The organism is Paenibacillus sinopodophylli (genome assembly GCF_005930355.1).
GTDB lineage: Bacteria > Bacillota > Bacilli > Paenibacillales > Paenibacillaceae > Pristimantibacillus > Pristimantibacillus sinopodophylli.
Genome location: NZ_VDBO01000002.1, coordinates 173,015 through 403,700, shown reverse-complemented (window position 1 = coordinate 403,700; position 230,686 = coordinate 173,015). Strand labels below are relative to the sequence as shown.

General features: G+C 48.0%; 218 protein-coding genes, 2 other RNA genes, 2 riboswitches and 1 other annotated feature (2 of these 223 cut by a window edge). Of the genes, 53 read left to right on the top strand and 167 right to left on the bottom strand.

Going from position 1 to position 230,686, the window contains the following annotated elements; all coding sequences use genetic code 11:
- On the top strand, nucleotides 1-521 hold the 3' portion of the coding sequence (locus FGT79_RS13740) for a helix-turn-helix domain-containing protein (protein ID WP_171056233.1). The gene continues 373 nt to the left of window position 1, outside the view; only the last 521 of its 894 coding nucleotides appear in the window; the start codon falls outside the window, past its left edge; it ends in the stop codon at nucleotides 519-521.
- Here the strand turns inward: FGT79_RS13740 and helD are convergent.
- Nucleotides 511-2,838, bottom strand: coding sequence for an RNA polymerase recycling motor HelD (gene helD, locus FGT79_RS13735; protein WP_138753365.1), 2,328 nt, complete (start codon nucleotides 2,836-2,838; stop codon nucleotides 511-513). The two genes, FGT79_RS13740 and helD, sit on opposite strands and share 11 nt — an antisense overlap.
- A 234-nt stretch (nucleotides 2,839-3,072) precedes the next feature.
- Between helD and FGT79_RS13730 the strand changes: the two genes are divergently transcribed.
- Nucleotides 3,073-3,789 carry a queuosine precursor transporter gene (locus FGT79_RS13730; RefSeq protein ID WP_138753364.1) on the top strand — a complete coding sequence of 239 codons (717 nt, stop codon included), beginning with the start codon at nucleotides 3,073-3,075 and terminating at the stop codon, nucleotides 3,787-3,789.
- A 264-nt stretch (nucleotides 3,790-4,053) separates the two neighbouring features.
- On the opposite strand, the gene FGT79_RS13725 is transcribed toward FGT79_RS13730, so the two are convergent.
- On the bottom strand, nucleotides 4,054-6,381 hold the full coding sequence (locus tag FGT79_RS13725) for an alpha/beta hydrolase (protein WP_138753363.1): 2,328 nt from the start codon (nucleotides 6,379-6,381) through the stop codon (nucleotides 4,054-4,056).
- The gene (locus FGT79_RS13720) at nucleotides 6,372-7,160 is read right to left on the bottom strand and encodes an ABC transporter ATP-binding protein (protein ID WP_171056232.1); all 789 of its coding nucleotides are present in this window, start codon (nucleotides 7,158-7,160) and stop codon (nucleotides 6,372-6,374) included. Before FGT79_RS13720 ends, FGT79_RS13725 begins: the two co-directional genes overlap by 10 nt.
- 158 nt (nucleotides 7,161-7,318) lie before the next feature.
- Here FGT79_RS13720 and FGT79_RS13715 point away from each other — a divergent pair, with 158 nt between their 5' ends.
- On the top strand, nucleotides 7,319-7,948 hold the full coding sequence (locus FGT79_RS13715; RefSeq protein WP_138753362.1) for a GTP pyrophosphokinase: 630 nt from the start codon (nucleotides 7,319-7,321) through the stop codon (nucleotides 7,946-7,948).
- Nucleotides 7,949-8,000: 52 nt separating this feature from the next.
- Here the strand turns inward: FGT79_RS13715 and FGT79_RS13710 are convergent, their stop codons facing one another.
- Genes FGT79_RS13710 through FGT79_RS13700 form a run of 3 tightly spaced genes read right to left on the bottom strand, consistent with a single transcriptional unit; the run spans nucleotide 8,001 to nucleotide 9,190 of the window.
- Entirely contained in the window at nucleotides 8,001-8,417 is a 417-nt protein-coding gene (locus FGT79_RS13710) for a DUF4190 domain-containing protein (protein ID WP_138753361.1), read from the bottom strand.
- Nucleotides 8,418-8,420: 3 nt separating this feature from the next.
- A complete protein-coding gene (locus tag FGT79_RS13705; protein ID WP_138753360.1) occupies nucleotides 8,421-8,636 on the bottom strand; it encodes a DUF1540 domain-containing protein in 216 nt (71 codons plus the stop codon).
- A gap of 53 nt (nucleotides 8,637-8,689) precedes the next feature.
- The gene (locus tag FGT79_RS13700; protein WP_138753359.1) at nucleotides 8,690-9,190 is read right to left on the bottom strand and encodes a YpuI family protein; all 501 of its coding nucleotides are present in this window, start codon (nucleotides 9,188-9,190) and stop codon (nucleotides 8,690-8,692) included.
- Between the two features lie 184 nt (nucleotides 9,191-9,374).
- Between FGT79_RS13700 and FGT79_RS13695 the strand changes: the two genes are divergently transcribed.
- Nucleotides 9,375-11,219, top strand: coding sequence for a S8 family peptidase (locus FGT79_RS13695; RefSeq protein ID WP_138753358.1), 1,845 nt, complete (start codon nucleotides 9,375-9,377; stop codon nucleotides 11,217-11,219).
- 150 nt (nucleotides 11,220-11,369) lie between these two features.
- Here the strand turns inward: FGT79_RS13695 and rnpB are convergent.
- The 32 genes from rnpB to FGT79_RS13535 all read right to left on the bottom strand — a co-directional run bounded on the left by rnpB (nucleotide 11,370) and on the right by FGT79_RS13535 (nucleotide 46,774).
- An RNA gene (gene rnpB, locus FGT79_RS13690) (RNase P RNA component class A) lies at nucleotides 11,370-11,775 on the bottom strand.
- 100 nt (nucleotides 11,776-11,875) lie between these two features.
- On the bottom strand, nucleotides 11,876-12,997 hold the full coding sequence (locus tag FGT79_RS13685; protein WP_138753357.1) for a Nif3-like dinuclear metal center hexameric protein: 1,122 nt from the start codon (nucleotides 12,995-12,997) through the stop codon (nucleotides 11,876-11,878).
- Entirely contained in the window at nucleotides 12,964-13,746 is a 783-nt protein-coding gene (locus tag FGT79_RS13680; RefSeq protein WP_138753356.1) for a tRNA (adenine(22)-N(1))-methyltransferase, read from the bottom strand. Before FGT79_RS13680 ends, FGT79_RS13685 begins: the two co-directional genes overlap by 34 nt.
- Entirely contained in the window at nucleotides 13,746-14,582 is an 837-nt protein-coding gene (locus FGT79_RS13675) for a hypothetical protein (RefSeq protein ID WP_138753355.1), read from the bottom strand. The genes FGT79_RS13680 and FGT79_RS13675 overlap by 1 nt, the downstream gene beginning before the upstream one ends.
- Nucleotides 14,583-14,706: 124 nt before the next feature.
- A complete protein-coding gene (rpoD, locus tag FGT79_RS13670) occupies nucleotides 14,707-15,837 on the bottom strand; it encodes an RNA polymerase sigma factor RpoD (RefSeq protein WP_053376806.1) in 1,131 nt (376 codons plus the stop codon).
- Nucleotides 15,838-15,855: 18 nt separating this feature from the next.
- Nucleotides 15,856-17,709 carry a DNA primase gene (dnaG, locus tag FGT79_RS13665; protein WP_138753354.1) on the bottom strand — a complete coding sequence of 618 codons (1,854 nt, stop codon included), beginning with the start codon at nucleotides 17,707-17,709 and terminating at the stop codon, nucleotides 15,856-15,858.
- Between the two features lie 42 nt (nucleotides 17,710-17,751).
- A complete protein-coding gene (locus FGT79_RS13660) occupies nucleotides 17,752-18,216 on the bottom strand; it encodes a YaiI/YqxD family protein (protein ID WP_138753353.1) in 465 nt (154 codons plus the stop codon).
- An 85-nt stretch (nucleotides 18,217-18,301) separates the two neighbouring features.
- Nucleotides 18,302-19,117, bottom strand: coding sequence for a pyruvate, water dikinase regulatory protein (locus tag FGT79_RS13655; protein ID WP_138753352.1), 816 nt, complete (start codon nucleotides 19,115-19,117; stop codon nucleotides 18,302-18,304).
- Between the two features lie 27 nt (nucleotides 19,118-19,144).
- Nucleotides 19,145-21,226 carry a glycine--tRNA ligase subunit beta gene (glyS, locus tag FGT79_RS13650; protein WP_138753351.1) on the bottom strand — a complete coding sequence of 694 codons (2,082 nt, stop codon included), beginning with the start codon at nucleotides 21,224-21,226 and terminating at the stop codon, nucleotides 19,145-19,147.
- Complete coding sequence (gene glyQ / locus FGT79_RS13645; RefSeq protein ID WP_138753350.1) at nucleotides 21,219-22,106, bottom strand: glycine--tRNA ligase subunit alpha; 888 nt, start codon at nucleotides 22,104-22,106, stop codon at nucleotides 21,219-21,221. Before glyQ ends, glyS begins: the two co-directional genes overlap by 8 nt.
- Before the next feature lie 370 nt (nucleotides 22,107-22,476).
- Entirely contained in the window at nucleotides 22,477-24,009 is a 1,533-nt protein-coding gene (locus tag FGT79_RS13640; RefSeq protein WP_138753349.1) for an MDR family MFS transporter, read from the bottom strand.
- A gap of 250 nt (nucleotides 24,010-24,259) precedes the next feature.
- Nucleotides 24,260-25,003: a DNA repair protein RecO gene (recO, locus tag FGT79_RS13635; protein ID WP_138753348.1), complete on the bottom strand. Its 744-nt coding sequence runs from the start codon at nucleotides 25,001-25,003 to the stop codon at nucleotides 24,260-24,262.
- Nucleotides 25,004-25,172: 169 nt separating this feature from the next.
- Nucleotides 25,173-25,334, bottom strand: coding sequence for a YqzL family protein (locus tag FGT79_RS13630; protein ID WP_138753347.1), 162 nt, complete (start codon nucleotides 25,332-25,334; stop codon nucleotides 25,173-25,175).
- Between the two features lie 100 nt (nucleotides 25,335-25,434).
- Complete coding sequence (gene era, locus FGT79_RS13625; RefSeq protein ID WP_138753346.1) at nucleotides 25,435-26,358, bottom strand: GTPase Era; 924 nt, start codon at nucleotides 26,356-26,358, stop codon at nucleotides 25,435-25,437.
- An 8-nt stretch (nucleotides 26,359-26,366) separates the two neighbouring features.
- A complete protein-coding gene (locus tag FGT79_RS13620; protein ID WP_138753345.1) occupies nucleotides 26,367-26,801 on the bottom strand; it encodes a cytidine deaminase in 435 nt (144 codons plus the stop codon).
- 31 nt (nucleotides 26,802-26,832) lie between these two features.
- The gene (locus FGT79_RS13615; protein ID WP_138753344.1) at nucleotides 26,833-27,195 is read right to left on the bottom strand and encodes a diacylglycerol kinase family protein; all 363 of its coding nucleotides are present in this window, start codon (nucleotides 27,193-27,195) and stop codon (nucleotides 26,833-26,835) included.
- Entirely contained in the window at nucleotides 27,195-27,692 is a 498-nt protein-coding gene (gene ybeY, locus FGT79_RS13610; protein ID WP_138753343.1) for an rRNA maturation RNase YbeY, read from the bottom strand. The genes FGT79_RS13615 and ybeY overlap by 1 nt, the downstream gene beginning before the upstream one ends.
- Entirely contained in the window at nucleotides 27,689-29,941 is a 2,253-nt protein-coding gene (locus FGT79_RS13605) for an HD family phosphohydrolase (protein ID WP_138753342.1), read from the bottom strand. The genes ybeY and FGT79_RS13605 overlap by 4 nt, the downstream gene beginning before the upstream one ends.
- Before the next feature lie 17 nt (nucleotides 29,942-29,958).
- Nucleotides 29,959-30,930 (bottom strand): PhoH family protein, encoded by a 972-nt coding sequence (locus FGT79_RS13600; RefSeq protein WP_138753634.1) that lies wholly within the window; start codon nucleotides 30,928-30,930, stop codon nucleotides 29,959-29,961.
- A gap of 6 nt (nucleotides 30,931-30,936) precedes the next feature.
- Nucleotides 30,937-32,130 (bottom strand): sporulation protein YqfD, encoded by a 1,194-nt coding sequence (gene yqfD, locus FGT79_RS13595; RefSeq protein ID WP_246096423.1) that lies wholly within the window; start codon nucleotides 32,128-32,130, stop codon nucleotides 30,937-30,939.
- Between the two features lie 56 nt (nucleotides 32,131-32,186).
- Nucleotides 32,187-32,465 (bottom strand): sporulation protein YqfC, encoded by a 279-nt coding sequence (gene yqfC, locus FGT79_RS13590; RefSeq protein ID WP_138753340.1) that lies wholly within the window; start codon nucleotides 32,463-32,465, stop codon nucleotides 32,187-32,189.
- Between the two features lie 211 nt (nucleotides 32,466-32,676).
- Nucleotides 32,677-33,171 carry a hypothetical protein gene (locus FGT79_RS13585; protein WP_138753339.1) on the bottom strand — a complete coding sequence of 165 codons (495 nt, stop codon included), beginning with the start codon at nucleotides 33,169-33,171 and terminating at the stop codon, nucleotides 32,677-32,679.
- 59 nt (nucleotides 33,172-33,230) lie between these two features.
- Nucleotides 33,231-34,220, bottom strand: coding sequence for a flotillin-like protein FloA (gene floA, locus FGT79_RS13580; protein WP_138753338.1), 990 nt, complete (start codon nucleotides 34,218-34,220; stop codon nucleotides 33,231-33,233).
- 25 nt (nucleotides 34,221-34,245) lie between these two features.
- Nucleotides 34,246-35,625, bottom strand: coding sequence for an NfeD family protein (locus FGT79_RS13575; RefSeq protein WP_246096422.1), 1,380 nt, complete (start codon nucleotides 35,623-35,625; stop codon nucleotides 34,246-34,248).
- 154 nt (nucleotides 35,626-35,779) lie between these two features.
- Nucleotides 35,780-36,223, bottom strand: coding sequence for a GatB/YqeY domain-containing protein (locus FGT79_RS13570; RefSeq protein WP_076266886.1), 444 nt, complete (start codon nucleotides 36,221-36,223; stop codon nucleotides 35,780-35,782).
- 15 nt (nucleotides 36,224-36,238) lie between these two features.
- On the bottom strand, nucleotides 36,239-36,412 hold the full coding sequence (gene rpsU / locus FGT79_RS13565) for a 30S ribosomal protein S21 (protein WP_005547957.1): 174 nt from the start codon (nucleotides 36,410-36,412) through the stop codon (nucleotides 36,239-36,241).
- A 91-nt stretch (nucleotides 36,413-36,503) separates the two neighbouring features.
- Complete coding sequence (locus FGT79_RS13560) at nucleotides 36,504-36,851, bottom strand: histidine triad nucleotide-binding protein (protein WP_138753337.1); 348 nt, start codon at nucleotides 36,849-36,851, stop codon at nucleotides 36,504-36,506.
- Nucleotides 36,852-36,971: 120 nt separating this feature from the next.
- Nucleotides 36,972-37,277 carry a hypothetical protein gene (locus tag FGT79_RS13555; RefSeq protein WP_246096420.1) on the bottom strand — a complete coding sequence of 102 codons (306 nt, stop codon included), beginning with the start codon at nucleotides 37,275-37,277 and terminating at the stop codon, nucleotides 36,972-36,974.
- An 81-nt stretch (nucleotides 37,278-37,358) separates the two neighbouring features.
- On the bottom strand, nucleotides 37,359-37,973 hold the full coding sequence (locus tag FGT79_RS13550) for a hypothetical protein (RefSeq protein ID WP_138753336.1): 615 nt from the start codon (nucleotides 37,971-37,973) through the stop codon (nucleotides 37,359-37,361).
- A 12-nt stretch (nucleotides 37,974-37,985) separates the two neighbouring features.
- The gene (gene addA / locus FGT79_RS13545) at nucleotides 37,986-41,849 is read right to left on the bottom strand and encodes a helicase-exonuclease AddAB subunit AddA (RefSeq protein WP_138753335.1); all 3,864 of its coding nucleotides are present in this window, start codon (nucleotides 41,847-41,849) and stop codon (nucleotides 37,986-37,988) included.
- Between the two features lie 3 nt (nucleotides 41,850-41,852).
- Nucleotides 41,853-45,371: a helicase-exonuclease AddAB subunit AddB gene (gene addB / locus FGT79_RS13540; RefSeq protein ID WP_138753334.1), complete on the bottom strand. Its 3,519-nt coding sequence runs from the start codon at nucleotides 45,369-45,371 to the stop codon at nucleotides 41,853-41,855.
- A gap of 41 nt (nucleotides 45,372-45,412) precedes the next feature.
- Entirely contained in the window at nucleotides 45,413-46,774 is a 1,362-nt protein-coding gene (locus FGT79_RS13535; protein ID WP_138753333.1) for a class I SAM-dependent rRNA methyltransferase, read from the bottom strand.
- 105 nt (nucleotides 46,775-46,879) lie between these two features.
- On the opposite strand from FGT79_RS13535, the gene FGT79_RS13530 reads away from it, so the two are divergent.
- Nucleotides 46,880-47,863, top strand: coding sequence for a Na/Pi cotransporter family protein (locus FGT79_RS13530; protein ID WP_138753332.1), 984 nt, complete (start codon nucleotides 46,880-46,882; stop codon nucleotides 47,861-47,863).
- Here the strand turns inward: FGT79_RS13530 and FGT79_RS13525 are convergent.
- The 5 genes from FGT79_RS13525 to prmA all read right to left on the bottom strand — a co-directional run bounded on the left by FGT79_RS13525 (nucleotide 47,860) and on the right by prmA (nucleotide 52,372).
- A complete protein-coding gene (locus tag FGT79_RS13525; protein ID WP_138753331.1) occupies nucleotides 47,860-48,291 on the bottom strand; it encodes an NUDIX hydrolase in 432 nt (143 codons plus the stop codon). The two genes, FGT79_RS13530 and FGT79_RS13525, sit on opposite strands and share 4 nt — an antisense overlap.
- A 117-nt stretch (nucleotides 48,292-48,408) precedes the next feature.
- On the bottom strand, nucleotides 48,409-49,800 hold the full coding sequence (mtaB, locus tag FGT79_RS13520) for a tRNA (N(6)-L-threonylcarbamoyladenosine(37)-C(2))-methylthiotransferase MtaB (protein ID WP_138753330.1): 1,392 nt from the start codon (nucleotides 49,798-49,800) through the stop codon (nucleotides 48,409-48,411).
- A gap of 5 nt (nucleotides 49,801-49,805) precedes the next feature.
- Entirely contained in the window at nucleotides 49,806-50,582 is a 777-nt protein-coding gene (locus FGT79_RS13515) for an RsmE family RNA methyltransferase (protein WP_138753329.1), read from the bottom strand.
- A 117-nt stretch (nucleotides 50,583-50,699) separates the two neighbouring features.
- On the bottom strand, nucleotides 50,700-51,374 hold the full coding sequence (locus FGT79_RS13510; protein ID WP_138753328.1) for a site-2 protease family protein: 675 nt from the start codon (nucleotides 51,372-51,374) through the stop codon (nucleotides 50,700-50,702).
- Complete coding sequence (gene prmA, locus FGT79_RS13505) at nucleotides 51,374-52,372, bottom strand: 50S ribosomal protein L11 methyltransferase (RefSeq protein ID WP_138753327.1); 999 nt, start codon at nucleotides 52,370-52,372, stop codon at nucleotides 51,374-51,376. The genes FGT79_RS13510 and prmA overlap by 1 nt, the downstream gene beginning before the upstream one ends.
- A gap of 237 nt (nucleotides 52,373-52,609) precedes the next feature.
- Here prmA and FGT79_RS13500 point away from each other — a divergent pair, with 237 nt between their 5' ends.
- The 5 genes from FGT79_RS13500 to FGT79_RS13480 all read left to right on the top strand — a co-directional run bounded on the left by FGT79_RS13500 (nucleotide 52,610) and on the right by FGT79_RS13480 (nucleotide 57,344).
- The gene (locus tag FGT79_RS13500; RefSeq protein ID WP_171056231.1) at nucleotides 52,610-53,203 is read left to right on the top strand and encodes a TetR/AcrR family transcriptional regulator; all 594 of its coding nucleotides are present in this window, start codon (nucleotides 52,610-52,612) and stop codon (nucleotides 53,201-53,203) included.
- Nucleotides 53,204-53,417: 214 nt separating this feature from the next.
- On the top strand, nucleotides 53,418-54,545 hold the full coding sequence (ssuD, locus tag FGT79_RS13495; protein WP_138753325.1) for an FMNH2-dependent alkanesulfonate monooxygenase: 1,128 nt from the start codon (nucleotides 53,418-53,420) through the stop codon (nucleotides 54,543-54,545).
- Entirely contained in the window at nucleotides 54,511-55,341 is an 831-nt protein-coding gene (locus FGT79_RS13490; protein ID WP_246096418.1) for an ABC transporter permease subunit, read from the top strand. Before ssuD ends, FGT79_RS13490 begins: the two co-directional genes overlap by 35 nt.
- Nucleotides 55,342-55,365: 24 nt before the next feature.
- Nucleotides 55,366-56,496, top strand: a complete 1,131-nt coding sequence (locus tag FGT79_RS13485; protein WP_138753324.1) for a taurine ABC transporter substrate-binding protein — start codon at nucleotides 55,366-55,368, stop codon at nucleotides 56,494-56,496.
- 32 nt (nucleotides 56,497-56,528) lie between these two features.
- A complete protein-coding gene (locus tag FGT79_RS13480) occupies nucleotides 56,529-57,344 on the top strand; it encodes an ABC transporter ATP-binding protein (protein WP_138753323.1) in 816 nt (271 codons plus the stop codon).
- A 64-nt stretch (nucleotides 57,345-57,408) separates the two neighbouring features.
- On the opposite strand, the gene FGT79_RS13475 is transcribed toward FGT79_RS13480, so the two are convergent.
- From FGT79_RS13475 to gpr, 13 genes are all read right to left on the bottom strand, one after another.
- Nucleotides 57,409-57,615, bottom strand: coding sequence for a hypothetical protein (locus FGT79_RS13475; protein WP_138753322.1), 207 nt, complete (start codon nucleotides 57,613-57,615; stop codon nucleotides 57,409-57,411).
- A gap of 4 nt (nucleotides 57,616-57,619) precedes the next feature.
- Nucleotides 57,620-57,775: a YfhD family protein gene (locus tag FGT79_RS13470; RefSeq protein ID WP_138753321.1), complete on the bottom strand. Its 156-nt coding sequence runs from the start codon at nucleotides 57,773-57,775 to the stop codon at nucleotides 57,620-57,622.
- Between the two features lie 162 nt (nucleotides 57,776-57,937).
- Complete coding sequence (gene dnaJ, locus FGT79_RS13465) at nucleotides 57,938-59,068, bottom strand: molecular chaperone DnaJ (protein WP_138753320.1); 1,131 nt, start codon at nucleotides 59,066-59,068, stop codon at nucleotides 57,938-57,940.
- A 205-nt stretch (nucleotides 59,069-59,273) separates the two neighbouring features.
- Complete coding sequence (gene dnaK, locus FGT79_RS13460) at nucleotides 59,274-61,103, bottom strand: molecular chaperone DnaK (RefSeq protein WP_138753319.1); 1,830 nt, start codon at nucleotides 61,101-61,103, stop codon at nucleotides 59,274-59,276.
- 70 nt (nucleotides 61,104-61,173) lie between these two features.
- On the bottom strand, nucleotides 61,174-61,734 hold the full coding sequence (grpE, locus tag FGT79_RS13455) for a nucleotide exchange factor GrpE (protein ID WP_138753318.1): 561 nt from the start codon (nucleotides 61,732-61,734) through the stop codon (nucleotides 61,174-61,176).
- Nucleotides 61,735-61,793: 59 nt separating this feature from the next.
- Nucleotides 61,794-62,819, bottom strand: a complete 1,026-nt coding sequence (hrcA, locus tag FGT79_RS13450) for a heat-inducible transcriptional repressor HrcA (RefSeq protein ID WP_138753317.1) — start codon at nucleotides 62,817-62,819, stop codon at nucleotides 61,794-61,796.
- A 150-nt stretch (nucleotides 62,820-62,969) separates the two neighbouring features.
- Entirely contained in the window at nucleotides 62,970-63,245 is a 276-nt protein-coding gene (locus tag FGT79_RS13445; RefSeq protein WP_138753316.1) for a hypothetical protein, read from the bottom strand.
- A gap of 69 nt (nucleotides 63,246-63,314) precedes the next feature.
- The gene (locus FGT79_RS13440) at nucleotides 63,315-63,785 is read right to left on the bottom strand and encodes an N-acetyltransferase (protein ID WP_138753315.1); all 471 of its coding nucleotides are present in this window, start codon (nucleotides 63,783-63,785) and stop codon (nucleotides 63,315-63,317) included.
- Between the two features lie 83 nt (nucleotides 63,786-63,868).
- Nucleotides 63,869-65,038, bottom strand: coding sequence for a radical SAM family heme chaperone HemW (hemW, locus tag FGT79_RS13435; protein WP_138753314.1), 1,170 nt, complete (start codon nucleotides 65,036-65,038; stop codon nucleotides 63,869-63,871).
- A gap of 145 nt (nucleotides 65,039-65,183) precedes the next feature.
- Nucleotides 65,184-67,001, bottom strand: a complete 1,818-nt coding sequence (lepA, locus tag FGT79_RS13430) for a translation elongation factor 4 (RefSeq protein WP_138753313.1) — start codon at nucleotides 66,999-67,001, stop codon at nucleotides 65,184-65,186.
- An 80-nt stretch (nucleotides 67,002-67,081) separates the two neighbouring features.
- The gene (locus tag FGT79_RS13425) at nucleotides 67,082-67,525 is read right to left on the bottom strand and encodes a DUF3679 domain-containing protein (RefSeq protein WP_138753312.1); all 444 of its coding nucleotides are present in this window, start codon (nucleotides 67,523-67,525) and stop codon (nucleotides 67,082-67,084) included.
- A 41-nt stretch (nucleotides 67,526-67,566) separates the two neighbouring features.
- The gene (spoIIP, locus tag FGT79_RS13420) at nucleotides 67,567-68,829 is read right to left on the bottom strand and encodes a stage II sporulation protein P (RefSeq protein ID WP_138753311.1); all 1,263 of its coding nucleotides are present in this window, start codon (nucleotides 68,827-68,829) and stop codon (nucleotides 67,567-67,569) included.
- Between the two features lie 193 nt (nucleotides 68,830-69,022).
- Nucleotides 69,023-69,964: a GPR endopeptidase gene (gpr, locus tag FGT79_RS13415; RefSeq protein WP_246096444.1), complete on the bottom strand. Its 942-nt coding sequence runs from the start codon at nucleotides 69,962-69,964 to the stop codon at nucleotides 69,023-69,025.
- A 284-nt stretch (nucleotides 69,965-70,248) separates the two neighbouring features.
- On the opposite strand from gpr, the gene rpsT reads away from it, so the two are divergent.
- Nucleotides 70,249-70,521 (top strand): 30S ribosomal protein S20, encoded by a 273-nt coding sequence (gene rpsT / locus FGT79_RS13410; RefSeq protein ID WP_053376847.1) that lies wholly within the window; start codon nucleotides 70,249-70,251, stop codon nucleotides 70,519-70,521.
- Between the two features lie 295 nt (nucleotides 70,522-70,816).
- Here the strand turns inward: rpsT and holA are convergent, their stop codons facing one another.
- The 7 genes from holA to FGT79_RS13375 all read right to left on the bottom strand — a co-directional run bounded on the left by holA (nucleotide 70,817) and on the right by FGT79_RS13375 (nucleotide 79,336).
- Nucleotides 70,817-71,851: a DNA polymerase III subunit delta gene (gene holA / locus FGT79_RS13405; RefSeq protein WP_138753309.1), complete on the bottom strand. Its 1,035-nt coding sequence runs from the start codon at nucleotides 71,849-71,851 to the stop codon at nucleotides 70,817-70,819.
- Nucleotides 71,852-72,097: 246 nt separating this feature from the next.
- Nucleotides 72,098-73,072 carry an anti-sigma factor family protein gene (locus tag FGT79_RS13400; protein ID WP_281285954.1) on the bottom strand — a complete coding sequence of 325 codons (975 nt, stop codon included), beginning with the start codon at nucleotides 73,070-73,072 and terminating at the stop codon, nucleotides 72,098-72,100.
- 14 nt (nucleotides 73,073-73,086) lie between these two features.
- The gene (locus tag FGT79_RS13395; protein ID WP_053376850.1) at nucleotides 73,087-73,635 is read right to left on the bottom strand and encodes an RNA polymerase sigma factor; all 549 of its coding nucleotides are present in this window, start codon (nucleotides 73,633-73,635) and stop codon (nucleotides 73,087-73,089) included.
- Nucleotides 73,636-74,026: 391 nt separating this feature from the next.
- The gene (locus FGT79_RS13390; RefSeq protein ID WP_138753307.1) at nucleotides 74,027-76,612 is read right to left on the bottom strand and encodes a DNA internalization-related competence protein ComEC/Rec2; all 2,586 of its coding nucleotides are present in this window, start codon (nucleotides 76,610-76,612) and stop codon (nucleotides 74,027-74,029) included.
- A gap of 206 nt (nucleotides 76,613-76,818) precedes the next feature.
- Nucleotides 76,819-77,349 carry a deoxycytidylate deaminase gene (locus tag FGT79_RS13385; protein WP_138753306.1) on the bottom strand — a complete coding sequence of 177 codons (531 nt, stop codon included), beginning with the start codon at nucleotides 77,347-77,349 and terminating at the stop codon, nucleotides 76,819-76,821.
- Nucleotides 77,350-77,407: 58 nt separating this feature from the next.
- Nucleotides 77,408-78,703 (bottom strand): homocysteine synthase, encoded by a 1,296-nt coding sequence (locus FGT79_RS13380; protein WP_138753305.1) that lies wholly within the window; start codon nucleotides 78,701-78,703, stop codon nucleotides 77,408-77,410.
- An 87-nt stretch (nucleotides 78,704-78,790) separates the two neighbouring features.
- The gene (locus FGT79_RS13375) at nucleotides 78,791-79,336 is read right to left on the bottom strand and encodes a ComEA family DNA-binding protein (RefSeq protein WP_212758578.1); all 546 of its coding nucleotides are present in this window, start codon (nucleotides 79,334-79,336) and stop codon (nucleotides 78,791-78,793) included.
- A 193-nt stretch (nucleotides 79,337-79,529) separates the two neighbouring features.
- Here FGT79_RS13375 and comER point away from each other — a divergent pair, with 193 nt between their 5' ends.
- Complete coding sequence (gene comER / locus FGT79_RS13370; RefSeq protein WP_138753304.1) at nucleotides 79,530-80,369, top strand: late competence protein ComER; 840 nt, start codon at nucleotides 79,530-79,532, stop codon at nucleotides 80,367-80,369.
- A 53-nt stretch (nucleotides 80,370-80,422) separates the two neighbouring features.
- Here comER and leuS read toward each other — a convergent pair whose 3' ends face one another.
- The 6 genes from leuS to FGT79_RS13340 form a co-directional block, all read right to left on the bottom strand.
- Nucleotides 80,423-82,861 carry a leucine--tRNA ligase gene (gene leuS, locus FGT79_RS13365; protein ID WP_138753303.1) on the bottom strand — a complete coding sequence of 813 codons (2,439 nt, stop codon included), beginning with the start codon at nucleotides 82,859-82,861 and terminating at the stop codon, nucleotides 80,423-80,425.
- Nucleotides 82,862-82,942: 81 nt separating this feature from the next.
- Nucleotides 82,943-83,188, bottom strand: a binding site (T-box leader).
- 212 nt (nucleotides 83,189-83,400) lie between these two features.
- Nucleotides 83,401-84,147 carry a type I methionyl aminopeptidase gene (map, locus tag FGT79_RS13360; RefSeq protein ID WP_138753302.1) on the bottom strand — a complete coding sequence of 249 codons (747 nt, stop codon included), beginning with the start codon at nucleotides 84,145-84,147 and terminating at the stop codon, nucleotides 83,401-83,403.
- A gap of 27 nt (nucleotides 84,148-84,174) precedes the next feature.
- Nucleotides 84,175-84,891: a TetR/AcrR family transcriptional regulator gene (locus tag FGT79_RS13355; RefSeq protein WP_138753301.1), complete on the bottom strand. Its 717-nt coding sequence runs from the start codon at nucleotides 84,889-84,891 to the stop codon at nucleotides 84,175-84,177.
- 224 nt (nucleotides 84,892-85,115) lie between these two features.
- Entirely contained in the window at nucleotides 85,116-86,306 is a 1,191-nt protein-coding gene (locus FGT79_RS31175) for a GNAT family N-acetyltransferase (protein ID WP_171056229.1), read from the bottom strand.
- Nucleotides 86,307-86,461: 155 nt separating this feature from the next.
- Nucleotides 86,462-86,764 (bottom strand): hypothetical protein, encoded by a 303-nt coding sequence (locus FGT79_RS13345; RefSeq protein WP_138753629.1) that lies wholly within the window; start codon nucleotides 86,762-86,764, stop codon nucleotides 86,462-86,464.
- Between the two features lie 61 nt (nucleotides 86,765-86,825).
- Nucleotides 86,826-87,020 (bottom strand): YwbE family protein, encoded by a 195-nt coding sequence (locus FGT79_RS13340; protein WP_138753300.1) that lies wholly within the window; start codon nucleotides 87,018-87,020, stop codon nucleotides 86,826-86,828.
- A 130-nt stretch (nucleotides 87,021-87,150) separates the two neighbouring features.
- Here FGT79_RS13340 and FGT79_RS13335 point away from each other — a divergent pair, with 130 nt between their 5' ends.
- The gene (locus FGT79_RS13335) at nucleotides 87,151-88,962 is read left to right on the top strand and encodes a DEAD/DEAH box helicase (RefSeq protein WP_138753299.1); all 1,812 of its coding nucleotides are present in this window, start codon (nucleotides 87,151-87,153) and stop codon (nucleotides 88,960-88,962) included.
- A gap of 458 nt (nucleotides 88,963-89,420) precedes the next feature.
- Here the strand turns inward: FGT79_RS13335 and FGT79_RS13325 are convergent, their stop codons facing one another.
- The 3 genes from FGT79_RS13325 to FGT79_RS13315 all read right to left on the bottom strand — a co-directional run bounded on the left by FGT79_RS13325 (nucleotide 89,421) and on the right by FGT79_RS13315 (nucleotide 92,707).
- Nucleotides 89,421-90,218, bottom strand: coding sequence for a Cof-type HAD-IIB family hydrolase (locus FGT79_RS13325; RefSeq protein ID WP_171056228.1), 798 nt, complete (start codon nucleotides 90,216-90,218; stop codon nucleotides 89,421-89,423).
- 73 nt (nucleotides 90,219-90,291) lie between these two features.
- The gene (locus FGT79_RS13320; RefSeq protein WP_138753297.1) at nucleotides 90,292-91,044 is read right to left on the bottom strand and encodes a pseudouridine synthase; all 753 of its coding nucleotides are present in this window, start codon (nucleotides 91,042-91,044) and stop codon (nucleotides 90,292-90,294) included.
- Between the two features lies 1 nt (nucleotide 91,045).
- Nucleotides 91,046-92,707, bottom strand: coding sequence for an RsmB/NOP family class I SAM-dependent RNA methyltransferase (locus FGT79_RS13315; RefSeq protein ID WP_138753296.1), 1,662 nt, complete (start codon nucleotides 92,705-92,707; stop codon nucleotides 91,046-91,048).
- A gap of 141 nt (nucleotides 92,708-92,848) precedes the next feature.
- Here FGT79_RS13315 and FGT79_RS13310 point away from each other — a divergent pair, with 141 nt between their 5' ends.
- Nucleotides 92,849-93,364, top strand: a complete 516-nt coding sequence (locus tag FGT79_RS13310) for a thioredoxin family protein (protein ID WP_138753295.1) — start codon at nucleotides 92,849-92,851, stop codon at nucleotides 93,362-93,364.
- Nucleotides 93,364-93,897, top strand: a complete 534-nt coding sequence (locus FGT79_RS13305; RefSeq protein ID WP_246096443.1) for a PCYCGC motif-containing (lipo)protein — start codon at nucleotides 93,364-93,366, stop codon at nucleotides 93,895-93,897. Before FGT79_RS13310 ends, FGT79_RS13305 begins: the two co-directional genes overlap by 1 nt.
- Nucleotides 93,898-93,978: 81 nt before the next feature.
- On the opposite strand, the gene yjbM is transcribed toward FGT79_RS13305, so the two are convergent.
- Nucleotides 93,979-94,782: a GTP diphosphokinase gene (gene yjbM, locus FGT79_RS13300; protein WP_138753293.1), complete on the bottom strand. Its 804-nt coding sequence runs from the start codon at nucleotides 94,780-94,782 to the stop codon at nucleotides 93,979-93,981.
- A gap of 17 nt (nucleotides 94,783-94,799) precedes the next feature.
- A complete protein-coding gene (locus FGT79_RS13295) occupies nucleotides 94,800-95,897 on the bottom strand; it encodes a quinone-dependent dihydroorotate dehydrogenase (RefSeq protein ID WP_171056227.1) in 1,098 nt (365 codons plus the stop codon).
- A gap of 174 nt (nucleotides 95,898-96,071) precedes the next feature.
- On the opposite strand from FGT79_RS13295, the gene FGT79_RS31170 reads away from it, so the two are divergent.
- On the top strand, nucleotides 96,072-96,212 hold the full coding sequence (locus FGT79_RS31170) for a hypothetical protein (RefSeq protein ID WP_171056226.1): 141 nt from the start codon (nucleotides 96,072-96,074) through the stop codon (nucleotides 96,210-96,212).
- A 3-nt stretch (nucleotides 96,213-96,215) separates the two neighbouring features.
- Here the strand turns inward: FGT79_RS31170 and FGT79_RS13290 are convergent, their stop codons facing one another.
- The 3 genes from FGT79_RS13290 to FGT79_RS13280 form a co-directional block, all read right to left on the bottom strand.
- Nucleotides 96,216-97,616 (bottom strand): L,D-transpeptidase, encoded by a 1,401-nt coding sequence (locus FGT79_RS13290; protein WP_171056225.1) that lies wholly within the window; start codon nucleotides 97,614-97,616, stop codon nucleotides 96,216-96,218.
- A gap of 151 nt (nucleotides 97,617-97,767) precedes the next feature.
- Nucleotides 97,768-98,004 (bottom strand): ferredoxin, encoded by a 237-nt coding sequence (locus FGT79_RS13285; protein WP_138753290.1) that lies wholly within the window; start codon nucleotides 98,002-98,004, stop codon nucleotides 97,768-97,770.
- A 58-nt stretch (nucleotides 98,005-98,062) separates the two neighbouring features.
- Nucleotides 98,063-99,349, bottom strand: a complete 1,287-nt coding sequence (locus FGT79_RS13280) for a DNA polymerase IV (protein ID WP_138753627.1) — start codon at nucleotides 99,347-99,349, stop codon at nucleotides 98,063-98,065.
- A gap of 203 nt (nucleotides 99,350-99,552) precedes the next feature.
- On the opposite strand from FGT79_RS13280, the gene cimA reads away from it, so the two are divergent.
- Nucleotides 99,553-101,169, top strand: a complete 1,617-nt coding sequence (cimA, locus tag FGT79_RS13275) for a citramalate synthase (RefSeq protein WP_138753289.1) — start codon at nucleotides 99,553-99,555, stop codon at nucleotides 101,167-101,169.
- A gap of 87 nt (nucleotides 101,170-101,256) precedes the next feature.
- Here the strand turns inward: cimA and FGT79_RS13270 are convergent, their stop codons facing one another.
- On the bottom strand, nucleotides 101,257-101,796 hold the full coding sequence (locus FGT79_RS13270; protein ID WP_138753288.1) for a TlpA family protein disulfide reductase: 540 nt from the start codon (nucleotides 101,794-101,796) through the stop codon (nucleotides 101,257-101,259).
- A gap of 249 nt (nucleotides 101,797-102,045) precedes the next feature.
- Between FGT79_RS13270 and FGT79_RS13265 the strand changes: the two genes are divergently transcribed.
- A complete protein-coding gene (locus FGT79_RS13265) occupies nucleotides 102,046-102,492 on the top strand; it encodes a M67 family metallopeptidase (protein WP_138753287.1) in 447 nt (148 codons plus the stop codon).
- Here the strand turns inward: FGT79_RS13265 and FGT79_RS13260 are convergent.
- Genes FGT79_RS13260 through FGT79_RS13250 form a run of 3 tightly spaced genes read right to left on the bottom strand, consistent with a single transcriptional unit; the run spans nucleotide 102,478 to nucleotide 105,697 of the window.
- Nucleotides 102,478-103,212 carry a 3'-5' exonuclease gene (locus tag FGT79_RS13260; protein ID WP_138753286.1) on the bottom strand — a complete coding sequence of 245 codons (735 nt, stop codon included), beginning with the start codon at nucleotides 103,210-103,212 and terminating at the stop codon, nucleotides 102,478-102,480. The genes FGT79_RS13265 and FGT79_RS13260 overlap by 15 nt on opposite strands.
- A 12-nt stretch (nucleotides 103,213-103,224) precedes the next feature.
- Nucleotides 103,225-104,292, bottom strand: coding sequence for a DUF294 nucleotidyltransferase-like domain-containing protein (locus tag FGT79_RS13255; protein WP_138753285.1), 1,068 nt, complete (start codon nucleotides 104,290-104,292; stop codon nucleotides 103,225-103,227).
- Nucleotides 104,293-104,332: 40 nt separating this feature from the next.
- Nucleotides 104,333-105,697 (bottom strand): ammonium transporter, encoded by a 1,365-nt coding sequence (locus FGT79_RS13250; RefSeq protein ID WP_138753284.1) that lies wholly within the window; start codon nucleotides 105,695-105,697, stop codon nucleotides 104,333-104,335.
- Between the two features lie 514 nt (nucleotides 105,698-106,211).
- On the opposite strand from FGT79_RS13250, the gene FGT79_RS13245 reads away from it, so the two are divergent.
- Together FGT79_RS13245 and FGT79_RS13240 are read left to right on the top strand one after the other, a co-directional pair.
- The gene (locus tag FGT79_RS13245; protein WP_171056224.1) at nucleotides 106,212-106,637 is read left to right on the top strand and encodes a MerR family transcriptional regulator; all 426 of its coding nucleotides are present in this window, start codon (nucleotides 106,212-106,214) and stop codon (nucleotides 106,635-106,637) included.
- 36 nt (nucleotides 106,638-106,673) lie between these two features.
- A complete protein-coding gene (locus FGT79_RS13240; RefSeq protein ID WP_138753283.1) occupies nucleotides 106,674-107,354 on the top strand; it encodes a zinc metallopeptidase in 681 nt (226 codons plus the stop codon).
- A gap of 71 nt (nucleotides 107,355-107,425) precedes the next feature.
- Here FGT79_RS13240 and gltC read toward each other — a convergent pair whose 3' ends face one another.
- Nucleotides 107,426-108,331 (bottom strand): glutamate biosynthesis transcriptional regulator GltC, encoded by a 906-nt coding sequence (gltC, locus tag FGT79_RS13235; protein WP_138753282.1) that lies wholly within the window; start codon nucleotides 108,329-108,331, stop codon nucleotides 107,426-107,428.
- 34 nt (nucleotides 108,332-108,365) lie between these two features.
- Entirely contained in the window at nucleotides 108,366-109,013 is a 648-nt protein-coding gene (locus tag FGT79_RS13230) for a rhomboid family intramembrane serine protease (protein WP_138753281.1), read from the bottom strand.
- Nucleotides 109,014-109,111: 98 nt separating this feature from the next.
- Here FGT79_RS13230 and tpx point away from each other — a divergent pair, with 98 nt between their 5' ends.
- Nucleotides 109,112-109,630, top strand: coding sequence for a thiol peroxidase (gene tpx / locus FGT79_RS13225; RefSeq protein ID WP_138753280.1), 519 nt, complete (start codon nucleotides 109,112-109,114; stop codon nucleotides 109,628-109,630).
- Between the two features lie 76 nt (nucleotides 109,631-109,706).
- On the opposite strand, the gene FGT79_RS13220 is transcribed toward tpx, so the two are convergent.
- The 4 genes from FGT79_RS13220 to cshA all read right to left on the bottom strand — a co-directional run bounded on the left by FGT79_RS13220 (nucleotide 109,707) and on the right by cshA (nucleotide 113,118).
- On the bottom strand, nucleotides 109,707-110,096 hold the full coding sequence (locus FGT79_RS13220; protein WP_138753279.1) for a DUF1499 domain-containing protein: 390 nt from the start codon (nucleotides 110,094-110,096) through the stop codon (nucleotides 109,707-109,709).
- A gap of 112 nt (nucleotides 110,097-110,208) precedes the next feature.
- Nucleotides 110,209-110,391: non-coding RNA, 6S RNA (gene ssrS / locus FGT79_RS13215), on the bottom strand.
- 47 nt (nucleotides 110,392-110,438) lie between these two features.
- Entirely contained in the window at nucleotides 110,439-111,218 is a 780-nt protein-coding gene (locus tag FGT79_RS13210) for a YesL family protein (RefSeq protein ID WP_138753278.1), read from the bottom strand.
- A gap of 286 nt (nucleotides 111,219-111,504) precedes the next feature.
- Nucleotides 111,505-113,118: a degradosome RNA helicase CshA gene (gene cshA, locus FGT79_RS13205; RefSeq protein WP_138753277.1), complete on the bottom strand. Its 1,614-nt coding sequence runs from the start codon at nucleotides 113,116-113,118 to the stop codon at nucleotides 111,505-111,507.
- A gap of 197 nt (nucleotides 113,119-113,315) precedes the next feature.
- Here cshA and FGT79_RS13200 point away from each other — a divergent pair, with 197 nt between their 5' ends.
- From FGT79_RS13200 to FGT79_RS13190, 3 genes are all read left to right on the top strand, one after another.
- Nucleotides 113,316-114,113 carry a YitT family protein gene (locus tag FGT79_RS13200; protein ID WP_138753625.1) on the top strand — a complete coding sequence of 266 codons (798 nt, stop codon included), beginning with the start codon at nucleotides 113,316-113,318 and terminating at the stop codon, nucleotides 114,111-114,113.
- Between the two features lie 166 nt (nucleotides 114,114-114,279).
- The gene (locus FGT79_RS13195; protein WP_138753624.1) at nucleotides 114,280-114,468 is read left to right on the top strand and encodes a hypothetical protein; all 189 of its coding nucleotides are present in this window, start codon (nucleotides 114,280-114,282) and stop codon (nucleotides 114,466-114,468) included.
- 207 nt (nucleotides 114,469-114,675) lie between these two features.
- A complete protein-coding gene (locus FGT79_RS13190) occupies nucleotides 114,676-115,872 on the top strand; it encodes a putative glycoside hydrolase (RefSeq protein ID WP_138753276.1) in 1,197 nt (398 codons plus the stop codon).
- A 171-nt stretch (nucleotides 115,873-116,043) separates the two neighbouring features.
- On the opposite strand, the gene pfkA is transcribed toward FGT79_RS13190, so the two are convergent.
- Genes pfkA through FGT79_RS13175 form a run of 3 tightly spaced genes read right to left on the bottom strand, consistent with a single transcriptional unit; the run spans nucleotide 116,044 to nucleotide 118,467 of the window.
- Complete coding sequence (pfkA, locus tag FGT79_RS13185) at nucleotides 116,044-117,012, bottom strand: 6-phosphofructokinase (protein WP_138753275.1); 969 nt, start codon at nucleotides 117,010-117,012, stop codon at nucleotides 116,044-116,046.
- A gap of 30 nt (nucleotides 117,013-117,042) precedes the next feature.
- Nucleotides 117,043-118,125 (bottom strand): tetraprenyl-beta-curcumene synthase family protein, encoded by a 1,083-nt coding sequence (locus FGT79_RS13180; RefSeq protein WP_138753274.1) that lies wholly within the window; start codon nucleotides 118,123-118,125, stop codon nucleotides 117,043-117,045.
- Nucleotides 118,126-118,149: 24 nt separating this feature from the next.
- Nucleotides 118,150-118,467, bottom strand: a complete 318-nt coding sequence (locus FGT79_RS13175; RefSeq protein ID WP_138753273.1) for a hypothetical protein — start codon at nucleotides 118,465-118,467, stop codon at nucleotides 118,150-118,152.
- A 132-nt stretch (nucleotides 118,468-118,599) separates the two neighbouring features.
- On the opposite strand from FGT79_RS13175, the gene FGT79_RS13170 reads away from it, so the two are divergent.
- A complete protein-coding gene (locus FGT79_RS13170) occupies nucleotides 118,600-119,787 on the top strand; it encodes an MFS transporter (RefSeq protein WP_138753272.1) in 1,188 nt (395 codons plus the stop codon).
- Between the two features lie 64 nt (nucleotides 119,788-119,851).
- Here FGT79_RS13170 and FGT79_RS13165 read toward each other — a convergent pair whose 3' ends face one another.
- The 3 genes from FGT79_RS13165 to FGT79_RS13155 all read right to left on the bottom strand — a co-directional run bounded on the left by FGT79_RS13165 (nucleotide 119,852) and on the right by FGT79_RS13155 (nucleotide 121,829).
- Nucleotides 119,852-120,571 carry a YebC/PmpR family DNA-binding transcriptional regulator gene (locus FGT79_RS13165; RefSeq protein ID WP_246096414.1) on the bottom strand — a complete coding sequence of 240 codons (720 nt, stop codon included), beginning with the start codon at nucleotides 120,569-120,571 and terminating at the stop codon, nucleotides 119,852-119,854.
- Nucleotides 120,572-120,849: 278 nt separating this feature from the next.
- Entirely contained in the window at nucleotides 120,850-121,047 is a 198-nt protein-coding gene (locus FGT79_RS13160; RefSeq protein ID WP_053376915.1) for a cold shock domain-containing protein, read from the bottom strand.
- Nucleotides 121,048-121,127: 80 nt separating this feature from the next.
- Entirely contained in the window at nucleotides 121,128-121,829 is a 702-nt protein-coding gene (locus FGT79_RS13155; RefSeq protein ID WP_138753271.1) for a class I SAM-dependent methyltransferase, read from the bottom strand.
- Between the two features lie 144 nt (nucleotides 121,830-121,973).
- Between FGT79_RS13155 and FGT79_RS13150 the strand changes: the two genes are divergently transcribed.
- The 4 genes from FGT79_RS13150 (at nucleotide 121,974) to FGT79_RS13135 (ending at nucleotide 125,425) form a co-directional block, all read left to right on the top strand.
- Nucleotides 121,974-122,207: a hypothetical protein gene (locus FGT79_RS13150; RefSeq protein ID WP_138753270.1), complete on the top strand. Its 234-nt coding sequence runs from the start codon at nucleotides 121,974-121,976 to the stop codon at nucleotides 122,205-122,207.
- A gap of 133 nt (nucleotides 122,208-122,340) precedes the next feature.
- Entirely contained in the window at nucleotides 122,341-122,523 is a 183-nt protein-coding gene (locus FGT79_RS13145) for a hypothetical protein (RefSeq protein WP_138753269.1), read from the top strand.
- Nucleotides 122,524-122,717: 194 nt separating this feature from the next.
- Nucleotides 122,718-124,508, top strand: a complete 1,791-nt coding sequence (pepF, locus tag FGT79_RS13140) for an oligoendopeptidase F (RefSeq protein WP_246096442.1) — start codon at nucleotides 122,718-122,720, stop codon at nucleotides 124,506-124,508.
- 215 nt (nucleotides 124,509-124,723) lie between these two features.
- Nucleotides 124,724-125,425 carry a glycoside hydrolase family 25 protein gene (locus FGT79_RS13135; protein ID WP_138753267.1) on the top strand — a complete coding sequence of 234 codons (702 nt, stop codon included), beginning with the start codon at nucleotides 124,724-124,726 and terminating at the stop codon, nucleotides 125,423-125,425.
- 84 nt (nucleotides 125,426-125,509) lie between these two features.
- Here FGT79_RS13135 and FGT79_RS13130 read toward each other — a convergent pair whose 3' ends face one another.
- Nucleotides 125,510-125,863 (bottom strand): winged helix-turn-helix transcriptional regulator, encoded by a 354-nt coding sequence (locus FGT79_RS13130; protein WP_138753266.1) that lies wholly within the window; start codon nucleotides 125,861-125,863, stop codon nucleotides 125,510-125,512.
- A gap of 148 nt (nucleotides 125,864-126,011) precedes the next feature.
- Here FGT79_RS13130 and FGT79_RS13125 point away from each other — a divergent pair, with 148 nt between their 5' ends.
- On the top strand, nucleotides 126,012-126,743 hold the full coding sequence (locus FGT79_RS13125; RefSeq protein WP_138753265.1) for an SDR family oxidoreductase: 732 nt from the start codon (nucleotides 126,012-126,014) through the stop codon (nucleotides 126,741-126,743).
- 159 nt (nucleotides 126,744-126,902) lie between these two features.
- Here FGT79_RS13125 and FGT79_RS13120 read toward each other — a convergent pair whose 3' ends face one another.
- The 11 genes from FGT79_RS13120 to FGT79_RS13070 form a co-directional block, all read right to left on the bottom strand.
- Nucleotides 126,903-127,769, bottom strand: a complete 867-nt coding sequence (locus FGT79_RS13120) for a serine/threonine-protein kinase (protein WP_138753264.1) — start codon at nucleotides 127,767-127,769, stop codon at nucleotides 126,903-126,905.
- A 176-nt stretch (nucleotides 127,770-127,945) separates the two neighbouring features.
- Nucleotides 127,946-128,812: a DUF92 domain-containing protein gene (locus FGT79_RS13115; RefSeq protein WP_138753263.1), complete on the bottom strand. Its 867-nt coding sequence runs from the start codon at nucleotides 128,810-128,812 to the stop codon at nucleotides 127,946-127,948.
- A gap of 95 nt (nucleotides 128,813-128,907) precedes the next feature.
- The gene (locus tag FGT79_RS13110) at nucleotides 128,908-129,633 is read right to left on the bottom strand and encodes a glycerophosphodiester phosphodiesterase (protein ID WP_138753262.1); all 726 of its coding nucleotides are present in this window, start codon (nucleotides 129,631-129,633) and stop codon (nucleotides 128,908-128,910) included.
- A gap of 28 nt (nucleotides 129,634-129,661) precedes the next feature.
- Complete coding sequence (locus tag FGT79_RS13105) at nucleotides 129,662-130,966, bottom strand: CapA family protein (protein WP_138753261.1); 1,305 nt, start codon at nucleotides 130,964-130,966, stop codon at nucleotides 129,662-129,664.
- 97 nt (nucleotides 130,967-131,063) lie between these two features.
- The gene (hemG, locus tag FGT79_RS13100) at nucleotides 131,064-132,533 is read right to left on the bottom strand and encodes a protoporphyrinogen oxidase (protein WP_138753260.1); all 1,470 of its coding nucleotides are present in this window, start codon (nucleotides 132,531-132,533) and stop codon (nucleotides 131,064-131,066) included.
- Between the two features lie 5 nt (nucleotides 132,534-132,538).
- A complete protein-coding gene (gene hemH, locus FGT79_RS13095; RefSeq protein WP_138753259.1) occupies nucleotides 132,539-133,492 on the bottom strand; it encodes a ferrochelatase in 954 nt (317 codons plus the stop codon).
- A complete protein-coding gene (hemE, locus tag FGT79_RS13090; protein ID WP_138753258.1) occupies nucleotides 133,485-134,555 on the bottom strand; it encodes a uroporphyrinogen decarboxylase in 1,071 nt (356 codons plus the stop codon). Before hemE ends, hemH begins: the two co-directional genes overlap by 8 nt.
- A 209-nt stretch (nucleotides 134,556-134,764) precedes the next feature.
- A complete protein-coding gene (locus FGT79_RS13085; RefSeq protein ID WP_138753257.1) occupies nucleotides 134,765-135,454 on the bottom strand; it encodes a hypothetical protein in 690 nt (229 codons plus the stop codon).
- Nucleotides 135,429-136,058 carry a hypothetical protein gene (locus FGT79_RS13080; protein ID WP_138753256.1) on the bottom strand — a complete coding sequence of 210 codons (630 nt, stop codon included), beginning with the start codon at nucleotides 136,056-136,058 and terminating at the stop codon, nucleotides 135,429-135,431. Before FGT79_RS13080 ends, FGT79_RS13085 begins: the two co-directional genes overlap by 26 nt.
- Complete coding sequence (gene pilM / locus FGT79_RS13075) at nucleotides 136,055-137,101, bottom strand: type IV pilus biogenesis protein PilM (RefSeq protein ID WP_171056223.1); 1,047 nt, start codon at nucleotides 137,099-137,101, stop codon at nucleotides 136,055-136,057. Before pilM ends, FGT79_RS13080 begins: the two co-directional genes overlap by 4 nt.
- Before the next feature lie 36 nt (nucleotides 137,102-137,137).
- A complete protein-coding gene (locus FGT79_RS13070) occupies nucleotides 137,138-139,087 on the bottom strand; it encodes a DUF342 domain-containing protein (protein ID WP_138753254.1) in 1,950 nt (649 codons plus the stop codon).
- A gap of 73 nt (nucleotides 139,088-139,160) precedes the next feature.
- Between FGT79_RS13070 and FGT79_RS13065 the strand changes: the two genes are divergently transcribed.
- A complete protein-coding gene (locus tag FGT79_RS13065; RefSeq protein ID WP_138753253.1) occupies nucleotides 139,161-139,616 on the top strand; it encodes a prepilin-type N-terminal cleavage/methylation domain-containing protein in 456 nt (151 codons plus the stop codon).
- 19 nt (nucleotides 139,617-139,635) lie between these two features.
- Nucleotides 139,636-140,148 carry a prepilin-type N-terminal cleavage/methylation domain-containing protein gene (locus FGT79_RS13060; protein WP_138753252.1) on the top strand — a complete coding sequence of 171 codons (513 nt, stop codon included), beginning with the start codon at nucleotides 139,636-139,638 and terminating at the stop codon, nucleotides 140,146-140,148.
- Here the strand turns inward: FGT79_RS13060 and FGT79_RS13055 are convergent.
- From FGT79_RS13055 to FGT79_RS13035, 5 genes are all read right to left on the bottom strand, one after another.
- The gene (locus tag FGT79_RS13055; RefSeq protein WP_138753251.1) at nucleotides 140,145-140,918 is read right to left on the bottom strand and encodes a prepilin peptidase; all 774 of its coding nucleotides are present in this window, start codon (nucleotides 140,916-140,918) and stop codon (nucleotides 140,145-140,147) included. The two genes, FGT79_RS13060 and FGT79_RS13055, sit on opposite strands and share 4 nt — an antisense overlap.
- A 66-nt stretch (nucleotides 140,919-140,984) precedes the next feature.
- On the bottom strand, nucleotides 140,985-141,365 hold the full coding sequence (locus FGT79_RS32400) for a prepilin-type N-terminal cleavage/methylation domain-containing protein (RefSeq protein ID WP_138753250.1): 381 nt from the start codon (nucleotides 141,363-141,365) through the stop codon (nucleotides 140,985-140,987).
- 187 nt (nucleotides 141,366-141,552) lie between these two features.
- The gene (locus FGT79_RS13045; RefSeq protein ID WP_138753249.1) at nucleotides 141,553-142,764 is read right to left on the bottom strand and encodes a type II secretion system F family protein; all 1,212 of its coding nucleotides are present in this window, start codon (nucleotides 142,762-142,764) and stop codon (nucleotides 141,553-141,555) included.
- Between the two features lie 33 nt (nucleotides 142,765-142,797).
- Nucleotides 142,798-143,835 carry a type IV pilus twitching motility protein PilT gene (locus tag FGT79_RS13040; protein WP_138753248.1) on the bottom strand — a complete coding sequence of 346 codons (1,038 nt, stop codon included), beginning with the start codon at nucleotides 143,833-143,835 and terminating at the stop codon, nucleotides 142,798-142,800.
- Between the two features lie 32 nt (nucleotides 143,836-143,867).
- On the bottom strand, nucleotides 143,868-145,535 hold the full coding sequence (locus FGT79_RS13035) for a GspE/PulE family protein (protein ID WP_138753622.1): 1,668 nt from the start codon (nucleotides 145,533-145,535) through the stop codon (nucleotides 143,868-143,870).
- Between the two features lie 406 nt (nucleotides 145,536-145,941).
- On the opposite strand from FGT79_RS13035, the gene FGT79_RS13030 reads away from it, so the two are divergent.
- Complete coding sequence (locus FGT79_RS13030; protein WP_138753247.1) at nucleotides 145,942-147,141, top strand: MFS transporter; 1,200 nt, start codon at nucleotides 145,942-145,944, stop codon at nucleotides 147,139-147,141.
- A 56-nt stretch (nucleotides 147,142-147,197) separates the two neighbouring features.
- Here FGT79_RS13030 and FGT79_RS13025 read toward each other — a convergent pair whose 3' ends face one another.
- Entirely contained in the window at nucleotides 147,198-147,830 is a 633-nt protein-coding gene (locus FGT79_RS13025) for an O-methyltransferase (RefSeq protein ID WP_425465015.1), read from the bottom strand.
- A 143-nt stretch (nucleotides 147,831-147,973) separates the two neighbouring features.
- Between FGT79_RS13025 and FGT79_RS13020 the strand changes: the two genes are divergently transcribed.
- Complete coding sequence (locus tag FGT79_RS13020; protein ID WP_138753246.1) at nucleotides 147,974-149,125, top strand: THUMP domain-containing class I SAM-dependent RNA methyltransferase; 1,152 nt, start codon at nucleotides 147,974-147,976, stop codon at nucleotides 149,123-149,125.
- Nucleotides 149,126-149,143: 18 nt separating this feature from the next.
- Nucleotides 149,144-151,177, top strand: coding sequence for an LTA synthase family protein (locus tag FGT79_RS13015; RefSeq protein WP_138753245.1), 2,034 nt, complete (start codon nucleotides 149,144-149,146; stop codon nucleotides 151,175-151,177).
- Between the two features lie 155 nt (nucleotides 151,178-151,332).
- On the opposite strand, the gene FGT79_RS13010 is transcribed toward FGT79_RS13015, so the two are convergent.
- The 8 genes from FGT79_RS13010 to racE form a co-directional block, all read right to left on the bottom strand.
- The gene (locus FGT79_RS13010; RefSeq protein WP_171056222.1) at nucleotides 151,333-152,772 is read right to left on the bottom strand and encodes a PDZ domain-containing protein; all 1,440 of its coding nucleotides are present in this window, start codon (nucleotides 152,770-152,772) and stop codon (nucleotides 151,333-151,335) included.
- Between the two features lie 279 nt (nucleotides 152,773-153,051).
- The gene (locus FGT79_RS13005; protein ID WP_138753243.1) at nucleotides 153,052-153,351 is read right to left on the bottom strand and encodes a hypothetical protein; all 300 of its coding nucleotides are present in this window, start codon (nucleotides 153,349-153,351) and stop codon (nucleotides 153,052-153,054) included.
- On the bottom strand, nucleotides 153,314-153,928 hold the full coding sequence (locus tag FGT79_RS13000; RefSeq protein WP_138753242.1) for a DUF3990 domain-containing protein: 615 nt from the start codon (nucleotides 153,926-153,928) through the stop codon (nucleotides 153,314-153,316). The genes FGT79_RS13005 and FGT79_RS13000 overlap by 38 nt, the downstream gene beginning before the upstream one ends.
- Nucleotides 153,929-154,007: 79 nt before the next feature.
- The gene (locus FGT79_RS12995; protein ID WP_138753241.1) at nucleotides 154,008-154,232 is read right to left on the bottom strand and encodes a YuzB family protein; all 225 of its coding nucleotides are present in this window, start codon (nucleotides 154,230-154,232) and stop codon (nucleotides 154,008-154,010) included.
- Nucleotides 154,233-154,267: 35 nt separating this feature from the next.
- On the bottom strand, nucleotides 154,268-154,570 hold the full coding sequence (locus FGT79_RS12990) for an iron-sulfur cluster assembly accessory protein (protein WP_138753240.1): 303 nt from the start codon (nucleotides 154,568-154,570) through the stop codon (nucleotides 154,268-154,270).
- Nucleotides 154,571-154,614: 44 nt separating this feature from the next.
- Nucleotides 154,615-154,854: a hypothetical protein gene (locus tag FGT79_RS12985; protein ID WP_138753239.1), complete on the bottom strand. Its 240-nt coding sequence runs from the start codon at nucleotides 154,852-154,854 to the stop codon at nucleotides 154,615-154,617.
- An 89-nt stretch (nucleotides 154,855-154,943) separates the two neighbouring features.
- Nucleotides 154,944-155,828, bottom strand: coding sequence for a M14 family metallopeptidase (locus tag FGT79_RS12980; RefSeq protein WP_138753238.1), 885 nt, complete (start codon nucleotides 155,826-155,828; stop codon nucleotides 154,944-154,946).
- A gap of 130 nt (nucleotides 155,829-155,958) precedes the next feature.
- A complete protein-coding gene (gene racE / locus FGT79_RS12975; RefSeq protein WP_138753237.1) occupies nucleotides 155,959-156,768 on the bottom strand; it encodes a glutamate racemase in 810 nt (269 codons plus the stop codon).
- Nucleotides 156,769-157,191: 423 nt separating this feature from the next.
- Here racE and FGT79_RS12970 point away from each other — a divergent pair, with 423 nt between their 5' ends.
- From FGT79_RS12970 to FGT79_RS12960, 3 genes are all read left to right on the top strand, one after another.
- Nucleotides 157,192-157,998 carry an SDR family oxidoreductase gene (locus FGT79_RS12970; protein WP_138753236.1) on the top strand — a complete coding sequence of 269 codons (807 nt, stop codon included), beginning with the start codon at nucleotides 157,192-157,194 and terminating at the stop codon, nucleotides 157,996-157,998.
- Nucleotides 157,999-158,049: 51 nt separating this feature from the next.
- Nucleotides 158,050-159,795 (top strand): alpha-glycosidase, encoded by a 1,746-nt coding sequence (locus tag FGT79_RS12965; protein WP_138753235.1) that lies wholly within the window; start codon nucleotides 158,050-158,052, stop codon nucleotides 159,793-159,795.
- A 209-nt stretch (nucleotides 159,796-160,004) separates the two neighbouring features.
- Nucleotides 160,005-161,219 carry a sugar phosphate nucleotidyltransferase gene (locus FGT79_RS12960; RefSeq protein WP_246096412.1) on the top strand — a complete coding sequence of 405 codons (1,215 nt, stop codon included), beginning with the start codon at nucleotides 160,005-160,007 and terminating at the stop codon, nucleotides 161,217-161,219.
- Nucleotides 161,220-161,344: 125 nt separating this feature from the next.
- On the opposite strand, the gene FGT79_RS12955 is transcribed toward FGT79_RS12960, so the two are convergent.
- From FGT79_RS12955 to FGT79_RS12935, 5 genes are all read right to left on the bottom strand, one after another.
- On the bottom strand, nucleotides 161,345-161,773 hold the full coding sequence (locus FGT79_RS12955; protein WP_138753234.1) for a YtxH domain-containing protein: 429 nt from the start codon (nucleotides 161,771-161,773) through the stop codon (nucleotides 161,345-161,347).
- Nucleotides 161,774-161,824: 51 nt separating this feature from the next.
- Nucleotides 161,825-162,301 (bottom strand): DUF948 domain-containing protein, encoded by a 477-nt coding sequence (locus FGT79_RS12950; RefSeq protein WP_138753233.1) that lies wholly within the window; start codon nucleotides 162,299-162,301, stop codon nucleotides 161,825-161,827.
- A gap of 228 nt (nucleotides 162,302-162,529) precedes the next feature.
- On the bottom strand, nucleotides 162,530-163,186 hold the full coding sequence (locus FGT79_RS12945) for a helix-turn-helix transcriptional regulator (RefSeq protein WP_138753619.1): 657 nt from the start codon (nucleotides 163,184-163,186) through the stop codon (nucleotides 162,530-162,532).
- A gap of 240 nt (nucleotides 163,187-163,426) precedes the next feature.
- The gene (locus FGT79_RS12940; RefSeq protein ID WP_138753618.1) at nucleotides 163,427-163,846 is read right to left on the bottom strand and encodes a DUF86 domain-containing protein; all 420 of its coding nucleotides are present in this window, start codon (nucleotides 163,844-163,846) and stop codon (nucleotides 163,427-163,429) included.
- Between the two features lie 152 nt (nucleotides 163,847-163,998).
- A complete protein-coding gene (locus tag FGT79_RS12935; RefSeq protein WP_138753232.1) occupies nucleotides 163,999-164,286 on the bottom strand; it encodes a Dabb family protein in 288 nt (95 codons plus the stop codon).
- Nucleotides 164,287-164,393: 107 nt separating this feature from the next.
- On the opposite strand from FGT79_RS12935, the gene FGT79_RS12930 reads away from it, so the two are divergent.
- Nucleotides 164,394-164,663 carry a hypothetical protein gene (locus FGT79_RS12930; protein ID WP_138753231.1) on the top strand — a complete coding sequence of 90 codons (270 nt, stop codon included), beginning with the start codon at nucleotides 164,394-164,396 and terminating at the stop codon, nucleotides 164,661-164,663.
- A 63-nt stretch (nucleotides 164,664-164,726) separates the two neighbouring features.
- On the opposite strand, the gene FGT79_RS12925 is transcribed toward FGT79_RS12930, so the two are convergent.
- The 4 genes from FGT79_RS12925 to FGT79_RS12910 all read right to left on the bottom strand — a co-directional run bounded on the left by FGT79_RS12925 (nucleotide 164,727) and on the right by FGT79_RS12910 (nucleotide 166,788).
- On the bottom strand, nucleotides 164,727-165,116 hold the full coding sequence (locus tag FGT79_RS12925; RefSeq protein ID WP_138753230.1) for a cupredoxin domain-containing protein: 390 nt from the start codon (nucleotides 165,114-165,116) through the stop codon (nucleotides 164,727-164,729).
- Between the two features lie 135 nt (nucleotides 165,117-165,251).
- Nucleotides 165,252-165,653 (bottom strand): YhjD family protein, encoded by a 402-nt coding sequence (locus tag FGT79_RS12920; protein WP_138753229.1) that lies wholly within the window; start codon nucleotides 165,651-165,653, stop codon nucleotides 165,252-165,254.
- Nucleotides 165,654-165,862: 209 nt separating this feature from the next.
- On the bottom strand, nucleotides 165,863-166,102 hold the full coding sequence (locus FGT79_RS12915) for a hypothetical protein (protein ID WP_138753228.1): 240 nt from the start codon (nucleotides 166,100-166,102) through the stop codon (nucleotides 165,863-165,865).
- A gap of 113 nt (nucleotides 166,103-166,215) precedes the next feature.
- The gene (locus FGT79_RS12910; RefSeq protein WP_246096441.1) at nucleotides 166,216-166,788 is read right to left on the bottom strand and encodes a GNAT family N-acetyltransferase; all 573 of its coding nucleotides are present in this window, start codon (nucleotides 166,786-166,788) and stop codon (nucleotides 166,216-166,218) included.
- A gap of 119 nt (nucleotides 166,789-166,907) precedes the next feature.
- Between FGT79_RS12910 and FGT79_RS12905 the strand changes: the two genes are divergently transcribed.
- Nucleotides 166,908-167,576, top strand: a complete 669-nt coding sequence (locus FGT79_RS12905) for a class I SAM-dependent methyltransferase (protein ID WP_138753226.1) — start codon at nucleotides 166,908-166,910, stop codon at nucleotides 167,574-167,576.
- A gap of 52 nt (nucleotides 167,577-167,628) precedes the next feature.
- Here FGT79_RS12905 and FGT79_RS12900 read toward each other — a convergent pair whose 3' ends face one another.
- Both FGT79_RS12900 and FGT79_RS12895 read right to left on the bottom strand, forming a co-directional pair.
- A complete protein-coding gene (locus FGT79_RS12900; protein ID WP_138753225.1) occupies nucleotides 167,629-169,188 on the bottom strand; it encodes a sensor domain-containing diguanylate cyclase in 1,560 nt (519 codons plus the stop codon).
- A gap of 78 nt (nucleotides 169,189-169,266) precedes the next feature.
- The gene (locus FGT79_RS12895; RefSeq protein ID WP_138753224.1) at nucleotides 169,267-169,572 is read right to left on the bottom strand and encodes an ArsR/SmtB family transcription factor; all 306 of its coding nucleotides are present in this window, start codon (nucleotides 169,570-169,572) and stop codon (nucleotides 169,267-169,269) included.
- 123 nt (nucleotides 169,573-169,695) lie between these two features.
- Between FGT79_RS12895 and FGT79_RS12890 the strand changes: the two genes are divergently transcribed.
- Entirely contained in the window at nucleotides 169,696-171,072 is a 1,377-nt protein-coding gene (locus FGT79_RS12890; RefSeq protein ID WP_138753223.1) for an MFS transporter, read from the top strand.
- Between the two features lie 92 nt (nucleotides 171,073-171,164).
- Here the strand turns inward: FGT79_RS12890 and FGT79_RS12885 are convergent, their stop codons facing one another.
- Nucleotides 171,165-172,538 carry a hypothetical protein gene (locus tag FGT79_RS12885; protein ID WP_138753222.1) on the bottom strand — a complete coding sequence of 458 codons (1,374 nt, stop codon included), beginning with the start codon at nucleotides 172,536-172,538 and terminating at the stop codon, nucleotides 171,165-171,167.
- Nucleotides 172,539-172,649: 111 nt separating this feature from the next.
- A complete protein-coding gene (locus FGT79_RS12880) occupies nucleotides 172,650-173,207 on the bottom strand; it encodes an SLOG family protein (protein WP_138753221.1) in 558 nt (185 codons plus the stop codon).
- 87 nt (nucleotides 173,208-173,294) lie between these two features.
- Nucleotides 173,295-173,397: riboswitch (TPP riboswitch) on the top strand.
- Nucleotides 173,398-173,489: 92 nt separating this feature from the next.
- Between FGT79_RS12880 and thiD the strand changes: the two genes are divergently transcribed.
- Nucleotides 173,490-174,314 carry a bifunctional hydroxymethylpyrimidine kinase/phosphomethylpyrimidine kinase gene (gene thiD, locus FGT79_RS12875; RefSeq protein ID WP_138753220.1) on the top strand — a complete coding sequence of 275 codons (825 nt, stop codon included), beginning with the start codon at nucleotides 173,490-173,492 and terminating at the stop codon, nucleotides 174,312-174,314.
- A gap of 39 nt (nucleotides 174,315-174,353) precedes the next feature.
- Here thiD and FGT79_RS12870 read toward each other — a convergent pair whose 3' ends face one another.
- The 6 genes from FGT79_RS12870 to FGT79_RS12845 all read right to left on the bottom strand — a co-directional run bounded on the left by FGT79_RS12870 (nucleotide 174,354) and on the right by FGT79_RS12845 (nucleotide 177,940).
- Entirely contained in the window at nucleotides 174,354-174,560 is a 207-nt protein-coding gene (locus tag FGT79_RS12870; RefSeq protein ID WP_138753219.1) for a hypothetical protein, read from the bottom strand.
- Nucleotides 174,561-174,678: 118 nt separating this feature from the next.
- Nucleotides 174,679-175,176: a preQ(1) synthase gene (gene queF / locus FGT79_RS12865; RefSeq protein ID WP_138753218.1), complete on the bottom strand. Its 498-nt coding sequence runs from the start codon at nucleotides 175,174-175,176 to the stop codon at nucleotides 174,679-174,681.
- A 28-nt stretch (nucleotides 175,177-175,204) separates the two neighbouring features.
- A complete protein-coding gene (gene queE / locus FGT79_RS12860; RefSeq protein ID WP_138753217.1) occupies nucleotides 175,205-175,936 on the bottom strand; it encodes a 7-carboxy-7-deazaguanine synthase QueE in 732 nt (243 codons plus the stop codon).
- On the bottom strand, nucleotides 175,923-176,375 hold the full coding sequence (queD, locus tag FGT79_RS12855) for a 6-carboxytetrahydropterin synthase QueD (protein WP_138753617.1): 453 nt from the start codon (nucleotides 176,373-176,375) through the stop codon (nucleotides 175,923-175,925). Before queD ends, queE begins: the two co-directional genes overlap by 14 nt.
- Nucleotides 176,375-177,040 carry a 7-cyano-7-deazaguanine synthase QueC gene (gene queC / locus FGT79_RS12850; RefSeq protein ID WP_138753216.1) on the bottom strand — a complete coding sequence of 222 codons (666 nt, stop codon included), beginning with the start codon at nucleotides 177,038-177,040 and terminating at the stop codon, nucleotides 176,375-176,377. The genes queD and queC overlap by 1 nt, the downstream gene beginning before the upstream one ends.
- Nucleotides 177,041-177,187: 147 nt before the next feature.
- Nucleotides 177,188-177,231, bottom strand: a riboswitch (PreQ1 riboswitch).
- Nucleotides 177,232-177,409: 178 nt separating this feature from the next.
- Nucleotides 177,410-177,940: a hypothetical protein gene (locus tag FGT79_RS12845; protein ID WP_342778485.1), complete on the bottom strand. Its 531-nt coding sequence runs from the start codon at nucleotides 177,938-177,940 to the stop codon at nucleotides 177,410-177,412.
- A 372-nt stretch (nucleotides 177,941-178,312) separates the two neighbouring features.
- Between FGT79_RS12845 and FGT79_RS32395 the strand changes: the two genes are divergently transcribed.
- Entirely contained in the window at nucleotides 178,313-178,672 is a 360-nt protein-coding gene (locus FGT79_RS32395; RefSeq protein WP_342778484.1) for a DJ-1/PfpI family protein, read from the top strand.
- 96 nt (nucleotides 178,673-178,768) lie between these two features.
- Here FGT79_RS32395 and FGT79_RS12835 read toward each other — a convergent pair whose 3' ends face one another.
- Entirely contained in the window at nucleotides 178,769-179,872 is a 1,104-nt protein-coding gene (locus tag FGT79_RS12835; RefSeq protein ID WP_138753215.1) for a rhamnogalacturonan acetylesterase, read from the bottom strand.
- 148 nt (nucleotides 179,873-180,020) lie between these two features.
- Here FGT79_RS12835 and FGT79_RS12830 point away from each other — a divergent pair, with 148 nt between their 5' ends.
- Together FGT79_RS12830 and FGT79_RS12825 are read left to right on the top strand one after the other, a co-directional pair.
- Entirely contained in the window at nucleotides 180,021-180,923 is a 903-nt protein-coding gene (locus tag FGT79_RS12830; protein WP_138753214.1) for a J domain-containing protein, read from the top strand.
- 94 nt (nucleotides 180,924-181,017) lie between these two features.
- Nucleotides 181,018-181,494 (top strand): pentapeptide repeat-containing protein, encoded by a 477-nt coding sequence (locus FGT79_RS12825; RefSeq protein WP_246096410.1) that lies wholly within the window; start codon nucleotides 181,018-181,020, stop codon nucleotides 181,492-181,494.
- A gap of 144 nt (nucleotides 181,495-181,638) precedes the next feature.
- Here the strand turns inward: FGT79_RS12825 and FGT79_RS12820 are convergent, their stop codons facing one another.
- The 10 genes from FGT79_RS12820 to FGT79_RS12775 form a co-directional block, all read right to left on the bottom strand.
- The gene (locus FGT79_RS12820) at nucleotides 181,639-182,358 is read right to left on the bottom strand and encodes a FadR/GntR family transcriptional regulator (RefSeq protein ID WP_138753213.1); all 720 of its coding nucleotides are present in this window, start codon (nucleotides 182,356-182,358) and stop codon (nucleotides 181,639-181,641) included.
- Between the two features lie 282 nt (nucleotides 182,359-182,640).
- The gene (locus FGT79_RS12815; protein ID WP_138753212.1) at nucleotides 182,641-183,366 is read right to left on the bottom strand and encodes a LutC/YkgG family protein; all 726 of its coding nucleotides are present in this window, start codon (nucleotides 183,364-183,366) and stop codon (nucleotides 182,641-182,643) included.
- Nucleotides 183,359-184,888, bottom strand: coding sequence for a LutB/LldF family L-lactate oxidation iron-sulfur protein (locus tag FGT79_RS12810; protein WP_138753211.1), 1,530 nt, complete (start codon nucleotides 184,886-184,888; stop codon nucleotides 183,359-183,361). Before FGT79_RS12810 ends, FGT79_RS12815 begins: the two co-directional genes overlap by 8 nt.
- Nucleotides 184,889-184,890: 2 nt before the next feature.
- On the bottom strand, nucleotides 184,891-185,613 hold the full coding sequence (locus FGT79_RS12805; protein WP_138753210.1) for a (Fe-S)-binding protein: 723 nt from the start codon (nucleotides 185,611-185,613) through the stop codon (nucleotides 184,891-184,893).
- A 110-nt stretch (nucleotides 185,614-185,723) separates the two neighbouring features.
- Entirely contained in the window at nucleotides 185,724-186,482 is a 759-nt protein-coding gene (locus FGT79_RS12800; protein ID WP_138753209.1) for a DeoR/GlpR family DNA-binding transcription regulator, read from the bottom strand.
- A gap of 61 nt (nucleotides 186,483-186,543) precedes the next feature.
- On the bottom strand, nucleotides 186,544-188,013 hold the full coding sequence (locus FGT79_RS12795) for a rhamnulokinase (protein ID WP_138753208.1): 1,470 nt from the start codon (nucleotides 188,011-188,013) through the stop codon (nucleotides 186,544-186,546).
- A complete protein-coding gene (gene rhaI, locus FGT79_RS12790) occupies nucleotides 188,010-189,230 on the bottom strand; it encodes an L-rhamnose isomerase (RefSeq protein WP_138753207.1) in 1,221 nt (406 codons plus the stop codon). The genes FGT79_RS12795 and rhaI overlap by 4 nt, the downstream gene beginning before the upstream one ends.
- A gap of 29 nt (nucleotides 189,231-189,259) precedes the next feature.
- Nucleotides 189,260-189,631 carry a sensory rhodopsin transducer gene (locus tag FGT79_RS12785; protein WP_138753206.1) on the bottom strand — a complete coding sequence of 124 codons (372 nt, stop codon included), beginning with the start codon at nucleotides 189,629-189,631 and terminating at the stop codon, nucleotides 189,260-189,262.
- 15 nt (nucleotides 189,632-189,646) lie between these two features.
- Nucleotides 189,647-191,716: a bifunctional aldolase/short-chain dehydrogenase gene (locus FGT79_RS12780; RefSeq protein WP_138753205.1), complete on the bottom strand. Its 2,070-nt coding sequence runs from the start codon at nucleotides 191,714-191,716 to the stop codon at nucleotides 189,647-189,649.
- A gap of 244 nt (nucleotides 191,717-191,960) precedes the next feature.
- Nucleotides 191,961-192,866 carry an ArsR/SmtB family transcription factor gene (locus FGT79_RS12775; RefSeq protein ID WP_138753204.1) on the bottom strand — a complete coding sequence of 302 codons (906 nt, stop codon included), beginning with the start codon at nucleotides 192,864-192,866 and terminating at the stop codon, nucleotides 191,961-191,963.
- Nucleotides 192,867-193,064: 198 nt separating this feature from the next.
- Here FGT79_RS12775 and FGT79_RS12770 point away from each other — a divergent pair, with 198 nt between their 5' ends.
- Together FGT79_RS12770 and FGT79_RS12765 are read left to right on the top strand one after the other, a co-directional pair.
- A complete protein-coding gene (locus FGT79_RS12770; RefSeq protein WP_138753203.1) occupies nucleotides 193,065-194,231 on the top strand; it encodes an iron-containing alcohol dehydrogenase in 1,167 nt (388 codons plus the stop codon).
- A gap of 16 nt (nucleotides 194,232-194,247) precedes the next feature.
- Complete coding sequence (locus FGT79_RS12765; RefSeq protein ID WP_138753202.1) at nucleotides 194,248-195,075, top strand: aldo/keto reductase; 828 nt, start codon at nucleotides 194,248-194,250, stop codon at nucleotides 195,073-195,075.
- 100 nt (nucleotides 195,076-195,175) lie between these two features.
- Here the strand turns inward: FGT79_RS12765 and FGT79_RS12760 are convergent, their stop codons facing one another.
- From FGT79_RS12760 to FGT79_RS31630, 8 genes are all read right to left on the bottom strand, one after another.
- On the bottom strand, nucleotides 195,176-197,059 hold the full coding sequence (locus FGT79_RS12760) for a substrate-binding domain-containing protein (protein WP_138753201.1): 1,884 nt from the start codon (nucleotides 197,057-197,059) through the stop codon (nucleotides 195,176-195,178).
- A complete protein-coding gene (locus FGT79_RS12755; protein ID WP_138753200.1) occupies nucleotides 197,056-198,261 on the bottom strand; it encodes a response regulator transcription factor in 1,206 nt (401 codons plus the stop codon). The genes FGT79_RS12760 and FGT79_RS12755 overlap by 4 nt, the downstream gene beginning before the upstream one ends.
- 40 nt (nucleotides 198,262-198,301) lie before the next feature.
- Nucleotides 198,302-200,098 carry a cache domain-containing sensor histidine kinase gene (locus tag FGT79_RS12750; protein WP_212758576.1) on the bottom strand — a complete coding sequence of 599 codons (1,797 nt, stop codon included), beginning with the start codon at nucleotides 200,096-200,098 and terminating at the stop codon, nucleotides 198,302-198,304.
- A gap of 106 nt (nucleotides 200,099-200,204) precedes the next feature.
- Nucleotides 200,205-201,251 (bottom strand): ABC transporter substrate-binding protein, encoded by a 1,047-nt coding sequence (locus tag FGT79_RS12745; RefSeq protein ID WP_138753199.1) that lies wholly within the window; start codon nucleotides 201,249-201,251, stop codon nucleotides 200,205-200,207.
- 142 nt (nucleotides 201,252-201,393) lie between these two features.
- Complete coding sequence (gene yjfF, locus FGT79_RS12740) at nucleotides 201,394-202,434, bottom strand: galactofuranose ABC transporter, permease protein YjfF (protein ID WP_138753198.1); 1,041 nt, start codon at nucleotides 202,432-202,434, stop codon at nucleotides 201,394-201,396.
- Nucleotides 202,431-203,441, bottom strand: a complete 1,011-nt coding sequence (locus tag FGT79_RS12735; protein ID WP_138753197.1) for an ABC transporter permease — start codon at nucleotides 203,439-203,441, stop codon at nucleotides 202,431-202,433. Before FGT79_RS12735 ends, yjfF begins: the two co-directional genes overlap by 4 nt.
- On the bottom strand, nucleotides 203,413-204,945 hold the full coding sequence (locus FGT79_RS12730; protein WP_138753196.1) for a sugar ABC transporter ATP-binding protein: 1,533 nt from the start codon (nucleotides 204,943-204,945) through the stop codon (nucleotides 203,413-203,415). The genes FGT79_RS12735 and FGT79_RS12730 overlap by 29 nt, the downstream gene beginning before the upstream one ends.
- A gap of 207 nt (nucleotides 204,946-205,152) precedes the next feature.
- Entirely contained in the window at nucleotides 205,153-214,311 is a 9,159-nt protein-coding gene (locus FGT79_RS31630; protein WP_212758574.1) for a family 43 glycosylhydrolase, read from the bottom strand.
- A 304-nt stretch (nucleotides 214,312-214,615) separates the two neighbouring features.
- Here FGT79_RS31630 and FGT79_RS12720 point away from each other — a divergent pair, with 304 nt between their 5' ends.
- Nucleotides 214,616-216,319 carry a methyl-accepting chemotaxis protein gene (locus FGT79_RS12720; RefSeq protein WP_171056220.1) on the top strand — a complete coding sequence of 568 codons (1,704 nt, stop codon included), beginning with the start codon at nucleotides 214,616-214,618 and terminating at the stop codon, nucleotides 216,317-216,319.
- 86 nt (nucleotides 216,320-216,405) lie between these two features.
- Here the strand turns inward: FGT79_RS12720 and FGT79_RS12715 are convergent, their stop codons facing one another.
- On the bottom strand, nucleotides 216,406-217,455 hold the full coding sequence (locus tag FGT79_RS12715) for a Gfo/Idh/MocA family protein (RefSeq protein WP_138753193.1): 1,050 nt from the start codon (nucleotides 217,453-217,455) through the stop codon (nucleotides 216,406-216,408).
- 24 nt (nucleotides 217,456-217,479) lie between these two features.
- Complete coding sequence (locus FGT79_RS12710) at nucleotides 217,480-218,367, bottom strand: sugar phosphate isomerase/epimerase family protein (protein WP_138753192.1); 888 nt, start codon at nucleotides 218,365-218,367, stop codon at nucleotides 217,480-217,482.
- 125 nt (nucleotides 218,368-218,492) lie between these two features.
- On the opposite strand from FGT79_RS12710, the gene FGT79_RS12705 reads away from it, so the two are divergent.
- Together FGT79_RS12705 and FGT79_RS12700 are read left to right on the top strand one after the other, a co-directional pair.
- Complete coding sequence (locus FGT79_RS12705; RefSeq protein WP_138753191.1) at nucleotides 218,493-219,377, top strand: helix-turn-helix transcriptional regulator; 885 nt, start codon at nucleotides 218,493-218,495, stop codon at nucleotides 219,375-219,377.
- A gap of 156 nt (nucleotides 219,378-219,533) precedes the next feature.
- Entirely contained in the window at nucleotides 219,534-220,523 is a 990-nt protein-coding gene (locus FGT79_RS12700) for a DUF4358 domain-containing protein (protein ID WP_138753190.1), read from the top strand.
- A gap of 86 nt (nucleotides 220,524-220,609) precedes the next feature.
- Here FGT79_RS12700 and fucU read toward each other — a convergent pair whose 3' ends face one another.
- Genes fucU through FGT79_RS12680 form a run of 4 tightly spaced genes read right to left on the bottom strand, consistent with a single transcriptional unit; the run spans nucleotide 220,610 to nucleotide 225,113 of the window.
- The gene (gene fucU, locus FGT79_RS12695; protein WP_138753189.1) at nucleotides 220,610-221,038 is read right to left on the bottom strand and encodes an L-fucose mutarotase; all 429 of its coding nucleotides are present in this window, start codon (nucleotides 221,036-221,038) and stop codon (nucleotides 220,610-220,612) included.
- 53 nt (nucleotides 221,039-221,091) lie between these two features.
- Nucleotides 221,092-222,597, bottom strand: coding sequence for a rhamnulokinase (locus FGT79_RS12690; protein ID WP_138753188.1), 1,506 nt, complete (start codon nucleotides 222,595-222,597; stop codon nucleotides 221,092-221,094).
- A gap of 50 nt (nucleotides 222,598-222,647) precedes the next feature.
- Nucleotides 222,648-223,307 (bottom strand): class II aldolase/adducin family protein, encoded by a 660-nt coding sequence (locus FGT79_RS12685; protein ID WP_138753187.1) that lies wholly within the window; start codon nucleotides 223,305-223,307, stop codon nucleotides 222,648-222,650.
- A gap of 15 nt (nucleotides 223,308-223,322) precedes the next feature.
- Nucleotides 223,323-225,113 (bottom strand): L-fucose isomerase, encoded by a 1,791-nt coding sequence (locus FGT79_RS12680; RefSeq protein ID WP_138753186.1) that lies wholly within the window; start codon nucleotides 225,111-225,113, stop codon nucleotides 223,323-223,325.
- Between the two features lie 127 nt (nucleotides 225,114-225,240).
- Between FGT79_RS12680 and FGT79_RS12675 the strand changes: the two genes are divergently transcribed.
- Nucleotides 225,241-226,254, top strand: a complete 1,014-nt coding sequence (locus FGT79_RS12675; RefSeq protein WP_138753185.1) for a LacI family DNA-binding transcriptional regulator — start codon at nucleotides 225,241-225,243, stop codon at nucleotides 226,252-226,254.
- Between the two features lie 185 nt (nucleotides 226,255-226,439).
- On the opposite strand, the gene FGT79_RS31120 is transcribed toward FGT79_RS12675, so the two are convergent.
- Both FGT79_RS31120 and FGT79_RS12670 read right to left on the bottom strand, forming a co-directional pair.
- A complete protein-coding gene (locus tag FGT79_RS31120) occupies nucleotides 226,440-226,607 on the bottom strand; it encodes a hypothetical protein (protein WP_171056219.1) in 168 nt (55 codons plus the stop codon).
- 523 nt (nucleotides 226,608-227,130) lie between these two features.
- Nucleotides 227,131-227,976: an AraC family transcriptional regulator gene (locus FGT79_RS12670; protein WP_138753184.1), complete on the bottom strand. Its 846-nt coding sequence runs from the start codon at nucleotides 227,974-227,976 to the stop codon at nucleotides 227,131-227,133.
- A gap of 147 nt (nucleotides 227,977-228,123) precedes the next feature.
- Between FGT79_RS12670 and melA the strand changes: the two genes are divergently transcribed.
- Together melA and FGT79_RS12660 are read left to right on the top strand one after the other, a co-directional pair.
- A complete protein-coding gene (melA, locus tag FGT79_RS12665) occupies nucleotides 228,124-229,422 on the top strand; it encodes an alpha-glucosidase/alpha-galactosidase (protein ID WP_138753183.1) in 1,299 nt (432 codons plus the stop codon).
- A gap of 139 nt (nucleotides 229,423-229,561) precedes the next feature.
- Nucleotides 229,562-230,230, top strand: coding sequence for a cupin domain-containing protein (locus tag FGT79_RS12660; RefSeq protein WP_138753182.1), 669 nt, complete (start codon nucleotides 229,562-229,564; stop codon nucleotides 230,228-230,230).
- A 135-nt stretch (nucleotides 230,231-230,365) separates the two neighbouring features.
- Here FGT79_RS12660 and FGT79_RS12655 read toward each other — a convergent pair whose 3' ends face one another.
- Together FGT79_RS12655 and FGT79_RS12650 are read right to left on the bottom strand one after the other, a co-directional pair.
- Nucleotides 230,366-230,638, bottom strand: a complete 273-nt coding sequence (locus tag FGT79_RS12655) for a DUF6171 family protein (RefSeq protein WP_138753181.1) — start codon at nucleotides 230,636-230,638, stop codon at nucleotides 230,366-230,368.
- 13 nt (nucleotides 230,639-230,651) lie between these two features.
- Nucleotides 230,652-230,686, bottom strand: partial view of an alpha-N-arabinofuranosidase gene (locus tag FGT79_RS12650; RefSeq protein ID WP_171056218.1) — the 3' portion only. It continues 1,468 nt past the right edge of the window; the window shows 35 of its 1,503 coding nt (coding positions 1,469-1,503); the start codon falls outside the window, past its right edge; the stop codon is at nucleotides 230,652-230,654.

The window sequence follows — 230,686 nt, the reverse complement described above, 5'->3', positions numbered from 1 at the left end:
GCGGAATCGTCGACCGACATCAGCATATCCGATTTTTGCGCGATCGCCTAGCTCCACTCCTATTCCAGGCAGATAGTACAATGCAGGATGAAACGGTGATGCAATTTCTCGCTGATTCTGAGCATGTGAAGATCACAAACAGCATCCAAGAAGCCTATCAATCGAAGGAAGAGAGAAGTCTTACACTCAGGACAAGCAAGCATAGCGGTATCGAGCTCGAATTGTCTGTTACGTTCGCACCGATCATAGATGGATTCGGGGATGCGCAGGAATATGCGTTTGTCATTTGGGATATGAAGCCGATAGACGACCAGATCGACGCTTCTTTAAAACTTAGAATTTGGATGGCAAAGCGAGATGTAACCGTAGGTCATTTATCATCCGTAACAGGCATCTCCATTCAAACGATATCAAAACTACGCAATGGAAAAATTATGAAGCCCCAAAGACTCACAGCAGAGCTGATCGCTTCGGAGCTTGAAGTTGAAGTTCATGAGATATGGTCAGAGATTAGGAAATGAAAGATGTAAGCTCACAGGTATATACCAGATGCAGCTCATGCATCGCTCTCGTACATGCTGTGTAGAACAGTTTTCTCTCGCTCTCGCGTCCGTAATGCTCGCGATTAGCATTGCTGATAATAACCGCATCGAATTCGACACCTTTTGCCAAATATGCTGGAATGACGATAATTCCCTTTTCGAACGTCACCGTTTCTTTTTCAACTAAGCGTGCATTTGGCAAATACGCTTGCAAGTCCTCATGCAGACGTTTGCTCTCCTCAGCTGTTTTGCAAATGACGGCAATAGATGAGTAACCCGTTTCTACCAGCTTGTTCACACGGGAGCTGATCTCCGCAGTAAGCTGTGATTCAAGCTCGACCTTAGTAATTGTAGGCTCATCGCCATCGCGATTGAATGGCTCAATAAGCTCGCCTCCTTCAATCATTTTACTCGTGAAAGCAACAATCGGCCGAGTAGAGCGGTAGCTTCTTGCCAGTATGATTTTTTCCGTCTCCTCTTCACTGAACAAATCTGCTAACGGCTCGAATCCATTGCCAGTAACGGCATGCGCGAATATCGATTGATTAAGATCACCAAGGACAGTCATCTTACAATTCGGAAAAATACGTTTGAGATAATGATATTGAAACGGCGAGTAATCCTGCGCCTCATCAATAAACAAATGTTTCACCTGCGCGTTTGTTTGAAAACCTTCCAGCTTTTCCTTCAAATATAAATACGGCGTTGCATCCTCGTAGAAGATATGACCCTCGTTAAGCTTAGACAGCGTTTGTGTGCAAATTTCCGTCCATGTATCAGGGAGTTCATGTCCATGATCAAACGTTTGCCTAGTTAGAAACGTATCCGATTGGAATAAACGTTTATAAATCATCGGCACATCCAGGAATAACAAACGTTTCACACGCTTGCGAAGCTTTTTGAATTTCTCCTGTACGATCATTGCTGCCAAATAATCCCGTTCAGCATCGAAATCATCGAAAGATTGACCGGCAAACCGATTTTTTCGCTGTAATTCATCATAAGCCTTGGCATACGCTTCTTGATCCAGCAGTTCAATGGCCTCATGAACCCAATCCTGATTCCGTTCTTCCCGGCTCAGTCTTGTCAGCTCTTTCAGCATCCACTCTGCGGTTAATCGCATTCGATTGCCAATAGACATAGAACGATCCCATTTATAAAACTGTTCGTCAATGGCAGACTCACTGATCAATATGCGTCCCTTGAAGGTAATCGCTTTGAATGCTAATCCCGAATGGCCAAGCTCAGCTGCATATTTATCGATCACATTCATAAAGGAAACGCTCGACTTATAAGTAATGCTGTCAATTCTCGCATCATAGCCTGGTTCATCTATATGGGCAAGCGTATACTCCATTTGTGAGAAAGGATCCTCGAGTGCAAACGTTTTGCCTAGCCGATGCTCCAAATATTGCTGATAAGTCGTCTGCTGCATATTTTGCTCGCCAAGCTCGGGCAGCACCGTTGCAACATAGCTGTTGAACATTGGGTTTGGAGAGAAGAGTACAATTTGATCCGCTTGAAGGATGCCGCGATAACGATAGAGCAAGTAAGCGACACGTTGAAGAGCAGCAGACGTTTTGCCGCTACCAGCTGCGCCCTGTACGATGAGAAGTCTGGCGCGTTCGTTGCGAATAATACGATTCTGCTCACGCTGAATCGTAGCCACGATGCTTTTCATTTGTGCATCGGACTGTTTGCCCAGCACCTCCTGCAGCAGCTCGTCACCAATTGTTACTCCCGTATCGAACATGCTGTGGATTTCACCGTCTCGTATAATATATTGCCGCTTAAGTGTCATTTCGCCTTTAATACTACCGTTTGGTGTTGCGTATTCAACAGGGCCTGGTCCGTAATCATAATACAAGCTTGAAACAGGCGCACGCCAATCATAGATAAGATATTCATTGCCACTTTCATCGAGCAGTGAGCCTACTCCAAGATAAATAGGATCTGCTGTTTGTTCCCCTTCTTCAGCCAAGTCTACCCTGCCGAAATACGGGGAATGCTCAAGCTTAAGCAGCGTTTTTAATTGCTCTTCAATATGACGATGGCTTCGTTCCCGCTCCGAGAGCACCTCTGCTTGCTGCTTCATGCTGGCATGCGACTCTGCTGATTCGGCCGCGTCCTCGAAGTTCAGCGTTACATCGTCCCAGAAATTACGACGAATGTCTACAATATCTTCCTTCATACCGCCAACCTGATTTTGAAATTCCTCAATTCGGCTGCGGATTACATTCGTTACAAGTTCTACTCGTTGCTGCTCTATCTTTAGCTGCTCATTAGAATGAGTCATGAAATCACTCCTTTACGGATTAGTAAGTCTGCCCAATCAGCATCATTACCATCAAAACGGTAACATCCATTTTACCATCTTCTGCTGTTCAATGAAATGCGCCGTAAGCTATTGCCGAGGCCGATCGTTCCGTTTATAATGACAAAGGCAGAAATTCAGTCAGCAGACTCATGTTTGACGCAATCCGCGGTTCGAAAACTCCCGCGTTATCAAAACTAGGAGGTAACTAGCAACATGTTTAACTTGTGGTTTGGCGCGATTTTTATGCTCGTGCATTTTTCACTATTTCTTCTTTCCTATCGTTTTTTCGGACGGATTGGTATCTACGCTTGGATCGGCATGGCTACTGTGCTTGCAAACATTCAAGTAGTCAAAACCATTGATATCCATGCTTTCGGCATGATCATCGCGATAACGCTGGGAAATACGATGTACGGTACGATTTATTTGGCTTCTGACTTATTAAATGAGAAGTACGGCGAGAAAGCAGCTAAGAAAGCCGTTTGGTTCGGATTCTTCACGCTAATTGCTACGACCGTTATTATGCAGATGGCACTCCTCTTTAATCCGTTGAACGAACCATTTCCTCTGGAAGTACAAGGTGCGCTTGAAACCTTGTTTGGTCTAATGCCGCGGATTGCACTTGCCAGCTTATGCGCATATTTCGTCAGTCAATTTCTTGACGTACGCATATATTCGTTCCTAAAGCGTGTATGTCCTGCTCCCAATCAGCTATGGATACGCAACAATGGCAGCACCGCTGTTAGTCAGCTTGTGGATACGTTTATTTTTTGCACGATTGCCTTTGCAGGCGCTCCCGGTTACGGCAGCAAGCTCTGGCTTTCGATCTTCTTGTCGACCTATATTATTAAATTTATCGTTTCACTCTGCTCAACACCATTCCTATATGCAGCACGAAGCTTTGTTTTTAGCAAGGACGACACTGTTTAATAACGAGTAAAGCGGGATGCCTACTGCCAGGCATCCCGCTTTTGTTCAAATATAAGAATTTATAAGTTTCACTCTTATAATTCCGCTTGTATTTCACCGTCAAAGCTACTTCAGCGTCCAAAGGACGCCGAAGGCATTTTTGCTTGAAATATAAGAGTTTATAAGTTTCTCGCTTATACTAATGCTTATATTTCTCGGACTGAAACGCGCTGCGCCGCCAGAGGACGGCGAGAGCCGTTTCACCTTGGTTTCAAGCTATCATGATTATGGCGATGGTGCAAACCCAATATCATCAAGCATAACTTTACCTGGGCCGTCTGCAAAACGGAACGTTATCGTTCTAATTTCTTTCGATTCAAACGACGAATCTCCTATCTGGAAATGTTCGAGCGGAACGGTGAAGGTTTGGAAGACAGGCTCTGTAGACTGTTTGAATTTCGCTTTCTTCATTCGATCTTCCAGCCATGACAACGTCATAAACGAAGTATAGGACGGCGGTGTAACCGGCATAACCGTTGACAGCTCCACCTCGGCACTTTCGCCCTCAGCAGTCGTCAGCTCAATTTCAATGGCTGGAAGCGGCGGCAGAGCATTCGTAACAGCATTTGCTTCTTTACCTTCCTTATCGGCATTGGATAGAAGATCACGTTCCAAAATCGCCATAGAGAAAACGAGATTATCACTGGCCTTATCTCCTGCTTGCATGCTCGTATCCGGTGGGAGCTCAAGCTCATATTCCGCCCCTGCTACCTCCCATTCCAGCTCCATGCCTCTCGTTCCTTTGTTATTTCCGTCTCTGTCTTCTGCTGCCGTTATTCCCCAATCCGTCATTCCTGCAGCAGATGCTTTGCCACCGTTTTTGAGAATCGTTTTATTCGTCCCATCCTCATACCTTGTAATGACTGTGAAATCGGAGGCTTCGAACCGATTCGTGTATGACGTCTCTGGCAGCCACGCAAGCCCTAACCTATAATCCGCAAATAATGGCAAATAGCTGTCGTTCCTGAGAAGTGTAGCTTGAAGGAACGCTGACACGTATACCTTCGAAATCAAGCGCTGCTCATCAGCCTGCAGCAGATTTCTGCGATTCAAAAACAAGCCCCCTGGCGGACGCTCATCCATTCGTCCCCATTCCGAATTAAACTGACTATGATTCGCATCTGCAATGTATAAGGCTGCTTTGAACGTATTAGAACCCGCATCCAATGAAGTTCGGATATATTGACGATCTCCGTAGAAATTGTTAACGTCCGCATCTCTAGCGCCTTGCAGAGTCATATAATTTACTCCTGACAATCTCGCCGATTTGTCATCGACCTGCTTATCTGTCGGAGCAATGGCTACAACAGACTCAATGGCAATCTCGCTCAAGCTGTCAAGCGTTTCATCCTCACTGAACCATCGATCAGCATCGGCCGCCATCGCCACAGCCTGACCGCCTCGTGAATGGCCAATGAGAGCTATATGCTCCAGATCAACTTTGCCAGTGAAGAAATTTCCAGTCTCGTCGTTGAACTGTTTAATTTGTTGCAAATGCTTAAGCAGCACCCACGCTCTTACCTTCATATCATTATTCGGAATACCTGACCATACGGAATAGTTCATGAAATTCTCGTCCACTGATATCGCGATGATGCCTTTGCTGGCAAGCAACTCTCCTAAATAATCATAGCCGCCATCAGAGAAATCCTCCATCAAATGATTGCCGTGAACAATTAGTGTTAGTGGAAACGGACCATTGCCTTCGGGCATCCATACCCGTCCATTCAAAGGCAGCTCATGCTGATCAAATCCCCAAAACCATGTTTTGAGCTTCGACCATTTGGTAATATAGGTGGATGCATCAACAGCTCTGGCTCGCAGATCCACTGCCTCAGAGAAAATGTCCCTATGCTTGTCAGCTCCGCTTCCATAGGTGAATGCTTGAAAGGCGAAGGCACCTGGCTCAGACGGATTTGCGATATTCATGCCCGCTACATGGCTTACTACTGCAAGCTCCCGCTGCGGAATTATCGCAGGCCCTGGCCAATCCACACAAACAGACAGCACACCTATGCATGCAGCTATCACAAGTCCAATCGTTGCTTTTTTGACAAGGGATATTCTCATACTTATCATGCTTGCCAGCAATAAACCAAACACTGTTGCTATTAGCGTGAGTATCAGTGAAATAACAATCGACATAAGAATGCCAAGCTCAGCGAAATACAAGATTAGATATGCTTCAACAGCCGCGTAGGTCCACGCCGCCAACAGCTTGCGGGGCAGCGGTATATACATCAACGCATAAATAAATGACAACAGCTCAACAGCGAGTGTCATCACAACGATATTTAAGGATACAAAAGCTAAAATATCTATCACTGTCCCGAAACCCGTTGGCATGCCCAGAACAGCCGTCAGCATAGCTAAAGCGGCGAATAAGGCGATGCTTCCTGCAGCAACTCGTGACCTATAACCGTTACGCTCATTGCGTGCAGCGAATCTTGCCTTTAACCAAGCCAACCACTTCCTCCATCTGCTTAGCTCCGGCTCTGGTTCTGCATACAGCTGCGGCTGCAACTGCTCCGCTTCCTGCATCTCTAGTTCCATAAATCCCCCTTCACGGTTAACCAGTTTCTGCCTTCACGCTGTTCGATATCGACAGGTACGGAGAAAAACTCACTCATTAACCCTGAAGTCAGTACGTTAGAAGTTTCAGCAGCAGCAAATACTTGACCTTCCTTAATCAGAAGCGTCTTGGTAAAGCAAGGTAAGATCTCCTCGACATGATGGGTCACATAAACAATTGTAGGTGCATCTTTCTCTTTCGCTACAGCTGCAATCATGTGCAGCAGCTGCTCTCTTGCAAATACGTCGAGTCCCGTACACGGCTCGTCCAGAATGAGTAGCTTCGGCGAGGCCATCAACGCTCTTGCAATCAGCACGCGCTGACGCTCCCCTTGAGAGAGTGTATCGTAGATTCGATTCATCAAAGCTGTACATCCTAGTGATTGCATTAATGCTTCCGCTTTGTTCTGGTCCTCCTCATCTATTTGATCATAAAGACCGATAGTAGCGAATTTTCCGCTCAGTACGATTCGGGTAGCTGTTTCACTCCCATAAAGCTTCTGCTGCAGGGACGTGCTTACCCAACCGATCATCTTCCTTAGCTCACGCAGGTCAAACTCGCCAAATGCTTGACCCAGCACTGACATTTTCCCTTCAGTTGGCCAAATGTAACCGTTTATCATATTCAATAGCGTGGTCTTGCCTGAGCCGTTCAGACCAAGCAAACACCAATGCTCCCCGCTTTTTACCTGCCAATTGATATCATGCAATATCCGTCTGTCTGCCCGATCCCATGATACGTTCTGAATGTTTATAATCATCGTTGATTCTCCTATTCCTTAGCTATGACACTTTCCAAAAATTTGACTTAGGTTATAATATCGCCCATTATTATAATACAACGATTCTAAACATACCAGAAACGTTCCGTCCCAACCTATAACGATACATACTAGTAATAGCAGGAGTGAACTTGCAAATGAAAACCAATCAATTAAAACAATGGGCTCATTTTTTTCTTACGTATAAATTTGCGCTTGATGCCGTTGAGACTAAGCTTAATATTTTGAACGAAGAATTTCAATTTATTCATGACTACAACCCTATCGAGCATATGAAAACGCGTATTAAAGCGCCGGAGAGCGTTATGCAGAAGCTCCAGCGCAAAGGCCTGCCGATCACGCTTGAGGACGCTAAGGAGCATATTCGAGATATTGCCGGCGTGCGGGTTATTTGCTCCTTCTCGACTGATATTTATCAAATCGTGGACATGATCAGCAAGCAAAGCGATGTTCGTGTCGTCGAGTTGAAGGATTATGTAATCAACCCTAAGCCAAATGGCTATCAAAGCATCCATCTGCTCATTGAAATCCCTGTTTTCCTCACTGACCGTACGGAGAATGTGCTAGTAGAAATTCAGATTCGTACGATAGCGATGGATTTCTGGGCAAGTCTGGAACATAAAATCTATTATAAATTCAATGAACAAATTCCGCCACATATTCAAGACCAGCTAAAAGGCTCTGCAGATATGATTCATTTGCTCGATCGGCAAATGCTTGCGCTTAATGTAGAAGTGCAGAAGCACCGGGAGCAGGCGCTCAAATAAAAAGAAGCTCTCTCCCTTATGATCGGGTGAGAGCTTCTTTTGCCATGCTTAATTAGGTTATCGCATAATACATTGGAACAAGGATTAAATTCAATGCTAATGCTATAAGTCCGATCGCCATAGACCAACCGCCAAGTCCTCGAGCCCCCTGACGATACGCAATGAAGCCCAGTACGGTAGCTGATGCTCCAATGAGTACCGGCCAAATGAACCATGACGCTATCGCGAAAACAAGCGCCACCCAGCCAAGAGCATATCCGTCTGACCTCTCACTTGTCCGCTCAGCTCTTTCTACATGCCGATCTTCTCTCCGCTCCGTGTGCACAACTGGATTGCCAACTGCGAAATCAGCAGCCATTTCTTCATTTACATCAAGCAAGCGATCTGTCCCCACAACAGACTGGCTTGATCGTGTTGACCGATCTCGATCATCCAACAATTTTTTATAATCGTCTTCATAATTTCTCATCGATCAACACTCCTTAGGTTTGAAAGTCAAGCAGCATGTGGATTTGGATTGCTCAGCTTCATCTTGATGAAATAAGCCAAGCTCGTCACCAGCAAATTCCTCGTTGAAATGGGCGCCCGCATGTTGATCGATCTCGATATTGATCGCACTCGCCCCGCAGTTGTTGCCTTCTTTCCAGAAGTTGCAATTCGCTACACTACATGACACGCCTTTCGGCATAAAAAATCACCTCCACTATCAAGTTTCCCTGAATGGAGGTGATTCATTCTGCCTTATTTTTGTCCTTGCATACGGCGCTGCGTCATATAATCATTTTCGTAATAAGACAATTCATCGCGCAGCTCTTCGAATACTTTGGAAACGCTAAGTACGATGCCACGGGACTCGCGTGTAGGCTTATAGCGGAAGCGAATCGCATCCTGGCCGGTATACGCATAACGGCCATCCTCGGAGTAGCATTCGTTCTTCGGATAGAAAAACGCGCTTACGCACTGGTGGTAAACCTCATACAGCACGCGTTCTGCATACTCTGTATCGAAATTGGGACGTCTGAGCAATACTCCCAGCTTTTCAACCGAGACTTCAGAGAATACCAATAAATGTCTCAAATCGGATAAAAGGCCTTTGTAGAACGATTGAGCTTCTTCTCCATTATCTTCTCCCGTTAATTGGAGCAAAGCATTGTTATTCAGAAACGGCTCCAGTTGATTGACCGCATCCTTAAGCTTCGTTCGAGTTGATTCCGTTAGCGCTTTGACGTTAGCAGTTGGCATATAGGTAGTTCCCCTTTCATAATCCAAACACGCGTAAAAACTACAATCAATATCATCGTACCACAAATTACATTGAAGTGGTACTGGCGATTAACGGTTTCATTCGCATATTTTCAGCCCTAGAACCCGAACCTATAAATTAGAATCAGCTCTAATTTCAGAACGATCAATGGAGGTTTTAGACATGCGTAGAAAATGGGTCGGTGCTTTAACCATTTTAGCCTTGGCAGCTCTGCTTATACCCACAACTCCTTTATTTGCACCTAAGGAAGTCAAAAAAGAACCACAATCGTCAAGCTTCTCCGCTAAGCGTGAGCATACGCTCAAAATGGCTGCCGTGCAATCGGATATGAAAGCCACAGCCATGCTTTGCGCAGCAGAATGTTCAAAAGATTTTCAAAAATTAATGAACGCCGCTATGGGCTCAAAGGAAACAGCCAGCAAGCAAATTAACCACATGATGCATGAACATATGCATATGAGCTACATCAGCTGGATTTCAGGTAAACGAAGTGTCGATCGCGGTTCTTTGCCTCAAACAGACAATAATCAGGTTGAAGGCTATGTGAAGGATGCGAAAGCTCAAGTCGGTAAAGGAGCTAAGTATGAATCCGACTCGTTCACGGCAAAGGATGGCAGCCGTTATATGGTGCTTGGCGTACCTGATGCAAAACATGCGGGCATCGGCGTCGTTGGCGTTATCAAACAGGATATTCTGAAATCTGTTGAACAGCATCAAATGCGCAACCTCAGATTGATTCCGTATCCTGCAGAAGGAAATTACAAAATCGAATCTGTAACCCCGAATTCAACAAATGATATAACGGTTCGCAGCGGAGAAGATAATGGGAATGCCAGCCATTATCACATCCGTGACGTAGTTGTACATTTCACTAACCCATTAACGCCTGCAGAGCTTGATCGCGTCAAAAGAGAGATCAACGCCATATCCATGAAACAGGTTGGAGATACGTTTATTTTTCGCTCCAGAAACATCGAGACTGACCAGCTTGTGCAATATTTCAAGCAAACTTGGAATACGGAGTATACGGAGCCTCACTACTTGTATATGACGAATGACAGCACTACCATCGTTCCGAACGATGCGCTTTATTCGGAGTATCAATGGAATTTGCCGTCCATTGAGACAGAGAAAGGCTGGAGTATTTCTAAAGGCAATAAAGAAGTTGTAATCGCGGTACTTGATACCGGTGTTCAAAGCAACCATCCCGATTTGAAGGGTAAAATAACGACAGGGATCAACATTGTGGATGAAGCAGCCGAACCGGATGATGACGTTGGTCACGGCACTCACGTATCTGGCATCATTGGTGCCACTGTAAACAACAATGAAGGTGTCGCTGGACTTTCCTGGTATAACAAAATCATGCCTGTCAAAGTTCTAGACAGCAGCGGGGCTGGCTCCACCTATTCCGTTGCACAAGGCATCATTTGGGCTGTTGATCATGGTGCGAAGGTGATTAACATGAGTTTAGGCAACTACGCTCAAGCAGACTTCCTGCATGATGCCATCAAATATGCTTATGAACATGATGTTGTCATGATCGCGGCAAGCGGTAATGACAATACAGATCGTCCAGGCTACCCTGCTGCTTATCCTGAGGTGTTCGCTGTAGCGGCCACCGACAGCAACAAGGAGAAAGCTTCCTTCTCCAACTATGGCAATTACATTGATGTAGCAGCACCTGGGGACAGTATCGCAAGCACCTATCCTGGCAGCCAATATGCCGCCTTGTCAGGCACATCCATGGCAAGTCCACACGTTGCTGCTTTAGCAGGCCTTATACGTTCAGTTAATCCCGAGCTAACGAATGTAGAGGTTATGGAGCTGATGAGGAAATCAGCAATCGACTTAGGTGCTGAAGGCAAGGATGATTATTTCGGATACGGAGAAATTGATATCGACAAAGCGCTGCAAGCAGCATCAAAGTTCGGAGGCACCTTGCAAACTTATCCTGAGCAAGTAAAAAGACGGTTGGACAAAATCGCGTCCAGCTATAAGAAGTGAGGTGAAACGGCTGTCGCCGTCCTCTGGTGGCACAGCGCGTTTCATTCCGTGAAATATAGAGAAGGGATGGCGAAATCATATCCATTCCTATATGGTAACAATAAAGCACCCATCGTATGCGATGGGTGCTCTTTGTTTGTGTAGTATCGTGCGGAAAGTTTGCCGTAAGCCGGGTTCTGTACTTCTAGTGGTCCAAACGGGAACGACCCTCCCACGATGAAGCGACAATCATCTATCTAGGCCGTACATTGCTGCACGGCTCCAGCAACCAACCCGGACGCGCCTCAGGCTAAGGCTGCAGCTTAGGGGCTGCGGCGTCCTCTCGGTCTTGCTCCAGATGGGGTTTACCAGGAACGTAGTCACCTATGCTCCTCGTGGTCTCTTACACCACGGTTCCACCCTTACCTGTACCGGCATAAGCCGGCCATCGGCGGTCCATTTCTGTGGCACTATCCTTCAGCTCGCGCTGACTGGACGTTATCCAGCATCCTGCCCTGCGGAGCCCGGACTTTCCTCTCGCGGCAACAAGGCCGCCAGCGATTGTCTGTCAAACTTTCCGTGGCATCGTTAAGTATACAAGCAATTGCACAAAAGCTCAACCCTCAATCGATAACAGCTGCTATTATACTGGGTAGCACTTACAATACCAATCTTACTTAGACAAACGTAAACGGCTCCGTATGCAAGGATGATGCAACAGCAATCGTCTCGGATTTGCTTCCGGCAAGCTGCTCATTCAGCCAATCGGCTACCTTCTGCTTCATTACCTTCTCAATATTATGACCCGGGTCAATAATCGAGATGCCGGCTGCAAGCGCATCATGGGCTGTATGGTAATCAATATCCCCTGTTACCAGAACATCTGCTCCAGCAAAGATGGCATGACGAACGTACCTTGCACCAGATCCGCCTAATACAGCTGCTTTCCGGATGACACGGTCCAGATTGCCCACAACGCGGACAGCAGGCACTTCGAAAATAGTTTTGGCCTGCTCAGCAAGCTCGCCGAGCGTAATAGGCTGCTCCAGCTTGCCCGTACGACCCAGTCCATAAGACCGACCCTTCAAATCAACTGGATATAAATCATAAGCTACCTCTTCATAAGGATGGGCTTTCAGCATCGCCTGCACCGTCTTGCGATGAACGCTATACGGGACGATTGTTTCAATCCGAATTTCGGCAGCATGCTCCAGCTTGCCTGCGGAGCCGATATAAGGCTCCGTGCCCGCTCCAGGTACAAAGGTGCCCGTTCCCTTCATATTAAAGCTGCAGTTGCTGTAATTGCCGATCTTGCCTGCACCTGCCCGCCAAATCGCATCCAGCACCTGCTCATGATGGCTCTCAGGAACGAATACAACAAGCTTATACAATTTATCCGTATGAACCTCTTCTAAGGCTTGCCGCCCATCCGGTTTTATACCGATTAGGTCAGCAAGCCAATCATTGATACCGCCGTCTGCCACATCCAGATTCGTATGTGAAATATAGACAGCAATATCATTTTTGATTAGCTTCTCATATAACCTGCCTGCTGCTGTTGAGGTGTCAAGCTTCGCGAGTGGACGGTAAATAATCGCATGATGAGCAATGATCAGCTCAGCTCCCGCTTCAATTGCTTCATCGACGACAGCATCCGTAACGTCCAATGCGATCAAAACTTTCGAAATCGATTTATTCAACGTGCCTAGCTGCAAGCCGATTTTGTCATTCTCTACCGCGTAATGCTTGGGCGCAAGCTGCTCCATCAACTGGATAACGGTTTGTCCGTTTGCAAACATTGCAGCACCTCCTTAATCACGTTCATTTCCGCCAAAAATTGTTCGCGCTTTAAGGCAGATTCTTGAAGCTCAGACGTCGCCAGATGCGCGCAAATCCTATCCAGCTTGTTTAATTCATGATGCCACTTCTTAACTAATACCGGCTTAGGCTCCCTAAGCAAATAAGGTCCCATTTGCAGTTGTACGCCAAACCAAGCATCATCATCTAGCCCAAGATTAAGTATTCGGGCATGATAGAGCTTGCTATTCAGAAGCTCGGCATCTTGTATGCGAACAGCATGCAAAATTTCATAAATCTTTCCGTCTTCTTCAACGATACTTTCAGCCTTAAGAAACCAATGATGCTTCAGCAGCCACCTGCGTACTACTTCCTCACCTACATTAGGCTGAAGCACAAGCTCAGTAACTCCCTCGAGCTTTCCTGTGGAATAGCCCGCTTCAAGTATATCGCTCATCAAGCTTCCGCCCATGCCCGCAATCGTAACCGTCTCAGCCTCACCTGGCTGCAGAACGCTGAGCCCATCTCCCTGACGAACCGTTAAGCGGGCGGTTAGACCTGCATCTGCTCCCTGCTTCTTTGCCGCCTCATATGGCCCGCGGTTTAACTCACCGGCAATCGCTGACGGAGCAACATTGCTTTGAAGCAAATAAACCGGAAGCATCGCATGATCAGATCCGATATCAGCTACTCGATTTCCAATTGTTACATAGTCAGCAATTTTCTGCAGACGTTTTGATAGTTTTAACATTATGCAACCCACACCATCCATCGTTTTCGCATTAGAAATAATAAACCACCGGCAATCGCAATTTTAATGATAAGCTGCAGTTGCAGCCATGCCGTATCATCTGCGAACATAACCGCATACAGCTCGGGCATGAACCAAACGAGTGAGCATGTTACGAACAGCACAGCAGACACCGGTTTCGACCAGCGGTGAACAAACCAGCTTCCCCAGCCAAACAAGCAGGCAATAGGCAGCCAATAGAGCTGAATCTCATACCATTTCGAGTTCGAAGTAAACTCAGACAGCAGCCAAGCATAAACAAGTACAGTGGCAAGCCAGCCACTCAGATGCAAGGCAGGTATTCGTGCCGCAATTCCATAGATAATCCAGAAGACCGAGCTAAATGCTAACAGCCCCGTCTTCCAACCCCAATGCTCAAGTCCATGGATGTTTAGCATATATAATCCTCCACCAAGCAGGAGGAGCATACCTGTACCTGTAATCGCTAATCCTGCAGTCTCATTGCGACTTCGCAATCGTTGTCCAATACGCAGAAAAACGACAGTTCCAAGAGCGATGACACCCATTTGCAATAGTGGATGAAATTCGTTAAAATAAAGCACAACAAAGGAAATTAAGGTAAAAGTTCCAAATGTAAGAAACCACTGCATGCCTGTCGCTTTTTGCACGGCGGCAATTGCTTTGCCTACTGTATTATGCTGTTCTTTGCTGGATTGGATCGTATCTTGATCAGCATATAAATTCAGCAGAAAGTCACAATATTGATCCGGAAGCAGCTTGCTTCGCCTCCAGTGATCAATTTCTTTCACGATAATTTGCCTGCGATCCTGATTCATACCATCTCGCTGTCCTTTCGATTCCGATTTGGCTGTTTAGTAGAAAATTATGTATGATGCCCGAACTTTAGAAAAAAGACCTCGCTGCACGCGCAGAAAGGTCCATATTCCAATCATAAAGTTTTTATTCAAGAAAATCCTTCAACCGCTTGCTGCGGCTCGGATGGCGAAGCTTGCGAAGTGCTTTCGCTTCGATCTGACGAATACGCTCACGCGTAACACCAAATACTTTGCCTACTTCTTCAAGCGTTCTTGTACGGCCATCATCAAGTCCGAAACGAAGTCTTAACACGTTTTCTTCACGTTCGGTCAGCGTATCAAGTACATCTTCCAGTTGCTCCTTCAGAAGCTCATAGGCTGCAGCATCAGCAGGTGCAAGAGCTTCTTGATCCTCGATAAAGTCGCCAAGATGAGAGTCATCCTCTTCCCCGATCGGTGTTTCAAGCGATACAGGCTCTTGAGCAATCTTCATAATTTCACGAACTTTTTCAGTACTTAGCTCCATCTCTGCAGCTATTTCTTCTGGTGTTGGTTCGCGTCCTAGCTCTTGCAATAATTGACGTGAAACCCGGATTAGCTTATTAATTGTTTCCACCATATGAACGGGTATACGAATCGTACGGGCTTGGTCAGCTATTGCGCGGGTAATCGCTTGCCGAATCCACCACGTTGCGTACGTACTGAATTTGAACCCTTTCTGATGGTCGAACTTCTCAACAGCTTTAATCAAACCCATGTTTCCTTCTTGAATCAAGTCAAGGAACAGCATACCGCGACCTACATACCGTTTCGCAATACTAACGACAAGCCGCAAATTCGCTTCCGCAAGTCTACGTTTCGCTTCTTCGTCACCATTCTCAATGCGCTGTGCAAGCTCAACCTCGTCATCCGCAGATAGAAGCGGAACGCGGCCGATTTCCTTCAGGTACATTCTTACAGGGTCATTGATTTTAATGCCCGGCGGCAATGCTAGATCATCATCGAAATTGAAGTCGTCCTGCTCGCGCTCTTGCTCTTCCCCTTGGGCAGCGAGTGGATTTTCCTCATCATTTTCGTTCAGTACCTCAATTCCAAAATCATCGAGCTGTTCGAAAAACTCATCAATTTGTTCCGGATCCTGATCGAACGGAGCCAACTTATCCATAATTTCTTTGTACGTCAAAGATGACCTCTTCTTGCCTTGTTCAATCAACTGATCCTTCACGTGATCCAGTTTTTGTTCGGTATCTAGTTCAGTATGTTGATCATTCGCCATATTCCGACTCCCTCCCCCCTAGAAACGATCTTCCTGTCGTCCTTTAAGCTGTCTCTCTAGGGTTATAATCTCACTTGCTATTTGTGCTGCTGCCAGAAAATCTCCGGTACGCTCAGCACGCACCATTTCTTCTTTCTTACGATCAATATCAAGGTATTGCGGAACCTTTAAGATGTCTTGAATATAAGCATTCATCGTCGTATCATCAAACGGAAAATCGCCATCCATCATTAGTATCGATGCAGCTGCACGTTCCAAACGGTCATCATGCAGCGTAGCGATAAAACGGCTGGCATCCGGATCGTAGCCTTGAGCAAAATAAGCGTATAAATAAGCAGCAAGAGCTGCATGATCCTCCACATTAAACGCATCGCCTAACCGTTCATGAACCGCCTCTGCTACCTCACGATCCCGCATCATGACATGCAGCAACCTTCGTTCTGCATGTGTATAAGCAGGCATAAGAGTAGGCGGTCCAGACTTTCGGGGCTTTTCATTCCTACCATTATTCCACGAATTGTCGTTATTATCCCCTTGCGGTTTCTTTTTTTGCAGCTCTAGTCTGATTTGATGACAGTCCTGCTTCAAGGCGTCAAGAGAGATATCGAACTCACGGGATATTTCCTTTAAGTAGACCTCGCGTTCCGTTGATGAATCTAGCTCTGCAACAATTTGTACTGCTTCAAGCAGATAGTTCTTTCTACCTTCTTCTTTTAGCAGTATATGGTTTTTCCTTGAATATATAAGCTTAAATTTTGTTACCGAAACCGGCATGTCCATCGTATCCCTAAGGAATGCTTCCGGACCGTATTCACTTATATAATCATCGGGATCCTTGCCTTTCGGAAGCATCGCCACCGACACTTTCAGGCCTGCGCTCTCCAGCATCGGAATTGATTTGTTTGCTGCTGCTTGTCCCGCATCATCACCGTCATAACAGACGATGACCTCTTCAGCTTGACGCTTCAGTATGGCACAATGCTCATCGGTCAAAGCCGTTCCCATTGTTGCTATTCCGTTCTTGACACCAGCGCTCCATGACTTAATGACATCCATGTAACCTTCAAACAACACGACCTGCTTGCTCTTGCGAATAGCCGGACGTGCATTGTGCAGGTTATAAAGTGTTCTGCTCTTCGTAAACAGCATCGTCTCCGAGGTATTCAAATATTTCGGCTGTCCTTCGCCTATAATGCGACCCGCAAACGCGGTAGCTTTGCCGTCTCGATCCCAAATCGGAAACATGATGCGATTACGAAACCGATCCACATATCCACTCCCGTCAGCTTTCGCCGAGAGCAATCCACCTTTTTCCATTAGTGCTAGGTCGAAGCCTCGATTCGTTAAAAACCGCGCAAGCAAGTCCCATTCCTCAGGAGCATAACCGAGCATAAAATGATCGATCAACTTATCGCTCAGTTCTCGCTCTCGCAAATACTGCTTTGCAGCTTGTCCTTGCTTCGTATTATTGAGCACATGATGATAAAGCTTAATCGTAAGCTCATGTGCTTCTATAATTTTGGCTCGGTCTGCATCTTGCGGCGAGGCTTTGCTTCCTTCGGATGTTCCCCACGTGATGGGCATCCCTGCATCGACTGCTAGCACGCGCACAGCTTCGGGAAAGGAGTAGCCCTCCATTTCCTCGAAAAAGCGAATGACATTACCGCCTTTCCCGCAGCCATAGCAATGGTAAATCTGGAGCTCTGGCGTAACTGTAAACGAGGGTGTCTTCTCCGAATGGAACGGACATAACCCCTTCATATATTTGCCGTGCTTCGTGAGATGAACATATTTCCCGACCGTCTCTACGATGTCATAATGCTTGCGAACCGCATCAATGACTTCCTCCGGTATTTTATTACCGTATGTCATCGTTCATCACCTTCATCCTAAGTAACACGTAAATAATATTCGCTATACGTCATGGTTCTCCTGCTCATTTCGCAAAACTTTTGTCAACTTTTGTTGAAATCGATCACGATCATCATTATTCATCGCTTTAGGCCCTCTTGTTTTGCCACCGGTTCTACGTCGTTTGGCAAGCTCATGCCTTCGCTCCATCAAATAATCAATGTTATCGTTCGTATATTCTTCTCCTCGCGGAGACAATACGATTGCTCCTTTGCCGATTGCGACACATGCCAAGCCAAAATCCTGCGTTACGACAATATCCCCGCGTGCGATATGGTTTACGATGTACAGATCAACGGATTGATTACTACGATCGACCTGTACAATGTCTACACCCTGCTGCGGCTCTAGCCGATGGTCATGTGAAGCAACCATAAGCACAGGTACGGAGAAGGCTCTAGCCGTCTCACCTATTTCTGCTTTAACCGGGCATGCGTCCGCGTCGACCACAATGGTAGGCTTATCCATTCGAATAGGTAATCACCGCTCAACTCGTATTCTTTTCCTATACTATTATATACGGCATAACTGCAAAAAATCCTTCCGCAAGCTGTTACGGCACGCGTACATATTCCATAATCAAGCTTGCCGTTTCTTCGACAGCCCGATGCGACACGTCAATTACAACGCAACCAAGCTGCTTCATAATATTATCGGCATATAGCAGCTCTTTTTCAATACGGTCAGGCGTTGCGTAGGATGCAGTATTAGGAAGTCCGAGCGCTTTCAGTCGTTCCTTCCTAATCGTATTCAAGTAAGGAACCCCAATCGTTAGACCAATAACTTTACGCTTAGCGATTTTGAATAGCTCATCAGGCGGCTTGAGCTCCGGTACAAGCGGAACGTTGGCAACCTTGTATTTCTGATGAGCAAGATACATCGATAATGGAGTTTTCGATGTTCGCGACACGCCTACTAGTACAATATCTGCCTTCAGTACGCCAGATGTGTCTCTCGCATCGTCATACTTAACTGCGAACTCGACCGCTTCTACCTTCCGGAAGTAATCCGCATCAAGCACATGATTAAGTCCTGGCTCTTCACGAGATTTTCGGCCTGTTTTTAATTCAAGCGTTTCGATAAAGGATCCGAGCAGATCGATCGCTTTCACACGATGCTCATCGGCAAGTTTTCTCATGATGTCTCGTAGATGCGGAATAACGAGCGTAAAGATCACGATTGCATCGACTTCCTTGGCTTGCTGGATAATTCGCTTCAAGCCCGATTCCTCCGTAATAAACGGAGCTCTTCGTATTTCTGTATGAAGCGGGTGGAATTGCGCAATTGCCGCGCGAACGACAAGTTCACCCGTGTCACCAGCTGCATCAGATACGACATAGACGATTACTTCCGGATTTAAACGTGACATAACCCATCACTCTCCTAACGGCATCAATTACCAAACTAGCTTGGAGAAGTCTGCGACTACAGCAAGATCCTCTGCTATTCCAGCAAGTGTGGATAAGCGGTTATCTCGTATAGCCTCATCTGGCGCCATGACCATAACATTCTCGAAGTAGGTATGAATGTAAGGCTTCAAGGATGATAATGTGTGAACTGCTTTGGAAACATCACCAGTCTCAATCGCTTCCTTAAATACCGGACGCTGCTGCAGCCACTTCTCATACAATTCCGTCTCCACCGCTTCACTAAACAAAGCAGTATTAACGCTGGTAGAGCTCGCTTTGGAACCGAGATTGCTAACCCGGTTAAATTGTTCCACTACTAGTTTAAATTCACTGCGATCGTCACTAGCAGCAAGCTGCTGAATAACACCGGCCCGCTCAATCGTGGACTTTAAATCGACAAAGCCCGAAGCCATTACAGCATCAACGACATCATAGCGAACTCCTTGTTCAGAGAGCACGTTTTTGACGCGCAGTGCAAAGAAGTCTGATAGATCTTTACGAATATCATCGGCAGAACGTTTCAAACCGCGGCTTTCATGAACCGATATTGAAGCATCATAAAGGTCATTAAGCTGCAGCTTCAACCCATGCGATAAAATAATTTGTACAATACCCGCCGCTTGTCTGCGAAGCGCGTATGGATCTTGAGAACCAGTAGGAATGATTCCGATTGAGAAGCATCCTACAATCGTATCGATTTTATCTGCTAAGCTTACAATCGCTCCTATCAATTCAGAAGGGGCAAGATCGCCAGCAAAACGCGGCTGATAGTGTTCATTAATGGCTTTCGCCACGGATGGCTGCTCTCCTGCTTTGCGTGCATAATCTTCGCCCATAATGCCTTGAAGCTCTGGGAACTCATAGACCATTTGCGATACAAGGTCAAACTTGCAAATATCAGCCGAGCGGCTAATATCCTGTGACGTCTGCTCATCAAGCAGCAAATGTTGGCTCAATAAATCCGATGTGGCACGAATACGTCTCACTTTATCGGCGACTGAGCCGATTTCCTCATGGTAAACGATATTCTCAAGCTTCGAGAGTGCATGCTCAATCGTCAGCTTATGATCTTCCTCATAGAAAAACTTCGCATCGGATAGTCTTGCTCGAAGCACTTTCTCATTGCCCTTTGCTACAAGCTCAATCGATTTCAAATCACCGTTTCGAACAGTTACGAAAAACGGCTGAAGCTCGCCAGTCCCATTAAATACTGGGAAGTAACGCTGATGTTCGCGCATAGACGTAATCAGTACCTCTTGCGGGATATTCAAAAATGTCGGATCGAAGCCGCCGAACAGTACGTTTGGATACTCGACTAGGAACAAAACTTCTTCAAGAAGATCTTCCTTAATAGCAATTTCCCAGCCTTTTTCTTTGGCAAGCTGATCGATTTGTGCCACGATCAGCGCCTCGCGCTCACTTACGTCAGCAATAACATGCTGCTCGCGCAAACGCTCTACATACTGAGCCGGCTCTTGTACCGTCGTTTCTTCGCCTAAGAAGCGATGACCGCGCGTTATTTTCCCAGTCTGTACGCCAGTAATCTCGAATGGAATAACGTCTTGACCGAATAGAGCGACGATCCACCTTATTGGCCGAACAAACTTGAAATCATAGCTGCCCCAACGCATGTTTTTCGGGAAGGACATTGATGTAATTAACGAGAGCAACCCCTCTGGCAGAACAGCTGCTGTTTGTGTGCCAATACTGCTTTTCGTTGCGTATACATACTCCACGCCTGCCAGCTCTTGGAAGTAAAGCTGATCTGGCTCTACGCATTGACTGCGAGCAAAGCCAAGTGCAGCCTTACTCCAATTGCCTTGCTCATCCTGAGCGATTTTGCGCGATGGACCTTTAGCTTCCTCGTTCATATCCGTTTGCTTTTCGGCTACATCCGAAATAAGCACAGCTAGACGTCGAGGTGTCGCATATACATTCACGGTACCATGAGCAATGCGGGCATCCGCCAGCCATTTCACCGTTTTATCTTTAAGTTGATTAACAGCACCGCGTACAAAGCGTGCAGGAACCTCTTCAAGTCCAATCTCCAGCAACAAATCTCTAGTCATGCTGCTCCACTCCTTTCTTCAGCAAAGGGAATCCCAGACGTTCTCTTTCCTCATAATAAGTTGAGGCGACGGCACGCGCTAGATTTCTGACTCTTGTTATATAACCTGTTCTCTCCGTCACACTGATCGCGCCTCGTGCATCAAGCAAATTGAACGTGTGCGAACACTTCAACACATAGTCATAGGCCGGAAACACGAGATGATGTTCCATCGTTTTTTTCGCTTCTTCCTCGTACATATTGAACAAGGAAAACAACATGGCTGTATCCGAAGTTTCAAACGTATATTTGGAATGCTCATATTCCGGTTGTTTGAATACGTCACCGTAGGTCACGCCCTCAACCCATTCCAGATCAAATACATTTTCTTTCTCTTGGATATATGACGCAAGACGCTCCATGCCGTACGTAATCTCAACCGCTACTGGATTTGCGTCAATGCCGCCAACCTGCTGGAAATAAGTAAATTGTGTAATTTCCATGCCGTCCAGCCATACTTCCCAGCCTAATCCCCAAGCGCCAAGCGTTGGTGATTCCCAGTTGTCCTCAACAAAACGAATATCATGATCATTCGCGTCGATACCTAGCTGCTTCAAGCTATCCAAATATAGCTCTTGAATATTGTCTGGGGATGGCTTCAAAATGACTTGGAATTGGTGATGCTGGTACAGACGGTTCGGATTCTCACCATAACGGCCGTCTGCTGGACGACGTGAAGGCTCTACATAAGCTACATTCCACGGCTCAGGACCGATCGAGCGCAGGAACGTCATCGGGTTCATCGTACCCGCACCTTTTTCCACATCATAAGGCTGTACCAGTATACAGTTTTGATTCGCCCAGAACTGCTGCAGCGTTAATATCATTTTCTGAAAATTCATAACTGACCCTCTCCTTCATCCTCTGTTTTCCACCTGTAAAAGCGGAGCTGTGACTCCTGGCATCAGCGTTGAAACGCAAAAAACTCCCGTCTCTACGTCTGCTGCCAGACGTAGGGACGAGAGTTGTAATCCCGCGGTTCCACCCTACTTGGTTTACCCCTTACAGGCAAACCCTCTTTGTTCGATACGGCTCCGGAGTGCCTTTTCATCGAAATGTCTATCCAGGCTTTCACTCCCCCTGGCTCGCTATGCTAATCGACATTTAACGATTACTCTCTCCATCGTTGCCCAATATTCATATGGCATCATTTTATGCTTCTTTTTGGCAAATGTCAAACGAACACAGCAATTCCGCTATACGGCTAATGGGTTATGCGCCTTTCTTTGCAATAGGGCTGACAGACTGCTTGTTTAATATATCCTTCATTCCGGCATTGCCCATAAACAGAACGCAGACAAGAGCCAGCACCGCTGGAACTAGTGAGCACATAAAAGTGGCCGATACGGATTCAGATAACGCAGCTACAATTTTGTCCATCACAGCAGGAGGAATTTCTGCACGTTTCTCAGGTGATAGAAGCTCGCGAGCATTTTCTGTTAGTTGACCTGATCCTTCCCCTCCTGCAAAAGCGTCGGTCATCCCATTCGAGAAGTGGTTTCGCTGGATGATGCCAAAGATCGTAATACCGACTGTCATGCCGAGCGAACGAACAAATGACATCGTTGAGGTTGCACTTCCTCTTTGACGCATGTCGAAGCCATGAATTGAAGACATGCCGAGTACTGAGAAAGAGAAACCGATGCCAAAGCCTGTGAGAAACATATATAGCGATAACAGGAAACGCGTCGTTTCAGGCGTAATCGTCGATAACAGAAATATGCCAATTATAAAAATAACGGCAGATAATGTCATGACATTTCGGTAAGGCAGCTTATTCACCAGAATACCGCCTAACTGCGCAGCAAACACAGAGCCGAGAGTCATGGGCAAAAGCGTGAGGCCTGCACTTACTGCTGTACCTCCGAATACACCCTGTACGAACATTGGAATATAGAGCGCTGCAGTAATAAACGCTGCTCCGTAGAAAAGTCCTGCGCCTGTGCTTGATGCGAATAAGCGCTGCCTAAACATTTGGAAGGAAATAATCGGCTCTGAAGCTTTCGTTTCCACGAAAAGAAAAATGCCCAGCAGCACAGCAAAACCAGCAAACAGACCTATAATTTGCCCTGAGCTCCAAGCAAATTTCTCTCCTCCGAGCTCAAGCGCAAACATAAGGCAAATGATGGCACCAACAAGAGTAGCAGCTCCCCACCAGTCGATTTTTTGCTTGGAATGAGTGAGCGACTCTTTGTAATAAACCACGATAAGCGCTAATGCAGCCAAGCCAATAGGCACATTGATGTAGAAAATCCAGCGCCAGTTGATGTATTCAGTCAAATAAGCGCCTGCAAGCGGCCCGAATAGGCTGGATGTGCCGAACACAGCACCGAACAACCCCCCCATCTTTCCACGCTTCTCTGCTGGGAAGATGTCAAATACGATCGCGAAGGCAATTGGCATCATTGCACCGCCGCCTATGCCCTGAATGGCACGATAGATCGTAAGCTGAGTAATGGATTCAGCCGTTCCGCACAAAACAGACCCAATTAGAAACAATGAAATGCCTAATACAAAAAAACGTTTCCTGCCATACATATCTGACAGCTTGCCGAAAATCGGCATACCTGCCATTTCCGTAACTAGATAAGCAGAAGTCACCCAAACATATTTGTCCAAACCGCCTAGATCGGACACGATCGTGGCCATGGCTGTCGATACAATCGTATTATCAATTGACGCGACAAGTATGCCGAGCAACAGTCCAGCAACTACAAAACCGAGTTTGTTTTGCCCTATAGACATCAGTTCATTCCCTCCATTACATTACGATTCAAGGTGAAACGACTGTCGCCGTCCTCTGGCTACGCAGCGCGTTTCATTCCTAGAAATATAGAGAAAGGATGGCAAAATCATATCCTTTCCTATATTTCAAAATAACCAAACCTATCATAATGCATGGCCCAAAATTATGTAATCATGCAATAGGAGGATTGCTTTCTAAGCCTTGAGACGGATGAAATTCCATCAATGCCCAGTTGTACCGAATATAGCATTACATTAGCTTGTCCAGCTGATCTAAGAAGTTCCTCGACTTCAGTTGCAATCCAAGATGTGTATCCATCAGCTTACGCATAGACAGTTTGAGCTCAGCCTTGGTTTCGTCCTTAACCTGAATGGAGCCAAGCCTTCTCATATCCATTCTGCGGAACAAACGTAGCAGCTTGTATGCGCCTTCTCCAAGCAGTACAGCGTGCGGGTCTTTTCCCTTGCATCTTGAACACAGTACCCCGCCTGCATAAGGAGATAATGAAAAAGGACCTACAACATTTCCACAGCTTACGCATTCATCTAATTCAGGCGCGTAACCGGATAAATCCAGTATTCGCATCTCATAAAGATGCGTTACAATTTGCGCATCTTTCCCCTCTTTAAGCGCGGACAAGCAAGCTTTCAACTGTTCGAAATGGAAGCCCGTCGCTTCATCGTCCTGCAATGAGCGATCGGTCAGCTCCGCTACATACGAGGAATACGCTGCCAGATCCAGCTTTTCACGCAAAACATGGTGAGATTCTATAATCTCACCATGATTAAGCGTGCCAAGGCCGCTGCTGCGGAAATAAACGAACTCTCCATATGTAAACGGCTGTGCGAGCGAAGCATGTTTGCTCTTTACCTTCTTGGCACCTCGTATCAGCACGCCTGCTTTTCCATTGGATTTCGTGAGCAGTGTCACAATTTTGTTGCCTTCACCGTAATCCATACTTCGAATAACGATCCCCTCAACACGATGCAGCATAATGCAGACTCTCCCCTGAAAGCAGAAACGTAAGGCAAGCAGTCCCATGGCTGCTTTTCTTACGTTTCGCGGTTAGAAATGCGCTTATTAGCCTGAACCATCCACAGGCCAGCTTTCTCAGCGATCCCTCTATTCGTTATACAATCCATACTATTATGCCATTGATACTCTAGACCGAGTTGTCCTCCGTTTCAAGCCCGGCGAACTCATCATGCTCACTGGTCAGAGTATCAGAGCCGCCTTCTGCTCCAACTTGATTTACTTCTTTATATAGCATGAAAGATTCGACATCCCCGGTTAACGTAAAATACTTCCACGAAAAATTCCGCATACGTATTCATCCCTTTCCGTCCCCTGAAATGCTGCTTCAGACGTTAATAGGATGTGATAATCGCGGGCAGTCTATCCTTAACAAATTACGTCATATCTGACTAATCGTGTCTGTAGCCAAGGTCCTTCAGAACGCGCTCCTGATTGCGCCAATCTTTTTTCACCTTTACCCAAAGCTCGAGATAGATCCGTGAGCCGAGCAGCGCTTCAATGTCTTTCCGAGCCTGCTTTCCGACTTCTTTCAGCAGATCTCCTTTTTTGCCGATAATAATACCCTTCTGGGAATCTCGCTCGACAAAAATGACAGCACCGATATAGACAACGCCATTCTCTTTGACGCGCATGTCTTCAATGGTCACCGCAATGGAATGAGGGATTTCTTCCCTTGTCATATGCAAAATTTTCTCGCGGATTAGCTCGGAGCACACGAATTGCTCAGGATGATCCGTAATTTGATCTGCAGGATAATATTGCGGGCCTTCCGGCAAATAACGCGATAACTGCTCGAGCAAGGTTTCTACATTATTGCCCTTCAGCGCAGAGATCGGAATGATTTCGGCAAATTCATGCAGAGCGTTATATTGTGTAATCATCGGCAAAAGCTGCTCAGGCTCTATCTTGTCTATTTTGTTCATGACGAGGAATACAGGCGTCTTCACTTTTTTTAGCTGCTCGATAATGAATCGGTCACCGCCGCCAAGCCCCTCTGATGCGTCGATTAGGAATAAGGCTGCCTCAACCTCTCTAAGCGCACTCTCAGCTGTCTGCATCATATAATTACCCAGCTTGGATTCAGGCTTATGGATACCCGGCGTATCGAGAAATACAATTTGTGTGTCGTTAGTTGTGTATACGCCATGGATTTTGTTGCGCGTCGTTTGCGGCTTGTCCGACATAATTGCAATCTTCTGACCAATCAGATGGTTCATAAGCGTCGATTTGCCTACGTTCGGCCGTCCTATAATAGCTACGAAGCCCGATCGGAATTTTTTGCTGTCACGATCATTAGTTGTTTTTTGATTCATAAGTTTGTTTAACGCTCCCTGTTATCTAATGAAGCCGGTGTAAAGGCACCCGGCAATATGCCTGCTACTGTTGAAATCGTCCAATCACCCTTCAGATTGCCCATAATGACAGGCATTTCTGGTGCACAAAACTCAACCAATACCTGCCTACAAACACCGCATGGTGCAATCGGGCTATCCGTATTGCCAATCACAGCAATCGCCTGAAACTGACCTGGCCGCTTCCCGTCCGCAACAGCCCGAAACATCGCCGTGCGCTCTGCACAATTGGTTGGACTATATGCAGCGTTTTCGATATTGCAGCCATGATGAATTTGACCTTCATCGTCAAGCAGTGCTGCGCCAACCTGAAAGTTGGAATAGGGCACATAAGCGCGTGCCATAGCTTCTCTGGCAGCTGCCAGCAATGCTGTGTATGATTCCGATAAACCTTCGTAAACCATCCTGATCCACTCCGTTCCACTTATCCGGATCTTATCCCGTCAATAAACGCCATAAAGGCGGCCCAAGAATGAGCAGCCCGATAATGGCTGAAACCGCTGCGGCAAACAATACAGCCCCGGCAGCGACATCCTTAGCTGCTTTCGCAACCGGATGTATGCTTGGGCTTGCCAGATTAACCGCTTGTTCCACCGCTGTATTAATCATTTCCGCACTCATTACGATCGTGATTGCCAATAGAATAATTGCCCATTCCAATGGTTGAAGCGAAACGATAAAACTTAATCCGCAAACGATCAGTGCTGCAAATGCATGAAAACGCATATGGCTTTGCGTACGAAGCGCAAAGCCAATTCCAGAAACAGCAACTGCCACGCTTGCCGCGAATTTCCGCATTAACGAGTCAGACCTGCTTTTTGCAAGATCGCTTCCTGCTTCGCTGTCATCTCCGCTTCGGTCTCGTCATCCTGATGATCATAACCAATGAGATGCAGGAAGCCGTGTACGAAGAGAAATCCGATTTCTCGCTCCAAGGAATGTCCGTACTCCTCGCTTTGCACAACTGCTGTATCCACACTGATAATAATATCACCCAGCATACCTGATATCGGATCATCGTCCTCTTCATTGTCTACTTCAAAGATAATGTCAAGTTCATCAACACCGTCTTCTTGCATAGCGAAGGACAACACATCAGTCGGTCGGTCAATTCCGCGATAATCGCGGTTAAGCTGGTGAATCTCCTCATCATTCGTAAACGTTAATGAAACCTCTCCGCTGTCAATGCCCTCCGCTTCGCCTGCGAGCACTAGCAATTGCTCTAATTTCACGATCCAAGCTTCTGGGATTTCCTGTTTCTCCTGCTCATTGCTCCAATCCAGCTGCAAGCTCATTCTACGCGCTCCTTCGTTTTTACGTCTTCCGGATATTCAATCCGTGAATGAAATATGCCAACTACGCTTTCTTTGAGCGATTGTGCTATTTTATCAAGCTCTTTCAGCGTCAAATCACATTCATTATATTGATTGTCATCCAATCTACTTTTAATAATCTTGTTAATCATAGCTTCAACATGCTCCACCGTAGGGTTGCGCAAGCTTCGCACAGCTGCTTCCACACAGTCCGCAATTCCAACGACCGCAGCTTCCTTCGACTGCGCTTTAGGACCCGGATAACGGAACTCGTCCTCCGTAAGAGCAGGTTCCAATCCTTGCTCCTCAGCCTGCTTTATCGCCTTGTAGTAGAAGAACTTCAAAGAAGTCGTTCCGTGATGCTGTTCAGCGATATCGCGAATCGGTTTAGGAATGTTGTGACCTTTCAGCATATCAACTCCATCTCTTGCATGGGCAACGATAATTGACTTGCTCAGCTTCGGATCAATCGTGTCATGCGGATTTTCAATATTCGACTGATTCTCGATAAAATAGTTCGGCCGCTTCGTCTTCCCAATATCATGATAGAACGAGCCTACGCGGCACAGCAAACCGTCTGCACCGATCGCTTCAGCTGCCGCCTCAGACAAGTTGCCTACCATCACACTATGATGATAAGTGCCTGGCGTCTCTGTCAATAGCTTGCGCAGCAGCGGGTGGTTCGGGTTAGACAGCTCGACAAGCTTGAGCGCAGACAATATGCCGAACGTGATTTCGAAGAAAGGCATCAAGCCGATAACAAGAACGGCTGTAATTAATCCGCTCGCGAATGCGAAGGCGACAGAGTAGATGAATGGCCCCCGATCAAGCTGCTCGGAGAGAAGCAGAATAGTAAGCACGGAAAGGGAGCCGAACAAGCTGACCATGATGCCTGCTTTGAGAATGGTAGATCGCTGGCTTGCTCGATGGATGGAAAATATCGCAGCAAACGATACGACGATGATAACAAAGCCGAATTTAAAGTCGAATAGTTGTTGCTGTCCTGTATTTAATATGATACTGCCCATCACTGCAAAGATGATGGAACTTATCATAGCAAGATGCATATCGAGCAGCAGTGTAATTAGCATCGTACCAAGCGCCGCCGGAGCCAGATAGCCCGCATAAGGCGCAGCATCGGTTTGCGTCAGGGAAATAATCTGAATGGTGACAATATTGATTAGGAATATAAGCCAGAGCATCAACAAGGATGCGTTGTTGTATTTAGGCTTGATCCCGTTTATGCTTCCCGACTGATGCAAGAAAGCATACAAGACGACGATAAACATCAATGACATCATCAATAAGCCTAGCTGCGGCCAGTAGTTCTTCTTATCTTGAAGCAGCGAAGAATCAACTAGCAGCTTATACAAATCGGGCGTAATCGTCTGACCGCGCTTCACGATAAGCTCGCCTTCTTTAATAACGACTGGAGGCGTATTCTGCTTCGCCTGAACCTTCGCCTCGTCCGTCGCAGCCTTGTCTAGAAATTTGTTCGGCATAACGACAAATCTAGCAAGCTCCTGTACAATTTCCCTGCTCGTCCTGCTCGACAGCGAGCTGGCATTCACAAGCTCAGCTACCTGTGTTCGAGCCGTTTCGGCTTCCCTTAGCTGCTCTCCCGTAAGCTTACGTACAATATCCCGAGCTACATTACGCATCTCGGTTAGCGTTTCGGCTTTGAGGTTCGGCATCTTGTAAAACGTTTCTTCTGGTATCGTATACTGCTGTTCCTTCGCAACGAGCGACATTTCTTCAAGCAGCGTATCGTTATAAGTGCCTCTACCTTTGTTCAGTTTAACGAAGGAATCAATATATTCTGAATAGCGTCCTGGTATCTCATTACGATAAATGTCGATCTTATTCTGCAGTGTAACTTGATCGTCTAAATTCAATTGCTCAATACGGACAAAAATTTGATCGATCAGCACTTCGTTTCTAAGCGGTACAATCGAATAAATAACATCGACCTTCTCGGCAGCATCCTCTTCGGCTTGCCGCGTCGCCTTCTCGTCCTTTATTTGGAAGGGCGCTTTAATATCCTTCTCACTTACTGCGCCCTCCTGAATATCATACGTTTCTGGCACGAGATGCGAAGACAAGCTAAAGTAGAAGAGCAGCACAAACATCAACATCAGCAACCAGCGAACGGCTGCACTCTGCTTCCAGCCCGCCATTTTGGTCGGACGCAAGTCCCCCTGTTTTCCGGTCTGATTTTGGTTCTGGTTCATGCAGCAGACATCCCTTTCTAGGCTTTGTTTTCAGCATCCCAGTTGTAGGCAACGATAATTTTCTGAACCAAAGAATGACGCACAACGTCTTGCTCTGAGAAAAGGATAATCCCGATTTCCTCTATATTTTTCAGAATACGCTGCGCTTCGATTAAACCTGAGTTTTTGCCTCTTGGCAAATCGATCTGCGTAACGTCGCCTGTTATGACCATCTTGGATCCGAAACCAAGTCTCGTCAGAAACATCTTCATTTGCTCGGGAGTCGTATTCTGTGCCTCATCCAAAATAATAAATGCATCGTCAAGCGTTCTGCCGCGCATATAAGCCAGCGGTGCGATTTCGATCATGCCGCGTTCTAGCGCTTTAACCGTCTGATCCGGGCCCAGCACATCATGCAGTGCATCATAAAGCGGTCTGAGATAAGGATCTACCTTCTCCTGCAAATCCCCTGGCAGAAAGCCCAGATTTTCCCCCGCTTCAACAGCCGGTCTCGTTAGTACTATTCTCTTAACCGATCCTTCTTTCAAAGCTGCAACTGCGAGCACAACAGCCAAATACGTTTTGCCTGTCCCTGCCGGACCTATTCCGAATACAATATCCTTCTTACGAATCGTCTTCACATAGTGGCGTTGACCTATCGTTTTGACGCGAATCGGCTTTCCGCGAAAGGTTGTCGTAATTTCTTTCTTAAATAAATCAAGCAGTTCTTCCGCCTGCATCGTTCTTGCGAGCTCCAAAGCATAGGAAACGTCACGCTCAGAAGGCTGATATCCGCCTCTTACAAGCTGCAATAGAACGTTGAACAGCTGATCCAGCGAATCAACCTCTTCTATGGGACCAGAAATAACAATTTCGGCCTCGCGTGATGAAATCGAAGATTCGACCTGCGCTTCTACAAGGCGCAAATAATTATCCTGTGGTCCAAAGACGGCAAGTCCCTCCGCTGCGTTACCGAGCGGTATTTTGACTACTTTCGTTTCTATTTGCAACAATCCTCATTCTCCCTGCATCTGGACTAATAGCATTTCTTTAACGATAGATTGCTCGACCTCAAAAAGAACTTTCATATAAACTTTACCATTGTCCGCCTTTTCATGCAAAACAATTTCATCTCGAATGACCGCATCTCCGCCCGCTTTGATGAGAACGTCGGCTTTCGCCTGCAATATGCCTGCACTCTTTGCTTCCGCCTCCGTCAGCGCTCTCTTCTCCAGCCGAGTCTCCATAACGCTCACTTTCATTCTGCCAATCGGCAGCGTCCAATTGCGCCATGCTATTTTTTGCTCGCTGTGAATGGCCTCTGAGGTGCTATATTCATTTTTACCGTAACCGCTTAGCTGCAGCGCCCTTGAGCCGAATACGGCGAACCATTTCGTCTTCTTCTCACCGGTGTAGACCTTTATCTGTTGTACAAGCGGCGAAGCAATCTCAAACTCATACCAGACAAGGCCGCGGACGTTTCCTTTAGCCACAACTGTACGCGAGTTTTCATCGCCGCCAATCGTACCGGAAATCAATATTTGATCCTTTTTCACACGCGTATTTTTCCTTACAACCGGGCGGCCAGCTTCAGCAATAATTTCAGTGACCACGGCATCGGCAGAAGCAACCAAGTGTCTTGGCGTATGAAGAGCTGTTTCCTGGGGCAGAGTCGACTCCACCACTTGGATAATGACCTTCGTCCCCTTCTTTTCTACGCCAACCCATGTGGAACCCGGGAGCTTGCGCACAAGCTGCTTAGACAGCACGTCCGCATCTGTAAGACGGAATGACCATTGCAGCGGATACAAACCTTCCTCTTTCGCTGCGAGCCTGATCTGGTCCTCTGAGAGCTTTACGTTGCCTTTTACATCAATGCTCCACACTAAGGATGACAACATGAATATGATGGCGAAGAACAAGACGATGCCGCCAGCAAACAGCTTCCTGCGTTCTGCCTTTACAAGTAAGAACGGCAGTCCTTTGCGCTTAGTCACATGCGCCCTGCAGCCTGTCTCCTTCAAAAACGGACGAAGAGCGAAATAATCGCTTACCGACAGCTCGAACTCAAGCAAGCCGCTGCTTGTCCAACGTATAGTAGACAACTGCAGCCCTCCTGCTAGCGCTCGGTTGACGAGCTCCTCCGGTTGTCCTTTTCTGATATGAACGGTAACCATGCCCTTTAGCCAATCCGCTCCCTGTCTGCTCAATGCATTCCCCTCCATCACGTTATGCTGTAATTAAAATAATAAATTGAACATTTATGTTATGGTATAAGCTGAATATTCGTAATTTGACCTTCAATGAACACTTCCTCTGTCCATATCGTGCGAATAACTAAAGAGCTTCCCGTCACTTCAAGCTCTCCTTTGCTTAAAGCCAGACGAAGACGTTCACTGGAGAAATGAACAACGCCACGATGGTTCTCAATGTATAGCTGACAGTCTCCGATCATGGTGAGACGAGGCAAATCAAAAACGACATCATGCGGCATATCAAGCAGCTCTGCTGTCACTTTGCGAAATTTCCTTTTTATACGGCGCATGTACGAATCTTAGCCTCCTTAAAGGTTTGTGGAACAAACCTACTTCGTAAGCGATACCTTAAAGGTTTGTAGAACAAACCTTCTTCGTTATTGTTTGTTGCACAGAGGAGTAGCGTTTTTCGTGTACTGTACCAAACTATGCGGTTATTGCTGTAATTATGGCTGTATCCAAAAAAAACCGCCGAAGCATAACGCTTCGGCGGTTCATTTGTTATTTTCGAAAAGGGCGCTTGGAACGAGGAGGGCCTAATATCTCAGCCCATATGACCGCTCGCTTCAAATCTTCCGAACGACTAGGCGCTGATATAGCACTCTGCCCTGCATATTTGCGTTCTGCTGACGCAGAAGCTTTCTCTTTGTTATTCGCAGCACGCTGCAGCACCCTCTGTACAGACGCGATTTGAGACGTCTCAGCGGTTAACTCTTGCTCACGTGCTGCAAATGCAGGCTGATCATTTTCTTCGCGCCTGCTCTGCGACTGGGAACGATAAACGGTCTGTCCAGAAGAAGCACTTGGAACCTGTTGCTCTTCCTCATGGCTGCCGCGTTCTTGCTGATTAGACGGCCGTTGTACACCGCCGCCTCCAAAGTCCGGCATACGGCCGGGTTTTTTCTTCTTGCCCGATTTGCCGAACACCGAAGCCAAAGCCCCAAAAATAATGACAACGATAAATATGTTATTCATCAAAAACTCAATTAATTTCATGACGCCTTCACCTCCGCGACACTTACAAGCTCATGGATGACATCTGTTAAACGTTATGATTAACGGCCGTCTTTCGGATCAGCAGGACCTTCCTGCTTGCCAATCGAGCTGCGCATCTGGGTATCCGCCTCTACGTTTTTCAGGTTCAAATAATCCATTACGCCGATTTTACCGCTTCTAAGCGCTTCAGCCATTGCAAGCGGAACCTGCGATTCTGATTCTACGACACGCGCTTCCATCTCAACAACTTTAGCTTTCATTTCCTGCTCTTGAGCAACTGCCATTGCACGGCGCTCTTCCGCTTTGGCTTGTGCAATCTTTTTATCAGCCTCAGCCTGCTCTGTTTGCAGATGTGCGCCAATGTTTTTACCTACATCTACATCCGCAATATCAATGGATAGAATTTCGAAAGCCGTTCCAGCATCAAGGCCTTTGCCCAGCACTGTACGAGAGATCATATCCGGATTCTCAAGAACGTCCTTATGAGAATTAGCCGAACCGACTGTCGTAACAATCCCCTCGCCGACACGCGCAATGATCGTTTCTTCACCCGCGCCCCCGACAAGTCTGTCAATGTTAGCGCGAACAGTAACACGTGCCTTAACCTTAACCTCGATACCGTCCTTAGCGACAGCAGCTACAGTTGGTGTTTCGATTACACGTGGGTTAACGCTCATTTGTACAGCCTGCAATACATCACGCCCAGCGAGATCAATAGCTGCTGCTCTCTCGAAAATAAGCGGAATATTGGCACGCTGAGCAGCAATCAACGCATTCACGACGCGGTCAACATTACCGCCTGCCAAGAAATGGCTTTCTAGCTGATTAATGTTAAGGCCTAATCCCGCTTTTGTTGCTTTGATCAACGGATTTACGATTCTGCTCGGGACAACCCGACGCAAACGCATCGCAACGAGCGTAATAATTCCGACTCTCACGCCCGACGCCAATGCCGAAATCCACAGCATGATTGGGAAGAAGCTGAGGAATACAGACAATACAATAATGACTACGACAGCTAAGATCAAGAATGATACGATTGGATCCATAGATTCTAACCTCCAGATGTTTTATTTATTTAGCTACTTCTTTAACCACAACCCAAGTTCCCTCTGCTTTGATAACCGTTACGGCTCGGTTCGAATCAACAAACTCACCTGAAGTAACAACATCGATGCGTTTATCACCAACCAGCACGGTACCAGCAGGCCTTAGCGGTGTAATAGTCACCCCTTCAAGACCAAGCAATGACTCTTTCAGATCCGCTGAGATATAGCCTTCCTCAGAAGTGAGCTTATCGCGCAGAATGAATTTGTTCCATATGCCTCTTGATTTGTTCATCCTTACGAATATAACAATAACAATAATCGCTCCGACAAGGGCAATCACGATGGAGATAAACGCTGTCATCGGATCAGATGCGGCCGTGACAACACCGGCTACTAACGCGGCGCTTCCAAGAATGCCGAGTATTCCGAAGCTTGGAACGAATACTTCTATGATGAGCAGCGCAATCCCTATAACAAACAATACAACCGATTCCATTCCAGCAAAACCGGCTACGTAGTGACCGAAGAAATATAAGCTAAACGATAATATGCCGACGATGCCTGGAGCACCGAAGCCTGGCACAAGCATCTCGATGACGATACCTGCAATTCCAAGGATGAGCAGTACCGTCATGACAACGGGATTAATGAGCCATCTAGCCGCATTCTCCGCCAAAGAAGGAACGACCTCGATTTGCGTGCGGCTGCCGAGCCCCAGCCAATCCGCTACCTCAGTAACGTTTGCCGCTGTATGCTCCGAGTAACCTAACTTCTCAGCCTCCGATGCAGAGAGGGTAAGGATTTCGCCTTGTTCTTTGTTTCTGCCGATCTTGTCCTGAAGATTTAACACGACATTCGGATCAACCATCGCAGCTGCAATGTTTTTATCTCGTCCCTGCAAGCTTGCAGATTCGCTCATCTCTGAGATCCAGAAGGACACTGTTTTAGGATTATCGATCAACTCGCCCGAGCCGTCCACGACGGCTGCTGCACCAATCGTGCTCCCTGGTTGCATCACGATATTATCCGCATTGAGGGCAATATAAGTACCAGCGGAAACAGCCTTGCCTTCAACGAATGCCGTTGTTGGAATTGGATTACCCCGTATAAAATGGCCAATCTCCTCTGCGTTGACAACTTTTCCTCCAAGCGTATTTACAACAAGAATAACATGCTCAGCTTTTGCCTCTTCCGCTTCTTTGTATGCCCGCTCTAGGAACGATTGAAGTCCCGACTCTACGGATTGCTTGACGGGAATGACATACACGGCTGGACCTGCTTCATCAGCAGCCTGCACAATCTTCGCAGGTGTGAAGAATAATGCTGCAAGCGTAGCCAATAGTATAGCTGCCAATAGAGCAGCAGGAGTGGCGGATAAGCCTCTTCGCCTTCGGTATGTGTACAAGAAGGTTCCTCCCTTTTCAAGTATTGTGCTCCCTACTACGTGCAAACAACCAAATGGTTTCATAATCATGGAACGTTAATACTTCCATTATCGCTTTCTTCATACAAAAAAACACCCCCTTGTGAGGGGTGTTTTGTGAGTCCGTATGTTTCAGTTAGTTGAGATGTTGCTGTACGAGCTGATTTACTAGTTTACCGTCAGCGCGTCCTTTTGTTTTAGGCAAAAGGGCACTCATAACTTTTCCCATATCGGCTTTGGAAGAAGCACCGAGTTCATGGATGGTCTGCGTTACTATCTCTTGAATCTCTTCTTCAGTCAGCTGTTCGGGAAGGTATTGACTAATAATTTCAATTTCGACCACAAGACCCGCTACTAAATCATCACGGCTGGCTTTTTTAAATTCTTGGAGGGAATCTTTACGTTGTTTGATTTCACGACTCAATATATCAAGCACTTCGTTATCGTCCAAAGGACGCTTGAGATCGATTTCCAAGTTTTTCACTGACGCGCGCATCATACGAATTACGGAAAGCTTAAACTTGTCCTGATTCTTCATGGCTTGCTTCATATCGTCGGTCAATCTTTCGCTCAGGTTCATTATGGAAGGATCCTCCTAAAACTTTCTCTTGCGCGCAGCCTCAGACTTCTTCTTGCGCTTTACACTTGGCTTTTCATAATGCTTGCGTTTTTTCACCTCAGCTAGAACACCATCTTTAGCGATGGAACGTTTAAAGCGGCGAAGCGCAGCATCAATAGTTTCGTTTTTGCGAACTTTAGTTTCAGACACCAGTTTTCCCTCCCTCCGAAACAGACCGTCCAGAGCTATAACACGGTTTATCAAATTTCATTATATGTCATACCAAAAGGCAGTGTCAACTTTAGATATTTGCCAATAGCGGAGAAAGTTTTGTTCCCCCTAATAGATGGATATGCAAGTGGTAAACAACCTGTCCTCCATCGGCATTTACATTGTTGACTAGGCGATAGCCAGACTCCGCGATCCCTTGCTCTTTGGCGATCTGGCGAGCTACGGCAAACAGTTCTGCAACGACCTCTGCGTCTGCATCGGTCACATCATTCATCGTAGCGATATGTTTTTTCGGAATGATCAGAATATGTACGGGAGCAGCTGGCTGTATGTCGTGGAAAGCGACAATTCTGTCATTCTCGAAAACTTTCTTCGACGGAATGGTACCTTCGATTATTTTGCAAAAAAGACAGTCCATATGATTCACCCCCTGTTCACTATCCTTCTCTTATCATACCTAAATTTCGAATGCTCGTCCAATCTTAATGAATCGAAGCGGAAGAAACCAGTATTCCTCCCGCCCTAATCGATATCATAATCAATAAAACGGCAATAATGACAAACCGAGCAGCGCACCAAGCGGAAAAATTTGACGAATGAAACGTCTGCGCGGGTAATACGGATAAGGATAAATCGGATATCCAAGCGGCGGATAAGGCAGAAATGCACGGTTATCCCATTCGTTGGAGCCGCAAGGCACTGCAATGCATAGAACCTCATCATCCATGTATTCTAGCATTCCATCAGCGCACCAGCCATCATGCGTATGAGCCAGAACGTAACGATGCTTATGCTCCTCGCACCATTGCTTCATTTGATCAAAATCAACTAAAGTATGTTCCATTATGTCAGCCTCCTGTTCGTTCATCATATTCACAGGTAGGCAATTGGCTACACTTCGCACGTATGATAATCCGAATTCCTTCTAAGCTGCCGGCTTTGCTGCCTGCTCTGTCATCACTTTCTGAGCCTGCGAAACGAGCTCCATCCAATCAAGGCCGCTGGCCAATCGAATAATCGCAATTCTCGTCTCGCCGACGGCTGCATTGAATTGGCCAATAATGCCGCTCAGCGCTTCAAAGGAGCCTTTGAGCTCCGTAAGATAGGCTGCATCACTTGCATTCAAAGCCCCTTCATACTGACCTATGTCCAGCAGACCCTTCTCCACATTCGAAACATAGCTTGCTGGGATCTCGGTGTTCCATTCTTCTCCTGCACCTGCAATCCCCGCCGCTTCTGCTGTAAGCTCCGCCAACCCGCTTCCCTTCGCTGACAATTTGCCAGCGCTGAACGCCAAAGCAAGTCTCTCTTCCACGGATTTGCTTTGAAGAAGTCCATCCAGCAAAGGAATCATTTCCGAGGCATATTGCTGAGACGATACGGCCGCTTTAAATATCCGTTGACCGATTGCATGATTGTTCTCCTGTTTGTGCTGTAGAAATTGCGAGTACAGAAAAACATTCCCGATTAAACTAAAGACGAGTATAACAAGCGTTATGGGCAATGCCAGTGAGCGTTTGCCCGTTTTCTGTTGTTCCACTTCACTTCCTCCTTAACCTTTGTTCATGTTCTTCAGCTGTACCGATTGACCGCCATCGAAGAAAAAGACAAAGCATTCATCCACTTTTCTCCCAAGAACAGCTTCGATTGCTTCTGCATACAGCTCCAACTGAAATCGATGCCGCTCTGATGCTTCAGTCCACTGCTTATTCATAATACGATCCGTCTTATAATCAAGCAATACAATGCCACGCTCGTCCTCGAACAAGCAATCAATGACACCTTGAATTAAGATCGACTCCCCCGCTAGACGTTCATCCGTTTTGGGATATACGCGGCTTGCGGGAAACATGCAGCTGAACGGCACCTCTCTTCTCACCCAACTCGCCTTAGTCAGTCGCTGCCCAAGCTCGCTATCGAAAAACGCAGCAACGGCGGTTAAGTCGATCGCCTCAGATTGCTTGGACGTCATGATCCGCCGTTCAATTAAGCTGTCAAGCGTAACCTTCAGCATCGCTTCATCAGCAGATACGGACAAAGAGACATGCTGCATCAACAAATGATTGACTGAGCCCTTCTCAGCCGCCGTAAGCGACTTCTCCTCCATAAACGACGGCCGTCTTAACCGAAAGGTATTAGCGAATTCCGTGCTTGCTGCAGCATGGCTCTGGAGAGGGGGTTCCTGTCCTGCAACGAATGGGTCAGTGAGCGGAACTGCATCCTCAAGCGGTTCAACATTGAGCCGTTTCATTTCGGTGACTGAAGTTTTCGCTGCAAGCATCGCTGCCTCTTGATGAGGGTAATACCACTCCAGCCTAGACCGCAGCTCCTTGTCTGTTTCCACGTCTTCAAGCAGTGAGAGTGACGTTACCGCTTGAAGACGCTCCTCTTTCGCGAGTGTAAGCTCGTCTGACGCTTCCTCAGCCGCCGCAGCCTCTGATCCTAATGCTGATGCCGAAATGAAGCCAGAATGCCACGGAAGGGCATTCACAGCCTCCTGTTCCCTATCCTCAAGCTGCCTTGCGGCCAGCGGACCTAACCAATCGATAAAGGAGCGAGCGGATGCTACTCTGAAATCAGGCATATAACCATGATCATCCACCGAAGCAAGCCAACGTTTAAGCTTCGCCTCGGCATCTGCGACGGTCGCAACAAGATACATTTTCTCCTTCGGACGAGTCAAGGCAACGTATAGAATTCGCATTTCCTCGGCAAGCATTTCCTTTCGCATCGCTCGGCGAATAGCCAAATAAGGCAGCGTCGGATAACTGATTCGAAGCGCAGGGTCAACGAAGCGTGGCCCGAAGCCAAGCTCCTTGTGCTTAAGAAAGGCGCTGCGGACGTCCTGTTGATTGAATTGCTTCCCTAGGCCAGCTACAAAAACAACCGGAAACTCCAGTCCTTTGCTCTTATGGATGGACATAATACGTACGACATCCTCTTGCTCGCCAAGTGAGCGGGCAGTTCCTAGATCACCGCCGCTGTCGCGCATGCGCTCGATAAAGCGTAGAAACCGAAACAACCCGCGGAATGAGGTGGCTTCATACTGACGTGCACGGTCATGCAGCGCGCGCAGGTTCGCTTGTCGCTGCGTCCCGCCCGGCAAGCCGCCTACGAAATCGTAATACCCTGTCTCTCGGTAAATTTCCCACAGCAAATCAGCAAGCGATCCTTGCCTAGCTTCACCTCGCCAGCGGTCCAAGCTGTCAAGAAAAGATGAAAGTTTTCTTCGCGTATCCTCATGCATCTTCATATCTCCTGCAGCATGGAGAACAGCATCGTAATAGGTTGATTTTGCAGAAAGAATACGAATACGGGCAAGCTCCTCTGCATCAAGTGCGAATAAGGGAGATCGCAGAGCAGCAGCGAGCGGGATATCCTGATAGGGATTATCGATGACGCGAAGCAGAGACAGCATCGTCTCTACCTCGGTAGCTTCGAAGTAACCGCTGCTCAGCTCCGCATAGGCTGGAATACCGATTTCTTGAAGCTCCTCAATAATAATCGGAGACCAAGCTTGTGTGGCACGTAGCAGAATGACAACATCTCTCCACTGCATTGGCCGGCTCTCACGTCGTTTTCCGTCATAAACTTGAAAGCTTTGCTCCACGAGTGATTTGAGCTGCTGTCCAATCCATCGCGCCTCAAGCTGAGCTGTCTTCAGCTCAGCTATCGATTCGCTTGGAGCGGCATTCTCAGTCTGATCACTCTCGTCAGCTTCGTCCGTTTGCTCCAAGTTATCGCTGTAAGCAGACTCTTCTTCATTGTCCGCTTTGTTCAATACGGCAAATTCGACTTTGAACTGGTTCTCGTCTGACGGCAACGGATAGCTCGCTCCACATACAAGCTCTGCCCTTGCATCGTAGTCCATTTCCGCTACATTCTCGCGCATAATTGCCCGGAATACGGCATTGACGCCATCGACAACCTCCGAACGGCTGCGGAAGTTTCTTGCTAGGTCTATCCGCAAGCCTGATGAAGCATCCTCGGCTTTGTTCGCTGCACCTGTACCAAGTGAAACGTAAGATTTATATTTTTGCAAGAACAGCTTCGGCTCAGCCAGCCGGAAGCCGTAAATGCTCTGCTTCACATCACCGACCATGAATCGGTTGCCTGTTCCCGGACGCTCAATAAGGGATACAATGGCTTCCTGAACCATATTCGTATCCTGATATTCATCCAACAGGATCTCATCGAATTGCTGTTGGAACTCGATTGCTGCAATCGATGGCAGCATGCCCTCCGGCGTCGATAACGGGTCCCTTAGAATACGCAAGCAATAATGCTCAAGATCACCGAAATCAAGCATGCCTTTCTTCCGCTTGGCCGCTTCGTATTGCAGTCCGAATGCGATGACGAGTTCCGATAGCGTCTGCATCATCGGAGCAAGCTCCTTTAATTCCTCGACAAACTGCTCCGGCGTTCGGCCAAACAGCTCTTCCGCAAGAGTAGTGATCAGCTTCTTCGCTTGATCACGGAGCTCCTTAGCCTGTTCCTGCAGCGACTTGTCATACTCATCGCCTCGCATCGCCTTGAGCTTCCCGAACTGAACCTGCTGAAAGGGCATCGCCCAGGCTGCCCAGCTCGTATGATGGACGGTATCAATCAAACTGGCGACAAGCTGCAAATCCTCATCGAAGGTCGCGGCGTACGGCGCTGGACCGGCTGGCTGACGCGTCAGCGCAAGCGCTTGGTGCAGAAGCGTAGCAGCACCTTCCAGCGCCAACTGGATATCGCTCTGCAAGCTGGCTACCCACGCGCTGCTCTGCAAGTCATCCACATTTTCCACATCGAATGCTTCAGCCGTCTCCCGCAGCCAATGCTCGGGCCATGGGTGGCTTTGCGCGAAATCAAACAGCTGCTGGACAAGACGATACAGCGGCTCGTCACCTCGTTCTCCGCCGAAGCGATCCGCTAGTCGCAGGAAAGCTCCGTCATCCCCAGCTCCCTCGTATTTCTCTTCAAATAGCTGATCGAGCACATCTAGACGCATAAGCTCGCTTTCCGTTTCATTAGCGATGCGAAAGCCTGGATCTAGACCAATCAACGGATAATAGCGGCGTATTACATCCATGCAGAAGGAATGCAGCGTCGTAATAGAGGCGCGATTCATCAGTGCCAACTGGCGCCTTAAATGCTCAGAGTCCGGCTGACGCTCGAGTTCCTGCTCCAACGCAATTCTAATCCGATCTTTCATCTCAGCAGCTGCTGCTTTCGTAAAGGTTGCTACGAGCAGCCGATCGACATCAGTAAACGCTGATATTTTACGAATGATCCGCTCTACGAGCACCGCAGTCTTGCCAGAGCCTGCCGCGGCAGCTACTAGAATGTTCGATCCGCTGGTCACGACCGCATCCCACTGATCATCTGTCCAAGTACTGCCCGCAGGTTTAGGAGAATCCTTAGCCGTATGCATTATCTATTTCTCCCCTTCCAACTGCCTCCATATGTCTTCCTTCGAAGGCTTGCCCAGCTTTCTGTAATCATTCCCGTCAAACTGCGAATCGAATTGGCATACCGCTTTGAAATCGCAATATTGGCAAGGTGTTTTGGCCCCCATTCGATAAGGCTCAATAGAAACCTCACCGGCTTGAATCTCGCTTCCGATTCTGCTGATCGTCTTCCGAACAGAATGTCTCAGTACATCCCATTGCTCGTTCGTGACGACAGAGGAGCTGCTATAGAAGCTGCCATCCCGCTTCAAGGCAACCGGAAGGAGCTCTGAGTAACCCGTGTCTAATTCATCATCCATCAGCTTCACCGTCTCGGGGTCAGCGGTCACAAGGCCACGCATCTTGAATCGCTTGAGCAGACGCTCCCCGGCTTCTGCGGGACTCATATGATTCGAGAGCGCAAGCATTGGATTGTGAACATGGAAGTATAGGACACCAGCTGGAGTTGCAGGCTGTCCGAGCCAAGAAGCGGCATGGGTAACCAGCACATCCAGATAAGTCAGCATCTGCAAAGACAACCCGAATGCCACATCCTCAAGTCTGAGGCTGGTTGAGCTGGATTTGTAATCGAGTACGCGGAGAAGAAGACCCTCTGACGATTCAGCAGCATCAACTCGGTCGATCCTTCCGATGATTTCCATTTCTCCGCCATTCTCTAGCGGAATGCGCAGTGAGGGAAGCGTCCCTTCCGGTCCGAAGTCCACCTCTGTGCCGACAGGCTGGAATTGTGCTCTTCGCGCATGCTCGCCAAGCATGAGCGCAGCTTGTCCTACGATTTCCTTCAGTTTGCGCGCAATATATTTAAAACGGCTGCTGCTGAGCAAAATTTGCGACTGCAGCTTCGGTGCTAGTTCATCCACGGTTTGAGAGACGACTGACTTCAACTCTTCTTCCGACGCTTTGCCCCAGCCTCCGCCAAGATTGGTTGCAAGCTTGCTTAAAGCAGCATGGAACAGCTGCCCGACATCTGGCGCATCCAGCCGGTAGAGCTTCCTCTCCCTCAGCTTCAAGCCGTGAATCGCAAAATGCTGAAATGGACAGGATACGAACCGCTCCATCCTTGATACACTGACCTGCAGACGTGCGCCATATAGCTCTCTTGCCGTTTCCTTCGACAATAGTTGCACTTGGTTCTCAAAGGTAAGAGAACCAGTGAGCATTTGAAGCTTTTGCTGCCATTCCGGACGAATCGCATACCAATTATACAGATCCCACCAGAACGATGTTATATCAGCTCCTTGCTGCCACCTTCGAATTGCACCTATCAAATATGACAACGTTCGCTGCGGCTGAGAAATGAATTTCCTTTGTTCTGCAACGGATAAGCTTGGTGATGGCTCAGCAGCAATGCTTTGAATCGAAATACCTGGAAATAGCTGTCTGACATGACGCACGATCTCTGAGGGGAGAAGGCTTTTCCCTTCCTCATCCGCCTGCGCCCAGCTTAGCCACAAATGCTTGCTTGGTGTCGTTAATGCATTATAGATCATGAACCGTTCATCCAGTAATCGCCGGCGGACCCCCGGTGCCATAGCCAGCCCATCCTCAGCAAGACGCTCACGCTCTGCCTCTGTTAGGATGCCGTCCTCCTTCACCCGCATGGGCATAATGCCGTCGTTTGCTCCGAGCACGTAGCATAGCTGGATGTGACCGGATCTCGTCCTGTCCATGCTGCCAATCAGCACCTGATCCAGTGCAGGTGGAACAGCAGCCAGCTTCAAGCTATCGAGACCTGCTTCGACCATCCCTGCGAACAACTCCGGCGACACCGATTGCTGCCCTGCAAGTTCTACCAATTGATCAAGCAATTGTACAACTCCATCCCATAATTGCCTGTGACTTCGAGCTCGCTGCGTGTTGCCCATTTGCGTATCTTGCATGGCCCATTGCTCCAGTCGATCCGCAGCCCCTGACTGATCGAGCAGCAGATATAACGCTTCGCACATTTTCTGCACGTTGGGCGCTTCTTGGAGTTTGTCTCCAAACCTCTGCAGAGACGGAACTATTGCTTCTTTCGCAGCCAGCACAATATCGAACTCCCGTTGTGCTTTCTCACTAATGACCGTCTCCATAGCCGCGTCATCATCAAGTGAAACCGGAACTAATGGATACCAACGCTTGTTGTCCAGCCATTTCCACCCGTCAATTCCAGCTGCCAACGCATAATTCTCCAGCAGATCAAACCACTCGCGAGGCAAGCTGCCATCAAGCGGGAACAACATTTCGGTTTTGATGCAGCGGAATACGGCATCATAACGCCAGCCGAATAACACCGTCTCTAGTGCAGATCGAATAAACTCTACCAAGGGATGATGCAGTGCCTTCTCCTTCTGATCGACGAAATAAGGAATGCCGTAATCGGCAAATACAAGACCGATATAATCGGTATAATCCTCAGGATTACGCACCATCACGGCGATATCACGCCACCGAAGCTCTTCACCTCTCGCCCTGCGTACAATATCACGCGCGACAGCTTCAACCTCTGCACGGCGATTCGCAGCTGCATGTAATGAAATGCCACAGCGGGCATCCTCACTACCCTGCACAGTTGGGTCCGCCAGCAGCATCGGAATCCGCTCACTGTAATGCTTCTCCAGATGAGCGAGCATTGGACTGTCTTTGAAGCGAATAGGGGGATTCTCGCCCAGGCGAATCGGCTTCTCGACTTCGACCTCATATTGCGCCGCCAATGCCATCAGCGTATTATACGTTTCAGCAGTAGGGTGAAAAAGCTCCAGCTCATGAGGCAATTCTCCAGATTCATAAGGCCTATGCAGCGTGAGCGTCACGGTCACCTGTGCAGACGATGCCATCAATGCGCCCAGCGCCTCGTACTCTGTAGGCGTGAAGCCATAGAAACCATCCACCCAAATTTGCACACCCTGCATGGCAGAAGCATTCGCGAATCCATTTTTCAAAAAACGCAAATAATCCTCGGCGTCAATGTACATGCCCGCGAGTTCCTGTTCCATATGATTATATATCAGTTGCAAATCGTGAAGCTTCCTCTTTAGTAGGGAAGAATGCTCGGAACCTGATTTCGCAGCGTTCTGCTTGTCCTGCAGCAGCTCCGAATCAACCCCATATCGTTTCCATTCCGTTAGCAGCTCTGCAAGTCTGTCTATGAACCCCGGCTGCTCAGCACCGCTTTGAAACAACTCCAGCTGCCCGCCTAACCGATGCACGATCTTATAGAGCAGCATATGCTTCCCCGTATCGTTAATCGGAACGAGCGCCGTCCCTCCTGTTTCTTGCATGACCCTGAACGCCAGGCGCCTAAAGCTTAGCGCCTGTGCTCTGATCGTGCCATTCAAATCGCCGTTTTGCAGCAAGGCATATTCCGTCTGGAATGTTGCTTGCTCAGGTACGAGCATGACGAGCGGCGGCCCGTCCGGTTCACTCCGCAGCTGCTCTCTTATCTCGTTCAAGCAATACGAAGTTTTACCGGCTCCCGATCGCCCGATGACAAAGCGAAGCGTCATGTGCAGCTCTCCCGTCTATTCGTCTATTCGATCACACGCTATTATTTGCTTCTTACCTCAAATATTGCGAATTTCAAGTAATGGCCTTCATTTACACCTAGCAGCTGCGGATGATCCTTGCCTGCAGCGCGCCACTCAACCAGTCGCAATAGCTTACCTGCATCCACGGCCGCTTCTTGTATCGTCTCCAGAAACAATTCAGGACGCATATGGTACGAGCAGCTTGCTGTAACCAGATATCCGCCTTCGTTAACGAGTTTAAGCCCTTGCAGGTTTATATCCTTATACCCGCGGCACGCCCCTGGCACTGCACTTTTTGTTTTGGCGAACGCTGGCGGATCAAGAATGACAACATCCCAAGTGCGTCCTGCAGCGCTATCCAGCTTTTTCGACGTATCGACGCCGCCTAACCCGCGCTGCTTTCGGTCTTCATTGCCTTTAACCTGTTCACGCAAATAGGCGAATGCATCGGCAACAACGAACTCAACTCGCTCCGTATAGCCATTGCGCTCCACATTTCGTTTGGCTGTTTCGATAGCATGCTCGGATACGTCCAAGCACGTTACTTTTTTGGCACCATACTTGCAGGCATGAAGGGTGAAGCTTCCTGTATGGGCGAAGCATTCGAGCACCGACGCCCCATCCCAATAGGGGAATGTAACGACTTTGCCATTCGCATTAACGGGAACCGTCTTCACTTCTTCTCCATCCTGCTGGTCAACCAGTCGTATGCCGCTGCGGCCGCCCCAGCCCTTCATGAGAGGTGCAATTGCTGCTCTGTTCTCCCGTTGATCGAAGAAATATCCTGTTTTCTGGCCCTCTACGATATCAACCTCCAGCTTCAAGCCGTTTTCCTCAATTTCCAGAATAGAGGGACATTCTCCGAACAACACACCTGTCCGCTCTTCCAATCCTTCGAGCAATCGTACGCTTACATCGCTGCGCTCATAGATGCCTTTTGGCTGGAATACATCTACAAGTGCTTCGATCAACGCTTCTTTCCTAACCTCCATGCCGAGCGTCAGCAACTGAAGCACCAGTACGTTATTGAAACGGTCTACCACAAGACCTGGCAGGAAATCCGCCTCTCCGTACACAAGCCGGCAATCCTCATCCTGAACGAAGCGACTGCGATGCTCTGCGCACTGTAGCAGACGAGTACGGAAGAAGTCGGTATCCATCCTCGTGTTCGAATCATAGGCAACGATCCTAACCGTAATCTGGGATTTGGGATTCCAATAACCTGTCGCAAGATAACGTCCTTGATGATTCACAACGTCGACCAGATCCCCCGGCTGCGCTTCGCCCTCAAGCCTGTCAATTTCCGTAGCGTACACCCAAGGATGACCTTGCTCCAATCTTTTTTTTCTAGCCTTTTGCAAAAATATTTTTGGATTGCTCATGTATATCTCTCTTCCCCTCTACTGGACTTGCTTGTCATGCTTGTCTCTCAATCCGCATATGTATATTTCTATATTTGATCAAAATCGACCCTAAGGAGATCTCCAATGGTTCAAACCATTCTCATTCCTATGCTCCTCGGCTTCTCCGTCTTTATGTGCGGCATGAAGCTGATGGAGCTTGCGCTCCACCGTTTGGCTGGCCCTTATCTAACCCGCGTGCTAGAGCGCTCAACAGCTACACCACTCCATGGACTTGCTATCGGCACCGCGACTACCGCATTTATGCAAAGCAGCACAGCCGTAACGGTCATCGCAATCGGCATGGTCAATGCAGGCCTGCTGACATTTCCCCGTACGCTCGGCATTATACTTGGCACTAATATCGGTACTTGCATAACGACGGAGCTTATCGGCCTGAACCTAAACAAGCTGGCGCAGCCATTGCTTGTTGTATCCATAGGAATATGGCTGGCTACGGCGCTGCTCGGCGAAATCAAGCTTATTCCGGCTATTCGAAGCGCAAGCTGGCTTAGCTCGCTTAGGTTCTCATCTGTCGTCTTATGCGGCTTCGGTCTTCTGTTAACTGGAATGGGAATGATGCAAGGAGTAGGTCCTGCCGTACAAGAAAGCCCCATGTTTGCTTGGTTTCTTGACAGGGCAGACGACAGCCTATGGTGGGGGCTTGCCGCTGGAGCCCTGCTAACCGCAGCCGTTCATAGCAGCGCGGCTGTTATCGGTATTATTATGGGCTTTGTCACGCTAGGAGCAATGCCGGTTGAGCTCGGCATTGCGGTAGTGCTCGGCGCAAATGTTGGTACTTGTGCCACAGCCTTGCTCGCCTCCATCGGCGGCTCCAAGGCAGGTCAATATGTAGCCTGGTCGCATGTCGTGCTTAATGCAGGCGGTGCGCTGCTATTTATGCCGTTTACCTTTGAGCTGGCCACCATCTCTGCATGGATTTCATCATCCAATGCCGGACAAATTGCGCATACTCAGACGATATTCAACATTTTGAGCTCGTTGATTGCACTTCCTTTTTGTTATCTGAGCGTTTTTCGGAAATCAGGTCCCCGAACGATTATGTCCTAATCCGTTTGCAATCCCAACAATTGAAAGGCTCCGGCAACGATACGGTGGTTGTTGTCGTAGCCGGATTGCTTTTGCCGCTTCCAGGCTTCTTTCGGATCAAACCAATCCACGCCTCTAATTTCCTCGACTTGCGCTTGGAGCGAGCCTCCGACGGCCTCAACCAAATAATAATGTACCTCTTTATCCACTTTACCGTGGGTATCATGATCATATTGGTATTTAATTTGGTCAATCGGAGCGATGATCACACCTTCAAGACCCGTTTCTTCAACGATTTCTCGCAACGCGGTTTGTTCTATGGTTTCCCCTGCCTCCATCTTTCCTTTGGGCAGTGAGACCTTGCCATATCGGTCCTGAATGAGCTGGATTTGCAGCTTTCCTTCTTCGTTTCGGCGATAGACGACTCCGCCTGCTGAAATTTCCTTCATCTCCGTTTCCCCCTTGCAGCGTGAAATAAGTACTATATGCAGCAAAGGATTCCTCCATCGCTTCCTAAGGTAGGAATCGTTGAACAAAGGAATCCCCGCATTTATTCAAGCTTGCTGTTATGCTCTTAATGCTTCTGGTCGTTCCAACACAAAGCTATGCAGCTCAGCATCGATTGATTCACTTGGCATATCATCCATCACTCTAACAAGAGTTGCACGGCATTCATTGACACCAGCTTCGTTTATTTTGACACGGCAAAGCTTGCCAATCAGTGCTTCCGTACCGTTAAATACGACTTGAATATAATTATCTGTGTAGCCCATCACAAGTCCTGTGCCCGGAGCACCTTTATAGTCGCGCTCTGGAATAACATCAAGCACTTGGCCAACGTACTGCTTGGCATAGGCTAGCTGCATTTGCTCAGACAAGTCGATCAGCTTATGAACACGTTCATTCTTAACTTCCTCATCTACCTGTTCGTCCATACGAGCCGCAGGTGTTCCTGTGCGCTTCGAGTAAGGGAAAACATGCATTTCGGCAAATTTCATTTCTTCCATAAACCGCAGGCCGTCTTCGAACATTTCCTCCGTCTCACCAGGGAATCCAACGATGACATCCGTAGTAATCGCAACGCCTGGCATCGCTTCATGCAGACGTTTGATTTTTGCGGCAAATTCAGCCGTTGTATACTTCCGACGCATCCGCTTCAATACGGAGTCTTCGCCTGCTTGGAGCGGAATATGCAGATGGCGGCACATTTTGCTGGAGCGATTGAGCACATCAATCATCGCATCGTCGATTTGGCTCGCTTCAATCGAACTGATCCGAATCCGCTCAAGCCCTTCGATCTTGTCCAAATCCCAGAGCAAGCTGGTCAAATTGTAGTTCTCCATATCATCGCCGTAGCCTCCGGTATGAATACCGGTCAACACGACTTCCTTGTAGCCGGAAGCAACAAGCTGCCTTGCTTGCGTCAGCACGCTCTCTGAAGCGCGGCTGCGCGATAGCCCCCGTGACCAAGGAATGATACAAAATGTACAAAAATTGTTACAGCCCTCTTGGATCTTCAGAAACGCACGTGTACGCTCCGAGAAATCCGGCACATCCAGTTCTTCGAAGTCACGTGTTTTCATAATGTTGCGCACGGCGTTAACCGGTTTGCGGTCGTCTTGAATTTGATCGACAAAGCTCATGATCTTCTCACGATCCTGCGTACCAATAACGAGATCCACACCCTCGATTGCCATAATCTCGGCTGGTGAGGTTTGTGCGTAACAGCCCGTTACCGCAATGACAGCGTCTGGATTGCGACGGACTGCACGCCTGATGATTTGACGACTTTTTTTGTCGCCCGTATTCGTTACCGTACATGTATTGACCAAATAAACATCGGCAGTAGACTCGAAATCAACCTGCTCGTAACCTTCGTTTTTGAATAGCTGCCATATCGCTTCTGTGTCATAGAAGTTAACTTTGCAGCCCAGCGTATAAAATGCGACTGTTGGCATTGTTGTTACGCCCCTCCCATTTCTCCGGATTCATATAATAAGCAGGTTAATCCTACGATACCCGCTGTTTCCGTTCGTAATATTCTTCTTCCTAAGCCCACTAGAACAGCTCCCGCTGCTTCGGCTTCTATAGCTTCGCGATCGGTAAATCCACCTTCAGAGCCGACAATAAGCAGCACCCTTGGATGGCTATCTTCAGTCCTGCCGGCGAACCACGCGCCAACTGCTGCACGAATGCCTCTGCCGTGAGCCTGATGACCCTCGCGCTCATAGCAGAACAGCGCCAAATCATAATTGGCTATCGACTTCATAAGCTCGCGCCAGCTGTGGAGCGGCTCGATTGCAGGAATGCGGCTGCGATGAGCCTGCTCTGCTGCTTCCTTCGCGATTTTGCCCCAACGATCCATACGCTTGGCTTCCTTTTTGGCATCGTACTGCACGATCATCCGCTCGGATTGAAATGGAACGAAAGCAAACGCGCCAATTTCAGTACCTTTCTGAATGACCAGCTCCATTTTATCGCCCTTGGGTAAGCTTTGCGCGATGGTTACTGCCCATTTCGGCTCGCTATCCGCGCTCAGCATCTCCACGATCTCTGCTATAATCAGCGTCGGAGCCGCTTCAATGACTTCTACTAACGCTGTGCGCGACTGCCCGTCGCTAACGATAAACTTATCGCCTGGCCTCGATCGCATGACCCGTACGGCATGATGCGCATCCTCGCCAACCAAGCGTATTTCGGTGTCGCCAAACTGCTCTGCCGCTACAAAATATCGTTGCATTATTGTTTTCCAACCACCCTTAAACAAATTCCATCCTTCATAATACCATGATTGCCCGCTTTAAATCTATGTGAAAGGGTTCCCACTAACCTGTTTTCGAACGAACAAGTCATTCAATTAACTGAAAATTTGTTTCGCAATTGATACTGTATTACTGATCATATCGCCAGACAATGACAAAATCGGATCGATTGTTACTCTGCGCAGCGGCGGAATAAACACGATCAGCAGAAAAATGTATGTGCCCCAATGCGCGTACTCATCCATCTTTAGTCGCACCTTCAAAGGTACCACATCAGCAACTATGCGATAACCATCAAGTGGCGGGAGCGGTATTAGATTAAACACGAACAACAGAAAATTAATAGATATAATATAATTAAACGCAAGACTGACTGCACTCACTACTCCGATGGAGCTGTTATCTAGAATACCTGAAGCACCAATCCCAATTATTACAAATACAGCTATGATCCCTACAAGCAAGTTGCTGAGCGGACCAACCGCCGTCACGATAATGCTCATTAAACGGGGATTGCTGAACTTGCTCGGATTGACCGGTACCGGCTTCGCCCACCCAAACCCTGCAATAAGGATGAGCAGCGTGCCTAGTACGTCTAAATGAACTCGCGGGTTAAGCGTAACTCTGCCTGCATTGTATGCCGTATCGTCGCCAAATTTATACGCGCTATATGCGTGAGCGAATTCATGCACCGTAAAAGCAATAATTACAGCCAAAACGACAAATGGCAACTCGTCAAGTGGAAACCGAATAAAGCTCTGCAAATCCATTAAGTCACCTGCGGCTTTCTCGCCACAAACGCAATCCATTCCTCATCGCGGCGCTTCTCGACAATTTCGAATCCAGACTGAATGAGTCCTTCTTCTACGACTGTTTCTTTATTCTTGTAAACACCGGATGCGATATAAATACCATTTGGTTTAAGCGCTTCATATACATCATCAACGAACATCAGAATAACTTCTGCTAGTATATTAGCGACCACTAGATCGACAGGAACTGTCACAGCAGTAGACACCTGCATAGCTTCAGCCGAAGCCTCTTCCTGATCACTTTTAATTACACCTAGCAAATCACTCAGTCTAACTTCCACTCTCTCCGACAACCCGTTTAACGAAACGTTCTCTTTTGCACTTGATACGGCAACAGGATCAAGGTCAAGCGCCAGCACGCTTTTTGCTCCTAAGAGGCACGCTCCAATGGCAAGAATACCTGAACCTGTTCCAACATCGATCATTTCTTCTCCGCCGCGGATAACGGATTCCAGCGTCTGCAAGCAGAGAGATGTCGTTGGGTGCGTACCTGTTCCGAATGCCATCCCAGGATCGATCTCAATGATGCGCTCATTCGGGCCAGCCTCATACTCTTCCCATGTTGGCTTAATCGTTAATGTATTCGAAATACGTAATGGCTTGAAGTATTGCTTCCAAGCCGTAGCCCAGTCATCATCATCTACCAAAACTGCCGAATACTCAACTGTTCCAGGGTCGATATCAAACTCGCGAAGCTCTTCAACACGCGGTTTTATAGCTGCGATAAGCGCATCTGTATCTGTGTCTTCTCCAAAATAGCCTTTAATAATCGCTTGACCTTCTGGAATATCATTTAGCGGGAGCTGATACCATTGTCCAAATGAGGTATCGCGCTGTTTGTTCAGCGTACCCGATTCTTCAATCGATACGCCTCCTGCCCCATGCTCATGCAAAAAGTTGGATATCATTTCTTGTGCTTCCTCAGTGGTCGAGATCGTAATTTCATGCCATTTCATATGTAATATCCTCCAGTAATAATCGTAAACTACCGCCGCGGACACAGTGGCCCAGACAATTGCTTCGCTATAAAAATCTAACATCTATTGTACACCAGAGTAGTGCTTTTACACAAAAAATTGACGATAGCGACCTAATAATTTAATTGTGCTACAATCATGGAGACTTATTGGAGAAGTAGATAAAGCAAATCAATGTCATTGAACATTTCATTCCGAGGAGGGTTTGCACCGCACATGACACCTAGAAATGCTGAAAAAGACCAAAAGCTGCGCGACGAGAGGCAGCGACAAATCTTGGAGGCAGCCATGCATGTCATAGCGAGGAGAGGCTTGCCGGCAACAAAAATATCCGACATCGCCGTAACCGCTGGTATTAGCGTGGGGAATGTCTACAAATATTTCAGCTCCAAAGATGATATCTTCCAAGCATTGGTTGAGAGCGGACAGCGTGAATACAGACAATTCGTAGAGCATGCACTCCATTTGGAATCGAGCCCCTATGAGAAGCTGTTCTGGTACACAGAGAACTGGCTCACTTACCAAAGCGGCTGGGCGATCACAGTTATCCTTCAATATGCGAGAACCTCAGAAGCCGTTTCCGCCGAGCTCACTCAGGCCGTTAGTTCACGGTTTATTGACAATTTACGGCCTATGGCAGCGATGATTGCGGAGGGACAGGCTGCGGGTGTAATCAAGTCAGGTGACAGTATGGAATTAGCGCTTATTTACGTTTCTATGATGGAAGGCCTCATTCTTCACAATATTCCAGGCATACATGAGATTACTACGTTAACACCAGACAAAATGCTCGCTCTCCTGCTTAAATAATCAATGCCACAGTTGAAATAAAACGATTGACGTTGAATGGTAAATCCTGCTATCATGTCTACATAGTGAATAATTATTCATCCATTGTCCACCAGACCGCTGGCGACGCATAATGACTACTTTGCAAAAAGAGGCATTATGCTTTTTTTATTAGCATTATACCAACTTATCCGATGTGATTAATAACGAAACAAACAGAAAGAGGATGAGCGACTTGGAATTGTTTTGGTTTATTCCTACCTACGGGGACGGACGTTACATTGGAACCGACCTCGGAGCAAGAACAACGACGCCCGTGTATTATCGACAAGTTGCTATGGCGGCAGATGACCTAGGCTTTGATGGCGTATTGCTTCCGACGGGAAGAGCCTGCGAAGACCCCTGGATCACAGCGGCTTCACTCATTCCGGTAACGAAGAGATTGAAATTTCTAGTCGCAGTAAGACCCGGACTTATGTCGCCCACCCTTGCTGCGAGAATGGCCGCTACTTTCGACCGAAGCTCTGGAGGCAGATTGCTTGTCAATGTCGTGGCTGGCGGCGATCCCGCGGAGCTTGATGCGGATGGCTTATTCCTGAATCATGATGAGCGATATGAATTAACAGATGAATTCATGTCCATCTGGCGCACCATTTTACAACAAGATGAGGCGCTTAGCTTTGACGGTAAGCATCTGAAGGTCACCAATGCCGAGCATTTCTTTCCAGCTGTACAAAAGCCACACCCGCCTGTTTTTTTCGGCGGCTCATCACCAGCCGCTATTGACGTAGCGACTAAGCATGCTGACCACTACCTAACCTGGGGGGAGCCGCCGGAGCAGGTCAAGCAGAAGCTGGACCTCGTTCGCAAGCAAGCGCAGGCTCAGGGCAGAACAGTCAAGTTCGGCATACGACTCCATATTATCGTAAGGGAATCCAATGAAGAGGCTTGGGAAGCTGCCAATCGGCTGATCAGCCGATTGGATGATGCCACCGTTGCCAAAGCACAGCAGGTATACGCACGCATGGATTCACATGGGCAGAAACGGATGGCAGACCTTCACAAAGGGGATCGATCCCGCCTCGAAATATCACCCAATCTATGGGCTGGAATCGGGCTGGCACGAGGCGGCGCAGGAACGGCGCTCGTTGGTGACGCAGATACGATTGCCGAGCGAATGAAGGAATATGAATCACTTGGCATCGAGACCTTTATTCTGTCCGGTTATCCTCACCTAGAAGAGGCCTATCGGGTCGCAGAGCTATTATTCCCGAAGCTGCGACAGGCTACTGCACATTCATATGGCTCGGGACCAACCGGGGAGATGATTGCTTATCAGTACCAGCCAGGCGAGATCCGTTAGCCGTCCCACAACTGTCAAATGGACAGCAAGCAAAGCATACCCTTTGAGCTTGTCAGCAATTGCTGTCCTTGCTGTGCTTATCGTTTGGTGGCTCGTTACGAGCCTGCAATGGGTGAATCCACTGTTCGTTCCATCGCCATGGAAGGTATGGCTGGCTTTCATTCAAATTTGGCAAGAAGGCTATAAAGGAAGCTCCCTTGCTCATCATATCGGAGACAGTCTATTCCGTCTCGGCAGTGCATTTGTGTTAGCACTTGTTACAGCAATACCGCTTGGTCTTGTGAGCGGCGCATCTCGCACGGTTCGTTCGTTAATCGATCCCTTTATCGAGTTCTACCGTCCGCTGCCCCCACTCGCCTATTACACCATGCTCGTGCTATGGCTCGGCATTGGCGATTCTTCCAAGATCGCATTGCTGTTTCTAGCTGCATTTGCCCCTCTATACATAGCTGTGGTAGCGGGAGTCAAACGAATATCCATTGACCGTATTCATGCTGCCAAGTCACTGGGCTCGAACAGACGCAAGCTCTTTGTTTATATTTTGCTGCCATCTGCCCTCCCCGAAATATTTACTGGCATCAGGACCGCTGTCGGTGTCAGCTATACAACGCTCGTTGCAGCCGAAATGATTGCTGCAATGTCTGGAATAGGCTGGATGGTACTAGATGCAAGCAAGTTTCTGCGGAGCGATATTATATTCGCAGGCATTATTATTATGGGGCTAATTGCACTACTCATTGATTCGTCACTACGCTGGCTGGAGAGAAAGCTTGTCCCTTGGAGCGGAAAAGATTGAAACCTAGAATAGGAGTGTTGACAAATGAACAAAAAAACGAAATTATCCGGTATTTTCATGGTCGTATTAGCCCTTTCCCTAATGATCTTGTTAGCAGCGTGCGGAACAGACAAATCCAATTCTGCCGAGCAAGCGACGAATACTCCAGCTAACAAAGAAACCGAAAAAGCAGCCACTGAAGCTACAGCTGAGCCTGTCGCAACAGCTGCTCCCGCTGCTAACCCCCAGCCCAAGGAGGTTAGGATTGGTTTTCAGATTATCCCGAATGCTGAGCTTCTCGTCAAAGCGCTCGGCCTAGCAGAGAAAAAGTTCCCGGATGTCAAAGTAACCTGGGTACCGTTCGATTCGGGACGTGACGTCAACACTGCCTTCGCAGCGGGCGGGATCGATCTAGGCCTTGCTGGTTCGGTACCAGTAGCCATTGGTCTAGCGAATGAGCTTCCTTACTCGGTCTACTTCCTTCATGATATTATCGGTGACAACGAAGCACTAGCCGTTCGCAATTCCTCCAACATTAACAGCGTCAAGGACCTTGTTGGCAAAAAAATCGCTGTCCCCTTTGGTTCTACTACTCACTTCAGCCTACTGTCAGCTCTTAAACAAGAAGGCGTTGATCCGGCTTCTGTCAGCATACTCGATCTTCAGCCGCCAGACATCGTTGCCGCGTGGCAGCGCAAAGATATTGATGGTGCATTCGTATGGCAGCCATCACTGGCGAAGCTAGTCGCAGAAGACGGTAAAATATTAATATCCGCTAAAACGTTGTCGGAGCAAGGCATCATCACAGCTGACGTTGGTATCGTCGGACGCAAATTCGCCGAGCAATATCCACAATTCGTCCAAGATTACGTAACCGTTCTAGATGAAGCGGTCGAACTGTATCGCACTAAGCCCGAGGAAGCAGCTAAAGCCGTTGCTCCGCTGCTAAGCCAGCCAGAGGCAGATACGCTTACCCAGCTTCACGAGCTCGTGTGGTTAACCTCCAAGGAACAGCAGGATACCAAATACTTGGGATCAGACAGCAGTGACAGCGGCTTCGCCAACGTGCTGCAGCAGACCGGACAGTTTCTAGTAGATCAGAAAACGATTCCTAGCGCTCCGATTGCAAGCGTCTATCAGCAAGGAATATGGAACGACTCGCTCAAGCACGAATAACTCTTGAAATTGAGGAAAAAGGAGGCTACCGTATGTCAGAGGCTATAAATAGCTCCAAAACGGCTATTTCACTGCGCGGCATCCATCTCGCCTACGCTAACCGCGCTGCTGTATCAGAGGTACTTGGCGAAATTAACCTTTCTATTCAAGAGGGGGAATTCCTATGTATTCTCGGTCCTTCAGGCTGCGGAAAAACGTCTTTGCTTAAAGTAGCAGCCGGCTATGAGCAGCCTACACGCGGTGAGGTCAACATATTCGAGAGAACGCATGATAAGCCTCATCATGAGGTCGGTGTCGTATTCCAGCACTCTAATTTGTTTCCATGGCTCTCGGTTCAGGGCAATGTAGAATTCGGATTAAAAATGCTGGATCGCTCACGCCTTGAGCGCAAAGAGACTGCCTCTGCAATCGTTAAGCAGGTAGGTTTGACAACTTATTCCTCCTTGCTTCCCTTCCAATTGTCAGGCGGTATGAAGCAGCGGACGGCCATTGCAAGAGCACTGGCAACAGATCCAAGGATTATTCTAATGGATGAGCCATTCGCTTCGCTAGATGCCATCACACGCGAATCGCTGCAATACCTTATCCGTAAAATTTGGGTATCCTCCGGGAAAACCATTATATTCATCACACATGACGTCGATGAAGCCCTGCTGCTGGGTACGCGAATTATTACGATGCAGGGAGGCCCCGGCCGGATTGAGCTTGATATTCCAAACCCGCTCAACAAGCGATCAGAACCGTTTACCTTTGTACGGAAGCATCCCAAATTCGGTGAGCTTCGCGACTCATTGGTTAGGTCACTTCGGCATAGAGAGCATAATCTGCAGGAAGCTGTTGATCTATAAGCTGCAAGAAATGAAGAAAGAGACTGCAGGCGTTTTCCTGCAGTCTCTTTCTTCATTCTATCCTCTACTCAACTCTTACGAGCGTACTTCCGCCAATCTGGCTAATCAGATGCAATGCACGATCAGCAACTGACTCATCCACAGTCGCGGTCAGAAGCCCGCTACCAAAGGTATCGCTAACCTCTATCACACGCAGAGCTTGGAGTTTTCTCCGAGCCTCCAGCGCAGCCCCTTCACCTTCGAAGGTCGCTTGAATTTCGATTTCACTCATTTCATTATGCCTGCTCATTACGCGCGTCCGCTTCGGCGGCACGCTGAGCGGCTTTGCGGTCAGCTTCGTCCGCAAGCTCCTCGGAAAACTCTACATCTTCATTTTGTCCAACCGGTAAATTCCCGAAATTTTCTTTCTCCAAGCTGTTTTGTTCTGTCATCGTTGATTCCCTCCGGTTTTTATAAGTATGGTTTTCCTACCCGAATAGAATATGTTTGTCCACCTCGAATTATACAGAACGATAAGTAGAAACAGCTGAAGGTGTCTCATCGCGGCGCTGCTCGTTTCATTCCTATATATTAAAGAAAAAAGACGTGCCGGGTTATTCACCACGGAACGCCTTTTTCATCTTCTCGAATATCGATTCATGATGCTCTTGGTCATTCGATACCGCATCGCCACTAAGTCCGCCGAATTGACGCAGAAGTTCCTTCTGATCGTCTGTTAAGTTAGTAGGGGTTACAATCGTAACCTTCACATGCTGATCGCCTTGTCCATAGCCGCGTAATTTCGGAACACCTTTACCTTTTAGCCTGAAATAAGTTCCTGTTTGTGTGCCTGCTGGTACCTTGAGCTTCACTTTCTCCGTCAGCGTAGGAATTTCAATTTCATCGCCTAGCGCCGCTTGAACGAAAGTAAGTGGAACCTCGCAATAAATATCGTCGCCCTCACGCTCGAAGAACTCATGCGGCTTCACGCGAATGACAATATACAGGTCTCCAGCTGGACCGCCTCGCAGACCGCCTTCGCCTTCACCTGACATCCGAATTTGCGCACCGTCATCTACGCCCGCAGGAATGCGAATGTTGATTTTACGTTGACGCTTCACTTTACCCGCACCGTGGCAAGTCGAGCATTTATCCTTAATAACACGGCCCGTGCCGCTGCAGTTCGTACATGCACGACGGTTGACCATTCGGCCAAATGGCGTGTTCTGTACCACTTCCTGCTGACCGCTGCCCTTACATACCGAACAAGCCTCAGGCTTCGTACCTGGCTTTGCGCCATCTCCGTGACAAGTATCACAGGTTTCGGTACGCGGAATCGTAATTTCAGTTTCCTTGCCGAATACAGCTTCCTTGAATTCGACCGTCATCGTATATTGAAGATCATTACCGCGCTGTGGTGCGTTCGGATCACGACGTCCGCCGCCTCCGCCGAAAAACATGTCGAAAATATCGCCAAAGCCGCCTCCGCCGAAATCACCGCCTCCGCCGCCCATGCCTTGATTCGGATCAACATGGCCGAACCGGTCATACTGCGCGCGTTTGCCGTCGTCACTGAGGACGTCGTAAGCTTCCTTCACTTCCTTGAACTTCGTCTCCGCATCCGCTGCCTTGTTCACATCGGGATGAAACTCCCGTGCAAGCTTGCGGTAAGACTTCTTAATCTCTTCTGCCGAAGAGTCCTTCCCTAGGCCTAGCACCTCATAATAATCGCGTTTGCTTGCCACCTGTTCTCACCTCCGCTATCTATATTCTATGATTCCATACAAGCGTAAACGGCTAAAGCCATCCTCTGGCGGCTGTGCGCACGTTTCGCATAGACGTATAGAGAAAGTATGAGTAAAATCATATACTTTCCTATACGTTGCAAAAACGCGCGAAAGGAGGTCAAAGCCAGGTAGCGCCTGTCTTTGACCTCTCGCTCGCTACACTTTATTTATTGTCGTCAACCACTTCATAATCAGCATCCACTACATTATCTTTTCCTTTTGCAGAACCAGCTTCCGGCTCAGCGCCTTCGCCTGCTTGTGCAGCCTGCTCATATAGCTTAACAGAAAGCTGTTGTACGATTTCAGTCAACTCTTCAGCTGCTTTGTTGATTTGCTCAAGATCGTCAGTTGCAAGCGCTGCTGTAAGCGTCTCTTTCGCAGCATTAGCTTTGTCGATTTCACCAGCATCTACTTTGTCGCCAAGATCTTTAATCGTTTTATCAACGGAGTAGATCAATTGGTCAGCGTTGTTTTTCGCTTCTACTAGGTCACGGCGCTTACGGTCTTCTTCCGCATTCAGCTCAGCGTCTTTCATCATTTGATTGATTTCATCTTCGCTCAGACCGCTTGAAGAAGTGATCGTAATTTTTTGGCTCTTGCCTGTTCCTTTATCAAGCGCCGAAACGTTAACGATACCGTTCGCATCGATATCGAAGGTAACTTCGATTTGCGGTACACCGCGCGGTGCAAGAGGAATATCATTCAATGTGAAGCGGCCAAGCGTCTTGTTGCCGGCTGCCATCGAGCGCTCACCTTGCAGAACATGAATTTCCACGCCCGGCTGGTTATCCGCATATGTGGAATATACTTGGGATTTGCTTGTAGGAATCGTTGTGTTGCGGTCGATCATTTTGGTGAATACGCCGCCTGCAGTTTCGATACCAAGGGACAATGGCGTTACGTCAAGAAGAACAACGTCCTTCACATCGCCTGTTAGAACGCCGGCTTGAACAGCTGCGCCAAGTGCAACAACCTCATCCGGGTTAACGCCTTTGTGCGGATCTTTGCCGATCAATTTTTTAACCGCTTCTTGCACGGCTGGAATACGAGTCGAACCGCCGACAAGTACAACTTTATCGATGTCGCTAGCTGACATGCCAGCATCGCTAAGCGCTTGACGAGTAGGTCCAAGCGTACGCTCTACAAGAGTAGCTGCAAGCTCCTCGAACTTCGCACGAGTTAGGCTAAGCTCCAAATGCTGAGGAACGCCGTCAACCATTGTAATGAACGGAAGTGAAATTGCAGAAGTCAATACGCCGGAAAGCTCTTTCTTCGCTTTCTCCGCAGCATCCTTCAAACGTTGCACAGCCGCTTTATCTTTGGAGAGGTCAATGCCTTGATCTTTCTTGAATTCAGCAACAAGGTGATCGATAACCACTTGGTCGAAATCGTCGCCGCCTAGTTTGTTGTCACCGCTTGTAGCTTTAACTTCGAAAAAGCCGTCGCCCAATTCAAGGATCGATACGTCGAATGTACCGCCGCCAAGGTCATAGACCAGGATCGTTTGATCTTCTGTTTTCTCAAGGCCGTATGCAAGTGCAGCAGCCGTTGGCTCATTGACGATACGCAATACTTCAAGACCCGCAATTTTACCTGCATCTTTTGTTGCTTGGCGCTGGCTGTCATTGAAGTAAGCTGGAACGGTAATTACCGCTTGTGTTACCGTTTGACCTAAGTATGCTTCCGCATCAGCTTTCAATTTTTGCAAAATAATTGCAGAAATTTCTTGCGGCGTGAAATCTTTATCATCGATCTTTTCTTTGTGGTTCGTACCGATATGGCGTTTAATCGAGCTAATTGTACGGTCAGGGTTCGTAATTGCTTGACGTTTTGCCGTTTCACCGACAACGCGCTCGCCATCTTTTTTGAAACCTACTACGGAAGGGGTTGTACGGTTGCCCTCCGGGTTAGGAATAACGACTGCCTCGCCGCCTTCCATTACTGCTACGCAAGAGTTTGTTGTACCAAGGTCAATACCGATTACTTTACTCATAGCTATAGTTCCTCCTACATCCAATTGTATTTTGATAAATCATATAATAATCGTTAATCTTTATACCCGCTTAGCTGCTTACTTTAACCATTGCAGGACGAAGCACTTTATCTTTCAGAATATAGCCCTTCTGCACTTCTTCAACAACGATGCCTTCTTCATGCTCGTCAGATTCGACCTGCATAATAGCTTGGTGGAACTCTGGGTTGAAAGGTTCACCGACAACATTCATCGCTTTCAAGCCTTCCTGCTCCAGCGTCTGCTCCAATTGGCGGAATATCATATCCACGCCCTTCGCCAGTGACTCGAAATCACCATTGACGGAAGCAGCAGCAACTGCGCGTTGAAAATTATCTACAACCGGCAGCAGCTGACCGATTAATTTCATCGATGCGTACTGTCCGAGTTCTTCTTTTTCCTTCAAAGTCCGGCGGCGGAAATTATCAAAGTCCGCTTGCGCGCGCAAGAAACGCTGCTGGTTTTCTTCAGCCTGCTTTACGAGCTCGGAATAGCGCGAGTCTCCTTCGAGAATCTCGACCTCCGCTTCCTCGATTACCTGCTCTGATTGCTCAGCAGATATCGTTTCTTCAGCAGCTTCTGCCGCTTCATTATGTTGCTCTTTCGTACTCATGCAATCACCTCCTTAAAAGTTACGAAGTAAACTTGGCATCATAAGCATCGGCATAAAATCTATTTATACCAGCGGCCAAGAAGCACCGCCATGTCTTTGGAAATAATATCCAACAAGCTAATGACTTTGCCGTATTCCATTCGCGTAGGTCCTAGAATGCCGATCGTTCCCAGCGATTGACCATCAATAGCATAGGTTGCTGTAATTAAGCTGCAATCACTAATTGCCTTATGGTCATTTTCTGTCCCGATACGTACTTGTATACCTGATGGAAGACCGGTAAACATTTTCATAATGGCTGGTGTCTCATCAAGCAAATCCAAAATGGTTTTTACTTTGTCTACATCCTTGAATTCCGGCTGGGATAACATATTCGTTGTCCCGCCAAGGAAGATCCGATGCTCATCCTCGTTTTGGAGCGCATGATCCAGCACCTGCAGCAGCTGCTCATAATGATCAACATGCCGCTCAAGCTCTTGCCCAACTTCGGTGTAAAGCTTCGACCTAAGACGGATAAGCGGAACGCCTACCAGCTTCGTGTTAAGAATGTTCACGACCTTCTCCATATCATCCATCTTCAGACCTTCTGGAATCGAAATCGTTCGGTTCTCAACATGCCCCGTATTCGTTACAATAATCGCTACTGCTGAGGTTTGATCCAGCGGCACAAGCCCAAAGTGCTTGAGCGATGTACTGAACATCTCCGGTCCGAGCAGAATAGACGTATAATTGGTCAAATTCGACAAAATCATTGCAGTTTGCTGAATGACCTGCTCCATTTGGTTCATTTTGTCCGTTACGAACGAGCGAACCACGCCAATATCGTTCTCATCCACTTCGCTAAGCTTTACTAAATGGTCCACATAATAACGGTAGCCCTTAGTCGATGGAACACGCCCTGCTGACGTGTGCGGCTGCTCAAGAAAACCAAGCTCCTCCAGATCCGCCATTTCATTGCGAATCGTAGCTGGACTGAATCCAACATCCCCCCGCTTCGAAATACTGCGCGAGCCAACTGGTTCCGCCGAGCGAATATAATCATCTACAATGGCGTGCAATATCATCCGTTGTCGATCCGTCAGCATCCGAATTCCCCCTACATAATTGTCATTTCCGTTATTTCGGCTTCCCATCGTTAGCACTCAATAGTATCGAGTGCTAATCATTACTACAAAAATACCAAACCAGCTTGTCGATTGTCAAGTCGGTTTGGCATTTTTGTAAGCCCAATTTGGTTAAACCTTATGAACTCTGCCTGCTTCGTCTACTGCAAACTTCTCTTTCCGTACGCGTGTGTCGCCTTGGTACAGCTCTACGATGCGGTTCGGGGCCGCTGAGTCATCTATAATCACTTTCCAGCCGTTAGTGTTTAACAACGCAAATACCTCGTCGAATCCCATTGCCTTAAAACCGTAAAAACCACTGAAGCCTGCCCATTTCTTTAGCAGCACCGTAGTCACATGCTGTAGCTTTTCTTCTACTGTTGCAATCTGATCTTTCTTTTCACTCATCGTTATTTCTCCTCTGTATCACAATAAACATCTATATTGACTATATACCAAAACGCATCATATTACTATTTAGCCTATCATTTTCAATACGGCAATCTCATCGCACGCAAGCTGCTTAGGGCAATTCACGCAATCTTTCCACACCTTCTCCGGGAAGATTTCCTTCTCGACAACCGTAAATCCATTTTTCTCAAAAAAAGAAACGGCGTAGGTCAACGCCATAATTTTGGGGATTTGCTGTTCCTTCGCCTGCTCAATCAGCGCATCAACAAGCTTGCTGCCAATGCCGACACCCTTATACCCCTCCGACATGCCCAGCGAACGAATCTCTACGAGATCCTTGCCAAGTCTCGTTAAGGAGCCGCAGCCCACGACCTCTTCTCCAATTTCCGCTACAACGAATGTATCTATCATATATTCGAGCGCTTCCCGAGTGCGAGGCAGCATAATGCCTTTCTCGGCATAACCTTTAATAAGCTGAAACAAGGTTTCAATATCTTCCGTAGTCGCTTTTCTGCATACAACCTGTACTGCCTGCATTTGTGCCTTCGCCTCCACCCGGTGCAAGTTCAAAATCAATATGAATAAATATACAATACAACGCATTTTTTCTCAAGAGGTTTTTATCCCGTAAAACCAATAAACGCTCCAAAGACTTCATTGCCGAGCAGAACGCCTTTATCAGTCAATCGGTAGATGACATCATCCTCTGATTTCTCTGCTTCCAGTAGCCCATCATTCATCAGCTTATGAATAACAACGCCAAATTTATCCTCCAGCGTTTGTCCATTAAATTGCTTGGAGAAGCGCGAAGCAGGCACCCCCTCCAGCAAACGCAAGCCAACCATCATCAAATCCTCCATCGCTTCTGCTTCCGGCACCTCGAATTGCTCAAGGCGTGGCAGCTTCGTTGAAGCCGCGTCGATGTATGGCGTAATTCCTTTGATGTTTACGTGACGAATCCGATTCGCATAACCGTGAGCACCTGCTCCAAGGCCGTAATAAGGCTCATTGCGCCAATAGGTAGAGTTATGGCGACTCTCGTAGCCCGGCTTAGCGAAATTGCTGATCTCATAATGGGCATAGCCGTTGCTATTGAGCAAATCCATTAACAAAATAAACATGTTGAACTCCTCCTCTTCAGGAGGCAATGGAAGCTCATTGCGTTCATACAGCTTATGGAACAATGTATTTTCTTCTACCTTAAGGCTGTAGATGGAATAGTGGGGAAGCTCCAGCTCCATTGCACGGTTCACACTGTCTCTCAGCAGTTCGACCGTCTGGCCAGGCAAGCCGAACATCAAATCGATCGACAGATTAGTGAAACCGACTTTGCGCGCATTTTCTATGCTGCGGTAGACATCATCCACGTTGTGGATCCGTCCAATGCGCTCAAGCAACCCGTTATCGAAAGATTGCACGCCGAAGCTGATGCGGTTCACTCCACCTTCCTTCATAGCCGCAAGCTTGTCGATATCCGTAGTACCCGGGTTGGCTTCCATGGTGAATTCTGCATTCGGAGCCAGCGGAAAGTGTTTATGCACCGATTTCAGAAAACGCTCCATTTGGGGAGGTGTAAGTACGGTAGGCGTCCCTCCTCCAACAAACACCGTATCGATTTCTTCGGGCGGCCACTCTGCTACCGTGCGCTCCATCTCCATCTCCAATGCATCAAGGTACTGATCAACGGGCTGCCCCTTCAACACATAGGATGTGAAATCACAGTAATGGCATTTATTCGTGCAGAAAGGAATGTGTATATATAAAGCACGAGGTGCTTGCATAATCGTCATCTTTTTTTCTCCTTCGAGCGCGAACCGTTCATGCTGCGACTACTCTTGTAGTGGATATCGCTCGCGCTTCGCATTGAAATAATGAAACTGTAAGGAATGGAATAGAAAAAAGGGAGAGCTGCGCCCTCCCTCATCCTCGTACGTCTTAATCCTCGCCGATTTTGAGCACCGCCATGAACGCTTCCTGCGGCACTTCTACACTACCTACTTGCTTCATCCGCTTCTTGCCTTCCTTCTGCTTCTCAAGAAGCTTCCGTTTACGGCTAATATCGCCGCCGTAACATTTGGCAAGAACGTTTTTACGCATAGCTTTAACCGTTTCACGCGAAATAACTTTATTGCCGATAGAGGCCTGAATCGGAACCTCGAACATTTGACGCGGTATAAGCTCTTTCAGCTTCTCGCAAATGACCTTGCCGCGTTGATATGCACGATCACGGTGAACGATAACGGATAAAGCATCAACCTGCTCATTGTTAAGCATAATGTCCATTTTGACAAGATTGGATCTGCGGTAACCGCTAATCTCGTAGTCGAATGAAGCATAGCCCTTCGTGCTTGATTTCAATTGATCGAAGAAATCATATACAATCTCGGATAATGGGACGTTGTATGTGAGCGTGACGCGATTCGTATCCAAATACTCCATGTTTACGAATTCACCGCGCTTGTTCTGACAAAGCTCCATGATTGCTCCCACATATTCATTAGGCACGATAATGCCCGCTTTGACAAACGGCTCTTCCACGTAATCAAGCTTTCCAGCTTCCGGATAATTTGATGGGTTATCAATCTCCATCGTTTCACCGTTGGTCAGCGTAATCTTGTAGATAACGCTTGGCGCTGTCGTAATGAGCGGAATATTAAATTCACGTTCGATCCGTTCTTGAATAATTTCCATGTGAAGAAGGCCAAGGAATCCGCAGCGATAGCCGAAGCCTAGCGCTGTCGAGGATTCCGGCTCGTATCTAAGCGAGGCGTCGTTCAGCTCCAGCTTCTCAAGCGCATCACGCAAATCGTTATAATCTTGTGTTTCAATCGGATACAGTCCGCAGAATACCATCGGGTTAATCTGACGGTAGCCCGGCAAACGCTCCGGTGCAGGACGCTTCGCTTCGGTAACGGTATCACCAACCCGCGTGTCCTTCACATTCTTGATTCCTGCAACGATAAATCCTACATCGCCGACCGCAAGTTCTTTCACGATCGACATGCGCGGCATGAAAGCACCTACCTCGATAACCTCGAATTCAGCGCCAGTTGCCATAAAGCGAATTTTGGAACCCGCCTTGATACTTCCGTCCATAACCCTAACATAGACGATAACGCCCTTATACGGGTCATAGTGAGAGTCGAAAATAAGAGCTTTTAGCGGCTGATCCGGATCACCCACTGGCGAAGGCATCTTCGCCACAACCTGCTCCAATATTTCTTTGATACCAATGCCCGCTTTCGCCGAAGCTAGCACGGCATCGCTTGCATCAAGGCCGATGACGTCCTCGATTTCCTGCTTAACGCGTTCTGGCTCAGCGCTAGGCAAATCGATCTTGTTAATAACCGGAACAATCTCCAGATTGTTATCCAAAGCCAAGTATACGTTGGCAAGCGTCTGGGCTTCGATCCCTTGTGCCGCGTCTACAACAAGCAATGCCCCTTCACATGCTGCAAGACTCCGAGAAACCTCGTATGTAAAGTCGACATGTCCAGGCGTATCAATCAAGTTAAGAATATACTCGATGCCGTCGTCTGCCGTATAAGCAAGGCGTACAGCCTGCAGCTTAATGGTAATGCCGCGTTCCCGCTCCAAATCCATTTGGTCAAGCACTTGCTCTTGCATCTCGCGTGATGACAATGCGCCGGTAAATTCCAAGATCCGGTCAGCAAGCGTCGATTTACCGTGGTCTATATGTGCGATAATAGAAAAATTCCTAATCCTCTTTTGTCGGTCACGTACGTCAGTCATGCCTAACCCCCACAATTTCCAATAATGCTAATCATTCCTCCTATTATATCAGTTAAGGGGAATACCAGCAATGTTCATTATCATTTCGTCAGCCCGTCGAAGATCGATACGACGAAACGAATCCCTTCGCTTGACATATTTTGTAGCAGCCCCGACGTCGAATCCGCAATGCGGTTCACCGCTGGTCGATCATCCACGACAGGCACCCCAGACAGACGCACGCCGCTGTCTGGCAATTGGCTGTCCTCGAATTCAGAGGTGTATTCTTCACTTCCCATTTCGGCCATCCGTTTAAGCTGCTCAAGCTCCTTCTCCAGCTCGGCAATTTTTGTTTGCTGCACCATTTCAAACGTTTCGACCGGTTTCTCCCGCTCCTGTTGTTGAACGATCTCCGTATAATTACCTGATTCTTCAATTGGGCCATATATGCGCTCAATCCCTTTAGAAGACACATCGATGCCGTACAATATAACAATTGCCAGGGAGCCGCCAAGCAGCGTCCACTTCAACGAATTCCTTCTCATGGGCTTCCTACTCCTCTCTTTCGATCCATATTCTGCAGGCTTTAGCTTGCCTTGCCCTTGCTTACTGCCGATGCCTTCTCGTCTGCCCAATAAATATTCGCAATGACTTCTGCCAGCGCATCTGCGGTTCGATAGGATTCCTCAAGCGTATTATCTACTCCGCCAACTTCAATCAGAACATTATCCTCTGCTAATGACTGATTGTATTCCGCATTGCCGGAGGCTGCCGTTTTCCCCCATATGCCGCGCGATATGCCTGGGTACTTTTTGTCGAGCGCTTCATGAATGCGGGTTGCAAATGCTTCATTCTTCTGCCAATTTGGATTTTTATGTCCAATGATGAAATATACCTGCGCGTAGCTTTTGCCATTAATATCAATAGTCGTGTATTTTCTTTTTTGAGAGTCACGATGAAGATCAAAGAAGAACTTCAAATCCTTACTGCTGGCAATGGCTTCCTTGACCGTTTTCATCGAATATTTGTATGACAATTCCCATCTATAGTTTTGAATCGCTGTCGGATAATCCGTGTCAGAATGCTGAGCGCCTACCCCGTTCGCCTCCAGCTTTTCTGCAAGCCTTTTGCCAACTAACGTAATGTTTTTGGTCGCAGAGTTTGGGTCCTTGGTTTGATCAGTCAGTTCTGGATACCAAGACTCCCGATTGTGAGAGTGATAGATAAACGCTATCTTCGCTTTACCAGTCGTTCCTTTGCCGCCTTCATCGTCCGCAGGTGTAACAGGCTTGTCCGTGGCTGCTGGCTGCTTATCAGGCTCTTGCCCCTCTCCTTGGTCATTACCCTCAGTCGGCTCATCAGCCTGGCCTTCCTCGTGAAGCGGGTCTGATGGGTCATGGCTAATCGGAGCATTATCTTCCGGCCCTATAGCTGTATCCGTCCCTACACCTCTGCGTATGAGAAAAGCATCATTTGCGCTAAGACCAGGCAGCTCACCAGCAAGCAAGCTCATCGGATCCGCAGGATTGATATCCGTCAATGCACGCATAAGCAAGGCGCTTATCTGCTTCGTAGTGAACGATTCTGTTTCGTGACTGCTTTGGAAAGCAGGCATTTCCATTTCTAGCATATCCCCAAAGAACCCACTGGATACAGCCGCAGCGAATCCTTTCATTGAATTAACAGGTGAGGTGGTCGTTTGCTGATGTGCTATCCCCGCAACGCCAAGTAGAACAAAAAACACCATCGAGCAAAAAGAGAGTACCGCGAACGTACGTCCCGTAACGAGCAGTTGTCTCACACGTTTACTTTCTCTGCCTATATCCAGCAGCATGATTTTTCGTTTCATAAGCTGTATGACCTCCGCTTCTTAGCAACAATGGCTTTCGTTACTATTAATCTATGAGCCGCACCTTGTTCATAGAACGGCAAAACATAGAAAAGATTTTAAAGTCATAGAGCTCATAGAGTTGCGCTCATCTACAAAAAAAGGTTATCCCACTGGCTGCTCAGCCAATTGGAATAACCCGTATCAATAACTTTTAATGTGTATACGCAGCTACGTTGCTTGAATCGACAGCCTCATGTAAGGAAGCATTCAATCCGCTGGCAATAATATTCGCTATATCTTCAATGAACTCATCAATTTCTTTGGGCGTGACCAGGAGATCATGACCAAGCGGGCTCAGCACTTCTCTCACAAGCTGCAGCCGCTCGTTCTCCTCCATTTGGTTAACTAACCCAAGAATGTGGTCGGAGTTCGCATTCTGTTTGTTGAAATGGCTGCTCATCATCTCGAGCGTGTTATTGACGATGGTCGAAGCATATACGACAGTGGGCACCCCGATCGCAATGACGGGCACCCCTAATATTTCTTTCGTCAAGCCTTTTCGCTTGTTGCCTATGCCTGATCCCGGATGAATACCCGTATCGGCGATTTGTATCGTCGTATTAACTCGCTCTACTGCCTTGGAAGCGAGCGCATCGATAGCGATGATTAGATCAGGCTTTGTTTTCTCCACTATGCCATGAACAATTTCACTGGACTCAATTCCCGTAATGCCGAGCACGCCAGGCGCAACCGCACTTACAGGACGATAGCCAGGTGCAACTTGATCAGGCATTAGCTCAAAATAGTGCCGAGTGACCATCACGTTCTCCACCACTATTGGTCCAAGCGCATCAGGCGTCACATTCCAGTTTCCCAAGCCTACGATCAGCACGCGTGCGTTTTTGCTAATGGACAGCCTCTCGAGAAAAGCTTCGAAATGCTTCGCGAACTGCGTAGCAACACGATCCTGAAGCCCTGTATCGCCGCTGCGCAGACCCGGCACCTCCAGCGTAACGTAGTGACCCTGCATCTTGCCGATTGCCGCTGAGCCCTGCTCGTTCTGCACATGAAGCTGCGTTATCGTGATGCCATCATCCTCTGTCGTCTCGGATTGAATACCAGGTATCGGCCCCCCGTTCGGTGCCTCTGCCATCTCTTTCGCTTCGAGCGCCAAATCCGTTCTCACATTGTATTTCTGCAGGTCAAGCTCCTTCTCCACTGCTCATTCTCCCTTCAAGCGCATGTTCTAACGAATATTGTTTGCAATTGGCTTATTTTCATACGCAGCAAACGTACCAGGTTGCAGCCGAGGCTTGTTTCAAGGAAGCTGGTGGCGCTATTGCTTTTTGAGCATTGGCATGATAATATATTTTAAGTTGTGTTGTCTAGGTTTATTATGTCTATAAACCTTTGTAAATAGTTTAGGAGGTGAATTCCATGCCAAATATTAAATCCGCGATTAAACGCGTTAAAACAAGTGAAAAGCGTCGTGCTTTGAATGCATCACAAAAATCCGCACTTCGTTCGGCCGTTAAATCTGCTGACCAAGCTATCGCTGGCACTGATGTAGATGCTGCTAAAGCAGCTCTTATCGCTGCAACGAAAAAGTTGGACAAAGCAGCAACTAAAGGCCTGATTCATAAAAATGCGGCTTCCCGCAAAAAATCTCGTCTTGCTAAACGACTTAATGCCCTTTCGGCTCAAGCGTAAGCACGACATCGGACTAAACGACGATGGTTCATCGTCGTTTGGAACATGAAAGCCTCACTGCTCTTTACCGGGCAGTGAGGCTTTTTTATTTGATTAGGATATTATGCGAAGCTTAAAACGGTAGGTACAAGCATTCATGTGCGCTTTTGGGATCAGATTATTGTAGGAGTGCGTTCGAACGGGTGCTGTTAGCGCAAATATGCTCTTACACCAGCCAAGTAACCTTTATTTGTGTGCTGTAAGCGCATGTGTGCTTTAACCATACAAGTTGAACCATAAAAAGCACGGAAAAACGCTAAGCGCCTTTTTCCATGCTAAGTGAAAGCAAATATAATTCTAAACCGAGCGTTTTGTCGATTGCACCCGTCTTCATCTGATAATCCAGCTCCGCAAGCGAAGCAAGCAGCCTGCCTAGTCTTGGCACTTGAAATTTGCGACTCTTCTCTGCTGCCAGCTTGACCGCATACGGATGGAGTCCCAATTGACCTGCCATTTGCTGTGGAGAATACTGGTGCTGCTCCAACTCCTTGATTTGAAGCATGATTCTAAGCTGCCTCGCGATTAATGCTGCAATCTTGATTGGCTCTTCGCGCCTTACAAGCAGCTCTCTGTATAGCCGAATCGCCTTATCTATCCGCAGCTCAGCTATCGCGTCTATAAGCGCAAAAACATCCTCTTCTACCGTTGCAGCAGTCATAAGTGCTGCTGTCTCCACGTCGATTGTACCTCCTGAGCCTGCATGCAAACAAAGCTTATCCACCTCTTGCGACAGCTGCTGCATATTAGCGCCAGCACGCGAGAGAAGCAGGTCTGCAGCGTCTGACGAAAGCGTTCTGCCCTGGTCAGCAGCCCGTTTCATCATCCACTGCTTCAATTGGGCTGCATCCAGCTCAGGAAATGGGATCAAGCTATTACGTTCCTTCAACGTTTTCACGAGCTTGCGGCGCTCGTCCAGCTTCTCTGCATTCACAGAAAAAACGATAACCGACGTCTCTGACGGATATTCCATGTACTGAATCAGCTTCTCGGGCTTGTGCTCCAGCTTGCCGCCTTCCTTGCCTCCGGCACACAGCAGGGTTGCGTCACGAATTAATATAAGCTTACGCTCCACAAAGAAGGGCGAGGTTTCCGCTTCTAGAACAGCCTCTTCAATCGACGTTTCCGCGGTATCGAACTTCACCATGCCCAGTTCGCGTTCATCTGCGGTAAACATAGCTTCTGTTAGTACGTTGATAAATTGCTGCAGACGATAACGATCCTTGCCATACAGCACATAAATCGGCCGAAACCGACCTCCCTTTATTTCCTTTAATGCTTCCTTCGCATCCATGCCCTCACCTCACGGCCCATATGTACTTGTAAACGCCAACAAAGGGATGAGCCGTCTATAGGCTTCATCCCTTTGCCGAACATCTATATAAACATTCGCAGGCAGGTCCATGGTACCGCCCTGCGGATGGTCATACGACGTTATGGCTTCGTCGCAGACACTCACTCTGCTCATACTATACGCATAAGCGGAAGAATGTGTGCGTACTCCTTATAAAAAACAACAAATCATTTGCAGCAATCCTAATTAATACGCTGCTTTCTTCTCCGTAAGCGTCGCAAGGTCAATCTCGTACTTCTCGGTAGCACCATTCTCGACATGCACCTCATAGGTCAATAGACCGCTGTCCTCCGACCAAACCAAATTGATAAGCTCCCCATTTTTGCGAGGTGCCGTGAATACAATGCTCTGGTCAGCCTGCGCTATAATTTCAAGCTTGAAACCTACTGCATGGCCAGCAAATTTCCCATCTGGAGAAATAACTGGGGATATCGTTGTTACAACAATCCCGCCTTCAGCAGCTTCCCCTGCGAATCCATCGGATGACCCTGATGCACCGCCCGCTGCAAGTCCCTTATTGTCTAAGTTGGAGCTTTCCTGATCCAATCCGCTGCTGCCGGAAGATGGCTGCCCATTCTGATCTGTTTCTTCGCTCTGGTCAAGAGATTCTGACTCAGTCATCATCCTCTGGTCACCCAGACCAAGTGCTTCTGTAGTAACTTCTGCCGGTGTACTGCTCTCATCGTCCTTGGATGTCTTGAGTGAAAAGGCCTTGGGCTCTTCCTGCGCCGAGTTGGCAGCCGAGTCATCGGACGAGCTCATCGAAATTTTCATTGAAGCAAAATCAGGTGAAATATCCGGCTTATACGTCACCAGAAACAACCCTGCCACTATCCCTGCTGCAACAACGCCGCTCACAACGCGTATGGACGGCCATCTGCACTCGCGCTTAGCACGGCGTGGAGTAGGCTCAGTCTGTATGACAACAGGCTGCTCCTCCTCTTTATGGCCAAACAATTCCAACCGCTCTAACTGCGGCATAATCGCATCAACCAAACTGTAGCTCGGCGTTACTTTCGGCAAACTGGTAAGCTCGGCGGATAGAAGTTGCAGCCGCTCAAACATAGCTGCACAGTCCGGACACTGTCTCGTATGGCTCATCAAGACTTCAATCTCACTTTCGCTGAGATCGTCGTCTAGCTGTCTTTGCATTAGTTCCATCACCTCTTGACAATTCATCCCCGGACACCACCTTTCTGATAATCATGGAGTAACGTCTGCAGCTGCTGCCTAGCTCTGAACAAATAAGATTTCACCGTATTGAGCGGCAAATCAAGCGAATCTGCAATTTCATTGTAAGAGAAATCCTGCAAGTATCGAAGGACGACTACTGCGCGATGATGCTCAGGAAGCTTATCAATCGCAGCTTGAATGTCTTTGACAGCATAAGCAGACATCACCTCGTCCTCCACGTTCTGTTTTTCGTGGAATACCATGTCGTGCTCATCTATAGAGACGGTCGGTTTATTTCTCCGAAACTTATCAATGCAAATGTTGGTTACAATACGCTGAATCCATGTCTTAAATTGTGCTTTTTCCTCGTACGAGCCTATTTTGGTATAAATGCGTATGAGCGCTTCTTGAGCGGCATCAAGCGCATCCTGTTCATTATTTAATATATAATAGGCTGTCCGATAAACATGCGTTTCAATCTCTCGCAATAGAGTAATTAATGCGTCGCGATCTCCCGACTGAGCGGCTCTTATGAGCTCTGGCTCCACCACGAAGGATCCCCCTCTCTTGCAACCATTCTGACGAACGGGTTGCGGTAAAAGTTGCAGATTAGTTAGAAAAATGACTTTATTTTTTTAAGTAACATTTTCCATTATCATTTATATCCTCGAATGGAATCTATTAGTATCAATTTATGAGTATTGCAGTTCAGCCTTAACGAATGCTCCCCCATTCTGAAACATCCACTTAAACTCCACATTAAAGGATACCAAATTTCTAGTACTCCGTATATAGATAGGCTTGGAATACTGCCATGCGGAATCTAGCACCCTATCGATCCTCAAACATTCCATTCCTATGAAAGAGAAAAACAATATTCATTAATGTATACCTGAATGAGTCGTTTGTGCAACCTCACGAATGTTACCAAAGCTGATTATGTTAGTCGGACACAAATAATCCGGTTTCCGATACATGAAAGCCAACCTCTCCGTCTACATCTGTACGCCAAACCTTTGTCCTCCATTTGGCGAGCTTGGCCAGCACTTCAGGATTGGGATGACCATACGTGTTCGATGCGCCTACTGAAGCGACTGCTCCAATCGGTCTCCAGTAAGATAGCCATTCCTCACTGGTAGAAAATCGGCTGCCATGATGCGCTACTTTTAGGATAGCTGCTGGTGCTTGCTTCTCTTCCAGCGACCCGCTGCTTTGCTCATTCCGAATGATTCCACGCTCCGTTACCGAATTAATATCTCCCGAGAATACAAAGATGGACTGATAGAGCTTAACAGTCATGACCACACTGCTTTCATTCTGCTCCTCTTGATGCTTTATCGACTCATTCGTATTTCCGAGAGCAGGGGGCCATAGTACTTTCAATTTGGTGGCAGCGTCCAATTGATGCTGGATTCCTGCTTGAACCCGGTACATCGGGATATTTAGGGATATGCCAAGCTTCAGCAGCTCTCGCGCATCATCAGCTTCCTTGATCGTGCCGTTCCACCATATGCTCCGCACCGGAATCGACTCCAGAACAGCCTTTAACCCGCGGATATGGTCGCTGTCCAAATGCGAAATGACAAGCAGATCTATTTCTTGTACCCCTCTCTTCATAAGCAGAGGGACCAGCACCTTGCGGCCAACCTCGAACGGATCGCTCCGTTCACGCCACTCCTCACCCGGCTTGCGAAACGAGAGCGTTCCTCCTCCGTCAATCAGCATATGCTTTCCGCTTGGCGTTCTAATATGAATCGCGTCTCCTTGCCCAACATCGATAAAGCTGACTTCACCCCGCGAATTGAACCATTGCGGTTTATAGGCATAGAACAGCAATAGCGACATCAGAAGAAGCAATCCATATAAGCGCATGCTTGATCTTCTGCCCGTATGTAGAACTAATTGATAGGTTGTATCTACCGCCAATGGCATTGTCATTTCTTGGTCTGCTGTATTGTCAGCAGCCTCACCTGCCCTTCGCAGCTCTGAACCTCGCCCAATTAGCCGAAAAGTGATTCCGAGTAGGAAAAGCCATGTCGCCACCCACCACAGCGGCGGCGTAGCCCAAATCGTACGGAGAGCATCTATTCGGGCAAGCCTGTCAACGAATGCAAAGGTCCAATCATTCGCATAATGAGACGCATAAGCAAGCAGCAGCCCTCCTTGCTCCCACGGAATTGCAAGCAAAAGCGCTGCTGCACCGAGTGGCATTACAATAAAGCTAATAAAGGGAACAAGTATAAAGTTGGCAACCACAGACAGCAGATGAAACTGATTGAAGTAATAAATCGAAACGGGGAACGAAACAATCTGGGCAACTACCGTAACGGCAAAGAGGTCGAGCAGCGACTTACCTCTGCGCCACTGCGGAAGTGCTTGGCGTACAGGCTGGACACCGATAATTAAGCCGATGGTGACAATAAATGAAAGCTGAAAGCTTACATTTTCGATAAAGAAGGGGTCGTATACAAGCATAAGTACAGCAGCCGCTGCGAGCAGATGCATACCGTCCTTGAGCTTGCCCATGCGTGCTGCCAGCAAGCCGAGTACCGACATCAGCCCTGCGCGGACCACAGACGGCGATGCACCCGCAAGCAGAACGTACATCGGCACGGCAAGCATAAGCACCAGCAAAATTCGCTCACGGCTTACGCGGGCGAAACGAAGCAGACCACCCATTGCGTACAAAAAAACCGCGACATGGAGTCCGGAGATGGCCAATATATGCGTCAAGCCTAGCCGCGAGAATTGCTGGAATTGCTCAGGGTCGAGATCCTCGCGTATACCGAGGACGAGACCTTTCATGTAGCCGGACTGTGAGGACGGGTACTGCGCATCCATCCGCTCGCCGAGATAGTCGCGAGCGCTGTCGACGCGGCCGAGCATAGCGGCCGCGGTCCATGTGGGGCCCGGCGCCGCTTCGACGGCGGCGGTGCCCTGCACTTTGAGCAGCCAGTGGATTCTCTGGCTGCTGAGGTAGCGGCGGTAGTCGAAGCCGCCGCGATTGGTGGCGACGGCTGGGCGCGTCAGCTCGCCGGCCAAGTGCACCAGGTCGCCGCGCTGCCATGCCGCGGCGGCCAATTGCTCAGGCTGCTCCGCCAGCCTGACATGCACGATCAATCGCTCGCGCACCGCAAGCGCTGCGCCGTCTCCACCTACGCGAATGCGGCTCGCCGCAACGCGGAATATAACGCGGTCGCCGTCGACCTCCACCGCCGACACAATGACCCCTTCCGCTTCCGCCGCATAAGCGGCTCGCGGACCATCCGCCTCGGCGGCGGCAAGCAGGGCCGGCAGTTCGGTCACATTGCGGGCATCTGCCCACAAGCGGTGACCCGCAGCAAGGCCCACTGCAAGCGCGCAGGCTGCCGCGAGCTGCCAGCTCGCCAGCCTGCACAGCACGGCAGCTAGCGCCAGCAGGGCAGCGGCGCCGGCCGCCAGAAGCACGCCGCGGCTGTCCAAACCTGCAGCCGCGGCGCTTCCAGCCACATAACAAATTGCAAACCAAAGCAACGGACGGCGGTTCATTGCAGAGTCCCCCTCTCTATCCTAAATCCTAATCGAACCAAGGTGAAACGGCTGTCTCCATCCTTTACTGGCGCGTTTCATTCCGAGAAATATAGAGAAAGGAAGGCGAAATGATATCCTTTCCTATCATTGCAAAAAAGAGGAACCTCCGACGCATCCAAAGATGCGATCGGAGGTTCCTCCCCCATTCCAATATGATGATGCTGCTAAGAGGTTACGACCATATGCGCTTGAGCAGGTGGCTCGAACTGTTCCAAACACCGGAATATAATGCCCTTCTGCTTCATCAGACGAATCACCTTCTCGCTATCCTTCGGATAGCTTCGGTGATAAACGATTTCGATAACGCCGCTGTTCGCAAGCATGTTAGCGCAAGTCCAGCAAGGCTGATCGGTCACGTAAACCGTTGAGCCTTCGCGGTCGGTTCGGTCAGTGAACAGCAGCAGATTCTGCTCCGCATGAATCGTGCGGATACAACGCTGCTTTTTAAAGAGCTGTTCCTTGCCGTCCACCAGCTTCATCTCAACCTCCTCCGCAATCATGCAGCCCGCCTCAAGACAGTCCTGCACACCCATCGGAGCTCCGTTGTACGCTGTACCAAGCAATTTCTTCCCCTGCACAAGAACAGCTCCGACATGTCTGCGCGGACAACGCGAGCGCGTTGAGACCATATAGGCGATATCCATGAAATACGTATCCCAGTCTTTGCGGGAGGCGTCCTGTGTTTCGGTAGTCATCCTAGTTACTTCCTTTCTCATGCTGCATATGATGCTCTGGCTGCATCGCTCAATTGGTTTAGATTTGTTGACTTGCTGCTATGGCTTGGCCAAGGTCAGCCAAAATATCCTCGATGCCTTCTGTACCAATAGACAACCGGATCATGCCTGGAGAAACACCAGCATTCGATTGCTGCTCCGCAGACAATTGCAGATGCGTTGTGCTTGCAGGGTGAATAATGAGCGACTTCGAATCGCCCACATTTGCAAGGTGAGAGAACAGCTCTACAGAGTTAATGACCTTCTTGCCGGCTTCAACGCCGCCTTTAATACCGAAAGTCAAAATCGCGCCTTTGCCCTTAGGCAAATATTTCTGTGCAAGTGCATAGGTAGGGTGGCTTTCAAGTCCCGGGTAGTTAACCCATTCAACCGCTTCATGGCTCTCCAGGTACTCAGCTACTTGCTGTGCATTCGAGCTATGGCGTTCCATACGAAGATGAAGCGTCTCAAGTCCTTGCAGCAGAAGGAATGAGTTGAACGGCGAGATAGCCGCTCCCATATCGCGCAAAAGCTGCACACGAGCTTTGATAATATAAGCAATTGGACCTACCGCATCTGTATACACAACGCCATTATAGCTTGGGTCTGGCTCAGTCAAGCCTGGGAACTTGCCGCTAGCTTTCCAATCGAACTTACCACCGTCCACGATGATACCTCCGATTGAGGTGCCATGTCCGCCAATAAACTTAGTTGCTGAATGAACGACGATGTCTGCCCCATGCTCAATCGGTCTGCTCAGATATGGACTTGGGAAGGTGTTGTCTACGATAAAAGGTATGCCATTCTCATGTGCGATTGCTGCAACAGCTTCGAGATCGATTACATCGCCCTTCGGATTGCCGATTGTTTCAGCATAAACCGCTTTCGTACGCTCATTGATTGCACCGCGGAAGTTTTCCGGATCGGAAGGATCAACGAAACGAACCGTGATGCCAAGCTTTGCAAGCGTTATCGAGAATAAGTTATAAGTACCGCCGTACAGGCTGGTCGCGGAAACGATTTCATCTCCTGCCCCAGCTATGTTAAGAATCGCGTATGTAATAGCCGATTGACCAGAAGCAACGGCTAGTGCCGCAGGCGCACCTTCAAGCTCTGCTACGCGTTTCTCGAAAACATCCGAGGTCGGGTTCATAATTCTGGAATAAATATTGCCGAATTCCTGCAGGGAGAATAGGTTCGCTGCATGATCCGTATCTTTGAATCCGTATGATGTCGTTTGGTAAATAGGCACCGCGCGCGACAACGTAGTCGGATCGATTTGCTGGCCTCCGTGAACGGATAGCGTATCAAGAGAAAGCTTGCGTTGTTCTGACATGTTCTCGACTCCTTCTAGTCAAATAATAGATGAAGAATAATAGCAAGCACACTTTAAAATGACCCGCTCCCTTCCATTCTCTCACATTTATGGACGGGCTACAATGCTATCTTCGACAGCCTGCAAAAGTTTCTCACCAATTCCTTTTACGCGCAGCAAATCATGTACGGAACTGAATTTACCATTTTGTTCTCTATCTGCGACAATGGCCTGCGCTTTGGCTGGTCCGATCCCCTTCAGGTCATCCAATTCCGCTGCTGTTGCTAGGTTAATGTCCAGCTTTCCAGGCTCCGAACTGACGGAGGGATGAGCCATGTTCTCCGTATCCGAATCTGTATGAGTATCTGCTTCTACTGCTTCTACTGTTCCATCAGTAAGGCTTACGGACTTAGTTTGCTGATCTGGCAGTGCAGGAGCAGCACTAGCTTGCTGACCAGGTTTAATCGTTTGATCTGCAATGCTCTCCATTTCAGATAACGAATCTGCTACAGCCTCATTTAGTGGCAGCCATTCTCCATCTTCTTTATGCTTAGGCTCCATAATCGAGAAGCATAAGAGAATAACAGCCAACATAATCAATACAGCAACGAGCATCAGCCGTTTATTCGTTAACAGCGGCACATTCGTTTTCACTCGCCACGCCTCCTATCGTTTTTTAACTTCGAAATGAATGACATATGAAACAAGTCCTCTGGAATAAGGTAAGAGAGCAGTTGAAAAAAATCATCCATATTATGGCAACAAATCAGGATTTGCACACGTTAGGCCGCCACTTCGCACTTGCTCGGCTGACCAAACGCGCGCTAAGCCTATAGGAGGGTTCAGCATGAATGTCGGATTTATCGGGACGGGCTCGATGGGAAGCTTACTTATTGAAGCGTTGATTGCATCGGGCGCGCTTTCCCCTTCACAAATTGCCGTAAGCAACCGCACCTTTGCGAAAGCGCGAGCCTTAGCCGACCGTTATTCCGGCATGAGAGCCGAACAAAAAAATGCTGAAGCGGCTCGCGGCAGCGATATTATCTTTTTGTGCATTAAACCGCATGAATTCAAGAAAGCGGTAGACGATATTAAACTCATCATCCGGCCGAACCAAATTGTCGTTTCGATCACAAGCCCCGTGCTCATCTCTCATCTGGAGGGCGAGCTTGACTGCAAGATCGCAAAAGTGATTCCAAGCATCACGAACCACGTTTGGAGCGGTGCATCGCTCTGCATCTACGGCCAAACTATGGATGATAAGGATAAAGAGCAGCTGGAGGAGCTTCTGTCACATATTAGTGAACCGCTTCGCATTGATGAAAGCTACACTAGGGTCGTCTCGGATCTTTCGAGCTGCGGGCCAGCCTTTATTTCCTTCTTGCTTGAGCAATTTGTCGAGGCAGCTGTTGAAGAAACCGGCATCGGACGGGATGAGGCACTTCGCGTGGCCAGCGCCATGCTGCTCGGCACTGGGCTGCTGTTGACGGACGGCGGAATGACCCCCGCTGAAGTGCAGGCACGGGTAGCTGTTCCAGGCGGCATCACTGCAAAGGCATTAAACATGCTTCGAAGGGAAACTGACGGTGTATTCAATCAATTAATCCGAACGACACATGCGAAGTACCAGGAGGATTTACTTAAGGTTTCAACCGCCTTTATAGGCGAAGAGGTGAACGGACAATAGCTGTTCTTCAGCTATAACCGTTCACCTCTTCAATTTGTATCAATTAGTTTATACTAATTTGCTACGATATTAACAAGCTTACCTTTAACCGCAATCACTTTGCGAATGGTTTTACCGACGATCAGCTCTTGTACTTTCTCAAGCTCCTTGGCCAGGCTTTCCATCTCCGCAACGTCCATATCGGCTGCAATAGACACTCGGTCTGCAATTTTCCCATTAACCTGTACGACAATTTCGACCTCTTGATCAACCGTCCATGCCGCTTCGAAAGCTGGGAATGATGCATACGTAAGCGAATCCGTCCGTCCAAGCTTCTCCCATAGCTCTTCAGCGATATGCGGAGCGATTGGGGAGAGCAATTGCACGAACTGCTCCATTGCCGTTTTTGGCAATGCATCTGTTTTGTATGCTTCGTTCACAAAAATCATCAGCTGGCTGATTACAGTATTGAAGCGAAGTCCTTCGTAGTCCTCTGTAATTTTTTTGATCGAACGGTGCCAAGTGCGCTTGAACGCGTCGCTTGTTTCTTCATCTCCGATTTTGGCATTCAGGCTGCCATCCTCATTTACGAACAAACGCCATACGCGGCTTAGGAAACGGTAGGTACCTTCCACACCATTGGTGTTCCAAGGCTTCGTAGCTTCAAGCGGCCCCATGAACATCTCGTACATACGCAAAGTATCTGCACCGAACTCATTGACGATATCATCCGGGTTAATCACGTTTCCACGCGACTTGGACATTTTCTCGTTGTTGTTGCCAAGAATCATTCCTTGATTGACGAGCTTGTGGAACGGCTCCTTCGTATCGACAACCCCAATATCATAAAGCACTTTATGCCAGAAACGAGCGTAAAGAAGATGAAGCACTGCATGCTCGGCTCCGCCGATGTACAAATCTACAGGCAGCCATTCTTTTTGCTTCTCCGGCGAACAAATCTGCTCATTGTTTTTCGGATCGATAAAGCGCAGGTAATACCAGCAGCTGCCTGCCCATTGCGGCATCGTATTCGTCTCACGGCGAGCCTTCATGCCGGTTTCCGGATCGATGGTGTTGACCCAATCCGTTACGACTGCAAGCGGGGATTCGCCAGTACCCGATGGTGTAATCGCGTCTACATCAGGCAAGAGCAGCGGCAATTGATCCTCTGGCACAGTTTTCATCGTGCCGTCCTCTAAATGAATGATCGGAATTGGCTCTCCCCAATAGCGTTGGCGGCTGAACAACCAATCACGGAGGCGGTAAGTGATTTTCCCTTTACCTTTGCCTGTTGCATCCAAATGCTCAATCATCTTCGCAATAGCTTCTTCATTCTTCAAGCCATCTAGGAAATCAGAGTTGATGTGTGCGCCGTCACCTGAGTATGCTTCCTTCGCAATATCACCGCCCTGCACAACTTCTACAATCGGCAGATCGAACTGCTTCGCAAATTCCCAGTCACGCGAGTCATGGCCTGGAACAGCCATAATTGCGCCCGTACCGTAGCCAGCAAGCACGTAATCAGCAATCCAAATCGGTGTTTTCGCACCGTTTACAGGATTGACAGCATAAGCGCCGGTGAATACGCCGGATTTGTCTTTTGCCAGATCGGTACGCTCCAAATCGCTCTTACGCGCTGCAGCCTCCTGATAGGCTTCAACCGCAGCTTTCTGATCCGCTGTAACAATCGCTGCTACCAGCTCATGCTCTGGTGCCAATACGCAATAGGTTGCACCGAACAATGTATCCGGCCGTGTAGTGAACACAACCAGCGCGGAATCATGTCCGTCAATGGCAAAGGTAACCTCTGCTCCCTTTGATTTGCCGATCCAGTTGCGCTGCATGTCCTTAATGCTCTCTGACCAGTCCAGCTCTTCCAAATCATCCAATAGACGATCTGCATATTCCGTAATTCGCAATATCCATTGGCGCATCGGCTTGCGGACGACAGGGTGATTACCGCGCTCACTTAGACCGTTAATAACTTCCTCGTTCGCCAGCACCGTTCCGAGCGCCTCGCACCAGTTAACGGAAACCTCTGCAACGTAAGCTAGGCCGCGATTGTACAATTGGATGAATATCCATTGCGTCCATTTATAATAATCAGGGTCCGTCGTGCTGATCTCACGGTCCCAATCGTACGAGAAGCCGAGTGATTTGATTTGTCTGCGGAAATTATCGATGTTCTTAAACGTAATATCACGCGGATGCTGCCCCGTATCAAGAGCGTGCTGCTCCGCAGGCAGACCGAACGCGTCCCATCCCATAGGATGAAGAACGTTATAACCTTTCATCCGCTTATAGCGGGATACGATATCGGTTGCGGTGTAGCCCTCTGGATGGCCAACGTGCAAGCCAGCTCCGGACGGGTATGGAAACATGTCCAGCGCATAGAACTTAGGCTTGCTGGCATCCTCCGTCGTTTGGAAGGTTTTGTTCTCATCCCAGAATTGCTGCCACTTCGGCTCGACGACTAGCGGATTGTAGCCGTGAAATTGCTGTTCTTGACTCATTTGTTGATTTCCTCCTAGAATGATGTGCTGTATTCGAATAGCTGCATAAAAACATAAAACCTCCCGCCCCTAGCGATAATCGCTAGGGACGAGAGGTTGTTCTCCCGTGGTACCACCCTAGTTAGCGGCAGGCATGCTTTGCCTATCGCTCACTTGTCGCCCTTAACGCGGGCCAAACGGCGCTCTTCCCAATCGCACGAACTGTCGATGGATTATAAGCACAGCTCCAAGGCGAGCTTCATTCCGCAGCAGGTCCGGCTCTCACCCAATAGCACCGGCTCTCTAGGCCTTGCCAACGAAATTACTGTTCCTCTTCAATGCTCCATATGCATAAAAATGGTTAGTTTAGATTATAAAGATTGGGCGGTTCGGTGTCAAGATACCATGTCATGCTTCTGCTTGTGCAGGCAGCAGCATATTATCGCTGCGCCGAAATTGAGGATGGCGAATAGGATGGCAACGATCACCAGTATGGACAAGCAGGTCGGGTTGTAGACTCCGTTCCTAAAGTTGCGAATCCCTGTCCGTTCGATCTATTCTTACTGTGCAGTTAAAATCAGCGGTCCGCCCTGCGTGATCGCGACCGTATGCTCATATTGCGCAGACAACTTGCCGTCGGCCGTTCTCGCCGTCCATAGATCGTCGTCGGTCATAATGCGAAAAGTACCTTCATTGATCATTGGTTCAATCGTAAACACCATACCTTCCTTTAACCGAATGCCTTTGCCGGCTACGCCGATATGCTCATAGCTCGGCTCCTCGTGCAGGCTCCGCCCGATTCCGTGGGCCAGCAGATCGCGTACGACTGAAAACCCATTCGCTTCCGCATGCTGTTGAATTGCTGACGTTATGTCGCCGAGCCGGCCTCCAGGGAGTGCCCGAGCGATCCCCAGATCCAAGCATTCCTTTGCCACCCTCATTAATTTTTGCGCCTCCGGCCGGATATTACCCACCGCATAGCACCAGCATGCATCGCCGAACCATCCGCCGTATTCCACGACGATGTCGAGCTTCAGCAAGTCGCCGTCCATAAGCTTCTGGTTTGAAGGAATACCGTGGGCCACCACATCGTTGACCGAAATGCAGGTTTCAGCGGGGAAACCATTGTACCCTTTCGTAAATTGCTTGCCGCCCAGCTTCGTGATGTGTCTAGCAACAAAATCATTAATTTCCAGAGTCGTGATTCCGGGCTCAATCAGTTTGGCCACCTCCCGGTAGCAGTCCGCAACGATTTGGCTCGCCGGCTTCATCTCTTCGATTTCCCTAGGTGATTTTAAAATGATCATCTTTTGTTTATTCGCTCCTTATTTATTCTATAATTTTAAAAACCGGATGATGTCACTAGCCTCCTCGTGCAGCTTTCCACGGCGCAGCGAAACCGATGCGCAGCCAACCAATGCGGCTAGCAGCATTTCCGCGCGCTGTATCCGATACATCGGCTCCGCCGCGTTTCCGCCCACATCGGCAGCCCCATCCGCCGCACGCCCGGTTTCCAGCAGCGCAGCAAACGGGGCGAGCACCTCCCGCTGAAAGGCGGCCGAGAGCGGGGTCGACCGCGCTTCAGGCAGTGAGACAAAGCCCTCACCGGCCAGCTTATGCAGCAAGTACAGGCCGTGGTCATCCGCCCAAAGTTGCAGCAGCCGAACGCCTACGGCCGCGACGGAGCCACGTTCTGCGGCAGCAGCCGTTTGACGGCTTTCGCTTCGAGAATCCGCGGCAATCGTGTTCCCCGTGTCCGTAGCCCAGCTCAATTCTCCTCCCGCAGGAGCCTCCCCAAAAACCGAAGCATGCGGGGCCTCCAGCCATTCCCCGGCTCTCACCAAAGCGTCCCATAGCAGATCGTGGAGCAAATCGCCCTTGTTGCTGTAATAATGGTATACCGTGCCATAGCCGAGTCCTGCCTGCGCGGCCACATCGCGAATTTCAAGTAAAGGCCCTTTATTCAAAAACACATCGGCAGCAGCTTTACGGATTTGCGCCAGACGCCGCAGTCGAATCTCTTCGTTTTGTTCCTTCGTGCGTGGAGTCATCCCGTCCGTTCTCCTTTTTTTGTTTTTGACCTACTGTTATGTCAATATAAAACATCTGCTTGCGAATAACAAGTGATTAGCTCAACAAAAAGAGCAGGCAACGCAGCGCCTGCTCTTCATGTGTATGATTCGACTATCGTTCATGGTTATCTTATTGACATATGATCATGTAAAAAGCTTATTGGTGAGTATTAAATTACATGTGATTTAGCACCTCTCAGGCGCTATTGAACACGATACCAATATTCATATTGCGGCACGAATCCGATTTTATCGTAAAGGCGATTCGCTGGCTCATTGTTTTTCACGACTTGCAAATAGCCTTCTTCGGCCCCGTTCTTTTTGCCCCATTGCAGCAAATACAGCATCAATTGCTCCCCATATCCTCTGCTGCGGCTGCCTGGGTCTGTTACAATATCGTAGACACCGACCCAATTGTCCTCCACAACAGCAAATCCACAAGCAACCGGAATACGGTTATGATACAGCAGCGCAAAACAAGCCTGCAGCGGAGATTGCTCCAGCATCTGACGTGTGATACTCCTTTGCTCAGCTGTTAAGCCGCTAAATTCAGCAAGGGTATCCAGCCATCTCTCTGAAGGTACATGCTCAAGCTCAATTTCCTCATGAGACGGCGACCTTACATCTGACAAATGAACCGTCCGCACAATAGTTGGATCGACTAGTGCATAACCTCGTGCAGCCAGTTCATCATCCAGAGAAGCAGGCTGACTGAAAGGCGTTATTTTGAACGTTGTCCTCAGTCCCTCCTTCTCATAGCGATCCTCGCAAGCTTGAATCTTCTCACTCATCTCCAGCGTATGTCCAAAGAGCGACTGCACCGAGTTGGAGCGCTTCGTATAGCCTTTATTGAAACGGAGCAGCCAGCCGTCATAGAGGACAGTTTGAAGAGCCGGCCAGCCGTTCAAACTCATTTCTTCTATCCTTGCGTGAAGCAGATTGCGAATTGGATTCACATGATGCCAATCATGCCAAATAAAATCCTTCATATATTGAGAAACTTCGAATGGATGCCCATCAGCATCTGTATACGTCGCTTCGTATTGATCATCAGTTAAAGCCTCAATTGCCTGAATAATTCGTTCACGGCTTTGCACTGCCTGCTCTGAAAGCTCTAGAACCGTGGCAGCCTTGCCATACACTTTAGCCTGTTCATTGAACTTATCATAGTCTAGATGTTTAACCGTAAGCGGTAAACTCGCTCCCAGCCTCGCTATCGCTTCTTCATAGAAATAATCATCCCAACGTTTAATATGTGCAACCACCTGGCGCACCGACCATTTTCCCACACCTACACTCTGATTCCAGAGGCGCTTGTCATATCTCGCCAAATCGGTAACGAACGCTGTCCATTCCTTGAATTGCTGCAGAAGCTGTTCTTTCTCTGAAGCCATATTATTCTCACCCATCATAAAAAATGAAAACTTTTCCAAACAATTCTCTTATTCTACTAAAGATCGGTTTTGCGAGCCACCTCTTTTTACAGCCGTTATTTTATACAAAAAAAAGCCGCTCAATGAGCAGCTACATCTTCATCCTACTGACTTATTCATACCATGCCAAAACGCTCTAGCTGATCCAGCATGTTTGCCGCTCGCAGCACCTCGCGCTGCTTAGATCCTAATAAATCAAAATGTGGATACTCTGAGCGGGCATGAATATAGCGTGGATTGAGACCATTATCGAGGCACCAGCGTGCGAGCTTCTCCATATCAGAGCAGCCCACCTTGGTCACCGTTCGCATGTCCGGGAAGCGGGGATCCAGCCAGTAATGCGTCAGGAAAGCAATCTCCCCGCGCGCAACTGCTGCCTTCCACGCTTGCATCTCTTTTCGCTTAATGCCGAACGCCATCACCCTTCACCTTCCCGCAAAACATCTCTACATTTTAAAATATCCTTCTATTCAACTCGATCTATGCTCTAATATTTTTGACTCGGCCAACTTGCCCACCCGACAGTCTAACTTTGATTCCATGAGGATGCTTAGGTGAATTGGTCAATATATCTTTCACGATCCCTTGTGTCAGCTTGCCTGACCTCTGATCCTGCTTCAACACGATATCTACTTCTAGTCCAGCCTTGATCTGGGAACGCTCTGTTCCATTCATTATCTATCATCCCTCTGCTGCTCTTAATGTTGTCTTCCAGCATAGCATATGCAAAGTAAAGATGCACATTATATAGACAACTGTTATACTTAACATCAAATGATGATTTACGAAAAGAGGAAATGTATTAATGTCTAACGCATTTAACGCTTTGGGTATCATTCCCAAGCTGAGCGAACTGCTTCAACAAGACGGAATTACCGAGCCGACCCCGGTTCAAAAGCAAGCGATCCCGCTCCTGCTCAATGGACAGGACGTCATCGCGCAAGCACAAACAGGCACCGGCAAAACGATCGCGTTTGCGTTGCCTATTCTGCAACGGATTAATATAGAAAAAGAACAGGTGCAAGCCCTCATTCTTACACCGACAAGGGAGCTTGCCATTCAAATAACGAGCGAGCTCAAAAAACTCGCACCTGCTGTAGGCGTAAGCGTACTGGCTGCTTATGGCGGACAGGATGTTGACGCTCAAATCCGTAAGCTTCAACGCTCCCCGCATATCGTTGTGGCTACGCCAGGTCGTCTAATCGACCATATGAAGCGCGAAACGGTAAGCCTCGGCAAGCTGCAAATGCTCGTTCTCGATGAAGCTGATCAGATGCTTCATATGGGCTTCTTGCCGGATGTAGAGAGTATTATTACCCAAACGCCGAAAGCACGCCAAACCATGCTATTCTCGGCAACGATGCCTGACGCAATTCGCAAGTTGGCAGCCGACTACATGAGGACTCCCGTTGACATTCGCGTACGCAGTACGAATGTAACGCTGGACAGTATTACCCAGATCGTCTATGAGACAACTGACCGAAGCAAGCAGCAGGCTCTTGTTCATTTGCTTGAGCGCCATCAGCCCTATCTTGCCGTTATCTTCTGCCGAACGAAGGTTCGCGCCAAGAAGCTGAACAAAGAGCTTCAAGAGCTCGGCATTGAATCGGATGAGCTGCACGGCGACCTGACACAGGCCAAGCGTGAGCAGGTCATGAAACGGTTCCGTGACGCGCGCTTGCAGGTTCTAGTAGCGACTGACGTTGCGGCACGCGGACTTGATGTTGAAGGCGTTACCCACGTATACAACTACGACGTCCCTCAGGACGGTGAGCTGTACATTCACCGTATCGGTCGAACAGGCCGCGCGGGACAAGACGGCGCAGCCATTACGCTTGCAACGCCATATGACAAGAATCATCTTCTGCTTATCGAGCAGAGCATTAATGCCAAGCTTACTCGCCGTGCCATTGACGGTGAAGGCAATGAAACATCCGTACGTGCACAGAGCGGCGAGCGTCCTGACAGAAGCCGCAGCAGCGCTGCTGGCAAAGGCAGCACTCGCGGAGCGGGCACCAAGCAGGCAGAAGGCGGACGTCGTGGACGTGACCGTTCGGGAGCATCTGATCGAGGTGCCAAGCCAGGCGGACGCAGAGGCCAGCGCGAGACGTTCCGTCCTGCAGCAGCTTCAGGTAAACGCACAGGTAGAACCGCAGAGGTTCGCGGCGAAGCTTCAGCACCTGCTGGCGAAACATCAGGCTGGGCTGCTCGTCGCGGCGAGCGTTTCGAGAATGAAGGCGCTGAACGTGCAGGCAACCGTGGCGGTGAACGCTCAGTAAGCCGCAGCAGCAGCCCGCGGTCAGAGAATCGCGCAAGCTCGCCTCGCGGAGGGGCACGCAGCGGCGGCTTCGGCGCTCCTCGCGGTGCTGAGCATGCAGCAGGCCGTGCAGCAACAAAGGTAGATAGTCCGTGGGAAGCAACACGGAAGGATATGAAAGCAACCGTTGAACGCAGCGAACGCGGCGGTGCTCCACGCGGCAAAGGCGGCGGACGCGGTGGAAGCCGCGGGAATGCTCCAGCTGGCGGACGCAGCGGCGCTCCATCTGGAGGTCGCAGCAGCAGCACACGTGGTGGGAACACCGGCAATAAGCCGCGCGGCGGCGGACGCAGCCGCTAATAACAGAGAAAGGCCGATCTCAGCAAGCTAATAGCTTGCCGGGATCGGCCTTTTCCATTGTTGAAGGGTTAGCCATCTTTTTATCCAAAGACTAATTGCCATCAGCCCCAAACATCTCCGAGATACATGTTCCGAGCTGTTCTACCAATTGCCGAGACGAAAGCCCAAATATCGGGCACCCGAGACAAATGTCCAATCGCTCTAGGTCATTACACATATAATACGGTATACCGAACGACGAGAGATCGGCCTTACAGCTTACAACTCGGAGTCGGAAATCCAATCATTTAGGGGGAATAAGCATGTCCGGTGTACATGGAGGCTTTACGTCATTAGGCGTAATTTTGGTATTGTTCATTCTTCTGGTAATCATATCCAAATCCGTCCTTTATTAGTCACACTCATCTAAGCGATAATAAAAAACGGCCCGAGGCTTAAGCCTCAGGCCGTTTTTTATGTTAAAGCCATGCATATTCACGAAGCGCCTTGGCGACGCCGTCCTCACTGTTTGGAAAAGTAACTGCATCTGCTGCGCTTTTCACTTCATCAGGTGAATTGCCCATCGCTATACCCATTCCTGCAAATTCAAGCATCGTAATATCATTATAATAATTGCCAATGGCTAGAATACGGCTGCGATCAATCCCTCTAATGTCAGCAAGCTGCTGCAATGCTTTGCCTTTACTAGCCTCTGCATGATGGATATCGATGAAGAAATCACCGCTGCGAATGAAATGCAGCTCCGAAGACCAGCCAGCCCATTCAGCCTGCACCTCATCCATCTTTTCCTTCGAACCAAACGCTGTAAATTTCACAAGTCCGCTTGGCAATCCTAAGCGAAAGTCTTGAATGGCTGGCTTAGCCTGATAATGCCCATACATAACCTCTGCATCCGGGGTTATACTCTCCACCATCATTCCGAAAGCTGTATTCAAATCAAAATGTATGCCGTTATCTCTGCAATAACTAACATAACGGAGCAAATGCTCAGGAATCATATCAAATTGGTGAACAATTGAATGATCATCCGCATTGATTGTGGCCGCTCCATTATGCGTAATTACCGTACCGCTGAGTCCTAACTCTTTCAGAATCGGCAATGCTCCTGAAGGCCCTCTGCCTGTACACAGAACAATCTGCGCACCTCTATCCGCAGCCTCCTGAACGGAATTTCGAATTTCCTCTGTTAGCACATGATCGTCTGTAAGCAGTGTTCCGTCTACATCCAAAGCAATTAAGTCATACTGCAAGCTCATTCTCTCACTCCTACTTCTGTCTCTTATTTTGTTCTCTCTATCTATTTCTATTCAAACTGCTTCAGGAGCTGGATTACTCCACCGTTCGCTTATGGGAGCGAAGCAATTCCACTTCCGCATCGGTCAATTCCCGATAGGAGCCCTCAAGCAGCGATTCATCAAGCACAAGCGCGCCCATCGAAACCCTTTTCAAAAAAACAACTTGCTTGCCAACCGCTTCAAACATGCGCTTGACTTGATGGAATTTCCCTTCCATGATCGTAAGCGATATGCTCGAATACACACCATCGTCACGCTGCTCTCGCCGTTCAATGACAAGCTCGGCAGGCATCGTCGCATAGCCGTCATCCAAGGTCACACCACCCTTAAAGGCTAGGATGTCATCATCGCCAACCTCGCCCTGTACAAGTGCTTCATAAGTTTTGGCAACATGCTTTCGCGGTGACAGCAGCTCATGTGCGAGCTGTCCGTCATTCGTCAGCAGCAGCAAACCGACCGTATCCTTGTCCAGCCTGCCGACGGGAAACGGATCACGCAATCGATCATTCGGCTCCAGCAGGTCAATAACTGTACGTTCACGGCTATCCTCTGTCGCAGAGATGACACCCTGAGGCTTATTCAGCATGAAATATACGATATCCCGGTATACAACCGGTGTACCATCATACTTAACTTCATTGCTGTCAGGATCAACAATGAGTCCGCTGTCTTTGATCAAACGACCATCCACCTGAACTAACCCAAACTTTACTGCTCTTTTTATTTCACTGCGCGTGCCCAGTCCCATATGAGCGAGCAGCTTGTCCACCCTTATCCTTTTCCCCATGCTACATCCATCTCCATCCTGCTGGCAGCTCGTTCTTGATCATACCACTTGCATATTTGCCCCATCCGATCGGGAATCCATCCGTACAAATCAATACATATCCGTTGGTTGATGCGCCAGGCTGAAGCTTGATTTCCGATTCCGCGGCGAACAGCGTCTCCCCCTTCAGAAAGCGCAGCGTCTGCTCATCGTCACTTCTCCAATTCATAGAGCGCACAGCTTCTTCCTGCGCAAGTCCCATTGCAAGCGGGTGCGACGGCTCAAAGCGGTTTTTGACTGCTTCGCCGACGTACCAGCCAGCTCTTACGACACGAAGTCCGTCCAGTGAAGGCAAATCAGCTGGCTGTATATAGACGCGTGAGCCGAAAGCAACAACCACACCCGGCCAGCTCAAAGCGTTTACTGCAAATTGCTCAGCGAATTGGTACCAGAGCTGCTCAGGACTTGCTTCCTGCTGCGCATGTGCTGCAGCCCCATCACGGCCTTGCGCAGCTATACGTTTCTTGACATTTCGCTCTACACCTGCACTCAACCAATCCTGCCTTGTTTGTCGTTTTGCGGCTCGGCGCTCTTCCCTTGCATCAGGTATCTTCTCGCGTTGCTTGCCTGCGCTGCTTGAAGCGTTACGCTTCAGCCTGCCGGCCGTTTGTCCAGCTTGCATATGCGGTTGCGTTGCTGCAGCGAGTACTTCAACGCTACTCCCAGAAATCTCTCGCTCCCCGCCGCTGCGGCCAAGCACAGCTGCATAATGGCCTTCACCGTCAAGACGATGCGGCCATAGCCTTACGGTACCATTGATGCTTTGCAGACGTTCATCGCCCAGCATCGTGTTTTCACCCGCCAGATCTGCCCTTCCGGCTGCCCAACCATCATGAAAAGGAGCAGCAATAACATAAAAATCAGGATGCTCACTCAGGAATCGGGCAATCTGCTGCTCGTTTTCTTCCGGCGAGAAGGTGCATGTCGAATAGACCATCCTGCCTCCTGGTACGAGCATAGCCGCCGCAGTCCTCAGAATATCGTGCTGCATCACTGAGCAGCGTGCTATGGAATGCTTCTCCCATTCGGTAATCATGGTCTCATCCTTACGGAACATGCCTTCTCCCGAGCAAGGCGCATCGATAAGAATACGGTCGAACCATTGTGAGAATGGGCCCGCAATCGCTTCAGGCTCTTCATTCAAGACAACCGCGTTCCGCACACCAGCAAGCTCGATATTTTTGGCCAATACCTTCGTTCTTTCACGAGCGTTGTCATTGGCTACCAATACGCCCTTCCCTTGCAGCTTTGCAGCAATCTGCGTCGACTTCCCGCCTGGAGCCGCACATAAATCAAGCACGCGCTGCCCTGGCTGCACGTCCAGCAATTCAACAGGCGCCATCGCACTTGGCTCTTGAATATAATAGAGCCCCGCATGATAATGCGGATGCTTGCCTGGACGTGCACCTTCCGCATAATACAAGCCATCAGGAGTCCAAGGGATTGGACGCGTCCCCGCACTCATCGGTGCCAGCTCTTTCCACTGCTCGACATCCAGCTTTAGCCGATTGATTCGCAATCCATATACCCTTGGCGCGTCGTAAGATGACATAAACTTGTCAAATTCTTCTCCGAGTATTTTTTCCATTTTATCCGTGAAATTACGCGGCAAATTGCCGATCATGCTAAGTTCCCCCTGCCAATTCTCTTCGTTGTCATTGCCCTTACATACTGATGCAACTTTGTTATATAATATATAAAAGTAAGGATAGGCTTTCTTCTTGAGCTAGTCCACTATTAATTCGTCTTGGAGGTAGCCACATTTATGAAAAAGAAACAAAAAGTCAAAATGATCTATGTGTATATCGGTATCGTCGTATTATTATTCGGTTTTATCTTCATCCTGAATAACAGCGGTAAAGTGAACGCCCTGTATGACAAGCCAGTCTCGGAGCTCAACCCTGCAACACGCAAGCAGCTCAATGATCCTAACTACCAGAATATCATATTGCCGGCCGTATTGGACAAGAAGGTTGCTGACAAAGAAGATTTCTTCGTGTATCTGTTCGCTTCCGATTGCCCGCACTGCCAGAAAACAACGCCGCAGCTGATGCCGCTTGTCGATGAGCTCGGCATTGATTTGCCCCAGTTCAATTTAAGAGAATTCCCTTCTTATTTCAACAAGTACGCTGTTGAATACACTCCGACTTTAGCATACTTCAAAGACGGCGTCCAAATCGACAAGCTTGAGGGCGGACTGGCGGAGGAAGGGACAACCGGCTACAGCTTAGACGATTTCAAAGCTTTCTTCAACAAATATTCAGGAGCTGAAGCCAATTGATGAAGCGCCAGCGCTTATCGGATGAACAAATCGCGGAAGAGCAGAAAAACTCCCGTGTTCGCGGCATCTTATATGCTCTATTGCTCGCCTTCGCATTCATAACCCTGCTCACTGCATGCGGCCTTGCAGATGATGATAAAGCAGGCACTGAGCATCAGCACGGCTCGGAAACATGGCAAACGACCGCGTCCTATAATGAGCTACCTGCTTTTCTGTCTGATTATACACCTCATACGAAAGAGCTTTACAAAGAAGTGAAGGATCATGCTCATATTATGAGCGGTATTTCCTGCTACTGCGGCTGTGCTGAAGGTGTTGAGGTAGACAATCCTCATGATTCTCTCCTGCGTTGTTACGTCGCTGAGCATCCTGCCGATGAAGGCAGTGTCACTTGGACGAACCATAGCACCAGCTGCGGCATTTGCAAGAAAGAGATGGAAGAAGTTATCGCTTTAAGCAAGCAAGGCAAAACACTCGATGAGATTCGCGAAACGATTGATGGGCTGTACAAGCCTAAGAAATCCAGCGAGTAGTTTTGCCAGCTCCCTATATCATACAAAGGGGCTGCTTGGCAGGTTTTCATTACCCTGCCAAGCAGCCCTTTTGTCGTTCAACTAGTTCTGGTTACCCTTCTTCGCCTTGCCGATTGCCGCTTGAATATCAGAGGACAGCTGGTTCAGCCCATGATAATCCTCTTTCTCAAACTTCTCATTAAACTTCATCTGGAACTGAGCAGCCTCACGAACCCGATGATAGAAGTACAAGTCTTGGATGCCATTCAGTACTTTCGACACAACATTTGACTGCTCCTCAAACTCCGTCTGCGCATCCAATATTTCTTTGCGAATACTAGTCATTTCTGTATCTAGCTGCGAAGCGGCTTCGGCTGCTTTCTTGAGACGATCCCGCACATCCTCCGGCAAGCTCTCTTTAAATTTATAATTCAAGGAATGCTCGATCGTTGCCCAGAAGTTCATAGCCAGCGTGCGAATTTGAATTTCTGCCAGCACGATCTTGTATCCGAGGGCTGTTTGTACGGGGTACTCCACGATCATATGGTAGCTGCGATAGCCGCTGTCCTTAAAGTTCGTAATATAATCCTTCTCGTATACAAGCGTTAGATCCTTTCGCGTGCGAATCAGGCTTGCAACCCGGTGAATGTCATCTACGAACTGGCACATGATCCGAATGCCCGCAATATCCTCAATGCCTGTATCCAACTGGTCCGAAGCCACATCTAGCCGCTTCGCCTTTTCCAAGATGCTTGATATTCGCTTAACCCGGCCGGTGACAAATTCTATAGGCGCATATGCTTCCCTAATCTTCAATTCAACCCGCATTGTCTTAAACTTTACTTTAAGTTCTTCAACCGTTTGTTCATAAGGCTGTAAAAAAAGATTCCAGTCTCTACCGTCCATCCGGCCGCCTCCTGTTCCTAAACGTGATCTGCGCCGACCGCTTCGGCGATATTTCTGTATCCATCCTTGCGTAAACATTCTTTCAATCCGCTCGTCAGTTCACGGAGCACGCCTGGTCCTTTGTAAATAAGCGCTGTATAAATCTCAACGAGCGAAGCTCCTGCGCGGATTTTATCGTATGCATCTTGTGCTGTGAAAATGCCGCCGGAGCCTATTATCGGCAATTGTCCGCCAGTCTGACGATATACTGCGCGGATGACCTCGGTTGAGCGCTCACGCAGCGGCTTACCGCTAAGTCCGCCCGCTTCCCTAGCATGTTCATGCTGCAGACCTGTGCGGGATAAGGTCGTATTCGTCGCAATAATTCCTGACACACCGCTCTCCATAATAGTGGCAACAGTCAGTTCAAGCTGCTCGCTTGTCATATCAGGCGCGATTTTGACGAGAACGGGTTTCGCTTTTCCTCCTATTTTCGCCGCCTGCGTGTTTATTTCCTTTTTTACAGCGCTAAGTAAGTTTCTAAGCTCTTCTCCGTGCTGTAGATCCCTAAGATCAGGTGTATTAGGCGAGCTGATATTCACCACAAAGAAATCGCCATATGTATACAAATCCCGAATACAAGTCTGATAATCTTCATGAGCCAATTCATTAGGCGTCATTTTGTTTTTGCCTATGTTGACCGCAATAGGAATTCGGCTTATTTTGCGTTTGGCCAGCTTAAGGGCCATCGCAGCCGTTCCTTCATTATTAAATCCCATCCGGTTGATAAGTGCCTCGTCAGACGGGAGACGGAACAATCTGGGCTGCTCGTTGCCTGCTTGTCCTTTAGGTGTTACCGTACCTACCTCAGCAAAGCCGAAGCCCACGCTTGAGAAACCGTCAACGGCTTTACCGTTTTTGTCCAGTCCTGCGGCAAGCCCTACCAGGTGCGGGAAATGAAGACCGAATAGATCTGTCGCAAGCTCAGGCGACTCTGCTACGCCGTACATCGCATGCATAATTCCGTTCAAGCCTGGTACAGTTCCGCCCATTGCCAAACCATCAATAACGAGGTGATGGGCCTTCTCAGGATCCATTTTAAAAAAAATCGGCTTTAAAATTGAAGAATAAAGCAACCTACCCACTCCGATCTCAGTTGTATGTTCTACATGACAGTTTATCGTTTTTACGGCAAAAAGAAAAGAGCCTGCACATGAAGTGCAAGCATCCATTATATTGCGGCTTGTCTAGAAAACGATTACAATGAGATCATAGTCATTATTATTTCGAAATAGAGAGGTTGATTGTCGATGAGTTCACCCAAAAGAAAACCCGCTACAATAAAAGCAAAGCCGAAGGATGAGGTAAACAAGAAAGCGCTCGTTTGGATCGGCTCTATCGTAGGTGTCGTTATTATTGCGGTGGCGCTGCTCCTCGTGTTCACTTCGTAAACTTTAATTTAACCATTTATACACTTTCGCGGGATTGGTTTCATTCTGGCGCGGCTCCAGCTCAAAACGTTCTGCTGGCTGCTGCACCTTAGTTGGAAGCGTCCCGTTTTTTATTTGGACAATCGTACCAAGTGGCACCATGTCGAACAATTCCTCCACATCGTCCTTGCCCATTCGGACGCAGCCAAGCGATTCATCCTTGCCAATGCTCTCAGGCTCATCGGTACCATGAATGGCGTATAATGACCCCGACAGCGTCATGCCTCGACTCCCAAATATACCATCATCACTTCCGTTTGGGTTTTTAACCTTCTCACTTATGTAGAAGCTTCCTTCCGGTGTTTCCTCACCGCCAAGTCCTACCTGATAGCTGCGAACAATAATATCCCCTTGAACAATAGCAAGCCGGTGCGTAGATTTATCTACAACAATCGAGAGCGGCGAGCTCCACTCTTTGTCCAATATACCATTGCTTCCGACGATTGACTGCGTATTAGGCTTCTCGGATTCAGACGGTGCCCTTTCAGTGCCAGGTTCTGACGACGCAGGCAAAGTACCGCTTGGTGTGTCAGACTTCATAGCTTTGAGCTTTTTGAGCACTTCAGGAAACATAGCCTTCATGCCTTCACGCTCACCGGCGATTACATTGTTCGGATAGGGCTGGATGAGATCGTCGAGCTGCTGCGGCCACTTCTTATATTTGCGTTCATAATGAAATACCGCGCTTGCAAGCGTCCAGTGCGTTTCCTGCCGCTCCTGCCACTCGCGATATTGCTGTTCGGCAGCAGTAGATTCTGCCGGCTCACAATCACAAGTCAATTGGTCCAGCATCGACACATCCAGCATGCCATTGCTCTCTTCTCTCTCTACTGACATAAGCAGCCTTGTTCGGCCTGTCCATTTCCGATAGCCTGTATCTTCCTCCAGACGGGCAGCGAGAGTAACCTGTGGAGCTTCATTGCCTGCCGCAATCAAGCTGTTCCAAGCGCTTCCAATCGGGTTTCGTTCTTTATGAGGGATTAGCACAGCGCCTACTGGCGGTCTGTTGATGTCAACAACTGCAGTTGGCTGCGGAGCTTGCGGCTCAAATATGGCTCCATTCGCTGGGGCAAGCACAGCAATCAGCAGCAATAATGCCGCTAACATGCCAGTCTTCCGAAGGAGTCTTTTTTTCCTCTCGCGCAGCCCCCATTCCTTAACGAGCTGCAGTTGGCTCTCAGATAGCGGATGACTTTCATGCTCGAATGCGTCATATACCTCACCAGCCTGCAGGAAACAATAATTCGCCTTTCCTTCCTTGCCTTCAAGCAGGTACTGCTTGCCAAGCAAATACCATCCCATCTGGTTATCGGGGTGCTGCTTTACAAATTGCTTCAAATAAAATAGGTCTTCTGGAGAGTCCATCCCCCATCCTCCCAACATGTGATATATCCACTATATCGGCAGAACAGGCTTTTGTTTGTATCCCAGTCTTTATATATAAGGCTGCTGGAAACAAAATATCCCCATTCGCTTAACAAATAAGCGAATGGGGATATTTTCATTTTCAAAACGATTAGTAATTAAAAGGAACATCGGCGATTTTGATCGAATCGGTAGGACAGCCGTCTGCTGCATCCTGCAAATCGTCAAACAAATCTTCTGGGATTTCAACATTACCTTTGTTTCCGTCCGCTTTATAAATAACCTCTGCAAGACCTTCGTCATCATAATCATAAATGTCAGGTGCAGTAGCTCCGCAAGCTCCACAAGCGATGCACGTATCTTTCTCAACCCAAGTAAACTTACCCATGGAAATTCCCTCCCAAATAAATATATACGGAATAATCTCGTCTCTGATCAGTCAAGCTTCAATCATCAATATATAACAAACCATCATCCTTTTGCAAGGATGTACCGCGAATTCGTTTATTCCTAATTAAGGTTGAAGGATCATCACCCAGCATTCCCGCCGTTAGGACCGCATTCTCTCCATACTTGTCGCGAAGGGAATCCATTGCCTTCGTTAAGGCCTCTTTGCGCGGCTGCTGCTCATAGCTGAACAAATCCAACTGCAACGCCGTTTCTTCAAGCAGCGACAGGTTCTGAAGCGTTATGCCTAGCAGCCGAATCGGCTCTCCAACCCGCCAATGCCTGTCAATCAGCCTGCAAGCCTCAAGGTAGAAATCATCGGATGTCTGAGTAGGTGCAGCGAGTGTATGAGAGCGGGTAATCGTCGTCATGTCCGGCTTGCGAATCGTAATTTGTACGGTTGTCGCAACCATCTTCTGTCTCCGCAGCCTGCGACCGGTCTGGTCGGCCAAATTAAGCAACACACGGTACACATCCTCACGAGCGGTTAGGTCGCTCGGCAGCGTCGTTGTATGGCCGATTGATTTGTTTCGCTCACGATTCGGATTGACCTCCGAGTGATCCATTCCATGCGCAGCTGATTTCATCCATGACCCCATGACGCCGAAATGCTTATTCAGCATAAGCTCGTCGCTTGCTGCCAGCTGGCCTATTGTTCTGATGTTCAGCTTCATGAGCTTGTCGGCTGTTTTCTTCCCGATACCAAACAGGGTATCGCATGATTTGTCCCACAAGACATGTCTCACGTCGCGGATCCGCAGGACAGTGAGTCCGTTCGGCTTCTTCATGTCAGAAGCCATCTTCGCAAGCAATTTATTAGGCGCGAGACCGATCGAGCAAGGCAGCGACCACTCCGACATAATTCGCCGCTGAAGCAGCTCCGCAATCTCAAGCGGTGAGCCGAACACTTTGGAACCTGTAATATCCATATAGCATTCATCAATCGATACCGCTTCCACGAGAGGCGTAAATTGTCTGGCTATAGCCATAAATCCGTGAGAGTACTTCCTGTATAGTGTAAAATCAGGCTTTATTAATATAAGCTCCGGACAGAGCTGAAGTGCCTGTCTTACTGTCATTCCTGTTTTAATGCCTTTGCTTCTTGCCGTGTAAGAGCATGTCACAAGTATTCCCTTGCGCTGTTCTACGCTTCCGGACACCGCTGTAGGTTTGCCCGCATATTTGTTCGGCTCCTCAGCTTCATGCACCGAGCAATAAAAAGCGTTCATATCTAAATGTATAATAACGCGGCCTTTGGCCGGATAATGCTCACTTACATTCGCCATGCGCTGACCGTTCACCACCTGTCGGAAACCATAGCTAACAAAAGCTAACTCCCCCAAAGCATACATTTCCAATAGGGTCAAGTCAACGGTGCCTCTACTTCTCAGACAAAATTTAATCATACCCCCTCTACTTTCCCAATGACAAGTGTTATAATAATAAATTATAATTCGAGTAGGCAATTAATGAAGGAGGCGTCCCATTAATGACAACAAACATTTCCATATTTGATACGACGCTGCGTGACGGTACACAAGGAGAAGGAATCAGCCTGTCAGCGGATGACAAATTAAAAATCGCCCAGAAGCTAGACGCCCTCGGCGTTCATTATATTGAAGGCGGCAATCCAGGCAGCAACAGCAAGGATATTGAATTTTTTCAACGTATCAAAGCATTCAATCTTAACGCCAAAGTGACTGCATTCGGCAGCACCCGTCGCAAAAACAGCTTGGCGGAGCATGATGCGAGCCTCGTTCGCATTGCGGAATCCGGCGTACCTGCAGCGACACTCGTTGGGAAATCATGGGATTTCCATGTACATACCGCGCTGCAGACCACTTTGGAAGAAAACTTAGCCATGATCTATGATTCGATCGCTTTCCTGAAACAGAACGGAATGGAAGCGTTGTTCGATTCTGAGCATTTCTTCGATGGCTACAAGAATAACCCTGAGTATGCAATTGCTGTGCTCAAGAAAGCACAAGAGGCCGGAGCGAACTGGCTCGTTCTGTGCGATACGAATGGCGGCACGCTTCCGAGCGAGATTCACGAGATCGTAACTAAGGTCAAGCAAGAACTTGTTACACCAATCGGTATTCACACGCATAACGACTGCGAGCTCGCTGTCGCTAACTCTCTTGCTGCAGTTCAAGCTGGGGCGCGTCAGATTCAAGGCACGATTAACGGCTACGGCGAACGGTGCGGCAATGCCAACCTATGTTCGATTATTCCGAATTTGCAGATCAAGATGAAGTATGACGTACTTCCAGAGGACAAGCTTCGTACACTTACGGGTACGGCCCGCTATGTGAGCGAAATCGCTAATGTTCATATGCCAGTCGGTCAAGCCTTCGTAGGCAACGCTGCATTCGCTCACAAGGGCGGCATCCATGTTTCGGCGATTATGAAGGATTCCAAAACCTACGAGCACATTCAGCCTGAGCTTGTTGGGAACAAACAACGTATTCTCGTGTCTGAGCTTGCTGGTCAGAGCAACATTATATCCAAAGCCAAAGAGCTTGGTCTGGACGTAACGGCAAACAACGAGAAAACGAAGCTGATCATGGATCAAATCAAGGATCTTGAACATCAAGGCTATCAATTCGAAGGTGCAGACGCCTCCCTTGAGCTTCTGCTGCGCGAAGCTTTCGACGGCGATGTGAAAGAGGTATTCAAGGTTGAGTCCTTCAAAATGCTGGTTGAGAAAACGAATGGCCAGATGATTTCTGAAGCGATTGTCAAAATCAACGTCGGCGGCCAGCAGGTGTACACGGTAGCTGAGGGTAACGGTCCAGTTAATGCACTGGATAACGCCCTGCGCAAGGCGCTGGTGCAATTCTATCCAAAGATCGAGAGTATTCACCTCTCCGATTACAAAGTACGTGTAATTGACGAGAAGGACGCTACAGCAGCTAAAGTTCGCGTCCTAATTGAGTCGACTGGGCTTGATAACACCTGGAGTACTGTTGGCGTGTCCAACAACGTAATTGAAGCAAGCTGGGAAGCACTCGTTGACAGCATCCGTTACGCGCTTCTGGGCATGGTCAAAGTCGATAATGCACATGTTGATCCGCTTTTTCGGATCGGGCTGGTTAATCATTAAATCAAAAAAGGCAGTCCCGAATGCAATTCGGGACTGCCTTTTCCATTACTATAGGTATGACAACACCTACATTTCATACAAATAATGCTACATCCACTTTTCAATCAGTCGCTGCCATTCTTCATATGTAATGACGCCATTTATGCGCTCCCTTATTACTCCTTCAGCATCAATCAAAAAAGTTGTAGGAAACGTGTCTACCTTGTATTGCTTCGTCACATCACCGGCGCGATCCATCAAGATCGGGAATGTGAACTCATGTTCAACGACAAAATCCCTTGCTGCCCGCTCTTTATCATACTTCGTCGCATTTACACCGTATAGCTGCATCGTGTTGCCGTACTCTTCATGTAGCCGCTGAAGATCCGGAGCTTCCAGCTCACAAGGTCCACACCAGGAAGCCCAGAAGTTCACGAATGTAAGCTTGCCTTGCGGCCCTCCAATCTCATAAGACTTCTCATCCAAGTCAGGCAGCTTGAACGCCGTGGCTGCAAATCCCGCCTTAGGTTTGAAATCAGCAGATGGAGCCGCTAATGTGACAGATTCCTTACCATCCGTTTTATATTGAAATACAGCTAATCCTGCAAATAGGAATGCAATGGTAAATAAAGTGATAACGCGTTTCATGATGTACCTTCCTTCTCTCCCGATTTCAACAAAAGCTTTGGATTCATCGTATCATGTGCAATATGGAACCTCAAGACGAGAAGCCAATTAGCCATAAAATAGTCATTTTTAACATGAAATCACTACTTCTCTTCTGTTTTATTATCGGTTACTTCAATAAAGTTCATACGCTGGCGCTTGTCCTATTCGCTCATGACAGCTTAATTCGCTATACTAGAACCATATACAGTTGATGAGGGAGGCCATGCAATGGAGACAGCACAAATGAAAGGCTGCATTACCCACTTCGCCTACAAGAAACTAATAAGCATCTGTATGGAGGCTAAGCCGATCGAAGCCTGTGGAATATTAGCCAGCAGTTTTACTGAAGATTCAACTGGCGACCAACGCTTAATCGACACGATCATCCCGATTACCAATACGCACATCGACCCGACACACGCCTTCTCCTTCGATCCATCGGAATGGGCGGCCGCTTATTACACCATGCAAAAAAACCGACAATCACTTGTCGGCTTATTCCATTCCCATCCGCGCACAGAAGCGATTCCGTCTTCTAGCGACTCTGAAGGCTTCCTGCCCGCATCCGAGCTTTCCTATTGGATTGTGTCACTTCGCAACATTACAGAGCCCGAGGTAAGGCCCTATTACCGTACAGCTGGTCATTTCGTTCCGCTTGAGCTAGTGCTTACTTAAATAAGCATACAGATCGCCAAGCGTCGTAATATTTCTCTCTAGAATACGAGCCAAGTAATTTTGCCATAGCTTTGCCGTCATAATGGAATCCTGAAGCGCATGATGCCGATCCGTGATGGGGATACAGCAGCTATCTAACAAGTCGTCTAGACTGTATCCGCTCAGGTTCGGCTCAAGCCACTTGGCAACCATCATCGTATCCAGCACCCTATGGTTCAAATTCACTTTGGAGGTTCTCCATAACGCCGCATTCAGAAACTGCTTGTCATGTCCAGAAGCATGTGCAATCAACAATCTCCTGCCTACAAATTCCATGAAATCGTGGAGCACCTGCATCAAGTCAGGCGCATCCTGAACCATCTCATTCGTAATCCCCGTCAACTCGATAATGGCTTTCGGAATTTTCCGCTTCGGGTTAACAAGGCTGTAGAACGTCTCGCTCTCCGCAATTTCGCCACCGCGCAGCAATACGGCCCCGAATGAAATAATCTCATCTCCGTTATTGGGATAGAAACCCGTTGTTTCCAGATCGAACACAACGACCTCAAGTTCTCTAAGCGGCATGTCGAACATGGATTGTTTGCGCTGTTCTTTATTGACATTGCGAATAAATGCCATTTGCTGAGCGTTCTGCGAGCCTAACATAGAAGCGATGGCAGGCGTAAATCCTCCCATTTTGTATAGGTTCCACATACGACCGACGCCTTTTTGATCTTTCATTTCTCCACCGCCTTACGTAAGCCTGCCCATGGTTTGCTTGAGAACTGCTCTTTGCAGTTTCTTGCCTAGACGCAGACTGCTCTTTAGCTCATCAGTCATTTCCTTCGTCAGTTTACGGCTGGACAGCTTGCCATTATTGGCGTACAGGTCATCCGAATTCTGTTCTGTTGTCATGAGGCGAAGGCGCAAGAAGAGTCGAAAAGCCCCACCATATATGGCTGCATCCGCTTCTGACAACTTACCAGCTTTGACCAGCATATTCATTCTCTCAAGCGTAGAAGTTTCACGAATACCTTCTTGAATAGATAACAATCTAATCGAGTTGACCATAGGAATGTACGCGCCATACTTAATATCGATGCTCCCCGCATCTTCACCGTACTGCTCCTTCAATAGCTGCCCAAAAAAACCAAGCAGCATCTTGTGCCGCAGCGTATTATCAAGCATGCGCTGCAAAATAATAGGATGGTTCAGCATATCCGTGAAAAACGAATCTTTCAGCTCATCAAGAAGTTTCTTCTCGCCATAGACGCAGCGACCATCAGCGATGATCAATAAATACCGCACAGCCTCCCAAGCAGGCTCTTCAAACCATTGATCTAGTTTGGCTGCCCATTCCGAAAGCGGCAAGCACCACTCCGAATTACTGCTTAAGACATTCCCTTCACAAGGAGGGTATCCGGTATGCTGCAGATTCTGAACGATAATTTCACATAACTCTTTAAAATAGATTTTCACATCTGCTGAATCAGCTACTGGATCAACATAGACAACACCGCTGTCTTGATCACTTGACAAAGTTTGCTCTTTCCGACCACCGCTGCCGAACAGTAGATATGCGTAAGGCACGGGGGGAGAACCCTTCCCCATCCGTGCCATTTCCGCTTCTGCGAGAATAACCGAGCGTTCAATGACCGCATCGTGTACCTCATTTAATTGTTCATTAAATTGTTCGACTGGACGCGTGGGGAGAAGAGCTTCCATATGCTCGTGTATCTGATCCCGCAGGTTTCGCAGCCCCTCAACATGATCGACGGAACTAATCTGTTTCAGTAACTGCAATCGCACCGGATCATTCATGCGACGCCCTCTCCCTCCGGTCAGTCCATCATGGTCAATATTATCCTTGAATGTTTTGACCTGCTTTTTTCATTTGCTCAGGATAACCATAAGCGCCATGCTCACTAAGGTCAAGACCAATAATCTCTTGCTCTTCTGTAACGCGGAAGCCCATGATAAGCTTCATCACGCCAAGTACCAAGAATGATGCTGCTAATACGAATGCTCCAACGACTACAACAGATTCGAATTGAACCCACAGTTGCTTCCAGCTTCCTGTGTCAATCAGACCACCAGTACCTACTCCAACTTTATCTGCAAGTAATTGTGTAGCGAAGATACCGTTAGCAAGTGTACCCCAGATACCAGCCGCGCCGTGAACGGACAATGCGTAGATTGGATCGTCAACTTTAATTTTCTCGAAAAACTTCACGCTGTAGAATACAAGCACACCAGCTACAAGACCAATAACAACAGCCGCCCAAGGATCTACGAATGCGCAAGATGCCGTAATGGCTACGAGACCTGCAAGCGTACCGTTAAGCATTGTAGTGATATCCGCTTTACCAGTAACAGCCCATGAAATAAGAAGTGCCGCCACGCCGCCTGCGCCTGCTCCAAGCATCGTGTTGAATGCTACATATCCGAAGAATCCGTCGCCGATAGCTACTGTGCTGCCTGCGTTGAATCCGAACCAACCAACCCATAGTAGTAATACGGAAAGTGCTGTGAACACTTGGTTGTGTCCCAAAATTTCATTCGCAGAACCGTCTTTGTTGAATTTGCCGATACGTGGTTTGAGTAATACCGTCGCAGCAAATGCTGCAAGTGCACCTGTTAAGTGAACGACTGTAGAACCCGCGAAATCTTGTGCTCCGTCTTCAGCGAGCCAGCCGCCGCCCCAGATCCAGTGAGCTACAACCGGATAGATGATTGCGATGAAAAATACGGTAAATACGATATAAGATGAAAGCTTTGCTCTCTCTGCGAAACCGCCCCATGCAATGGACAGTGATACCGCAGCAAATGCTAATTGGAACAAGAAGAATACTGTGCTTGGAAAGCTGTCGCCTTCTGCAGCCGATATGGATGGATTGAAGAAAAAGTCGCCCCAGCCGAACAATGCATTAACGCCACTGTCTCCGCCGAAAGCCATGCCATAACCGAATGCCCAATAAATAAGTGCTGCAAGACCAGTGGTGAAGATTGTTTTGCCGGCAACGTGACCAGCGTTCTTCATGCGGGTAGAACCTGTCTCTAGAAGAATAAAACCACCTTGCATAAGTAGAACAAGAATGAATGCAAGCATAACCCAAAGCGAGTTCAGCCCCATGTTCAACGTTGCTGCGGAAGGATCCTCTGCAAACGCCATAACCGGAAATAATAAAGTGAAGATCCCTAAAGCTAACATCGTTTTCTTAATCATTACGACCACTCCCTAAGTGTTATGTTTCCTTACATGAGAGGAAAGACTTAATGTCATTATAGTCAGTACTACTCAATTTGACAATACGTTTTTGCTAAATTTATAAAAAAAATCAAACGTTCGGCATAAAATCTAACACGAACGTTAGGTTTTAGAACAAATCGGTCTAAAAATAGCCTATCAGACCGGCTTATTCTTCGCATTTTGACAGTATCTAGGCACATCTTCCTATATTGATCTAACATCTGTATCCTCGTCATTCAGGGCAACTGATTCATCTTTCACGATAAATCGTTATATATGTAAGAACAAAACAAACACTGCCGGCAGACGGTCAGCAGCAAATGTTTAATGGAAATGAGATACTCATGTAACACGTTTGACTGTATGGTTACTTTACTATTATCATTAGAGATATAGACGAATACTCCTATGTCAGAAGTTGGCGTTAGCGAAACTTACTATAATAGAAGATAATTGTTTTCATATATTTTTAACGAATGGAGGAATTGACATGTATCGCATCGGGGAACTATCGAAGCTGGCCCAAATTAGTCCACGAACCATTGATTATTACACTTCAATCGGGCTAATCGAGCCTGCGGAGCGTTCAGCCAAGAACTATCGACTCTATTCTGACGAAACCTTAGTTCGCCTAGAACGTATTGAACAGATGAAAAAGGACAAATATACATTAGATGAGATCAAGGTCGCAATCGAGAGCTGGAGCAAAATTACACCTGAAGAGCAAGTATCACGCAAGCTAACGGATTTGCAGCACCATATAAGCCAATTGGAGCGTGAAGTGAAGGAATTGGAGCCGGTATTAAAAAAGCTTAAGCCACGCCAAGCTAACCACCTTTACACACGTCTCATGCCGCAGACTGCCGCTTGCATCGAAGCACTTATGCTTATTATCAATAAAAGCTCCCTTATGTAGCAGCCCATCTCATCATTAAAATGGAGGAATGGCACTATGACTTATATTTACATTCTCATCGTACTAGCCTTTATCTTAACGATCTGGGCCCAATTCCGAGTTAAAGGAACCTTTAAGAAATGGACCACCGTCCCCGCACATAGCGGATTGACTGGCTACCAAGCAGCAAGACGAATGCTCGATTCGAATGGGCTCCATGATGTACCGATCGAACCTGTGCGCGGTGTACTTACCGATCATTACGATCCGATTCACCGCGTTGTCCGTCTCTCGGAGCCTGTTTACTACGAAAACTCCATATCAGCAATCTCTGTCGCCTGCCATGAAGTAGGTCATGCGATCCAACACGCCGAACATTATTCGATGCTCGTCATCAGACACCGTATCTTCCCAATCGTGAACTTCGCTTCTGGCGTCGCCCCTTTCCTATTCATCGCCGGTATTCTTATGTCGGCGCTTAACTTAATCGGACTAGGTATCATCTTCTTCTCAGTAGCCGTTGCCTTCCAAGTCATTACACTTCCTGTCGAGTTTAATGCTAGCAACCGAGCCAGAGATATTATGGTCGCAGAGGGCTTCATCACGAACGACGAGGAACGTGGAGTAGCCAAGGTGCTGAACGCAGCCGCATTAACTTATGTAGCAGCAGCGCTGCTTTCGCTTTTGGAGCTTGTCCGTTACATCTTAATTTTTGTTGGCGGCAGTCGTCAGGAATAAATGTTTCGTCACAATTGAAAGGAGCCTCTCCGCTGGTCAAATGACCAGCGGAGAGGCTCCTTTTTCTTATCCTACATTGTTTTTTCATTTCTATCATGGAAATAACGAAGTAAAAATCCGTGAAAAACTTTGGCAACTAACGGCAGCTTTTCATTAGAACGCCGTATGAGCCCAATTGTACGGGTTACTTGCGGACCTGTTACACGAACCTTCGTCGCCTGCAGCGGACCTGTGTAATGCAGCGCCATCTCAGGCAGGAGACTAACTCCCATGCCTGCCGCTACCAATCCTCGAATCGTATCTGTCTCTTCTCCCTCGAAGCCGATTTTCGGAGTGAAGCCCGCCTCCTGACAAGCATCCCAAACGATTGGCCGCAGAGAGTAGCCTTCGCTGAACAAAACAAATGTCTCATGCTCCAGCTCTTTGAGTTCAATACATTCCTCGTTCGACAAACGATGTCCTGGCGGCAGTATCGCATAAAGCTCCTCTGTCAGCAGAACCTCTCCGCATACAAATTCATGTTCATTAGGGAACGGTGAAATAAAGGCCAAGTCAATTTCACCTTTCACCATATCTCGGATCAATGACGGGTACATTCCTTGTTTGAATCTAAACTTCACATTAGGATGAAGCTTGCGAAAGGCTGCAACAACTTGCGGGATCAAGGAGATGCCTAGACTGTGCGGAAACCCAAGGCGGATCTCCCCTTTCTCAGGATCAAGAAATTCATGTATTTCAATAACTGCGCGCTCCAAATCAGCCAATATGACTTCGGCACGCTTTAGAAAAAGCTGTCCGACCGGCGTAAGCTGCAAATTTCTTCCTTTTTGAACGAATAATTTGACTCCAAGCTCTTCTTCGAGCTGATGGATTTGACGGCTAACGGCCGACTGAGCGACATGCAGCTCTTCTGCCGCCTGCGTCACATGCTCTTTTTTTGCTACTCTTACGAAATAATGAAGCTGACGAAGTTCCATACCGGTTAGATTCTCTCCCGTGCATACGTAGTTTTCATGAATGTCGCTGATTTTTTCGCATTTTTACATGATCAAACACATTATAAAGCAGAAAGCCTGCCAGTGCACCACCAACATGTGCCCACAAATCAATGCTCGGGACCAAGAAGGAGTAGATGACACCAAATATCAATATTGTATAAACCGTTTTACGAGAGCCCTCGTCAAGCTGTGACTTGCGGAACAATGATATATACAGAAATGCGCCGTAGACGCCATAGATAGCACCTGAGGCACCTACACCAACATGCCCATCCATATCATTCTCCAGCACATGAACAAGCGCGCTCATTGCATTCCCTCCGATACCGCATAACAAGTAAAAAAACAAATATCTTGTATGCTTAAGCAAATACTCAAGCGGCGGCGCGAATACAAGCAAAGCAAACATATTGTAAAGCAGATGCTCAATGCCCGAATGCATGAACATGGAGGTCACATAACGCCAGGGCTCCTCTAAACCGTACGGATCATACACGACATTGGTTGCAAACGCCCCATAGTTGTAAGCATGATAGGCATCATTCGGATTTCCATTTAAAGCAACCACAACATAATAGATTATATTCAGAGCAATCAATACAGCTGTTACAGGATAAAGCTTCAAATACGAGCGAAAACTTTCATATCGCAAAAAAATCATCAGATCATCCCTTTTCTATCCAACAATTGGACAAGGTCGTTTCATAACGATTATAATTAATCAGTATTGACCATTATTTTAGAGGAGGAAGTATTCGAATGACACAAGAACGTAATGGAGCTGCTACTTTCAAGGGCAATCCGATCACATTAGTAGGACCAGAACTTAAAGTAGGAGATAAAGCCCCTGACTTCAATCTTAACAAATCGCTTGTCGAGAATGTTTCCCTTAGTGACTACTCCGGCAAAATTAAACTTATTAGCGTAGTACCTTCCATCGATACAGGCGTATGCGACGCGCAAACTCGCCGCTTCAACGAAGCTGCAGGTTCGCTTGGCGACAACGTAGTCGTATTGACAGTGAGCGTAGACCTTCCATTCGCTCAAGCACGCTGGTGCGGCGCGGCAGGAATCGATAAAGTCGTATTGCTCTCCGATTACAAATCACACAGCTTCGGCGACTCTTACGGCGTATACATCAAAGAGCTGGGTCTTGACCAACGCTCCATCTTCGTTATCGACGCCAACGATACGATTCAATATGTTGAATATTTGCCAGAAATGACGGAGCACCCTAACTACGAGCAAGCAATTGAAGCGGTTAAAGCGCTTGTATAATTCTCTTCCAAAGGTTACTATATCATGATTGCAAACAAAGCGAGTGAAGGCTACCCTTCCTCGCTTTGTTTATTAATTAACTATTCACTTTGAAGGCTGCAAGCTTCTTGTCGAGATTGCGGTACAAATCCAGAATGACTCTGTAATTAGAACCAAGATCCCCTAATGAACCACGGGATGCTGAATAAATGTCGACAGCCGATTGCAGTGGATTTACGCTAATGACGGAAACAGTAATGTCCATCGTTCTTCCGAATGCCGTACGCTTCTCAAGCACAATTTCCCCAACCGATTGCACTTCGTGCAGCACCTTATAGCCTTGCATTTTCTTAAGAGTCGAAATCACTTCATCCCAAGCCTTGTCCTTCGAAAGCTTGTAGAAATGAGATTTGAGCATTGGATCCTTGGCTCTGTCTCCAGTCTGTTCATGACTGCGCAGCAACCCGATCAAGGTCCGCTTCAACAACAACGATCTCCCCCTCCGGCATCTATGTACATTACTCTATATGATACCATGATTTGTCCAATGAAAAAAGAGCTATCACTGGAATTCACCAGCAAATGCTCTTAATTTGAAGATGGAACCCGCCTATGCCGTCCGACTCACATGTTTCTGAACCCGCTTACGCAGGTGGGTGACCGCAGAACCGCTTTTGAGATCCCCTTTCGGGGGCATGTCAGCTACGTTTCGATATGGGTCTCCCGTGAAACAGCCATTGGTTCAAAACAGCGTAAAGCCGTAACGAGCATCGCAGGAGGTATTGCTATTATAGACTTTACGAACTAAAAAGTAAACTTCCTTGCGCTGTTATTTACTGGTTTCGTTCGAATCGTCTTTCACCAAATCAATACGATCCAGCTCCGCAGCCTTCTCTGCTTCCTCTTCCTCTGCAAGCCTCGCTTTCTCTGCTTGATCCTGCAGCTTCTGATAAATCAAATGGAAGTTCCAGAATGCCAGATAAGCAATAATGCTGCCCATAAAAAAAGGTATGAGAAACGTGAATCTCGTACTGAAATACATGACGGCACCGCTCATGACCGCTGTAGATAAAGAACGGAACGGCTTGCCGATTGTAATGAGCACAGCGTTTTTCAGCAATTGAAACGTTTTCATGTGATAATGGACAAGCATCGAGAAGAAATTAAATAAGGATACGATGAGTAAAACAAGAAACGCTATAAAAATGTATGACAGCAAGTTTAATTGTTCGCGGTAAACGATAAAGTCAACAATCATAATTGCCAGCAACACCGTATAAATAATACCGCCGAGCATACTTTGCTTATAGTTTTCCTTGTAGCCTCGGAAAAACGTTTTGAACAGTGCGACGTCCGACTCGCCCATCACCCATTTGCGTGCAACCGTAAACATGGCCGCTGTAGCTGGGAATAAAGTAAAAGGTGCGAGAATTGCCATTAAAATAAGACTCGACTTCAGTTCTTCGACTCCCGGTGACATAAACAATCCAACCACTGCTACAAAAACAAATGGCAACGAACAGATTAGCCACAACACATTAATAACCGATAACCTCATAATCCATTCGGATATTCGGTAAAATCCACCCATCAGCCCTCTTGGTTCCATCGGATCTGCCTCCAGAAAAGTAAAATTACTCCCACAGACTACCATACGCAGGGAACAAAACCGCCTGTTACCAGGCTCCCTAGGCTAACGTCAACATAGCAAAACCTTACCGTTCAGAATAAGCATGCTTGCTTTATCCTGTTATGAAGCCGATACGGTGGTCGCCTTATGAGCAGCGAAGGCCACGGCTTGTCCTATTACAATAAAAAAAGCCGAGGTCGACCGGATGCCCGTTAGGGATCACGGACAACCTCGGTTTTTTCAAACAACAAAGGTATCGGTTGTATTAGTTGTTTGCAAAGCCGTCAGAGGAGCTTTTCGGACGACGATTCTCTGGGCGTCCTTCGCTTGGACGTTTGCCAGCGTAACCGCCGCTGCTGCCGCCGCGTGATTCATAGCCGCCGCGCGAGCTGCCACCTGTGCTACTGCTGCTGCCGCTACTGCGTCTGTCATCGCGTCCACGGTATCCACCGCCGCCGCCGCTGCCGCCAGAACTGCTGCGATTGCCGCCATACGATGAAGAACCGCTGCGGTTGAATGGACGACCGTTAGAACGAATATCCGGCTTGCGTTTTTTAGCACGAAGCGGATCTTCCGGTGTCAATTCGATCTCTACATTTTTCTTCTCGCCAGTCAACAATTTGATTGCTGCCGAAAGCAAATGAACGGAATCATATTGCTCAAGCAATTGAATCGAAATCGCTTTGTACTCGGAGAACTCATCGCTTTGTACGACTTCAAGAAGACGCTCAGCTGTTACGCGTTGCTTACCTTCAATCGCTTCAGCAATACTTGGAAGCGGCTTGCGGTTCATCTTCTGACGTGTAACTTTCTCGATGAAGTGAAGGTGATCCGTTTCACGAGGTGTAACGAATGACCAAGCTGTACCCTCTTTGCCTGCGCGACCAGTACGGCCGATCCGGTGAACATAGCTCTCTGGATCTTGCGGAAGGTCAAAGTTGATAACATGTGTTACGCCGGAAACGTCGAGTCCACGTGCAGCAACGTCAGTTGCTACCAGAACATCAATGCTGCCGTCACGGAATTTACGCATTACGCTGTCGCGTTGGTTCTGCGACAAATCGCCGTGAAGACCGTCAGCCGTGTAACCGCGTTTCTGAAGTGCTTCGCTTAGCTCATCAACCCGGCGTTTCGTACGGCCGAAAATGATTGCAAGCTCAGGGGATTCCATATCAAGCAAACGGCTAAGTGCTTCGAACTTCTGGCGCTCATGCACTTCGATGTACGATTGCTCGATAAGTGGAGCTGTAATTTGTTTAGGAATTACAGACACATGCTCTGGGTTTTTCAGAAATTGCTGTGCAAGCTTCTGAATGTTTGTCGGCATTGTTGCAGAGAACAGCATCGTGTGACGCTCATCTGGCACTTGCTTCAGGATGGATTGAATATCCTCCATGAAGCCCATGTCGAGCATTTCATCCGCTTCATCCAAAATAACCGTTTGTACATCTTCAAGACGAATCGTCTTGCGGTTAATATGGTCAAGCAAACGTCCAGGTGTACCAATAATGATTTGTGGCTTTTTCTTCAATGCACGGATTTGACGACCAATTTCTTGACCACCATAAATCGGCAACGAGCGAAGGCCTTTGTATCGAGTCAACTTCCCGATCTCGTCTGCCACTTGAATAGCGAGTTCACGGGTTGGCGTCATTATTAATGCGACAATGCGTTCCTCGCTTGTCGGAATTTTGTTAATGAGCGGAATTCCGAATGCCGCTGTCTTTCCTGTACCCGTTTGTGCTTGGCCAATAAGATCTTGCCCAGCCATAGCAATAGGGATCGCTTTGTCTTGAATCGGGGTTGATTCCTCGAATCCAAGTTCGGTAATTGCTTGCAACACTTTCGGTTCCAAGCCAAATTCAGCAAATGTTTTCAAACTTTTCTCAAACTCCTTTTATCTGCAGCCTACTTAAGAATATCCAAATCATTATAGCACACATTTAATCCTGAATACCAGCAAACCAAAGAAAGCCATACTATTGATGGTAATATGTTCAAAAATACGATGTCAGTTGCATTGGAGCGATTGTATTGAATCCGCATTCCCTGCGTTATCTTATCACAATACCGATCATGACTGCCGGCGCTTTCCTAATCGCGCTGGGCTTCAACCTATTTCTCATTCCCCACCAGTTGCTCAGCGGCGGCGTATCTGGCATTTCCATGATGATTGGCTATATCACTGGCGGAAATATCGGTTGGCTATATTTTATCCTGAATGTACCTGTTCTGATTTGGGGTTGGTTTGCGGTTGGCCGCAGATTTATATTGTGGAGCGTGTACACGGTAGCAGCTTCAACATTGTTCTTGCAGCTTGTGCCTGTCGTGAAAATTGCTGATGACATTGTGCTCGGTGCTGTGTTCGGCGGTATCATTATCGGATTCGGCAGCGGGCTGGCCATGCGATATGGCGGCTCCTCAGGCGGCTTCGATATCATTGCCTCCATCGTGACTCGCAAGCGGGATTTGCCTGTGGGCATGATTATTTTCATCCTAAATGGTCTGGTGATTGCGATATTGGTTCTCTTCACTAAAAACTGGGATTTGGCGCTTTATTCGCTCTTGTCGATTTTCTCAGCTGGCAAAGTAGTAGATCTAGTCCATGTAAGGCATATTAAATTGACTGCCTTTATCATAACGACGAAGACCGACGAGCTGCTTGCGAAGCTGCTTTCGCATCCGAGGGGCATTACAGTAATCAAAACCCGCGGTGCCTATTCATCCGGTGATCGCGATATGCTGATGACAGTCCGAACCAAATATGAATTAGCCGAGCTCAGCAAGACGATTACAACGATCGACCCGCGCGCTTTCATCAACATTGTAGAAACGGTGGGAGTCATCGGCGACTTTTCAAGGCCAAAGGATTGAATCCTATAGCCAAAAGATTGAATCCTATACGCAAGAATGGATTTTCCACTCTATCCCTATGTTTTTGAAATTGATACTGATATAATGTTTGTATCCCGTAGCTTTGGTTTCTTGCCATATGATTTGCCCTAAACATTCGATATGAAAGGGTGATGCTCAGGTGGATATGGAAACGGTCAAATTGTCTCAAATTGTAGAGAAGCTTGCCCCAGAGCTTAGTCCTTTTCTAACGCAACGCGAATTGGACATCAGCATTGTGCTGCGTGACGGACTCGCACACCTTGAGCCTGCAGACGCAATGGAAATTGTGCAGCACAGTATTTGCAATCAGCAGAGAGAAGCTTTGTTACAATGACAATGCGGGACACACGGAATACGTATGCGCCAGTCGAGACCATCTCGACTGGCTTTTTGTTGCGTTTCAAGTGAATATATAAGCAAAAAAACAGAGCTCAAGCCCATAAAAGCGGCATAATATTTCATAAGTGTTCAAAAAGTTAATGACCCAGACCCATTATCTGCTTTATAATTTGTACAGAATAGCGAACGGGGAGAGAGCAAAATGGACATCATCATTTCAACCTTGCTGCTGCTGTACAGCTTGCTCAGTGGGAATGGAGAGCATAACGCCGCAGCTAAGCAGCTTGCAATTGCCTACTTAAATTCCGCAGCTGGTCAAACCATCATTCAACCAAACGTTACAGAAACGGACACTTCCCCACCGGGATCTCCAGGCGAGGCAGCCGTCAAAAAAGACCCTCAGCCGGAAACACCGCCTATCAAAGGCATCTATGTGACAGCCCATAGTGCTGGCGGAGCTCGTATGGAAACCTTGCTCAAGCTGCTAGACGACACAGAACTGAACAGCATGGTTATCGACATTAAAGATGACAATGGGTACATAACCTATCCCACAGCGACACCTGAGCTACAAGAAGTAGGCGCATCCAAGAAATATATCCGAGACATCGGAGTATTAATGCAGACGCTCAAAAAGCATAACATTTATCCAATTGCCCGAATCGTTGTCTTTAAAGATACAGTGCTTGCCCGCAAACAGCCGGAGCTCTCATTCCTGCATCAGGACGGGACCATATGGAAAAATGGCCGCGGTGAAAGCTTTGTTAATCCTTATCGCAAGGAAGTATGGGATTACAATATTGCAGTCGCGAAGGAAGCAGCTAAGCTCGGTTTCAAGGAGATACAATTTGACTACGTGCGCTTCCCTGAGGGCTTTGAGAACAAAGCTGCCTCGCTGACCTTTAATAAAACGGAGCAAAGCCGGGTTGATGCTGTCGCCGGGTTCGTGAAATACGCGCGCGAGCAGCTTGAGCCGCTTGGCGTGAGGGTTTCAGTTGATATATTCGGATATGCTGCATCAGTTCCTGCAGCTGAGGGAATCGGCCAAGACTTCGTAAAAATTTCCAACGACGTACATGTCATATCGCCAATGATTTATCCAAGCCATTACAGTACCGGCTGGTTCAAACAGAAGGATCCCGATCTCAGTCCGTATGAGACGATTAAAGGAGCTATGGTTGATACCCACAAAAAACTAGATCCGACAAAGGATCTCAAGCCTATTATTCGCCCTTGGATTCAGGATTTCACAGCAAGCTGGCTTGGCAGCGGCCATTATATGAAATATGGAAAGGCCGAGGTTGAAGCTCAAATTAAAGCCTTAAAGGATACTGGCATTAACGAATACCTGCTCTGGAACGCGGGAAATAAATATTCACCAAATGTAGATTATAACTAAGAGTGCCCTTCCAAATACAACAAAAAGTCCACTGAGCCGTTAAGGCGCGGTGGACTTTTTCCAAAATATAAGAACTTATAAGTTTGTTAGCTTATAAAGGGCTTATATTTCACCGTCAAAGCTACTTCAGCGTCTAAAGGACGCCGAAGGCATTTTTGCTAGTCTGATTGCTTATTGGGAAAGACGCAGTGCGAGCTCATACATGCCCATATCGAAAGGTTTCTTAGTCTTAACGACCAAATCAATATCCGTCGTTACCAGCTCACCTTTAATAATGCCGCAGGCTTTGCCTGAATCGCCAGCCATAAGCTGCCGAACTGCAAAATCACCAAGCTTACTTGCTAGAATCCGGTCAATAGCTGTCGGCGTTCCGCCACGCTGAATGTGACCAAGAACCGTCACACGCGGTTCAATACCGCTATTCGCCGTAATTTGATGCGCAACTTCCTCGCCTTTACCTGCGCCTTCTGCAACGACAATGATACTGTGACGCTTGCCCTTAGCGAAGTTGTTTTTCATACGTTCTGCAACCTCAGTTAGCTCGAACGGAACCTCCGGTACTAGGATGGTCTCTGCTCCGCTTGCAAGTCCGGCATGCAGTGCGATATCGCCGCAATGGCGACCCATAACCTCAACGATGGATGAACGTTCATGCGATGACATCGTATCACGTATTTTGTTGATTGCGTCAACGACGATGCTGACAGCAGTATCGAAGCCAATCGTAATATCGGTAAACGGAATATCGTTGTCGATCGTTCCAGGTATGCCCATCGTCTTAATACCCAGCTTGCTGAGCTTGTTGGCGCCTTGATAAGAGCCGTCTCCGCCGATTACAACCAACCCGTCGATTCCTCTTGCACGCAGCACTTCAGCTCCACGCTGCTGGCCTTCAGCCGTCATAAATTCCTTACATCGTGCGGTTTGTAGAATCGTTCCTCCGCGCTGAATAATATCTCCGACGCTGCGCAAATCCATTTGGCGCAAATCATCGTTAATTAGTCCCTGGTAGCCGCGTTGAACACCGTATACATCTAACCCATAGAACAAAGCACTCCTTACAACAGCACGTACGGCTGCGTTCATTCCTTGCGAATCTCCTCCGCTTGTCAGTACTGCGATTGATTTGACTGCAGACATGGTCCATTCCTCCAAGTTGTTTATTTATAGTTAAGCCTGTTGCTTCCGAATCCAGATGCTGTTAATAAAGAAAAACAATCGCGTTAGCGGGCTGTTCTTCATTAGCTTCTTCGATACATCCTTGACATCCGCCTGGTGGCGAACCTTCGGGTCTGACAAATATAAGGCGAGTAGCCCTTCTATAATCAAACGATGAAAACGGGAAGCAGGCAACTGCTTCACATCTTCACGCGCGCGGTTCACAATCGTGCCGATGCGCTCAACAAGCAGACTTTCGTTATCGTAATAATGACAAAAATTAAGATCACCGCCTGCAAGATCCTCTTCCTGATCGATCAAATAATCGAGCAAAATATGAAGCCCGCAAACATGGGGGAAATAAATATTCCGTATAACTGCTGCATCCTGTTCAGACAAGCGCTCCTCGCTTGCCGCGAGAAACAGCATAAACATACCTAGTGTAGAGCCTGCTGCCGCAGCAAACTCATTCCACTGCAAATCAGGATATTGTTCACGATGGAGCTCCCACCACGCAAGCAAATGCTCCTCGCGCAAATCATTGTGGATATGCTTGTACACCTGCAAATCGCCGTATAAAGAAACCAGCTCGCTTACATGCTTCTGGACACTCCTATACGAAGGAAGCTTTCTTATCTGCGTTTGACACAACAGAACCAGATGATGCAGGTAGCCTGCATCGTTATTCTCGCTGCGAAATGCGTAATAATCCTGAAGCGGAGCTTCCGGATTAACAGCATCGAGCATGGACTGATGCAGCAGTCGGAAATCATCAGGATTAAGCGAGGTGCTCCGATCGCAAAGATTATCCAAATAATCACTAATGGTCTGCAGAGCAACAATTAGCGGTATCAGCACATGCCTATGCTCCAAATTTGCCGCTGCGTATACACCACCGCCTTGACAATGAAACTTCTTGCTGTCCATACTGCTCAGCGCCTGTGCACGCAGCTCTTGATCTGGGATCCGCTGCGCAAGCTCACGAAGCTTCGCAAGCTCCTTCTCCACCTCGGGAAGCACATACTTATAGACACGATGCATCAGTTTCAGGGGGCTCTGGGGCACCCGATTGCCAGATAAAGTCGTCAATCTCATGATGCACCCCTTCTCCAAATCACGTTAAGAATGTCGGCGTGACTCCAACTGCTGATCGATGCGGTACCAAATGTGAAGATCATTAATCCTACTCGCATAATCGGCTATTTCATAGTTTAGTATACAAGACTTCTCGAAGCTTTCTTCTTCAAAGAGCTCCAGCTGCTTACGATTAATAAGCTGTTCGAACTCAATCACCCGCTCGGGTATCGTACCGCGAATAAGCTCCCATTGTTCAACGATAACGAGCTGTTCAGCTGCTTTATACCGCTCCCATTCCATATCCAACACAGGAATACGGATCCGAAGCCGTTCATTCCAGTCAAAACGAAAAGCATTCATTGTGAACCTCCACCACTAAATGTATCATTTCAGCACATAATAATCCAGCTTCAAATCACATTGGTACGATTCCTATTCCATGCTATACTGATATCCATATGTTTAAGTCAGGGACGGAGTGAGCTTCATAAGATGGACACAACTGAATTCGCTAAGACAGGACGCTCCTCTAACGCTCGAAAAGAGACATCCGCATTGCGGCTTTATAGTTTTTCTGCATACTCAACGGCTGCTATGGTTGTATCCTTTATTCCGCTGTACTTTCTGGACAGGGGCTTCTCCGAGCAGCAAATCGGAATTATCTACTCGACAGGTCCGTTCATATCCATATTCGCCAACATCATTCTCGGAATGGCAAGTGACAAGTTCAGGACGATTAAAAAGCTGCTTATGCTGCTGCTCTTCGGACAGCTTGTTATGATTTCGCTTCTATTCCCTGTTGAAAACTTTGCGCTTGTTTGCCTCGTCATGATGGGCTTTTATTTCTTTCAGACACCCATTAATCCGTTAAGCGACAGCCTGCTGCTCTTATCCAGTTCCTATACGGGAACCCCTTACGCGCTTGTTCGAATATTCGGGTCACTTGGATTTGCTGTTACCGCTTATACTTTCGGTCTAATATTGAAAGAAATCGGCTCTACTTGGACACTTCCACTTGCACTTTGCACCATTGCGATTACGCTTGCTTTAACGACCAGAATAAGGGATTACCAAGGTAGCGCACGAAAAATCGACTTTTCTGGCTTTTTCAAGCTGCTTCGCCAGCGTGATGTACTGCTCTTCTTTTTAATTATACTGACCATCTCAATCCCTCATCGCATGTATGAAGGCTTTCTAGCTGTAACGATGCGGCATATGGGAGCCAGTGACTCCTTAGTTGGACTCGCTTGGCTCGTATCCGCTTTAAGTGAAATTCCTATTTTGTTTCTTCTTGGCAAATACGGTCATAAGTTCAAAGAGCTTCCTCTTCTCATGATTGCATCTATTATGTATGCCGTACGATTATGGCTGCTCAGCGATATTCAGGACCCCCGCTGGGTCATAGCTACTCAGGCTATGCACAGCATCTCATTCGGCATCTATTTCTCAACTGCACTCCGCTACCTGTCTCGGCTTATTCCAGACGAGTACCGCGCATCGGGACAAGCCGTCTACGCCGTTATCTGGACAGGGCTTGCTGGCGTAATAAGCGGTATGTTCGGTGGTTTTGTTTATGAGCATTTTGGCCGCCAAGTATTTTTCCAAATGGGCGCCTGCTTTGCAATCATAGCAGCAGCTGGTTTCCTTGCTCGCTATTATTTCAGCCGCTCTGAACAATAAAGAGCTGCACGAAGCGCCATCAATATGACGCTTCGTGCAGCTCTTCTCATATTAAACCTTACCGTTATTCCGCAAGCTCAAAATTCGTATATACATCCTGTACGTCGTCGTTGTCCTCGAATGCGTCCATCATTTTCTGAAGCTTGTCCGCATTCTCGCCTTCAACCTTGATCATATTTTGTGGAAGCCAGCGCACGCCAGCATTAACGAAAGTAAAACCATCTTTCTCCAGCGCGTTTTTAACCTGCTCGAACTCATGTGGATGCGTCAATATCTCAAAGCTGTCCTCATTCACGACAACATCCTCCGCTCCCGCATCAAGTGCAACCATCAACATGGAATCCTCGTCCGTATCATGAGCCTCGCGGTCAACGACAAGCAGACCCTTATGGTCGAACATATAGCCCACGCAGCCGCTCTCTCCCATATTCCCGCCGCGCTTGTTGAATGCCGAACGAACATCAGCCGCTGTACGGTTGCGATTGTCCGTCAAGCATTTCACCATAATGGCAACACCGCCAGGGCCATAGCCTTCATACATAATATCATCGTATTCGACGCCGTCTCCCGCGCCAGCGGCTTTCTTAATTGCACGCTCGATATTGTCATTCGGCATTTGCTCCGCTCTAGCATTCGCGATTGCGGTTTTCAGCCCGAAGTTAGAATCCGGGTTCGGCCCGCCTCTGCGAGCTTGTACGTAAATTTCACGTCCGAGCTTTACGAACTTGTTATTTTTAGCCTGATCGGCCTTCCCTTTACGGTCCTTGAACAATTTAAATTTCATTATGCTCGCTCCCCTGACAAAGTTTCCAAGCAACAGTTTATCACCGAAAACAGGTCTTGGTCAATGAAAGCGCGAGCAAATAGCCGATAAGACAGCCTATTCAAGAACGAATAGTACTTGCGGCTACTGCTTGGGCTCACTTGTATGCCGATCTAGCTCCATAAGAACGCATACGTGCATACAACTATCGTTTTGAGCTTTGCATCATTTCCTAAAAAATAAGAAAAAGCTCTCTGTTATCCAGAGAGCCCCTTCCATCGTGTATTCGCACATTAATCCTATAGTTTAGTGACGTTGGCCGCTTGCGCACCGCGGTTGCCCTCAGTAATGTCGAATTCGACCGCTTGCCCTTCATCCAAAGACTTGAAACCATCGCTTTGTATCGCTGAGAAGTGTACAAATACGTCTTCTCCGCCCTCTGTTTGGATAAAGCCGTAGCCTTTCTCTGCGTTAAACCATTTAACTGTTCCTTTCAATTAAACAACCTCCTAGATAGATCCGCCGCTTCGAGAGCGGCGAGTAAAATGATTATAGCCGTACCGAAATCAAAAAGCAATTAAAGTAAAATTTTCAAATATTGACTCGATCCGGGGATAAAAGGAAGATATGAAGGGCATAATTCAGTTCTTCCTCCATTCTTCTCAATCGTCTCCACCAGCTCATCTAGCTCAGGATACGGCTCCCATTGGAGCGTAATAAGCGGATAAATCCGAATTTGCCCGCCCGGCTTGCTTATTCGCATCAATTCCTTGATCGCTTCTATATGAAATTCAGGTCCGAATTGACTTGCATACAAGAACATAAAATGGCTGCACAAGATTAATGAAAATCGATCATCAGCGTATGGCAGCTTCGGCAGCCTGCCTGCCTTATACAGATGCCGGTGTTCCTCATTTAGCACGCTAGCTTTGAATCGCTCAATGGACGACTCCCTGCCTGTCCTGTGCTGCTCAACTGTTCCGTAATAACTCCAGTCGAATCGCTCTTGAAGCTTAGCTAACTTGTCTGTAGATGTACCGATTTCCTGCTCAGCCTCCGCAATCCATTGTTCAATACCCGCATCATAACGGGGATCAACCGCATTCGCGGAATAACCTCGCGCATTAGCTTCCGCTGTAAAGGAAGAACCACCAGCGGCAACATCAAGCACCTCGCCCCGGACCAAATCCTCCGGCAGCAAATCAAACATACGTACGTACTCCTCGTAGCTTCGACACGTCATGGCAACGCCAACCTGTTCATAACCTTGTTTACTCATTCTTGCACTCTCCTCAGCTCAACTAAACTCATCTAAAACTCGGCTCATCCAGTTCACTTGTTACGGCACCTTATTGATTACCGTCGCCATAATGGCTATGATGATAAGAATACCATAATTAACTATTCAAAGGGTGAATTGTTCATGTTCAAGAAACACGAAATTTTCAAAACCGACAAATACAATATGTTGACGGTTGAAGTACAAGGAAAAACGCTTATCGTCCGTGAAATTTCTGACCAGTGGGGCGAAGATACGCACACCTTTATCAGCCGGCCAGAGATGATGCATTGGGCACAGAATCGTTTCCGCGCCACTGATTTTGTAGGCCGCGAAGAAGAGCTTGAAGCCATTATGGCTGCATTGAAGGAAGTCTAAGCAGCCTAGTCCATTCTGAAAACAGTAGGTAATGCGGACACGCCGGCGTACATATCGGCATAAAGCCGCGCATAGGTACAATTAATATGCTGCCTTATTCGGGCAGCCTAGTGTCAGGAGGATTTGCCCGCAAATGGATGCTACCGCTTCAATTATTTTTATTATCGCTGCTTTCTCTTTAGGAGCAATCGTGATCATGAAGCGCGATTCCTTGCCCCCTGGCTTGCGCCGGGGACTCGCACTCGTTTCCATCGCTTTTATTGCGTTTGCGTTTTTTCTAATTGTTTATGCCTTTTTTACGATGGGTTCAGCCTAGAAAGCAGGCTGCTGCATATTCGGCATCACGCAAGGACATAGTAAAAACAAACTGTGTCCTGAGGTGATAACTGGATGAAATGGCTTCCCCTGCTGCTGGCTTTAAGCCTCGTGCCAGGCGCTGCTGCTTCTGAGCATGCCACTGCCGTGCACGAGCACACCATACCAACCTTAACCATACCTAGGAGGAATTCGATGAATCACGTACCTAAACGATCTGAATCCGCACCTGAGACCCGCTGGAAGCTTGAAGATATCTATGAAAGCCAAGCGGCATGGGATAAGGAATATGCGGAAGCGAAGGCATTAATTAAAAAAATTCCTGAATTTCAAGGCAAGCTGTCCGACTCCGCTCAGCTTAAAGCATGCTTCGAGCTCGAAGACGAGCTGTCCATGCTTGTAGAACGACTTTATGTTTATGCGAACATGAAGCATCACGAGGATACAGCTGAGGCAGCGTTCCAGTCCTTGTCCGATAAATCCAAAAAAATAAGCGTAGAATCAGGCGAAGCACTCTCCTTCATTACACCTGAAGTTCTCAGTCTGTCCGACGAGAAGCTTGAAGCCATTATTGCTGATGAATCGGTAGCCAAATTCCGCCATACACTTGAAGAGATGCGTCGCCAGAAGGCACACATCCTCTCGAAAAACGAAGAAGCGCTGCTTGCACAGGTAGGCAATATCAGCTCCGCTCCAGGAACGGTCTTCAGCATGCTGAACAACGCCGATCTGAAGTTTCCGAAGGTTAAGAACGAAGAAGGCGAAGAAATCGAGCTTACGCACGGCCGCTACATACAATTTCTTGAAAGCAAGGATCAGAACGTTCGTAAAGAAGCATTCAAAGCGGTCTATGATACGTATGGCAAGCTCAAAAACACACTCGCTACAACGTTGACTGCTAACGTAACCAAAAATATCTTTTATGCCAAAGCTCGCAAATACGAATCTGTACTGGATATGTCTCTATATGGCGACAATATTCCTCAAAGTGTATATACGAATCTAATCGACACTATTCATAAGCATCTGCCGCTCATGCATCGCTATATGGAGCTTCGGAAAAAGCTGCTTGGACTGGATGAGCTGCATATGTACGATTTGTTTGCCCCTCTCGTTGATGAGTTCAAGCTGGACATCACTTACGAGGATGCGAAGAAGACGGTTAGCGAGAGCTTGAAGCCGCTTGGCGAGGACTACTTGAAGGTGTTGCAGGATGGTTTCGACAATGGCTGGATCGACGTCTATGAGAACGAGGGCAAACGCAGCGGTGCATACAGCTGGGGTGCTTTCGGCACGCATCCTTATGTGTTGCTCAACCACAAGGACAACTTGAACAGCATGTTCACGCTAACACATGAAATGGGTCATGCGCTGCATTCCCATTATTCAGATACGAATCAGAATTACCGTGATGCGCAGTATACGATCTTCTTAGCTGAGGTTGCTTCGACGCTGAATGAAGCGCTTCTCATGGATTATCTCTTGGGCAAGTCAACGGATGCGAAGGAAAAGATGTATCTGCTTACTTACTATGCCGATCAGTTCCGTACAACCGTATTCCGTCAGACGATGTTTGCCGAATTCGAAAAAATCATCCACGAGCGCTCCGAGCAGGGCGAGTCGTTGACACCGCAGGATCTTAACCAGATCTACTATGACCTAAACGTGCAATATTATGGTCCCGGCATGGTTGTAGATAAAGATATCGAGCTGGAATGGGCGCGCATTCCCCATTTCTATAACAGCTTCTACGTGTACAAATACGCAACGGGCTTCTCCGCTGCAACAAGCTTCTCCAAACAGATTCTGGAGGAAGGCGCACCTGCGGTTGAGCGTTATCTCGGTTTCTTGAAAAGCGGGGGCAGCGATTTCTCCATCAATATTCTCAAAAAAGCTGGCGTAGACATGTCAACTCCAGAGCCAATTGAGCAGGCGATGAGCGTATTCGAAGAGCTGATTGGACAAATGGAGCAGTTAACGAAATAACAGAAATTGCGTAAGACCGCCAAGATTCGTTGGCGGTCTTATTTGTCGTTGTATCGAATGAAGCTTCGTCAGTATAATTCCTTCTTTTTCTTTTGACATGTTCTGCAACCTTGAATCTACTAAGAACGTCTATTCGATTGTGAGCGGAATACATTATTTTACTATTATTCCGATTCTCATATCTGGATACGCATGTTCGATCCTAAGGAGGACCTATGAGAGTTAAAAAAACAATTTCTATTTTATTAGGTGCTTTACTAATCCTCTGCATACTAGAGTATAAAGGGATCATTTGGCACAACAGTCTATTTGCCATGAAGTACGAGGTTAAAGGGCTTGACGTTTCCCATTATCAAGGCAATATCGACTGGGCAACGGTAGCCGGTAAAAAGAAATTTCAATTCGCCTATATGAAAGCGACGGAAGGCCATGATTATACCGATGATACCTTTGCACGAAATTGGGAACAAGCCAAAGCAAACGGGCTGCTGGTAGGCGCTTATCATTTCTTCTCGTCAAGAAGCACAGGTGCAGAGCAAGCCGAGCGATTCATTAGCGTCGTACCCGTCGACAAGAATAGCATGCCTCCTGTAATTGATCTTGAAATCGCGCTGAATCATGATCCCCTTGTAATTGAAAAAGAACTAAAATCAATGAGTGACAAGCTTGAAGCAGTCTACCACAAGAAGCCTATTTTGTACGTAACCTATGATACTTATAATACATATACTTCAAGCGGATTTGAGGATTATGACATTTGGATTCGCGACATCGTAAAAAGCCCCTCCTTGAAGGAAAAACGAGACTGGCTATTATGGCAATATGGCAACCGTGGACATGTAGACGGCATTGATGCCTATGTCGATTTAAATGTGTTTAATGGCACACAAGACGATTTTGATTTGACGTTTCGATAAAGTATCAATTAAGTTAGGCAAAATAGAAAGGAGCTGCTTGCGCATGCTCCTTCTTTGTGTTCCGCATCATCCTGGTTTCATTGATTAGCGATCGCTTATTTCATTGGATTGCATAAATGCTTCATGCTCCCTGCCCCAGCTGCACATGCTGTCCAGAACGGCCGTCAGCGTCCTGCCTCGCTCGGAGATGCTGTACTCCACCTTAGGTGGAACTTCGTCATAGCTCACTCGGTCGATAAGCCCATCCTCTTCCAGCTCGCGCAGCTGTTTAGCAAGCGTTCCCTGCGATACCTCCTTTATCAAGCGCTTCAATTCGCCAAAACGCTTCGTTCCGTCTACTAATAAAATAAATAAAATGAGCGGCTTCCACTTTCCGCCAATTCGATCAAGCGTTGTTAACACACCTTTTAATCTCGGCTCGCTTATGTTGCGATTCATGTAGTCACTTCCATTTCTTTATTGTGTAATGGTACGAAATTTCGTACCAGTACGAAAAAAGTGCTTACTTGGCAAGGAGCACTCTTTCATGAATAATAATAAAAAAATCATATCTATATTGGACTAGACAACAAAAGGAGATTATACAATGACAAACTTAACGCTGAAAGATAAACGGATCGTCATCATCGGAGGAAGCTCCGGAATTGGATTAGCTACCGCCAAACTAGCCGCTGATCAAGGTGCGTACCTGATCATTGCAGGACGCTCGCAGTCCAAGCTGGATCAAGCCAAGCTTGTATTGGAAGACTATGGATCAGTTGAATATCATCCGCTCGATAATACCGATGAACGGCAGCAGCAAACGTTTTTCGAAAATATCGGAGCGCTCGATCATTTGTTTACCCCCGGAGCTTCGTATGTCCGAGGATCGCTGCAATCAAGCTCTGAGGTCGCACACAGCTGCTTTAACGCAAAATTCTGGCCGCAATACAATGCCGTTAAATATGCGGCACCCTTGTTAAATGTAGGCGGATCAGTCGTCCTCATGTCTGGTGCGTTTGGCCAAAGGCCGCTCGCGGATGGTGCTTCTTATGCCGCTTGCAACGGTGCTATCGAAAGTCTAGGCAAAGCATTAGCTGTTGAGCTCTCTCCTATTCGTGTTAACGTCATCTCACCAGGTACGATACGTACGTCCTTTAACTGGGAAGGCGCTGAGCAAGCGGTTCGTGACCAGTCCTATGAGCAATATTCATCTATGAATTTGCTTGGCCGCATCGGGCAAGCGAGCGAAGCCGCTCACACTGTCCTATATCTAATGACTAATTCCTACACGACTGGAAGCACGTTGTTTCCTGATGGCGGCTATATTTTGAGATAATGGCGCTGACTCGTTGGTTAAAGGGTAATCGCGTGAAGCTCGCGTCGAATTACCCTTTCCACGATAGTGCTTGGAGCTTCCTGAACGTGATTACAAAATCTGTTCAGGAAGCTCCTCCTGCATAGTATACCTCCCTATATAATGGCTTGGTCTGCCTATTTATAGAGCTGCATCCCAAGCTGATTTAAATGCGCTGACCGAAGCAAATCTGCTTTCCCTATCAGGACTTACTGCTTTTATGGCAACGTTATAGAGCCCCTCGCCAGCGTCCCATTTCGCATAGGATCGATCTAGCTCAGCGCCTAGCAGCGCAAATGCTGCTGCCCCCATCGTATATACATTAGAAATTTCATCAATCGGCGCACCCATTATAAACTCCTCCGGCGACATAAAGCGCGAAGACCCCCATAATCTACCCATTGTATTAATGAATGGCTTTCGCTGATAAACATCAATATCACAAATTTTCATCTCATTCCTGCCGAAGTCGTATAGAAGACTACCGTCATAAAAATCAACCGCCACAACACCTTCCTGCTCAATAAAAGAATGGAACGCGAATATCCGATCCAGCGCAAGCAGTCTCCGTGCTGCCGGCAGCTGCTTGAAGCGGAAATACGGTGAAGCGGGATTCACGTATTTGGCAGGAGGAGGGAATGACCAATGCGGATGAAGCGATTCTCCTTCAAACCATTGGAAGATAGCTGCATAACCTGATTCAAGCTCGATATGATCGACTAGCTCGATTAACGAAGGATGCTTCAACTGCTCGTATAACGGGATTGCGGCGCGCAGACGAGAGATGGCGTCGTTCGTATTACCACTGAAGGCCGCCAGTCTTGCTCCTGCGTATTTCACGAAATATTTTCTGCCTGATTTCTCGATGCCAAAGCTGATATTGCCTGAGTCCTGCTGGTCAAACACTTGAAAAACGGTGCCTAGCTTTGTTATCCAATCAAAATCATGTTTTTCATCTAATTGAAACGTGACTTGATCTAGTTCGTAAATGTACGACTTTTGCGGCATTTGCTGCCTCCTTATATACTGTTATTGCACTTTAACTAAGAGCCCGTATTATCGTTATAGCATATGGTTATACCATATTGCACCATTTTGTTGAAGGATCGAACGTGCTCCAGAATCGAGCGAATAACGAAAACGGCTCAGGGAGGTCATTCCCCTGAGCCGCTTACTATACTCGGTCATAGCAGCGCATGACCGATCAGCCATGCTAGCGCGCCTGCGAATAACGACGACAGAAGGTTCACTCTGTCGTTGTTCAGCCAGGCGAAGCCGCGCACTTTCACCGCCGCGCTGCCGCAATGCGCGGCGCGCTCGGTTTCGCTGCCGCATACCTGGCAGCGAAACATGGCCTGGCCGGTTGCGCCGAGCAGCGAGTCGGCGAAGGCACCGGCCAGGCCGGCGGCTGCCGCGGCGGCGATGTATACCGCCGCTGCGGCAGCGCCGCCAGGCGTACCCGCAGCGGCCTCTGCAGGCTGCGGGGCCGCCAGCAGCAGCGCGGCAACGGCGCCGATGAAGACGGCGCCTGCGAGCGCTGCTGCGCTGCCGAGCGGCGTGACTCCGCCGCTCGTGCCGGCTGTGACCGGCTTGCCGCTCGTTACCGATCGCGGCGCCGTCTTGCTTAGTGCACCGATCTCGGTGGCCCACGTATCGGCATTCACAGCGGCCATTACGCCGATGTAGGCGAACAGCCACCCCTGATCTGGCCATATCGCATTAGCCGCACATAGAAGCAAGCCTGCTCCGCCATTCGCCCATACTTGGCCTGCATCGCGGCGGCCGGTCTTCGCATATTTTGCTTCCGCCAGCTCTTTGGCGCGGTTTTTTCGTTTATACCGAGACCATGCACTTGAAGAAATAAAAAAGGCAATTAATAACCCAAACCAAACCGGCTCACCAAGCGTGACGAAACCGGTCCCCATCACAACTGCCGACAAGGCTCCCGACAGAGACAGCGACTTTACGTGGTAAGCCGCTGCGGCGGCAAAACCACTTGTAATCAGCCCAGCAAGCAGCCTAAGCCACCATTCATCAATCCACCCAACCATGCAACAGGCAACCTCCTGCTTTTCACATATCATACACCGTCCGCTAGCGGATGCTGCTCACCGCTGTCAATCGGACGGATAGGTATACCCGATTTCTATACGCGGAGCTCATGCCAGCGTTCCGGATAATTGGTACAAATCATTAGCTCGGGGTCGAGGGCAGCAATCTTCCTCATTGCACGCTTCTCATTAATCGTCCATGCCATTACCTGAATACCTGCCTGCTTCATCATCGCCACTCGTTCCTTATTCAGCTTCGTATAGCTAATGGACAAAAAATCCGCTCCAAGCTCCTTAAGCTCCTTAGGCAGCGTATTTCGCCAGCCATCGATAATAAGACCTGTTCGTATATGACTTGACAGACGCTTCATACGGTAAAGCGTGCCTTCATGGAAGGAAGTGATGACGACCTCATTCAACGCATGATGTGCTTCAATGCAAGCGAGCACCTTTTCCTCAATATGAGGATACCTTATGCCGTCCGTCTTCAGCTCAATATTGAGCTTGCAGCGGCCGACTGCTTCCTGGAGCACCTGTGCCAGCGTTGGCACAGGCTCACCCTGATATTTTTGCGAGAACCAATTGCCAGCATCAAGCGCCGTTATCTGCTCAGCTGTCAGGCTCTTCACATCCCCTTTTCCATTCGTCGTCCGACGAAGCGTGTAATCGTGAATGACTACCGGCACATGATCTTTAGACAAATGAACATCAATTTCGATCCACGATACATCAGGATCGGCAAGTGCCAGCCGGATGGCAGCCATCGTATTCTCTGGCGCGCGGCTAGACCAGCCTCTGTGCGCTACGCACGGATTGAGCATGCTGCAATCATCCTCTCTAGCCCTAACATTATTCAGTCGTCAGCTTCCCATCCTCATTAAGCGTCACGCCTACGGAAATGGATGTCAGACGGTCAAGCACATTCTTAGCCTGCTCACCTTCCAGCGGAGTCGGCTGTGCCTGCACGGTGAACATCGGATGGAACGTCAACTCACATTCGCCATCTTTCGTACACTGCGCGTCAAGAACACCGGTCTCGCCGGCCGTTTCCTTAGGATAAGAGCTGAAGATAAAGTTTCCTAAACTGTATGCAATCCATTTGTCTTTATACTTCTCAAAGCCCTGCAGCACATGCGGATGGCTTCCAATAACAAGGTCTGCGCCTGCATCAATATACTGCTTGCCAAGGTCGGTCTGGTGCTTCTCCAGCTCTGTCACCCGCTCCTTGCCCCAGTGAACCATCACAACGACGATATCCGCTTCACTCTTCGCCTTGGTTATCGCCTCCAGCGCACGGCGCGTATCATAGCTTTCCGCTACGCCTGCCACGTATTTGTCCGCTTTCCAAGTTGTGAAAGGCACAACGCGGCTCAAGCCTACATACGCAACCTTAATGCCGTGAGCCTCTTTAATGACAGGGGCAAATGCTTCCTTATCGTTATTCCCGGCACCAACATGAGCTATGCCTGCTGCGTCCAAATGCTTCATTGTATCAAGCAAACCGTCTACACCTTGATCGAGTGCGTGATTATTGGCAAGGCTCATAATATCGAAGCCTGCATCGCGCATGGCAGGCAGCACCTCTGGCGAGCCTTTGAATACATAAGGCGTTCCTTCTACTGGCACCCCGCGCGTCGTAACTGGAAATTCTAAATTGCCAGCCATTATATCAGGCTCGCTCAAATAAAGCAGAGAAGGCTGATAGAGAAACGGGTAACCTTCCTTCTCTGTAATTCCACTAACATAATCAGCTACGAGCAAATCACCTACGAAAGACAGGCTAACCCGCTCTTCGGCGGCCGCAATATCACCTTGTCCACCTGCTTGCTCATCATCGCCACCTTCAGACATCAGTCCCGAACCGTCCTCATTGTTGCTACCAGCTACCGGCGAATCGGTGTTACCGTCAGGCAGTTTACCTTCTTCCTCAATCTGCTTGTTTCCAGGCGAATCGACTTGCGTTTGATTATGAGTACTGCTATCTGAGAAACCAAGCACAGCTTTCCATTTATCGGAATTTTCTGCCGCCAGCCACGCGACGAGCACGACAATGATGATGCCAAATAGTGTAACATTCAAAATAATAACTCTTCGGAGCCGTTTTTGACGTTTCAGCTTGCCTAGTTGATGTGATTCAGAACGTGATATTTGCATGAAAGATGGCTCCTCTATCATCGATTTGGGAATCATGATTAGCTAGTCTCTTTCATTATAGCAATGAACACGCTTCAGGAGGGAAACAAATATAGCTCTACGAATTTAGAATGGCTTGCGCCGCTTCCTTGCCTTGTCTAATACAATCCGGAAGTCCAACGCCGTCAAAGGCCGCACCCGTTATCCATAAACCTGGAAGTTCGCGCTCGAAGCGCTCTCTAAGTCTCTTCATGTGATCAACATGCCCGACCGGATATTGCGGCATTGACTTCGGCAATCTTGTAATCTCTACAAAAGTCGGCTCCGCCTTGATCCCCATTGTCTCTTCAATATCACGGCGAACCGCCTTGATCAGCTCAGCATCAGGCAGCTTGACGCAATCCTCGTCGCCCGATCGGCCAACATAACAACGCAGCAGCACTTTATCTTGAGGACTCGTGTGCAGCCACTTGTTCGATGTCCATGTGCAGGCTGTAATTCGCAGTCCCTCCGAGCGAGGCACGACAAACCCCGAGCCATCGAAATCAAGACCGAACGTTGACTTCTCGAACGCCATAACGACATTGGCTACAGAAACGTAGTTGACCGTCTTCAGCTCGCTGCAATCGGTTAACGGCTCAAGCAGCTCAGCAGCGTTATAGGCTGGCGCTGTCATGACGATCCGATCCGCTTGCAGCTTCTCACCGCTGTCCAGCAAAATTTCATACTTTGCATGATCTCCAGATCCTGGATTTTCGCCGTGCTCATTCTCCGCAGCTTCGTCATTTCGCGTAACGGCTGTCACCTTCGTTCCGAGACGCCGCTCTACCTGGCTTAGCGCCAAGTCGAGTGCTCCAACAAGCGTTGACAATCCGCCTTTGAAGGTAAGGAAGGTATTGCCTTTTGCTACAGCAGGCAAAGTACTTGCAGCAGCTGCAGCTTTGCGATTTTCCTGCATGCCGCGAATCAAGCTGCCATGCTTGCGCTCGGATGCTGCGAATTGCGGAAACGTAGCTTGAAGGCTCAGCTTCTTCAGATCCCCTGCATATATGCCCGCAAGCAGCGGCTCGGCGATACGCCGCATTACTTGACTTCCAACGCGCCGCTCCAGAAACCCGCCAAGCGATTCATCAGTTTCCTCCTTGCGTGCCGGCAGTACGAGGTCCAATAATGCACGCAGCTTCCCGCCCCATGAAAGCAAGCCGGTTTTCACGAATGGTCCAATTTCAGTAGGTACACCAAGAACAAGCCCGGCAGGCATTGCATGCAGCTTCCGCTGGTGTAAAATATATGTTTTTTTCGCTCCCGGATTTGTCGTCGTAAGCTCGTTCTCTAGGCCAAGCTCCGTTGCTAGATCGATAATGGCAAGCTTGCGCGCCAGAAAAGAATCCGGTCCTTTCTCAATGACGAAACCGTCACGTTGCAGTGTATTTATTTTCCCGCCAAGGGCAGGAGCACTATCTACGATTGTAATCGCAAGCTCCCTGCCTTGCCGCTCCGCTTCCCGCTGCAAATAAAAAGCGGAGCTCAGCCCGCTGATCCCTCCGCCAATAATGACAATTCGATCAGGGTTTCCGATTCTCCGCATCTCATTCATTCCTTCCCAAGTCCAGCCATCGCCTCGACGACCGACTCCGCCAACGTTTCCATATATAGTGGATCGCGATTCAGCATCGCAATTCGATCTAGTGCCATATCCAGCTGCTTCGCAGCAGCCTGCGCTTCTATATCCAAATCATACAATACTTCAAGGTGATCAGATACAAAACCTACCGGAGCGACAAGTACCGCTTTAACACCTTCCTCTGCAAGCACAGGCAAGGTTTCCAGGATGTCTGGACCAAGCCATGGTTCGCGTGTACGGCCGGCGCTTTGCCATGTGAACTGCCAATCCTTCACATTCGCCGCTTTCGCAACTGCAGCAGAAGTTTCAAGCAGCTGCTCCTCATAGGGATCGCCAACCTCACGAATTTTGACAGGGAGGCTATGTGCGCTGAACAATACCTTCACATTCTCCTCACCGTTTGTTGCTGCCGCCAAGCGGCCTAAACCATCCGTTACACGTTCTGTCAGCGCTTGAAGCAGCTTAGGATGCAGGTGATATTGCTTGACGAAGGTCATCGCAATACCAAGCTCCTTCGCCTTCTCCTCCGCGCGTTTAATGTAGCTTCCTACACTCATTGTGGAGAAATGTGGAGCTAGTACAATGCCCACTGCTTCCTCGATACCGTCTTTGGCCATCTGTTCAACGCCATCTTCAATATAAGGCTTCGCATGCTTCAGACCTTGATAGCAAGAGAATGTGCCTGGAGACAGCTGCTCCAGCTTATCCTGCAGACCAGCTACCTGCCCATTCGTATTCTCTCTCAGCGGGAATACGCCGCCTACAATAGCCTCGTATCTGCCCTTCAGCTCGGCCAGCAGCTCTGGCGTTGGCGCATTCCCTCTACGAATATGTGTATAGTACGCCTCTACGTCATCCATAGATTCAGGTGTACCGTAAGACATGACCATAACGCCTATCCGTTTGCCTTCATTCTTAGACATGACTTGCCTCCTTTTGACTGCGCGCCGCAATCGCTTTTTTCGAATACGCATGAACGAAAGCAGTCAGCTCTGCAAGCTTCTCAAGCGATGCCTCAGGGAATAATCCATGGCCGAGATTGAATATAAATCCAGGCTCATCTATCCCGCTGTCTATAATTTCTTTCGCATAGGTTTCGATGACATGAATCGGGGCAGTTAGAATCGTCGGGTCCAAGTTCCCCTGTACAGCGAAGCCGTTATCGAGTCTGCGTCTGCCTTCGGCAATGGAAACACGCCAATCGAGCCCAATTACATTAGCTTTAACGTTATGCAATTCAGGCAGCAGCTCTCCTGAGCTTACGCCAGGGAAGTATATTTTCGGCTGCGGCAAATCAGACAGCTCTGCAAAAATCCGCTCAATCGTTGGTAATACGAACTTCCGGAAATCAGCTGGCGTCAATGCACCAACCCAGCTGTCGAATAATTGAAATGCTTTTCCGCCTGCTGCAATATGCGCGCGCAAATAAGTAATAACCATATCGCCAAGCTTGCGCATCAGCTCATGCCAAAGCTCAGGCTCGCTGTACATCATTTGTTTGGTGCGCAAATAGTTTTTGGACGGTCTTCCTTCTATTAAATAGCTGGCAATTGTAAAAGGCGCTCCCGCGAACGTAATGAGCGGAACATCCAGCTCCTTGTCCAGTATACGAATCGTCTCAATAACATGTCCTAGATCGCCTTCGACATCAATCGGCGTGAGTCGTTCAACGTCGGCTGCTGAGCGAATCGGATTCGCGATGACTGGGCCAATGTTAGCAACGATATCAAAGTCAATTCCGATCGATGCTACAGGGTTCATAATATCAGAGTATAGAATAGCAGCATCAACACCAAGCTTGCGAACAGGCATCATCGTAACTTCAGCCGCCAGCTCAGGCTGTTTGCATATTTCTAGCAAAGAATATTTTTCCTTAATTTTGCGATAGTCTGGATCGTATCTTCCTGCTTGACGCATGTACCATACAGGTAATTGATCAACATGTTCACTCTGGCAAGCCCGTATGAAACGGTCGTTATAAGACATTCCCGTTCCCCATTTCTATGTATTTTCCTATGCTTCCATTATGCCCTTTTTCAGCAAACCTAACAACCGCCGTCATCATGGTTCCTATGACAATAGTATGACAATCAATCTTTCCCCGCACGGAGGTTATACGAAAAAAGATGGCTCTTTGTATTAGCGCAGCCGATGCCGCTAACAAAGCCATCTTTAATCTACAATTGTCATGCCATTTATACCGCTTTATCAGGAAGCTCCTCCACTTTGGATTCCTGTTTAAAGGCGTCTGCAAACTGCGGGAACACATAAGATTGAATAGTCATGTTCATAGACAGTACAGCGGTATCCTTCTTGATATAGGAGTGTGAATATAAATCTGGATATTCTTGATTAATCGTTTCTTTGGATAGCTCAGTCATGCTCCACTTTTGCAAGTTATATAGACGAGAATAGTTGTGCAGATTATCAATAAACTGAAGCAGGCTAGGCAGATGCCCTACAACCGTAACCTCAAAGTTAGTCGTCATCGTTCCGTTTGCACTAACGCTGCTATCTGAAGTATTCTGCTCTTCACCCATTCCGCTTGATTGCTTCACGAAGGCTAGCGGTGCTTGCGAAACATCAGCCAGCTCGTGGAAAAAAATGAGGTTCGCTGAGTCTACTCGCTCAGTTGGCACACGAGTCGTAAGCTTATTAATGAGGTCATCCGGAATTTTTTCGTCCGCATATTCGTTTTGGACGCTCTGCAGCATACTGCTGAATTGCACGATGTCTTGTTTCGCAAGCTTCAGCCGATCTCGTTCAGGCAGTACATAAACGAACAGTCCGGCTATATTTATCACAACAAACAACGCGATTGCGATCAAGTAGTACAATTCCGTTTGTGAGAAAGAGTGCTTAAGGGGCTTCATTTTGAGTTCCATCGCTTTGAGCTCCTTTCGCATCTGCAAGTACAATATCAAGCATCAGCTTATATACTTCTTTTCGAACCGTCTTAATGGTCGTTTCGCCAGTTGTGCCAGATGCAACGACTTCCGATGAAGTTTGACCATCTACTTTTTTGAAGTAAGAGGTTAGAACAACATCCTTCAATACTTCTTCTGCTTCCAGCTTCTGCATGTAGATGATCACATCAGATGCTGTCTTGAAATCAAGCTCCATACTTACTTTAGGTTCATCCGCTACACTGATTGTCACGATTTTTGATGTCGATGGCAAATGGCCAACGATTGCTTTCAAGTAGGGCTTCCATTCGATTCGAGACTGTTCAAGTCCAGCAAGAATTTGCTCCGCTTGCCTGTACCCGTCTACCTTCACCTTCAAGTCGCCGCTCTTGCGAATTTGGTCAATCTCCTGTTCTAAACGAAGCCGCTCTTGTTCAACGCCGCTTCCCTCCGATTTCCAGGAAAGGACGTAATAGAGCTGAGCGCCTAGCAGCAAAATGACAATCAAGAGCAGCAGCGGCATAAGCTGCGGGTTGCGAGAGCTTGTCTTCTGCTTCGCAGGCAGCAAGTTAATAGACTTCATGCTTCCTTCCCCCTCAGTGCAAGGCCAAGCGGTACTGCGTAAGCAGGCACGCTCCAAGCTGCCTTATCGTCCGAAACGGCTAAGCTGTCCCATTCTAAGCGGGATACAGGCGGTGTTAATCCTTCGTCTAACAAAGCAGTAAGCTTCTCTAACTGGGGAACGTCTCCGGTCAGCCAGATCTGGCTGAATGTCCGCTCGCCTTTATTCAGATTATAATAGTAGAAATTCATCAGCCGCTCCAGCTCCGCAATTAAGTCCTGTGCTGCGTTCATAAAGGATTGCTCAGGCGTTGAGTAGCTGCTGAGCCACGTGTTATTTTCTTCCACAGGCGACGCATTGGTCACCGTTTTGAAGGATACCTCCACATTACGCGTTAGCTTGAAGCTGCCATCCTCAATAATCGTAATATCAGCACTTAATTCATTAACATTAACGAGAACATGCATGCCGTCAGCTCGTATCTCTCTCCATTCGACCAACCTAAGCAGCGAGAATGGCTTAATCTCAATACTGCATGGTTTCAGCTTCAAATGCTCGAAAATATCTACGTAATCCTGCAATATACTTGTCGGAGCAGCCACAACAAGTACCTCGCATAAATTCGCATTCTCTGGTGCGGGGGTGGATGGCTCCGCCAATGGCTTCGGCAATTTGATGAAATCATAAGAAGGATCATCGAACGCCATGCTTAGATTGTTTTTCATCTCGAACTGCACCAGCTTCTTCAGCTCTGTATTTACGATATCTGGGAGCTTTAGACTTCTAACCATCACGATTTGGCTTGGAATTGCAAAATGGGCATATTTCGTATTGAATCGCTTGGAGTCCAGCACTGATTTCAGCGCAGCCTGAAGCTTTTCTTTGTCAACAATCTTCCCGTCATCCACAATACCTTCCTCTAGCGGCGCCGAAGCATAATTCAATATGCGGGTGTCTGTTTTCCCTTTCTGCTGAACCTCGCAAACCTTGATCTGGGTATCTGTAATTTCAATGCCCAAGGTTTGATGTCCATTTGTTAGCTTTCTTAGTATGGATTGGTTCATGTCCATCCCCCTCGCGGCAGCATACCTTCATGCTCTCTATTTGATGCAGATGCTTTCTTGTGTTGCGCCAGAATCCAGATTATTGACGTACCAACTTTGCGCATAATTCGAATTGAATGTGGTCGTTCCGCCTACGTAAAAGCCCTTCATCTTGTTTTTGTTCCAGTCGCTTCCCATATTGTGAAGCGTAGCATTTTTGAATACGAGCAGCATATTTCCAATATCTAGCGCGCCATTCAATGTCCAATCATTAAACTTGAGATCGGTTTTGCTAATGAGGTTTTCTCCAATTTTGATGGTCACACTGCTTTGAATCGTATTTTGGAAAGCGATGCTTCCTTTGGTAACCAACGAACCGCCAATAGCGAACGTTTTCTCAAGTGTACTTGCGACTGTGAAATTACCAACTACGACAACGTTCCCACCTACATTGAAATCATAAACCGTATTATTCATAGAAAAATTCCCTTTGACATAGATAGAACCATTAATAATTACGTTCTTGTTGAGCACATTGAAGAAAGTAAAATGATTATTAACAATGACGTTCTCACCGATCGTAAAGCCATACACGGTATTCCTTATCTCCAATACACCGTTAACCTTCAAAGAGCCGCCGATTGCAAATTTACCCGTCACTCCGTCCCTGCTTTCAGAAACCGGGTTCGTAATTTTCATATTGCCTTGCACCGTTACGCTCTTCTTCACGTCAAAGCTAGTAATGCCGTTGGTAGCAGTCAGATTCCCCTTCACTACCATACCGCCTTTGACAGCCCAGCTAAGGACAGTACTATCAATATTCACGTCGCCAGCAACGATAATATCGCCATTGACGATAATATTTTTGAGTGAGTTCTTAACCGTTAAGCTTCCGCCAATGATCAGGTCGCCTTCAACGAAGATCGTATCGACTGTACCTCCATCACCCAAAACCACATTGCCTTTGACTAGAAGATTTTTGTTGAAAATAATCTTTTTGTCAGCTTTCACCTCTCTGACGACCATATTACCTCCAACGCGCACATCGCCGTTAAACAAGATCGGAGCATTAACAATATCCTTGAAATACAAGTTGCCATTCGCAACAACCGCGTTGCCGTTGCTATCTTTATCTACAATCATTTCATTCGTAATAACGGTACTTGCTGAACCGCTAATATTAACGTTTCCAGCGTTGATGATGGCTGGTCCAGATTGATACTTGGCCATCTCTGCTGTGGTCACCGTACTATTCAGTGCCGCAACGTCATTATAGCGGCTGTCCGAGAACACATTCTGGAAGGCGCTTGTAATGGCTGCAGAAGATTGATTCAAGTAGTAATCCGCTGTTCCATTGAACCAGCCTTGAAACTGCTCGTCCGTGTAGGAATTGTTAATATGCGACAGCGGCAAGGCTTGTCCTGTTGCCGGCATGATGTAACATGCTGCGAACAGCTTGTTGTTTTGTGCTGTTGTGCTGTTTTTGAGAAGAACCTTGTTGCCTACCGCTGGTGCTGGAACAGTCGGGACAGGCGTTGGACCTGCTGTCGGCGCTGGTGTTGGCGACGGGATGATAACGGTCGGTGGTGCAGTCGGTACATAAACCGGCTCCAGCTTATATTTCAGCTTGCTCGCTCTCACTTGATTTCCCACGCCATGCTTGGATTCGAATGTTACAGCAATCGGTTTGCTTGAGCTGTCGAGCACCAGCTGGGCATCAACCTTGAGCGCACCCATCGCATTGACGGTTTGAACCAAGCGTTCTATGTTCGGAGTCGTATTCGCTGTGCTGTCTATCTTCTTCATATCCTCGTACATTCTAGCGAAAACGGTCATTCCCGAATGCGCCTCCGTGAATGATTGCTCCGAATTCGCATTTGTCTTGGCTTGAAGCAGACCAATATTCGTACTCATAGCAAGCGGAGCGACTACGATGGAAAGCATGACGATAAATCCAAAAACAAGCATAAGCGTGCCGCCCTTTTCAGACTTTAAACATTTTGTCATTGCCTTTTCCTCCTTAAACATATTATTCTATGAGTAAATCAATCCGACTACTTGAAGATGAAGGAGCTGCACGATGCGCAATCAGAAAGGATTAACTTTGATCGAAGTCATGGGCTCGATCGTCTTGCTCGGCATTGCCGTTCTAGGCATAACATACATTTTGCAGCAATCCTCAATCGATACCAAATCAAACGAAAAAACCGACGATGCCGTCATTGCGGCCAGAAACGTGATGGAAGAAATAAAGAACAAGCTAAAGTCCACCACCACGAGCACGACCGTTTATGGACAAGCGATATCCCTTCAACAGCTTCGCGACCGCTCATCTGCAACGATCTATTATCCCAACTCTAGTAATCGGCGGTATGAGCTTCGGATTCAATCGAGTGCAACTACATTAGGAGCTGTCCCGCTCACGAGCAGTGTCGTGTCTGATCTTGATAGCATATTCAGGAAAATAACGGTAACCTGCATTGATTTGTCCACCCAAAAGCAGTTTCAACTAGAAGCCTATGTAGAATTCAAATAAGAGATAGCGGGTGAATAGCATGCCGAAATGGCTGAAAAATGAAAAAGGCTTAACACTCGTCGAGGTGACCGGCGTACTCGTGCTGACAGCCATTATTCTTGGCTTTCTCATCTATCTGCTAAGCTATTCCAATACGAGTCTCCAGCAGGTATCTGGCAGAGAGAAAACGATGCAACAATCTCGGGATATTGTGACGCAAGTCGTTAAGACGGTTCGTGACGGCTATACTCCCGCAACATATCCCAGCAAAACCAGCAGCCTTCGCCTTCTGAGCGCTGACAATGATGAGGCTGTCGATTATAGTTACAACAGCGCTGGCAAGTCGTTAACCGTGACCTATACACCAAGAGATGCGAATGGCCATGATGCTGCATCACCAACCTCAAAATACACCTTCTCAGATAAAATTGAGAATATCCTCTTTGATGTGAAGGATGGCCGCAGCATAGAAATTACGCTGACGATGCTGTTGCCGAACAATCAAACCAAAACAACAACGACAGTCGTATATACGACACAGAGAAACCCTTAATAGGCAATCAAGGATAAATACCAATCAATTATGCCGTTCCCCCAGTAATACGCCGCAATTGCTCCTGCTGCGATATAGGGGCCGAACGGTATTGTTTTGCCCTTGGATTGCGCCCCTGTTGCAATTAAAGCAATTCCTCCGATTAATCCAAATAAACTGGCGAGAAATAGACTGAGCAAGGTTAGTTTTACGCCAAGTATTAAGCCAATGAACACATAAAGCTTAATATCCCCTCCACCCATCGTCTCTTTCTTCAATATCCAACTGCCTACAATGCCAATGAGCAGCAAAGCTCCGCTGCCAGCAAATGCAGCCAATCCATAATTCAACAACGGAAGCGGATGAACGAATAATCGGATGATGATGGCTCCGATTACACCGACCGCCACCACTTTATTTGGAATAATCATATCTGTAAGATCGGTTTGGACGATGATAACGAGAATGCAAATAAAAAATAATATTGCTAGAAGCTCAGGCTTCCAGCCTATTGTATAAGCAGCATGTGCAAACAAAACAGCTGTCACGAATTCCCCTGCTGCATATCGCCATGTGAGCGAAGGCTGAATCTTCCTTTGGTTAATGCCTGACATTATTTTTCTTATTATCGGGATAAGGCCGAAGAAATGCGGTTTGGCTTGCTTATTTATTGTGTATATTGGCGGGTCTGTGGACTGGAATCGCGAGTCCCATTGTATAGCTATGGCACTAAGAAAGCCGCTTACAACCAATCCTAGTAGCGCAAAAGCGATTATAGCTGGTGTAGTCATTTTCTCTCTTCCTTGCTGGGAAATTTATAGAAAGGCAACCCTGATGGGTTGCCTTTCTAAATTAAACTAAGTAGCTGTTGGTGTTGCTGTTGCTCCTGCTTTGGTTACAGCAACAGTCCAACCACCGCCATTTGTTTTAGTTCCAGTAAATGTTCTTGCTAATTTATCATTAAATGTAATTTCTGCATTAAGATACCCACCTGAAACAAGAGTAGTCTGAGAAACAGTAGTTCCTGTAGCCAGCTCTGGATCCTGATCAATAAAATAACGCACCGCAGCTTCTTGAATCATATGTTCGCTCGCCGTATCTGCCTTCGTTTTTGATTTGCTAATTGTCCCTCCAATAGCCGGAATAGCAATTGCCGCAATAATCCCCACGATAACCAGAACAGCAAGCAACTCGATAAGTGTTAGACCCTTTTGATTCCGTTTCAATGCCATCAACATAAAACATTCTCCTCTCAATTTTGAGAAATTTGATAAAGCTGATCGATCCAATAAAACAACCATTAATAGAGCAGAATACTCGCCCTCGTTAACGGGTATTGCTTACGTTACACTTGCATGTGAAGCTGCTCTGAGCATGGGGTACACCTATGCTCAGACCGATGTGCCATCTTGCACCTGTCTAAGGCTACAAATAGCTTTGCATCATTTTGAACGTAGGCATCATAACAGCCATGACGATTACGCCGACAACGCCCGTTAGCAGCACGATCATAAGCGGTTCCAGCAGCGCCTTCAAGCGGTCAGCCATCTGATCGACATCCGCTTCGTAGAAATCCGCTACCTTATCGAGCATGTCCTCTGTTGCACCTGTTCGTTCGCCGATTGCGATCATCTGCACGACCATCGGCGGGAACAGCTTCGACTGCTTGAGCGGCTCGGACATCGCTTCCCCGGTAAGCACCTTCTCACGAATATCCGAAATAACTTTCCCGATAGCCTCGTTCCCAACAACATTCGACACGATGGACAAGCCTTGCATAATCGGAATCGCTGCTGCAATTAAGGAGCTGAACGTACGGGCAAAACGAGCAATCGCTTGCTTATGCCATAGCGTGCCGAATACCGGAATCTTCAGCAGGAAGTAATCGAGCTGCTGCCTGCCTGTCGCCGTGCGGCGAATGAGCTTCCAGAGCAAGCTCGGTACGAACATCGCTGCAATAACGATATACCAGAAGCTCTGCATAAACTCACTGACCGCCATTACGATTCTAGTCGGCAGCGGAAGCTCAATGCCCATCCCTTCGAAGCTGACTACATATTGCGGAATGACGAACAGCATCATAAAGATAACGACCAGCACCATCATGACGAGCATGACTGCAGGATAGACCATAGCTGACTTTACTTTCTCCCTCGTATTGCGTTCCTTCTCGAAGAAGATGGCAAGCCGCTCCAGCATCGTATCCAAGTTTCCTGCAACTTCCCCTGCCTTCACCATGCTGACGAAGACAGAAGTAAACACCGTCGGGTACTCCGCTGCCGATTCAGAGAACTGCTTGCCGCCGCGCATTTCCTCGGCAATAATAACGAGCAGCTTGGACAATGTTTTGCTTGGCGTCTGGTCACTTAGAATCTGCACGGATTCGACCAAGCTAACCCCAGCACGGTACATCGTAGCCAATTGTCTACAGAAAACGGTAAAATGGTCCATTTTGACGCGCGGGCCGCCAAGCGAAATTTCCTTGTACAATGTCGTTTCGTTCGCATCCATAATCTCCGTTACCCACAGACCCTTTTCAACGAGCGCTTCTCTTGCCCGCTGGATCGTGTTGGCCTCTTGGGTACCGAAAGATTTCTTGCCGCTGGAAGTAACCGCTTTGTACCGATATTTCGGCATTATACCAACCCCATTAGCACTCTATTGTCATTCTTATAGCTCGCCGAATCCGAATAAAGCGTCACGCGCATCTTCCATCCGAATGAATCCTTGCTGTACAAGCTCGCGCAGTGCGAATTCCATCGTCTGCATACCTTGCGCCTTGCCCGTCTGCATAACCGATCGAATCTGATAAATCTTCTCTGATCGAATCAGGTTGGATACTGCAGGCGTATTGACAAGAACCTCGAATGCGCCGATTCGACCTTTGCCGTCCGGCTTAGGCAGCAGCCGCTGCGAAATAACGCCAAGCAGGACAGCAGCGAGCTGGATTCGGATTTGCGCCTGCATCGCTGGCGGGAATACATCAATAATTCGGTCAATCGTCTGCGGAGCATCAGCTGTATGTAAAGTAGCAAATACCAGATGCCCTGTCTCTGCTGCACTGATTGCCGTACTGATTGTCTCCAGGTCCCTCATCTCGCCAACAAGAACGATATCAGGGTCTTGCCGAAGCGCAGCACGCAAGCCTTGAGAGAAGGTCGGTGTGTCTAGTCCTATCTCTCTTTGGTTCACCATCGATTTCTTATGATCATAGATAAACTCAATCGGATCCTCCAGCGTAATAATATGAGCGTTAGCCGTTTGGTTCAAATGATCAATGATCGATGCCAATGTCGTTGATTTGCCGCTTCCCGTTGGTCCGGTCACAAGCAGCAGCCCTTGTGGTTTCCTTGCGAACTCCGCTGCCATGCGCGGAAGTCTAAGCTCCTCCATAGAAGGAATTCGTCCTGGGACAATTCGAATTGCGAGGCCTATGCTTCCACGCTGCTTATACGCATTGATCCGGAATCTGGCTAGTCCTGCCACTCCGTATGAGAAGTCAACATCTCCATTCTCCTGCAGCGATTCGTATCGCTCGTCGGTCATGAATTGTTTCGCCAGCTCCAGTGTATCCTTAGGCTTCAGAAGCTCATCATTCATCGGCACGAGCTCTCCATGAATCCGGAATATCACTGGTGAGTTGACTGTAATATGTATATCGGATGCTTGCCTCGAATGAGCGAGATAAAGCAATTCCTCCGCTTGCATGAATCGTCACCTCCTCGCCGAACGTTGACTATTTATTCGCCGTGTCCGAGAACTCGGAACACCTCAGTCACCGTTGTCAGACCTTCCACTGCCTTGCTAAGTCCATCTTCCATAATCGGGATCATCCCTTGCTTTATGGCATGCTCGTAATACTCATTGTCTGACCGTTTCGAAATAATTAAAGCGCGCATCTCATTATCAATAAGGAGCACTTCGTGAATCGCCAGTCTTCCCTTATAGCCCGTACGTCCGCATTCTCCGCAGCCGGTGCCTCTATATAGCTGCTCGACATGAATGCCTTGCGCAGCAATTAATTCCAGTTCCTTATCGATTGGCGTATAGGACTGCTTACAATGTACGCAAATCCGCCTAACGAGACGCTGTGCAACGATACAGTTGACAGCAGATGAAATCAGAAATGGTTCAACACCCATATCGATCAGCCGCGTAATCGAGTTGACCGCGTTGTTCGTATGCAGTGTGCTAAGCACAAGATGTCCGGTCATCGCAGCTCTGACTGAAATTTCCGCAGTCTCCGAATCACGAATTTCACCCAGCATGACAATATTGGGATCCTGCCGCAGTATCGCTCGCAGCCCTCTTGCGAAAGTAAGGCCGGTTAGCGGATTAACCTGTACCTGATTGACGCCTTCGAGCTGGTACTCAACCGGATCCTCTACGGTGATGATGTTAACATCATCCTTGTTCAGATGAGCTAGTGCCGAATATAGCGTCGTCGATTTACCGCTGCCTGTAGGCCCTGTTATCAGAACAACCCCATAGGCCATTTCAATACTTTTGCGGAAAACAGCTTCGTTCCGCTCAGATAAGGCCAGCTTCGATATATCCGCTAATGAGTTGCCTAGATCGAGCACACGGATAACAACCTTCTCGCCATGAATCGTCGGCAAGGTGGATACACGGACATCAACCTTGCGGAAATCGATATCGAGCTCCACACGACCATCCTGCGGAAGCCGCCGCTCCGCAACGTTCAAATTCGCCATAATTTTGATACGGGCTACTATAATCCCGTGCATATTAGGCGGAAGCGACCGTTCTGTCCGCATCACACCATCCACCCGATAGCGAATACGGAAGCTGCCGTCCTGCGGGTCCATGTGGATGTCGCTCGCGCCAAGCTGAACAGCTTGTACAATGATTTGGTTAACGGTTTTCACGACCGGTGAATCTTCATCTTGGATCGCATGATCCTCATCGATATCCTTTAATTGCAGATTTTGGCTAATCTGCTCAATTGTATCCTGCAGCCCATAGTAACGGCTGATCGCACGCAGCAGCTCATCCTTGGAGGCAATGACCGGTTCGACTCGTAGGCCGGTTGCAATTCTTATTTCATCAATTGCAAAATAATCGAGCGGATCTGCCATTGCGAGAATCAGCTTGTTGCCTTCCATGCGAAGCGGCATGACACGGTGCTGATCTGCTAGTTTTTGAGAAATAAGCTGAATAATCTTAGGATCTATTTTCTGGCGATAAATTTGCACATGGGGAATTCCCAATTGGAACTCCAGCGCTTCAATAAACTGCTGCTGCGTGATGTAGCCTTTGGAAATGAGCACGTCGCCGAGTCTCATCTTCAATTCCCGTTGCTGCACTAACGCCTGCTGGAGCTGTTCATCGGAAATTACGCCGGAATCCACGAGCAAATCTCCTATTCGCTTGCGGGAACCTGACATCACTCATCACCATCTATCAATAAATTTGCAATATATGTAGAAACGTCCGATAACACCTTCTATACTTGCTTTAATTAAAACAATTAATAGATTTACTGTCAATGACTTTCGGCCTATTTTCAACAGCTTAATATAGTTATATTTTCCTATTCGATAAAATGAGATCATTCAAATTGGACTTGAGTACCACGACCTTGTGTTTACCGACAAAAAACGTTGGTATTCTGTGTCGAAACCCAACTTTATTCTACTACATTTCCCTTTAAAATGAACGTAAATTTTTAACAGAACATACGATTTCTACAGTAATTTATTTAAAATAAGTTTCACAAAAACCGCAAGCGCTTTCGTCAAGACAGCTTGCCATACGAGGAAATGGTCATGGCAATTATGTTATAATTCGCAAATGGAACAATGGAAAAAGAATTTGATTGTGCTGTGGTTCGGACAATTTCTCGTTATGGCTGGAATGACGATGATCATTCCGTTCTTGTCCCTCTATTTGCAATTTGATTTGGGCTTAACAGATAAACATGAAATCGGTGTGTGGGCTGGCATTATTTTCGCCGGAAACTTCGTTACATCATTTATTTTTCAGCCGATATGGGGCAAAATGGCGGACCGCTACGGCCGCAAAATGATGCTGCTTCGCTCAGGCTTTGGCATGTCAATCGTGATGGTGCTTATGGGGTTTGCTTCTAGTCCTTGGCATTTGCTGCTGCTTCGCATGTTGAATGGTACGATCTCTGGCTTCGCTCCAGCTTCAATCGCGCTGATCTCGGCAACGACACCTAAGCATCGAATGGGCTTTGCGATGGGTACAATTCAATCCGGTGCTATCGCTGGAACGATTCTCGGTCCCTTCATTGGCGGCTTGCTAGCCGATTCGATCGGCTTCCGCCCGATCTTCTATTTGACCGGAGCCTTACTATTCACTGCATCACTGCTTGCCATGTTCGTCGTGAAAGAACCGTTTGACCGTATGAAAGCAGCAGCACGTGTGCAAGCCTCCGTTATTGAAGGCTTCCGCAAGCTTAGTGGCATCCCGCAGCTCACTGCGTTATTCGCCGTCACCTTCCTCATGCAATTCGCGATGATGAGTCCGATGACGCTTATTCCGCTGTATGTGCAGGAGCTGCACGGTACAACCGCCAATCTTGCTTTTTTTGCTGGGTTCGTCGGCTCGGTCACGGGCATTTCCAACTTGGTCGCCTCACCGCTCCTTGGAAGGCTAAGCGACCGTATCGGTGCTGAACGGGTGCTCGGAGTTGCGCTGGTCGGTGCCTCGCTTGCTTTCATTCCGCAGGCACTCGCAGGTACCGTATGGCAGCTGCTCGTCGCTCGGTTTATATTAGGCATTTTCCTTGGGGGGCTTATTCCAGCCGTAAACTCCCTTATTCGAAAATACACACCAGACGGTATGGAGAGCCGTTCTTACAGCTTCAACACCAGCACAATGAGCTTAGGCAACATGATTGGCCCGATCACAGGCGGTGCTTTATCAGGATGGATCGGCATCAAAGGCTTGTTCATCCTCTCCGCAGTTATGCTAATGATCAACGCTGCTTGGGTATGGCGGACATTGCTGCGTAAACGGCCTCTATAAAAAAAACCATGAGCTGGCTCGGCTAATGCCGAACCAGCTCATGGTTTGAGTAAGGTCTACTTTACAATTGCGATCGCGAGTCCATCATATCCCGGCAGCACCGTACTATGCAGGCGTACATCTGATGCAATTGTTTCATTAAAGAAGCGCACCGCCTGCACAGACGGGCCTGCTTTCGCCGGATTCGTTGTCCGGCCGCGCAGCAGAATGTTGTCACCCACAATTACCGCACCTGGGTTAGCCAGTGCAATCGCATGCTCAAGGTAGACAGGGTATCCCTCTTTATCTGCATCGATAAAAAAGAAATCAAATTTCCGGCCCGCGGCTTGCAATTCAGCTAAGCTTTGCTTGGCATCGCCGACCATATATTCCACCTTGTCACCAAGTCCAGCTGCCTGCATATGCACTTTAGCAAGCTCTGCGTAATTCGGCAGCAGCTCAAGCGAGGTCAGCTTGCCACCTTCTTGGAGACCGCGAGCAAGACAGATGCCGCTATAGCCGCCCAGTGCCCCAATTTCAACTGCAGCCTTCGCGCCCGATAGCTTAACTAGCATCGTTAGCAATCTGCCGTAGCCGTCAGCAACCGAAATGTCCGGCATGCCGTTCGCGGCTATGCCTGCCTTCACACGCTCAAGGTCTGCATCTGCTCCATAAAGTGAATCCACATATTGCTCGTCCTGTAACATCATTCTTTTCTCTCCAATTTTACAATTTGTAAAAACTAGCTGGTTTGCCCTATACTTGATTGTATGTTTTTGTTCACGGGGATACAAGCATAGGCTTATGAAGCAGCATCCAATATCGCAAAGTATGAATGAAATGAGAGTGTACAATGGAAAAGTTACAGCTAATCGCAACCGCACCGATGGGGTTAGAGGCGGTTGTCGCACGTGAGCTGAAAGATTTAGGTTATACCGACCTCCAAGTCGAGAACGGACGCGTGAATTTCACGGGCGGACCGCTCGATATTTGCCGAACCAATCTTTGGCTTCGAACCGCAGGACGTATTTTGATCAAAATGGGAGAATTCCCTGCCACTACCTTCGATGAGCTGTTCGAAGGAACAAAGGCGCTCGACTGGCCCACATGGATTCCGAATGATGGAGAATTCCCCGTCAATGGACGCTCGCAGAAGTCACAGCTGACAAGCGTTCCCGCCTGTCAAGGCATCGTCAAGAAGGCCGTTGTCGACAAGATGACAGCTCAATATGGCACGGAATGGTTTCCTGAGAATGGCGGACGTTATGTCATCGAGGTTACGCTGATGAACGATCGCGCGATGCTTACGCTCGACACAACGGGCGATGGCTTGCACAAACGCGGTTACCGCAAAGTCGCGACTGAAGCTCCGATTAGGGAAACGCTCGCCGCTGCACTTGTTCAGCTTAGCCGCTGGAATCCAGAACGCCCGTTGTATGATCCGTTCTGCGGCTCGGGCACCATCTTAATTGAAGCAGCCATGATCGGCTGGAATATTGCACCTGGACTCCGCCGCAGCTTCAACAGCGAAGGCTGGCCGCTTATTCCGAATGAGCTGTGGGATGAAGCTCGCGACGAAGCATTCGGTCTCGTTAAGGATAATATTCCTTTGCAAATTGCAGGCTCCGATATCGACCCTGGGGCTATAGAAATTGCAGAGGCAGCAATTAAGAAAGCCGGCTTCGGCAAAGAAATCAAGCTGACCGTCCAGCCCGTTGCGAAAGTAAAGCTAGAGGGCGACTACGGCGTCATCATTACGAATCCACCTTATGGTGAGCGCCTTGGCGATGATGTGCAAGCAGAAGCGGCTATGCGCCAATTCGGCTTAACTGCGCTTCATTACCCGACATGGTCGTATTTCTCGATCAGCCCTTCCACTTCTATCGAGCATTATTTCGGTCGTCCCGCCGATAAGAAGCGTAAGCTCTTCAATGGTCGCATCGAGTGTAATTACTTGCAGTTTTTCGGACCGCTCCCCCCGCGCGGCAATCGTTCGCAGCAATAAAGGGAGGCTATTAGCGTTATGTATTGGAATAATCAAAAGCCATTGCGCCGTACGATGAGCACCACTCTAGTCTGGCTGCAGCGTCTCAAAGCCATTGACCTGCTGTTGTTTATCGCTGCGATGATGGCTAAAGTATATTTGTTCTCAGTTATACTAAATGTAAAAAATATGGAAATGACCAGCACTGATGCCATCATCGAGCTTGGCGCCATTATTCTGTTCAGCTTCTGGACGATTTGGCTTCCCGCAAGGGGAAGGATTCTTTCTCTTATCGTCCTTAATATGATTGCTTCCTTTGTCCTTTACGCCGATATTATTTACTATCGCTACTTCCAAGATTTGATCTCCATTCCCGTGCTGCTGCAATTCAGCCAGGTTGACTCGCTTGGAGAGAGTATAGGCACCTTGCTTCACGCCAAAGACTTTCTACTCTTTTTGGACTGGGTCATTATCGTACCGTTTGCTTTCTATACGCTAGTACGCGGCAGAAGCGATCTTCGCTATGCGAATGAGTACCGGCGAATTACTCCCGTTTGGCAAAAGGCAGTTATTCGTGTCGTGCTTAGCGCTGTTATTTTCGGAATCGGAACCTCACTCGTATTCACGAATATTAATGAGGCAAAACGAACTTGGGGACAAGGAATATTCGAAGGCAATTGGTGGAATCTATCCATCTATAACGTAACTGGGGCACTCGGCTTTCACGGTTACGATGCTTATCGCTACGTGAAGCGCAACTGGTTTGATGCGGAGACCGTCACTGCCGAGCAAGCCTCGGAAACGAAGAACTGGATCGAGGGTCGCACTGCTATACGCGTGGCGCTTGAGCAGGACAAGCTATATGGAGCATATGCGGGCAGCAACGTCATTATGGTCCAGCTTGAGGCGTTCCAAAATTTCATGATCAACCAATCGATTGGCGGTCAAGAAATAACGCCGCATCTGAATGAGCTGATCAAGCAGAGCGCCTACTTCAGCCAGTTCTATCACCAGACGGCGCAGGGCCGAACCTCGGATGCTGATTTCACGGCCAACTGCTCGATGCAGCCCGTCCCGAATGGCTCTGTGTTTATCCAATATGCGCCGAATGAATTCGACTGCATGCCTTCCACCTTGAAGGATGAAGGCTATAGCACCTCCGTCTTCCATGCTTATGAGGGCGGTTTTTGGAATCGCAACACGATGTATCACAACATGCGCTACGACAACTTTTACAGCTTGAAACATTTCACACTGGATGAGAAAATCGGCTGGGCGCTTGGCGACAAGTCTTTCTTTAGACAATCCTTGGATGTTATTTCTGAGCAAAAACAGCCGTTCTATTCCTTTCTTATCACGTTGTCCAGCCATTATCCATTCACGATGCCCAAAGCTGAACAAAAGCTTAGCTTAGGTGAGCTGGATGGCACAATCATGGGTGACTATCTGCAGTCGATTCATTATGTCGATGCTGCGCTCGGCGAGCTTATCGCTCGGTTGAAAGACGAAGGGCTTTGGGATAATACGATATTGGCGATGTATGGCGATCATGACAACTCTATTAAAGATTGGTCTCTGCTCGAAACCTTCCTCGGCAAGCCGCTTAATGAACTAGAACGCCAGATGGCACTCAAACAGGTTCCCTTGCTCATTCATCTACCGGGCAACGAACATGCCGGAACTTATACCTATGCTGGCGGACAGCTTGATGTAACGCCAACGATTATGCATCTTCTCGGCATATCGACCGCCAATCAATATTTAATCGGCACGCCGCTGCTTACCGAGCTGCTGCTAGCAGGCAAGCTTGTCGTTCAGCGCAACGGATCGTTTACGGATGGCAACGTCTATTATCTCCCATCCTCTGACAGCATCGTTGAGAATGGAACTTGCTGGAGCATCCCCAATCAAACGAAAACCGATATGAACGCATGCATGCATGCAGCAGAGAATGCTCGTACCGAGCTTGCCATGTCCGATCAGATCATCATGAACGACCTCATCGACCTGTTCAAAGAACAGTCCGCTACCGAAGCGCACGCTGCGAACGATATCGAAACAGCTGCTCGCTGATTAATGAAGCTAGGTCGGCTTCCATTCCGAACAAATGTACTCGGGTAAGTTCAAACCCACACAGTGGACTTTCACCGCCTAGTTAATCGCATGCGTGGCAAACCACAAAGAAGCTCTCCAGCCTGCAGGCTGGAGAGCTTCTTTGTGGTTTAATACTATTTCTTACGCTGACTAAGCCAATCCAGCACATCATCAATCTTCTCTACCGGAACGATATTCAACTCTGGAGCTCCGCTGCGAGCCTCATCCGCAAGTGCAGCTGGTACAAAAAACACATCTGCATCCGTACGGCTAATGGCAAATGCCTTCTGCTTAATCCCCCCGATAAGACCAATGGTTCCATCTGCCTCTATCGTCCCCGTACCAGCAACTTGATTGCCGAATGTAACACCGCCGGGCGTCAGCTGATCGATAATGGCAAGCGTCAGCATCGCTCCATGCGATGGACCGCCTATGTGAGCCATATAGCGTTTGTAATCCATCGTTCGCGGAATATCAAGTAACAGCTCGGTCTGTACGGAAATGCCGAATACTGCTCTCTCAGCCTGATCAGGAGCGGCCTCCGTAGAAACTTGCTCCACTTTGGCTTCCCCAGCCCTTCTAAACGCAACCGATACCGTGGCTCCCGGCTCTACCGATTTCTGCATATAGCTGGTCATATCGCTTATTGAGCGTACAGCTTGTCCATCCAAATGATCAATAATATCTCCTGCCCTCAGGAGGCCATCGGCGGGGCTGTCTTTCACGATCGCTACAACGCGAACGCCGTCCGCTGTCACGCCTTTGCCAATACCGGCCATCTTCATCGCGACCGCAGCAGCAACGCTGTTCGCATCCGTCTTCATCATGACGACTTGCGTGTAGGTTTCCGTAAGCGGAGGTTCATTCTCCGGTTTCTTCTCGAAGCTGTAAGAAGGCAGCAAGCTCGCATAAAGCCAGTCCACAGGTACGGCAGGCCGATCAAATACGAGAACGCCGTTAACCGTCCCCCCTTGCTGTCCGCCCTCCACATGCGCGTAGCGATTCATATTCAGCGTCATTCCGGGATAGGTAACGTTATAGCCTGTCGGACAAAGCAGAACGAGGAGAATAACAATCGACAAGATGAGTACCGTTGTCCCTCGCTTCGGCAGCCAGATCGGCAAAAATGATTGCTTGGAGCGAGCCGTTTGTCCTCCATCAGCACGAAGCAGCTTAGCCGCTCGCACATTCTCTACTCCCTCGCCTACCAGCAGATCCGCATACACAAGCGGCACCGCCGCGCCTATAACGAGCAGCAGCGTTAGAAGATTCGCCGGATCAATCCAAATGAGGCATGCACCTATAACCCCTAGTGCAGCAATTACAAGCCTAAGGCTTTGCAGAGCAATAAAGAGACCCTTCCGCTTGCGTTGCTGCCATATACCGAGCAATGCTCCCACAGCCCAGCATAGCGGGATAATCGCCACGAGGTAGAACAGCCAATCAATCATTTCAATCCATTGCATGCCGCTCGCAAGCTTCAGCGGAGCTGGCAGCCAGATAAGCTCCGAAGCGACCAAGCAAGCAAACGCTGCACATAATCCGAACAAGTAATACACAGCTGGCTTACGCATTCCCATTTCCTCCTTCTATTCCTATGCACACGCAGATGAAACAAACAGCACGACGAACAGCGTCTTACGCTTTCACGTTAGCGTTACGGATCACTTTGATCGTTATCTTGCAATTAGATAAACCTGATGAGTCCCAATCCACAAGCTCTAAATGAATGAATACACAAACGAATATAGCCATGTAAAAAGAAAAGGGCAGCGAATTGAACGCTGTCCTTCGGTTTATTTATTATTCTTGCCAGCCGATAAGGCGGCAATCAAGAACAGTGTTGCATCCTATTACTTCGTCTGCAAATATTGACGTTCTTCGGATGCAATGCCGCGATCCCTAAGCTCGCCCTTCTCTATACCTTGAATATGCTCCAGCCACTGCGCTGGCGAATGCCCCAATCGACGGGCACGGTCAACTAGCTCGGCATAATAGCCGCAATGATCATAGCCGCCCAGCTTGCGTACGACCTCGATATACTCTACCACCAGCGCTCTCGCGTCCGCAGCAGTATAACCGTAATTGGCGGATAGCGCCTCGACTATGCCTCGCTCATACAAACTCAGCCTGACCTGTGCTCTCGCTTTCATGATACACCCACCTGCTTCCCGTATAGATATGCCAGCCGACAAGCTTAACATGCGACTCCCAACGCTCGGAGCAAAAAACAACTTGATTCCCGAGCCTAAGCGAATCCAGCTTTCTGCCTTTGCGCGATACTGTAATCTGCTCATAAAACCATTGCTCATCTTTCTCTAATTGTACTGCTTTATGTACGATTTTTCCAGTATCATTGTCCGCCATCGGGCCTATTATGATGTCCGGATGAATGCCGCAAGGATCCTCACCCTTGACGGTTGCTCTCCGATGAGCATAGATAAAGGACGCCCATGCTGGCGAGTCCGACAAAAACAGCAGCGGCTCCACCCGTTCCGGCACAGATGCGAACTCGATAACAAGCACGCACGGCTTACTGCCACTCCAAGATTCCTTAGCCGCCTTATGCGACCATTTGCGCGCTTGCGCGATCGAGATCGTTGTGTAGAAGCCTTCTCCGAAATCCTTGCCTGGACGCCAGTATGGCGAATTGAGCAGCTTACGCCCAAAAGATTGAACGGTATCGCTTGTTGTACCATGATATAACAGCTGCGGAGTCGTTATGTCCACCCTCGTGCTCCTTCCGGTTCAGCGGATAGACAACAGGACCTTACGAAAAAATGCTCGTAAGGTCCTGTTGTCGGCTCGTCTATTTCTTGATATAAGGTCGGACCTTCTCGATGGCCTCATCCTCGTTTACTGCCTTAATGTATCTGCCATTAATAAAAATAAATGCGTAGCGGGCACAAGGCCCGCAATAGGATTTACAGCCGACGCGGATCTCTGCGTCCGGCGCCAGCTTCTGCAGCTTAGGTACAATTGATTTCAACTGGGTGTGTTTGCATTTGTCGCAAACTCGAATGTCATTTGCCATAATAACTGACCATTTCAACCGGATACGAAGGAAACCTAGTGATCGCCGTGGTTGCCCTTGGTTGGATTCGTGACGGCAAAGCCTTCTTCAGGCACATAGAAATAATCGATGCGTACGCCGTCCAAGAAAGCATTGTCTTTCTCCAGAATGACGTCGATACCTTTGTCTGTTGATACAACAATATCCTTGTCAGTCGGCTCGTCAATTCCCATGCCGTAATGAGCGTGATCGCCGTGTGAATGAGTCACGTAAATGCGAAGCAGCTTGCCTTCGTTTTCGGGCTTGTCCAGCTCTAGCTGTAGTACTTTTGCGGCATTTTTTGAAATTCTGCAATTCATGATTATTCCAGCTCCTCTTATCATTAGCCTCGCGGCAATCTTTATTATTTTATATTATACTTCGTCTCCATTCTACGGGCAAACCATTGTGCGAGCACCATCGTAACGGCAATATCATCCACTGGCAGAAACGGCAGCGGCAACACGTCTGGAAGTACCCAGTAGAGGAAAACAGGAATAGTGAAGATCAGCTTGTCCAGCATTGAGACGTTTTTAGACCGCAGCAATTGAAAAATACGGACAAACGTCTGCTGCCAGTGGCGCAGCGACAACAATTTACGCATCAGACACTCCACCTTTGCTGAGCTTTTTCACTTATTATAACATATGACCCCTTCGTATGCTCTATCCAAACATGAAAGGCCAAAGGCCGCTAAAGACGAAGCATCTCTAGCAGCAGCGGCTGAAGTTCTACATAAATAGAGTCAAATTTGCTCATCGGAAGCGGGTTCTCGCCGTAACCAGCTTCAACGGTAAATCCCGGCCTGCGGTAGCGCTGGATATACCAATCCTTATAGCCTGCATCGCTGCCTGTAAGCTTAACGGCCTCGTATCCGCTTACCCTCGCCAGCTTACTCGCTAGTTGCTCTGACTCAGCAGGCTCAAAGTCACGATAATTCCAATAAATCTCGCGTCCCTGCGTATGCAGTGCCATCACACGATGGAAGTCGATTGTGTCTGTGAACCTAGCCATAGCAGCCGCCTCAGGCTCGCTAAGCGGGTAAGGCCCTGGATAATCGCGTGGTGCAGGTCCCTCCATTCCTCTGCGCTTACACTCCTCTTCCCAGAACGCAGGAAACTGATCATTCAAATCCACGCCGCGGATATTAGCTTTCCAGCCGCTGAACTGCGCCGATCCGCCATTCCAATCCACGAGCTGCCGATAATAGGGATGCGTCTCATGCAAGCCTTGCTGCGAGAGCTCGACGCCATCAGGATTGACCATCGGCACTACCCATAGCGTCACTTCCCTGCAGAGATCTGCTGCCTGCTGCCCGCCGATCTCCTCGCCGGTACAATAAGCCGCGGACAAATCCGCTACAAAACGCATCAGCAGCGCGGATGTAATCCACTCATTTGCATGGAAGGAACCATTCATATGAACGCGGCGCGAACCCGTTCCGCAGCGAAGCGCAAGCAAAGGCTTGCCCATGACGCTCTCCCCAATCACATGCGCTGATAGAAACGGATATCTGCCCGAGAGCTGTCTCACTCCATCGAGTAAATCCGAATACCCATAGCTTTGTACGGCGTACATATCTCAATCGCCTCCTGCTGCCTAAGTATGCTTCCTTCATGCTATGCGCGCCTGCGCATGTCCTATGTAGCGAAACGGCCAAAAGAAGCCAAACCCATTGGGTGCAGCTTCTTTGGTGCGATTTCAGCCTTCACACGATTGTGGGAATTTGCCACACGACTGGAGACAGCTGAATCTGCTTGCCCAGCCATTGATTCGTAATGGATTGGAATATTCGCGTATCTCCACTGCAAAAAAACTGATGAACCGAAATGGTCTCTCCATGCGAGAGGTTGCCCTCTGTTTGAAGAATCAAGCTAATCTCGCGTGCCGTCTCTTCTGCCGAGCTGATGAGCTTCACATCCTGCCCCATTACCTCGGAGATCGTCTCCGTCAAGAACGGATAATGCGTGCAGCCAAGTATAAGTGTATCGAGTGGATAGCCTTGCAGATGCCCAATCGAGCTCAGCACCGTTTCGTACGTTTCTCGGGAACGGAAATTGCCCTTCTCAACGAGCGGGACAAAGCGCGGACATGCTTCGCTAATCACTTTCACTTCAGGAGACAGCGCTCTTAGCGCCTGATCATAAGCTTTGCTCTTTATGGTTCCTTCTGTGCCGATTACGCCGACAAAGCCTGTAACCGTTAACCGAATGGCAGCTCTCGCTCCCGGATTAATGACCCCGACTACGGGAACCGCAACGCGTGAACGAATATCCTCAAGCCCCGCGGCTGTAGCGGTATTGCATGCTATAACAATCATTTTGGGATTAAACTGTATAAGATAATCGACGATTTCCCTGGTGAATCGAACAATTTCCTCCGAAGAGCGCGGGCCGTAAGGCGTTCTGGCCGTATCCCCGAAGTATACGATTTTCTCTCGCGGCAGTTGGCGCATGACTTCCTTAGCAACGGTGAGGCCGCCAACGCCTGAATCTAGTATCGCAATCGGTTGCTGCACAAACACACCGCTTTCCTGAATGAATGTTAATGAATCCAGACTTAATAACATATGAAAACAGGCACAAAAACGTACCTTTGGATAGCATGATGTCCACACTAGGTACAAGTAAAAGACCCGCCTAAATTTCAGTTAGCCAATAAAATCTGAAGTGATCGGCACGTTCCACACTTTTCCGCTCAAGTAAGTGAAGCTTGTCCAGCATGAGATGAAAAAAGACAACGAAGAAGGCAATGAACCGCAATTGAACCCTATCTAATCATTTGTTTATTAGACATTCATCCCGTGCGGATTGCGCTAAACAGCCCTTTGGCCTTTATGCGCTTCAAGACTGCCTGCTGTTTCGTTGGCACCGTATCGGGTACATACAAGTAGAAACCAAGCTCTCCCCAAGGAGCCGATTAGCAAAAGGAGGACGATCTGATGACGAAACGACATAGCCGAGCGGGACGCTTGAATGGGAAAATAGCACTCATTACAGGTGCCGGCTCCGGCATTGGACGAGCGGCCGCTTTGCGATTCGCAAGGGAAGGGGCTGATTTGGTGCTCCTGGATGTAAAGGAAGCTTCGATGGAGGAAGTTTGCCGCATCATTCAGAAAGACGAAGTCACCTGTCTTTCCATCGAGACGGATATTTCCAGTGAAATTCAGCTGGCAAATGCCTACCGCCAAGTGAAGGAACGTTTCGGCCGTGTGGATATTGTCTATGCCAATGCCGGTATTAACGGCGTGCTTGCCCCGATTGAACAAATGGCGTTGGACGATTGGAATACGACGCTGCAAGTTAATTTAAGCGGTACTTTTCTCACCGTGAAACACGCTATTCCATTGATGAAAGACAATGGCGGCAGCGTCATTATTACAAGCTCGATTAATGGCAACCGTGTTTTCTCCAACATCGGCTTCAGCGCTTACAGCAGCACGAAGGCGGGTCAGGTCGCTTTTGCCAAAATGGCCGCATTGGAGCTTGCCCAATACCAAATCCGCGTGAACGTCATATGCCCAGGCGCTATCGATACGAACATCGAAGAAAACACCGAAAGAACGCCAGAGCTTGACGAAATAACGATTCCCGTGGAATATCCCGAGGGCAATCAGCCGCTTGAGGATGGACCAGGCAGCGCCGCTCAAGTCGCGAAGCTTGCTTTGTTTCTGGCATCTGATGATGCGAGCCATATATCAGGTACGGAAGTGTACATCGATGGTGCGGAATCTTTGCTGCGCGGCTAATATTTGATTCATGTATCCATGAAAAATCACATACAAAAGGAGCGGGAGCCAATGTTCAAAGAATGTCTGCATCACTCACCAGATCTAAAATGGGCTTATGCCTACGATTGCAATACCTTTCATCTCAGGCTCCGCACCAAAAGGAATGACGTGGAAGAAGCCTTCGCTGTAACTGGTGACAAATACGACTGGGATAGCCATTCCATGGATATTCCAATGGAAAAGATTGCCGCCGATCCTTTGTTCGATTATTGGGAGGCCGTCATTAAACCACAATTCCATCGTTTTTCATACGGATTCCGTGTCCGATCCGGAGACGAAACCCTTTGGCTGATCGAGACAGGTATTTATGAAGACCAGCCTACGCCAGCAGGAGGCTACTTCGAGGTTCCCTTTATTCACGCCATCGATTTGTTTGATGCACCGGAGTGGGCGAAGTCCGCTATTTTCTATCAGATTATGCCTGATCGCTTCGCCAATGGCGACACGAGTAATGATCCGGAAGGGATCCGACCTTGGGGAGAAAAGCCAGGGGGAGAAGATCATTTTGGCGGTGATTTGCAAGGCATTCTCGATCACTTAAGCCATTTGACTGATTTGGGCGTGAACGCCATTTATTTGACGCCATTATTCTTAGCGCCGTCCAACCACAAATACGACACGGTCGATTATATGCATATTGATCCACAGTTCGGGGATGCAGCGCTTCTCAAAAAACTCGTGAAAGCCTGCCATGACCTCGGTATCCGTGTCGTGCTGGACGCTGTATTCAACCATACCAGCGAGCAATTCCCGCCGTTTCAGGACGTGCTGCAGCATGGCGACAATTCGAAGTATAAAGACTGGTTTCACTTGAACGGCTTCCCTGTAGAAGTCAAGGACGGTGCCGCGAACTACGCAACCTTCGGCTTCTTCGGCAATATGCCAAAGCTCAACACTGCTAATCCTGAGGTTAAGCAATATCTGCTGGATGTGTCTATTCATTGGATCAGAGAGGCCGATATTGACGGCTGGCGGCTTGACGTAGCCAACGAAGTCGACCACGCCTTCTGGCGTGATTTCCGTACAGCAGTAAAAACGGAGAAGCCTGACGCATTTATTATCGGTGAAGTTTGGGGTAATGCGCTCAATTGGCTGCATGGCGATGAGTTCGATTCGTCCATGAATTATCCATTCACGAATGAAGTGACCGCTTTTTTCGCATCTGCCGACTATGCAGCCTCTGGTTTCGCAGACCAGATCAACCGTCTGCTTATGCGTTATCCGCAACAGACGAACGAAGCCATGTTCAATCTGCTCTCAAGCCATGACATTCCGCGCATTGCGACTAGACTAGGCGGCAACAAAGCTCGCTTGAAGCTGGCTGTTGTTTTCATGATGGCTTCTATGGGCATTCCCTGCATCTATTATGGCGACGAGATCGGACTAGACGGCGACGATGATCCGGATTGCCGCAAATGCATGGAATGGGATACTGAGCGGCAGGATCGCGAGCTGTTTGACTTCTACCAGCTTCTGATCGCCCTGCGCAAAGAGCATGCCGCGCTGCGCGACGGCCGCTTCCGCTTCCTTCACGCAGACAACGAGAGTGGTACTCTCATTTTCGAGCGCTTGAATGAGAAGCAGCATTTCACGATTTGGATGAATAACACCGATGAGTCCGTCACGCTGTCGCATCCTATGGATGTGGACGACTGGCATGATGCCCTGACCGGAGATGAGATTATTACAGTTGACGAGCAGCTTCGAATTGATCTGCCGCCCCTTGACTTCAGAATCATCTATCGAATCATATAGTACCTCCTGGACCTCTATCTTGTCATTTGGGCAAGGTAGAGGTCCTTTTCCCCCTCTTGACTGCTTCTCCCTGACCTATACCTTCGAATTTACAAGCTGCTGCTATTTTTTTCGGAGTAAAGGTTTCAAACGGACCCAGCAAGGTTAATGTTTCATTATAATGAACGCAGCCTATACCAACAAAACTTATCGGACAGGGGGAAATTAAATTGAAAAGCCATAATGAATGTATTGCCATGCTGTTAGCCGGTGGCGAAGGACGACGCTTGTCACCACTGACAAGCCAAGCCGCAAAGCCGATTATCCCTTTCGGTGATCGCTTTCGCATGATTGATTTTCCACTGATTAACTGTGCTAATTCAAATATTGGGACGATAGGCGTACTGACGCAGTATTGTGCCGATAGTGTCCATAAATATGTATTGAACGACCACCACGGGCTTCAAGAGTCATCGGCCGCGAGCGGCGTTACGGTATTGCCTTCTTCGCGTAAACGAGCTGACGGTTACGCAGGGACAGCCGATGCCATATACCAAAATATCGATTATATCGACCAGTACAGCCCCGAGCATGTACTTATTCTCTCAGGTGACCATATTTACGAAATGGACTATAAGCCAATGCTGGAGTTTCATAAAAACCGCAGCGCGGCGGTAACCATAGCAGTCAAGCAGGTCCCTTGGCGAGAAGCAAGCCGTTTCGGAATTATTCATACGGACGACAACTTCAAGGTTCATTCGTTCCATGAGAAGCCAGCTAAGCCAACCAGCAATCTAGCTTCGATGGGTATCTATTTATTCCGCTGGGCAGATCTGAGAGCATACATGCTTGAGGATGCTGCAAATCCGAATTCCAGCCATGATTTCGGCAAGGATGTTATCCCTGCAATACTTGCTTCCAAAGCAAGCATGTTAGCCTACCCATATGAAGGCTACTGGCGTGATGTTGGCACGATAGACAGCCTGTGGGAAGCCAATATGGATTTGCTCGATGGCGAGTTCAAGCTTAACAAGCAGCAGTCGCAGCGCTTTACAACGGGGAGCCTTGAGAAGCCTTATCTGAGTCCAGAAGCTACGATTACCGACTCACTGCTGCATCCGGCCTGCGCCATTGAATCGGATGTAACGCGGTCCGTTATTTGCAACGGCGTTTCCATCGGAGCGAACAGCGAAATTTACGAAAGCATCATTATGCCTGGCGCTCGAATCGGACGCAACGTGACCATCCATCGTGCCATTATTGGTGAAGGAGCAATCATTCATGATGATGCCTTCATCGGGCAATTGAATGATGATATATCTGTTGTCGGGCCAGGGGAAGCCATTACCGCATCGACCTCAGCCATGAAGGGCTACAATCTGGAGCCGCTGGCCAGCTTACTGAACGAGGTACCTGGACGGATACACAGCAACATGCTTGGCTAGGCCAAAATCGCTATCAAATAAGGCAAACTGCAGGAGCCAATGCTCCACGCTGTTTGCCTTATTTTCTGATTATTCTGACTTTTAATGCGAACATCCGCCATCAGCCTAACCGATGCAGCTTATCGTTAATTGATAGATTGAAGCTCCTTGGATACTGCAGCTTCGGTTTCTCCTGCTTCAACCGTTTCTATTGCGCTTGCCGCTTCTTCGCTTCCGCTTGCTATAATTTCTTCGGTTTCTGCATTAGCTTCGGTTTCTTCGGTTCCTTTATTCCGGCTTCTCACACTGCTTACAACGCCGCTTGCCGCCTGCTTCGTTCTACCCGCAATTTGGATCGCTTGCCCGCCGATTTGCTTAGCAATGCGCCCAGTCGTATCTCCCACTTGCCCAGCTACCTTAACCGTTGTCTCGCTTACCTTCTGCGCACCGTCCGAAATATCCTGACGCAGCTCCTTGCCTGGCTTCGGTGCCAATAGCAAAGCTGTAATTGAGCCCACCACACCTCCAGCTAATGCACCCAATAAAAATCCTTTTGTTTGTTTACGTGTTGACATTGTTTTCGCTCCTCTCATATATAGCACGCACTTCGTCTGCTGCATCTTGAATTAGGATTCCGATTCGGATACAGGATCATGCGCATTCCCTTGAGTCATTTCTTTCTTTCGGTTAGTTTGCCACAGCTGCCACGCTGTCATTCCTAGCTCTGCCCATTCAAGCGCTTCACCGACCTGGCGTTTTGTCTTATGATGATTCGCATGCTGCTCCACCGATTCTGATAATAGTGATGTAATTCGTTCAGCTGCCGATGTGGTGTTCGCAATAGCTCCGCCAATATGCCCTGCCGATTCAAAAAGCTTGCTGGCTGCCAGAAGCTGTCGATTCGCGGATCGAATCGTTTCCTCAGCAGGCTGGATAAGCCTGCTGAGCTCCGTACTCAGCTTATGCAAATCCAGCCGCATCGCTTCAGCTTCAATCTGTACCTGACCCAGCCTGTGCAAAGCCGTTCGCAAGGCCAGAAGTATGCCTGCTACTAGAAAAACAAACGCCCCTGCGGCAATCGCTGCACTCCATGTCATGATCATGACCGTATCCCTCCTCCACCATCAATAACCTGCCTGCGTAACTTGCTTCTAGACGAATGCCCACTTGCGTAATGACAGTATAAGCAGCATGGGCTTGTCCTGACACACATGATTGAAAAATCATCTGAGCACTAATAAACCTAAGCTGGAGCTGCGAATGCAAAAAGCCGCCCCTGCCAATCGTCTCCGATTAACAGGGGCGGCCCGTAACTGACCTATCGTTTATATCTAGCCAATATGATAGCTGCACTTGCCTCCGCCTTTGGCCAAACATTCCGTCCGTGCCACTGGGGCATCAAGAAGCGCTTCGAACAAGGACAGCTCACACGTACATGCTTGAACATATTTGCCTGCAACCTGCGCGATTGGACAATTATATTCATACAGCATATAGCTACCGTCACTTTGCGGCTCCACTTCAGCCATATATCCGCCAGCATTCTGAATGGCCGCGAGCTCGCTGACCTTGTCCGCTAAGCTCTTGCCAGCCATTCTTGTTTCGTAACGCAGCTGAAGCTTTTTCTTGCGTCCTTCGAACATCCGATCAATAAGCGCAGCGGTGTCCGGGTCATCCGCCAGCTCGTCAAGCAAGTCCAGCGCAAGCAGGTGATAATTTTTCGGAAAAAGCTCATCCGCCTCAGCCGTCAGCTCATACGCGTGTAGCGGTCTACCCATCGCTTGGCGAATGGAGACGATATGAACGCTCCCTTCACTCTCCAGCGCATACATATGACGTCTAATTGCCATTTCTGTTAACGAAAGCTCACTGGACAAATCGCCAGCATACATTCTGCCTTCCGTCTTCAGCAGCATCAATATGCGTTCACGTGTCGAATGGTCGCCTTGTGACGCCGCTCTTCCCCCAGCTGCACTTGCTGTTTTCATCCGCTTCAACCCTTCACCTCCCCCGCAAGCTTGATAGCGTCATTGTAACGTATTTTAACTTTTTCGTAAATCGGTCAAGGTGAAACGATTATCGTCGTCCTTGTGCGGCGCGGCGCGTTTCATTCCAAGAAATATAGAGAAGATATAGCCTAAGGATATACTTTCCTATCTTTCAAAAAAAGGCTGCAGCCTCAACTTGCGGCTGCAGCCTGCTTGCCTCCAAAACAGCTTAAACCGTTGTTACAATTCACGCTCCAAATATTCCTCCACCGCTTGCTTATATATCGGTAATATAGTTGACAATGTCCGCGAAAGCGGATGAAGCTCCGCTCTCTCCCACACATAATATTCTTGAACCAGCGGCTTGCGCAGCTTGACGAGCTCAATCAATGTGCTCTGCATATCTGCCGGGAAAGCACCCGCTTCTCCTGAAATTTCTATGATGTCTTCGTAGCTGCTCGCATCACGCAATATAAAGCCGTCAATCAGAAAGCTCCCTACATCGGTTACCGTCTCAACAGCCAAATGCAGTGCCCTCTCCTGAGCCAAGCCTTCAAGGAGCGTTCCCTGCCAATTCGCAGCAAGCATGTCCAGCGCAGCTGCAACCTCAACTATTGAATCCAACCGCACAGCAATTTGTTCCCGATTCACATAATACATCAATCAGTCGCCCGCTTTCAGCCTTGCTTCTTTTTTTTGGATTTACGTTTCAGCCATGCCACCATAATAACGCTGCTAAAGATAATGACCAGCAAATAGGTCATAATCTCATATACATCTCTCATATCGCTCATTTGTCGTTAACCTGCCCCTTAGCTTTCAAAATCAACGCTGACGGAAGCTTCACGAACCTGCGTCATATGCTCAATTACTTTTTTGTGAACAGGATGAACCTGATAGACCTCCAACGCTTCCAACGATTCAAATTTCGTAATAAGGGCAATATCGTACGAGCGCTCCGAATGTAGTACATCAATGCCTACCTCGATGGACTTCAGCACCTCGATCTTGCCTTCCATATCTCTTAGCACTTGTGCGGTACGAGCTACGCTTTCTTCGCTGCCGTCCTTTAATTTAAAGAAAACAATATGTGTTAGCATTTGTTGTTCCTCCTATGGTTTCATTGTATAAATTGCATCCGTTTGTCACATAATAACCTATGCAGTCGCATTACGGCAATCTTTAACACGAAGGAGATCGGTACGTTATGCGCTATCCGGTTACGATTGTTACTACTTTGATCGGTCTTGCCATTTGCTTGTTTAATTACACTGGCTACGACCCTCACAACTTCGTTTTCTTTATGTTCAGCATTCCTGCTTGGGTCGTGGATTTGTTTGTGGACATTCATGAGGTAAGCGTCATTCTCATGTATGTACTTACCGTAATTACTTGGGCACTGCTTGGCTTTATCGCAGACGTTCTCATTACAAGAGGCCGTCGAGAATCCGAGCAACAACCGCGTTCAGCAAAGTAACCTCAGATCGACAAAAAGGAGCCTTTCGGCTCCTTTCTCATTTTCACTCTAGTCGTTTACTCATTAAGCCGCTTCGACGACAAGCGTAGCTTCCATCGTCGTATGTCCTTGGCCGCATGGAATCGAGCAGTAGATGCGATAAGTGCCCGGCTCAGTGAACTCCAAATCCGTCTCCGGATGATCATTGTCCAATGCCACTTTAAGCTCATCAATATGCATACCGTGAATACCGCTTTTATTGGATAGCTTTAGTCTAACTTTGTCTCCAACCTTAACTTTGTACTCTTCTTGATCGAATACGAAATCATTGGATGCTACAACCTTGAGCAAGCTCATGCCCTCTGGCAATGAAGCAGACTCGTCAACCGGTTTAGCGGGCAGGGCGAATGTGAGCAAATATAAGCCCAGTAATGAAGCCGCTGTAAATAAAGTAAACATAACCCACTTATGCATTGCTATGTGCTCCCCTTTGCGTTCATAATGTCTACCTCTTATATTACATAAGATCGTCCGAAGTTCTCAACCTTAAACTTCAGAAAGCAGAAATTTTTTTTCGGTATTATGACAAAACAATGAACAATTAGTGAATTAACTGGACAAATACTGTTTTAATAATCGTTCAGATTCCGCTTTGACAAAGCCCCACAGCATAAAAAACTGATGATGGTAGCCTCTGCACACATATTGTGCATGCAAACCGTCTGCCTGCCGCCTCTCTTCGTACACCTTAATGCCTGTTTGACGAAATTCTCTTTTGATCACAGCAAGATCAAGCAGCACCCTATCCTGTATGCCTCGCATCATCGACTCATAGAAGCGCGGAAGCTTAATGGCAGACGTACCGATCACTCGTATATCATGATCCAAAATACGTATCACGATTCCAAGCAGTACGAAACGCTTCACTCGTTCAAGCTCCTCCTCGGTTTGTATAGGCGGACTTGCTGCCGTTCTAACTTTGCCGCGGCTTTCTTCCTCAAATGCGGCCATTGTAACCCCTCCATAATAAGAACATTTGTTCTTATTATAGCTATTGCTGTGGATTTCATGCAAGCGAATTTCGCTATGCCCACCATTTCCCTATTTTCGTGCTCAATCGCCTTGTCGACGCATGATTGAATGACCCTCAGCTCCTGCTTCCACGTGCGCGCCAAACCTCGCTCCAAAGCCAAATTCACTCCATAAGCATACATATGTGCTTACATCACATCAGCCAATCCGTCCCGCAATCTACCCTTATAAATACAAAAGGAACCATCGCTGTAACTCGCGTGATTCCTTCGATGCTTCCTATTCAGCTTTTCTTGCTTCTCTTGTAGTGTCGGAGTGCGTTTACCCATGGGGTTAATACCTTGCCAGCTTCCACGCAGCATATCCGGTGTCATGCGCCCCTGCTGGGCCAGCTTCTGCCTTGCTTTTTTTGCTTTACTTACAGACATTGTTATTGCCTCCTAATCGATTTGTTCCGAGCGTTCAAGCAGCCATGCTGATTCAGCATGCCCTTACTCTTACCTTCCAGTATACCTTGTAACCATCCGTTGCGAAAGAGTTATTATGGAAGCCACAAGCGCCTATAGTCTCTGCGAAGCATCGCGAAATGCAGAAGCTCAATGAACTGCCCAGCCTCAAACTCATATTCAATTAACTCCCTGTCCTGCTTAAAACCAAGCTTAGACAGCAAGCCGATAGAAGCTGCATTAACTACATCTACCTTCGCTTCAATACAATGCAGCTGCAGCGTGTCAAAACCAAATGCGATAATCGGTGCTGCAACTTCGCTCATAATACCGCGCCTCCAATAGGCCGGTACGAGATCATAACCAATTTCAGACCTCGCGTACTCCTTCACATAATGAAGGAAGCCGCATGTTCCGATCATTTTGCCAGTAGCCTTGTCCTCAATTAGCCAGCGAATTCCGATTTGCTGCTCAAAGATCTCATGATACCAATTCATTTCTTGCCTGGCTTCATTATGATCAAGAAACGGTTGCAGCAGTGTATACTTAATAACCTCCTGATCAGAATAAAGCTCATAGAGGTCTGTTATGTCGCGTTCCTCTGACTTGCGCAGTATAAACCGTTCTGTTTCCATTCGAGGGAAAAATTCAAATGAAAATAACGTCATCAACCAATCAGCTCCTCTCCCAAAGACATATAATCAAGTCTGCCAATCATAAACTTCTAAGATGAGCAGCGTGTGTAGAAGCAAATGACAGCATTTCCGCCCCTGAGAGGAGCACTACGATGACAGCTACTAATGAGAATCGACTGCAAGAAGCACGTTTCTTCAACGTCAACGATCCCAAGTCGGATCAATTTATTTATCCATTGCCTGAGACCTGGTGGAGCCGTCCTTATGAATACGAATGGTGCAGCGCGCTTGCGGCGCCTGAGGCAATTGTACTTGATGCAGCTTGCGGCATTTCACATCCGCTCAAATTTTTTCTAGGCGGAAAGTGCAAGCAAACGTTCGCTTGCGATTACGATGCTCGAATTAATTCCTGGGATACCATTGCCGGGGAAATTATCAACGATGTCGGGGCAGATTCACTCCAATCCATTCTCGACCACCAAGGTTGGTCCAAGGTCATCTATTCCCAGGCCAGCATTACTGCACTGCCTTACGAGAGTCAGTTTTTCGATACCGTTTTCTGTATATCCGTTCTTGAGCATCTAAGTCCCGCCGATCAAGAGCTAAGCCTGAAGGAATTCGCTAGAGTGGTGAAGCGGGGGGGCAGTGTCGCGTTGACATTCGATTACCCGACCGTCGATCTTGAGCATCTGAAGCGATCAGCAGATGCTGCCGGACTATCCTTTGCGAACCCCATCGAGTTGATTCCTCCAACGGATGCGCTCCATTCCGAAATATGGGGAACCTTGTATTGCTTCAGAGCGCTGCTAACCAAATCTTAGCCCATTCGAGCAAGCAGCCTATCCCTTACAACAAAGGAGGACAGTAGCAGCGTTACTGTCCTTTCTTGTTGTCCTCGTATATGGTCGTTCGGTTTCTTCCCGCTTCCTTCGATTGATAAAGTGCCTTATCCGCCATAGCAATGATTTCTTTGGCATCCTCAGCTTTCCCATCCGATCTTGATATGCCAATGGATATACATACATGACTGCCCGTTGGGCTCGCCTCGGCCGCAACAGCTTCCCGCAAGCGTTCGGCCATCTGCAAGGCGATTGGAATCGTCCCATACTTAACCAGAATGCCAAACTCCTCGCCTCCATAGCGGAAACAGAAATCCTGACCTCGGGAATACTGTCTTATTTTCGAAGCGGTGTAAAGTAATACTTCATCACCAGTTAGATGCCCATACCGATCATTAATACTTTTGAAATGGTCGATATCCAGCAAAATAAGCGCAAACGGAATATCGTCGGCAAGCCATTCCGTAATTGTCCAATCAAATGTTTTCCTGTTCGCAAGACCCGTCAATCCATCCATTCGGATTTCCTTGTTCAGCAAGCTGAAATGATTATTGATGCTCTGATTGAGCTGTCTGACCTCATAAATGTAAGAGTTTATTCGCGGCCTCTTATGACGATTCGGCTTGGGTGTAAGAATCGCTTCCTCTGAGAAAGCAGCGAGCTCAAACAGCGGCTTCGACAGCAAATATGAAACATACCAGGCAATTAGCAAAATAATAATGAATACAGGGATCGCACGAAAAATCAGTTTCCAGATGAACTGCTTGAGCGGTTCATCGATAATGGAAGCAGGCGTTTGCGCAATAATGGCCCAGCCCGTCAAGGGCTCATAGGCATACCCGGCAAAAAAATTTATTTCCTGGGAATTCATAATTTGCTGCGCGCCGCTTCTGCCCGATATGGCTTTATTAATGACCGCGTTCGTGGTTACCGTTTCATAAATTCTGGACTTATCTGGATGAAAAATAAGATGGCCGTTCTTGTCCGCAACATACACATACGAACCGTTTCCATAAAAGTGCTCACTGAGCAATTTATTTAGTGCATTATCATCGCTCAAATAGATGGTCCCAGCTACAAAACCTGTATATTCTCCGTTAGAGTCGAAAGTCGGCGATGAAATCATTACAAGCAAGCGTTTCGATGTCGGACCTAAGTAAGGCTGAGATATAAGCGGCTTCTGCTGCTGAACGGCTTGATAAGAAGCTAAGGAGTTTAACACCGTTCCGACAACAGGTAATTGATTGCGAGAGCTGACAGCCGTTACTACACGTTCATGATTCACGATTAGAATCGCATTGAAATAGTGCTCGCTCGCTTGGAACCAGATGTTCAAATCCTTTTGCGATATGGTTTGTTTAGCAGTAATTCCGGCAATGTCTTCGATATTGGTGTGCATAATTTGAAGCAGTTCACTCGTATTGGACGTAAGTTTTTTGGCATACTGATAATTGCTCTCCAAATAGCCGTTAGTCAAGGAAGTCCTATTCATTCCCCATGCAAAATAACCGCCTATTACGGCGGTTAAAAGAACAGATATGGTGACTAGGAATATTAATACGGATCGTAGCTTCAAGCCTTTTCTCGTACCCAAAGTTATTCCTTCTCTCGTTGCATTAGTACTGCTTCATTCTAACGCAAATGATTGAGAAAATAAATAAAAATCATACGCTTACAAAGATGCTGCATGTACAATCGCTTCGAGCAGGCCGGGAAATCGCAGGTTGAGATCGTCAGCTCGAAGTGTCAGGAAATGCTGAGTCCCTTGTTTTCGTACGTTCAATATACCTGCTTCCCTCAGGGTGCGTATATGATGAGTCATCGTCGATTTGACAACAGGGAAATCAAAATGACCGCAAGTCTGCTCCCCACTCTCTCTAATGTTCATGACCAATTTAAGACGAATGGGATCGCTGAGTGCATATAGCACAGAAGTCAGCTCGATATCCTCTAGATTCGGATGAAATAAGATTTTCACACTTCTTCACTCCTGTCCCATATTCATTGATTGCATTATAACATAACTCATGCTATATTTTCATCGTACGATAATTATCGTACAATAAAATTAAAAATAGAGATTATTCATCTTGGAGGTCATATGAGAAATACTGCTGCTATTGCTGCTCCACCCCTCAGCGCTGACGAAGAACGTCCCGCATTCAAAGATCGTCTTGTTATTCCTTTGCTCGGCTTAACTGTCATTATCGTCATTATGAACACCATGATGTTCAATTTGGCGCTGCCTCAAGTTACAGCTGAGTTCATGCTGTCAGCTTCCGCTGCTTCATGGATCATTACAGGCTATTCCATTATATTCGCCATTTCGTCCATTACGTTCAGCAGGTTGGCCGACTTCGTGCCGATACGGCTGCTGCTCACGATTGGTTTGCTCGCTATGGGAGGGGCGTCTATACTCGGTTTCTTCAGTCACCATTACGTGCTGCTCCTAGTTGCCAGGCTGCTGCAAGCATCCGGTGCCGGCTCCGTGCTTAGCTTAACGATCGTTCTCATTACAAGGTTCATCCCGTTATCCAGACGTGGAAAGTCCATGGCACTTATAACGTCTGCTGCATCTCTTGGTCTCGGACTCGGCCCTGTCATTGGCGGTGCGATCACGGAATACCTTGGCTGGAATGATTTGTTCATCGTGACCGGCATCTCCTTGCTGCTTATCCCGGTATTCCACCGACTGCTCCCAGAAGAAGCATCGAATAAAGGCTCCTTTGACGTATTGGGTGCAGCACTTGTCGGTATCGGTTCAACAGGTGTACTCTTGTACATTACGAATCACTTCATAGTGGCATTAATTGCCGGACTGGCTGCACTCGTCTTGTTCTGGGTTAGAATTAATCGAGCTGCGAACCCGTTTGTTCAGCCATCACTATTCCGCAACAAAAAGTATATACGGCTCATTACTTTGGGCATCATCTCTTATATCAACAATTTCGCAACGCTCTTCCTGCTGCCGCAGGTGCTCATCCATATGTTTAAGCTCTCACCAGGTCAAGCTGGTCTTATTATCTTTCCTGGAGCACTTATAGCCATGCTTTCATCGGGACGCGTCGGCAAAATCATCGACCGATTCGGCAACAGCATGCTATTGCGAATCGCGCCTCTTCCGTTACTGATAGCGGCCGTAGCATTTGCTTTGTTCGCAGACCAATCCATTTATGCCGTTATGGTCATCTATATCATCATGAGTGTCGGTTTCTCGGCTTTGAATTCCGGCGTCTCGAATGAGCTGTCACGGATATTGCCAGGTGAGCATGTCGGGGCAGGCATGGGGTTGTTCCAGCTGTCTCAATTCATAAGCGGTGCCTTTAGCGTAGCCATTAGCGGCATTGTACTGGCTGCCCAAAGCGAGCTCCCGCTGCAGCAGGCTTTCTCTAATATATTCTGGGGAATGGGCTTTATCGCCGCATTAGCCATTGTAGCATCGTGGCTGTATTACTTCTCAGCTAAGCAGCAGACCTAACTCCTCTACATTAGCTTCACAACGAATAGCAAAAAGCCCGAGCCGTCAATAGGATGGCTCGGGCTTTTTGCTGTTAATCACAATCTAGTAAACTATGAAGCTTCACCATTCAAATATCTGAAGAACGGTTTATCTACCCAGAATTGTGTAGGTGTTACGACTACGCTAGGATCAATAGCTTTGAAGCCGGCTACTACCTTTGCGGAATTCTCATTCAGTGAGAACGGGTTAACGGTGTACGGGCTGTCTGGATCCGTAATAAAGTTGTTTGTAATGATCTCATAATCCGCTAGCTCGGTTTGCGAGTAGTACAAAGGCTGCCACCATGAAGAAATAATTAGGCCCTCTTGACCGTCTTTATCTTTTTTGGCATATTTCAAAATAATATCTTGGAACTTCACTTTATCCGCTACTGTTGCAAATTCGAAATTCAAATCATATTCTTTGTCATAATTGATGTAGTTGCCGTTCTCGATTTGAACAACATTCGGTCCAGGTGTACCCCATTCAGCCAAGAAGATGAAAGCAGATGTCTTAGGCTCGAACTGTACCTTTGCATTCACGCCTTCGCTGCGTAGAAGTCCGATTAGCTGAATCGCATGATTGAAGTTCGAATGTCCATAAACCAGCGATAAGGAATCGATGAAATTAGCGTCGAAACGGGAATCCTTAATGTTGTAGCCTGTAATTAAGTCTTGCTTTAGCGCCGTATTCACAACATTTTGCAGCTTAGGTGCATTAATAATGTCAGACGTTTTATACGCATCGTTAAGCTTGGCATAAATATCACCGTCACTCGTGTAGCCCAAGTATTTCTTGTACAGGCCTTTCGTAATCAATACTTTGCCAAGCAGCGTGTTAATCAATTGTTCGCTGGCTGCGCTCTTCGGTCCTACATACAGGCTAGAAGTCACTAATCCCGTATCCACTGCTGCCGCTGTTTCTTGAGCGCCTTTCGTACCGAGGACGCTGCTTTTCACGCCTAGCTTAGCAAGTGCTTTGTCGACCTTTGCTGTCGGGTAAGTGTAAGCCAGTTCCTTGAAGCCTGCTGCTCGTACAGCAATCGCTACTGCAACAGAGCTCGTAAGCACCTGATCGCCTTGAATTGCAGGTCCAGATAGAATGCCTTTCTCGTAAAGAGCCGCTGCTGCTGAATAAAGCTCGCTGCCTGCCTGAACATCAGTGAATACTACCTCTTTGCCGGATGGCTTATAACCTAGAATGTCAGCTACCGCTGTGATGAATTGACCTTTTGTGACTTTGCCGCTTAGGCTGACGTCGAATTTCTCGTTCAAAAATTGCTTGTACTGCGCTGCTCCATCCTCTTGTACTGCAGCAGTACTAGCAGTCGCTGTTACAGCTACCGCAGGTGATGCAGCGAACGCGGTCGCTTGCGTAAGTAGAAGTGAAGACGATAAGAGGAATGATGCCAGCAATTTGGTGTAGTAAGCCTGTGTTTTTCTCATGAACATAACCTCCACTGTTAATTAATCCCGATAATTTCAATCGGATATATGTAATGTCACATAGTATATCAACTGAAAAACAAAAGTGTCAACAACTATATTTACATTTTGTTAAAATTCCGTGTAGAGCGTACTTTCGTCTGCTATGCTTTGTATATCTTCTGAGCTGATGCTTATATATTCATAGCCTTCCGCTTGCTGCTTCTTTAGCGCTTTTTCCTTAAAAAACTTAGGACTGCCTTCTCCGGCATCCTCATCGTATACGAGTAAAATGCCATCTGTCTTGCGGAACAACAGCTCGTCCCTTGCCGTAAATTGCCAGATGCCGTTATAAGGCTGATTGCTTACGGAGGCGTAATAATCTACTCCCTTTAGCACCTCGTGATAAAAAGCCTTTTTATCGTCCTTCCACTTCTCCTCTGGATTGCTGTAAGCAGAAATAATAGACAGTTTTAACTGCGGATATAATGCCTTCAAAGCAATGACGACCTCGCAAGCCCATAGATCGACCCCGTACTGTCCCGGTGTAATGACCCACTCCAGTCCGTCCTCTATAAGCGGCTCGAGCTTGCCCGTCAGTGCTTTTTTAATATATACGATTCCCTCATGCTTTTGGCTGAAAATATTAAGCTCATGAGCACGATAACCGGTAACGAGTAAATTTTTCATTTATTCAACGCCTTTTCGGATAATTAAGGTTTACATCTCTTAAGTGTATGCTATAGTAGAAAAAAAACAAACCAAATATCGACCTAATTCTTTCACTAGGGGAGCCTTATGGCTGAGACGGAGCACGAGCTTCGGACCCTCGGAACCTGATCTGGATCATTCCAGCGGAGGGAAGTGGAGCAGCAGCATTCGTTCATATGCGCAAGCCTTGTTGAACGTTGGACCCGCTCATTTCCCTTTGGAAATAGGCGGGTCTTTATGGTTTAGCGGGGGTTTTAGTTTATGACACGGTATAAAGCGCTAACGATTGCCGGCTCAGACAGCGGAGGCGGTGCAGGCATTCAAGCCGATATTAAAACGTTTCAGGAGCTGGGCGCATACGGCATGTCCGTTATTACAGCCATTACCGCTCAGAATACACTTGGCGTACAAGGTGTATATCCGATAGAAGCATCAGCTATTAGCAGGCAGCTTGACTCCATTGGTGAGGACTTAACACCCGATGCGCTCAAGACAGGCATGCTATTCAGCAGTGAAATCATTGAAATCGTAGCTGCAAAGATCAAGCAGTATGACTGGCATAACTTAATTATTGATCCGGTCATGATCGCCAAAGGCGGCTCCACTTTACTGCAGCAGGAAGCCATTCGGACATTCATCAAGCATCTGATCCCGCTTGCACTCGTAACGACGCCGAACATACCAGAAGCGGAACTCCTTGCCCAAATGCCGATTCGCTCTCTTAGCGATCGAGAGGAGGCCGCTCGTATCCTCTTTCAGATGGGCTCCCGCTATGTAGTCATCAAGGGCGGGCATGCTGCCCCAAGCGAGCGAATCGTTGATTTGCTCTTTGATGGCGAGCGCTATATGTACTTGGAGAGCAATCGTATCGATACCCGCCATACCCATGGCACCGGCTGTACCTTCTCCGCAGCAATCACCGCAGAGCTTGCGCAAGGGAAAGCGGTGTCCGAGGCGATACGAACGGCCAAAGCGTTCATTCAAGCAGCTATCGAGAATCAGCTTGGCATTGGCAGCGGACACGGTCCGACGAACCATTTTGCGTATCGCAACATACATGAAGGAACGAGCTATACCATTACATAACGGCATGAAAAACGGGTGCCTCTAGGAGACACCCGTCTTTCAATCAAATATGCGGTTAATTGGGCCGCTAAGAGATTCTGTATGAGATGCTAGCGAATGTTCAAGCAGCCTATATTTCAATTGCTCAGTATCATCCCCCGCTTGAAGTCGCTGCGGAACGGCACCGTGACTGGATAACGCAGATGCTATTGTAAACAGCAATACCGACATACATAATGCATTTCGTATCATGAATCGTTCACTCATTTCTTCAACCCATTTATTTCAAACCTTGTATTAAGTATAAACGATATCATTTCGTTTGGTATGGACTTTAGGCATGACCCGTTACTAGACCTTAGACGGGGTTTCCTTGCCAGCTTGCCTAGCGATTATCTATTTTTTCCGGGTATAAGTCATGGTTCATAAGCCGATGCTCGGCCATCTGCTCATATTTGGTGCCCGGCTGGCCCCAATTGCAGTAAGGATCGATAGAGATGCCGCCACGCGGCGTGAACTTCCCCCACACCTCGATATACCTTGGATTCATCAGCGCAATTAAGTCGTTCATAATAATGTTCATGCAATCCTCATGGAAATCACCGTGATTGCGGAAGCTGAACAGATAGAGCTTCAGCGACTTGCTCTCAACCATTCTCATATCGGGAATGTACGAAATATAAATCGTTGCAAAGTCTGGCTGACCCGTCATGGGACAGAGACTCGTAAATTCCGGACAATTGAACTTTACGAAATAGTCGCGATTTGGATGCTTGTTATCGAATGCCTCTAGAATGGATGGCGTATATTGAAACTCGTACTTCGTCCCTTGATTGCCGAGCAGCGTTACACCACTAAGCTCTTCCTTGCTTCTTCCTTCCATGTTCTTTCCACCTCTCTTTTCCTTGCTGTTAAACCCCTTTTTTGTTGCCCCATACCCAAGTATGCAGCTGTGGCAGCACATGCACCCGCTTCAGCTCCGAATTCGGCATCACTTGATCAATCAGCCATTCGTAACGCTCCACCAAATAGGGGAGCATGCGCGCCGGCTCCGCTTCCTGAAGCTGTCCGTTGCCCGCCTGCAAATAGAACGGAACATTCGGATAGCGCAGATGGACAAAGGTAGCGTACTCGAGATCCGTCTCGTCGAACACAACCGTCTTCAAGCAAAAACTTGTTTTACCTGCGACCAGCTTCTCAACAATGCCGTCAAGCACGTTCCAGTCCGTTGTCATGCCTGAGCTCGGAGGCTTAGGTGACAAAGTCAGCTCATCAACCGACCAGAACCAATTCTGCCACCGACTTCCCTGTGTCTCCAGCGCTACGCTGATCTGCTGCTGATGGAGGGCATCTATTAATTGCTCCAGCTGCGGCAGCAGCGCAGGGTTTCCTCCAGATATCGTTACATGCTCGAAGGTAGAACCGCCAGCATCCTTTAATTGCTCTATGATTTCATAAGCCGTCAGCATACGAATATCAGCCTTGGCGCTCCCATCCCAAGTAAAGGCCGAATCACACCAAGAGCAGCTGTAGTCACAGCCTGCTGTACGGACAAACATCGTTTTGCGTCCGATAACCATGCCTTCCCCTTGGACTGTCGGCCCGAACACCTCCAGAACAGGAATTCGCTTAACGTTCTGCATGCTGACCCGCCTTTCTCTTAGGTCGGTAAATACAATAGCTCGTTGGGGTTTCCCGCAAATAAACCTGAACGCATTGCGGCTTGTTAGCCGTGCCATCCAAATGTTGCTGTACGAGCTCTTGTATGGTACGTGCTACAACCTCCGTCGTTGGAAAAAAGTCGGCTGCAGTGTCGTTGAAGCTTTCTTTATCATCATTAAGCAACGTATGGTCAAACCGATCATGGATCAGCTTTTTGATCACCGCAAAATTCACCAGAAAACCTGTCGAATTAAGCTCATCTCCCGCGACTGTTACATTCGCATAATACGTATGACCATGAAGCTGCTGGCATTTGCCTGCTTCCTTCGCAGGGACGTAATGAGCAGCCGCGAAATGAAAATCCTTATTCAGCTCATAGCAATAGTCGTGAAGGACTGCTGGATATATTTGCTGAAGCATCATCGCTTCGCTCCTTGTAGGCGCATAGACAAATAATCATCGAGCCCTTTCTTGCGAAGCTCGCATGCTGGACAAGCACCGCAGCCATCAGCTATGATGCCGTTATAGCAGGTCAATGTCCGCGTGCGTACGAATTCAAAGGCTCCCAGTGTATCCGAGAGTTCCCATGTCTGCGCCTTGTTAAGCCACATGAGCGGCGTATCAATGACAAACGGATAGTCCATCGACAGGTTCAGCGTCACATTAAGAGATTTCACGAATATGTCTCGGCAATCCGGGTAACCGCTGAAATCCGTTTCGCATACACCAGTCACAATATGCTTGGCACCAAGCTGCTTGGCAAGCACTGCAGCAAAGGTCAGAAACAGCATATTACGCCCGTCGACAAAAGTCGTTGGGAGTTCCCCTTCCTTCTGTTCGATCGCAATATCATCCCTAGTCAGAGCATTCGGGGCCAATTGGTTAAGCAAAGACATATCGAGGATATGATGCTTAATATTCAGCTCTTTGGCAATCTCTGCCGCGCAATCCAGCTCCAGCTTATGCCTCTGCCCATAATTAAACGTAACGGCTTCTACTTCCGAGAAACGCTCCATCGCCCAAAACAAGCAAGTGGTACTGTCTTGGCCGCCGCTGAATACGACGACCGCCTTTTCTTTTTTCATGCTGCATCTCCCTCTCTAATTTGAGAAGATTCGAGATCGCCTGAATTCCTTCATTGCTACCTAAAAAACCAAAGAAACGGCGCGAAGCGTTAAAATCCCGCTTCGCGCCGAACGCAAAAACGACGCTGTCACCTGACGGGACAATCGTTCTGCATAGTTTTTTATAGAGGGAGTTCGCGAACCTCTCCCGGCAGCATACCCATCATGCAGACATTGCTCCGGAGTTTCTTCTTCAGTTGGTTATTCTCCTGTACTATAGCACAGCTTCCATGCTCTGGATACAGTCATTATTTTACTGGGAAATACAAGGAGAAACGGCTATCGCCATCTTTTGGCGGCGCGGCGCGTTTCATTCCGAGAAATATATAATCACTCTGATTTGGACAACTCTTCAAGCTTCGTTAACGTTTGGAGCATATGATTAACCAGCCCTTCAATATCATCCATCTGCTCCTCATTAATTTTACGGCTGAATGCCAGCTCAATCACATTCGTATACATGGAATTCGGTGCGCCGTACACATAGCTGATCGTTTGCGTTGGCGGTGCATCTGGCTCCCAGATTCGCATCATGATCTGCTCAATTTGCTCGCATTGTTCGTCGATTTGATGAAGCTTCATAACGAAGCGCAAACGTAGGGAGCACGAAGGCGTCTCCCCTTTCCATTCCAATATTTCGGCTGCCAAATCCTTCAGCGACGAAGAAAGCTGCACCTCGGCCGATACGGCGCTACGCCCCGCCAGCCTGAATTGCAGCGCGAACTCCCGCGACATGACCGCCATCTCCATACGGTCAATCCGGTTTATAATATCAATCTTGCGATCCAGTGTGTCTAGATCGTAGAGCTGGTTCTCGAAGGCTACTTTCAGGTTATCGAATACAGTTGGATCAAACATCATTTTTCCTCTTTTCGGGCAGCAATAGGTTCATTGTTATTGTAGTTCATTTGTTTAGCAGAATCGACCCCGAGGAAATTTATTTCTACTCGTAATCTATGCCGGCTTGTATATTTGGAATATAATCACAAAAAGAAAGGTAGGTGCTTCCATTATAAAAATAGCATTTATTTTATTCAACGGTGTCACATTTTTGGACTTTGTCGGCTTTTATGACGTCATCACTAGGTTTAAATACTTCGAGGAAACCAAAAATTTCACTTGGGATATTTGCTCACTTCACGAAGAGGTTACCGATGAGCTTGGCATGACCATTAAAGCAGCCAAAGTGAAACCTGATCTTAGAGAGTACGATATCGTTTTCATTCCGGGGGCATGGGTACTAGAGCACTTCGTTATGATGACTCCTTTGTCAGCTGGATTAAGGATGCGAAGAATGCCAAATATTTGATTTCCGTTTGTACAGGCTCCTTGCTGCTTGGCGCAGCAGGTTTTCTCCATAACAAGAAAGCGACAACTCATCCATTCACCTACGATTTGCTAGAGCCCTATTGCCAAACGGTCATTCGTACAAGAATTGTAAGGGACGGCCATATCATTACTGGTGGCGGTGTTGCAACCTCAATCGATCTTGGACTTTATGTGCTTCGCTTATTTCTGAATGACAAAGATTTGGATAATATAAAAAAACAGATGGATTACCCCTATGAGACGACAGGCATATCCGAATTTTAGAATATGTCTTCCTAATAGAAGCCGGGCAAAAAGAGTACATTCTATGCGAACGTACTCTTTTTAATGAATAGCTTGATGACCAGCTCTACTCGAATTCTATTTCAAATACAACTGAAGCGGCCATAAGCCGAGTTCGCGCACACCCTCGGCAACTAAGCCGGCAATTCGAATGCCTCCTAGCTCCTGGAAATGCGTATCATCCTGCGCTCCGTCAGGGAAATGAATAAATTCACCAGGATAAGCCCACATGAACAGCGCCTTCGAGGGCTCATCGCCGAGCTCCTCATACAAGAATTTGCTCTTCGCTGCCAAATCAATGAGCGGCACATTGAGCTCGCCCGCAAGCTCCTTCATACCGAGCAAATAATCACCATGTGTATCGATTATGCGCCCTTCCTCGTCAAACTTGCGACGATGCATCGGCGTGATAAGCACCGGTATAGCCCCGCGTGCTCTTGCTTCCTGAATGTACACAGCCAGCATCTCCTTATAGCTCCCGAATGGCTCTGTCGCGCGCTCCGCATCCGGCTTTTCATCATTGTGTCCGAACTGTATCCACAAATAATCGCCTGACTTCATCTGCTCCAGTATCGCAGCCAGCCTCCCTTCATTAATAAAGCTTCTCGAGCTGCGCCCCGACGTCGCATGATTATCAATAGCTACATCTGTTTTGAAATAGAGAGGAAGCATCTGCCCCCAGCCTGCATATGGAAACGTATCCTGATCCGTCACGGTTGAATCACCTGCCAAAAAAATCGTTGTCGCTTGCCGAGCTTCATGAATCTGCAGCGCATTGATGCGTGGGGCGATACCAGAGAACGATAGTCGCAGACAGCCATCTGTAACTTTGACAGTGAAGCTGTGAACGGCATAGGCACCGGCTGCTGTAACAGCCTTGTTCAGAATCATGCGGCCTACGCCGTATTTCAACGTAGTAGAGGTCGGCGCAATCGCATCTCCGATTGTTGCTACCACGGTGTATAAGCCATTCGGCAAATCCACCCTGAACACCGCTTCGAACGGGATGCAGAAAGCTCCGCGCAAGCGATCCTGCTCATCCCGGTTCCGTGAGCTCACCTGCTCGCCTGACTCGAACCCGTAACCGGGAACCTCGTTATAGATCGTACATGGAAGTATTTGTATGTGAGGGAATGCAGGCGCGCTGCCGATCCCAAAATCAAATGTGAGTGAAATAGTCATGGGTGCACCATCCTGTCTGATTATTGTTCTCCTCTTAAGAATAACAAAACGAGCTCCTCCATTCGCCAAAATTTGCGTTACCCGTGGAATTCCGTATACTAATAGATAGGAATCATATAGGAGCTACTTACTAATTGAGGTGACACAAGTGGACGAGTTAAAACAAGCCTACGAAACGATGGGGCTACCAGAGCTCGCGGCCAAGGAGGAAGTGGAGAAGCGTTATACAACGCTTATGCGCAAAGACCGTTCCAGGACGCAGCAGCAGAAGGACAATGCAGAAAGCACGGACGATTCTTTTGCTAAGATTACACAAGCATACCGGCTCATATTAGAGCATGAGAACCGAAAGCTGACAGACGCATTCAACGAGCAGGAGTATGGAAAATACAAAAAAATGGCTGGACAGGCTCAGAAGATGGATCATTTCTGGCGCTACTACAAATTCCATACGTTTGGTGCCATCGCAGCAATCGCACTCATTATTTATGGGGTAATCAGCTTTATGAACTACCGTGAAGAGCAGGAGCGGCTCGCTAATCTGCCGCCGATTGATTTAAGCGTTTCATTCATGGGCAATTACATGCTGAGAGAGGATGCTCCCAAAGAAGAGCCGATAGAGAACGCACTTTTGACAGCGTTTCCCGAATGGAAAAGATTCGTAACCAACGTCACTCTCGTTCCCTCTGACCAGCAAGCACAATATGCCTACTTGCAGAAAGCAGTGCTCGTGCTAGCGACAGAGCATCCAGATGTTTATATTTTGGATAAGGGCATATTCGAATGGGTCGGCACGCAAGGTGTCCTCATCAATCTCGATGATGATGTGAACGGCGACTTCAAACCCCTTCTGAAGGACGGACTAGCGATGAAGCTGAAGACCGAAGACGATACTGAGGAGCATGTATACGGTATTGACATTAGCAACAGCGCACTCGTAGACCAAGTTCCGCTCTACAAAGAGAATATGATCATCGGCATTCGGGCCGACAGCAAAAATCCCGAAAATGCAAGAACCTTCATTAAAACCTATTTGGCTACGATCAAATAAATGATCAACGCAGGTCGGCCCGGACGCGGACATCATCCACATGATGAATATTACATCCGGGCTTTTACCTATTTGCAACCTAAGGAGCCGGTACATGATGGATACAAACGAAAAACGATTGAAATTGGAAATGACGGATATTTCAGGCTCCAGTTTTCATAAAGTGAATGCGGAAGCTTCTGTTTTTGATGACGTGAATCTCGCCCAAACGAAAATAACAAATGCCAACATGAGCCAAATGTCCATACATGACGCCAACCTGTCTAAGCTCAGCATTTCGAATGTTAATTTTTCAGAGTATGAAATTAAAAACGCCAATATGAGCCACGGGCTTATTGAGCATGTCCAGCTATTCGGTACTGAATTCCGCAATATTATGCTGCCTGATCCCAAAGATGCCCCTTCCGATGCTGATAGCGTCTATAAGCCGATCGTTTTCCAACAATCAGATTTGCGTGGTATACAATTCCATAACTGCAATCTGTCGCATGCCGATCTGCGAGATTGCGACATTACTGGACTGCGGATCAATGGGATCCTCATCGAAGACTTATTGAAATCGCAGCAATAATCATGTCGTGCGACTCCATATGTAAAGAAGCTGGCTCGGCAGGCAAAGCGCCTAATGAAATCAGCTTCTTTTTGTTTAGAAGTGAACGGTCAAGTGGCTGTACTTGCTTGCTTGCTTGCTTGCTTGCTTGCTTGCTTGCTCGCTCTAGCCCAAGTGCTTACGCACAATATGCTCGATATGCTGCAAATGCTGCTTCATCCGCTCCGCCGCAAGCTCACTATCTCTGCTTCTTATAGCTTCGAGGATCGCAAAGTGCTCCGAATAAAGACGCTCCGCAACTGCCGTACTCGCATATAGCTCCACCCGCCGAATATCATGGATTGCCGTTTCGATATGGTTCATAATCGACTCGAATAGTCTTACCATAATCGAGTTATGTGTTGCCTGCGCAAGTGTCAGATGGAATTGAAGATCAAGCCGCTCCCCTTCCTCCTCGTCACCAACGGTAAGCTTCATCTGCTCTACAAGCTTGTCAAGCTGGCTCAAATCAGCTTCTGTATGCTTCACCGCCGCAATAGCTGCATTCGATACTTCAAGCGACTCCCTAGCCTCCAGCAGCTCCAGCACAGTTTCCCGATTCATGCGCAGCGACTGCAGCTCCGGAAGCTCCATATCGACTGGTGCATCTCGAATAACCCGGCAGCCGCCGCCTTGGCGAATGTCAATGAGCCCCATCGCCTTTAAAGCGCTGAGCGCCTCGCGGGTTGTCGAGCGGCCGACGCCGAATTGCTCTGAAATTTCCTTCGTAGACGGCAGCTTGTCGCCAATTCGCAGATTACCTTGAATAATAAGCCGTTTGATTTGCTCGGTTATTTCCTCGTAATGGTTGCGCTTTGACAGCTTCTCTACATTTAATGACGACATAACCTGCAACCTCCTAAGAAGAACCACCTGAAGGTGTCTTTTCTATAAACACCCTCGTTTCAGCACACTCATTATGGTAATTGGGCTGCTGTAAGAGCACATTTGCGCTTACAGCCTCCGTTTTGAGTTTCGTATAACGACTATCGACGTCCTCTGAAGGCGCAGCGCGTTTCATCCCGAGACATATAGAGAAAGGATGGCAAAGCCATCTCCATTCCTATATTTCCTGCATAGACAACTAACGAATCCCCTCGATGAACCAATAAGGATCAGCCCATTGCATTACTCAACCAGCAAGGCATAGACGATGCCTGGTCCATGAACGCCTATAGTCAAATCGTTCTCAATATCAGAGGACCTGCTTGGCCCCGATATAAAGTGAATGCCGGCAGGCAGCTTCTCGCGTCCCGCTTCATCGAAAGTAACGAGCACCTCGCCGAGTCTCGTCTTGAGCCGATCGATTGGAATAATAATAATGAGCACCGTAGGCAATAAGCTGACTGAGCGCCCCTTATTCGGCGCGGATAGAACGGTTACCGAGCCTGTATAAGCGACTGCATGATCGGCAATAACGATGCCGAAATCAGCTTCAGCCGCACGAGCGCGCCAATATTGTGCGTCATCAGTATTCCATACGCAGACGCTTGTATCGGCAAGCGCCGTTTCCAGCTCAAGCGCATCCAGCTCTGGCTGATTCTGCCGAATGACATATTTCGCGCTCATTTCTTCAGCCTTCTGAACGATGAACAATTTCACTTCATCCATAGAGCCAAGGCGGGCAACATGACCACCTACGGATAGGAAATTGTCTGTAAAAGCTTGAATCCGCTCCTCTTCGCTCCACTCGAACGCATTCCAGAAATCCGGCGCTCCTCGGAAGGGATGCTTCGGCTGATCAAACATTCTCGGATGCCTGAGCTTGGAGGCAATACCATCCATAAACTGCTCCTGCTTCGCCTTCGATTCCGCTTCCAGCTTCTCCAGCCACTGCTTATGCGTATCAGCCATGTCCATGTCCTCCCTTACCTTGTTTCTCGTCAAGCTCACGCTTTCGCACCAGCTCTTCCATCCGATTCTGCATCGTCGGCTCCATCTGCTTCAAACCTTGCTTCAGCTCTTGATCGAGTGTATCCCAGCGATCCCGGAACGATTCCTTAGGCAGGCTCGGCGTAACACGATACGTATTCCAGCCTTTGAGCGGCCCGAGCTTCGTCTTAATAACACCACTGCGCACGACCAGCTTCTGGCCAAGCTTACCTAGTCGAAGCACACCGCCAAGACGCGATGAATTACCCATAATGGTTGCAAACCCCTGCATGCCAATCGATTCCATCTTGCTGCCGTTTCCGCTCTCGACCTTCCGCCTGCGCAAGTAGACAAGCATGTCATGCAGCGGGATTTTGACCGGGCAAGCCTCGTAGCAGGCACCACATAAGCTTGATGCGTTCGCAATATCATCCCACTCGGCAATGTTTTTGTTCAGAGAAGGTGTAAGAACCGCCCCGATTGGACCGCTATAGGTACTGCCGTAGGCGTGACCGCCAATATGGCGATAAACGGGACAAGCATTAAGGCATGCGCCGCAGCGGATGCAGTTAAGCAGCTCTTGGAACTCAGGATCGCCAAGCTGCAGGGAACGTCCATTGTCGATAATAATAATATGCATTTCATCCGGTCCATCCGCATCCTCCGAGCGGCGCGGGCCTGTAATGCCCGACATGTACATGGTCAGCTTCTGTCCCGTTGCCGAGCGAGGAAGCAGCGTAGCCATCACCTCTAGATCAGACCACGACGGAATGATCCGTTCCATGCCCATCAGTGTAATTTGAGTCTTCGGTACCGTGCTCACCATCCGTGCGTTTCCTTCATTCTCAAACAGCACCATCGAGCCCGTCTCTGCAATCGCGAAGTTGCAGCCGGTCATGCCGATTTCAGCATCGAGAAACTTCTCGCGCAGCTTCTTACGTACGAAGCCCGCAAGAGCGGTCGTGTCCGGCGGCAGTGTATAACCCGCTTCTTTGGAGAGAAGGTCGGCGATCTGGTAGCGGTTTTTGTGTATAGCCGGAATAACGATATGCGATGGCATTTCACCCGCCAGCTGAATAATATATTCACCAAGATCGGTTTCAACCGCCTCTACGCCGATTGACTCAAGTGCATGGTTGAGATGCAGCTCCTCCGACACCATCGATTTGGATTTGACGACTGATTTGGCGCCTGCATGCTCAGCGATATCGAGCGTGAGCTTCACGGCCTCCTCTGTCGTATTGGCAAAATGCACATGAACCCCGTTGGCCCGCGCATTGTTCACAAATAGGTTCAAGTAATAATCGAGATGAGCAATCGTATGCAGACGGATTTGCTTGCCGCGTTCCCGCCAATCCTCCCAGTTACCATGCTCGTCTGTCGCTTTTTTCTTGCCGTTGCGCAGCCGCTCAGTCGTAAATCGTACAGCCTTGCGCAGAAACTCATCGTTGAGTGCAAGATCCGCCCGTGCTTTAACAGTCGCTTCCGTTTTTGCTCCAGCCATGCTTATTTCACCCCTTCATAAAGCAGCTCTGCCAAATGCATCACGCGCACCGGCTCATTACGGTAACGCAGATTGCCCGCAATGTTGAGCAAGCATGCCATATCGAGACCTACTAGTACTTCCGCTTCCGTCTCCAGCACATGATCGACCTTCTCAGTCACCATCGCTCCTGAAATATCCGCCATCTTGACTGCGAACGTTCCACCGAAGCCGCAGCAATCCTCTGCGAACGGCAGCGGGACAAGCTCAAGGCCCCTTACCTTCTGAATAAGTGCCAGCGGCTCTGCTTTAACGCCCAGAATCCGACTTCCGTGGCAGGAAGGATGATAGGTGACCTTATGCGGGAACGAAGCGCCGACGTCGGTAACGCCGAGCACCTGCACCATGAACTGGGTAAACTCGAATGACTTGCTTTGCAGCCTATTTGCACGCTCCAGCATAATCGGATCATCCTCGAACAGCTTCGGATAATGATGAATCATACCTGTACAGGAACCAGACGGAGAGATGACGAAATCACTGTCCTCAAAAGCATCCAAAATCGTCTTTGCTGATTCCCGCGCTTCCTTCCAGTATCCGCTGTTGAAAGCAGGCTGCCCACAGCAGGTTTGTACCGTTGGAAACTGCAGGGAAACTCCGTATTTCGCCAGCAAACGTACCATCGCTTCGCCAACCCTTGGATATAGCGCATCGCTTAAGCAAGTAATAAACAATGAGACCTTCATACTCGCGCCCCTTCCGAGTTCTATTCATTCTATAATATCAGGTTGTCAGACATGTATGTTGAATGAAACGGCGCTGCGCTTCTGGTAAAGCCCGCGCCGCGCCGTATATGCTAAACGGTTGTAACCGATATTTGCTTATCTTCCAGCTGCATAAGCAGCTCTTGCGATAAACGTACATCTGTTATAATCGCATCTACATTGCTCAAATCAGCTACATGCGTGAACGCCTGTAATCCGAATTTGCTCGAATCTGCAAGCAGAATGACCTGATCAGCCATCCCGACCATTTTGTGCTTAATGCGTGCCTGCAGCTCATTAGACTCGCTAATTCCTCGTTCCAGATGAACACCCTTGCACGAGAAGAACGCCTTATCGACATGATACGCATCAAGAGAACGCTCGGCTAACGGGCCGACGTAGGATAACGAGCGCGAAGCCAATATTCCCCCAGTAGAAATCACTTCGATCTTCTCCTTGCTGCTCAGCTCCATGGCCACCTTAATGGAATTCGTGAGCACCGTAAGCGGAATATCCGGCATGCTTGCCGCCATATACCAAGCTGTCGAGCTGGCATCGAGCAGGATGCGATCCTTTGGCTGGATCAGCTTAACCGCCGCTTCCGCGATCCTCTTCTTTTCTTCCGCCTGTGCAATTTCACGCTCGAAATACGGGATTTCCGGCTGCTGATCCTTTACGCTAACCGCACCGCCATGGGATCGGCGCAAACGTCCGGCTTGCTCCAAGCGGTCCAGATCGCGCCGAATCGTTTCCTCGGTCACCTGACATAGCTCGCTCAGCTCCGTTACACGGATGCTGCCTCTCTCATTTACCAGCTGTACAATTTTGTCGTAACGTTCATGGACCAGCATAGCGTACCTCTTTCTTGCTTATATTTGAATTCGCTCACTTGCTCACTTGCTCATTCAATCGTTAAGCGATTCCTGTCTTTTCTTTAAAAAATCCGTATACATGCTCCCAAGCTTCCGGCTGCTCCGGCTCGTAAGTGTCAACCGGGAATGAATCCCGAATCACCTTGCGTGCCTCCCATATGTCCGCGAGCTTCCCGCTTGCGATCCATTGGACGATCAAATTGCCGATTGCACTGCCCTCGATAGGGCCTGCCCAAACCGGTTTACCGATAGCATTCGCTGTCCACTGGCATAGCAGCGTGTTCTGGATCCCGCCTCCTACCATATGAAGACCGCCAAAGGCTTGACCGGATAATTGCTCTGTAAGCTCAAGCACATATCTGTATTTCAAAGCCAAGCTCTCCAGAATACAACGGACAATAGCACCGTTGCTTGCAGGTGGTGTTTGGCCTGTTCGCAAACAATAGTCGGCAATACGAGCCGGCATATCGCCAGGGTGCAGGAATAGCGGATCATCGGGATCAATGAATGCAGCAAACGGCTCCGCATCATCGGCTAACTTAACTAATTCGGGAAAGGTGTATGAAATTCCTGCCCGCTCCCACGCACGTCTGCATTCCTGAAGCACCCACAAGCCCATAATGTTCTTAAGCAGGCGATACGTACCATATGCACCGCCTTCGTTCGTGAAGTTCAACTGCTGAGCAAGCTCATTAATTACAGGAGCTTCCACCTCTGTACCCATGAGCGACCATGTGCCGCAGCTCAAATAGGCGAACGAGCGATCCAGCGCAGGAACCGCCGCAACCGCAGAGCCTGTATCATGCTCCGCCGCCGCATAGACGGGTACGGACTCAATACCAAGCTCTTCACAAAGCGAAGTACGCAAGCTGCCAACAAGCGCTCCGGGCTGAACAACTGTTCCGAATAAATCGGGTGAGATGCCAAGCTCCTTGATTAGCTCCGCATCCCAGCTTTCTGATACCGGATTATAAAGCTGAGTCGTCGTAGCATTAGAAAACTCATTGTACATCTCACCAGTTAAGAAATAACGAAGCAGATCCGGTATCATCAGAAAATGCTTCGCATCCCTCAGCAGCGGCGAATCTGCTTTTTTCAAAGCAGCCAGCTGATAAATCGTATTAAACGGAAGAAACTGAATGCCCGTCTTCTCAAATATACGATCTGCCGTCAGCTCGCCCGCAACCTCCGCCATAACGCCGTCCGTGTGATGGTCGCGATAATGATAAGGGTTGCCGAGCAGTTCCCCGTTGCTACCGATCAATCCGAAATCAACCGCCCACGAATCGATCGCCATGCTTTCGAGCTTAATATCGAGATGCTTTACCTTCAGCAAGCCTTGCTTCAACTCATGAAGCAGCCGCAAAATATCCCACTGCAGCCGATCACCGACCTGCACCGGATCATTAGGAAACCGGTGCAGCTCTTCAACCTCGATCTTGCCGTTATTCAACCGGCCGAGCAGCGCTCTTCCGCTGCTCGCACCGAGATCAAAGGCGAGAATGGTCACCAGCTGGCACCGCCCTTGCCTCTCACTAAGATGTCCTTGCCATAACTGCTGCTAAGGTAAGCTTTCATAGGATCATGCGGTAAGCCCTGTTCTTCGCGAATGGCATGCAGCAAAGGCGTTACGTCAAATTCGAAAGCACGGCGGACAGCATCCTCGGCACCAAGCACATCATGTCGCTCAGCAGCCTCGTTTACTTCGTCATGGTTGATGAGCAGCGCTTTTGCAAGCTGTGTCTGCACATTCAGAACCGAACGCAGCATAGCAGGAATCTTTTGCTCAATATTATGTGATTGGTCGATCATATAGGTAATGCTCTCCGCGTTTTGGCGAACGCCTGCATCGGAGTCGCCTGCTGCGCTAAGAATCTGGTAGAAAATGAGGAACAACTCATAGGGATTAACCGTACCTACGATAAGATCATCATCCGCGTATTTGCGGCTGTTAAAGTGGAAGCCGCCTAGGCGCTTCTCGTCAAGCAAGTATGCAACGATATGTTCGATATTCGCACCGGGCAAATGATGACCCGTATCAACGAGAACTTCCGCCTGTGGTCCGAGCTTCTGTGCCAAGTTATAAGCCATGCCCCAATCAGCTAGATCCGTATGGTAGAAGGCCGGCTCAAAGCATTTGTATTCGATAAGCAAGCGCATATCCGGGGACAAAGCACCGTACATCTCCGCCAGCGCTTCCTGCATCCAAGCTTTACGCTTGCGAATATGCCCTTGGCCTGGGTAATTCGTGCCGTCAGCAAACCACAAGCTGAATTCTTTCGATCCTGTTTCCTTCGCAATGTCCACGCACTCCAGCAAATGATCTGTTGCTTTACGGCGGATTGCCGCATCGGAGTTGGTCACGCTGCCCAGCATGTAATCCTCGTCTTGGAACAGGTTCGGATTCACAGCGCCAATGGAGAGACCGAGGCTCTCGGCATGGCTTCTCAGCTTGCCATAATCGTCAACCTTGTCCCAAGGAATGTGAATTGCTACAGATGGAGCGATACCTGTCAGCTTATGAACCTGCGCCGCGTCATCGAATTTCTCGAACGGGTTGCGAGGCACGCCTTCCTTCTGGAATACTTTGAAGCGAGTACCGGAATCACCGTAGCCCCAAGATGGCGTTTCGATTTTGAGCGCTTTCAATCTTGCTTTCACTTCATCTATATTAATGCCTCTAGCTTTCTGCTGCTCTTCAAAAAACGCATATGCACGATCAGACATCTTGAACACCCTTTCAATTATAAGGTTAATTATTTCATTGGAAAAGCCATCGTTGACATTAACGTATTCTCTGCCTGTGTCGAATCAAGACGACTGTACTGCACGATAATTGCTATATCGCTCTGCACCTCGATGGCGTAAGGAACGCCAATTGGAATTGACGTCCCTTCCTTCACTAGAGAGCTCGTGCGGATATGCTTCGTACGTCTGCCCTGTACGACAACTAAAATATCTTCAAGCGGCTCACGATCCTCGAAAAAGATCGTAAAACGAATAAGTGCTTCTTCAGAAGAACAGTTCAGCACGCAAACCGATTCATGGCTGGTGAGTGCTCCTGTACTATCAGGCGGAATAAAGCCGTCCGGTATATACCAATACTTTTCTCCTCGCGCTTGAAACATATCGTTTTCTGCCTCCTAACGTGTAAAAGCTGCAGGTACGCCGCCGTCGATTGTCAGCATGCATCCGGTTGTTTTATCCGATTTGGAAGAAGCAAAGAACGCAATGCCTTCTGCGATGTCGCGCGGATAGATGTTCACGAGCAGAGTCGTGCGTTTGCGATAATATTCTTCCAGCTGATCCGGCTCAATCCCGTAAGCTGCTGCACGCTCATTGCGCCAGCTGCCGTTCCAGATCGCTGAGCCCTGCAAGATGGCATCTGGCAGAACGGTGTTGACGCGAATACCGAATTCTCCGCCTTCAGCAGCGATACAACGGGCAAGATGAGCTTCCAACGCTTTTGCCGAGCTGTATGCAGATGCATTTTTACCAGCATATACCGAGTTTTTCGATCCGATGAATACCATATTCCCGCCAATGCTTTGCTGCTTCATTAATTTGAAAGCTTCACGAGCTACGAGGAAGTAGCCTGTTCCGAGCACGTTCATGTTCAGATTCCACTCTTTGAGCGATGTCTCATCGAACGGACTGGATGTTGCAAGTCCAGCGTTGTTCACAATAATATCAACGCCGCCGTAAGCAAGTGCCGTGTCTGCATATGCTGCAATGACTTGCTCTTCGCTAGTCACGTCCATCTTAACTGCTGTCGCACGGTTATCGCCATACTTCTCATTAATCTCAGCAGCGACCTTCTGTGCGCCTTCAAGATTAAGATCGGCCAGCACAACATGAGCTCCTTCGGACACGAGGCGACGAGCCGTTTCGCTTCCGATTCCGCCCGCACCGCCAGTGATGAAAGCAACTTTGCGAGAGAATTCCGTTTCTGCTGGAGCAAGCGATAATTTGTAAAGCTCAAGCGGCCAATATTCCACGTTGTACGATTCGTTCTCGCTAAGTGATACGAAATCGCCAAGCGCTGTTGCGCCGCGCATAACTGCAATTGCACGATGGTAAAGCGCTCCGCTAACCTGTGCCATTGCCCAGCTTTTACCCGTGTTGATCATGCCGATACCTGGAATAAGAATAACACGCGGCGCCGCTTCGAACATAACATCGCCTTCGTTTTTGTTGCGCTCGAAGTACGCTTTGTATTGCTCTTTATAAGCTGCAATGCCTTCAGACAGCTTCGCTTTCAAACCGTCAATATCATCTACGTTAGGCGTCCAATCAATGAAGAGCGGAACAACTTTTGTATGAACGAGATGATCCGGGCACGCTGCTCCGACTTGAGACAATTGCGGGGAGTCCTGACCGCTTACGAACGCAAGTACATCCGCTTCATCATCAAATGTTAGAATCATTTTTTTCGCATCGCTTACTGCTCCCCGAATAGTCGGCATCACTTGAGCAGCTACGCTTCTGCGAGCATCTGACTCAAGCACTTCATATTTCACACCGCCGAACAGCGATGCTTCGTCAAAGCGGGATTCAATGAATGCTTCCGCTTCGGAAATGATTTTGATCGTTTGTGCATAACATTCCTCGCTCGTTTCACCCCAAGTGACAAGTCCGTGCTTCTCCATAAGCACAAGCTCGGCATTCGGATTGGCGAGTACACCTTCTGCAATCATTTTGGACAAGTTAAAGCCAGGACGAACATAAGGTACCCATACAAAGCGGTCGCCGAAAATTTCTTTCGCAAGCGCTCTGCCGTTGTCTGCGCAGCACAGGCTGATAATGGAATCCGGATGCGTATGATCCACGTGTTTGAATGGAAGGAAAGCATGCAGCAGCGTTTCAATGGATGCACGCGGATGCTTGGAATCGATCATACAGTTCACAAGGTATGCAACCATTTCCTCGTCAGGCATTTCAGAACGCTCAAATAACGGACGGATATCGTCCATACGAAGTCCGGTAAAGTTGCCTGCCTTCATAGAAGCCAGATCAGAGCCGCTGCCCTTCACGTACATGACTTCAACGTCACGACCGCGGAAATCCTTAACCGTAGTTTTAGTGGATGTATTGCCGCCACCGTAATTACATACGCGGCGATCCGCGCCGATAATATTGGAACGGTAGACAAGCTCAGCTAGTCCGCCTTCAAGCTGTGATGATTTCTCGTTTTCCCATAAACTTTGTACCATGGATATACCTCCGAATGTTGTTTTGTATTTGTTTGATTGGATCATAACATATTTGTTTGTGTTTGAATATATTTATTTCAAACATAAACGGAAACAAACTGCTTCCGTACTCTTACCCGTTTCAAACACATTTGCGTTTACAGCCGCCGATTTGAGAATCGCATAATTTTCCCAACGAAAAAAAGCCAACCTGCTATCAGGTTGACTCTCATGCATAGCTTATAGGCCCTCTAGCAGCCATCCCTTATTGGCAGCGAAGAATGACTTCAATATCCTGGTTGTAATTGCCGAAGCCTTTGCCGAACAAGGTTACGCCGCCGCAGTTTTTGGCAGCCTGGCTGCAAGAGATGCGGAACACAATTTGTTTGTCGTAAGCAAGCATGAGCTGATCAATCGTCACATTCGATACTTGAATGCCATCAATAAACGAGCCCAGCCGATTGACGCGAATCGTCTTAATTAAGCCATGCTGAATGTTTTTGTGCCACCACTCCGGTGTATACAATCCCCTCGTACTGCCGAAATCGCCAGGATAAGTCCACACACCTACACCTACGCCGTTTATCGTAAACGCGATGTCCGATGGCAGATGATTGATGCTGCATGGCGTGTCTGAGCATATTTCCATCGACAATTCCAATGATTCAGGCATCTCGTTATTAACCATATAATTCGGAATCCGGTACTCCACAAAACCCGATCCGAACCATAGTACTTTGGCCTGAACATGCTCGGGATCGGCAAAATATCGCGGATCATCGCACATGCCAATCATTTGCGTATCGGATGCCAGTCCGCATGTCGGCTTGATTTGATAGGAAGAATAGTTGCCGACCGGAAGTGAAACCTCATAACGCTTCGCTTCGTCTTTAGCCGGCGAGCTCTTGAATAGCAGCATCGTCTGCGTGAGCTGAAGATGGCATATTTTTTGCATACCTCGTTTGCCAGCCACGTTCTCGCTCCGAACAATACCTGCTTCCTCCAGCATATGTATATGCCTCGTTACAATAGGAGACTTTATGTCTAGCGCCTCAGAGAGGCTTTTAATATTCATCGGTTGAACTCCGAGCAATTCAATCATCTTGACCCTTGTCAGCGACGAAAGGCATTCTAGAAACTTCATATTGCGACTGCTTACTTCAACTTGCATGCCCGTACCCCTTTACTTCTATCTAATTGCAACCCATTATATAACTAAAAAGTTATCCTTTCAATGCCTATTATGAGGAAAACTTGACTTTCCAACCGTATTTCACTAAAATAAACGGCGTATACATAACTAAAACGATATTTAGTTACTATTCTAGTTACCTAATTCGTTTTTTCAAATCGATAGAGGAGGTACGGCATGAACTCATTCCAATTTGTTAACCCCACTCACATTGTGTTTGGCGAAGGCACTGCCGATCAAGTAGGAAAGCTAACGGAAAAGTATGGTAAAACGGTTCTCCTTGTTTATGGATCAGGAAGTGTGAAAAAAACAGGTTTGTACGATAAAACAGTCAGCCTGCTTCAAGAAGCCGGCATTACGGTGCATGAGCTTCCCAATATTGAACCGAACCCTCGCCTAAGCACTGTAAATAAAGGGATTGCGATTTGTCGCGAGCAAGGTGTTGATTTCATTCTTGCAGTTGGCGGCGGAAGCGTTATTGATGCATCCAAAGCGATTGCTGCAGGCGTGCCATACAATGGCGATGTATGGGATTTCTTCACAGGCAAAGCAGCCGTTCAGAAAGCTATACCAATCGGAACGATTCTAACACTTGCTGCAACAGGCTCCGAGATGAACGGATCAGCTGTCGTAACGAACTGGGAAGAGAATTTGAAGCGTGCCTTCGGCAGCTCCCATACGTATCCTAAATTCTCCATTCTCGATCCTACGCTTACTTATACGGTTCCGCGCAACCACACAGTTAACGGCGCTGTTGACATTATGTCGCATGTATTCGAGCAATATTTCAGCTTAACGGAAAACACACCGCTGCAAGAGCGTTTCTGTGAATCCATTCTGCAAACGGTCATTGAGAACGTTGAGCTTGCACTCGAGAATCCGGAACATGCTGCAGCACGCGCTAACCTGATGTGGTCAGGAACAATGGCTTTGAACGGCGGCATGATCAGCGTCGGCATGGCGAATGACTGGGCATCCCATGGCATCGAGCATGAAGTAAGTGCGATCTATGATATTCCGCATGGTGCTGGACTAGCCGTTATCTTCCCGAACTGGATGAAATATGTTCACGAAGAGCGGATCGATCGTTTCGTTCAATATGCTACGCGCGTATGGGGCGTTAATCCAGAAGGGAAATCGGATAAGGAAACGGCGCTTGAAGGCATTCAGGCAACGAGAGATTTCTTCACACGAATCGGTGCCGAGTCGCGTCTTGCAGACTTCGAGATTGGTAGCGAGAAGTTAGATCGCATGGCGGAGGAAGCCGTTCGCTACGGCGCAATCGGATCATTCAAACGTCTGGATAAACAAGATGTTAAAGCGATTTTGGAATTATCACTCTAGAGGAGGTTGTTAATCGATGACACAAGCACATACAGAGTCAACTACGCTTAGCAATGGCGTGAAGATGCCTTGGCTCGGCCTTGGCGTATGGAAGGTTAAAGACGACGGAGAAGCAGAACGTTCAGTGGCCTCTGCTATTGAAGCCGGCTACAGAAGCATTGATACAGCAGCAGCCTATAACAACGAAACAGGTGTAGGTGCCGGAATCCGAAACAGCGGCATCGCTCGAGATGAGATTTTTGTCACGACAAAAATTTGGAATGCCCATCAAGGCTACGATTCCACCCTTACTGCATTCGAAGACAGCAGACGTAAGCTCGGTATTGATGTCGTCGATTTGCTGCTCATTCATTGGCCTGTCAAAGACAAGTATACGGAAACCTGGCGTGCGCTTGAGAAGCTATACCGTGACGGCTTCGTTCGCTCGATCGGGGTGAGCAACTTCCAGATTCATCATCTGCAGGATGTTATCTCCTCAAGTGAAATCGTACCAATGGTCAATCAGGTCGAATATCACCCGCTTCTCACGCAAAATGAGCTTCATAGCTTCACCAGAAATAACCATATACAGTTAATGGCGTGGAGTCCTCTCATGCAGGGAAATCTGGATCAGAGTGTCCTCACCGAGATTGGCGCCAAATATGGCAAATCTCCTGCTCAGGTTGTCCTTCGTTGGGATTTGCAGAACGAGGTCGTTACGATTCCGAAATCGATCAACCCTGTACGCCAACAGGAGAATGCAGATATATTCGACTTTACATTGACCGATGAGGAAGTCACACAAATTAGCGAGCTTAACCGCGATCACCGCTTCGGCCCAGATCCGGATAACTTCAATTTCTAGTAAAAAACAGATCATGATAATCGGTCAGCTAAAACATGGAATCCATGTTTTAGCTGACCGATTTATTAATAGTTATCACCTCCAAATATAACACTGTGGATTAATACTCCCTTCTTGCCAACGCTCGCTTCGCTGTATCCTGCGTGAATACCCCTTCCGATGTAATAATCTTCATAGGAAGCTCTTTTCCCGCCATATAATCTTTTACGGCTTTCATAAGCTGCGGCCCAAGCAGCGGATTGCACTCCACGACAAAGTTTAATTTACCGGTTCCTAGCGCTTTTAATGCAGCCCTAGTCGCATCAATCGAAATGATTTTGATATCCTTACCCGGCTTCAGTCCATATTGTTCAATGGCCTGAATGGCTCCAAGAGCCATGTCGTCATTATGGGAATATACGACATCGATGTCTTCACCGTGTTGATCAAGCGCTTCTAGCATGAGCTGCTTACCATTTTCCAGTGTAAAATCACCTTGCAAAGACTGCACGATCTGATAGCCGCGCTCATCCTTAATAATTTCTTCAAAGCCTACCTTTCGTCCCACTGCCGGATCGGAATCCTTCGTCCCTTGAAGCTCCACAATGTTCACCTGTTCGGGGCTCTCTCCCATTTCTTGTGTGAGCCATCGAGCCGCCCGCCTGCCCTCCTCTACGAAATCCGAGCCGATGTAGGCGGTCCATAAAGAATCGTCACTTACTTTCACTTCACGATCGGAGAGAATAACAGGGATTCCGGCCTGCTTCGCTTCTTGCAGCACAACGTCCCAGCCCGTCTTCACCAATGGGGAAAACACGATAAAATCTACTTTCAATGCGATGAATTTTCGAATCGAGTCGATTTGCTTATCCTGCTGCTGAAGCGCATTCTCGTAAAGCAGTTCGATTCCCTCTTCTTTAGCCGCGTGGATAACGGAATTGGTATGCGCCAGCCGCCAGCCGCTCTCCAAGCCGACCTGAGCGAAACCGATTTTTATAGGTGCAGCTTCGGTTACCTGTCTTATCGGCTTAACCTTAGAGACGGACTCCGGTTCACCAAATTCATTGATGTTATCTTTCGTAATCGGGTGGCTTCTCACAATAATTTTTTTAGGAATCCCCTTCTCATTATTTAAAATATCGACCGCATAACGAATGGCCTCTCCGCCACCTGTCGGGCTGGTAAAAGTACCCGTAAGCGTGCCATCCTTCACGAGATTCAATCCACCGTTGTCACCCTTGATGCCATCTACACCGATAATCTTTACATCAGTTATCCCTTTTTTCTTCAAAGCAATAGAAGCGCCTAATGCCATGGCATCATTATGGGCAAAGATGAGATCAATATCCGTGTCTTTCCCCAACGTTTCCAAAAGTAAATCTTCCGACTTATCGCGCTGCCAATCCGCATATAACGACTCCGCAATTACAATATCTTTACGGTCAGTCAGTGCTTCACGGAAGCCTTCGCTGCGTTCATCTACCGTTGGCGAGCCTTTGAGTCCTAGAATCTCGACAACCCGATTATCCCCTGCTTCAAGCAGTTGCTTGGCGTATCCCGCTGCCTTGCTCCCGATGAGTCGATTATCCGTCCCGATATACAACGTATAATCATAACCCGTTACGCCGCGACCGAGTACGATAACCGGAATTTTCTCATAGATTTCAGTTATCGTAGGTGTGAGCAGAATCGGATCATCCAAAGAAATAATAAGCAAGTCAATGCCGTATCCTACCAGCTTGTGCAAATCCTCTTCCTGCTGCTTGCTGTCATTTCCTCCGTCGGTAAAAATAACGCGCAGGTCTGGATAAGCGCCGGCGTCGCGTTTAATCTCATCATTCAGTACGACACGCCATGGCTCGTTCAGATTAGGCTGCGATACCCCGATCAAATACTTCACGCCTTCTTCGGGTATCGTTGATGTCTGATTGCTGCAGGAATATAAACTTAAAAGTGCCATGAAAGCAATGAAAAAAAACAATATTTTGTACCTTGCTTCCTTCATGTCCAGCTTCCTTTGCGGTAGGAGTTTGGAGAAACGCCCGTTTTTTTCTTGAACGCATTGCTGAAGTAATGCTGGCTGTTATAGCCGACCTTTTCTGCGATTTCATATACCTTATAACTGGTATCATTCATAAGCAGCACTGCATGCTTAATCCGCACGTCCGTCAAATAATCAATGAACGAGGCGCCAATCTCTTTCTTCAGAAGCTTGCTTAGATAGGTCGGGCTTACTCTCACTTGGTCAGCCACTTCCTGCAAAGAAAGGTTCGGCATCGCATAGGCCTGCTCAACGAACTTCTTCGCTAATAGCACAACAGGCGACAAGCTGCCCTTCGCATTGATTCCTTTCACAAGCTCGTTATAAATACGATCGGCGTGCAAGAAGCCGTCCTGCATGACTCTATCCATGTGAATGACCATTCGCGCTAATATTTCTTCAAATTTCGTCTGAATGGCCATACACTGCTTCATCCATTCACTTTCATCCGCAATCGGCGAGAAAATGACAATATACCCCTTCTCATCCTCGAACACGATATGTGTGCCGCTATCCGCTAACAGATCCTCTATGATGTTTCTGGAAGCAAATTCGAGCAAATCCTTGCCCCATTCCTTTTTTACCGTACCTACGTTAGTGCCTTGCACGACCTTGAATACGGCCAGCCGGGTTGATGCATAAATCGGGAGCTGCAAATATTCAATATTTTTCACGACCTCTTCAGACTCCAGCAATCCATTCATCCATCTCCGCAAAAAATGGTCACGGATCAGCAGCGAATTGTTTTGCAGCTGCTTGCTCGTAAACGCATGGAACTCTTCTTTTATTTTATTTTTCTCGAGCTCAATGACGGCGCGGTCAATCAATTCCTTGAGCTGAGACTTGACCACCGGTTTTAAAACATAATCAAATACGTTCAGCTTTACGGCTTTCTGTGCATATGTAAATTCATCATAACCAGTAATTACGACGACCAGGCATTTATGCTCAAGCTGCAACTGCTCGACGAATGCCAATCCGTCCAGAAACGGCATGTTAATATCGACAAATATAAGATCCGGCTTCGTTGCCTTGGCAACCTCAAGCGCCTCGATTCCATCCTCTGCCTCGCCAACGACCTCAATGCCCAGCTCTTCCCATGGCAGCACCTGCAGCAGACCTCTTCTTATTCTTGGCTCATCATCAGCGATGACTAATTTCCACATGCTGTTCTCCTCCTTCTGTGAGTAAGAAGCTCTTTCAGCCTCAATCGTCGCTTACAGGAAGGTACACATTTATCCTTGTACCTTTGCCGTATTCACTCTCCACCTCAATCCCGTAGGATGCACCATATGTAAGACGAATTCGTTCATTAACATTAAATAGGCCAAACCCGTTCTTATGCTCTGGATTACTTGAATCCTTCAAGCCCTGCTCAAGAAGCTCCAGCTGCTCCGGCTTCATCCCTTGCCCGTTATCGATAACTGACAAAACAAGATGGTTGTCAATATGTGCCGTTTCAATGCGAATATGGCCTTTCCCTTTCTTCATTTTGATGCCGTGATAAATCGCATTCTCGACGAGCGGTTGAAGTATAAGCTTCAATAAGCGGTTATATTTCAAGCTCTCGGGTATTTCTTGAATCTCGTAGCTAATCTTGCTCTCATACCGCATCATTTGAATAATGAGATAGCTGTCCACATGCTTGATCTCTTCTTCAAGAAAAATCATTTCATTTCCTTTGCTGAGACCTATCCGGAACAAATTCGTAAGCGCGATAATAATTTCAACAATATCGTCCGCCCCTCTGTCCTGCGCCATCCATTGGATCGTATCGAGCGTGTTATACAGAAAATGCGGCTTAATCTGTTCTTGCAGCACTTTAAGCTCCGCTTCCCTTTTCTCTTTCTGCTCGGTATAGACCATATGAATCAGCTGCTCGATCTCCTGAACCATTTTATTGAAGCTGTCTCCCAACTGACCAATTTCATCCTTGGAACCGCCTTTGAAACGCAGATGCAGCTCGCCTTCCTCTACTCGGTGCATAATGCGCCGCAGCTTGCGTACCGGATTAATAATCGAATTCGTAAAGAACCAGGACACGATAATAGCTAGAATGATCGTGAGCAGTACGACGATAACGGTATAGACCTGCCATTTGATGACCACCGATTTGGATTCATCGAGCGGAAAAACACTGACGATTTTCCAGTTCGTACGCTCGAATCGATCCTGCATAATTTGGAAGGCTCGATTGTTGATTATCTTCTCCATACTCGTGTAACCGCTTTCCAACCACTCGTTGTCAATCCTGTAAACAATCAAATTAACCGGTGAATACACGATGCCGCCATGTGAATCGGTAATATAGACGAATCCGCTTTTCCCTAACGACACGGACTCAATCGTTTTTTGAAAAATACTTAGCTCCATATCCAGCAAAATAACGCCAAGCACCTCATTCGTATCTGGATCCTTAATCGCCTTGACGAAAGACAGCACTTGATCGGCACTGTAATTGTATTCCGATTTGATGTTCCTTCCAATAGGCTTGCTGATTAAGAGCAGCTCATCAGGCTTAGCTACCGCTTTCTTGTACCAGCCTTCCGAGGTTAACGGGTCCCGAATAATTCTCTCCATTTTATTGCTTACATACTGATCCTGTTTATTCACGATTAACAGACCAGCGATTTCGGGATGTCTGCGTTCATACATCGCAATTACCTTTTCAATGTCGGCCTCATGAGCGCCTGTACTCTCAACGCCTGCTACAAGCCCTTTCTTGAAAAAGGACATCACCTGATTGTCGTCCGCAACATAAGCCAAAATATTTTCCATTTCATCGAAATAATACACGATATTATTTTTAACCTGCTTCATCATCTGAATCGTATGCTCATTGGTCGTATCTTCAATTGATCGTTTGTAAACACCGGTGCCTACTGCGCTTAGCGTAACGATCGACAATAATATAATAATGACAAAATAAATGAGAAGCTTGAACCTAATACTGCGATTTTGAAATCGTTGGACAATCTCCAAGCGTTTGATGCCTGCAAGCACATTCTCACCTATTTCTTTTTAATCTCAGTATATATCGACTTTTTTTGATGGGAAACAACAAATTGCAAAGGGGCATTTGCCCCTTTGCAATTCGTTGCATTCGCGTTTAGTAGAGACGGTTCGGCAACGCATCGATCGCTTTTTGACCGAAGTACACATCCTCGTCCGATTTGATCCATTTTTCCAACGTTTTTCCTTCTTTGAAATCAAGAATGGCTTGTTTCAATTGAGGCCCTAGCAATGGGTTACATTCAACCGTAACATTCAATTTTCCGTCGCGGATCGCTTCAAACGCCGGTTTGATTCCATCAACCGATACGACGAAAATGTCCGTTCCCGGCTTCAAGCCGTACTCTTCAATCGCTTGGATTGCGCCGAGTGCCATGTCATCGTTATGTGCGTAAACCGCTTGAATATTTTTGCCATCGGATTTCAAGAATGCTTCCATAACCTCTTTGCCCTTCGCACGGGTAAAGTCGCCGGATTGGGATTTAATGATCTTGTAGTTTGGGTTGCCGTCAACAATTTCTTTGAATCCCTTTTGACGGTCGTTCGCAGCGCTCGCGCCAACCGTTCCTTGAAGCTCAACGATGTTTACTTGCTTATCAGCGCCAAGCAGCTCCATCATTGTTTTTGCTGCATTTTGTCCTTCAAGCACGAAATCGGAACCAATGAACGATGTATACAGCGACTCATCGCTTACTTTTACAGTACGGTCAAGCAGGAAAACGGGAATGTTTGCTGCTTTTGCTTCTTCCAGCACCGTTTCCCAGCCGGATTCAACGACAGGAGCAAGTGCGATCGCATCTACTTTTTGAGAGATGAATGTGCGGATCGCTTTAATTTGGTTCTCTTGTTTCTGCTGGGCATCGGAGAACTTCAGCTCGAACTGTGCGTCGCTGCCGAATGTATCCTTGATTGATTGTGTTTCAGCATCCCGCCAACCGCTCTCTGCACCGATCTGCGAGAAGCCAAGGACGATCTTTTTGTCCGATCCTTTGTCTTCTGGCGCAGGAGCCGTCGTCTCCGTCCCTGCATTCGTTGCGGCGTTCCCTCCATTATTGTTAGCTGCATTGCCGCTGCATGCCGATAGCAGAAGCCCCACCGCTAACACCGTTGTCATGACAAAAGAACTCTTTTTAAACTTAAACATTTTTTTGTTCCTCCCTTTATATGCTGTGTGTTGATCACATTATTAATATAATTCGTTTCAATTTTATTGTATTTAGATAATAACGTTATATTTTGCTAAATTCAGCACTATCTGTTATTTTCATTCATGGTATTTTACACATTCAAACGGAAGCAGGCGCTCGACGATCCCCGCCGTTTGGGGCTGGTTTACCCGCAGCATGGCTGATGATGCGCCGTCTTTGCCTGCGGATAACGATTACCCTTTGCAGAAGAATAAATAGGAACAATAGGAAGCCAACTGCGATTTTGGTCCACCACGAACTAAGCGTACCCTGATACATGACGATGGTTTGGATAATGCCGGAGCAGATAACACCGAGTAAAGGACCAACTAAGTAGCCAAAACCACCCGTGAGCAGGATGCCCCCGATGACGCAAGCGGCAATGGCATCCATCTCCATTCCCATTAGATGAAGATTGTAGCCGGACAACATGTAGAAGGTGAATACAATGCCGCCAAGCGCAGAACAGAAACCGCTAATGGTGTATACCAATACGGTAATCCGAGGAACCGGCAGGCCCATGAGTACTGCTGAGCGCTCGCTGCCTCCGATAGCAAATACCGCCCTACCAAATTCCGTGTATTTGGCGACATAAATAGCGATAGCGACGACCGCGAGTGCGATTACGACGCTCACCGAGATGAAGTTGGACCCGACCAGATTGATTTTGAATTTGGAAATAGCGGTATACGTTGCGTTCTCGATGACGATGCTTTGCGTCGTTATGAAATAGCTCGCTCCTCTTGCAAGAAACATGCCCGCAAGGGTAACAATCCAAGGATGCAGATCGAAGCGTTGGATCAAGTAGCCTTGCGCAGCTCCGAACATAATACCGATGAGCAAGCAAATGGCCATAACCGCGTATGCATTCATGCCTTCCTGCAGCAGCGCAGCGGATACGACGCTTACGAATGCAACGACTGAAGCAACGGACAAATCGATTCCGCCTGTAATAATAACGAAAGCAAGCCCCGTCGCAACGATAATCAAATAAGCGTTATCAATAAATAGATTGAAGAAAACCTGCCATGTGAAAAATCCGGTGTAGAGGACTGAGCCGGCACCGTATAATAAAATAATAAGCAGCAATGTTGAGAGAATAATAATATTGTTCTGATTGATTCGAAGATTCAGCTTCATCCTGCCACCGCCTGTTTATTCTTCTGCTGGAACACTCGTCTGAAACGGTCGGATTGCATCAAGCTTACAACGATAACAACAATCGCTTTCACAACCATAATGCGCTCAGGCGGTACGCCCATGGAGTAGATCGTTGTCGTGAGAGACTGAATGAACAAAGCCCCGATTACCGTACCGGCAAGGAAGAATCGTCCTCCCCGCATGGAGGTTCCGCCAATCACGACCGCCAAGATCGCGTCCAGCTCAATCCATAAGCCTGCATTATTCGCATCCGCGCTGCTAATATTCGAGCTGACAAGCAGCCCTGCAATCGCAGCGCAGAGACCGCAAACGATATAAACGAATAAGTAAATTTTCCGGGGCTCAACGCCCGCATACTCGCTGGATATTTTATTTGTGCCCGTTGCCTCAAGGAAAAGCCCAAGCGCGGTACGCTTTTTCAAATACAGAACAAATAGAAAAACGAATGCCGCGATAAAGATGGAGAATGGCAAACCTAAGAAAAATCCTTTGCCAATAAATCCGAAAGCCTTATCGTCAGTCGTGAGAACCTTACCTTCGGTAATCAATTGCGCGATCCCTCGTCCCACGGTCATGAGAATCAAAGTCCCGACCATCGGCTGTATGCCTAAGTACGCGATTAATAAACCATTCCATAAGCCGCATAATACGCCGACGATCAAAGCCGCGACAACGGCCATCCAAAGCGGTACGACGCCGAGCAAAGAGATGGCAACCGCACCCGCTATCGCCAGGACGGAGCCGACCGAAATATCAATGCCTTCCTTCGCAATAACAAGCGTCATGCCGATGGCAATAACCATAATGGGTGCAGCACGATTCAAGATATCAATCAAGCTTCCGAAGAGATGACCGTTCTTGATTTCGATATTAAAAAAACCTGGAACAAAAAATAAATTAAACAACAAGATGGCGGCTAAAGCCGTAATTGGCCAAATGATTTTGGTATGCATGATACTAGCTGCCTGTTTGCGAATACTGCTCATCTGAACCACCTCCTTCTGCAATCATTTTCATAATATTGGTTTCTGTCATGTAATCGCCGCTAATTTCACCTACCTGCATCCGGTCGCGCAGCACGACGATCCGATCAGCGCATTCAATCATTTCTTGAAGCTCAGAAGAGATAATTAAGATCGAAAGCCCCGACTTTGCCAAATCCAAAATCAGCTTGCGAATCTCACCTTTGGAGCCGACGTCAATCCCTCTAGTCGGTTCATCGAGAATGAGCAGGCTTGGTTCTGTAGCGAGCCACCGTGCCAAAATAACCTTCTGTTGATTGCCGCCGCTTAAATTATCGATACGCTGCTCCATGCTAGGCGTCTTGATTCGAAGCAGCTCGATAAATTTCCGCGCAATTTCCTGCTGTTTTTTTAAAGGGATATAGTTGAAAATGCCCTTTTTCGCCTGAAGCGCGAGCACTATATTTTCGCGTATCGTAAGCTCGCCCACAATACCTGCTACTTTCCGATCCTCCGGGCAGAAGCCTACTCCCTTACGGATGGCCTTCTTGGGATTCATCGACTGGAACGTCTCCGAACCAAGCGTCAGAATGCCGCTGTCGGACTGGTCAATGCCAAAGATGAGATTGGCGAACTCCGAGCGGCCCGATCCAAGCAAGCCAGCAAGCCCAACAACCTCTCCCTTCTTGACGGACAAGCTGACTGGTTTCACAGAACCCGCTCTCGTTAAAGCTTGGGTAGACATCGTTACTTCAGAGGTGTAGCTCTGCTCCTTTTTGCGATGCTCGTCCTCTTCTCTCCATTCACGTCCGATCATATTCGATACGAGACTGCTCTTTGACAGCTTGCTCGTCTCATATTCACCGACTAAAGCGCCATTGCGCAAAATCGTGATCCGATCGGTTATATCGTAAACCTGGTCCAGGAAATGGGTGACAAATACGATTCCCATCCCCTCGTCGCGAAGCTTGCGCATGACATCGAACAATTGCTGCACCTCTTGATTGTCTAAGCTCGAGGTTGGCTCATCGAGAATAAGAACGCCGCTGGACATGTCCACCGCCCTCGCAATCGCAACCATTTGCTGTATGGCGACCGAGAAATCCGACAGCGGCTGCTTCACATCCAAATTTAAATTCAACCGTTTTAATAAGCGCTCGCTGTCCTCGTTCATCTGTTTCCAATCGATCGAGCCTCTTCGCTTTGGCACGCGGCCGATATACAAATTTTCTGCCACAGATAAATTAGGGCATAAATTAATTTCCTGATACACCGTGCTGATTCCAAGCATTTGCGCCTCCTGCGGCGATCTTGCTGTAATCTGTCTTCCATTCAATTTCACTTCACCTTTATCCATCGCGTGCACGCCAGTCAGCACTTTTATCAAGGTTGATTTTCCCGCGCCATTCTCGCCCATCAATGCATGAACCTCTCCTTTTCGCAAGGTAAAGGTTACGCCGCTAAGCGCTTTAACACCGGGAAAGGTTTTGCTAACATCATCCATCTTCAGTAGAACGTTTCCGCTCATTAGGCCACTCCTTCCTCTATGAACACTCTGTTTTTATGATCAATTATCATTTTACGAATTCAAGCAGCTCTTGTATTTACACGCAAAAGCTATTTTATACATTATTCGGTTCTTTTCCTTGATCCAAAATAAGCTGAAATAAGCAAATAAGCGCCGCCTCCCGCATAGATCTGCGAGGGGCGGCGCTTGGAATAACGAAAGCTTAGATTAAGGAATCAGCCTAAATAGACCATAAACGATCTTGGCTGCTTCTGCTCTCGAAGCATGATCCTTTGGTGCAAAGCGGCTAGCGCCCTTTCCATTAATAATGCCTGCGGCCTGCATTGCGCTGACACTCTCTGCGGCGAATGCGGCAATCGTCGTTTGATCGGCAAATGGATTCGTTTCTTCTAAAGAAGAAAGGTCTACGGCAGCAAGCTTCGATGCGCGATAGGCCATAGCGGCCATCTCTTCTCGCGTAATTTCATCATTTACGCCAAAGCTGCCATCCGTTTTGCCATTCACAATGCCAAGCTTTTGAGCTACTGCCACGGCTTGGTAGTACCATGTTTCTTGCGGTACGTCGCTAAACGTGCTTGATGCGCTGCTATCGGTGAAGGCAAACGCGTTCATCAGCATCGTAATGAATTGAGCTCTTGTTACTTTACTGCTCGGAGCAAACAATTGGTTGCCGACTCCATTCACAATTTCACGAGCTGCCAATGCATGGATGCTTTCTTGCGCCCAAGTGACTTGGGAAAGATCCGTGAAAGCAACAGGCTTGTATACAGCAGCGTATTTACCTGAATGCCCAGCTTCAAATACTACTTTCCCTGTTTCAGCATCGAATTTGGCATGCTTAATTAGAGACAGCTTTCCTTGGTCATCGATGTAATAAATGACAACTTGATTCGGATTTTCATTCGGCAGCAGCTTATAATCAAGCGCCACTTTAAGTTGCTTGTCGCCCAAATCAGACTGTTTGTCTCCATTAACGCTTAGCGTGATAGCATAGACAGGCTTATCGCCGATTACGGCAGCCGTTTCGGAAGATAAACTTTGTTTGTTAACCCCGGAGAAAGAGAGAGAAATGACTGCAGCTTTATCCAGTCCTGGAGCTATTGGTCCGGTCTTTAGATTAAACGTTGTGGAACCAAACACAATCTCTACGTTCTCAATTCCCTTCTGCTTGGCTGCTTCAAGCTGGCCCGCAGTCAGTGATACAATCACTTCTTGCGCAGAATCCGTATTTTGCAGCATAATCGTAACGGACTTATTCACCGCTTGGGCAAGTACCGCTTCGAAATCCGCTTGTGCTACTTTCAGAAGCAGCTGTCCGTTTCCATTCGGCTTAATCGCAGGCAAGGTCAGTACATGACCTTCAACCTTTGCAACCGGCTCCGGTGCAGAAGCTCCTCCGCTAGGCTGCTCTCCGCCATTGCCTGGGTTTTCTGAATCCTTTTGTCCGGAAATGGTAACGGCTATCGTACCGAAGACGGACGGACGACCAGCGGAGACCGCTTTTACCGTAACGACCCCATCGTTCAAAGCCGTCAACAGACCCGTTTGCGAAATCGATGCTGCTTGCTCCCCGCTTTCGATCAACCATTGTACTTGTTTGTTCGTAGCGTCGATCGGAAGCACCAATGCATTCAGCTGGAGTGTGCCGCCTTTTGTCGTAATCGCAGCAGCACCGCCTTGGCCGTTGATGACAATAGATTCAACGTCAATGTCCTTGTAATTAGAAGGTATGCGCTGCGGCGTCACGGTTGGCCCCCATACTTCCATTAAGTCAGGACCGTTCGCCTGCGGAACGAATTGTACGCGGTCAATCGCAAGCTTTCTTGGCTCCGTTTGGCCAATTCCATAATGCACATGATAAACCATAAACAATTCTTTCCCGTCAGGGGATTGCACGATCGAGTGATGCCCTGCTCCCGGCACGAGCTCATTAGCTTTCATAATCGGATTGAACTCGTACTTGGTCCACGGCCCAGTAGGCGTAGGAGCAGTCGCATAGCCTACTCCGTAATCAGGGCTTTGGAAATGGTTTCCTGAATACGTCATGTAATAAGTTCCCTTGTGTTTAATGACAAATGGGCCTTCATTAATGCTAGCGACCGGCTGCTTCTGGCTTTTCTCCCAAGCCTGCGTCGGCGCAAACACAAATTGAACCGTGTCTTCTTTGATTGTTTTCATATCATCGTTCATTTCAGCAACCATAATATGGTTATCATTATTGAAACGAACAAAGTACATATAGGTTTTCCCGTCTTCATCCGTAAAGATATGCGCGTCAATCTCAGGCGTATTCAGATGGATAGGCGCTTGTACCTCTTGAACAAAAGGTCCGAGCGGCGAATCGCTTGTGGCAACGGCGAGACGTTCCTCAACGGCATAGTACATATAGAATGTACCGTTTTTCTCAACGACCTCAGGCGCCCAGAAGCGGTTGTTGCCCCATGAATTTTTGTTTTCCAGCGCATAACCATGCTCCTGCCAGTTGGCAAGATCCGATGACGAATACACCTTAATGCCATTTGGCATATTCGGATAATCGGCGGTATTCGTACCGTACAGGTAATAGACGCCTTCATAGAACAACACATGCGGATCAGCAATATCAGGAAGCTGTTCCGTATTCGTATAGGTTGGGCCTGTGAGCGTTTCCGCGTAAGCGCTAACCTTCACATTGTCAAACTGTGCTTTGGCATTAAACGTTCTAAAGCCAATGGAGCTTGTTGCAAGGTGGGTCGATTCCGCTACGTCAAACTTAGGATACGGATTGACATTCAGCGGGTTGTCATTGATGTAAACCTGGATATGGTCTTCACTCGCAATAATTTTAATGGTATACCATTCGTTGGTTTGAATCGGAAGATTTCTTGTTGCGAGCTCTCTCCACTTCCCGTTTGTGAAACTGCCTAAGACAGCAGACTTGTTCGCCGCATTAATGCCGACATAATAACCGTCCAATGCATCAGGGCCCACGGCCGGGTTAGAAGCTCTAAATACGAGTCCGGCTTCCGTTCCACTAACGATTTTTACATCAGTTTCCAACACGTAATCGGTGAAGCTCTTGCTATTCAGGATAGCTTTGTAGCCCGCTCCTCTCGATACCGTATAGGTACCCTCACTTTCTGACCATACGCCGCCGTAGGTGCTCCATTCGGTAGGATCTAGACTGGAGAAATCTTCACTGTACAACACTTCGCCCGGCTTAATGGACCCAAGCACCATGACGGTAGCTCGCGAAGTGAAATCCCCATTTTTAGAAGCTGCCTGAATGACTGCTCTACCTGGCGATACGCCAACAACTAATCCTGTTTCGCTTACAGTCGCAATGCTTTCATTAGAAGATGACCACGTTACATCGGGCCCGCTCTTGCCTTCATTCACGAGCTGAATCTTCTCGCCAGCCTGCAAATGGGCTGATTTCGGTGCCAGCTCAACGCCTCCCTCGATCGTTCTAACCGCGATATAATCGAAAGTCGCATCGATAGGATCGTTAGGCGCAACGACATTGCTCGCGAAAAACCCGACTTTGATCGAACTTAAGTCAACGGTCATCGCATCAGAGGCTTGAATCCATTCGTAGCCGTTCCAGTAATAGGTCGTATACACATTTCCTATTTTTTTAATTTTCAGCGTTAATGTGTTGCCCCCAGGATGGCTTACGAAATTAGATGCTTTTTGATATTTCCGGTCTATCTCGTAGGCAGTCTCAATAACTTGGCCGCTAGCCCATACATGAGATAGCTTCACAAAGTGATCGGCATCCTGCCAGACGATTAAGCCTGCTTGCTGATGGTTTTTGGTAACCGGAGCCGTCAGCTTCGTTACCAATTCGAAATCGCTGCCTGCCGCAACATTTTTCAAGAACACGTTATTTAATGAGTTGTTATCTTGATAAATATCCGTAGCTGTCGTCCGAAGCGTCATAAAGCCAGGGTTTTTCGTCAAGCTCCAGTTAGAAGCAAGCTCTTGATAGACCGACCAATCCTTATTCAGCTCGGGAGCATCGAAATGATCCACTGTAAATGCAGAAAGATTAGGCTCCTGCGACTCAGGCAGTACGTTAACCGTGCTTTCTGCTAAAATGCTTTCATTCGCTGCGCTTACGACGCGGATTTGCGTCGTTCCAGGCTGATGCGCAGTGACCTCAAACATCGTGCGTCCTGTCAATGAATCCTTGCCCACAACAGCCGCTGTCGCTACATTCGGATTGGAAGAGGTAATGCTTACATTCTTATCCGAAATCATCATTGGCTTGATGGTTGAATTAAGCGTCGCTACAGTTCCAATGGCTACATTAAGAACGGACTTATCCAAGCTAAGCGATTCAATTGGAAGCTTATTGGCAGGTTCCGCCACAAGACGTTCAAGCACGATATAGTCAATCTGAGCAAAATTCGTTTTCTTCGAAAGCCGGATTGTGTTCGATCCCGCTTCCAACGTCACATCGACGGAGGACGGATTCGTATGGCCCCAGCCAAAGTTTTTGTAAGCGATGGCTTGCCCCTTCGTTCCGTTCACGGATACGTCATGCTCAGCAATGGCACCGCCTGAGCTTCCATTCTCAGCCATGACGATCAAGCTGTATTCTCCGGCACTAGCCGCTTCGACGTTAAATTCTACAAAGTCGTTGCCTGCTGCATCGAGCTGACCTACAACTTTCCCGCCAGAGCTGTTCTCCGATTGGACGACAGCTGCGCTGCCATGAAGCACGGCATCCTCTGCTTCATACCTATGGCGATCAACCAATGGCGTGCCGCTTGGCTGTTCCACCAGTGCATTGTAAGCAACTGGCGTTCCGAAATTCGGCGTGCCATCCGTATTCCAAGTAAATTTCTGTGCTCTTACGCTCCGATTCCCCCAGCTTCCGCCCGACTTCATGGTCGCGTGGTAAACGATCCAATCCTCTTTCCCATCAGGCGAGGTTGTAAACGTGTTATGCCCCGGTCCGAAACTCATTGGCGCTTTGGTGAATACGGGTCCGCTTTTTGCCCACGATGCGGCATTAAGCAGGTTACCGTCTGTGTTGGTAAGCATGCCAAGCGTGTAATCATCGGACCAGCTTCCGCTAGCGGAGTATACGATGAACACTTTGCCATCCTTTTTCAATATTTCCGGCCCTTCGTTAATGTATGGCGTGCCATTCAGCTCCCATGGTTTTTCGGGCGTAGAGATTAACACTCTTGGTCCATTTATCGTCCATGGATTGCTCATTGGTGCAATGTAGAGGTTCTGTCTTACGTTCGTATTGCCTTCCCAGCCTGACCATACAAAATACAAGGATTGGTTGTCAGCTTGCAAAACAGCCCCGTCAATCGCCCATTTGTCAGTTGCATCGGCGACTTTCCCTTTAAATGTGTAGGTTCCTTGCGGATCCTGCGAGTTTCCTTCCAAAGCATACATGCGATGGTTGTTGTTGTTTCCGTCATCCGCAGCAAAATAGATATACCATTTGCCATTAATATACTGCAGCTCCGGTGCCCAAATTTCTTTCGAATACATCGTACCTGCAGGCGGCGTATAAACGGTTACCCGCGGGGATGATCCGATATCCTCCAAGCGTTTGGCTTTCGCAACGACAAGTGACGTGTCATTATCTGATTTTGCATAATAATAATAGCCATCCTTGAATACGATCGTCGGGTCTGCGGAACCCGCGGGTCCCGATACCGGTACGATCGGATTAGTAAAGGTCGTTGCAGCTTGCACCGTTACCGCTGCAGCAGCAGAAAATCCGCCATCGGCAGAAGTCACCGTAATCGTGGCCGTACCCTCGGCTATTCCCTTTACAATGCCATCTGTTCCAACATGGACAATGCCTGGCTTGCTGGAGCTCCAGCTCAGCTGCTGGTTCGAAGCATTTACCGGCTTAAGCGTCGCTAGCAGCGCCTCTTTTTGCCCAACCTTTACCGTAATTGCAGAAGGCGTCAAGGTCACCGACTCAACCGCTACCTCCGAATAAACCGGCAGCAATACTTGTTTTGTCAGGTTAGGCCCTGCCCAATTCACATGCATGCTGGCATCTCCGGCAGCATGGACATACTCGATCGTCACGGCCAGTTTTTCTCCGCCTGTCAGCGCGATCGTCCCGCTCACTTCTTCTCTGGCATGAGATTGCTTGTTGATGACTTGAATATCGTCAATCCACACTCTTGCGATGTTGTCGCTGTCTGCAAAAATCGTATAATTGCCTGTTGCTCCCGACTGGATCGTTCCGGTCCACCGGATCGAGAAGTTATCCTCGCCAATGCCTACGGATGAATCAGGCGATCCCGTTCCTCTCTCATTGCCAAGGTCGAAATCAACACGCGGGGTGATCGATTTCTTGACAGGCTGTTCGAAGTTGCTGTCTTTAAAATACTGTACGCCGAAGATCGGCAGCGTATCGTAGGCATCGCCTACCAAAGCTTTAATATCATTGACATCCCAAGGATGGCCGTCTGGATATACAACGCCATGGAATGGCACTGCCGGCTCTTCCGTCAGCGGATTAACATCGCTTCCCCAAGGGAATCTTGTGTTATCACGGCCAATCCCGAGTGACCACATGACAAAGCCCAATCCTTTTTTGCCGAAATTGTTGACTACTCCCGGAACCGATTGCGTTAGACGATTCATGACCTCATCGGCAAGCACGCCTTGATTTGGCCCGTATCTGTCCGGATAGGTAGGATAATCGGATTCATAGGGATGGTACGTAATGAAATCAGAGAACGGTCCGCCCGAGAATTGTCCTCCCGTGGAGGTAACCGGGATTGTGGAGCCCGTTTCCTTGATCCAAATCCGTGAATCATTCATAATTTGTTTCGTAACGGTGTCCATTAAGCCGCTCTCGCCATTGCTGGGCTCGTTGTAGACGTTCCACACCGCGATTCGATCATCATCCTTGAATGCGCCAACAACACCTTGCACATAAGCTTTGAGCTTCTGCTTGTTGGCCGCATAGTCCGCTTTCACGGTATCGCCCGGAGCTTCGACCCATTGGCTGTTATGCGCGCCGTACCGAGGTTTTGGTTGATCGCCCCAAACAGGGAAATCACCCCAGCAGTCGTCAAAAAACACGAGTTCTACTTTTATGCCATATTTATTTGCTAGAGACAGGAAATCTTCTAGATTAGCTAAGAAATTAGCCTGATCATTTTCCCATAGCAAATTATGCATAAATACCCTTACGAAGTTAATGCCGTACGTTTTGGCATAGGAAAGCTCGCGATCATTAATTTCATGGTCGTAGCTGCGCCATTGCTCAATTTGATTGACTGCGCTAGTCGGAACGAAGACGGCGCCTTGTACCCTTGACCAGTCGAAAACAGGCAGCGTTACCGCGCCGGTATCCGTGACTTTAATATTGTCATAGGCTGCGTCTACGAGAAACGTTCTAAGGCCGATTGCGCCTTGCGTATACGTACGGTCTACTACGCTGACTACAACCTCGTCATTGATATATACCTCGATGTTGCTTCCTTCAGCAACTACCTTTAACCGGTAGACCGTGTTTTGGCTGATCGGATAAGGTATTGATGCCAGCTCTGTCCAGTTGTTGTTGAACTTCCCAACTTGAACGCGCCCATTCACGCCTATGCCTGCAAAGTAGCCTTTAAGGTTGTCCGTACCAACCGTAGGATTGCTGACTCTGAAAAGCACGCCTGCATTTTCATCTCTTTCGCCCTTACTTATAGAGATATCCGTTTCATAGGTGAAATTGCTGTAATTGGTGCCATTTGCAATGGATTTGAAGCCTGAGCCTTCGCCTACTTTATATTTCCCGTCGGTCACGCTCCAAGAACCGCCATAGGTTGTCCAACCCGTTGCGTTCCCGCTGTCAAAGCCTTCATTAAAAGTTGCTGCTTTGCTCGTTAAGCTCGTTAATTTGAAGTTATCGTAAGTAACAAGATTGTTATCATTCCAAGCTCTGAGCCCGATCTTGCCTGCTTGATACTCCGTATCCGCGAATTGATACTCCAATTTGCCATTTACATAAATGTAATAGGTTGAACCGTAGCCTACCACTTTCAAATGGTTGTTTTGGTTTGGATAAACGGCCGCGAATGATTTTGCAATTCCCGTCCAGCTTCCGCTGCCATTATTGCCGGCCGCATTCATTTTCCCGACTTCAAGCGTTCCGTCTGCAGCAATCCCTGCATAATAGCCGCTCATCTTATCCGCACCGTTGCCCGGATCGGTAACCCTGAATATGAAGCCGCTGTTTTGCCAGCTTGCATAAGGATTAATATCGGCCTCTACAATGAAATGCTCGGGCGATGCATCAAGCAGCGCCTTGTCGCCCCTGCTGTTCGTTACTTGGTATTTGCCGCCAACCGCTTGCCAATTCGCTGTTTGTGTGCCGGTAAAGGTTGACCACTGCTGGGTAAGCCCATTGTCGAAATCATCCTTTAATTCCCCGTCGCTTCTAGCGATGACATAAGCTGCTTCCACCGTATCCGACACCGTTTCTCCTGCTTTCTCCGCATAGGCACGAATATTCGTGACCGTACCTACTGTAATTGGAGAAGTATAAAGGGGAGAATTCCCGTTTGGCTGACTACCATCTGTCGTATAACGAATCGTTGCCCCAACCGATGCCGAAGCGATTGAAACCGTTTGCAACGAATCGTACTGCCCTGGCGCAATGCTGAACTCCGGTGCAGCTGTTGTCTGTTCGAAGCGCTCTCTAACAACGATATTGTCTACCGTAGAGGTTCCCCACCAAGTCCGAAGCCCGATTTGGCCGCCTTCCGTTATTTGCTTGCCGTCATTGTCGATGTAATCAATAATCGGCACGGTCATATCATTCAGGAAAACTTGAATGTGGTTATCGATGGCGACGACTTTAATGTGCCCTTGGTTCCACCTGACAGGAACAACCTTCAATTCCTTCCACTCATCGCCAGTTCCCGTTACTCTTCCGAGCGTCATCTTCTTATCTACCGTTAATGCAGCGTAATAACCTGTATAGCCATCTGCAACATTGTTCGATAAGTTATTTACTCTGAAAAGCAGCCCAGTACCATCTGAATTAATACCGCCGATCTTCAAATCGGCTTCATATTGCACATTTTGAAAATAAGTGCTGGACGCAACCGTTTTAGCTCCGGGAGAACCGTTAACTCGGTACTGCTTTGCCGAGTTAACCTCCCATACGCCGCGATTCTGCGGATCCATAGATCCATAGGAGTTCCAGCCCTCTGCATCCCCTCCATTAAAGTCTTCAAAAAAGATGTTCTGAACTGCTGCTGCTGTAAAAGCTTCAGGTGTTAATTCTGCTGCTGCCATTTTGGCCGGCGGCATGAAAGAAACGAAAAAACTTATACACAGCATAATTGCCAGCGCTTTACGCAGTGATGGTTTCGTACCGATTACTGAAATTTTCACGACAATCTTTCCTCCCATTTCGTTTATTTTCGTTCAACCATGATGGGGGCCTTTACACAAAACAAAGCCTCCAGCCTTGCTTACCTTGCCATAAGTAAGCCATCGCTCATTCATTATAGAGGATTCTTTTCTATCTCGTATTTATAATAAACAGTCTTTATTTATATATTTCCGCCTTAAAAAAGTACATTGTATTTGTTTTGACATAAAACGCATAACTATATGAAATTGCCGAAAAAACTAAAGATTTCAACACTTTTATGCCGTAAGATTCATAATGATTATTTACCAAGGAGGAATTAATATGGTCGTTATGAACTGGTATCGACACCAGTCTATCCGCCGCAAGCTCATCATTGCGTTTCTATTCATCCTATTGATGTTGGGTGGGGTCATCGGTACGCAGATGTACGTCTTCAACAAAGATAGAAACACCTATGATTTCATGCTGGTTTCCACGTTGAAAGCCAATACACTGACGGGAACGCTTCAATCCCATTTCAACCCCGAATTAGAGAGAGTCGTGAATGGCCGGCAAGCCTATAACGAAAGTCAGCATCCTATCATCCTCAAGCAGTTGGAAGAACAATTGCTCAGCTTAGAGCGAAAGGAACGCTCTGCTGTTACGCTTGCGCGATTTGAATCCCTTCATAAAACGATCAGCTCTCTTCACACGCAATTGGACAAGCTGAATGAGCAAATGGAAACGAGAGCAAGCGTTGATAATCAGAAGGCAACCTATGAAGCGATACTTCTCACGACAAGCCTTGTCGAGCAAGATCTGCAGCAGCTCGTCCATGCTAAGCTAATCGAGAATGCAGCTGAAAAGGAGCGGATTGCCGCTCAGTTTATACAAAATTCGGTTATTCTCATGACCGTTTTCGCCGCTGTTATTGGAGGCTCATTAACCGTTGCATGGCTGATTTCTAATGAAATAGCCATTCCTATTCGCAAGCTAAATGCAAATGTTGCGCAATTGGCAGCAGGAAACTTAACCGTTCAATTGGTACATAGCCACAGCCGAGATGAAATTGGGGAGCTTTGCGATTCTTTCAACACCATGTTCGCCACCTTGCGAACCATTATTAACAGCGTCCGTGAAACGAATGCGCAGGCGGCCGCCTCCTCACAGCATATGGAGGCCGGGCTGGATGAGAATAAAAAATCGGGCAAGGTTATTGCTGCCGCTACACAGCAGGTTTCAGAAGCTTTAGACGAACATGACCAATATGTACAATTATCGGTACGTGAGTTTGATGGATTGGTGCAGCTATTCCACAGGATTACGACCCAGTCATCCCAAATCAATACACTGGCAGTACATTCCGTCCATGTCTCCCAAGAAGGCAACGAGCAGCTAGAGTACTTTATGACACAGTTCAATCTTCTCAAAGAAACCGTCAAAAAGGTCGATCAGGAGGCTAAGCATTTACACCTGCTTGCGCAAGAAATGGATGTCATGCTGCAGCATATCCGGAAAATTTCCAGCGAAACCCACATTCTCGCCCTCAACGCTTCAATTGAAGCGCGAAGGGCATCCGAGCACGGGAGTGGATTTGCAGTCATCGCTGCCAGGGTCAACCAGCTTGCTGGGCAAACAGCAGTCATCTCCACCCAAATCAATGAAAAGATGGATCATGTGCGCGTAACCGTCAGTCTCATTCAAGATCGTATGCAGGAAAGTATACGTCAACTTCACACTGGTGAGCAGGTAGCAACACAAGCACAGCTTGGCTATCATTCCATACATGCTGCTAATCGCACCGTACAAACCGACATTGAAACCATTGCAGAAGAAATGAACCATGGCAGCGAACGCTTGAGCCGTATTCATATGCTCGTCAAAGAAGTTGAAGTGAGGGCTGATCGGATTAAGCAGGATATAGGCGACATTTCGGCAATGGAGCAAGAGCAGGTTGCAGCACTTGAGCAGGTTGCGGCTTCTTCTGGCCGATTAACAGGCCAAATCAGAGAGCTTAATGATACCGTTTCCCTATTCATCGAATAGTAGATTCATAATTGCGTGAATAAGTAACAAAAAAAGAAGAGGACGCCAGCGCTGACACTTTCAGCGGGACGTCCTCTTTCGATTGTTTATTTAGTGGCTGCCTTCATAAAGTCTGCAATCTTAACCTTTTGCCCGATTTTGGCGCTTTCTACTGCAGCGAGTACCATTGCCATGCTGTAAATATTATCAGCACTCCTCGTCTCCGGTTGGCGCTCCTCCTCAAGTGAAGCAAACATTTCGTCAAGGCAGCCATGATGGCCTGTGTTCGCCATCTCTGGAAGCTGTGTTTCTACCCGCTCATATTCGCGAATGAACTTACCTGTTTGGTCACCGCTAGCTACGATCTCGGCATACGGATTGCCATGACCGTCCCATATCGCCGTCCCATGCTCGCCAGTCACTCGCCAGGATGCTTCCCAAGAAGTGATAACACCTTCCGCGCACCAAGATCCACGATAGTCAAATACAGAGCCGTCACTCATCTCAAAAATACAAATCGCCATCGCGTTGCCTGCATACCATGACCCGGGTGGGTTGAGTTCGTGGCAATACACGGATACTGGATCTGCTCCGATCAGATATCTAGCCTGGTCAAACGTATGAATGGACATATCAAGCAGCAGCGGACTGTCCATCGCATCGCGGAACCCTCCGAAATGTGCGCCGATAAAAAAGTCTGCCCCTATGAATCCTGGTTTACCGATCGTTCCATCAGCAAGCAGCTGGCGGAATGCACGGATGCGCGGATCAAATCTGCGATTCTGCATAATGGCGTGCGTGTGTCCCGTCTCTCCCGCTAATTGTACAATATCGTTGCAATCACTCATTGATTCGGCAAGCGGCTTCTCTCCGAATACGTGACAGCCCGCTTCAAGCGCAGCTTTGCCAACTGCATAATGACTCGCTGGTATCGTAACATCGAACACCATCGTAGCCCCTGTCTCCGCGATGGCCTCTTTCAGATCAGTGAAGATCGGACAAGTAAGCGCTTGACGGTCAGCCATTGCCTGTGCGAATTCCAGCTTAATATCAACAAGTCCAACAATTTGCGTATCTTCCCTGTCCTTCGCGTACTCCACCCATGTATTCGCCATGCCGCCGCATCCAACCACAACAACTTTATGCTTAATAGCCATATCCATTTCCTCTCTTTCCTTTATCTAGATTGGGTTCGGAACAAAATCGCCGCCGCGGCATTGTTTAAGATAGTTTAGTGCATGCACCTGACCTGTCATTTCCAGTTCATCTTTATAAACGGGATCATGCCAGCCTTCGATATCAATCGTACCTTTGTAGCCGTTTTGTCTCAGAATCGAAATAATATCCGTCCAATTCGTATCACCAAAGCCCGGTGTGCGATGCCATACAAACTTCTGTTTCCCATGGACGCCATGCTCCTTCACGATATCCCACGCGATTGTGGCATCCTTGCCATGTACATGAAACACCTTGTTCACCCATTTGCGAAGCTGCGGGATGGGATCAATCAAGCTCACCATCTGATGGCACGGCTCCCATTCGAGGCCAATGTTGTCCTCTGGTACAGCATTGAACATCAGCTCCCAAGCCGTCGGGTTATGCGCGATATTCCAGTCGCCTGTTTGCCAAGTACCATCCATATCACAATTCTCGAAAGCGATGCGAACGCCTTTGTCTGCTGCTCTTCTTGTCAGCTCGCCGAACACTTCTTTGAATCTAGGAATCGACTCCTCAATCGGACGATCCGTGATGCGCCCCGTGAATCCGGATACAATATCAGCGCCGAACAAATGAGCATGATCGATTAAGCGCTCCCAGCTTGCAAGCGTGTCGGCGTTATCACCTTCACCCGTCAACGGATTCCCGAATACGCTTACAGCTGGAACGACAAAATCATGCTCGTCCGCTAATGCTCTAACGCGCTTCGCCATTTCAACTAAATCGGTCTTGCCTGTTGTTTGCCAAAAGGTTAAATTAAACGATTCGAACCCATGCTTCACAATTTGTGGAATAATGTGATCCGCATTGCCTCCGCCTACCAGTGTTCCAATTCTCAATTTGTTTGTCATAGTTGTATATCACTCCAATATTGGCTTATAGTATGTTTAACAACTTCATTATAGCTAGTAAATTACTATAATTCTCTATACAATCTTGTGCAATACTAGTCTAATCTTGTGGTGGTGAATAGAATTTGTCCTATCCAAAGGAGCTGCGGGAAAATACCCGTCTTGAGCATATAACATATCCTATACAGCTATTTCAGAATCGTTGCGACCATGTTCAGCCCAATGATTGTATTCTTTACTTGCATTGGCATGAGCATTTCGAAATTATAGTCATGCGTGAAGGCAGCGCTGTGTTTCATATTGACAGTCGGCCCTATGTCGTCAATGAAGGAGATGTCCTCATTATTCCAGGCGGCGGTCTTCATGTCGGCTACTCGCTTGGCTCTACACCCATCTATTATGATTGTGTCGTGCTGAACGCCTCCCTCTTCAACGATTGGGTGCATGACCCTGTACATGCTCAATTTGTTGCGCCTTATTTGGAAGGTCGCCTTCATTATCCGGTCAATCCTGCTGAACAGGATGATAGCTGTACCAGCTATTTCGGCTTGCTTGAAGAAGCCATTGCTGAGCTCGCGACCAAACCTCCCGCTTATCAGCTAGTCGTCAAATCGAAGCTGCATGCTTGGTTTACGCTGCTCGCACGCACCTTTCTCGAGCGTCAGCTTGCAGGCAGGACGGTTGAGCCTTATTTCGTCAATCGCGATCGTTTCAAGCTGTTGATTGAGCGGATTGAAACCCAGTTCAATGAAAAAATATCGATTGAGCAAGCGGCAAAGCATGTAAGTCTTGGGTCTTATCACTTCTGCAAGCTGTTCAAGAAGCTAACGGGGCGAACCTTCGTTGAATATGTCAACATCAGCCGCATGAACGAAGCGGAGCGGCTGCTGCGCAGCAGCAATGATACCATTACCGAAATTGCAGCCAAGGTGGGCTGCGATAATCCGAACTATTTTACAAAGCTGTACAAGCAATATAAAGGAATGACGCCCTCTCAGGCGCGAAAATAGTCGTGATGAAGTCAGAAAATACAAGCTGAAACGGCTGTCGCCGTCCTCTGGCAAGGCAGTGCGTTTCATTCCGATTAAATAAAAACAACTAAATTGGCAACTTTCTGACTCCCGTTTGCGTCAATAACTAACAACTATGTTTAAAGGAGATACAGGATGTTAAGGTTTAAAACCAAAATCCTATCCATCGTCTTATTGACTGCTGCTATTGTCATAATCGCTTCTAGCTGTAGTCGTGCAAGCAACGCGCCGCCAAGTAGCGAAAGCTCAACGAATATAGAAAGTGAAACAACGGGGAATACGAATTCTGCTGATGCTGAAGCAACAGATGAGCCTGCCATTGTCTTGACGCCAGCGCCTACCGAGTCTACTGCCGTTTCTACTATTGATCCCGTTCCAACAGCCGATGCAACTGCGCAGCCGTCAGTTGCTCCTGCGCAAGAAAAGGACACGGATGAGCAGCAAGAGGCTGAGAAAAAGCCTACCAAAAAGCCTGCTGCTGCGGCAACTGCAATGCCGAGACCAACACTGATACCAACGGCCTCGCCAACAGTAAAACCGACTCAAAAACCTGCTGCCACAGCTGTTACAGTAAAACCTACGGCGAGTCCATTCGTAAAGCCTTCGACAACAGCAACGACTGCTGCTTCGGCAATACCATCGCCGCTGCCTATTGCTACAGCATCACCGACACCTAAGCCGACAACAAAACCGAACCAAGGCAATCCTAATGGCGAGGTTACAGTCGCTGATATTGCTGCTAAGCTGAGTGCAGATGCGGGACTAGGCCCTTTAGCAGCTGTAGAAGGTGACAAAATAATGGAAACCTACAGCATCAATTCGGACAAGCAGCTTATAGACGGAAGCTTCTATCAAGCGACGCTGATGATGCAGGCAGGAGAGTTTTCAGTTGTGCAATTGAAGTCAGATGCAGATTTCGATAGCGTGAAGACTGGCTTCGAGAAACGTGCCGCAGCACTGCAAAGCATATTCAAAGATTATTTACAGGATCAATACGAGCAAGCCAAAAACTATCAAATCATTCGCAATGGCAATTTTGTCTTGTTCTCCATTACGCCTGATCAGCAAAAAACGGCCGAACTTTTTCATGGATTTTTCAAGAATAACGATTCGAATTCGAAGTAATGGATGGGGAACACAAAAAACCTTTGGCATTCAACAGCTGCCAAAGGTCTTTTTGTGTGATTGGTTATTCATCATGGATACTTACTTTATTGAATGACACCTTTTTTCAAGATTAAGTTGGCATATAGCGCACTCTCACCTGTTGCGATAACAGCATATGCCTGCTTAGCCCGTTCATAGAAAGCGAAACGCTCCACCTGCTCGAACGGCTCCGTACAACCGGTTCGCTCTTTTATAATACGTCCATAAACGTCCCAGATTGGCGTTTCCACACGATCACCAGGTACAACCTGCATCAGTGCCACCGGCCGCTCAACATATGAATCAAGTGGGAACAGCTGTAGAATCGCATCAAGCAACTCGGGAATCGCATGACCGTCAGCACGGATTAACCGCTTTGCATGACTGCTGCTAGGAAAGTTCCCGTCTGCCAATACAATTTCGTCGCTATGCCCCATTTCGCTAAGTACCTTCAACAGCTCTGGAGAAATCAGCTTTGATATTCCTATAAGCATAATCGATACACCCTTTCCTATAATGGAAGCCTCTGAATGGAGCCTGTTCATCCTTACTCTGAACGGCTTAAGCGATCAAAACGCTCGATCGCTTCATTCCAATCCAGCGTATGATTAGGAACAAACGTTTTAATGGGGAACGAGGCTTCAACGAGCGAGCGAGAATCCGCCAAGCTGCTGCACTCGCCAAGGGCGACTAGCTGCATCTGCATATTTCCAATTGCACTCGCTTCAACCGGCCCCGCCCACACAGGCTTGCCAATCGCGCTTGCTGTCAAGCGGCACAACAGCTCATTCTGAATACCGCCTCCAACCATATGCAAGCCAGCGTACGATTGTCCGGTCAATGTCTCCATCTGTCCAAGCGCCTCACGATACCGCAAGGCAAGACTCTCCATAATGCAGCGTGCTATTTCAGCAGTAGATTCTGGTACCTTTTGCCCTGTATTGTTGCAATAGGCTTGAATGCGACGTATCATGCCAGCTGGCGCAAAGAAAGAAGCATCATCCGGATGAATGAGGCTGCGGAACGGCTCCGCTTGTTCAGCAAGCCGAACAATCTCTCCGTATGAGAGCCCACTGCCCTGCTCATCCCACTCCCGCTTGCATTCCTGCAAAATCCAAAGACCCATTATGTTTTTGAGCAGCTGGTAAGTTCCCCCGACTCCACCTTCGTTAGAGAAATCCAGCGCCTTCGCATCCGACGTTACAAGCGGTTTCGCAAGCTCGGTCCCGAGCAGCGACCATGTCCCGCATACCAGATAGGCGAACGGTGTACCGCTTTTAGCTGGAACGGCCGCTGCAGCAGATTCCGTATCATGTGTACCAACTGCAATGGCCGCAATTGGCGGAACGCCAAGCTCCACGCATACTTCCTCCGTTAACTGACCAAATCGTGTACCAGGAAGCGTCGGCTCCAGAAACAATGTGCTTGGAATACCAAGCTGATTCATTAAAGCGCGATTCCACTGCCGCTCATTAGGCTGATAGAGCTGCGTTGTCGTTGCCATCGTGAATTCGCATATCTTCACGCCCGTCAGAAAATAGGCAAGCAAGTCTGGCGTTAGCAGAAGTGTGCTAGCTGCTGCAAGCTTGGGCGAACCTGCCTTCTTCATTGCATACAGCTGATTAATGGTATTGAACGGCATAAATTGCAAGCCGCCCTCCTCGTATAACCGATCACTACCGATAAGCTCGATCAGCTCTTCTACGATTCCATCTGTTTGCGAATCTCTGTAATGATACGGATTACCGAGCAGTTCGCCGCTCGCATCAAGCAATCCGAAATCAACGCCCCAAGTATCAATCCCGAATGTTCGGGGCTCATAACCAAGTTGAAACGCTTTGCGAATCCCTGTTTTCAGCTCCTGCAGCAGACGAAGGATATCCCAGTGCAAACGACCGTTTACCGCAATTGGCTCATTCGGAAACCGATGAATTTCCGTTACCTGCAGCCGTTTCTGCCCGCCAGCTTCTTCGGACAACACCAGCTCACCGATAACTGCCCTGCCGCTGCTGGCGCCAAGGTCGAATGCAAGCACTGTCGCATGATTGATCATGCACAGCTCCTCCCCTCTATTGGCTTATTTCTATTGCTGAATGGTGCCGATTATTTCATCTTTTGGAGCAATTCGATTCGGTATGCCTCGCTCTCAAGTGAAGCAATCTCTTCGAATTCTTCCTTAGTAAGCACCTTAGGCTCACGAATCGCTTTTGCGATTAAATAAATTTTGGTGCTCTCTTCAACAACTTCCGTCCGGTAATAAGCCTCGCGCAGGTTACGTCCCGATGTCACAAGACCATGGTTACCGAGCAGCACTGAGCTTGCTTCATTCACCTTGGCGACATAAGCATCCGCAAGTCTATCTGTCGTTGGCAGCACATATGGCACATAGACCGTCTTGCCAACCAGAGCCGCTTGGTCAGGGAACATAATGGGCAGCTCCTGCTCTACGAGTGTGAAAGCGATGCAATAAGGTGGATGTGTGTGAACGATGGCCCCGATATCCGGATTTGCCCGATAAGCATAGAGATGCATCAACACCTCAGAGGACGGGCGGAGACCGATATCCGTAATTTCACCCGACTCAATATCAACCTCTACCCATTGATGCGGCTCTACCTCATCCAGCGCGAAGCCGCTCGGTGAAAGGTACATTTTGCCTTCGAATTTGGCGCTAATATTCCCTCCAGGTCCGACTACCAATTTGTTTGTTACCGTTTTACGTGCATATTTGCAAAGCTCATTGCGAATGTCCGTGCTGCTCATTGTAAAACCTCCCATTTATTTATATATAGGTCCGAAGTTTTGGCAAGCACGGTAGTCAGCACTCTCTGCATTTGCCGTGCCGAATAATCCCCACGCTCTTGGACGGAAGATACGATCCTCCGCAACATTATGCATGTTAACCGGAATACGTAGCATCGAGGCAAGCGTAATCAGATCAGCTCCGATATGCCCGTAGCTAATAGAGCCGTGGTTCGCTCCCCAGTTGTCCATCACCTCATACACGGAGTGGAAGGAACCTTCTCCTGTAAGTGTTGGAGCAAACCATGTCGTCGGCCAAGTCGGGTCCGTACGATTATCTAGCGTTTCGTGCACGCTTTGGGGCAACTCGACGGAGTAGCCTTCGGCGATTTGCAGAACAGGGCCGATTCCTTTCACTAGGTTAATCCTGGACATCGTCATCGGCATGCCGCCGCGTGTTAAGTAATCGGATGAAAAACCGCCGCCGCGGAAATATTCAACGGAAGCCGGGCGCCACGAAGTAGCATCGAGACACTTCTGCGCTTCTTCATCAGAAATTTCCCAGAATGGCTTCAAAGCCGGTTGACCATCCTTCGACTGCTCACCAGTGCCATCCATCGTCGCAGAACCCGAATTAATTAAGTGAAGGATACCGTTCGCAGCCGCACCTTCCAGCTTATGACCCGTTACGCGTTCAACCGATTCCGGACTCCAGTACGTACGTACATCTGCAAATATTTGAGCCGTGTTCGAAAGCAAATAGCCGAATAGCATCACGACGCCGTTTAAGCTGTCATTTTCCGTCGCAACCATATAAGGGGCGCGTTTGCCGTTCCAATCATAGGAGGAGTTGAGTACCGTTTCCATGAAATCTCCGTTTGGAAAATGGTCTGTCCACTGCCGCTGGCCTTGAAAGCCGGCTACAATTGCATGGTGTCCGGCTGCTTCCTCGCCGAATCCCAGCTCAGCCAGCCTTGGATTGCCAACCATGAGGTCACGGGCAATTTGCGTCATTTTGACAACAGTCTCCCAATCCGCGTCCTTCTGCTCTCTAGTAGTTTGAAGATGTGCGGGATTGTTATCCGGTCCTTCTATACAGTTTTCCTTCACCCACGTAAGCGCTTTCTCGTATTCCGCACCATCATAAATACCTTCTTCCATGCGACGAACGAACTCGCTCATGTCGATATACTCCGTTCGCATGCCCAGATACTCTTGGAAGAACGCGTCATTCACAATGGAACCTGCAATACCCATTGAAACTGAGCCCATGGACAAATACGATTTGCCGCGCATGTAGGCTACTGCAAGACCTGCTTTCGCGAAGCCGATCAGCTTATCTTTCACGTCGAATGGAATGGAAGTGTCGCCAGAATCCTGTACATGCTCGCCATAAATGCCGAAAGCCGGAAGTCCCTTCTGGGCATAACCAGACAATACAGCAGCCAAATACACGGCCCCTGGCCTTTCGGTTCCGTTGAAGCCCCATACTGCTTTCGGTATAGACGGATCCATATCCATCGTTTCCGTTCCGTAACACCAGCAAGGCGTTACCGTTATCGATACACCTACGCCGGACTTCGTGAATTTATCTGCGCAGGCAGCAGCTTCGGACACGCCGCCAATGCAAGTATCTGCGATTACACATTCAACAGGCTCTCCATTTGGATAACGCAAATTGTCCGACAACAGCTTAGCTGTCGCAATTGCCATGTTCATCGTTTGCTCTTCTAACGATTCGCGAACGCCTTTTCTTCTGCCGTCGATCGTAGGTCGTATACCGATTTTTGGAAACCCGCTTTGGAAACGTACATTTGTGTCCGTCATGAATAAAACCTCCAATAGGCTATAATAATGTTACCGATAACATTAAATTAACAACAATAAGGCTTGCTGTCAATGAAGACTTTTTTGTATGATAGAAACTACGATTTATTCATAAGGGGACTAGGATATGGTAACGATTTATGATGTAGCGGCGAAAGCAAGTGTATCCGCTATGACCGTCTCCAGAGTTATCAATAACAATGGCAAGATTAGTGAAAAGACTCGAGCGAAGGTTAAGCGGGTGATGGATGAGCTCGGATATGTGCCTAATCAAACAGCGCGCAGCCTCGTGCTTCAGCAGACGAAGCTGCTCTTCCTGCTCATCACCGATATTATGAACCCCTTCTACACGACGCTTGCACGCGGAGCAGAGGACGCAGCCAAGCGCTCCGGCTACCGTCTGCTCTTTGGGAATAGTGATGAGAGCATCGAGAAGGAAGCGGATTATGTCACGACCATCTTAACCACTCGCGTGGACGGCGTGCTCGTTGCACCAGCAGGCGATCCGTCTCTTCCCCATCTGGAGTCGTTCCGCAAACATAAGGTGCCATTCGTGCTGCTGGACCGCGAGGTTCCGGGCATTGAATGCGATATCGTGCTCGGGGACAGCAAAGATGGAGCAAGAAGGCTCGTAGAGCATCTGGTTGCTGAAGGTCATCGCAGCATAGCATTCGTTAATGGCTCACCGTCCATATCGAGTGCAAGACTGCGGCTGCAGGGCTATCAGGACGGGATGAAGCTAAGTGATCTCACTTATAACGAAAGCTACGTATTTGAAACTAGTTTTGGCTCTTTGAGCGACTTGACCGAAATGGGACAATGGCTCGATCAGCTAAGCCCTGTGCCAACTGCTATTGTCGCTGGCAATAACGTGCTCGCCGTTGAAATATTGCGCTTGCTTCGTGAGCGAGGAATCCGAGTCCCAGAAGATATTTCTCTCGTGTGCTTTGACGATTTGGGGCCATACTCAGAGGTTGAGCCGTTCCTGACGGTAGCTGCCCAGCAAGCCTATCAATTCGGATATATGGGTATGCAGATGCTCGTTGAGCGTATTCAGGAACGAGAAACCGTATTGCCTTGGAAAAAAATCGTCCTGCCCGCCGATTTGGTGATCCGCAGATCGGTGAAGACATTGCCCTAGTGCAGCAGCACAAACACACCAAAAAGACAGCAGTATGGGCCAGAACTGGCTGATGCTGCTGTCTTTTTGCGTACGATAGCTGTGTGTACGATGTTTGCTGATGGTGGGCGGCAGTTACCAAACGGCATGCGCTTTACTCTATTTCCCATACCCATAACCAGTCACCATACCCTAGATCGCATACCTCATTCTCCATCGCCAATATCATTACCAATCACCACATTACTCGTATCACCATTATCACCCATATCACCATCCCATTCCCCTCGGCTATCCTGCACATCTGTAGTAACTTCACCTCTCTGGAACACTTTTTGACGACTATCCTGCACATTTGAATTAGCGTCGCTCATTCGGGACCTTACACACACCTATTTCTGCTCATCTAAAGCTCTTATCCTGCCAGAGTGCAGGGTAGCCTTTCTCGGCGGTCGATATACGGCCTCTATCCTGCGACTGTGCAGGATAGCTACAGATGTGTGTTGAAGTGCGCGACTAGCGACACGGTAAGTGGTTTGAGAGTTTGGTTGGTTGGTTACTCATATCAAACTTCCTCTTCTACCGACCAACGAGCTACGTTGCACTTTGTACACTCTAATCGTCGTTTAAGTAACCATTCTTTTGTTACATTGTAGTTTCTGCTACAGAACTGCGTCATTGCGGCTCGATGCTCATTAATAAAAGCAATTCTAATGCATTTTCTACAATGTAGTCCCTCAGCTTGGCCTTCATACGAGGTTTCTATTGCAAAAAGTGCAACGTAGGCAAACTTAAATGGTTTAGCACTATATGGTCTAGCACTATATGGTCTAGCACTATAAGGTCTGACAATATATGATCTGGCATTGTACTTTTTGTTACTATATTTGGCTGCCACTACAGCGACTTGCGAAAGCTCGTAGGGGATTGTCCACTCCACTTACGGAATTGTTTCGTGAAAAACAGCGGATCATTGTACCCGACTGAAGTCGCGATTTGGGCAACGGTCAGTTCAGTTCTGAGCAGCTCCTCCGCTTTCTTCATACGCACCTTTAACAAATACTGCATTGGCGGCAAGCCCGTCGCCTCTTTGAACAGCCGAGTCAAATGGGCACGATGGTAGCCGAGTGTTCGAGCTATTCCTTCAATCGACAGCTGCTGACCATACTGCAGCGTCATCAAACGGATCGCCTGGTCAATTTGGCGGTACGAGTGGGATTCGGGGATAGATTCCTGTTCTAGACCACCTATATGCTTGCCCCCTAGCTCATGCAGGAGCAGCCTTAGCCAGCCGGAGGCTTCCATATTTCCAAGCGCTGGCGAATTCTTTTTATCCATACTCTTGCGAATACTTCTAATCATCCTCTGAATAACCGGCAGTGAACATTCACGAATAACCGCATTGTCAGGGGTAATGCCGATAGAACGCAGTGCAGATTCCACAACTTCCCCCGAAAAGCCAACCCACGTATACGTCCATGGATTAATTTTGCTTCCTTCATACTTAACCAATATGTCCGGAAAGATGACAAATGCATCTCCTACCACACATGTATACGCTTTCCCAAGTGTTTCGAATACACCTTCACCTTCTAATACGATATGGATCAAAAAATAATCATGAACCGCGGGTCCTATGAAATGTCCACTTACCGGCTGCCCCTTGCCAGCAAATAGGACGGACATCTCATCTTTTAGGGGAGCTGTATTTAAACTAAGCGAATGCGTATTATGTGAATCCAATGCCGCACCTCCAACAATTCCTATCTATTCATCATACTAAATGATGCGACATTCCTCCATATAAATCTTCTTTCCTTCCATATTCATTCGCAGATGTCCTCTTTATACTATAGGAGTCAGCACTCAATGAATGGGAGGCAATATAAAATGTCCAAAATTACGTTTATCGGAGCAGGAAGCACCGTCTTTGCCAAAAATATTTTAGGCGATGTCATGCAAACACCTGCGCTGCAAGGCTTTGAGATCGCTCTATTCGATATCGATGCGCAGCGTCTGAACGAATCGGAGCAAATACTGCTTAATATCAAAAAAACGAGCAATAGCACCTGCCAAATTAAAGCGTACACAAACCGTAAGGAAGCACTTCGCGGCGCCAAATACGTTGTAAACGCCATTCAAGTAGGCGGCTATGATCCGTGTACAATTACCGATTTTGAAATACCGAATAAGTACGGGCTTCGCCAAACGATAGCGGACACAGTAGGCATTGGCGGATTATTCCGAAACCTGCGTACCATTCCGGTCATGCTCGACTTCGCACGCGACATTAACGAGGTTTGTCCGGATGCGCTTTTCCTCAATTATACGAATCCGATGGCCGTTCTAACCAACGTGATGAACACATACGGCGGTGTGAAAACAGTTGGTCTATGTCATAGCGTTCAAGTTTGTTTACCGAACTTATTCGAGCATCTCGATCTGGACCCGACGGGTGTGAAATACAAGATCGCGGGTATCAATCATATGGCTTGGCTGCTTGAAGCAAGCAAGGACGGCGTCGATCTCTATCCAGAAATCAAACGCCGTGCGGCAGAGAAACAGAATGAAAAACATCATGACATGGTTCGCTATGAGCTGATGCTAAAGTTTGGCTATTATATTACAGAATCCTCCGAGCATAACGCCGAGTACCATCCATACTTCATTAAACGCAATTATCCAGAGCTCATCGAGCGCTTCAACATACCGCTTGATGAATATCCACGTCGCTGTGTGAACCAAATTGAAGGTTGGAAAACGATGCGTGAATCACTTGTCAATGACAGTAATCTTGAGCATTGCCGCAGCCATGAATACGCTTCCTACATTTTGGAAGCCATTGAAACGAACAATCCATTCCAAATCGGCGGCAACGTCATGAATACCGGCTTAATTACCAATCTGCCTAGGGAAGCTTGCGTTGAGGTCCCTTGTCTCGTGGATCGAAACGGTGTGACGCCTACCTATGTCGGCAACTTGCCTCCGCAGCTTGCCGCATTGAACCGGACGAATATCAATACGCAGCTGCTCACCATTGAAGCTGCGATAACCGGCAAACGTGACCATATTTATCACGCTGCAATGCTTGATCCACATACCTCTGCCGAGCTCTCCATGGATGATATCGTGTCGCTTTGCGATGATCTGATTGAAGCCCATGGCAGCTGGCTTCCAAGCTACAAATAACCATACAGCCCTCCAAGAGCCAATGCAGGCTCATCTTGGAGGGCTTTTATTTTTGCAAAACGATTCACACCTGCCTAGGCAAACACATACCCTACCTCATAAGATTCATCAGCCTAGTGAAAAGGGGCAATCTATTCAAATGAGTTCACAGATCGACTACACGTCTCCAGGTACGCAATTCGCTTTCGATGTCAACAGCAATCCAATCTTCAAAAAGGACGCAAACAACTACATTAATCTCTTATCCGTCAATCAGCTGAATACACTGCGAAACCTTTCTTTGCTCGATATTTTCCTCAGCAAAGGAAACGTCATCGAGCCACATTACCATCAAAATGCTTCTGAGCTCGTTTATTGTATTTCTGGCGCAGCGGAGATCTCACTCTTGAATCCTTTCACGAAACAATATCTTCGCTATCATGTCACACCTGGTCAAGTCGTTAATTTACCGCAAGGCTGGTGGCATTATGAGATTGCTACACAGGATCATACGCATTTGCTCGCGATCTTCGATGCTAATGTTCCAGATGTCATCTACGGATCGGATTTATTGCGTTTAACGCCAGCCAATGTGTTCGCTTATACGTATTGCCTGGATGCAGAAGCATTGAAAACGACACTTGAACCGATCAAAAACACCGTCGTTTTGGGGCCGCCAAGTAATTGCAGCTACAACCCCGTCCAAGGTCAATCAGCAGCCAACCCCTCCGCCAATCAAGGGTTTGTAGCGCAGCAAGCCGTCCAACCAAACCAAGCGGTGCAGCCGCAGAAATACGGTAGTCATCATCATCGCGCTCCTCAATTCTAGCAGCGGCATTTGAATAAACCAAAAAAGGTGACGGGCAGCTCAGCGCAGCCCGTCACCTTTTCATTATGAAAACAACTCTCCGCTGGCTCGATTATCCTAAAACCAGCAGCCAGCGATAGATCCTTCTATTCTAGATTAAGCATGCTTCAGCCAGCGACTGTCACCTGGGTTCGGACAGGCGCGGTCTTTATACTTGGCTGCAATCCGAACGAAACAGCCACAGATGGTGCAAGTCGTACCATATTGAAATTTAGGGCACGCCCTGCATGCCTGCAAGCGCTCCTCGTATACATCATCCGGTACGCTAATCTCTGATTGAAACATCGGCGCCGCCAATATCCGATCGATTTGCGCATCCGTTACACGGTAGTCATCCCGGCATCCCTTGCACTGATTGCTTCTACTCATTATGAAGCCTTCCTTATTCAGAAATCAGTTCAAGCACCGTAACCGACA

Excerpts from the sequence above, each read along its gene's own strand:
- helD (WP_138753365.1), bottom strand. The coding sequence starts at position 2,838 with ATGACTCATTCTAATGAGCAGCTAAAGATAGAGCAGCAACGAGTAGAA.
- FGT79_RS13730 (WP_138753364.1), top strand. The coding sequence starts at position 3,073 with ATGTTTAACTTGTGGTTTGGCGCGATTTTTATGCTCGTGCATTTTTCA.
- FGT79_RS13725 (WP_138753363.1), bottom strand. The coding sequence starts at position 6,381 with ATGGAACTAGAGATGCAGGAAGCGGAGCAGTTGCAGCCGCAGCTGTAT.
- FGT79_RS13720 (WP_171056232.1), bottom strand. The coding sequence starts at position 7,160 with ATGATTATAAACATTCAGAACGTATCATGGGATCGGGCAGACAGACGG.
- FGT79_RS13715 (WP_138753362.1), top strand. The coding sequence starts at position 7,319 with ATGAAAACCAATCAATTAAAACAATGGGCTCATTTTTTTCTTACGTAT.
- FGT79_RS13710 (WP_138753361.1), bottom strand. The coding sequence starts at position 8,417 with ATGAGAAATTATGAAGACGATTATAAAAAATTGTTGGATGATCGAGAT.
- FGT79_RS13705 (WP_138753360.1), bottom strand. The coding sequence starts at position 8,636 with ATGCCGAAAGGCGTGTCATGTAGTGTAGCGAATTGCAACTTCTGGAAA.
- FGT79_RS13700 (WP_138753359.1), bottom strand. The coding sequence starts at position 9,190 with ATGCCAACTGCTAACGTCAAAGCGCTAACGGAATCAACTCGAACGAAG.
- FGT79_RS13695 (WP_138753358.1), top strand. The coding sequence starts at position 9,375 with ATGCGTAGAAAATGGGTCGGTGCTTTAACCATTTTAGCCTTGGCAGCT.
- FGT79_RS13685 (WP_138753357.1), bottom strand. The coding sequence starts at position 12,997 with ATGTTTGCAAACGGACAAACCGTTATCCAGTTGATGGAGCAGCTTGCG.
- FGT79_RS13680 (WP_138753356.1), bottom strand. The coding sequence starts at position 13,746 with ATGTTAAAACTATCAAAACGTCTGCAGAAAATTGCTGACTATGTAACA.
- FGT79_RS13675 (WP_138753355.1), bottom strand. The coding sequence starts at position 14,582 with ATGAATCAGGATCGCAGGCAAATTATCGTGAAAGAAATTGATCACTGG.
- rpoD (WP_053376806.1), bottom strand. The coding sequence starts at position 15,837 with ATGGCGAATGATCAACATACTGAACTAGATACCGAACAAAAACTGGAT.
- dnaG (WP_138753354.1), bottom strand. The coding sequence starts at position 17,709 with ATGACATACGGTAATAAAATACCGGAGGAAGTCATTGATGCGGTTCGC.
- FGT79_RS13660 (WP_138753353.1), bottom strand. The coding sequence starts at position 18,216 with ATGGATAAGCCTACCATTGTGGTCGACGCGGACGCATGCCCGGTTAAA.
- FGT79_RS13655 (WP_138753352.1), bottom strand. The coding sequence starts at position 19,117 with ATGTCACGTTTAAATCCGGAAGTAATCGTCTATGTCGTATCTGATGCA.
- glyS (WP_138753351.1), bottom strand. The coding sequence starts at position 21,226 with ATGACTAGAGATTTGTTGCTGGAGATTGGACTTGAAGAGGTTCCTGCA.
- glyQ (WP_138753350.1), bottom strand. The coding sequence starts at position 22,106 with ATGAATTTTCAGAAAATGATATTAACGCTGCAGCAGTTCTGGGCGAAT.
- FGT79_RS13640 (WP_138753349.1), bottom strand. The coding sequence starts at position 24,009 with ATGTCTATAGGGCAAAACAAACTCGGTTTTGTAGTTGCTGGACTGTTG.
- recO (WP_138753348.1), bottom strand. The coding sequence starts at position 25,003 with ATGCTGCATCGTGTTGAGGGGATCGTTATTCGAAGTATGGATTACGGT.
- FGT79_RS13630 (WP_138753347.1), bottom strand. The coding sequence starts at position 25,334 with ATGCGGAATTTTTCGTGGAAGTATTTTACGTTAACCGGGGATGTCGAA.
- era (WP_138753346.1), bottom strand. The coding sequence starts at position 26,358 with ATGAATCAAAAAACAACTAATGATCGTGACAGCAAAAAATTCCGATCG.
- FGT79_RS13620 (WP_138753345.1), bottom strand. The coding sequence starts at position 26,801 with ATGGTTTACGAAGGTTTATCGGAATCATACACAGCATTGCTGGCAGCT.
- FGT79_RS13615 (WP_138753344.1), bottom strand. The coding sequence starts at position 27,195 with ATGCGGAAATTCGCGGCAAGCGTGGCAGTTGCTGTTTCTGGAATTGGC.
- ybeY (WP_138753343.1), bottom strand. The coding sequence starts at position 27,692 with ATGAGCTTGCAGCTGGATTGGAGCAATGAGCAGGAGAAACAGGAAATC.
- FGT79_RS13605 (WP_138753342.1), bottom strand. The coding sequence starts at position 29,941 with ATGAACCAGAACCAAAATCAGACCGGAAAACAGGGGGACTTGCGTCCG.
- yqfC (WP_138753340.1), bottom strand. The coding sequence starts at position 32,465 with ATGCGCCGTATAAAAAGGAAATTTCGCAAAGTGACAGCAGAGCTGCTT.
- FGT79_RS13585 (WP_138753339.1), bottom strand. The coding sequence starts at position 33,171 with ATGAAATTAATTGAGTTTTTGATGAATAACATATTTATCGTTGTCATT.
- floA (WP_138753338.1), bottom strand. The coding sequence starts at position 34,220 with ATGGATCCAATCGTATCATTCTTGATCTTAGCTGTCGTAGTCATTATT.
- FGT79_RS13570 (WP_076266886.1), bottom strand. The coding sequence starts at position 36,223 with ATGAACCTGAGCGAAAGATTGACCGACGATATGAAGCAAGCCATGAAG.
- FGT79_RS13560 (WP_138753337.1), bottom strand. The coding sequence starts at position 36,851 with ATGGACTGTCTTTTTTGCAAAATAATCGAAGGTACCATTCCGTCGAAG.
- FGT79_RS13555 (WP_246096420.1), bottom strand. The coding sequence starts at position 37,277 with ATGGAACATACTTTAGTTGATTTTGATCAAATGAAGCAATGGTGCGAG.
- addA (WP_138753335.1), bottom strand. The coding sequence starts at position 41,849 with ATGCATACGGCTAAGGATTCTCCTAAACCTGCGGGCAGTACTTGGACA.
- addB (WP_138753334.1), bottom strand. The coding sequence starts at position 45,371 with ATGACGCTTCGCTTTGTCATCGGGCGATCGGGAGCCGGTAAAACTTCG.
- FGT79_RS13535 (WP_138753333.1), bottom strand. The coding sequence starts at position 46,774 with ATGAGCAATCCAAAAATATTTTTGCAAAAGGCTAGAAAAAAAAGATTG.
- FGT79_RS13530 (WP_138753332.1), top strand. The coding sequence starts at position 46,880 with ATGGTTCAAACCATTCTCATTCCTATGCTCCTCGGCTTCTCCGTCTTT.
- FGT79_RS13525 (WP_138753331.1), bottom strand. The coding sequence starts at position 48,291 with ATGAAGGAAATTTCAGCAGGCGGAGTCGTCTATCGCCGAAACGAAGAA.
- mtaB (WP_138753330.1), bottom strand. The coding sequence starts at position 49,800 with ATGCCAACAGTCGCATTTTATACGCTGGGCTGCAAAGTTAACTTCTAT.
- FGT79_RS13515 (WP_138753329.1), bottom strand. The coding sequence starts at position 50,582 with ATGCAACGATATTTTGTAGCGGCAGAGCAGTTTGGCGACACCGAAATA.
- FGT79_RS13510 (WP_138753328.1), bottom strand. The coding sequence starts at position 51,374 with ATGGATTTGCAGAGCTTTATTCGGTTTCCACTTGACGAGTTGCCATTT.
- prmA (WP_138753327.1), bottom strand. The coding sequence starts at position 52,372 with ATGAAATGGCATGAAATTACGATCTCGACCACTGAGGAAGCACAAGAA.
- FGT79_RS13500 (WP_171056231.1), top strand. The coding sequence starts at position 52,610 with ATGACACCTAGAAATGCTGAAAAAGACCAAAAGCTGCGCGACGAGAGG.
- FGT79_RS13485 (WP_138753324.1), top strand. The coding sequence starts at position 55,366 with ATGAACAAAAAAACGAAATTATCCGGTATTTTCATGGTCGTATTAGCC.
- FGT79_RS13480 (WP_138753323.1), top strand. The coding sequence starts at position 56,529 with ATGTCAGAGGCTATAAATAGCTCCAAAACGGCTATTTCACTGCGCGGC.
- FGT79_RS13475 (WP_138753322.1), bottom strand. The coding sequence starts at position 57,615 with ATGAGTGAAATCGAAATTCAAGCGACCTTCGAAGGTGAAGGGGCTGCG.
- FGT79_RS13470 (WP_138753321.1), bottom strand. The coding sequence starts at position 57,775 with ATGACAGAACAAAACAGCTTGGAGAAAGAAAATTTCGGGAATTTACCG.
- dnaK (WP_138753319.1), bottom strand. The coding sequence starts at position 61,103 with ATGAGTAAAGTAATCGGTATTGACCTTGGTACAACAAACTCTTGCGTA.
- grpE (WP_138753318.1), bottom strand. The coding sequence starts at position 61,734 with ATGAGTACGAAAGAGCAACATAATGAAGCGGCAGAAGCTGCTGAAGAA.
- hrcA (WP_138753317.1), bottom strand. The coding sequence starts at position 62,819 with ATGCTGACGGATCGACAACGGATGATATTGCACGCCATTGTAGATGAT.
- FGT79_RS13445 (WP_138753316.1), bottom strand. The coding sequence starts at position 63,245 with ATGAGTGAAAAGAAAGATCAGATTGCAACAGTAGAAGAAAAGCTACAG.
- FGT79_RS13440 (WP_138753315.1), bottom strand. The coding sequence starts at position 63,785 with ATGCAGGCAGTACAGGTTGTATGCAGAAAAGCGACTACGGAAGATATT.
- hemW (WP_138753314.1), bottom strand. The coding sequence starts at position 65,038 with ATGACGATTATGCAAGCACCTCGTGCTTTATATATACACATTCCTTTC.
- lepA (WP_138753313.1), bottom strand. The coding sequence starts at position 67,001 with ATGACTGACGTACGTGACCGACAAAAGAGGATTAGGAATTTTTCTATT.
- FGT79_RS13425 (WP_138753312.1), bottom strand. The coding sequence starts at position 67,525 with ATGAGAAGGAATTCGTTGAAGTGGACGCTGCTTGGCGGCTCCCTGGCA.
- spoIIP (WP_138753311.1), bottom strand. The coding sequence starts at position 68,829 with ATGAAACGAAAAATCATGCTGCTGGATATAGGCAGAGAAAGTAAACGT.
- gpr (WP_246096444.1), bottom strand. The coding sequence starts at position 69,964 with ATGGCAGAGGCACCGAACGGGGGGCCGATACCTGGTATTCAATCCGAG.
- rpsT (WP_053376847.1), top strand. The coding sequence starts at position 70,249 with ATGCCAAATATTAAATCCGCGATTAAACGCGTTAAAACAAGTGAAAAG.
- holA (WP_138753309.1), bottom strand. The coding sequence starts at position 71,851 with ATGGATGCGAAGGAAGCATTAAAGGAAATAAAGGGAGGTCGGTTTCGG.
- FGT79_RS13400 (WP_281285954.1), bottom strand. The coding sequence starts at position 73,072 with ATGGAACTAATGCAAAGACAGCTAGACGACGATCTCAGCGAAAGTGAG.
- FGT79_RS13390 (WP_138753307.1), bottom strand. The coding sequence starts at position 76,612 with ATGAACCGCCGTCCGTTGCTTTGGTTTGCAATTTGTTATGTGGCTGGA.
- FGT79_RS13385 (WP_138753306.1), bottom strand. The coding sequence starts at position 77,349 with ATGACTACCGAAACACAGGACGCCTCCCGCAAAGACTGGGATACGTAT.
- FGT79_RS13380 (WP_138753305.1), bottom strand. The coding sequence starts at position 78,703 with ATGTCAGAACAACGCAAGCTTTCTCTTGATACGCTATCCGTTCACGGA.
- comER (WP_138753304.1), top strand. The coding sequence starts at position 79,530 with ATGAATGTCGGATTTATCGGGACGGGCTCGATGGGAAGCTTACTTATT.
- leuS (WP_138753303.1), bottom strand. The coding sequence starts at position 82,861 with ATGAGTCAAGAACAGCAATTTCACGGCTACAATCCGCTAGTCGTCGAG.
- map (WP_138753302.1), bottom strand. The coding sequence starts at position 84,147 with ATGATCATTTTAAAATCACCTAGGGAAATCGAAGAGATGAAGCCGGCG.
- FGT79_RS13355 (WP_138753301.1), bottom strand. The coding sequence starts at position 84,891 with ATGACTCCACGCACGAAGGAACAAAACGAAGAGATTCGACTGCGGCGT.
- FGT79_RS31175 (WP_171056229.1), bottom strand. The coding sequence starts at position 86,306 with ATGGCTTCAGAGAAAGAACAGCTTCTGCAGCAATTCAAGGAATGGACA.
- FGT79_RS13345 (WP_138753629.1), bottom strand. The coding sequence starts at position 86,764 with ATGGCGTTCGGCATTAAGCGAAAAGAGATGCAAGCGTGGAAGGCAGCA.
- FGT79_RS13340 (WP_138753300.1), bottom strand. The coding sequence starts at position 87,020 with ATGAATGGAACAGAGCGTTCCCAGATCAAGGCTGGACTAGAAGTAGAT.
- FGT79_RS13335 (WP_138753299.1), top strand. The coding sequence starts at position 87,151 with ATGTCTAACGCATTTAACGCTTTGGGTATCATTCCCAAGCTGAGCGAA.
- FGT79_RS13325 (WP_171056228.1), bottom strand. The coding sequence starts at position 90,218 with ATGAGCTTGCAGTATGACTTAATTGCTTTGGATGTAGACGGAACACTG.
- FGT79_RS13320 (WP_138753297.1), bottom strand. The coding sequence starts at position 91,044 with ATGGGGAAAAGGATAAGGGTGGACAAGCTGCTCGCTCATATGGGACTG.
- FGT79_RS13315 (WP_138753296.1), bottom strand. The coding sequence starts at position 92,707 with ATGATCGGCAATTTGCCGCGTAATTTCACGGATAAAATGGAAAAAATA.
- FGT79_RS13310 (WP_138753295.1), top strand. The coding sequence starts at position 92,849 with ATGAAAAAGAAACAAAAAGTCAAAATGATCTATGTGTATATCGGTATC.
- FGT79_RS13305 (WP_246096443.1), top strand. The coding sequence starts at position 93,364 with ATGAAGCGCCAGCGCTTATCGGATGAACAAATCGCGGAAGAGCAGAAA.
- yjbM (WP_138753293.1), bottom strand. The coding sequence starts at position 94,782 with ATGGACGGTAGAGACTGGAATCTTTTTTTACAGCCTTATGAACAAACG.
- FGT79_RS31170 (WP_171056226.1), top strand. The coding sequence starts at position 96,072 with ATGAGTTCACCCAAAAGAAAACCCGCTACAATAAAAGCAAAGCCGAAG.
- FGT79_RS13290 (WP_171056225.1), bottom strand. The coding sequence starts at position 97,616 with ATGGACTCTCCAGAAGACCTATTTTATTTGAAGCAATTTGTAAAGCAG.
- FGT79_RS13285 (WP_138753290.1), bottom strand. The coding sequence starts at position 98,004 with ATGGGTAAGTTTACTTGGGTTGAGAAAGATACGTGCATCGCTTGTGGA.
- FGT79_RS13280 (WP_138753627.1), bottom strand. The coding sequence starts at position 99,349 with ATGGCGAATGTAAGTGAGCATTATCCGGCCAAAGGCCGCGTTATTATA.
- cimA (WP_138753289.1), top strand. The coding sequence starts at position 99,553 with ATGACAACAAACATTTCCATATTTGATACGACGCTGCGTGACGGTACA.
- FGT79_RS13270 (WP_138753288.1), bottom strand. The coding sequence starts at position 101,796 with ATGAAACGCGTTATCACTTTATTTACCATTGCATTCCTATTTGCAGGA.
- FGT79_RS13265 (WP_138753287.1), top strand. The coding sequence starts at position 102,046 with ATGGAGACAGCACAAATGAAAGGCTGCATTACCCACTTCGCCTACAAG.
- FGT79_RS13260 (WP_138753286.1), bottom strand. The coding sequence starts at position 103,212 with ATGAAAGATCAAAAAGGCGTCGGTCGTATGTGGAACCTATACAAAATG.
- FGT79_RS13255 (WP_138753285.1), bottom strand. The coding sequence starts at position 104,292 with ATGAATGATCCGGTGCGATTGCAGTTACTGAAACAGATTAGTTCCGTC.
- FGT79_RS13250 (WP_138753284.1), bottom strand. The coding sequence starts at position 105,697 with ATGATTAAGAAAACGATGTTAGCTTTAGGGATCTTCACTTTATTATTT.
- FGT79_RS13245 (WP_171056224.1), top strand. The coding sequence starts at position 106,212 with ATGTATCGCATCGGGGAACTATCGAAGCTGGCCCAAATTAGTCCACGA.
- FGT79_RS13240 (WP_138753283.1), top strand. The coding sequence starts at position 106,674 with ATGACTTATATTTACATTCTCATCGTACTAGCCTTTATCTTAACGATC.
- gltC (WP_138753282.1), bottom strand. The coding sequence starts at position 108,331 with ATGGAACTTCGTCAGCTTCATTATTTCGTAAGAGTAGCAAAAAAAGAG.
- FGT79_RS13230 (WP_138753281.1), bottom strand. The coding sequence starts at position 109,013 with ATGATTTTTTTGCGATATGAAAGTTTTCGCTCGTATTTGAAGCTTTAT.
- tpx (WP_138753280.1), top strand. The coding sequence starts at position 109,112 with ATGACACAAGAACGTAATGGAGCTGCTACTTTCAAGGGCAATCCGATC.
- FGT79_RS13210 (WP_138753278.1), bottom strand. The coding sequence starts at position 111,218 with ATGGAACCAAGAGGGCTGATGGGTGGATTTTACCGAATATCCGAATGG.
- FGT79_RS13200 (WP_138753625.1), top strand. The coding sequence starts at position 113,316 with ATGACTGCCGGCGCTTTCCTAATCGCGCTGGGCTTCAACCTATTTCTC.
- FGT79_RS13195 (WP_138753624.1), top strand. The coding sequence starts at position 114,280 with ATGGAAACGGTCAAATTGTCTCAAATTGTAGAGAAGCTTGCCCCAGAG.
- FGT79_RS13190 (WP_138753276.1), top strand. The coding sequence starts at position 114,676 with ATGGACATCATCATTTCAACCTTGCTGCTGCTGTACAGCTTGCTCAGT.
- pfkA (WP_138753275.1), bottom strand. The coding sequence starts at position 117,012 with ATGTCTGCAGTCAAATCAATCGCAGTACTGACAAGCGGAGGAGATTCG.
- FGT79_RS13180 (WP_138753274.1), bottom strand. The coding sequence starts at position 118,125 with ATGAGATTGACGACTTTATCTGGCAATCGGGTGCCCCAGAGCCCCCTG.
- FGT79_RS13175 (WP_138753273.1), bottom strand. The coding sequence starts at position 118,467 with ATGAATGCTTTTCGTTTTGACTGGAATGAACGGCTTCGGATCCGTATT.
- FGT79_RS13170 (WP_138753272.1), top strand. The coding sequence starts at position 118,600 with ATGGACACAACTGAATTCGCTAAGACAGGACGCTCCTCTAACGCTCGA.
- FGT79_RS13165 (WP_246096414.1), bottom strand. The coding sequence starts at position 120,571 with ATGAAATTTAAATTGTTCAAGGACCGTAAAGGGAAGGCCGATCAGGCT.
- FGT79_RS13155 (WP_138753271.1), bottom strand. The coding sequence starts at position 121,829 with ATGAGTAAACAAGGTTATGAACAGGTTGGCGTTGCCATGACGTGTCGA.
- FGT79_RS13150 (WP_138753270.1), top strand. The coding sequence starts at position 121,974 with ATGTTCAAGAAACACGAAATTTTCAAAACCGACAAATACAATATGTTG.
- FGT79_RS13145 (WP_138753269.1), top strand. The coding sequence starts at position 122,341 with ATGGATGCTACCGCTTCAATTATTTTTATTATCGCTGCTTTCTCTTTA.
- pepF (WP_246096442.1), top strand. The coding sequence starts at position 122,718 with ATGAATCACGTACCTAAACGATCTGAATCCGCACCTGAGACCCGCTGG.
- FGT79_RS13135 (WP_138753267.1), top strand. The coding sequence starts at position 124,724 with ATGAGAGTTAAAAAAACAATTTCTATTTTATTAGGTGCTTTACTAATC.
- FGT79_RS13130 (WP_138753266.1), bottom strand. The coding sequence starts at position 125,863 with ATGAATCGCAACATAAGCGAGCCGAGATTAAAAGGTGTGTTAACAACG.
- FGT79_RS13125 (WP_138753265.1), top strand. The coding sequence starts at position 126,012 with ATGACAAACTTAACGCTGAAAGATAAACGGATCGTCATCATCGGAGGA.
- FGT79_RS13120 (WP_138753264.1), bottom strand. The coding sequence starts at position 127,769 with ATGCCGCAAAAGTCGTACATTTACGAACTAGATCAAGTCACGTTTCAA.
- FGT79_RS13115 (WP_138753263.1), bottom strand. The coding sequence starts at position 128,812 with ATGGTTGGGTGGATTGATGAATGGTGGCTTAGGCTGCTTGCTGGGCTG.
- FGT79_RS13110 (WP_138753262.1), bottom strand. The coding sequence starts at position 129,633 with ATGCTCAATCCGTGCGTAGCGCACAGAGGCTGGTCTAGCCGCGCGCCA.
- FGT79_RS13105 (WP_138753261.1), bottom strand. The coding sequence starts at position 130,966 with ATGCAAATATCACGTTCTGAATCACATCAACTAGGCAAGCTGAAACGT.
- hemG (WP_138753260.1), bottom strand. The coding sequence starts at position 132,533 with ATGCGGAGAATCGGAAACCCTGATCGAATTGTCATTATTGGCGGAGGG.
- hemH (WP_138753259.1), bottom strand. The coding sequence starts at position 133,492 with ATGTCTAAGAATGAAGGCAAACGGATAGGCGTTATGGTCATGTCTTAC.
- hemE (WP_138753258.1), bottom strand. The coding sequence starts at position 134,555 with ATGTCTTATAACGACCGTTTCATACGGGCTTGCCAGAGTGAACATGTT.
- FGT79_RS13085 (WP_138753257.1), bottom strand. The coding sequence starts at position 135,454 with ATGGAACTCAAAATGAAGCCCCTTAAGCACTCTTTCTCACAAACGGAA.
- FGT79_RS13080 (WP_138753256.1), bottom strand. The coding sequence starts at position 136,058 with ATGAAGTCTATTAACTTGCTGCCTGCGAAGCAGAAGACAAGCTCTCGC.
- pilM (WP_171056223.1), bottom strand. The coding sequence starts at position 137,101 with ATGAACCAATCCATACTAAGAAAGCTAACAAATGGACATCAAACCTTG.
- FGT79_RS13070 (WP_138753254.1), bottom strand. The coding sequence starts at position 139,087 with ATGACAAAATGTTTAAAGTCTGAAAAGGGCGGCACGCTTATGCTTGTT.
- FGT79_RS13065 (WP_138753253.1), top strand. The coding sequence starts at position 139,161 with ATGCGCAATCAGAAAGGATTAACTTTGATCGAAGTCATGGGCTCGATC.
- FGT79_RS13060 (WP_138753252.1), top strand. The coding sequence starts at position 139,636 with ATGCCGAAATGGCTGAAAAATGAAAAAGGCTTAACACTCGTCGAGGTG.
- FGT79_RS13055 (WP_138753251.1), bottom strand. The coding sequence starts at position 140,918 with ATGACTACACCAGCTATAATCGCTTTTGCGCTACTAGGATTGGTTGTA.
- FGT79_RS32400 (WP_138753250.1), bottom strand. The coding sequence starts at position 141,365 with ATGTTGATGGCATTGAAACGGAATCAAAAGGGTCTAACACTTATCGAG.
- FGT79_RS13045 (WP_138753249.1), bottom strand. The coding sequence starts at position 142,764 with ATGCCGAAATATCGGTACAAAGCGGTTACTTCCAGCGGCAAGAAATCT.
- FGT79_RS13040 (WP_138753248.1), bottom strand. The coding sequence starts at position 143,835 with ATGCAAGCGGAGGAATTGCTTTATCTCGCTCATTCGAGGCAAGCATCC.
- FGT79_RS13035 (WP_138753622.1), bottom strand. The coding sequence starts at position 145,535 with ATGTCAGGTTCCCGCAAGCGAATAGGAGATTTGCTCGTGGATTCCGGC.
- FGT79_RS13030 (WP_138753247.1), top strand. The coding sequence starts at position 145,942 with ATGGAACAATGGAAAAAGAATTTGATTGTGCTGTGGTTCGGACAATTT.
- FGT79_RS13025 (WP_425465015.1), bottom strand. The coding sequence starts at position 147,830 with ATGATGTTACAGGACGAGCAATATGTGGATTCACTTTATGGAGCAGAT.
- FGT79_RS13020 (WP_138753246.1), top strand. The coding sequence starts at position 147,974 with ATGGAAAAGTTACAGCTAATCGCAACCGCACCGATGGGGTTAGAGGCG.
- FGT79_RS13015 (WP_138753245.1), top strand. The coding sequence starts at position 149,144 with ATGTATTGGAATAATCAAAAGCCATTGCGCCGTACGATGAGCACCACT.
- FGT79_RS13010 (WP_171056222.1), bottom strand. The coding sequence starts at position 152,772 with ATGCGTAAGCCAGCTGTGTATTACTTGTTCGGATTATGTGCAGCGTTT.
- FGT79_RS13005 (WP_138753243.1), bottom strand. The coding sequence starts at position 153,351 with ATGAAAGCGAGAGCACAGGTCAGGCTGAGTTTGTATGAGCGAGGCATA.
- FGT79_RS12995 (WP_138753241.1), bottom strand. The coding sequence starts at position 154,232 with ATGGCAAATGACATTCGAGTTTGCGACAAATGCAAACACACCCAGTTG.
- FGT79_RS12990 (WP_138753240.1), bottom strand. The coding sequence starts at position 154,570 with ATGAATTGCAGAATTTCAAAAAATGCCGCAAAAGTACTACAGCTAGAG.
- FGT79_RS12985 (WP_138753239.1), bottom strand. The coding sequence starts at position 154,854 with ATGCGTAAATTGTTGTCGCTGCGCCACTGGCAGCAGACGTTTGTCCGT.
- FGT79_RS12980 (WP_138753238.1), bottom strand. The coding sequence starts at position 155,828 with ATGTACGCCGTACAAAGCTATGGGTATTCGGATTTACTCGATGGAGTG.
- FGT79_RS12970 (WP_138753236.1), top strand. The coding sequence starts at position 157,192 with ATGACGAAACGACATAGCCGAGCGGGACGCTTGAATGGGAAAATAGCA.
- FGT79_RS12965 (WP_138753235.1), top strand. The coding sequence starts at position 158,050 with ATGTTCAAAGAATGTCTGCATCACTCACCAGATCTAAAATGGGCTTAT.
- FGT79_RS12955 (WP_138753234.1), bottom strand. The coding sequence starts at position 161,773 with ATGTCAACACGTAAACAAACAAAAGGATTTTTATTGGGTGCATTAGCT.
- FGT79_RS12950 (WP_138753233.1), bottom strand. The coding sequence starts at position 162,301 with ATGATCATGACATGGAGTGCAGCGATTGCCGCAGGGGCGTTTGTTTTT.
- FGT79_RS12945 (WP_138753619.1), bottom strand. The coding sequence starts at position 163,186 with ATGAAAACAGCAAGTGCAGCTGGGGGAAGAGCGGCGTCACAAGGCGAC.
- FGT79_RS12940 (WP_138753618.1), bottom strand. The coding sequence starts at position 163,846 with ATGTATTATGTGAATCGGGAACAAATTGCTGTGCGGTTGGATTCAATA.
- FGT79_RS12935 (WP_138753232.1), bottom strand. The coding sequence starts at position 164,286 with ATGCTAACACATATTGTTTTCTTTAAATTAAAGGACGGCAGCGAAGAA.
- FGT79_RS12930 (WP_138753231.1), top strand. The coding sequence starts at position 164,394 with ATGCGCTATCCGGTTACGATTGTTACTACTTTGATCGGTCTTGCCATT.
- FGT79_RS12925 (WP_138753230.1), bottom strand. The coding sequence starts at position 165,116 with ATGCATAAGTGGGTTATGTTTACTTTATTTACAGCGGCTTCATTACTG.
- FGT79_RS12920 (WP_138753229.1), bottom strand. The coding sequence starts at position 165,653 with ATGGCCGCATTTGAGGAAGAAAGCCGCGGCAAAGTTAGAACGGCAGCA.
- FGT79_RS12915 (WP_138753228.1), bottom strand. The coding sequence starts at position 166,102 with ATGTCTGTAAGTAAAGCAAAAAAAGCAAGGCAGAAGCTGGCCCAGCAG.
- FGT79_RS12910 (WP_246096441.1), bottom strand. The coding sequence starts at position 166,788 with ATGACGTTATTTTCATTTGAATTTTTCCCTCGAATGGAAACAGAACGG.
- FGT79_RS12905 (WP_138753226.1), top strand. The coding sequence starts at position 166,908 with ATGACAGCTACTAATGAGAATCGACTGCAAGAAGCACGTTTCTTCAAC.
- FGT79_RS12890 (WP_138753223.1), top strand. The coding sequence starts at position 169,696 with ATGAGAAATACTGCTGCTATTGCTGCTCCACCCCTCAGCGCTGACGAA.
- FGT79_RS12885 (WP_138753222.1), bottom strand. The coding sequence starts at position 172,538 with ATGAGAAAAACACAGGCTTACTACACCAAATTGCTGGCATCATTCCTC.
- FGT79_RS12880 (WP_138753221.1), bottom strand. The coding sequence starts at position 173,207 with ATGAAAAATTTACTCGTTACCGGTTATCGTGCTCATGAGCTTAATATT.
- thiD (WP_138753220.1), top strand. The coding sequence starts at position 173,490 with ATGACACGGTATAAAGCGCTAACGATTGCCGGCTCAGACAGCGGAGGC.
- FGT79_RS12870 (WP_138753219.1), bottom strand. The coding sequence starts at position 174,560 with ATGAGTGAACGATTCATGATACGAAATGCATTATGTATGTCGGTATTG.
- queF (WP_138753218.1), bottom strand. The coding sequence starts at position 175,176 with ATGGAAGGAAGAAGCAAGGAAGAGCTTAGTGGTGTAACGCTGCTCGGC.
- queE (WP_138753217.1), bottom strand. The coding sequence starts at position 175,936 with ATGCAGAACGTTAAGCGAATTCCTGTTCTGGAGGTGTTCGGGCCGACA.
- queD (WP_138753617.1), bottom strand. The coding sequence starts at position 176,375 with ATGCTTCAGCAAATATATCCAGCAGTCCTTCACGACTATTGCTATGAG.
- queC (WP_138753216.1), bottom strand. The coding sequence starts at position 177,040 with ATGAAAAAAGAAAAGGCGGTCGTCGTATTCAGCGGCGGCCAAGACAGT.
- FGT79_RS12845 (WP_342778485.1), bottom strand. The coding sequence starts at position 177,940 with ATGATGTTTGATCCAACTGTATTCGATAACCTGAAAGTAGCCTTCGAG.
- FGT79_RS32395 (WP_342778484.1), top strand. The coding sequence starts at position 178,313 with ATGGGTACTAGAGCACTTCGTTATGATGACTCCTTTGTCAGCTGGATT.
- FGT79_RS12835 (WP_138753215.1), bottom strand. The coding sequence starts at position 179,872 with ATGACTATTTCACTCACATTTGATTTTGGGATCGGCAGCGCGCCTGCA.
- FGT79_RS12825 (WP_246096410.1), top strand. The coding sequence starts at position 181,018 with ATGATGGATACAAACGAAAAACGATTGAAATTGGAAATGACGGATATT.
- FGT79_RS12820 (WP_138753213.1), bottom strand. The coding sequence starts at position 182,358 with ATGTCGTCATTAAATGTAGAGAAGCTGTCAAAGCGCAACCATTACGAG.
- FGT79_RS12815 (WP_138753212.1), bottom strand. The coding sequence starts at position 183,366 with ATGGCTGATACGCATAAGCAGTGGCTGGAGAAGCTGGAAGCGGAATCG.
- FGT79_RS12810 (WP_138753211.1), bottom strand. The coding sequence starts at position 184,888 with ATGGCTGGAGCAAAAACGGAAGCGACTGTTAAAGCACGGGCGGATCTT.
- FGT79_RS12805 (WP_138753210.1), bottom strand. The coding sequence starts at position 185,613 with ATGAAGGTCTCATTGTTTATTACTTGCTTAAGCGATGCGCTATATCCA.
- FGT79_RS12800 (WP_138753209.1), bottom strand. The coding sequence starts at position 186,482 with ATGCTGGTCCATGAACGTTACGACAAAATTGTACAGCTGGTAAATGAG.
- rhaI (WP_138753207.1), bottom strand. The coding sequence starts at position 189,230 with ATGTCTGATCGTGCATATGCGTTTTTTGAAGAGCAGCAGAAAGCTAGA.
- FGT79_RS12785 (WP_138753206.1), bottom strand. The coding sequence starts at position 189,631 with ATGTTTCAAGCGCGAGGAGAAAAGTATTGGTATATACCGGACGGCTTT.
- FGT79_RS12780 (WP_138753205.1), bottom strand. The coding sequence starts at position 191,716 with ATGGTACAAAGTTTATGGGAAAACGAGAAATCATCACAGCTTGAAGGC.
- FGT79_RS12775 (WP_138753204.1), bottom strand. The coding sequence starts at position 192,866 with ATGCAAGTTGAAGTAAGCAGTCGCAATATGAAGTTTCTAGAATGCCTT.
- FGT79_RS12770 (WP_138753203.1), top strand. The coding sequence starts at position 193,065 with ATGAACTCATTCCAATTTGTTAACCCCACTCACATTGTGTTTGGCGAA.
- FGT79_RS12765 (WP_138753202.1), top strand. The coding sequence starts at position 194,248 with ATGACACAAGCACATACAGAGTCAACTACGCTTAGCAATGGCGTGAAG.
- FGT79_RS12760 (WP_138753201.1), bottom strand. The coding sequence starts at position 197,059 with ATGAAGGAAGCAAGGTACAAAATATTGTTTTTTTTCATTGCTTTCATG.
- FGT79_RS12755 (WP_138753200.1), bottom strand. The coding sequence starts at position 198,261 with ATGTGGAAATTAGTCATCGCTGATGATGAGCCAAGAATAAGAAGAGGT.
- FGT79_RS12745 (WP_138753199.1), bottom strand. The coding sequence starts at position 201,251 with ATGTTTAAGTTTAAAAAGAGTTCTTTTGTCATGACAACGGTGTTAGCG.
- yjfF (WP_138753198.1), bottom strand. The coding sequence starts at position 202,434 with ATGAAGCTGAATCTTCGAATCAATCAGAACAATATTATTATTCTCTCA.
- FGT79_RS12735 (WP_138753197.1), bottom strand. The coding sequence starts at position 203,441 with ATGAGCAGTATTCGCAAACAGGCAGCTAGTATCATGCATACCAAAATC.
- FGT79_RS12730 (WP_138753196.1), bottom strand. The coding sequence starts at position 204,945 with ATGAGCGGAAACGTTCTACTGAAGATGGATGATGTTAGCAAAACCTTT.
- FGT79_RS12720 (WP_171056220.1), top strand. The coding sequence starts at position 214,616 with ATGGTCGTTATGAACTGGTATCGACACCAGTCTATCCGCCGCAAGCTC.
- FGT79_RS12715 (WP_138753193.1), bottom strand. The coding sequence starts at position 217,455 with ATGGCTATTAAGCATAAAGTTGTTGTGGTTGGATGCGGCGGCATGGCG.
- FGT79_RS12710 (WP_138753192.1), bottom strand. The coding sequence starts at position 218,367 with ATGACAAACAAATTGAGAATTGGAACACTGGTAGGCGGAGGCAATGCG.
- FGT79_RS12700 (WP_138753190.1), top strand. The coding sequence starts at position 219,534 with ATGTTAAGGTTTAAAACCAAAATCCTATCCATCGTCTTATTGACTGCT.
- fucU (WP_138753189.1), bottom strand. The coding sequence starts at position 221,038 with ATGCTTATAGGAATATCAAAGCTGATTTCTCCAGAGCTGTTGAAGGTA.
- FGT79_RS12690 (WP_138753188.1), bottom strand. The coding sequence starts at position 222,597 with ATGATCAATCATGCGACAGTGCTTGCATTCGACCTTGGCGCCAGCAGC.
- FGT79_RS12685 (WP_138753187.1), bottom strand. The coding sequence starts at position 223,307 with ATGAGCAGCACGGACATTCGCAATGAGCTTTGCAAATATGCACGTAAA.
- FGT79_RS12680 (WP_138753186.1), bottom strand. The coding sequence starts at position 225,113 with ATGACGGACACAAATGTACGTTTCCAAAGCGGGTTTCCAAAAATCGGT.
- FGT79_RS12675 (WP_138753185.1), top strand. The coding sequence starts at position 225,241 with ATGGTAACGATTTATGATGTAGCGGCGAAAGCAAGTGTATCCGCTATG.
- FGT79_RS31120 (WP_171056219.1), bottom strand. The coding sequence starts at position 226,607 with ATGAGCGACGCTAATTCAAATGTGCAGGATAGTCGTCAAAAAGTGTTC.
- melA (WP_138753183.1), top strand. The coding sequence starts at position 228,124 with ATGTCCAAAATTACGTTTATCGGAGCAGGAAGCACCGTCTTTGCCAAA.
- FGT79_RS12660 (WP_138753182.1), top strand. The coding sequence starts at position 229,562 with ATGAGTTCACAGATCGACTACACGTCTCCAGGTACGCAATTCGCTTTC.
- FGT79_RS12655 (WP_138753181.1), bottom strand. The coding sequence starts at position 230,638 with ATGAGTAGAAGCAATCAGTGCAAGGGATGCCGGGATGACTACCGTGTA.